This is a genomic window from Rhizobium sp. L51/94, assembly GCF_019355555.1.
GTDB lineage: Bacteria > Pseudomonadota > Alphaproteobacteria > Rhizobiales > Rhizobiaceae > Rhizobium > Rhizobium rhododendri.
Map to the genome: position 1 here is coordinate 1,477,308 of NZ_CP072141.1, position 229,207 is coordinate 1,706,514.

Genomic DNA, 229,207 nt, shown 5'->3' on the forward strand with positions numbered 1-229,207 from the left:
GTCCAGGAATCGGGCAACACCGTTGGCCTGGAATCCGAACTGACCAAGACCGGTGAAATTCAGCGGCAGTACGGTTTGAACACCGCCCTCGTCAGTTCCTTCAATCGCATGATGATGATGGTCGTGGGGAAATAAAAAATGGATCCATTAACTGCTGCCATGAAGGTGGCAGGCTCAGGTCTCGAAGCTCAATCGACCCGCCTGCGCATCGTTTCGGAAAATATCGCAAACGCCCGTTCGACGGGCGACACGCCGGGCGCCAACCCCTACCGCCGCAAGACGGTAACCTTTGGCGCCGAACTCGACCATACCAACAACCTGACCACGGTCGGCGTCAAGAAAGTCGGTCAGGACCAGGGCAAGTTCGTCGAGGAATACGACCCCGGCAATCCAGCTGCGGACCAGAGGGGCTACGTCAAGATGCCGAATGTCAACGTTCTCGTTGAAATGGCCGATATGCGCGAAGCCAATCGCTCCTACGAGGCCAATCTCCAGACGATCAAGCAATCGCGCGATCTAATCAATTCCACCATCGATTTGTTGAAGTCCTGATCATGATTGACGCTATCAAAAGTCTCACCTCACTTTCTTCGATGACGCGCGGCCTCGGCAGCGTTTCGGAAGATGCGTCCTCGTCGCTGACAACAGGCTTGATGCCCGGCCTGTCGACTGGCGTGACCACCCCGGGTGCAACGCCTGGCGCCGACACCGGCATGAGCTTTGCTTCTGTCATGAGCAACATGGCCAAGGATACGGTCAGCACCCTGAAGGGAGCTGAAGCGGCTTCCTTCGCCGGTATCAAGGGCACCATGGGCACTCGCGAGGTGGTCGATGCCGTCATGCAGGCCAACCAGACCCTGCAAACGACCGTCGCAGTCCGTGACAAGCTTGTTTCGGCCTTCCTAGACATCACGAAAATGCAGATTTAACGGGATCGGACGAAGACATGAGAGCGCTTGCCATTGCGGCTACGGGCATGGATGCCCAGCAGACCAATCTCGAGGTCATCGCGAACAATATCGCGAACATCAACACGACGGCTTACAAGCGCTCCCGCGCCGAGTTTTCGGACCTTCTCTACCAGACGGAACGGGCCAAGGGCATCTCCAACCGCCCCAACCAGGCAGCCGTACCCGAGGGCGCCAATATCGGTCTCGGCGTGCAGACGTCCGCCGTCCGCAACATTCATATCCAGGGCGAGCTGTCGCAGACCGAGAACGATCTCGACGTCGCGGTTGTCGGTCGTGGCTGGTTCCAGATCCAGATGCCTGACGGCACGACGGCCTACACCCGCGCCGGCTCCTTCAACAAGAGCGACACCGGCCAGATCGTCACCGTAGACGGCAATGTCCTGCAGCCTGGGATCACCGTTCCAAGCAACGCCAGCAAGATCACGATCAGCACCTCCGGCGAAATTTCCGCCACCATCGGCACGTCGGCCACGCCGACGATCCTTGGGCAAATGCAGCTCGCCAATTTCGTCAACGAGGCAGGCCTGCAGCCCATGGGCAGCAATCTGTTCACCCAGACCCCGGCCTCTGGCGATCCCGTCGTTTCCAATCCCAATCTCGATGGCTTCGGCGCGATCAAGCAGGGCTACCTGGAATCGTCGAACGTCGACCCGGTGAAGGAAATCACCGAGCTGATTACGGCCCAGCGCGCTTATGAAATGAATTCCAAGGTTATCACCACGGCCGACGACATGGCCTCGGTGGTCAGCAAAAACCTCAAGTAGCAAAGAGAGAGCCGGACATGATCGTTCGCCAGGCAAAAAGCGTTGCAGTCGCGTGGCTCGCCGTCGTCGGCCTGGCCTGCGGGTTCGTGCTGGCCCCCAGCGCCAGTGCGGAAGATCTGGGAATGGGCAAGGCGGTCGTTCCGACGGAAGCCATCTATCCCGGAGACGTTATCAGCAGCGGTCAGCTGGAAGAGGTGCAGATCACCAATCCGAACCTCACCGGCGACTTCGCCCGCTCGATCGACGAGGTCGTCGGTCGGGTGTCGAAGCGGACATTGCTCTCCGGACGTACGATCGCGATCTCTGCGCTTCGCCAGCCCTTTGCCGTGACGCGCGGTTCCAACGTCCGGCTGGTGATGAGCATGGGCGATATGATGATTTCGGCTGCCGGAACGCCCCTCGACGACGGTTCTATCGGTGACAAGGTCCGCGCCCGCAACATCGATTCCGGCATCATCGTCAACGGCACGGTCCTCGAGAACGGTACGATCCGTGTGGTAGCAAAATGAGAAGCCTGCGTCTTTTCCTGGCCATCCTGCTGATGCTGCCGAGCCTGACCGCACCCGGTCCGGCGGCAGCGATGAGTTCGCGCATCAAGGACATTGCCTCGCTGCAGGCCGGCCGCGACAACCAGCTGATCGGCTACGGCCTGATCGTCGGCCTGCAGGGCACCGGCGACGGCCTGCGCTCGTCGCCGTTCACCGAGCAATCGATGCGCGCCATGCTCCAGAATCTCGGTATCTCGACGCAAGGCGGCCAGTCCAGCGCGAAGAACACCGCCGCTGTCATGGTCACCTCGAACCTTCCGCCATTCGCCAGCCCCGGCAGCCGCATCGACGTGACGGTCAGCTCGCTTGGCGACGCAAGCTCGCTGCGCGGTGGTACGCTGATCATGACATCGCTCAGCGGTGCCGACGGCCAGATCTATGCCGTCGCGCAAGGCTCCGTCATCGTTTCGGGCTTTCAGGCCCAGGGCGCGGCAGCAACGGTGACCGAGGGCGTCACGACTGCCGGTCGCGTGCCCGGAGGCGCCATCGTCGAGCGCGAGCTGCCGTCGCGCTTCAAGGACTCGGTCAATCTCGTCCTGCAGCTGCGCAACCCCGATTTCTCGACCTCGATCCGCATCGCCGACACGGTCAATGCCTACGCCTCGTCCCGTTTCGGCGCGCCGATTGCCGAAGCCAAGGATTCGCAGGAAGTGGCGATCGCCAAGCCGAAGACGGCCGATCTTACCCGATTGATGGCCGATCTCGAAAATCTCGAAGTCCAGACCGATACGCCGGCCAAGGTCGTCATCAACGAGCGCACCGGAACGATCATCATCGGCGCCGACGTCCGGGTCTCGCCGGTTGCCGTGAGCTATGGAACGCTGACCGTTCAGGTCAGCGAGAACCCGCAGATCATCCAGCCGCAGCCATTCAGCAACGGCGAGACGGCCGTCCAGGACCAGACCGACATCTCGGCGACCAAGTCCGGCGGCCGCGTCGCAGTCCTGCAGGGGCCCGACCTGAAGACCCTGGTGTCCGGTCTCAACAATATCGGCGTCAAGCCCGATGGCATCATCGCCATTCTCCAGGGCATAAAATCGGCTGGCGCACTGCAAGCGGAGCTCGTTCTTCAATGATGGGTAGAGACGTCCTCGTGCATCTTCGGGCGAACTGCAAGACTGTCGCCCTGGCGGCGGTCGGTGCGGCGCTGCTGATCATCCCCGGTGCGTTTGCCGAGGATACGGCAAAGCCGGCGGTCGATCCATCGAGCAGCCAGGATGAGATCCGCCAGTTCTGCACCAATATCGCGGAGCCGGCTCGCGACCAGCGCTACCTGCTGCAGAAGCAGGCGCTTGAAAAACTTCAGGCCGATGTCGACGTCCGCATTGCCATCATGGACCAGCGCAAGGCTGAGTACGAGGACTGGCTGAAGCGCCGCAACGATTTCCTTGCCAAGGCTGATGACGGCCTGGTCCAGATCTACAAGAACATGAAGCCGGATGCCGCCGCCGCCAGCCTCAACGACGTGAAGATCACCATCGCTTCTGCGATCATCATGAAGCTGAAACCAAGCCAGGCAAGCCTCATCCTCAGCGAAATGGACCCGCAGAAGGCGGCGACCGTGACCAACATCATGTCCAGCGCGTCTGATCCGAACACGTCGAAGGCCAAGGACACACAATGAACAAGTCGCTCCCCGTCACATTGGCTGCAATGGTGTTCCTCGGCGGTTGCCAGTCGCAGGCGATCAAGGAAATCGGTCGGGCGCCGGCCATGAGCCCGATCGGCAGCGGGCTGCAATATGCCCAGACGCCGCAGATGTCTCTCTATCCGAAGCGGCCGCATCAGGTGGCACAGGGCTATTCGCTGTGGAGCGATTCGCAGGCGGCGCTGTTCAAGGACGCCCGCGCGTTGAATGTCGGCGACATCATGACGGTCAACATATCGATCAACGACAAGGCCAACTGGGATAACGAGACCAATCGCGACCGGACCAACAAGAGCGGCATGAACTACGACGTCAACGCCAATATTCTGGGCTGGAACCCGAAGACGTCGGGCGCCGGGACATACGGCTCTGACACCTCAACCGATGCCAAGGGCAAGATGCAGCGCTCCGAGCAGGTCACACTGCTGGTGGCCGCCGTCGTCACCGGCATCCTGGAGAATGGCAACCTCGTCATCAGCGGCTCGCAGGAAGTTCGCATGAACCAGGAAATCCGCATTCTCAACGTCGCCGGTATCGTCCGGCCGCAGGATGTCACCGCTGAGAATACCATCTCATACGAGAAGATCGCCGAAGCCCGCATCTCTTACGGCGGTCGCGGTCGCCTGACGGAAATCCAGCAGCCGCCGCGCGGCCAGCAGGCTGTCGACCTTCTGTCGCCATTGTAGCGGCTGTAGACGAGATACAATGAAAGGCGGACCGTCATGGCAGACGACGAAGACGGCAAGAAAAAGAAGAGTACCCTGATCCCGTTGATCGGCGGCGTGCTGGTGCTGACCCTGGTCGGCGCCGGCGGCGGCTGGGCCATCGGCAATATGGTCGCTCCGAAGATACTTACAGCTGAAAAGGCCCAGGCAGCCGAGGCCAAGCCCGAGGCCGGCGGCAAGAAGGGTGAGGACGGCGCGTTGCCAACCGTTGTCCCCGAGGCCAACGGTATCCTCCAGCTGGACCCCATCACGTCCAACCTTGCCTACCCGTCGGAAAACTGGGTTCGGCTCGAGGTCGCGCTGATGTTCAAGGGGCCGACGGACGTCAAGATGGCCGAAGATATCCACCAGGATATCCTCGCCTATATCCGCACGGTTTCCCTCCAGCAGATCGAGGGTCCGCGCGGCTTTCAATATCTTAGGGACGACATTCAGGAACGTGTTGACCTGCGCTCGGAAGGGCGCGTATCGAAGGTGATGTTCAGAACCTTCGTCATCGAATGATTCGATTTCTATGCCTTTTCATCGCCATCATGGCGGTGCCCGAGTTGGCGGCGGCGCAACAGCTTCCGACAGACCTGTTCAACGCGCCTGTCAGCGGCTCGGCGGCGGCCTGGATCATCAGGACATTCGGCCTTCTGACCATCCTGTCGGTGGCTCCGGGCATCCTGGTGATGGTCACCAGCTTCCCGCGCTTCATTATCGCATTTTCGATCCTGCGCTCCGGCATGGGCCTCTCCACCACCCCGTCCAACATGATCCTGCTAAGCCTGGCGCTGTTCATGACTTTCTATGTCATGGCACCGACTTTCGACCAGGCATGGAAGGATGGCGGCGCGCCGCTTCTGGCAAACCAGATTAACGAGACGGAGGCCGTGCAGCGCATTGCCGAACCGTTTAGAACCTTCATGTCCGCCAATACGCGTGAGAAGGACATCAAGCTGTTCGTCGATCTCGCCCAGGAGCGCGGCCAGACGGTCGTCGTCGACAGCAAGATCGACTACCGTGTTCTTATCCCGGCCTTCATGATTTCCGAGATCCGCCGCGGCTTCGAAATCGGCTTCCTCGTCGTACTGCCGTTCCTGGTGATCGATCTCATCGTCTCGACCATCGTCATGGCGATGGGCATGATGATGCTGCCGCCGACATCCATCTCGCTGCCGTTCAAGATCCTGTTCTTCGTGCTGATCGACGGCTGGAACCTGCTGGTCGGCAGCCTCGTCCGATCCTTCCACTGACCTGATTTGATGTAAGTCGTGACGCCAGCGCGCCGGCGCCGGAGTATCCCCCGGCGCGCGCGAACTATTCTGCGGCGATAGCGTGCGGATTTTCGTCCTCGACCATGAACGGCACGGTGCGCGGGGGCAGGGCAGGCACATCGAAGTGCTCTGGCTCCAGCCCCTGTCTGCCGCGCTCGTACATCGTTTCAAAAGCCATCTGCAGGTGATCGCAGAAGCGCTCCGCGTCGAACAGCGGCATGACGTAGCGGTTGCGGATCAGCCGTTCCTTGTATTCCTGCACGCGAGCGCGATCGTTGGCCAGCGCAACGGCCATGTCCTCGTAGCCCTGCATGTCCGGGGCAACCAGTTCGGGTACGCCGATGGCATTCAGCAGGCTCTCGCTGACCCTGGAGGCGAAGTTCGTACCCTTGAGAGTGAGGACGGGCAGGCCGCCCCAGAGCTGTTCGGACGTCGTTGTATGGCCGTTGACCGGGAAGGTGTCGATGCCGAGGTCGGCCAGCGCCTGGCGGTCGATATGCTCGTCATAGCGGATGCGGGTGGTGAATACGATGCGCTTGCGATGAATGCCGCGTGCCTCGAAGCGGGCGGCAAGATTGGCTTCCGCGCGCGGTCCGTTGCAGACGACCCAGAGCACGGTGTTCTTGGTCCGCCTGAGGATATTGCACCAGACGTCGACCATCTGGGAGGTAATCTTGCGGTTGCCGTTGAATGACGCAAACACGAAGGCGTCTTCCGGCAGGCCGTGCTTGGCACGGCTGGTCGGGCGCGGCTTCGGGCGATGGGTCGGATCGTTCGGCTGGTAGCATTCCGGCAACCTGCAGAACTTTTCGTGGAAATGCGCCTTGGAGTGATCGGGAAGCACATAGTGGTCGCCGATGATGTAGTCGAGGTCGATGTTGACGGTCGTGCCGGGAAAGCCAAGCCAGGCTACCTGGATCGGCGCCGGCATGTGGTTGAGGATCTTTGCCCTGGTATCCTTGGTGTGGCCCTTGAGATCGACGAGAATGTCGATGTTATGCGACCGGATGAGATCCGCTGCTGCCTTGTCGCTCATGTCGCGGACATCGACGACACGGCCCCATTTGGAAAAGTCGAAAGGTTGGGCCTGCTGGCTGTCCAGCGGAGAATGATCGAAGAGGACGATCTCGAAGCGATCCCTGTCCTGCAACTCGAGAACACGCTGCATCAGCTTCATCGTCGCATGGCCAGGCCAGAAGTCCGATGACAGATAGCCGAGGCGGATCTTCTCGCCCCATGTGTGTGGCATCTTGCGGCGCTTGTCGCTGTGTCCCTCGGCAATCGGCGACGAATCGTGCACCGCAAGCTTGTTCAGCGCCTCGTCGCCACACCAGTGCAGGTGGAAGAAGGGGTTGTCGTAGCGGACGTAGTCGAGCTTGCCCGCAGCCGTTGCCGCATAAACGGGTGCTGCCTGGATATCGATGGTGGCAAGATCCGAGAACTCGCGGCTGAAGATCAGGCTGAGCGTCCGGAAGGTGATGTTGTCGGGATATCGCTTGAAAAGCGTTGTCGCGATATGGCGGTTGCCATCGTCGTAGAGATCGTCGCTGAGAAGCTTGGCCGCCAGCGTCAGATGGCGCAGGTGCAACCCGTCTGCCAGGATTTTCTTGAGGCCGCCCAGCAGTGCCTTCTGCTGTCGCGCGAGCAGGATGGTGGCCAGCACATAGGCCACGTCGGGGTCCTTGAGCGCCAAAGGGAAGATCAGCGAGCCGATGGCCAGTGCTGCGTCTTCATTGCCGCTCTCGAAGTGCAGCAGCAGGGCGTCGCGCAGATATTCCTCCCGCACGGGCTTCTGGCGACCCGCGAGTTCGAACGAACTGGCCGCCTCGGATTTGAAGCCGAGTTTCTGCAGTGTCTTCCCAAGCAGGGCGTAGGTCTTCGGCGAGGTATCGACGTCGATCAGCGCGTTGAGCGCCTCGAGGGCCCGCGTGTAGTGGCCTTTTCGGTAGTGATCGGAGGCGATCGAAAAAGCAGCTTTGTAATTCAAGAGCCAAACTCCACGCGGATCGTGATGACAGTCAGGGACGGACGACGCCCGTCTCCAGAGATTCGAGTGCCATAATGGCGCCCGGACCTTGCGTCAGGCCGGAGCGTAAATTAGCGGATTCAGCAGTCGTTAATGATGACTCCAAGGACTCCGGCGGTTCCAAAAGGATTTAAGTAGTTGGAAATAAATAGATGTGATTTTGATCACACATGACGGGTTTGGTGTCCATTGCGATGGCACCGAGGCATGAAGCCGCTCCGTGATCGCCGGTAAAGAAGTCCGGTAATGTCCCTCCATTTGTATCCAGTCCAGGGGACAAGCCTAATGACGAGTATTCAGACCAACAACTCCGCAATGGCAGCACTGCAGACACTGCGGAATGTCAACACCAACCTGAACAGCACGCAGACCGCTGTTTCTACCGGCCTGCGCATTTCCAAGGCCTCCGACAACGCCACATACTGGTCGGTTGCCACGACGATGAAGTCTGACGTCGGCGCCCTCAGTGCCGTCTCCGATACGCTCGGTCTCGGTGCTGCAAAGGTCGACACAGCCTACACCGCAATGGACAGCGCCATCGACATCGTCGGCCAGATCAAGGACAAGCTCGTCACTGCCAAGGAAGGCAGCGTCGACAAGACCAAGGTTCAGGCTGAACTTACACAGCTCCAGGCGCAGCTGAAAAGCGTTGCCCAGTCGGCTTCGTTCAACGGCGAAAACTGGGTCGTTGCCGCTTCCGGTGGCGATGCTTCGGTCGTCTCTTCCTTCGTTCGCAATTCCTCGGGCGGCGTGTCGGTATCTTCCGCAAGCTACACCTTCAACGCAGGTGCAAAGGGCAACGTTCTGTTCGGTTCGAGCGGTGGCAGCATCGATCTGACGTCGGGCATTCTCGGCACCAAGGACACCAGCGCCGGCAACTTCTCGGTCGCCAGCCTTGATATCTCCGGCATGACCGGCGGCCAGATCGACAGCGCCATGAACATGGTGGAAACAGCTCTGTCGTCGATGACAAGCGCTGCTGCACAGCTGGGTTCGCTGTCCAGCCGTATCGACCTGCAGACGACGTTTGCATCGTCGCTGAGCGACGCCATCACCTCGGGTGTTGGCAAGCTGGTCGACGCCAACATGGAAGAAGAATCGAGCAAGCTGTCTGCCCTGCAGACACAGCAGCAGCTGGCCATCCAGTCGCTCTCGATCGCTAACTCCTCGTCGCAGAGCATCCTGTCGCTCTTCCGTTAAGGCTAAAAATACCGATCGTTCGCGATCGGTAAACCTTCCTAAACAAAGAATTAACCGCGCCTCTCTAAGGCGCGGTTTTTTTTAATCTATTTCTTCTTTGACGTTCTTCTTTCCTTAACTGTATTGGTGTCATCTAGGCCTATGAAACGGTGAGTTAACCCTAACATTAAAGGTTAACAGGCATGATGCTGGATGCCGTTTCCGGCCCTGACCCGGAATGTCCCTTCTATTAACCAGTGCCAAAGGGGCAATGAATCCTATGACGAGCATCAACACCAACAATGCAGCAATGTCCGCTCTGCAGACACTGCGCAATGTCAATGCCAATTTGACGAACACGCAGACCGCCGTTTCGACAGGCCTGCGCATTTCCAAGGCTGCCGACAACGCTACCTATTGGTCGGTCGCTACCACGATGAAGTCCGACGTCGGCGCCCTCGGTGCCGTATCCGACGCCCTCGGCCTCGGTGCTGCCAAGGTCGACACAGCCTACACTGCCATGGACAGCTCGATCTCCATCGTCAGCCAGATCAAGGACAAGCTCGTCACTGCCAAGGAAGGCAGCGTCGACAAGTCCAAGGTCCAGGGCGAACTCACCCAGCTGCAGGCGCAGCTGAAGAGCGTTGCCACGTCGGCTTCGTTCAACGGCGAAAACTGGGTCGTTGCAGCTTCCGGCGGTTCCGCTTCGGTCGTGTCTTCCTTCGTTCGTAATGCTTCCGGCGGCGTTTCCGTCACCACGTCGGCCTTTGCCTTCGACGCCAGCTCGCAGGGCAACGTCCTGTTCGGCTCCGACGGCTCCGGCGGTGCCAACCTGACCACCGGTATCCTCGGCTCCGCCGAGACAATCGGCTCGTCGAGCTTCTCGGTCTACAGCCTTGACATCAAGGGCATGACCGGCGCCGGCATCGATAGCGCCATGAACATGGTTGAAGCTGCTCTGTCTGCCATGACGAGTGCTGCTGCACAGCTGGGTTCGCTGTCGAGCCGCATCGATCTGCAGACATCGTTTGCCTCTTCGCTCAGCGACTCCATCACCTCGGGTGTTGGCAAGCTGGTCGATGCCAACATGGAGCAGGAATCGAGCAAGTTGTCTGCCCTGCAGACGCAGCAGCAGCTGGCCGTCCAGTCGCTGTCGATCGCCAACTCCTCGTCGCAGAGCATCCTGTCGCTCTTCCGTTAAGAACCGCAGGGTAAAAGCTTCGGCCGCTGATCGAACTCTTAAAAATAGGTTAACCGCGCCCCTCTAAGGCGCGGTTTTTTTTATCTAAATTTTCATCAGGTGTTCAGTTTTCATTAACCATGATGGTGTCATCTAGGGTCATTGAAACGGCAAGTTAACCTCTGCGATTTGGGTTGCTAGGCATGATGCTGAAAGCTGTTTCCGGCACAGACCCGGAATGTCCCTTTTAATCACGCCGCCAAGGGGCAAAAATCTTATGACGAGCATCAACACCAATAATGCTGCGATGGCAGCCCTTTCCACATTGCGTGGAATCAACAGCAGTCTCCAGTCGACCCAGAGCGCTGTCTCTTCGGGCCTGCGTATTTCCAACGCTTCCCAGAACGCAGCCTATTGGTCGATTGCAACCACAATGAAGTCGGATATCGGCGCGATCGGCGCAGTATCGGACGCCCTCGGTCTGGGTGCTGCCAAGGTCGACACGGCCTACACGGCGATGGATAGCGCCATCGACATCGTCGGCCAGATCAAGAACAAGCTCGTCACAGCCAAGGAAGGCAGTGTCGACAAGGCAAAGGTCCAGGAAGAACTCGGCCAGCTTCAGGCGCAATTGAAGAGCGTCGCCGAATCGGCCTCCTTCAACGGTGCAAACTGGGTTGTTGCCGCCTCCGGCGGTTCTGCTTCGGTCGTCTCCTCCTTCGTGCGCAACGGTTCGGGCGGCGTCGCTGTCACAGAGTCCTCCTACTCGTTCAACACAGGGTCGCAGGGCAACGTGTTGTTCGGCGTCAACAGTAGCGGCGAAGCCGAAACCAGCTCCGGCATTCTGGGCACGACCGAACACATCGGCTCCTCGGACTTCTCCGTTTACAGCCTCGATATCCGCGGCATGACGGGTTCCGGCATCGACAGCTCGATGAACATGGTGGAATCTGCCCTGCAGGCCATGACCACTGCTGCTGCCCAGCTCGGTTCGCTGTCCAGCCGTATCGACCTCCAGACGACGTTCGCCTCGTCGCTGAGCGATGCCATCACCTCGGGTGTCGGCAAGCTCGTCGATGCCAACATGGAACAGGAATCGAGCAAGCTCTCGGCGCTGCAGACGCAGCAGCAGCTGGCGGTCCAGTCGCTGTCGATTGCCAACTCCTCTTCGCAGAACATCCTGTCGCTGTTCAAGTAAGCGTACGCCTTACTACATAAGCCGATCACTGAGCCGCGCCCCAAGGGGCGCGGTTTTATTTTTACGATACATAAAAAAGGCCAGAGTTAACGATCTGTTAACCAAATTTGTGTCATCTCGAGCTAACGCAACGGTTGGTTAACCTGTCCTAATGGTCTGTTAACAGGCATGACGCCGGTCTCCGTTCCCGGCCCTTCCGGAATGTCCCTTCTAATTCACGCCGATCAAGGGGCACCTCGACATGACCAGCATTCTTACCAACGTTCCAGCCATGTCTGCATTGCAGACACTGCGCAGCATCAATACCAACCTGCAGGACACGCAGAGCCGGGTATCTTCCGGATATCGCGTCGGCAAGGCTTCGGACAATGCGGCCTACTGGTCGATTGCGACCACGATGCGCTCCGACAACAGCGCCCTTTCAGCTGTCTCCGACGCCCTTGGCCTTGGCGCCGCGAAAGTCGATACAGCCTACACGGCTATGGATAGCGCCATCGAGGTGGTCCAGAACATCAAGAACAAGCTCGTCACCGCCAAGGAAGGCAGCGTCGACAAGAAGGATGTCCAGGAAGAAATCTCCCAGCTCCAGCAGCAATTGGAAAGCGTTGCCGAGTCCGCGTCCTTCTCCGGCCAGAACTGGATGATCGCTTCAGACGGTGCCTCAGCCTCGGTCGTATCGTCGTTCGTGCGCACCAGCACCGGCGGTGTCGCGGTCAACAGCACCAGCTATCGCTTCAATGCCAGCTCGCAGGGCAATGTCCTGTTCGGCTCCAACGCCTACGGAGAGGTCAACACCTCCAGCGGCATCATCGGCAGCGGCTCCCTTTTTGGCGCGACGACATTTTCTGTCTACAGCCTCGATATCAAGGGCATGACCTCCGGACAGGTCGACAAGGCCCTGACCATGGTCGAATCAGCGCTGCAGGCGATGACCACAGCGGCATCGCAACTGGGCTCGCTTGCCAATCGCATTGATCTGCAGACGAACTTTGTCTCGGCGCTGGGCGACACGATCGATGCCGGCGTCGGCAAGCTCGTCGATGCCAATATGGAAGAGGAATCGAGCAAGCTGACTGCCCTGCAAACCCAGCAGCAGCTCGCCATCCAGTCCCTGTCCATCGCCAACAGCAGCGCCCAGAACGTCCTGTCGCTGTTCAAATAACGGCCCGCCATCCGGCGGTCTCAGAGGCCAAGCCTTGAGTGTAGCTTGCGCGGCAATTGCTAAGGTCGATTTAGCGCTTGCCGCGTGGCTTCATCGCTTGTTAATGATAATACGCAGCAGTTTGTTGCAAGCGACAGGCCGAGCCGGAGAACATCCGCGCAGGCTGGCATGAAGCCGAAAAGTCGCCGCCGGTCAGCCCGGCCTGGCACCTTCACACACATCGCGGGCATCATTCCATGAGCAGCTTGACCACGAACGCTTTTGCGCTTGGCGCACTCACTGTCTTGCGCGGTGTCAACAAGGACCTGAGCACGGCCCAGCAGCAGGTGTCGTCCGGCTACCGTATCGGCTCTGCCGCTGACGATCCGTCCTACTGGTCGATGTCCATGACGATGAAGTCGGACAGCTCGAGCCTGAAGACCATCGGCGACGCGATGTCGCTTGGCGCCAGCAAGGTCGACACCGCCTACACCGCGATGACCTCGGTGATCGACGTGCTCACGGAGATCCAGGCAAAGCTCGTCAGCGCGAGCGAGACGGGTGTCGACAAGGACAAGCTCAATACGGATATCCAGGCACTCAAGGCGCAGTTGCAATCCACCGTCGAATCCGCGTCCTTTGCCGGTTCGAACTGGCTGTACAATTCGCAAGGGGTCGCCGACACGAGCCAGTCGGTCATCAGCAATTTCGTTCGCGGTACCTCAGGCCAGGTCACGCTCAACACGATCGACTACGATTCCTCGCAGTCCCTGATGATCGATACGGCCGATCCCAGCCGCGGCTTGCTCACCAAGACCGTCGATGCCAACAGCATCGCTTCCGACGGCACAGGCACGGCCCGCAATTACTATCTTCTGGCGCCGGCAGGCTCGACAGGGACGTCTGGAGGCACGGAAATCTCGCTGAGCGCCGCCACGACGTCCGGCCAGGTGACCGACATGCTAAATGTCACGCATTCGCTGCTGACGGCAGCAACGTCTGCGGCATCGAACATGGGCGTCACCAAGGCGCGCATCGACAGCCAGACGACCTTCGTTGCGGGTCTTCAGGACGCCATCGACACCAGTGTCGGCGACCTCGTGGATACCAACATGGAAGAGGCCTCGGCGCGCGTCACGTCTCTGACGACAGCCCAGCAACTGGGCGTCCAGTCGCTTTCCATTGCAAACACGATGGCCAGCAAGATCCTGGTCTTGCTGCAGAACGGCTGAGGGTCGATCGAACGGGCCGGGTGGCATCATTCACCTTCGCACAAGTTTGAACTCCTACTTTCCCGTCATCGGGTACGAACCTGTCGATCGAACGACTGGGCGTGCCGGACGGAATTTGCAGTCGCTTGACGGAACCGGAAGCGGAATGATCAACGTGTTGAACACCAAAGTCCCACCGACGGCGCCAGCCGCCGCACGTCTGAAGACGGTTTTCCGGCAGGCATTCGGGGTAGCATCATGACCCGGATGCTATCGCGTTACCTGAAGGACTTCGGTGCGGAGCAGCCGGCCCCGGCAGCCGCCCCGGCGCCGGTGCTCAGAAGCATGCCTTTCGAAGACACCATGATCTTTCCGGAACCGGAAGAACTACCGGTGGTCGATCTCGCGGCCGAGCGTCGCGAAGCCTATGCCGAAGGCCACGAGGCTGCCACGCTTTCGTTGTCCGAGGCGCACCAGGAGGAACTGGACGCGATCATGCTCGCCCATGAAGCGGCGCTGGAAGAATTGAAACAGAAATTTGAAACCGAAGCGGTGGAGCGCATCGCCGAGAATTTCAAGCAGATGGCGACTGCAATCGGTCTCGCCGTCAGTGCCGAGGTTGCTCGCGCGCTATCGCCGATCCTCACCGAAACGCTCACGCAGAAGGCAATCGACGAACTCGCAAGCCGCGTCACGGCGGCGGTTCTCGACGGCGCTGTGGGCCCGATTGCCGTTAGTGGACGGCGCGTCATGTTCGACAGCCTTGCCGCCAAGATCGATCCGGACGGCGTGCTTCTGACCTTCGTCGAGGCGCAGGACGTCGACCTCTGCGTTACCATTGGCGACGCCGTGCTCGTGACCCGCATGTCGGCCTGGGCCGATAGCCTGAGGAACGTCCTTTCATGAGCGACGCTGAAAATCACCACAACGGCAAGAATGAAATCATCATCATCAAGCGGCACGGCGGCGGCGACCACGAGGGTGGCCACGGCGGTGCCTGGAAGATCGCTTATGCCGACTTCATGACCGCTCTGATGGCCTTCTTCCTGGTGATGTGGCTGGTCAATGCATCGAATGCGGAAACCAAGGCGTCCGTTGCGTCCTATTTCAATCCCATCAAGCTTGCCGATACCAAGCCCACCGAAAAAGGCCTTAAAAAGCCTGTGGACGCGGCGGAAGGTGAGCAGAAGCAAGAAAAATCCAAGGAAAACTCCGACCAGCAGACCAATGGCGCCTCGGCCGCTTCCGGCGAGGACCAGACGTCGACGGCTGGCGACCAGACCAATTATTCCGAAGCCGATTTCTTCGAGAACCCCTATTCGGTTCTGTCGGAAATCGCCCAAGAGGTGGGTCAGCAGGCCAATGTCAGCGCCAAGGGCGATGGCGGTGCCAGCACCTCCGGTCCGGCAACCGGCGCCGATGGCGGCAAGGCCTACCGAGATCCCTTCGATCCCGATTTCTGGACAAAGCAGGTGAAGGTTACTCCTAGCTCCAAACCGGACGGCGGCGAAGCCAGCAAGACGGACGACGAGCCAAAGGGCGAGGTGGTTGCCATGGCAAAGGCCACCGCGTCCGATAACGGTCCGGTATCCGACAAGCCGCAAATACCCGAGACGCAGGCCTCTGCCAGCGATCAGGCGCAGCAACCGCCGCCCACCAATCCGCCGATTCCCGAAAAGATGCCGGAGGGTATGCAGAAGCCGATGGATGCTGCCGAGAAAGCAGCAGCCGATGCTGCGCAGGCTGCAGAGGCCGCTGCAGAAAAGGCTGCCGATGCGGCAAAGCCCGCATCGACCGCCGCCGAGACGCAGGATGCCAAGACGCTGCAGGCGACGATCCAGAAGGAGATCGGTGGCGTCGCCGGGAAACTCGCCGAAGGTCTGGTCGTCACACCGGCCGAGGGTGGGTTGCTGGTGACCATTTCGGACCAGAGCAACGATCCGATGTTCAATATCGGCTCAGCCGTGCCGCGCAAGGAGATGGTTCTGGCAATGGCGAAGATCGGCAAGATCCTTGCTGACCGCCCCGGCGCCATTGTGCTGCGCGGACACACCGACGGCCGGCAGTACAAAGCTGGCGAGAGCGACAACTGGCGCCTGTCGCTGGACCGCGCCCAGAGCGCCTATTACATGCTCGTCCACGGCGGCCTTGATGAGAAACGCATTTCGCAGGTCTCAGGCTTCGCAGACCGTCGCCTGAAGATGCCAGAGGACCCGTTCAACAACGCCAATCGTCGTATCGAGATCCTGGTTCAGGGGAGCCAGGGATAGTTCATGGCGCGCAGCAAGCATCGATACGGGCTGACGCTCACCCTGGCTCTCGGCGCGTTGTTGCCGGGAGTAGGGCATGCCGACGACAAGGATCTGGCGCCCTACAAGATGCTGAGATCCCTGCAGTTCGTGCAGGATTCGGTGGTGCTCGGCGATCACTCTGCCGAGGAGATGCAGCGCTTCATGTTGTCCACCATCGACGATCGCCTGCGATCTGCCGACAGGTCCGTCTTCGAGGATGTCCGCAATGTCGATGCGGCGCTGGTGTATACGATGAGCGGCGGTAATCCGGACACTCTGGAATTTTTGATGGCACGGGATGTCGACGGTCATTTCGACAACCGCGTCGCGGATGTCCTGCGCAAATACCTGAGTGGCAAAGGCCTTCTCATCGTCAAGACGCTGGCCGACACGGCCAAGGAATATCGCGACAAGAAGATCGGTCCCTACCTGTCGCTGGTCGCAGCCAATGTCATGAGCGCCAAGGACCCCAAGGCTGCTCTCAAGCTCTATGACTGGGCGCGCCTGACGAGCCCCGGGACAATCGTCGAAGAGGCGGCCCTCAGGCGCTCGATGGCTTTGTCGACCGAGGCAAAGATGGTTCCGCAAAGCCTTACCTACTCGCAGCTCTACGCCCGCCGCTTCCTGCATTCGCCCTATGCCAGCCAGTTTGCCGATCTCTTCGTAAAGCTCGTGGTCGATCACAACACCGAGATTAAGCCGGAGGACATAATCGATATCCTCTCCTTCATGGACGGGGCGCGAAAGCGTGAGGTTTATCTTCGTATCGCCAGGAGCGCGACTATTGCCGGCAAGAACGATCTAGCCCGGATGGCATCGGCCCAGGCGGCGGCTATTCCGAGCGATGGCGGCGACTCGTTCAACCAGCTTGCCAACTTCTACGGTGGCGTCGCCAATGTCTCGACGGACAAGGCTGACGCCGCGGCCCACGATATCAACGAAATTCCAGAGGGCGAGTTGAACGCCAGGGACCGGGCGCTGCGCGACGCTGCGAAGACGGTCGCCGACGCGGTGACGCGGCTTCCCGAGCCGCAAAGCCTGACGCAAGCTTCACGCACTAAGCCTGCTAACGGAGAGACCCGACACGATGGAGCCGCAAGCGTCGAGACGCTAGGGACGAAAAGTCCCGCTGCGGCGGCTGTCGGGCAAGGAGCCGCCGCAAGCGCGGCTCAACCCCATGATGGAGGGGGGCAGGATGCCGACTCTTCGTTCACCACATTCGTGACATCAAGCCAATCGAAGCTCGACGCGCTTGACGGACTTTTGAAGCAGGAAGGCAATTGACCATGGCCGGTATCGGTATCACCAGCGCTTCCGCCGGGTCTGATGTCGTTTCTCTTTCAAAAAGCAGCAGCCGGAGCAAGGGCTCGGGTAGCGATTCCCAGCGGTTCCAGGATGCGCTCAGCAGCTCCGGAAACAGCACGGATGCGAATGCCGCGTCTAAGCGCAGCACTGCCGATACAAATTCGGTCGACACGACCGCTTCTGAGCCCGATACCGGCAAGGCAACAGGCGAGACCCTGCTTCAAGCCAGCAACTCGGCCACTGGGTCGGCCACCCCGGCGCCAGTCGGCGACGGCACGTTGCTTCCCGTACCTCCGGTCGCGCCACCCGTGCCCGGCGCCCCCCTCGTTTCGCTGCCCGCTGCCCCGGTGGCCGTGCCCGCTGCCCTCGCTCTTGTCGTCCCTGCAGATGATGGTGCTGCGGTGAAATTGCCAGCCGCCGATATCGCCCAGCAGCTGGCCGATGTCGTTGCCGGCGCGGCGACAGGCGAGCCAGCCACACCCGTCAAAGGCGATCTTCCCGGCGTCAAGGGCAGCAAAAGCGGCGCTGACTCCGACGATAGCAAGGACGCCGATGCCAATGCATCAGACGCCAGTGTCGCCAACGGTGCGGTGGCTGACGTGCTGTCGCTGCTCGGAGCCGGTTTGTCGGCCGCCGTCATCCCCGCACAGACATCAGCCAGCGTTCTGGCCGCAGCCGGGCAGCTCCACACCGGCAATGGCAAGATCGATCCCGGCGCGGCCTCTGTTGCAAATGCGCTTCCAGCCGACGCCGCGGACGACAGCGGCGACGCTGTTGCCGTAGGCATGGCCATGCTGGCGCCGTCAATGGGCAGCGCTGGCCAGGGCAATGCCGTTGCCGGCACCTCAACCGACGGTGACGCCCCCGTAACCTTCAACGTCGATCGGGCGAGTGGCAAGGTACAGTCGCTGGATCTCTCAGCGAGCCGGAATGCTGACGATACGCCTCAGCTCGATATCAAATCGGCAAGCGGCGACACCGGGGCCACCGTTACGGTCCTCGACTCCCGACGTTTCGTCGGCCTCGCCGATGGCTCGAATTCGGCACTGGTTGCCAATTCGCTGACGGGCAACAAGGACTGGGCAGCGGCCATGCAGCCCAATGCGGCGCTGACCGGAGCATCGGCGACGACCAGTGCCAGCAAAGTCATGAACACTCTGAAAATTCAGATGAATCCGGATAATCTCGGGATCGTCACCGCGACCATGCGGCTTTCGGGCGAGCAGCTTTCCGTCGATCTCAAGGTCCATTCTGCCGAGGCCTACAGGCAGCTCAGCAACGACCAGAGCGCGATGATCGATTCACTGCGCCAGCAGGGCTACAGCGTCGATCGCATGACCGTGACCTACACCGCGCCGGACACATCGAGCAACAACCAGCAGAGCCCCCAGGGCCAGCAGCAGCAACAACCCGGCACAAGCCAGGGGCAGGGCAGCGATGGCCAGGCTCGCAGACAGAATTCAGGACGACAGGCCGGTGATCAAGATGGTATCTCGCGCGCAGGCAACGTGGGTACGGACGATAGCGTTGCTGGCAGTGCTCAGCGGGCTCGTGCCGGGGGCGTCTATCTCTGACGCCAGCGCTTCCACCACGGAAGGAATGTGCGAGCGGGAAATCCAGGCGGCGGCGCTGAAATACGGAATTCCCGAAGGCATACTCTACTCGGTCGGGTTGACCGAAACGGGCCGCAAGGGCTCCCTCTACCCCTTCGCCATGAATATCGAAGGCAAGCCATTTTTCCCGGCATCTGAAAATGCGGCACTGCAGCTCTTCGCGCAAGCGCATCAGAGCGGTGCCAAATTGATCGATATTGGTTGTATGCAGATCAACCAATACTTTCATGGCGAGAACTTCGCGTCGGTCGAGGCGATGTTCGATCCGCACAGCAATGTCGAATATGCGGCCAAGTTTTTGAGCGTTTTGCACGACAAGCACGAGACCTGGACGATGGCGGTGGCGCGCTATCATGCGGGTCCGAACAACAACCCGGCGCAGAAGGTTTACGTCTGTCGGGTGATCGCCAATCTCGTCGCCACCGGTTACGGAAAATGGACGCCTAACGCAGCCACATTTTGCCGGGAATGACCCCCGATAAAGTTGTATTAATGCCACATTTTAGCGCTTCTCAATATGGCGAGAACGTGAACGAAAAAGGCATGGCAATAGCCGTCTTCAAAATGTATTAATTTTTCCACCGCTTTCTTGTGTTAAAATGATGCGCCACCCACTAGATGTGGTTCAAATCGGGGCGTCAAACTTAAGCAATTATTAACTCTCGCCACTCACTTCCCACAGTTGTTCGCGATTCGCTCGATTCGTACCCATAGCGACATTGGAAACATCCACAACTGATTCGGAGGCGGCGAATGATCGTAGTGGTTGACGAACGCGGACTTGTTAAAGACGGCTACACATCTCTCTTTGGGCGAGAGGGAATTCCTTCAACGGGGTTCGACCCCGAGGAGTTCGGCGAGTGGGTCCAGACGGCAGCAGATAGCGATATCGCGGCAGTCGAGGCCTTCCTCATCGGCCAGGGCGAGCATGTACATCAGCTCCCCCGGGCGATCCGCGATCGGACACTTGCGCCGGTCATCGCGGTCAGCGATCACCCCTCGCTTGAAGCGACGCTTGCACTTTTTGATTGTGGTGTCGACGATGTCGTCCGCAAGCCAGTGCACCCTCGCGAGATCCTGGCACGGGCAGCGGCCATCCGCCGTCGCCTGAAGGCCGTTGCAAATTTCACCGACGTCGGTGCCATCCGGGTTTTCTCCGATGGCCGCGATCCGGAAGTGCACGGCGAAGTTTTCGCCCTGCCGCGCCGCGAGCGCCGCATCTTGGAATATCTGATTTCCAACCGCGGACGTCGCGTCACCAAGACCCAGATCTTCAACGCGATCTACGGCATCTTCGACGAAGAAGTCGAAGAGAACGTCGTCGAAAGCCATATCTCCAAGCTGCGCAAGAAGCTGCGCAGGAAGCTCGGCTTCGACCCGGTCGATTCCAAGCGTTTCCTTGGCTACTGCATCGACTGGAGCTAAGCCTGCGGCTTCGACTGGGAATGATTTCCAGTCGATTTTGAACTACCCGAAAAGCCGCCTCATGATGATCTGCTTTTCCTCTCCCCACCAGACAGCTTCACGCAAGGCCCATTGATTAGTCTTGCGATAACGGGAAAACGAGGATTTCAGATGAGTCTTTTCGGTAGCATGAAGACGGCGGTTTCGGGGATGAATGCCCAAGCAAACCGCTTGAGCACGGTCTCCGACAACATCGCCAATTCGGCAACGACGGGCTACAAGTCCTCGTCGACAAGCTTTTCATCGCTCGTCCTGCCGACCACGGCCGGCACTTACAGTTCCGGTGGTGTTGCCACCTCGGTACAGTATGCGATTTCACAGCAGGGCGGTCTCTCCTACACCTCGTCCACGACGGACTTGGCCATCCAGGGCGAAGGATTTTTCGTCGTCCAGGATGCGGCCGGAACCCCTTACCTGACACGCGCCGGTGACTTTTCGCCGGATGCAAACGGCAACCTGGTCAATGCTGCGGGCTACAGCCTTATGGGTTATTCCTACGGCTCCGGTTCGCCGTCGGTGGTCGTCAACGGCTTTGATGGTCTCGTGCCAATCAATACGGAATCCCAGGGCCTGACGGCTGTCGCATCCACCACAGCTTCGTTCTCCGGCAATCTCGATTCGACAGCGGCAGTCGCCACCGGTAACTTGCCCGCAAGCAACACGGCTCCGGTGACAACCGATACCAAGAAGACTTCGCTGATTGCCTACGATACCCAGGGCAACAAGGTGCAGTACGACTTCTACTACACGAAGACGGCGGCTGATACCTGGGACGTCTCGGTCTATCGCGGCTCCGATGCCGCCACCGGCGGCACGTCATCCTTTCCGTATTCATCTGCAGCAGTCGGCTCCGGGACGTTGGCCTTCGATTCCAGCGGCAAGATTACCAGTGGTGGTACGCTTGCCATCAGCGACCCCAATGCTGTCAGTGGTACACAAGACATCGCTGTCGACATCTCGGGCTTCTCGCAGCTCGCCGCCTCTTTCGGCGCGACCGGCAAGGCAGACGGTCAGGCACCGAGCGCAGTCAACAAGGTCACCGTCGGCACCGATGGCACCGTAACGGCGCAATATGCAGACGGCACCAGCAAGCCACTGTATCGCATTCCGCTGGCGAATGTGGCGAGCCCGGACAATCTGACGGTTCTCAGCGGCAACGTTTACTCCGCCAATGGACAGTCAGGCGTGACGGTCACCGGTTTCCCGCAGTCGAGCGGTCTTGGCTACATCCAGGCAGGGGCGTTGGAAGAATCCAACGTCGATCTCGCCGGCGAACTGACGACGATGATCCAGGCACAGAAAAGCTATACGGCGAATTCCAAGGTGTTTCAGACCGGTTCGGATCTGATGGACGTTCTTGTGAACCTCGTCCGATAATAAATTAAGGTACTGCCGAGCATGACACTCACCCAGGCACTCAATACCGCGCAGGCGATCTTCAACAACACGGGCAAGCAAAGCGCCGTCGTGTCGAACAACATCGCCAACTCCAGCAACGCGGATTACACCCGACGTCAGGCGATGACTACCATCTCCGCCGACGGTGCGACGGTGGTACAGATTGCCCGCTCGGCAGAACCCTCGCTTCAGCGCCAGCTGCTGGCGTCAACCTCGGCAGATGCCGCCCAGCAGCGGCTTCTGACCGGCCTCGGCGATATCCAGTCGACGATCGGCGGCAACGACAGCGAGACAGCGCCGTCAACCTACCTTGCCAATTTCCGAGAGGCTCTCCAGGCTTATGCTGCGGCCCCGAACAGCAACACGACAGCGCAGGCCGCTGTGACGGCGGCCCAGGACGTTGCAAATTCGCTGAACCAGTCTACTGCATCGGTGCAGACCATCCGCACCAATGCCGACAAGGAAATCGCTACCACTGTCGGTACGCTGAACTCACTGCTCGGCCAGTTCCAGACCGCCAACGATGCCGTCAAGACGGCGACGGGCTCGGGCGCAGACGCCAACAACGCGCTCGATCAGCGCGATGCGATCCTCAAGCAGATCTCTTCCATCGTAGGGGTCAAGACGGTCAATCGCGCTAACGGCGACATGGCACTGTATACGTCTGACGGCGCGACCCTGTTTGAAACACTTCCCCGGGCAGTCACCTTCACCCCGACCAATGGCTATTCGGCCGGTAGCCCCAGCAACAGCGTCTATATCGACGGCGTTGCCCTCGCACCGGGAAGTGGCGCCAACACCACGGCCAAGGGTACGCTGCAGGCTCTGCTTCAGATCCGCGACGTCGAGGCACCGACCTATCAGAAGCAACTGGACGAGATCGGCCGCGGCCTGGTCACGATGTTCTCCGAGACCAACACGACGGATGGTTCCAAGCTCCCGGGCCTGTTCACTTATACGGACTCCGGCGGCAATCCGGGCGACACGCCGACATCGGCTACCGTTATCGACGGCATGGCTGCCTCGATCACCGTCAATCCGGCGGTCATTACCTCGGCGGGCGGCAACCCGAACCTTCTGCGCGATGGTGGTATCAACGGTACCGACTACGTCAACAATACGTCCGGCGACGCAGGCTATTCAACGCAGCTGGATGCTTACGACACGGCAATGGGCACAGCCATAGATTTCGATCCCAGCGCCGGCGTCGACAGCAATTCCAGCATCATGGATTTTGCATCGAACTCAGTCGGCTGGGTGGAAAGCGAACGCAGCGCCGCATCGACCGCAGCTGAAAATACGGCAGCTTCCTCGTCTCGCTCGACGGAAGCCTATTCGAACGGAACGGGGGTCAACCTCGACGAAGAACTCACTTTGATGATGGACATCGAGCAGTCCTACAAGGCCGGCACAAAAATCCTGAGCGCGGTCAACGATATGCTCACTGCCCTCCTTCAACTGAACTGACGGGTTAAGCCATGAAACTCTCCGCCATCTCAAGTAGTGCCATTCAGAACGCCATGCGGCTGACGATCAAGCAGTCGCAGAACGAGATGACCAAGGCCTCTCTGGAGGCAACGACTGGCGTCTATGCCGACATGGGCGTATCGCTGGGTGGCAACATCTCGCAGAGCATCGACATGACGCGCGACGTTTCCCGTCTCGACTCGCTTACGGCCAGCAATTCCACGGCGGCGGCGCGCATGACCGCGACGCAAAGCGGGCTTGCGGATATGACGAGCCAGTCGCAGACATTCCTGGATCAGCTGGTAGCCTTGCAGGGCAATCAAGATGCAAGCAGCATCGCGCTGTCCCAGACCACGGCAACATCGACGATCTCCTCCTTCGTTGCCGACGCAAACACGCAGCTGAACGGTCAGTACATCTTTGCGGGCACCAATACCGACGTCCAGCCCGTCACCGATCAGACCACGGCCGCAACGGCAGCAATACAGTCGGCACTCACAGACTACATGGCGGCCCAGTCGCCACCGGTGACTGCCAAGAGCGACCTGACTGCCGACCAGATGAACGATTTCATCAGCACCAAGGTGCAGCCGATGTTCCTGGACGACACGTCGCCGGCCCCGAACTGGAGCAGCTGGTCGAGTGCTTCCGACCAGAACATGACAAGCCGGATCAACAACTCCGAAGTGATCGAGACGTCGACGAACAGCAACGCTTCCGGCATGCGCTACATGGCGCTGTCGGCCACGGTCGCAAAGGCGCTGATGGGAACCGATATCAGCAAGGCGGCGCTGAACGCGGTGACGACGAACGCCATCAGCTTCGCCCGCCAGGGCATCGACGGCATGAATGCGCAGGCCAGCCAGCTTGGCCTGTCGCAGTCCCGGGTCACCAAGGCGAACGACGCCATCAGTGCCCAGAAGGACATCATCAACAACCGGATCGTCGACCTCCAGGGCGTCGATCCATACGAGGCATCTACCAAGGTCAACAGTTTGGAAACCCAGCTGCAGACTGCCTACACCATAGTCTCGAAAATTCAGCAGTTGAGTCTCGTAAATTACCTTTGATGATCAAAGGGGCGTAATGACCAGGAAGGATGCATGAATGTATCAGTTCTCATATGCAGAAATCATGCAGGACGCAGTGGCCGACGCCAAGGAGCGGGAACGCCAGGTCCTTGATCGGTCGGTCGCTCTTCTGACGGCTGCGATGCAAAAAGAAAAATACGGTCGAGAATCGATCGAGGCACTTTTTTACACAAGACGTGTCTGGGTTGCCTTCATCGAGGATCTCAAGAACCCCGAAAATCAGCTTGATGTCACCCTGCGTGCGAACCTTATCTCTATCGCCATCTGGATCTTGAAGGAATGCGACAGGATCAGGCGACGGAAGTCGACAAACTACCAGGGTATCATCGACGTCACAACCATCATCAGGGATGGACTTAAATGAAAAGTACACTTCGCATATCGCTTAAAGCCGGCGAACGGATCTTCATCAACGGAGCCGTGCTGCGCGTCGACCGCAAGGTCGCTCTCGAATTCCTGAACGACGTGACATTCCTCCTGGAAAACCACGTTCTCCAGCCCGAGGACGCAACGACTCCATTGCGCCAGCTCTATTTCATCGCCCAGATGATCCTGATCAATCCGGAAGGCAAGGATCAGTCGACGGTGCTGTTCCGCAAGTCGATCGTCATGCTGCTCAGCTGCTTCAAGAATGAAGAAGTCCTGGCCGAACTGAAGCGCATCGACGGGCTGGTCGCGACCGGCAAGGCATTCGATGCACTGAAGTCTATCCGCGGCCTCTACGTCGTTGAAGACAGCATCCTCAACAGCCCGGAAATGCCGGCTGCCACCATTGAGCAGATCCGCCGAGAAATCGCACCATGGCGGTAACACCAGTCAGCACCGTCGCAGGTGCTACCGCGACGGGGGCCACGGCAACTGCTACCGCCACGGGGACAAGCAGCGCCGCAGCAACCAACGCGACGACTGCGGCGGCAAGCGCATCGCTGAACTACAACGACTTCCTTCAGCTGCTGATTGCCCAGATGAAGACGCAGGATCCGACGTCACCGATGGACGCCAGCGCGCAGATCTCGCAGCTCGCCAGCTTCTCGCAGGTGGAACAGCAGATCAAGACGAACGCCCATCTGGAAACTGTCCTGTCGAACCAGATGCTGTCCCAGGCGGCAAGCTACGTCGGCAAGACGATCGTCAGCGCCGATGCCACGGTAACCGGCGTCGTCAAGGAAGTCAGCGTCTATTCGGACGGTATCCTTGCAATTACCGCTGCCGGCGATAAGGTCCTGATACAGCCGGGAATCAGTGTCACCGACGGAACAGTGGTGAAGCCGACAGGCACGAGCACGACGACAGACACCGCTTCGACAGCCAAATAGAGCTTTCGATCTGGCTTCAGTCACTCCTGCTGTGGAGGTCCACTGAAACCGAAAATATATTGGCGCGGTCGCGGCTGGCGAGCGTGCCTTGAACACAGGAAATTGGCCGAGATGAACGAAGCCGATGCATTGGATATCTTTCAGGCGGCGATCTGGACCGTGCTGATATCGGCCGGTCCGGCGGTTGCCGCAGCGATGATCGTCGGCATCGTCATTGCGCTCGTCCAAGCGCTGACGCAGGTTCAGGAAGCGACCTTGACGTTCGTGCCGAAGATTGTCGCTGTTTTCGTGACGATCGGCATCACGGCGCCGTTTGTCGGTTCGCAGATCGGCATTTTCACTAATCTGGTCTTTTCCCGTATCCAGTCTGGCTTCTAGCGGACCAGATCGGGCTGCAGGCGTGTGAGCCATCCTCGCGCAAGCTTCATCCCGTAACTCGACAGGAGAATACGGCAAGCGGTTCGTCCGCCGGCCTCCTCTCATGAAGAGACGGACCTGAAGAATGGCGTTACCTCCTTCGCTGCCCCTGCCGAAAGTCGCCCCGAGTTTCCGCGACGTAGGATTTGCCGTCGGCATCGTCTCGATGCTCTGCATCCTGTTCCTGCCGATCCCGCCGTTCCTCATCGACATGGGCCTGGCTTTCTCGATCGCGCTGTCCGTCCTCATCCTGATGGTCGCGCTGTGGATCCAGAAGCCGCTTGAATTCTCGTCGTTCCCGACCATTCTTCTGATCGCCACGATGACCCGCCTGGCGCTGAATATCGCGACGACGCGCGTGATCCTGGCCCATGGCTACGAGGGCGACTATGCGGCCGGCGGCGTTATTGCAGGCTTCGCCAATCTCGTCATGTCCGGCGACTTCGTCATCGGACTGATCGTCTTCCTGATTCTCATCACCATCAACTTCATAGTCATCACCAAGGGTGCAACGCGTATCGCTGAAGTCGGCGCCCGCTTCACCCTCGATGCCATTCCCGGCAAGCAGATGGCCATCGACGCCGACCTTTCGGCCGGCCTCATCGACGAGCGAGAGGCACAGCGCCGGCGCAAGGAGCTGGAAGAGGAGAGTTCCTTCTTCGGCGCGATGGACGGTGCGTCGAAGTTCGTGCGCGGCGATGCGGTCGCCGGCCTGATCATCACCTCGATCAACATCTTCGGCGGCATCATCATCGGCTATTTCCGCCATGGCATGCCGATCGGCCAGGCGGCCGATGTGTTCGTCAAGCTTTCGGTCGGTGACGGCCTTGTGGCGCAGATGCCGGCGCTGATCATCTCGCTTGCAGCCGGCCTGCTCGTTTCGCGCGGCGGCACGTCAGGGTCCACCGACCAGGCCGTCGTCAACCAGCTGAGCGGCTATCCTCGTGCGCTCGGCGTTGCCGCCGGCATGATGTGCCTGCTGGCTATCATGCCCGGACTTCCGTTCATTCCGTTCATCACACTTGGCGGCATCATGGGCGCCGGCGCCTGGTTCATCCCGCGCCAGGCAGAGGCTCTCAACAAGCTCCGCCGCGACGCCGAAGAACAGAAGGTCAGCCAGTCCAAGGATCTCGAGAAGGATTCGGTCAAGAACGTCCTCAAGACCTCCGAGATCGAGCTGGCACTCGGCAAGATCGTCTCGACAAGGCTGCTCGGCGCCCATCAGGAACTGGCATTCCGCGTCGGCAAGATGCGCAAGAAGTTCGCCTCGCAATACGGCTTCGTGGTTCCGGAGATCAAGGTCACCGACGATATCTCCATTGCCGACAAATCCTACCAGATCCGAATCCACGGCACGACCATCGCGTCCAACCTGCTGCGCGTGGGCGAAGTCCTGGTGGTCACCGGCGCCGGCCGCAAGCCGACCGTTCCGGGCGACGATATCCGCGAACCAGCCTTCGGCATGCCGGCCGTCTCGGTCCTCGAAGCCTTCACGGAAGACCTCAAGCGCGAAGGCTTCCAGCCGATCGACAACGTCTCGGTGGTGCTCACCCACATGAGCGAAGTCATCCGGAACAACCTTCCGGCGCTGCTGTCCTACAAGGACGTCAAGATCCTGATCGATCGCCTCGACCCGGAATACAAGAAGCTCGCCGATGAGATCTGCTCCTCGCACATGTCCTACTCGGGCCTGCAAGCCGTGCTGAAGCTGCTGCTTGCCGAGCGCGTGTCCATCCGCAACCTGCATCTCATTCTCGAAGCGGTCGCCGAACTGGCGCCGCATGTGCGCAAGACCGAGCAGATCGTCGAGCACGTCCGGGTCCGCATGTCGCAGCAGCTCTGCGGCGACCTTGCCGACAATGGTGTGCTGCGCGTCCTGCGGCTGGGCTCGAAATGGGATCTGGTGTTCCACCAGGCATTGAAGCGCGATCCAAAGGGCGAAATCATCGAGTTCGACATCGATCCACGCAATCTCGAGGAATTCAGCGAGCAGGCGACGCGAGTTATCCGTGAATTCATGGACAAGGGCTTGCCTTTCGTACTTGTCACGTCGCCGGAAACACGCTCCTATGTGCGCATGATCATCGAACGCCTGTTTGCGACGCTGCCTGTCCTGTCGCATGTGGAATTGGCCAAGGGAATCGAGATCAAGATTCTGGGCGCTATTTCATGATTACAGACCCTCAGGGGACCGTCCTCGCACTCTTTTTGTGCTTCTGTCGCATCGGCGGCTGCGTGATGGTTCTCCCGGGGTTCTCATCGGCCCGCGTGCCGCAGCAGATTCGCGTGCTGCTGGCGGTGGCGCTGTCGATGGCGGTTCTGCCAGTGCTGTGGGACACTATCTATCCGAAGGCCTCACTCGGTGGGCCGCAATATGTGATGCTGATCGCCACCGAATCGCTGATCGGCGTGATGTATGGAATGATGGCCCGGCTCTATACGCTGGGATTGCAGTTCGCCGGGACGATCATCGCCATGATGATCGGTTTGACGTCTCCGGGCGGTGCCGATCCGGTGGAAGACGGCAGCGAAACCGCCATTTCCGGCGTGATTACCTTCTGCGGCCTGATGATCCTCTTCATCATGGATTTCCACCACTACGTTTTCCGCGCGCTTATCGATTCCTACACGCTGATCCCCTTCGGCGGTCATATCGAGATGCAGGCGACGCTGATCTCTTTTACCGATACCCTGCAGGCGACCACCTACATCATGCTGCGGCTTGCCAGCCCTTTTCTGATCTACGGCCTGATGTTCCAGGTTTCGATCGGCTTCATCAATAAGCTCGCACCTCAGATCCCGGTCTACTTCATCTCTACGCCCTATCTGCTGATGGGCGGACTTTTCATGCTCTATCTCAGTCTGGCGGCGATGATCAGCCAGTTTTCCGATGCGTTCCTCAGCGTCTACAACGGTCATTAGCGGGCAGGGCACGAAATGGCGGAACAGAGCCGATCCAAGAAACTGAAGCGTCTCGTGGCCGTTCAGCGCCATCTGGAGCAGATGGCCGAGCAGGAGCTGGCGGAGGCCATGCGCGTGCGCGCCGAGGTCGGGCACTCCATCGACCAGGTGGTGGATGCCATCGGCTCGATCGATGTAGTGCATATGGCCTTTGCCCAGCAATATGCCTGGCGGTTGGGTCGCCTGACACTGCGCGACCAGCAGCTTGAGGGTATGCAGGCGCTTATCGAGATGAATGTGCTGAAGGAGCGGACCAAGGCGGACCGGCTCGAGGAGCATATGATGGATGCCCGCGCCGCAGAATTACGCGAATCCGACGACAATGCGGTCTACGATATCATCGATCAGCGATTTGCCGCCGTCGCACCAGCCTCCAGCAAGGTTCAAAAACCATAGTCGTCACGAGTTCATACGAAAGGAACGTGACGTGGCTATTTCGCCCCCCAGTGATTTGGTCCTGGATGTTGTAAGAGCAGCCGACCCGACAGACCTGCAGGCAGCGCAGGCCAAGCTTCAGGCCAACCGCGCAGCCTTTGCCGCCACCAGCCTTGCAGAAGCCGGAAACGGCTTTGCGTCGACGGTCGACGTTCTGAACAAGGCCGGCACGCAGGCGGGTCTCGCCAATGCCAACGAACGATCGACGACGGGCAAGGTGCCTGCCGCCTATCAGAAGTTCGAGGCCATGGTCCTCCAGAATTTCGTCAAGAACATCCTGCCAAACAGCGACACGCTCTACGGCAAGGGTACTGCCGGTGAAATGTGGAAGGGCATGATGGCCGAACAGCTCGGTAACACCATGGCCAAGGATGGCGGCGTCGGCATCGCAGCGAAGATGTACCACGAGCAGCTTTCCAAGACCCGGGGAACCGGCGCCGACCACGTCGAGACGAGCGACAACGACAAGCGGCAGGCACTCAGCATGATCGACGACTTCGAGCGCAAGACGTTCGGAACGCCGTCGGCAGAAAACGACAATACCGGTACGACCGTGACCAATCAGGATTCCCTGACGTCGCAGAAAGTGTAAGTGGGGCAAGGCTATGGAAATTATTTCGAACGACTACCGGATCAAGTCTGTCCTGGGCCGGCTGGAACTGATCATCGACAACGAGAACAACCGCATCGGCAAGGACGCGGAATTCGATCTCAAAGTCTCCAACGCCCACAAGAGCCGTTGCCTTTATGAACTGTCGATGCTGTTTCGCGATACCGACCCCGCTGAAATGGCAGCTGCCCACATCGAGCAGCTGCACGGCCTGAAGAAGAAGCTGGTGCTTAACGCGCGTCGCGTCGAAGCCCATCTGGAAGCCGTGCGCGCTGTGGCTGAAATTCTGAAGAATGCCGTGCAGGATGCCGATGCAGACGGCACCTATTCCCAGGAACAGTTCGCGGTGCGTCAGGCAGGATGATCAAGCTCGTCGCCACAGGCCTTTGGGTGTGCGTCGTCACCTTGGTGGCGGTCTACTTTTCCATCCAGATGGCGACAGCCCCGGCCGCAAGCCCGGATGCCAAGCCTTCTGCCAAGGAATTCGTCAAGGGCGAGTCGATCAATGTCCCGATCATTGGCGACACAGGCGTCAGCGGCTATTTCATCACCAAGATTTCCTACATGATGGACAAGGACAAGGCGAAGGATCTCGAAACACCTTTGCCGGCCCTGACGACGGATGCTTTGTTTACGCTGCTGGTCGGCAACAAGATGATCGATATGTCAAAGCCGAAGGCGTTCAATGTCGAAGCCTTTCGCGACGAGATCAAGAAGAACCTGAACGGCCATCTGGGCGGCGAGTATGTCGACAGCGTGGTGATCGAGCAGCTCGACTATCTCTCCAAGGACGAGGTGCGCGCCAACGAGGGCGCGCCTGTCAAGAAAAACATGAAGACGGTACCGATTGTCCCACCGGAAGCCCCGCCCGGCGGCGACGCGGTGAAGGCTGAGAAAACGCACTAAAACAGCGCGCTAATCGTGGAAAGTCGCTTGCCGCGGCCGACTGTTAACCTTTTCTTTCCTATCAAAATTTACAATCGGTTAATCATCCGAAGTTGCCGCCGATTGATCGACGGTCCTGTGCGCGAGATCGGCCGTCATGGTACAGAGCGATTTTAATAACAGAGTGTTCCAGTCCGACAACGACCGGATCGACACTACTCCCGACCGCCGCCAATCCGGGCTGAGCCAGGCCGAATTGCTGGATTTCCTGCAGCGGTCCCTGGCTGGCGAACCTTTTCCCGTTTCCGCTCCTGGTGCCCGCACTGCGCCGGAAGCGACAGTGCCGCTTGCCCTGCGGATTCGGGAAATCCTGCGCACCGATGACAGCCGACCGGCTGCTCCGGAGATGGACGAACCGGCTCAATCCATGGCGATAGACGAGCCAGCGCCCGTTCAGCCTGCGTCGGCCGAATCATCAGCGGTGGATGCCGCGTATTTCGACGCCGATTTGCAGCCCCCGACCGAGTACTCTCCGTCGCTCTCCGAGCCGCAAAAACGCGCAGCCATTTCCTGGGGATCTGCAGCCTTCATCCTCGCGGTCACGGCCGGAAGTGCTCTCGTGCCGACGATGCTTGCGACCCCGCCACACTACGCCGCCCAATCCCGCCTGCAGTTTCTGGGCGCTGCCCGCACCACGCCCGGCTTCATGGACGCGACCCTCCAGCGGATCACCTCGCAGCATGCGCTGGCCCAGGTCGTGACGCGCCTGAAACTGGATCACGATGCGGAGTTCAGCGGCGGAAAGGCGACGGCCTGTAGCGTCATCAGGGACCTCTTCACCGACAGCGGTGCTGCAGCCGACAGTTTTTCACGCGCCCAGCTTGCCCTCAAGCAAAGACTGACCATCGCTCCCGATCTGCAATCTGGCGCCATTGCGCTTGTGGCGCGGTCGGAAGATCCGGCAAAGTCTGCCCGCATCGCCAACCTTCTTGCCGACATCGCCGTCCGCGACGCCGCGACCAATCCTTTGGCTTCAGTGCCCGGCGCGGCTGAGCTTGCGCTCGAAAGCGACCGCAAGCGTTTCGACGACGCGACCTCCGCCCTTGCGAATTTCAAAGCGGGTGCCGGTGACGAGAAGATAGCCGCCGCGACCGATCTGATGGCCAGCCGCGAGGCTCTCGGCAACCGGCTTGCCACGGCAAACGCTGCAGTCCAGGCAGCTTCCATCCGCCTGACAGCGGCCAAATCTGTCAGGATGGCCGACGTGCTCGATGGTGCGATCTCCCCAGACCTCGGCTCGCCTGCAGCGCTCGAAGACCTGCGCAATCGCTATGCAGCGGCGAGGAGCACGCTCAGTCAGTTGTCGACGCAGCTCGGCCCGCGCCATCCGCGCCTGATCGCGGCTCAGTCGAGCATCGATACCCTGGGGGCGTCGATCCTTGCCGAGATCCGCAAACTGGTGGTTGCCAGCGACGCCGAAGTCAAGACGACCACGACTGAGGTGAAACAGTTGAAGGATCGCCTCGCCGAACTCGATGGCCAGAAGGTCGATGTCGATCTCGAGGCATTCCGCCGGTTGCAGGAGAATGTCGAGACCGCCCGGCAGGCCTATGATGCGGCACTCACGGCATCTGAAGAAACAGCCCCGCAATCGAAGCCCTCCGAGGTTCCGCTGGCGCTGACCACACCTGCCGTGCCTGCAGCAACACCCATCGATGACGATATGACATGGCGGAGCCTTCGCAGCGCGCTCGGCGGTCTTGCCATCGCGCTGGCGCTCGTGGCCGCCCGTCTGCTGGTCCGGAGATCGTTCCGACGCCCGTCGGACGACCATCACGCCGTCGATTTCGATAAGGTCGATCTACTGGTGGATTTTCCTCAGGATCAGGCGCCGGTTCGGGTGCCGCTGGATCAGCCGCAGAAACGTTTTGACGCCAGTGTCGCTGTTGCCAACGACCGCCTGGAACCGGTTGCCGGGCGCACAGAGCCTGAAACAGCACTGGCCGCAATCATCGATGATGTGGCCTTGCTGCGCGAAAGGGTCGCCAACTACGCTTCGCGGCGCCAGGCCGCTGGCCGCTGAACAAGTCTTCCCGCCGTCTTGCAAATATCGTGTTTTGACATCATAGGGCGTAGACAGGCAAATCCCCGCTGCAGGGCAGGGCTAGATTGCCGCGGCATCGATATCCGGGAGAATACGCGTGGCGACAGTAATCGACGGCAAGCAGGTGGCGGCATCGGTCATCGAGGCCGTGAAGGCGGCTGCATCCGTATTGGCAACGGAAACCGGCAAAAAAACCGGCCTTGCGGTCGTGATCGTCGGTGACGACGCCGCCAGCCACACCTACGTCGCCGCCAAGAGCCGCATGGCCAAGGAATGCGGCTTCAATTCAATCCAGCATACCTTGCCTCTGGAGACGAGCCAGGACGAACTCGCAACCCTGGTTTCAACTCTCAATGCAGATCCGGCCATCGACGGCATCCTGGTGCAGCTGCCCTTGCCGAAGCACCTGGATTCGGACGCGATCATCCAGTCTATCCTGCCTGAAAAAGATGTCGACGGCCTGCATGTCGTCAATGCTGGCAAGCTCGCTACCGGCGATCTCGCGACAGGACTGATCTCTTGCACGCCAGCCGGCGCCATGCTCTTCGTCCGCCAGACCCACGGTGACGATCTGTCGGGTCTCAATGCCGTGGTCATCGGTCGCTCCAATCTGTTCGGAAAGCCAATGGCCCAGCTCCTGCTCAATTCCAATGCGACGGTGACCATCGCTCATTCGCGCACGAAGGATCTGGCCACCGTCTGCGCCCGCGCCGATATCCTTGTAGCGGCCGTCGGCCGGCCCGAGATGGTCAAGGCCGATTGGGTGAAGCCGGGCGCGACGGTGATCGATGTCGGCATCAACCGCATTGCCGCACCGGAGCGCGGCGAGGGCAAGACCCGATTGGTCGGCGATGTCGCCTTTGCCGAATGCGCCGATGTCGCTGATGTCATCACACCCGTTCCCGGCGGTGTCGGCCCGATGACGATCGCCATGCTGATGGCAAATACGGTGATTGCCGCCTATCGCGGCGCCGGCCGGACCGCGCCGACATTCTGAAGCAACGTCAGGAGGCTGGTGCGGCCCCCGTGGATGCGCGCACGATAAGTTCGGCCTTCCAGAGTTCGTGTTCAGGGTAGGGGCCCTGGTTCTTGATCCCGCCGATCAACCGCTCCGCGACGCGGACGCCGGCTGCCCGCAGCGATGAACGGGTGGTCGTCAGCGGCACCGAGAAATTCTCCGGCTTCAAGAGCGCCAGCACGTCGTCATGGGCAATCAGCGAGATATCCTCGCCGAGCCGGAGGCCGGCCTGATTGACAGCGCGGATCGCACCCAGCGCCAAAACGGTGCTGGAACAGAGGATGGCTGTCGGTCTTTCCGTCATCTGCAGGAAACGCTCCATTGCCACAAAGCCCTGTTCGTCGGTCATCGGCGTGTTGCTGACAGAGGTCTCGTCAAGCATCAGGCCGCGTTCGGCGAGCGCCGCGACCACGCCGTTTTGACGGCGCATGGCGAAGTCGAGATGGGCCGGCCCGTTCATCAGCGCGAACCTCCGATGCCCGAGTTGCAGCAGCAGCCGTGCCGCATCGTAAAAGGCGGCCTCGTTGTCGATGTCGACGAACGGGTAGTCAGGCTCGCTGCCGAACGAGCGCCCGTGTACAACGAAAGGAATCGACAGCGATTTCAGCATGACGACGCGCGGATCATCGGCCCGCATATAGGCGACGAACAGCGCATCGACGTTGCCACTGACCGCCAGGCGCCGCAGGGCCGCCACTTCATCCTCCGGATGCGCCGGCATGATGACGAGGTGAAAATCGTGCCGCAGCGCCTCCTCGCCAAGCCCCGTGAGAAATTCTCCGAAATGCACGTCGGACGGATGTCCGGGCGCTGTCGGCATGACGAGCCCGATCGAGCCCGCCTTGCCCGTGGCTAGCCGTTGCGCCGCCGTGTTCGGTCGATAGCCGGTGTCGCGGACAGCGGCCAGCACCCTTTCGCGTGTCTCGCGGCTGACTTCCGGGTATCCGTTAAGGGCGCGGCTGACAGTCGTCTGGGACAGGCCGAGCATTTGCGACAGCTGTTTCAGGTTCACACCGATGACCTCCCCACGCGCATTCCATACAGTGGACAAAGGGCCACCCAAACCCGGCAGCTCCGCCCAAACGCCTCCCAAAGCGCTTTCAATTATGATGTCTTTGCCATCCTTGACTCAAGAAAAATCGCGTCATATTTCGTTTATTCGATGTTGCAATGCGAGATTTCGCATCTGCAGTCGTCGTTTCGTAAAATCGCTTGACTCAAGAGAGCCGCAGTAGAATGAATTCGCAAGCCAAAGCGCTTTGAGGATAGCGTGTCACTCGCTGTTTTGTGGGAGATGCTTTTGGATATTGTGACGGGAGGGAAAATCACATGAAGACATCATTTCTGATGAGCATTGCTTTGGCCGCAGTGATGGCCGGCTCCGTATCGGCCGCCGACCTGAAGTTTAAGCCGAATGAAGACTCCAAGTTCAACTGGAAGAGCTACGACACCTTCAAGACGGCCCACGCCGATCTGAAGGGCCAGACGCTCACGATCTTTGGACCGTGGCGTGGCGAAGACGAAAAGCTGTTCGCCAGCGTTCTCGCCTATTTTACCGAAGCTACCGGCATTGACGCGAAATACTCGTCGTCGGAAAACTACGAGCAGCAGATCGTCATCGACACCCAGGCCGGTTCGCCGCCGAATGTCGCGATCCTGCCGCAGCCGGGCCTGCTCGCCAATCTCGCCAGCAAGGGCTACCTGACGCCGCTCGGCGACGACCAGGCCAACTGGGTGAAGACCAACTACGGCGCCGGCGACAGCTGGGTCAGCTACGGCACCTACAAGGGTAAGGACGGCAAGGATGCCTTCTACGCCTTCCCCTACAAGGCCGACCTGAAGTCGCTCGTCTGGTACGTGCCGGAAAACTTCGAGGAAGCCGGCTATAACGTGCCGAAGACGATGGAAGATCTGATCAAGCTCTCCGACCAGATCGTCAAGGACGGCGGCGTGCCGTGGTGCATCGGGCTCGGATCGGGCGGCGCGACCGGCTGGCCGGCAACCGACTGGATCGAGGATCTGATGCTGCGCACGCAGTCTCCGACCGACTACGACAAGTGGACCACCAACGAGCTGAAGTTCAACGATCCGAAGGTCGTGGGGGCTATCGAGGAATTCGGCAAGTTCGCCAAGAACGCGAAATATGTCGACGGTGGCGTTGCAGCCGTTGCCTCGACCGATTTCCGCGACAGCCCGAAAGGCCTCTTTTCGGTGCCGCCGAAGTGCTATCTGCACAAGCAGGCTTCGTTCATCCCGTCTTTCTTCCCTGAGGGAACGAAGCTCGGGCAGGACGCCGACTTCTTCTACTTCCCGCCCTATGCCTCGCATCCTGAGCTCGGCAAGCCGGTTCTCGGCGCCGGTACTCTGGCTGCGATCACCAAGGATTCGAAGGCCGCCCGTGCTTTCATCGAATTCCTGCAGACGCCTATCGCCCATGAAGTGTGGATGGCACAATCCGGCTTCCTGACGCCCTACAAGGCCGTCAACACCGGTGCCTACGCCAACTACACGCTGAAGAAGGAAGGCGAGCTTCTGACTTCGGCCACAGCCTTCCGTTTCGACGGATCGGACCTGATGCCGGGCAAGATCGGCGCCGGCGCCTTCTGGACCGGCATGGTGGATTTCGTCGGCGGCAAGTCCGCACAGGCCTCGGCAGACGATATCCAGAAAGCCTGGGACGGCATCAAGTAAGACCCTCATCTGAAAAGCCGCCGCCGGTATCCGGCGGCGGTCAGGATGGCCGCCAGCGTCGGGGAGGACGACGATGGCGGCCGCCACAAGCAGCAATCAAATGCGCAAGGGGAGGGACTTATGATCTGGCAGATCGCTTCGGCACTGGGCGCCGTGGTTCTGGGCGTCGCCGCCTGCGCCGCCTATTTCCTGTTTTCCAACAAGTTGCTCGATTTCGCATTCCCGGCCCGGGATGGCGACGACGTTTTCGTCGCATCACGCAATCTGCGGCGTCGCTCGATCATCCGCCCCTGGCTGTTCATCGGGCCGGCACTGCTGTTGCTGGTCGTCTATCTCGTCTACCCGGTCGTTGCCACGTTCATCCTGTCCTTCTACGACAAGGGCGGCGAGCAATATGTCGGGCTCGCCAATTACCAGTGGGCAATCGGTGACCGCGAGTTCCACCAGGCCATTTTCAACAACATCCTTTGGTTGGCCGTCGTGCCGGCCGCCTGCACCTTCTTCGGCCTCGTCATCGCAGTGATGACCGACCGGATCTGGTGGGGAAATATCGCGAAAAGCATCGTCTTCATGCCGATGGCCATCTCCTTCGTCGGCGCCTCCGTCATCTGGAAGTTCATCTACGAATATCGTGGTGGCAACGACACCCAGATCGGCCTGCTGAACGCCATCGTGCAGTTGTTCGGCGGCACGCCTGAGGTCTGGATCTCCATTCCCTTCTGGAACAACTTCTTCCTGATGATCATCCTCATCTGGATCCAGACCGGCTTTGCGATGGTCATCCTGTCGGCAGCCCTGCGTGGCATCCCGGAGGAGACCATCGAGGCTGCCGTCATCGATGGCGCCAACGGCTGGCAGATCTTCTGGAAGATCATGGTGCCGCAGATCTGGGGAACGATCGCCGTCGTCTGGACGACGATCACCATCCTCGTGCTGAAAGTCTTCGACATCGTTCTCACCATGACCAACGGTCAGTGGGACTCGATGGTACTCGCCAACCTGATGTTCAACTGGATGTTCCGTGGCGGTGGCGACAGCGGCCGTAGCGCCGTTATCGCCCTCATCATCATGGTCGCCGTCATGCCGATCATGATCTGGAACGTCCGGCGCGCCAACCAGGAAACGGGAGAGCACTGAGATGACCTTCGACAGGAGCTTCTTCAGCATTGGCCCAGCCCGGCTGTTCTTCCACGCCATGGTGCTTTTGATCGTCATCGTCTGGTTGGTGCCGACACTCGGCATCTTCGTCACCGCATTGCGCGACAAGGATCAGATTACCGTCTCCGGCTGGTGGACGGCCTTTTACGGCTCCTCACAGACGACAGCAGTACGGCTCGACGCTGCAGACAAGCAGCAGCAGGACGGTACAAACTACGTCATCTCAGGCTCGGTCTTTTCGAATGCGGGTTCGCTCGGCAAGGTCAGTGCGTTCGGCGTCAAGGCGCAGGACCCCTCAGCCTTCAAGGCCGGCGAGCCTGCCGATATCGGTAACGGCGAAACTTTGCTGATCAACACGGACGGCAGCTACAAATACACCAAGAACGCCGCCTTCGACGACACGCGCGGCAAGCGCATATATATCTCCGTCGCCTCGCCGCCGGCCTTCACGCTGCAAAACTTCAAGTCGGTGGTGACGGGCGAGGGGATCGGCCAGTCTTTCATCAATTCGCTGACCGTCACCATCCCAGCCACCATCATCCCGATCCTGATCGCCGCCTTCGCCGCGTATGCGCTGGCCTGGATGGAGTTTCCCGGCCGATCGCTGATGATTGCGCTGGTAGTCGGGCTGATCGTCGTGCCGCTGCAGATGTCGCTGATCCCTCTGCTGCGGCTCTATAACGACATCGGCTCTTTCCTCGGCGTGCCCTCGAAAACCTATCCCGGCATCTGGCTTGCCCATACGGCCTTCGGCATGCCGCTCGCCATCTATCTGCTGCGCAACTACATTGCCGGCCTGCCGAAGGAGATCATCGAATCCGCCCGCGTCGACGGCGCCAGCGATTTCGACATCTTCGTCAAGATCATCCTGCCGCTGTCCTTTCCGGCGCTCGCCTCCTTCGCGATCTTCCAGTTCCTCTGGGTGTGGAACGACCTTCTGATCGCCATGGTCTTCCTCGGCACCGCCAAGGACCAGCTGGTACTGACCGGCAGCCTCAATGCCCTGCTCGGCTCGCGCGGCGGCAACTGGGAAATCCTGACGGCCTCGGCCTTCGTCACCATCATAGTTCCGCTCCTCGTCTTCTTCGGTTTGCAGCGCTACCTGGTGCGCGGTCTGCTGGCCGGATCTGTCAAGGGCGGCTGACGCCTACAATTCGCATTCAAACAGGATCTCCCGGGAATGACTATTGCTACTCCATCGATCACGACGGCCGACAAGAACTGGTGGCGCGGTGCTGTGATCTACCAGATCTATCCGCGCTCGTTCCAGGACTCCAACGGCGACGGCATCGGCGATCTCAAGGGCATCGCCGCCCGCTTGCCGCACGTCGCCTCGCTCGGCGCCGACGCCATCTGGGTGTCGCCCTTCTTCATGTCGCCGATGCGCGACTTCGGCTATGACGTCTCTGACTACGAGGACGTCGACCCGATCTTCGGCACGCTCGCCGATTTCGATTCGCTGATCGCCGAAGCCCATCGGCTCGGCATCAAGGTGATGATCGACCTTGTCATCTCCCACTCCTCCGATCGCCACCCGTGGTTCGTCGAAAGCCGCTCCAGCCAGGATAACCCTAAATCCGACTGGTATGTCTGGTCGGACGCCAAGCCCGACGGCACGCCACCCAACAACTGGCTGTCGATCTTCGGCGGTTCGGCCTGGGCCTGGGATCCGACCCGCATGCAATACTACATGCACAACTTCCTGACCTCGCAGCCGGATCTCAATCTCCATAATCCGGAGGTCCAGGATCGCCTGCTGCAGGTCGTCCGATTCTGGCTCGAGCGCGGCGTCGACGGCTTCCGCCTCGACACCATCAATTTCTATTTTCACGACCGCGAGCTGCGCGACAATCCGGCGTTGGCTCCCTCCCGCCGCAACGCCTCGACGGCCCCGGCGGTCAATCCGTATAACTTCCAGGAGCACATCTACGACAAGAACCGCCCGGAAAATATCGCCTTCCTCAAGCGCTTCCGCGCTGTGCTGGAAGAGTTTCCGGCGATTGCAGCCGTCGGCGAGGTTGGCGACAGCCAGCGTGGCCTGGAGATTGTCGGCGAATATACCTCCGGCGATGACAAGATGCACATGTGCTACGCCTTCGAATTCCTGGCGCCAGACGCCCTGACGCCGGCTCGAATCGAGGAGGTCATGAAGGATTTCGGCGCGGCGGCACCGGATGGCTGGGCCTGCTGGGCGTTTTCCAACCATGACGTCGTGCGCCATGTCAGCCGCTGGGGCAGCCTGGTGGCCGACCGTGAAGCCTTCGCCAAGCAATATTCGGCGATCCTGATGACGCTGCGCGGCTCCGTCTGCCTGTACCAGGGGGAAGAGCTCGGCCTGACCGAAGCCGAGATCGCCTTTCAGGACCTGCAGGATCCCTACGGCATCCAGTTCTGGCCGGAATTCAAGGGCCGCGACGGTTGCCGCACGCCCATGGTCTGGGACAGCCAGGTCGTGCAGGGCGGGTTCTCGACGGAAAAGCCATGGTTGCCGGTGCCTGTCGAACATATCCTGCGCGCCGTCAGCGTCCAGAGCGGCGATGAAAACTCGGTGCTCGAGCACTACCGCCGTTTCCTCGCGTTCCGCAAACAGCACCCGGCCTTCGCCAGCGGCGAGATTTCCTTCTATCCGCCGCAGGATGACGTGATGCTTTACACGCGCACGTTCGGCAACGAGACGATCCTCTGCGTCTTCAACATGAGCGCCTCGGATGGATCGGCTGAACTGCCGGAGGGTGCGTGGGAAGCGCTGGCCGGCCATGGTTTCGCCAGCGAAATTTACGGCAATAAAATCGATATTCCGGCCTGGGGCGCGTATTTCGCGCGCCTCGCCTAAAGACAAGAACGGGAGGGGCTTGCGATGACTGGACTGGTTCTGAAGGATATCCGGAAATCCTACGGCGCGGTGAATGTGCTGCACGGCATCGACCTTGAAATCGCCCACGGCGAATTCATTGTCTTCGTCGGGCCGTCCGGCTGCGGCAAGTCGACGTTGCTGCGGATGATTGCCGGTCTGGAAAGCATTACCGGCGGCGAGATGATCATAGACGGTCGCGTCGTCAACCAGGTGCCGCCCTCGCGGCGCGGCATCGCCATGGTGTTCCAGTCCTATGCGCTCTATCCGCATATGACTGTTTACGACAACATGGCGTTCGGCATGCGCATTGCCCATGAGAGCAAGCAGGAGATCGACCGCCGTGTGCGCGCGGCGGCCGACAAGCTGCAGCTGACGCAATATCTCGACCGCCTGCCGAAGGCGCTCTCCGGCGGCCAGCGCCAGCGAGTCGCTATCGGCCGCGCCATCTGCCGCAATCCGAAAGTCTTCCTGTTCGATGAGCCACTGTCGAACCTCGACGCTGCGCTGCGCGTCGCCACCCGCATCGAGATCGCCCGGCTGAACGATTCCATGCCGGATACGACGATGATCTATGTCACCCATGACCAGGTGGAGGCGATGACCCTTGCCGACCGTATCGTGGTGCTGTCGGCCGGCCGCATCGAGCAGGTCGGCCCGCCGCTGGAACTCTACGAGCGTCCGGCCAATCTGTTCGTTGCCAAATTCATCGGCTCGCCCGCCATGAACATCATCCCGGCAACGATCGCCGAGGCAGGCGTATCGACCGTGGTGACGCTGAAGGGCGGCAAGTCGGTAACGCTCGATATTTCTACCGATGCATCTGACAAGGGTGGCACGGCAAGTTTCGGTGTGCGCCCTGAAGACCTGCGGCTGGCAGAGGGCGACGACTACCTGTTCGAGGGTGAGGTAGCGATCGTCGAGGCCTTGGGCGAGGTGACGTTGCTCTACATCGAAGGTCTCGTCGACGGCGAGCCGATCGTCGCCAAACTGCCCGGTATTGCCCCTGTCGAGCGCGGCCAGAAGATGCGCTTCATTGCCGACAAGGAAAAGCTGCATCTCTTCGACAGCGAGGGAAAGACCTATCGCCGGACGCGATAAGGCGATGGGCATTTTGCAACTTTCGCGACGTCAGCCTCGCACATCTAACAAAGTGTTAAATAACGGCTGCTATTCTTGAAGCACGCCGTAACATTTGAAGGCTCACGATCATGGCAGCATCCGTGCCGAAACAGCAGAACCATTTCCTGAACAAGGAAGAGTCCTTCATGTACGACCGCGAAGGTCGCTACAAGATGCAGGACACGATGAATGCGGCACGGATCGAATACACCGAAAAAGGCGTGATGCACCTGGCCTCACGCCGCTGCGACATCGTCAAGATTTCCATGAGCGGCGCCATTCTGGCGATCCTGACGCAGTATAACCTGCCGAAGCAATTCTATCTCGATATCCCGGACGCGCGCATCAACAAGGTCGGCTGCGTTCTGATGAAGGTTTTCCCCAACAACACAGTCGAGGTGCGCTTCCTGTCGCTGCTGAGCGAAAAGGAAATGAACAAGATATTCGTCTACAGCACCCACCCGGCTCACCGAAACCATGTGCTGGATATCAGGGGTTAAGGCTGGCAGCGGAGCGGGTTTGGCGTGCTGGCGGAAAATGTCCCGGCGGTCGAGACTTGGCGCGGTTGGAGTCTACAATCCCTTTTGCATGATCGAGTATGTCCTGCCGGTGTTTTCGAAGGTCTCGATGGTCGCCCAACCGGACTTCATGTAAAAGCCCGCAGCATGGGACGTGTATAGCGTCAGACGCAGGATGCCTTCACGCCGAGCGAGCGATTCAAGCTCGGCTATCATGCGCGCACCATGCCCTCGGCCCCTATGCGGCCTGTCGACGTAGACACCAGCCAGCCATGGATTAAGCTCGGGGCGTCCTTCCAGGTCATCCAGGCAAAGGGCTGACATCGCAACCGGCACTTCGTTTTCGAGCATGACAAGGACGGTCGGCATCAATTCCGAAACACTCGCCCCATCGATTTCGCGCTTCAACATCTCTTCGTGCGTAACTGTGCCACCCTGGAAGAATGCCTCCCATCGCCAGGTGCCGGTCGTGTGCACGAGGTCCGGGCGCTCTTTCGTCGTCACGAAGGTAAGGGTCATAAAAGCTCTGCCGATGATCGCGTGGGGTCGGCATGCACTTACGGTCACTTTGCAAAAATGAGATGACGCTCCGACATCGCCAACCTGGCAAACAAGTTATGCCTATTCCGACAGCCCCGCCTCAGAGCCTGCGCGCTGCCAGGCGACGCTTGTCACGCTCGACATATTCGGCGCCGCGCGCGGTCAGCCGGAACTCACGCTTCTGAAATTCGCCGCGAATCGTGATGAAGCCTTGCTCTTCGGCCTCCTTCAATGTCTTCAGGCCGGTACCCTTGGGGGGAGACTGCCAATCCAGGCCTTCGGCGCTGTGTAGCAAAACCATGATCTTGATAATGTCGTTTCTCCATGGCCGATGCAGACAGCGGCGCTACGTGGTCGAATGCACGTTCCGAACGGCACCATTGATCTGGAAAGACAATGTCGAAGCCGTCCCGGGTTCCGTCAGAAGTCCGTGTATAAAAGCCTGCCGCGCTTTGGTCAATTGACGCGCTGCGGCCGGTCGGCTTGTTTGGAGATGCCAAGAGTTCTGCCGGTTTTGGCGTGTGGCAGCTGACCTATTTGGCAGAGACTTGCATCAATTCTATTCGGTTGCCGAAAGGATCGTTCACATACACTCGCGTAAATCCCTCGAGCGGCTGGTCCGACGTGGTCTCATAGCCGGCATTCTGCAGGGTATGGCATAAACTTGCGAGGTCATCCACGAGAAGCCCGGGATGGGCCTTCTTCGCGGGTACGAAATCATGCTCGACACCGAGATGGATTTTGAGTTTCTCCATTCCAAACCAGCAGCCACCTCTTGACGCGAGATGGAGCGGCTTTTCCAACTCTGGCAACCCGAGCACGCCGCTGTAAAACGCCCGGGCGACTTGTTCCTGTCCCGCAGGCATTGCCAGTTGAATATGGTCGATCCCAATGACGGCCATTGAACCCCTCCGCCTTTCGTATTGAACGGGATCACCCTACGCAAAGATAGGCCCGATGTCTGCCGAGGGACAACAGGCAGACGCTGGACGGCTCGGCGATGGTAGGCCAGCCAAGTTCTATGATCTACCTGTCCTGGCAGCGCGGCGGAACGGCACGGATAATGGGCGGCTCATGCCGAATTCGCTGTCCGCGTCGGCGATGTCGCCATCAGTTCAAGTGTGCCAGGGCCTGTCGACCGAGCGTCAGCATATTCCAGAATTGCGGGCGGGAAGGGCTTCTGCCGCCGAGAAGCAGGGCCAGGAAGCCGGGTGCGACGAGGCTCAGCACGAAGGTGGCGCAGACTGAGGCAGCCAACCCGACGAACGGTGCCGTCGCGAAGAACAGCAGGTGCGCTGCACCGCCGATGCGAAATCCGAGGGTCTCGAAGCACATCCAGATGGCACCGGCGATCAGGGTATGACCGCAAAAGGCAAAGAATATCACCGGCTCGAATGCGACCGTGAAGGCAACCAGCCGGGGGAAGCGCAGCAGTGCCTTCGTAGCCCACCAGAAGAGGATGGCGCCGGCGAACCGGTCAACGAGTTGCAGCACGCGAAGCGCCCAGTCGTGCTCGTGGTCGCCGATCCAGTCGTAATTCGCATAGAATGGCAGGCAGCCGATCGCCAGCAGGATCACGAACGACAGGGGTGCGAGAATGCGGCTGTGACGATCTATGATATCAGGCGACGCCATTCCCTTGGCAAAGGCGAGGCCGATCGCAAAGAACAGGACGATCGCGCTGTTGGTGAATATTACGCCGTCGAGATTGAAGATACTGTTGGCAATCAGCAGTGCGAACAATAGCCACGGCTTTCTTTCAAGCGCATAGAGCAGAACAGGCGTCCAGAGAACTGAGACGAAGACGTCGCGCAGGAAATAGAGCGGCCCGTTGCGAGGGTAGCCCGAAATGCCGAAGAGATGCTGGGGGATGGCGCTGACATCGGGAAGGGTAGCCGGCCCGTCCAGCACCGCATCCTTGGCAATGATCACCGCGCTCCACAGGGCGAGGGGCACGACGACGGTCAGGATTTTCCGGCCCACCTGATCGCTCCAGGATTTAGAGCCGGCGAGGATGACCAGCAGATAGCCGGAAACGATGCTGAGCAGGGGTACGCTCGATCGGCCGATGATCTCGCGTATCATCCAGATGATACCGGAGCTTGAAAACGCGGTGGTCGGAGGGTCGATCAAATAGGGCGGGATATGCATGTAGATCACCGCCAGGATGCAGCAGACCCGGGCAATCTTGATCCGGCTCGACATCATCGGTGAGATTGTGGTCGGTGGAGCCGTCTCGGCGGTATCCGGTAAAGTTGTCTTTGAGACCATTGGTTTTTCGCTTTTCCGCTAGAGCCAAACTGGGTTTCGCGTCACCTCTACACGCTGAAGGAAAGGCATGCTACCAGAAATTGCTGACATAATGCGGTTATCTTGCTGTTTATGCAGCGATATATTTTTGAGTGAGGGCTAGATGCAGAGTGGTGGGGTTGTATGCTTATGGCACAGGTGCCCCTTGACCGTCAGGATACTGGTAAAATATGGCCTGTCGTTTCAAACCGATAGGGTGAAATTTATCTTGGTTCCCTCATGGGTTTTCTCACGCATCGCGGTCGTCGAAAGGCATCGAATCTCTGCCAGGAGAGAGTTCGCGATGGTTGTGAGGCCGCTATGGCCTCGCCTGTTGAAAACGCAGGCAAAACGCGGTTGAGCATGCACGTCCCAAAGGCTGGAGGCCGAGGATAACGTGATCTGGTCCGGCAGTTTATGTCGAAAGGATCGGGTGTGCCGCCGCAAGCTTCAGGCGGTCACACCAAAATTCGAAGCCGCGGCCGGCCAGCCGAAGCTGGGTAGCCGCGCCTTGCCTCAGGCGAAGACGCCGGCGCCCTGGTCGGCCGGGCCGGCGGCGCGGCGGAAGGGGGCGAACAATTCGCGGCCCATGCCGTATTCGTTGTCCGACAAGTCGATCATGACTGGTGTGCGTTCCGCAAGGTCAGCGGCATCGACCATCAGTTCGAGCGTACCGGCGATAGCGTCGATGCGGATCATGTCGCCTTCCTGGATGCGCGCGATCGGGCCGCCGTCTACGGCCTCTGGCGTCACATGGATCGCCGCCGGGATCTTGCCGGACGCGCCGGACATGCGCCCGTCGGTCAGGAGTGCCACCCGGAAGCCGCGATCCTGCAGCACGCCGAGTGCCGGCGTCAGCTTGTGAAGTTCGGGCATGCCGTTGGCCTTCGGCCCCTGGAAGCGCACCACGGCGACGAAGTCGCGGTTGAGCTTGCCTTCCTTGAAGGCTTCCTGCAGCTCCTTCTGGTCGTGAAAGATGACTGCCGGCGCTTCGATGACGTGGCGCTCCAGCTTGACGGCGGAAATCTTGATGACCGCTTTGCCGAGATTGCCGCGCAGCATCTTCAGCCCGCCATTGCCCTGGAACGGCATTTCGATGCTGGCAAGCACCTTGGGATCGGCGCTCTTCTCGGCCGACGGCTGGCGGGTGACCGTGCCGTTTTCGCCAAGCAGGGCGTCGACGGTGTAAGCCTCCAGCCCATGGCCGAACACGGTCCTGACGTCGTCATGGACGAGGCCGTGCTTCAGGAGCTGCTTGATGAGGAATCCCATGCCGCCGGCGGCGTGAAAATGGTTCACGTCGGCCTGGCCGTTCGGATAGACGCGGGCGAGCAACGGCACCGCGTCGGAGAGCTCGGATATATCCTGCCAGGTCAGCATGATGCCGGCCGCGCGTGCCATTGCGACCAGATGCATGGTGTGGTTGGTCGAGCCGCCGGTCGCGTGCAGGCCGACGACGCCGTTGACGATCGAGCGCTCGTCGATCATCTCGCCGGCAGGTGTATATTCGTTGCCGAGCGCGGTGATCGCCAGCGCCCGCTTCGTCGCTTCGCGGGTGAGCGCCTCGCGCAGGGGCGTGCCGGGATTGACGAAGGAGGCGCCGGGCATGTGCAGGCCCATGATCTCCATCAGCATCTGGTTCGAGTTGGCCGTGCCGTAGAAGGTGCAGGTACCTGGCCCATGATAGGATTTGGACTCTGCTTCCAGCAGTTCCGCCCTGCCGACCTTGCCTTCGGCGAACAGCTGGCGGACACGTGATTTCTCGTCGTTCGCAAGACCTGATGTCATAGGCCCGGCGGGAACGAAGATCGCCGGCAGATGGCCGAAGCTCATGGCGGCAATGAACAGACCCGGCACGATCTTGTCGCAGACGCCGAGATAGAGCGCCGCGTCGAACATGTTGTGCGACAGGCCGACGGCCGCCGACATGGCGATCAGGTCCCGCGAAAAAAGCGACAGTTCCATGCCCGGTTGTCCCTGCGTCACGCCATCGCACATGGCGGGAACGCCGCCTGCGACCTGCGCAATGCCGCCGGCCTCAGTGGCTGCGGCCCGGATGATGTCTGGGTAGCGCTCGAAGGGCTGATGGGCCGATAACATGTCGTTATAGGAGGTGATGATCCCGAGATTGGCAACCTGGTCTGCGGCCAGGGCATCCTTCTCGGAGGGGGAACAGACGGCGAAACCATGGGCAAGGTTGGCGCAGCCGAGCGTGCTGCGCTGAGCGCCTTTGCTGCCTACCTCTCTCAGACGACCGAGATAGCGTTCGCGCGACGCTTTTGAGCGTTCGACGATGCGGGCGGTGATCGCGGATATGCGTGCGTCAGCGGACATGAGGAACCCCTGTCTTCAATCGGTTGCCGTGTTTTTGTGGCGGCGCGGACGCGGCCTTCGGGCTCCGGTCAGGGAGCCCAATAGATTTCGACCGGCGAGGCGGCCCGGCGCAGGATGGCGCGGATCGGCATCTCGGTCTCTTCGCCGGCAGCTTCTGCCTTGGCGAGAACGTCTTTCTTGCTCTGCCCCTCGATATGCAGCACGAGGAGGCGAGCATCCTGAAGGCTGGCAAAAGTGAAGGTCAGCCGTGGTTCGCCAGCGCCTTCGGCTTCCATGGTGATGATGCCGCGTGGTGTCTGCGGATCAAGCGCCTTGGCAAGATTGCTGCCGCCGGGAAAGAACGATGCCGTATGGCCATCGCCGCCCATGCCGAGGATGGCAATATCGAACGGATCGTCGATGCCCCTGGTCTCGGCCGTCGCGATGACGGCGGATTTTTCGGCATCCGCCGCCGGCTGGTACAGCGGCAGGAATTTGGCTGCCGCCGCATTGTTCTTCAGAAGGTGCTGCTTGACCAGCAGATGGTTCGAGCGTGGATTGTCGGCGGGCACGAAGCGCTCGTCGACCAGCGTAATCGTCACCTTGCTCCAGTCGATGGCGCGCAATGACAGCGCTTCGAAAAAGGCCTTCGGCGTAGAGCCGCCGGAGACCGCAATGCTGGCCGTGCCCCGTGCGGCAACGGCAGCCGAAAGAGTTTCGGCAACCTTGTTCGCCAGACCGGTGGCGAGCGCCGGGCCGCTTTCAAAAGCATGCATGTTTGCTGTCATCGCAGTTGCCTCAGATTTCGTCGTGCCAGGTGCGTCCATCGCGCTCGATCAGCGCGATCGATTGGCTTGGTCCCCAGGTGCCGGATGTGTAGCCCTGAACCTGCTGTCCTGTGGTTTCCCATCCCTTGAGGATAGGATCGACCCACTTCCATGCGGCTTCGACTTCGTCGCGGCGCATGAACAGCGTCTGGTTGTTGCGAATGACGTCCATCAGCAGCCGCTCGTAGGCATCGGCGCTGCGGACATGGAAAGCGTTGGCAAAGCTCATGTCGAGCGAAACGTTGCGCAGGCGCATGCCGCCCGGGCCCGGATCCTTGATCATCAGCGACTGCTTGACGCCTTCGTCAGGCTGCAGGCGGATGATCAGCTGGTTCTGCTGAACGCGGCCGGCAGCGGCGTCGAAGATAACGTGCGGCAAAGATTTGAAGGTGATGATGATTTCCGACATGCGGCCGGCAAGACGCTTGCCGGTGCGGATGTAGAAGGGAACGCCGGCCCAGCGCCAGTTGCCGATCTCGGCTTTGATGGCGACAAAGGTCTCGGTGTTGGAAACGCCGCCTTCCAGCTCGTCAAGGTAGCCCTTGACCGGGCCACCAGCCGAAGCGCCGGCGCGGTACTGTCCGCGCACGGTCGCGTGCTCGACATTGGAGGCGTCGATCGGCTTCAGGGCGCGCAGCACCTTGAGTTTTTCGTCGCGCACCGCTTCCTGGTCCATCGACGACGGAATTTCCATCGCCACCAGGCAGACGAGCTGCATGATGTGGTTCTGCACCATGTCGCGGAGCGCGCCGGCCGTATCGTAGTAGCCGGCACGACCTTCGAGGCCGACCGATTCGGCTACCGTGATCTGCACGTGGTCGATGTGGTTGGCGTTCCACAGCGGCTCATAGAGCGCGTTAGCAAACCGCAGCGCCATCAGGTTCTGGACGGTTTCCTTGCCGAGATAGTGATCGATGCGGAAGATCTGTTCTTCCTTGAACACCTTGCCGATCGTGTCGTTCAGTTCGAGTGCCGAGGCCAGGTCGCGGCCGATCGGCTTTTCGACGACGATGCGCGTCGATTTGGTGATCAGCTTGTGATCGCGAATCTTTTCCGAGATGTCGCCGAAAATGCCCGGCGCAACGGCCAGGTAGAAGGCGCGGACGCGATCCTTGCCGTCGTCGAGCAGCTTCTTCAGCTTGTCCCAGCCGGCATCGGACTTGGCATCGACCGGAATGTAGAAAAGGCGTGCGAGGAATTTTGCGACTTCTTCCTCTTTGTACTCGCCCTTCTTCAAATGCTCCTTGAGAGCGGCCTTCGCAAAGTTTCGGTATTCCTCATCGGAAAGTGCGCTGCGGGATGCGCCGATGATGCGGGTCGGCTCGGTGAACTGGCCTTCGATCTGCCGATGATACAGGGCGGGCAAAAGCTTGCGCTCGGCAAGATCGCCACTGCCACCGAATACGACATAGTCAAAGGGATCGACGGGGATGATTTGGCTGCTCATGAGGTATCTCTCAATCAGACTGGGGTGGCGCCTTTTTAATCTAATCGATTTAAAAAGGCCAGTGTGCGTTGCAAGGAATCTCTACTCTGCTTGTAAAACGAATTGTGATCGGCGCAACGTCAAAAGGTCAAAACCTGTCGCGCAGCGCAAACCACGTCAGTGCGAGGAACAGAAGCGGCGCCCGGAAGCGACCGCCGCCGGGGAAGGCAGGGATGTCGAGCGACCGGAAAAGATCGAGGTCGGTCGAGCCGCCGAGCACCATGTCGGCATAGAGCTTGCCGCAGTAATTTGCCAGCATCACGCCATGGCCTGAATAGCCGCCGATCGAGGTGACGCCGGGCATGACCTCGCGAACGAAAGGTTGCCGCGTCATCGTGATGCCGACCGATCCGCCCCACGCATGGCTGATCTCGATGTCCTTGAGTGCTGGATAGATCTCCGAGATCTGCCGGACGATATGCTGTTTTATGTCGCGCGGATTGTCGGCCGTATAGGCCTCGCGGCCGCCGAACAGCAACCGGCCATCCTTCGACTTGCGGAAATAGCGCACGACGAAGCGCGAATCGGCCACGGCTTCCCCGCCGGGGATGATACCGGGAAACTTGTCGAGCGGCACGGTGGTCCCGATAAACGAACGCAGCGGCATGACGTGGCCAGAGGTCACCGGTTCCAGGTTGCCGATATAGCCGTTGCAGGCGATGAGCACGCGGCTGGCGGTTATAGTTCCAGACGGCGTATCGATCATCGTCTTGCCGCCGGATTGGCGAATGGCGGTGGCCTTGGTCATCTCGAAGATCGAGGCACCTGCGGCCTGCGCCACGCGGGCGAGCCCGATCAGCAGCTTCAACGGGTGGATATGGCCGGTGCCTGTATCGCGTACGCCACAGAAATAGCGTGTCGATCCGAGCCTCTCCTGCGTTTCCGCCTGGTCCATGAACTTCATGTGCGGATAATCGTAGCGCGTGGCGGCGATCTCGGCATTCTCGATATAGGCCTGCCGATATCCCTTCTTGTGGGCAACATTCATCTGGCCCGGCATGTAGTCGATGTCTATGCCGTTTTCCTTGGCGAAATCGAGAAGGCTGTGCTTGGCGCGCTCGGCAAGATCGAACAGCGCCTTGGAGCGCTCGTAGCCGAGCGTCTCCTCCAGCTCTTCCGGCCACCAGCGCTGGCCCGTGCCAAGCTGGCCGCCGTTACGCCCCGAAGCGCCATCGCCAAACCGCTCTGCCTCGATCAGCACGACGTCGACGCCTGCCTTGGCAAGATTATAGGCGGCCTGCAGCCCGGTATAACCGCCGCCGACGATGGCGACGTCGGCCGTGCGCGAACCGTCCAGAGCAGGATAGGTCGGCCTTTCGCCGGATGTCGCCTGGTACCAGGAAAGGCCGGGGGCGATGGGGCTTTGCCACGTATCGGATAATGCCATCAGCAGTGTCTCGTCTTAAACGTTGAGCAGCAGGAACTCACGCTCCCACGGGCTGATCACCTGCATGAAGGTCTCGAATTCGCCGCGCTTGACGCCCGCGTAGAGCCCGATGAACTCGCGGCCGAACACTTCCTCGAATGCCGGTTCGTCTTCCAGAAGGGCAATGGCCTCCAGCAGGCCACGCGGAAGGTCGATCGATCCCTCGTTGGCCGAATCCTCGGTCGGTGCCGTCGGTTCGATCTCGCGGGTGATCCCGAGCAGGCCGGAGGCGAGCGATGCCGCCAGCGCCAGATAGGGATTGGCATCGGAACTTGGAAGCCGGTTCTCGACGCGACGGGCCTGCGGGTCCGAGACAGGAACTCGGAAGGCGGTGGTGCGGTTATCGTAGCCCCAGGCGTTGTTCACCGGGCAGGACATGTTCGGCATCAGCCGGCGATAGGAATTGACGTAGGGCGCCAGCATCGACAGCGCGCTCGGCACGTATTTCTGCATGCCGCCGATGAAGTGGAAGAACGCCTGCGATGGCGAGCCGTCTTCGTTGGAGAAGACGTTGCGGCCGGTCTCGATGTTGACGATCGACTGGTGGATATGCATCGCCGAGCCCGGCTGCGCCTGCATCGGCTTGGCCATGAAGGTGGCGTAGATATTGTGCTTCAGCGCCGCTTCGCGGATCGTCCGCTTGAACATGAAGACCTGGTCGGCGAGTTCGATCGGGTCGCCATGACGAAGGTTGATTTCCAGCTGCGCCGGACCTTCCTCGTGGATCAGCGTGTCGATCTCGAGGCCCTGCTTTTCGGAGAAGTGGTAGATATCGTCGATTAACTCGTCGAATTCGTTGATGCCGGCGATCGAATATCCCTGGCCGGCGAGGATCGTCCGTCCGGAACGGCCCTTTGGTGGATGCAGCGGATAGTCGGGGTCGTCGTTCTTGGCCACGAGGTAGAACTCGATTTCGGGCGCCACCACCGCTTTCCAGCCACGCGCCTGGTAGAGCGCCATCACCCGCTTCAAAAGGTTACGCGGCGTATAGGACACCTGCTGGCCGTCGGAGTCGACGATGTCGCAGATCACCTGGGCCGTCGGGTCGCTTTCCCACGGAACCACTGACAGCGTCGAAAGGTCAGGTACGAGCTTGAGGTCGCTATCGCGCGGCTCATAGCGAAAGCTCTCGGTCTCCTCCGGATATTCGCCCGAGATCGTGTGGCGGTAGATGGCCGAGGGCAGGGCCAGCGAGGTATTCGACGTGAACTTCGATGCCGGCATCATCTTGCCGCGCGGCACGCCGGCAAGGTCAGGGGTGATGCATTCGATATCCTCGATGCCGCGCACCCTCAGCCATTGGACCGCTTCCTTCCAGTCGGACACTCCACGAGCCGACCGCAAGCTCGGCGGAACGCTCTTCGATTTGGATACGGGCTTGGCGGGTTTAAGCAGGCTCTTTTTGGATGGCATGAAACACCGGGTTCGCATTGATCTAGGGCGACATCATAACGGCAGTTTGCTAATTGGCGAGTGACAACCTGCCGTGTTTTCCGCAAATGACAAGTCGGAGGCCGGCTCCAAAGCCTCAAGGTGGCATGCGAGAAGGAATTTAGCGTGGATCGCAAATGTGATGTCGTCATTATCGGCGCAGGCGCTGCCGGCATGATGTGCGCCATCCGCGCCGGCCAGCGTGGACGCTCGGTGATTGTGCTCGACCATGCCGCTGCACCCGGCGAGAAAATCCGAATCTCCGGGGGCGGGCGTTGTAATTTCACCAATATCCACACGACGCCGAAGAACTTCCTCTCCGCCAATCCGCATTTCGCCAAGTCCGCCCTGGCGCGTTTCACGCCGCAGGATTTTGTCGCCATGGTCGATCGCCATCGCATCGCCTGGCATGAAAAGACGCTCGGCCAGCTGTTTTGCGACGACAGCGCCAAGGATATCGTCCGGATGCTGATGGAGGAGATGCGCGACGCGGGTGTCATGCTGAAGCTGAAGACGACCGTATCGGATGTCGCACCTTCGGGCGGTGGCTTTGTCATCTCGACCGACGAAGACACGATAGAAGCAGCGTCGCTGGTCATTGCCACCGGCGGCAAGTCTATCCCCAAAATGGGAGCGACAGGCTTTGCCTACAGGATCGCCGAGCAATTCGGGCTGCCGCTGATCGAGACACGCCCCGGTCTGGTGCCGCTGACGCTCGATCCGTCGCTTCTGGAGCGCCTGGCACCTCTTTCCGGTATCGCAGCGCCTGCCGAGATCCGCTGCGGCAAGACCGGCTTTCGCGAGGCGCTGCTGTTCACGCACCGCGGCCTCAGTGGCCCGGCTGTCCTCCAGGCCTCTTCCTACTGGCGCGAGGGCGAGGAGATCACACTCGTTATCGAGCCCGAGATCGACGTTCTCGCAAAGCTGAAGGCCGCGCGACAGGCAAACGGCCGCATCGCGGCGCAGACCGCACTCGCCGAATTCCTGCCGAAACGCCTGGCGCAGTACGTTGCCGAAGCGGAGGGTTTCACCGGCAATCTCGCCGACCAGCCCGACAAGCAGTTGCAGCGACTGGCCGCGGCAGTCCAGGATTGGAAGATCAAGCCCGCCGGCTCGGAAGGATACCGCACGGCAGAGGTGACACTCGGCGGCGTCGATACCAAGGCGCTCGATTCGCGCACCATGCAGGCAAAGGATGTGCCGGGACTGTTCTTCATCGGCGAATGCGTCGATGTTACCGGCTGGCTCGGCGGCTACAATTTCCAGTGGGCCTGGGCTTCGGGCCACGTGGCTGGCGAAGCGGCGTAAGCTTAATTAGCTGCGAAGCACATTCAAGACTTGTTAACAGCCGTGCTGCATGATGTACTTTACCGCTGTTGAAGGTCTGCCCAATATTAGTGGTTGCAGGCTGGCCGCATCAGCGGTTATCGTGTCAGTGTCGAAATGGGATACGTGCTCATGAACAAGACATCGCGTCGCGCTCGCGCAATCGCCATCGCTGAAACCAAGGACAGTGCCAAGCTGTTCGCTGTCCGCTTCGCGATGCTCGCGACCGGTGCGACGGCTGCCTGTATCGCCTACATGGTTTCCCGCGCCATCTAACGGGATTCATTAAAGACTTCGTCGTCGTCCCTGTGACACCGCGTTCTCCAGCTGTGCCCGGCTTTGACCTACGCATCTCCCGCTGTCAAAAGAGTTTCTTTCAAACTTAGCGTACTAACCTTCTTTATCCGAATATTAACGGGTTTTCGGCAGTATTCGCCTTACAAAGGGGCGTTTCTCCGGCAAGCAGAAACGACGCAATGATTGCCTCCCGCCACCACGCGGGACCCCGCATGTTATCCAAAAATTCAGGGGATACACCCAGTCAGCGCCGCCGCGCCGACGGAGCGGTTGTGTATGGAAGGCAAGGCCCGAATGTTGATTGATAAAGTTCTGTCGCGTTTCAAGATCAAGACGAAAGTTCTCCTCTTCGTATTGCCATTCGTGATCAGCATCTCGGCCGTTGGCTTGACCGGTCTCTACGCCTCAGGACTGTTGCAGGGACGCATGGAGATTTCCAACAGCGTGCTGCAGTCGCTGACGGGCTTCAAGAACCTCTACGCTTCCATGGACGATTTCCTGCGCATTACCAACGAGCAGGCGCGCGACAAGCTGTATGCCGACGTCAAGTCGCAGCAGGCAGTGCTCGCAGCGACGCTCGACCAGGTCGGCGTGGGCGCACAGGGGCATGAAGAACTGGCCGATGCGACGACGAGGACTGCCGATATCGGCAACGTCGTCGGCAGCCTCTGGACCCTGCATGATCAGGAACTTAATTTCCGCAAGTCGATAGACGATGCGCAGCGCGTGCTGATCGGCACCCGCTTCAACGTCAATTTCCAGGCCCAGCAGTTGCAGGACGCGATGCGCAGCGACGAGGCCGATGCCACCGCGACGCTTCGGTCCGCAGACCGCCTGCTGAAGGGCGGCGATGCCCTGGCAAGTGTGACCGATGATTTCGGCAAGGGCGCCACGCCGGCCGACAAGCTGAAGATCGTCAAGGATCGCTTGCCGGATATCGCCAAGGCGCAGCGCTCGATCGAGTTAGCCATTCCGCCGAACCAGAAGAGCATGGTGACGTCGCTCGCGGGCACGATCAAGGACCTGACGACCTTGGTCAACGGCGTCGACGCCGCTGCCGCCACGGATCAGACCGTGACCGATGTCGGCCGGCTGCTCTCCCGCTTCCGCCAGATGTCGACCTACACGCAGCTTGCCGCGACCCAGATGATGCGCAAGGCGACAACCACCTTCGTCGAGATCGACACCCGCATCGTCCAGACCAATTCCGTTCTGGAAGACATCCGTCGTCTTGAAGCGTCGATCTATTCGCTGCAGCTCGTGCTCGGCGAATTCCTCGCCAACACCAGCAAGGACAACCTCGTTCGTCTCCGCCAGGAAATCGCCAAACTCGGCACGGACATGAACACGCTCGACCAGAGCGCCAAGGGCATGGACTTTGCCGCAGACCTCGACACGGCGATCGTTCCGGTTCTGACCTCCATGGACAGCGATGGCGGCAAGCTGGTCGACATCATCGACCAGCGTATCGCGGAATATGCCAATGCCCGCCAGCAGCTCGACCAGATCTGGGGAAAGCTGACGACGTTTGCCCAGACGCAGAAGCAGAGCGCCGGCGCCGAACGCGAGCAGGCAAACTCCATCTCGGTGCTTGCAACGGTCCTCGGCATCATCCTGTCGATTGCCGGCGGCATCGCCCTGGTGCTGACGCTGCAGCGGCCGATCGGCCAGATTACCGCTGCCATGCGCCGCATCGCCGATGGCCGGCTTGAAACCGCCATCTCGGGCGAACAGCGGCATGATGAAATCGGCGACATCGCCCGTGCTCTTGGCATCTTCAAGGAAAATGCCATCGCCAAGATCCGCATCGAGGAGCAGAGCGACGAAGAACGTGCTGCTGCCGAACACGAGCGGCAGCGCAACGACGCCGAAAAGCGCGAGCTCGACCGCCAGATCGACTTCGCGGTTAACGCCCTCGCGGGTGGTCTGGATCGCCTGGCCCAGGGGGATATCTCCACCACTATCGAAACGCCGTTCATCGGTCGCCTCGAACAGCTCCGCCGCGACTTCAACGCCTCGATGCTTCGCCTGCAGCAGACCCTCAGCCAGGTTCGCGACAATGTGGAACTGATCCAGAACAACGGCAACCAGATGGCGGCCTCCGCCGAAGACCTGTCGAAGCGCACCGAGCAGCAGGCAGCCTCGCTCGAGGAAACAGCAGCGGCCGTCGAGGAGATCACGGTCACCGTGCGCTTGTCTGCCGACCGCGCCAAGGATGCCGATGTCATCGTGCGCGAGGCCAAGCGCAGTGCCGACGATAGCTCCGTTGTCGTCAACAATGCCATCGACGCGATGTTGCGCATCGAGGATGCCTCCACCGAAATCGGCAAGATCATCGGCGTCATCGACGAGATCGCCTTCCAGACCAACCTCCTCGCTCTCAATGCAGGCATCGAGGCGGCCCGCGCCGGAGAGGCTGGCAAGGGCTTCGCAGTCGTCGCCATGGAGGTTCGCGAGTTGGCTCAGCGTTCCGCCGCAGCCGCACAGGAGATCAAGACGCTGATCAACAAGTCGACCCGCGAGGTCACCGCCGGTTCGCAGTTCGTACAGCAGACCGGGACCGTCCTGTCGCAGATCAGCAGCCAGATCGTCACCATAAGCCAGCACGTCGAGATGATCGCCCGTGCCAGCCACGACCAGTCGAATGCCCTGCAGTCAGTCAATTCGACGGTCAACCAGATGGACCAGATGACCCAGCAGAACGCGGCGATGGTCGAGGAGACCTCTGCTGCCAGCCGCGAACTGGCGACCGAGGCGGACTCGCTGATGCACCTCATCCAGCAGTTCAAGATCGAGGCCGAAAACGAACGCGGCTACCACCGCGCGGCCTGATCAGGGATTCCATCAACAGCAATCGGAACGACCGGGAAATGTTTCCCGGTCGTTTTTCGTTGACGGTCCTCCTTCACGGCTCGCCCTCGATCCCAATGGTGGCGGCAGGCCGCAGCAACGCGATCTTGCCAGCTCCGCCCAGCAGCCTGCCGCGTTCTGCCAATCGTCGCCGAAAAGCGGCACGCTGTGCTGGCGCTGCGAAAAAGCCCAGTTCGACTGACGGTTTCCCCCTTGTGGCCTTCTGAAATCCTTTCTAGTCTGACCAGAAAAACAGAGGGTTGGGTGTTGTCGCGATGCCCGTGAACGGAACAGGAGAGAAAATGAAAGCCATTATCGCACGCCTGGCTGCCACAGCTCTTGCGGTGGTCGGCCTGGTTGCCTCGGCGCAGGCTGCCGACCGTGTCGTCAATGTCTACAACTGGTCGGACTATATCGACGATTCCATTCTAGCCGACTTCACCAAGGAAACCGGCATCAAGGTCGTCTACGACGTCTATGATTCGAACGAGACGCTGGAGGCCAAGCTTCTGGCCGGCGGCACCGGATACGACGTGGTGGTGCCGACAGCGACCTTCCTGCAGCGCCAGATCGCTGCCGGCGTCTACCAGAAACTCGACAAGTCCAAGATCCCCAACCTCTCCAACATGTGGTCTGAAATCACCGATCGCGCCCAGAAGTACGATCCGGGCAACGACTATGCCGTCGACTATATGTGGGGCACCACCGGGATCGGCTACAACATCGACAAGATGAAGGCCATCCTCGGCACCGATGAACGGCCGAACTGGGATGTGCTCTTGAAGCCGGAAATGGCCGCCAAGTTTAAGGATTGCGGTATCTACATGCTGGATTCGCCGTCCGATGTGCTGCCCTCGGTGCTGGCCTATCTTGGCCTCAATCCGGACAGCCGCGATCCGGCCGAGCTGAAAAAGGCGCAGGACGTTCTGACGGCCGTCCGCCCCTATATTCGCAAATTCGATTCGTCCAACTACATCAGCGCTCTGGCCCAAGGCGACATCTGCCTGGTGCTCGGCTATTCCGGCGATATCTTCCAGGCTCGCAGCCGGGCGGAAGAAGCCAAGAACAATGTCAAGATCGGCTACTCGATCCCGTCTCAGGGTGCCCAGATGTGGTTCGACATGATGGCTATCCCCAAGGATGCCCCGCATGTGGCCGAGGCGCATGAGTTCATCAACTACATCATGAAGCCCGAGGTCATCGCCAAGGCATCGAACTTCGTCTTCTACGCCAACGGCAACAAGGCCTCGCAGGCTTTCGTCGACAAGGCGATCCTCAGCGATCCAGTTATCTACCCGCCGGACGACATGATGAAGAAGCTGTTCACCACGACGCCCTACGACAACAAGATACAGAAAACCGTGACCCGGTTGTGGACCACGGTCGTCACCGGTCAGTAGCAGAGCGAATACCGGCCCGGGCCCCTAAAGTCCGGGCTTTTTTATGCTGCGGCGCCCGTGGGGACGTCGACAATGCATCGCATCATTCGGGGATCATGATGAAGTCTCTCGGCAACATCCGCCGCTCTTTCGCGCCATGGACGGATCCTGCGGCCAAACCGTTCATCTCGGTGCGCAATGTCACCAAGAAATTCGGTGACTTCACAGCCGTCGACAATCTCTCGCTGGATATCTACCATCGCGAATTCTTCGCTCTTCTCGGCGCCTCCGGCTGCGGCAAGTCGACGCTCCTGCGCATGCTCGCCGGCTTCGAGCAGCCGACCTCGGGTGAAATCATCCTCGATGGCCAGGATCTTGCCGGCACGCCGCCCTATCGGCGACCGGTCAACATGATGTTCCAGTCCTACGCGCTTTTCCCGCACATGACGGTCGAGAAGAACATCGCTTTCGGCCTGCGCCAGGATGGCATGAGCAAGGCCGAGATCGCAGAGCGCGTCGCGCAGATGTTGAAGATGGTGAAGCTCGAGCAGTTCGCCACCCGCAAGCCCAACCAGCTGTCCGGCGGCCAGCGCCAGCGCGTCGCCCTGGCGCGTTCGCTCGCCAAGCAGCCGAAGGTGCTGCTGCTCGATGAGCCTCTCGGCGCGCTGGACAAGAAGCTGCGCGAGGAAACCCAGTTCGAGTTGATGGACCTGCAGCAGAGCCTCGGACTCATCTTCGTCGTCGTTACCCACGACCAGGAAGAAGCGATGACGATGGCAGATCGCATCGCCGTCATGAGCCACGGCAAGGTGGCGCAGGTAGCAACACCTGCGGAAATCTACGAGGCGCCGAATTCCCGTTTCGTTGCCGGCTTCATCGGAGACGTCAATATTCTGGACGGCAATGTCGTGTCCGCGAAGCCGGGCTTCGCCGAGATCGCAGTCGACAACGCCTTCACGCTGCGCACGGCGACATCAGATGCACCCGCCGTCGGCAGCCGCGCCGGCTTTGCCATCCGTCCCGAAAAGCTCCGCGTCACCCGCAACCCGCCGGCCAATGCCGGTGTCAATGCCGCAGAGGGTGAAATCTGGGACATCGCGTATCTCGGCGACATGACCGTGTTCCACGTCAAATTGCAGGGCGGCCAGGTCGTCAAGGCGTCTTCGCTCAACGCGGTGCGCTCCGTCGACGACCCCTTCGGCTACGACCAGCAGGTATGGGTCTCCTTCGATGAAAATGCCGGCGTGCTGTTGAAGGATTGAGATCATGGGAACGTTCGGTTCAGCGCTCTACCGCCGCCTTGTGATCATCATCCCCTATCTGTGGCTGCTGATCTTCTTCCTGGCACCGTTCTTCATCGTCTTCCGCATGTCGCTGTCGACCTCGGCGACCGCGATGCCGCCTTACACACCCGTCTTCTCGACGTCGAACGGCCTCAGCGGCTTCATCGATAACCTCCGCCAGCTTTCCTTCGACAACTACGTCTGGCTGACCGGCGATCCCCTCTATTTCAAATCCTATGTCTCGAGCGTCACGATAGCCGCCATCTCGACATTGCTGACGCTGCTGATCGCCTATCCGCTGGCCTATGGCATGGCACAGGCGCCGCGCACGATCCGGCCGACCCTTTTGATGCTGGTGATCCTGCCATTCTGGACGAGTTTCCTGATCCGCGTCTACGCCTGGATCGCCATTCTGAAGCCGGAGGGCCTGCTGAACCAGGTGCTGCTCTATCTCGGTGTCATCCACGAGCCCCTGATCATCCTCAACACCAACACCGCCGTCTATATCGGCATCGTCTACTCCTACCTGCCGTTTATGGTGCTGCCGCTCTACTCCGCGCTCGAAAAGATGGATCACACGCTGATCGAGGCGGCGCAGGATCTCGGCTGCCCGCCGATCACGGCTTTCTGGCGCGTGACCTTTCCGCTGTCGTTGCCGGGCGTCATTGCCGGCTGCATGCTGGTCTTCATTCCGGCCGTCGGCGAGTTCGTCATTCCCGACCTGCTCGGCGGATCGCAGACGCTGATGATCGGCAAGACGCTCTGGAACGAGTTCAACGCCAACCGCGACTGGCCGGTGTCCTCGGCGGTTGCGACCATCCTTCTCCTCATCCTCGTCGTACCGATCGTGTTCTTCCAGAATATCCAGGCGAAAGCCGACGAGCAGGGGAGATAGACGATGGTCAAATGGTCCCGCTTCAACATCGTCTCGGTCACCCTCGGTTTTGCCTTCCTCTACTTGCCGATAACGCTACTGGTCATCTTCTCGTTCAACGAGTCCAAGCTGGTAACGATCTGGACCGGCTTCTCGGTCAAATGGTATGTCCAGCTGATGCACAATCAGGCGCTACTGGACGCGGCCTGGGTCACGGTGCGGGTCGGCCTGTTGTCGGCGACGCTGGCAACCGTGCTCGGTACGCTCGCCGCCTTCACACTTGTCCGCTACACCCGTTTTCGCGGCCGGATGCTTTTTTCCGGCATGGTTTACGCGCCGCTGGTCATGCCGGATGTCATCACCGGCCTGTCGCTGCTGCTGCTGTTTGTCGCCATCGACTTCGATCGCGGGTTCTGGACGATCACGCTTGCCCACACGACGCTAACCATGTGTTTTGTCGCCGTAGTCGTGCAGTCGCGGCTGATGAGCTTCGACCAGTCGATCGAGGAGGCGGCGCTCGATCTCGGCGCCACCCCGCTGCGCACATTCCTGGAGATAACCCTGCCGATCATTTCGCCGGCTGTGTTCTCAGGCTGGATCCTGGCGTTTACGCTGTCGCTCGACGACCTCGTCATTGCAAGCTTCACCTCCGGCCCCGGGGCCACCACGCTGCCGATGAAGATCTACAGCCAGGTGCGGTTGGGCGTCACGCCGGAGATCAACGCCGTTTGCACCATCCTGATCGCCATCGTGGCGATTGGCGTGATTTGCGCCTCTGTTGTCACGAAAAGACGGGAAATCCAGCGCCAGCGCGACGAGCATGCTGCCAACGCGCTGTGATTAGGGCTGCGTTGCCTTTTGCTGAACCGGAGATACCGGCGAGACGATCGCGTCCGGCCATGTGCCGCCGATAAAGAATGGCAGCACCGGCAGGTCGGCTCCCTCCGCCGCATTGGTCGCATCCAGCACACCGGATAAGGCTAGCGAGTTGGTGCGGAACGGCACGATGCCGGAAAGCGACAAAGTCTCGTTTCGCCCAACGATCCTGGCGTTCTGCACATCGACCGAGCCCTTGGCAAAGCTTGCGTCGAGATCGATGGTCTGGAAATCGAACGTCGAGTCTGCGACGTCGCTGAGGCGGAAGAATTTCTTCTGGGCGGCAAGGGCACGGAATGTCGAGACATTGAACTGGCGGAAGGCACCGGCCTTCGACCAGTAGCGCAGCTTGCCGGCGACGTCGCCGAGATTGGCGGCCCAGATCGGCTTGTTGGTCATCAGCGACAGGTCGAGCGAGCCATTGGCCAGCGGCAGCGGCCCCTGCAGGTTAAGGCGGGTGATGAGGCTGGCAAAATCTGCATCGCGGATCGAAATCTGCAACTTGCCGCCGCCATCGAAGTTGCGCTCGGTGACTTCGAGATGGGCGGTCAGGTCTCCGCCTTCAAAGCCACTGTCGCCGATGTCGAACTTGGCCGTGCCGCCGGCCACCAGCAATCCTGCGCCGATGTTGTCGAAATTGAAGGGCCCGAGTGACGCGCTTTTTGCCGACAGGCGCAGATCGAGGTCCAGCCTCTGCAGCGGATTGCCGTTCAGCAGCGTGTCGATAGCCGTGCTGGCGGCAAGTCGCATCGAAAAGGCGGCGAGGAACGGATTGAGGTTCATCTTGTCGAAGGCAAGCGTGCCTGAAATCTTCGGCTTCCCGGTACTGGTATAGCCATAATCCATGACGCCGGAAGCGGCGGCGTCGTTGAGCACGAAGTTCAGGTTGTTAAAGCGAATGCCGTCCGTGACTGTCAAGACATCGGCATTCATCGACAGGTTCTTGAGTGTAGCGCTGCCGGGCAGGCGCTCGCCGCTCCAGGCGAGGAAGGACGGCATGTCGGGAATGGCGAGGTCCAGATTTCCGGACAGCGCTGAAAAATCGGACATGTTGGTAATGCCGGTAAAGGTTCCGCGGATCAGCGGCGAGGAGAACGTCGTCTTGGCATCGACATTCTTGCCGGCAAACAGCAGCAGCGGCTGTTCCGAGAAGAAATCGACCTTGATGTCCTGGCCGTTGAGGCGGGCAAGCAGCACGGCGCTCATCGGCTTCGACAGTCGTGGCCACGAAATATCGGCATTGACCCCGTCGAGCCTGAAGAGCCTGCCGGTCTTGTCGTCGGTCAGTTCGACCACGCCATCCTCGACCGTGACGCCGCCGATCTTGGCGTCCTGCGATTTGGTGATCACGGTGCTGCCGGTCGGGGATCTCTCGACCCGGTCGATGGCCTTGCCGAGCAGTCCGGCATTGGTCCAGTCGATCAGCCCGGTATCGTCGCGGCGCACGTAGACGACCGGCCGCAGGAAGTGGAATTCGTGGAAATCGGCCTTTCCGCGCAGGGCGGCCAGCAGCGAGAAGTCGGCGGACAGGCTGTCGACATGACCGAGCACCTTGCCACCGGCAGTGCGCTCGCGGATCGTCACCTGGTTCAGCGTGACGCGCGGCGTCGGCCAGAAGTCGATCGCCGGGGATCCCTCGATCTCGGCGCGATAGCCGGTCCAGCGCGACAGAGCTTCCTCTATCCCGGAGCGCACCAGGCCGCTGGAAATGAGAAAGGGTGCCGTGGCTCTAAACACGACGGAAACGATGATGATGGTGAGAACGACGATGCCGGTCGTGCGCGCGACGGCTGGAAGCCAGCGTTTCATCGACCGCAAGGCGGGCCGCCACCTCTTGTTACCTGACGCCGTCATGTTGATGCAGAAACTTTCAAACCGTTGCGCATGATTTCGCCTGCGTTTGGCGGATATAGGAAATGCCGATCATATGCAAACGTCGCATCCTGACACGCCGCCAACCTCTGATATTAATATTGCTGCGCGGCGTGGTAGAGAGCGTCGAGCGGGAGGGATAGGAATGCAGGACGAGCAGCCGTTATGGTCTTTGTCTGAGGTGGAGCGCCGGAAGACGCCGATGTTCGCGTTCATGCAGCATTGCAATGCGCAGCATGGGCTTTCCCTCGATGATTTCGAAAGCCTGCATGCCTGGTCGATTGTTGATCGCGAAGGCTTCTGGACCGCCGTCTGGGAGTTTTGCGGCATCAAGGGCACCAGAGGTTCGCGGGCTCTAGTCGATGGTGACAACATGCTGGACGCGCGTTTCTTCCCAGACGCGGAACTGAATTTTGCCGAGAACCTTCTCACCAGAAGCGGTCCTGGGGATGCACTGATCTTTCGCGGCGAGGACAAGGTCAGTTCACGCTGGTCCTGGGACCGGCTACGCGCCGAAGTGTCGCGTCTGCAGCAGGCCTATCGTGCAATCGGCATCGGCAAGGGGGATCGCATCGCGGCAATGATGCCGAATATGCCGGAGACCATTGCCTGCATGCTGGCCGCAGCATCCATCGGCGCAATCTGGTCGTCCTGTTCGCCTGACTTCGGCGAGCAGGGCGTCATGGACCGTTTCGGCCAGATCGAACCGAAGCTGTTCATCGCCTGCAGCGGCTACTGGTACAATGGCAAGCTCCAGGATGTCGCCGACAAGATCCGCGCCGTGACGCAGCGCCTCGGTGTCGCCTCTGTCATCATCCCCTATGCCGGGGATGCGGATGCCGTGGCGGCCATGACGCCTGATGCCACGACGCTCGATGCCTTCCTCAAGGCGTTCACGCCGAAGCCTGTCGAATACGAGGCATTGCCCTTCGCCCACCCGCTGTTCATCCTGTTTTCGTCGGGCACCACGGGCGTGCCGAAATGTATCGTCCACTCGGCGGGTGGCACGCTGCTGCAATTGGTCAAGGAGCATCGCCTGCACTGCGGTGTCATGCCCGACGACAGGATTTTCTATTTCACCACCTGCGGCTGGATGATGTGGAACTGGTTAGCGGTCGGCCTTGCCGCCGGCGCGACGCTTTGCCTCTACGACGGTTCACCCTTCGCGCCCGATGGAAACATCTTGTTCGATTATGCCGCAGACGAGAAATTTGCCATTTTCGGCACCTCGGCGAAATATATAGATGCGGTGCGCAAAAGCGGCCTGCGGCCAACGAACTCACACGACCTGTCTCGCCTGCGGCTTATTGCCTCCACCGGTTCGCCGTTGTCGCCAGAGGGTTTTTCCTTCGTCTACGAAGGCATCAAGGCCGATGTCCAGCTGGCATCGATCTCCGGCGGAACGGATATCGTCTCCTGCTTCGTGCTTGGCAATCCGCTGCAGCCCGTCTGGCGCGGCGAAATACAGGGCCCGGGGCTGGGACTGGCCGTCGACGTCTGGAACGAGGATGGCCACCCGGTGCGGCTGGAAAAGGGCGAACTTGTCTGCACCAAAGCCTTTCCGTCGATGCCGATCATGTTCTGGAACGATCCCGACCGCCTCAAGTACCGGGCCGCCTATTTCGAGCGCTTCGACAACGTCTGGTGCCATGGCGATTTCGCCGAATGGACCCGGCATGGCGGCCTCGTCATTCACGGCCGATCCGACGCGACCCTCAATCCCGGCGGCGTCCGCATCGGCACTGCGGAGATCTACAATCAGGTCGAGCAAATGCCCGAGGTGGTGGAAGCGATCTGCATCGGCCAGGATTGGGAGGATGACGTGCGGGTCGTGCTGTTCGTCAAACTGGCCACCGGCATCACGCTTACCCAGGATCTCGCCACCGCGATCAAGGCTCGCATTCGAACCGGTGCCACGCCGCGCCATGTGCCGGCGAAAATTGTTGCCGTCGCCGATATCCCCCGTACCAAATCCGGAAAGATCGTCGAACTCGCGGTGCGCGAAGTGGTGCATGGCCGGACAGTGCGCAACAAGGAAGCGCTCGCCAATCCGGAGTGCCTGGCACAATTCGCTGATCTCGAGGCATTGAAAAATTAACCGAACGCAAATGCGCAATAGTCACAGGTGAGAGATTGCCGGTCTTTTTAAGATTGTGTTAGGAGATAGCGATCAAGCTACCCTCAGTTGCGCGGCGTCTAATATTCACTCCGCGCACGGCCCGACCATGGAGAACTTCCAGATCTGCGGGTCTCTATCTCCAATCAACAGCATGACTTAGGGCGGCCCTCGGCCGCCCTTTTTTAATGCATCGGCCTAATCGGCAAGAACGCGCGGCGAGGGGAAGGTGACTTCCACCAGAGTGCCTTCGTTGGGAGCGGAGTGGATGGAAAACAGCGCCCTGTTGGCATCCACCATCGCCTTGGTCAGCGGCAAGCCGAGACCGGTGCCGTCGCCGCGCTGGCGCGAGTTTGTTGCCACCTGGCGAAACGGCTTCATTGCCTGTTCCAGTTCCGTGCGCGTCATGCCGACGCCGGTGTCGCGAATGCGAAGCACGACGCTGCCATTGCCCTCGTAGGACGTTGAAACGACGATCTGGCCGCCGGATGGCGTGAAGCGGATGGCGTTGGAAAGGATATTCAGGGCGATCTGCTTGATCGACCTCAGATCGGCAACGACATTCGGCACCGACTGCGAAAGCCCGGTGCGGATGATCACGCGCTGTCCGTTGGCCTGCGGCTGGACGATCGATACGGCTTCGGCGATCGCCTCGTTGAGGCCGACGGCGCCGAACTCGAGTTCCATCTCGCCGGCTTCGATCTTCGAGATGTCGAGAAGATCGTTGACGATATCGAGCACATGGCGACCGGAGCGTCCGATGTCGCCGGCATATTCGACATAGCGCGCATGGCCCATCGGCCCGAGCCGCTCGCTCGCCATCATGTCGGAAAAGCCGATGATGGCATTGAGTGGCGTGCGGATCTCGTGGCTGACGCGGGCAAGAAAGTCGCTTTTGTGGGCGTTGGCCGTTTCAGCCGCGCGCTTGGCATTGCGCAGGTCTTCCTCCGTGCGCTTCCACTGGGTTATATCGCGGATCACGGCGCAGTAGCCGTTCGACGAGGTCAGTACGCCCATGGTCATGAACAGCGGCACGAACCCGCCGGATGCCTCGCGACCGATGACCTCGCGTCCGTCGTTCAAAACGCTGGCCACGCCGTTGCCGGTGAGCCCGCTCAGATAATCGAGCACGGCCTTCTGGCTCTCATGGGCAAACAGCATGACGAAGGGTTTGCCGCGCGTCTCCTGCTCATCATAGTTGAACAGCGCGCTGGCCGAGCGATTCATCGACCTTATATCGCCTTCCGGCCCGATGATGGCGACGCCATCTGTCGCGGTCTCGAGGATCGATTGCAGTTCCTCCACCTCGACCTGCAGCTTGGCAACCTTTTCCAGCATGCGTTCCGGACGGGGCTCTTCGCGGCTGTCGATCCGCGTCGACAACAGCGCCTCGCCATCCTTCTCGACAGGCATCAGCGCCAACATCAATGCGCTGGCATCTTCCCAGCGGATGGATTGCAGCCGGGCAGTGACCGGCACCAGCGCGTCGTCGGCTCTGACCACCATCATCACGCCGGAGCGTTCTGTCTTGTCCTGCAAATCCTCCCGCTGCAGCAGCGCATCGATGCCGCCAACCCCTTCCAGCTCCGCCAGCGAGGTATAGCCCGTTAGCCGCATGAACTCGGGATTGGCGTGGATCAGCGTGTCGCCGGCATGGACGAGGACCGCGACGGGCAGCTGATCGACCACAGCAGCCGACAGCCCGTCGGTCATTTTCACGCGCGGCGGAATGGCCGTGTTGAGAACATCGAGCGCGTTGAATTCGTCGCCGCCTTCACGTCCCTCCACAGCATCGGCAGGTTCGGGCGTGTCGGAGCCTTCTATATCGTCGTTAGCCGCCAGCAGCGGCGTCGGATAAAACGCATCGAGCTCTGCCGCAGGCGCTTCCGGCTGCTCGCTCTCGTCATCTGTCGGATCGGCAGGGGCGGCATCCGTCGGTTCTTCGCCACGCTTGCCGAACGGCTCGAGCTGCTTGGCGATCTCGCGGAAGGCAGCCTGCTCTGCCAGCGACAGGCCGTCAGTCAGGTTCTGCCGCCGTTCATGCAGCTGGATGATCTTGTCGGAAAGCCTGCGGGCCGGCGTCTCTGATATCTTCAGGGCGGGCGGTTCGACGTGGAACGGCAGCTCCGGCTCGTTGGGTTCGAATATCCGCTCGGACGGTCCATCCAGCGGCTCGACGCTATCAGGCACATGCTCCGCCTCGACGGCGGACGTTTCGTTCTCATCAGTGCTCTCGTCGAAAACCACCGGATCTGCGACCGTGGCTTTCTCATCCGGATGCTCCGGGTGCAATGCATCAGCCGCTTCGTTGCCTGACGCGGTGTCATCGATGGCTGGCAACCCCAGGGTCAGCCCGGTCCGCAGCGGGTCCTCCGTCGCGTCCGACAGGCGGACGACGCCAAAGCCTCTGAAGCCGTCGAACTCACGGCTGCGCGTATAGGTCGGCAGAGCCGCAAGATCGACAGGAACCGTCAGGCTCGTTCCCTCGACCGGCCAATGGATGGTCCGCCCCGACCATGTGTCGCGACGGGCAAGCAACTCGGCGATCTTGCCATCGGGATCTAGGTGGAACAGCGTCGCGATATCGGCAAAGGCGACGCCTGCGAGAGCCTTTGCATGAGGCCCGACAGCCTCGGCGAATTCCCGCGAAATCTCGCTGAAATGGCCCTCTGCATCGATCTTCCAGACGAAGCGCGTCGCACGTCCCTGCCGATTGAAAACGAAATGCTGCGGCTGATCGGTCTCGGGTGCTGCAGCCGCAACGGCGTCCGCTACGGTTGCGGGCTGGGCGATATCGACCGATGCGGCTGGTGCTGCTTCCTGTTCGGACGCAGCCGGCTCCCGTGGCTCGATCTCCGCATTGGCAGTGAGGGGTTGATCTTCACTCGGCTCCCGATCCGGCACTTCCCGCTCAACGCTTGCGTCATCCGTCGAAGCACCCTCGGTGTCGTCCGCTGACAGCTCTATGTCAGGCGAAAGTTCCGAGCCCCGCTCGGGTGATGCATCGGTCGAATCCTCGACATGCGTTTCCGCATCCTCATTCGTCAGGGCCGCAGTCTGCTCGTCCTCGGCAATCTCGTGATCGGCGTCGTCCTCGTCGCCATCGTCCTGCACGGCAGGTGTCGCCGGTTGCTCGGGCTCCTCGACGGCGTTGGGATCGCTTTGTTCGATGGCGGCAATTTCTTCCGGTTCGTCTTCGACATCTTCGATCTCGGCAAGAGCATCGATCGCCGCCGAGAACTCCCGTGTACCGGGGTCTAACTGATTGGTTGGTTCGTCGGCGCTCGAAGATGGGATGGCGGCGTCGGTTCCAGCTTCTTCCGAGACGCTCTCGACGTCGCCACGATCTTCATGAACATCGGCAGGCGCTTCTGCGGCGGTAGTCGCCCTAACAGCAGCTGGCTCGATATGGGCGGAGCCATCATCGGCGACGGCTGCCGTCGTTTCGGCCTCTGCCACCGGCGTTGCCAAGGTTTCGGCCGCCGCTGGCACCACTGCCGAAACGGTTTCAACGGGATCGAGATGGCCGATGACCATTTCGACGACAAACAGCAGATTGAGGGCTGGTGTATCCGACAGGAGGCCGATGGCGGCGGGTAGGTAGCCCTGGCCGGTCCGGATCGGCCTTTTGATCAGTCGCTCCGGCTGGCCACCGGCCATTGTCACCAGCATGCCCGCAGTTTCCGTCGTGATCCCGAGGGCTGCGAAACCGGGCGAGGCGGCGATGATCTCGCCGTCGCGGCCGATGACGGCGATATGGGTGTCGGGATCGTCGAACCCGTCGAGCATCCGCTGCGCACGCTCGGTGGTCTCCAGCGGTTTTGCGGAAACCGGGCAGGAAAACAGGATTGCGTCTTCGCCGGCCGGGGTGCGGATCTTCTCGACTGCCGCATTGGCAACAACACGCTGGAACCCTGCCGCTATCCGGATCAGGAAGCTGCGAGTATCGCCGACGGCGACCAGCTGGTGCGCAGTGGCTGCAATCTGGCGGAAGGATACGTCACCGGGCCGGGCGCCCTGGTCGAGAAAATCATAGATGGCCGCATAGCCGAAAAGGTCGGCGCCGGCGCCGTTTGCCCACAGCACCCGGTCGAGTTCGACCGAGAACAGCGCCATCGCTTCGCCGCGCGCAAACCGGTCGCGGATGCTCGGATGAACGGCAATGTCGATGAACGGATACTGTACTGCCGGCATTGTCCAACCTGATGTTCGAGCCGAGGCCTTCTCGCATTAACGTTTTGTTAATATAGGTGACGCTCCGTCCGGTCCAGCAAGTGCCAATGCTTTCGCCAGAAAGGGTTAATGGACGGCCCCGATATGCCGCCGCAAGCTCTCCGCAATGCCGAAGACACGGCATACCCGCTTCATGACATCACTATCGGCGTTGCTACCTTATCCACAGCCGGCCGATTTTCAATCGCCCCCGATGCGTCATCCACGGCCTTGAGGCCCCATTGGCGCCCAATCCGGCAACGAATATGCGCGCGGAACAAAAAGAGGTTCTTTCAAGCACGACCGCAGCTACATCGTGCCGCCGGGCCAGAGCCGGGGCCCATAGGCATTTTTCTCAATTCGCCGAGATAGGGCTTGAAAAAAAACTGAACTCCCAGTATTTCACCCGAGTTGCGTCCAGACGCGGCATGTGCGGTTGTAGCTCAGTTGGTTAGAGCGCAGGTTTGTGGATCCTGAGGTCGGTGGTTCGATTCCACCCAACCGTACCATTATTTCCATTTTCTTTATGACGCTTCGTTTAGTCAATGGACGGACGCCCGTAGTGGGTTGATGCCTGATCATACGGCGCAATACCCAACTACCAAAAAAACCTCACAAACCACGCTTTGCCTGCTGGCGTTGACGCTATTCGGTCTTAAACTGGGCGCAGATGCGGATTGGGGATGTTGGCGTCTCCAGTCCAGTTTTCAAGCCCGGTGAAGGTTTTCATGCGTATCCTGCTTATCGAGGACGACCATATCCTTGGCTCATCGTTGAAGAAGGCCATGGAGAAGCATGCCTATGGCATCGACTGGCTGCGGGACGGCGAGGCGGGGCTTGCGGCGGCCGAGTCGTCGGAGTTTGCAGCCATCGTGCTGGACCTCAACCTGCCGAAGCTGAATGGCATCGGCGTCCTCAAGGCGTTGCGCAAGCAGGGGAACGATGTGCCCGTCCTGCTGCTGACCGCGCTCGACAGCGTTCTCCAGAAGGTCGACGGCCTCGACCAGGGCGCGGACGACTACATGGTCAAGCCTTTCGATCTCGACGAGCTGCTGGCCCGTTTGCGCGCCCTGATCCGCCGCCGCGAGGGGCGCGTCGAGACGACAATCCGGTGTGGCGAGGTCGAGGTCGATCCCGCCGCAATGGTGGCCCGCCGCAACGGGCAGTCGGTGCCGCTGACGGCCAAGGAATTCCATCTGCTCAAGCTGCTGATGGAACGCAGCGGCCGCTACGTCACGAAGAACGATATCGAGTATGCGCTCTACGACGCCCAGAACGCTGTGGAGAGCAACACCACCGAGGTGACGATCTACAATCTGCGCAAGAAGCTGGGATCGGAATTCATCAAGTCGATCCGCGGTGTCGGATACATGATCGAGCGATGACCCGGGCAACGCTCACCAGCAAACTCTATCTGCGCATCATTCCGGTCATCGTCATTGCCATCAGCGTGATCGGATTGCTGGCGTTCAAGAGCGCCCGGCACGAAATCGACAATATTTATGATGCCCAGCTGATCAACGAGGCCAATGTCCTGTGGGGATTGCTGCAACGGCCGCTGTTGCGCCAGACGGACGATCCGCCCCGCAGGATCGACGATATCGACTTCAAGATGGACAACCAGCTGTCCTTCAATCAGGACGCCGACGACTACGCCGACGCGCATATGGTTCGCGCCTGGAAAGACGGGAAAATCCAGGTTTTCAGCAGCACCGCCTTCCAGGCCGACATGCCCGAGCAGAAGGCCGGATTTCATACGATAAATTACAAGGGCGAGCGCTGGCGGGTGTATGCCTTGCCCATTCCCAATACGACGATTGCCATGGAGGTCGGCGAGAAGATCGCGCTGCGCGACAGGCTGATATCGAATATCCTGCGCAACCTGGTGTTTCCGCTCTTTGTTCTGCTGCCGATCATCGCCTTCCTGATCTGGCTCGGCATCAACCGGGGGCTTGCCCCGATGAGCGACTTCGTTCGGCAGATCCGCCTGCGCTCGCCCGACGACCTCTCGGCCATCCCCGTCGAGGGCTTGCCGCTGGACCTGATGCCGCTCGGCACCTCGATCAATCAACTACTCGACAAGCTAGGCCACTCGCTCACCCTGGAGCGGCGGTTTTCGGATCTCGTGGCGCATGAGTTGCGCACACCGCAGGCAGGCGTCAAGCTGCTGCTGCAGATGCTGCGTGACACGGAGGCGGGTCGTGAGAGGGATGCGATCGTCGCGGATCTGGTCGAAAGCAACAATCGGGCGATGCACCTGATCGAACAGCTTCTGCGACTGGCGCGGGTCAGCCATCACCCGCTCAAGCTCGATGCGGTTCCGCTCTACCACCTTGTGGCGTCCATCGCGGCCGGTTTCGGCAGCCGCATCACCGCCAAGCGGCTCGACCTTTCCCTGCAGGGCAGCGAAGACGCCGAGGTGCTGACGGACGAATCCCTGCTGCAGCTGATGATCAGCAACCTGCTCGACAATGCGCTGAAATATACGCCGGAGGATGGTAAGGTCGAGGTGACGATCATGCCGGATGGCGAGGCATGGCTGCTGTCCATCGACGACACCGGTCCAGGCATCCCGGCAGACCAGAGGTCGGCGGTTTTCCAGCGGTTTTACAGGGTGGACTCACCGCAGGAGCAGGGATCGGGACTGGGTCTGGCGATCGTGGCAGACGTGGCGACCCGCCTGGCTGTCACCATCGATCTGTCGACGCCCAGCTGGGGATACGGCCTCAGCGTCCGTGTCCGCCTGCCCGCACCTGCGTGAACAGCCTCCGAGCAGCTGCAGCCATCAGTTTCATATCATCGACGCTTGCTAGTCACGCGCGCTCTTGCAAACTGGAAACCAGACGTTGTCGCGCAAAACGGCCATCATCGTCGGCAACGGAGAATTGCCGGCCGACCTCTCGCCTGTCGTCGATGCGGCCGATTTCGTCTTGCGCTTCAACGAGCCGAAACTCTCCATCGGCATGAGCGGAACGAGGACCGACCTCTTGATGCTGGCGACGTCCAGCAAGCCGATGCAGCGGCGCCTCCGCGATTCGGCCTTCTATACCAGTCCGACATTCCAGGCGGCTAAGACCGTCCTGCTGGTCTATCATCCTGCGATCCTGCGCACCTATCATCCGAAGCCAAATATATTGTCGTGGCTGAAGGGCCGCAGGTCTGACTGGACGCAGCAGACGATCGAGCGCGTCGGGTCGGCTGGAAAAGAGATCCGCATCATGCCGCCGCAGTTCTACAAGGCCGGGTGCACAGAGCTTGGCCTGTCCGAGGCCGACATGCATCGGATATTCCCGAGCACCGGCTTTTTCGGACTTTACCATTGTCTGCAGCAGTTTCCCGCCGACCGGTGGGACATAAAGCTCTGCGGTTTCAGCTGGGAGGGATGGAAGCGCCACAGCTGGGACGGCGAGCGGAGTTGGGTGGCAAACCACGTTGCCGAAGGCCGGCTCACGCTGATCGGCCCTTGATCGCCGACGAGGTTGCCGCCGCTCTTCAGTTTGGCTTCACTTTCACCTAAGGCATCGATCAGATCCGTCTTCTAGACCGTCCATGGCCACGAAACCGAGGACGTATCGATGCACAACGCCTATCATCTGGAGCGGCCGCAGACCCTGGGCCTGCAGAAGCGTGCGACGAGCGTCGAAACCAGCCTGTCCTTGAAGGTGGAGCCATCCGCAAGGCCGCAGACGATCAAGGCATTCATCGTCCACCTTGGCCGCGCAAAGCAGCGTGCGGGCCAGGTCGAGCGGCTTGTGGAAACCTTGCCGGTGCCGGCCGAAGTCATCGAGGCCGTCGATGGCCTCGCTCTCAGCCAGGCCGACAGGGAGCGCGTCTACCACCGCAATCTGCATAAGCCGGCCTATCCCTTCCAGTTGAGCAACTCCGAGATCGCCTGCTTCCTGTCCCATCGGAAAGCCTGGGCGGCCATCGTCGAGCAGGGGCTGGATGCGGGCTTTGTCATCGAGGACGATGTCGAGCTGACTGCAGATTTCCCGGCAGCTTTTGCGGCTGCCAGCGCCTGCCTGACGCCGGGCGCATTCGTGCGCTTTCCGTTCCGGGACAACCGCGAGAGCGGCGAGGAAGTGTTTGCGCAGGATGCCGCCCGCGTCATCCGCCCGCAGGTCATCGGCCTCGGCATGGTTGCCCAGCTGGTCAGCCGTGGCGCCGCGATCCGCCTTCTGCAGGCCACCGAGATATTCGATCGGCCTGTCGACACGATGGTTCAGATGGAGTGGCTTTTGCATCTGTCACCGCTTACGGTGCTGCCGGGTGGCGTTCGCGAGATATCGTCGACCCTCGGAGGCACAAGCATGAAGCGCCACAGCACCTTCGCCGATAAACTGACCCGCGAGGTCATGCGTCCGCTGTACCGGGCCAAGGTGGCATTTCGTTCGCGATACTTCGTCTGAGGATCAGGTTTGTCCGTTCCCATCCTCACCTACCACCAGATCGCCGTTCCCCCGTCGCGTCGGATACCGTTTCGGAGCATGGCCGTGCATCCGGATGATTTCCGGCGGCAGATGCATTTGCTGAAACGGTTTGGTTTCCAGGGCCTGTCGCTGCGCGAGGCGCTTCCCTACGTCAACGGCAAGAAGAAGGGCAAGGTCGTCGCCATCACCTTCGACGACAGCTATGCCAACGTTCATGAAAATGCCTTGCCGGTGCTGCGCGACTGCGGATTTACAGCGACGAATTTCGTCGTCGCCAATCAGATCGGTGGCCGCAACGAATGGGATATTCCGCTGGGCGTCCCGCCGTCGGCCTGCATGAACCTCGCACAATTGCGCGAATGGACGGCCCTCGGCAACGAGATCGGCTCCCACACGATGGATCACGCCCGCCTGCCGGACCTGTCGGCCGAGGATGCATGGAACCAGATTTTCCTGTCGCGGGTTGCGCTGGAGGATACGATCGACGACGAAGTCTCCTCCTTCTGCTTTCCCTACGGCGACGAGCGTTCCCTGCATCGCCAACTGGCGATAGAAGCCGGTTACAGCGTTGCGACGACGACCTGGCGCCGGCGGGCTCGCAAGTGCGACGATCCTTTCGGGCTGCCGCGGCTGACGATCCGCCGCAACGATTCATGGCTGCATTTCCTGAAGAAATGTCTTGTTGGCTAAGCGGGGGGCGTGCGTTTGCCGGGATCTGAAGCGCTGAAGCGAAACGCGTCGGAATGGCTTGTCGTCCTGCTATGGGTTGTAACCGCATCCGCGACGCTGATCGAAAACGACGCTTATCGCTACAGCGGCATTCTTCTTTTCGCCTACGGCCTGTATCGCTATCTCGCAATGGCAGAAAGACCGGCTGTCGGTTTGCCGGCATGGCTCTGCGTCGGATGGGGCAGTTACGCGCTCGGCCGCTTCCTGCTGCAATATCTTCTGGGAGCGGGCCATCCCCAGGGGGATGGCGAACTGATGTATGCGATGCCGCTGGCGTTCCCGAGCCTCGGCTTTGCGATGTTCATCGGCTGGCAGCAAATGCAGAAGGTGATCGCCACCTATTTCGGCGTTGCCCTTGCCACCCTGCTGTTCACCACCCGTTACCGGGCGATCATGGCCGGTGAAACCGTGCGGCCGCTGATCCAGCACAATCAGATCCACGGAGCGGTATGCTGCGGCGTCATCCTGATCTCCGCCTGCTTCTGGTTTATCCATTGTCGCAAATGCCCGACGGTCTCAAGGCAGTTGAGGACCTATGCCAGCATCGTCGCGCCGCTTGTCGCCATGCTCTGCATCTTCTGCATCTACGGGGCAAAATCCAAGGGCGTCTGGCTGGCGCTCGGCTTCTCCGGCCCCTTGCTGCTCCTGTCCATCGTCGGCTGGTTTCGCTCGAAGGCCGGACTCGCCTTCATCGGCTGCTTCGTGCTGTTGCTCGCAGCCGGCGGTTACTTCGTCTGGGGCAATCTGGAGAAAACTGCCGGACCGACCTTCATGGCGACCACGGGGCTCTATCAGGACATCGCTGCCGGAGAGCCGATCGGCAAGGCCGTGGCGGCCCGTATCGATGATGCGACGACGCCAAGGGCCATGGACGAACGACTGCAACTCTGGTCGAACGCCTGGGAACTTGTTGCCAGTGCGCCGCTGTTCGGCCTCGGAAACGCCTGGGAACCGCGCTGGCACAAGACCCACTATACGTCGGTCGACTACAACGCCATGCACAACGGATATCTGGAAATTCTCGTGCGGTATGGCGCGGTTGGTAGCGTATTTCTGGCTTTCATGGCTGTTGTCATGCTGCTTCAGGTCCAACGTGCCGCAAAGCTCGGCCTCGTTCCCCCGGCGGCCTTCCATGGCTACCTTCTCGTGCAGATATTCTTTGCCATCACGCTTCTCAGCAACTCCAACAATCGGCTGGCAATTGGTGAAACCATCATCATGCTGAGTTTCACGTTCGCGTTGGCCTGTAATCTCAGGATCCGTGCCAGCGCCAGCGAGGCGCGCGAAGGCATCGTCCTGGAGCGAGCTGGCACTTAAGTCTTCCTCAAGCCCAGCCGCCCACCGCATGTGTGGCAAGACGGGCTGCGGGGAGGGCGATCATGGCAAGCGGGAGCAAAAACCGAGGGTCCGGTTTGTGGCCAGGAATGAAGCATCCGACCATGCCGAGGCAGAGTGACAACCAGAACGCCTTCAGTGTGCTGACATCGGCACAAGCGAGAAAAGCATAGGACGCGAAAAACATCGCTGTCCCGCAGGTGGAGCGCGCAATGATGGCGCAGGGGTCGTTTGCCACGTCCGTGAATGTTATCTTCGAATGCATGCCGCCGCTCCCCGTCTATACGCTAGCAAAGACGAAGTGACCGATCCAGTCGTTCTGCAGCGGTACATGGAGTTATCGCTTCTCTTGCCGGTCGCCGATACGTTCAGTCGCGGGCAAGGTTGCGGATTTGTCATGGAACCGCTCCGACCGATTTCCGTTGAATGGATGACGGGAGATTTACATGAACAAGACACTTCTCTACGGCGCCACAAAAGTCGATGGTTCCACCGCCGTATCAAGCCTCGATATCTACCAGTGGAAAAGCCGTGTGCTGGTGATTTTTACGGACACCGACAACGCGCGCTGCAGCCGGCAGGAAAACCTGCTGCTCTCCGACAGGGAGGGACTGCAGGAACGTGATCTGGTCGTTCTGAAAGTGACGCAACACAACGCGGATGCGGTTTTCGGTGATGCCGGCCCGTTGGATGCGGACCGTCTCCGGGAAGAACTGGAAGCGCCTGAAGCCGGCATCTTCGCCGCGATCCTGATCGGCAAGGACGGCAGCGTCAAATTGCGTGCGGTCGAGCCGGTTGCCTGCGAGGAACTGTTCGAGATCATCGACGGAATGCCGATGCGCGCCGCAGAGACCACCCGCCAGCAAGACCGCTGATTTCCAATCCGCAAACCTTTGAAAGGAGCACCAATGTCTCAGCCCCTGAAGCCCGAAGAACAGCCCCCGATGCCGGCCCCGGGATGGACGCCTGTCCCGCCTATCGGCGAGCCAGAGCCCGACACCCTGCCGGACGAGGTGCCGCTGCCCAATCCGGACGAGAACGACGAGCCGCCGATGCAGGTGTGATCCTGCCCCTCAGAGAAACATGCCTCTTTCGTCGGTGACCAGTTCCTGAAGATAGTCGACGACGGTCCGGACGCGTATCAGGTCGCGTGCGGACTCGTGATAGGTCGTCCAGTAGGCCCGGCGTATGCTGGCGTCCGGCAGGATCTGGATCAATTCCGGATATTGGCGGGCAATATAGTCGTGGAGGATACCCACCCCTGCACCAGAACGCACCGCTTCGGTCTGGCCGATAGCTGTCGAGATTTCGAATGACGCATCCCAATTTCGCATCACCTCGTTGGTGAAGGCGAGGGACGCGGTGAAAATCAGATCCTCGACATAGCCGATCCGGAGATGCGATTTCAGGGCGTCCACGCTGCCTGGCACTCCGGCGCGGTCAAGATAGGCCTGCGAGGCATAGAGGCCGAGCGAATAGTCGGTGAGTTTCGCCGATATCAGGCGCCCTTGCTCAGGTCGCTCCAGCGTGATGGCGATGTCGGCTTCACGCTGCGAGAGCGAGAACGAGCGCGGCACGGGGACCAGCTGGATGCGCAATTCCGGATGCCGGGCGATCAGCTTGCCGAGCCTCGGTGCGAGGAACGATACGCCGAAGCCGTCAGGTGCGCCGATACGCACCGTTCCGGCTACCGTGCTGTCGAGGTGCCCGACGCTCGCCTGCGCGCGCAGCATCTCGGCCTCCATCCTTTCCGCAGCATGCAGGAAGATTTCACCCTCGGCCGTCAGTTCGCAACCGTTGGTCCGGCGCACCAGCAGCCGCGTCTTCAGCCGCTGCTCGAGCGTCGTCACCCGGCGGCTGAGCGTTGCGTGGTTGACGCCGAGCCGTTTAGACGCGGCGAGGATCTGCCCGGTCCGGGCGACGGCGAGAAACATGCGAACGTCGTCCCAGTCCATGATCGACCTTATGTCTATTTATGCACAACGGTTGATTATAGCAGCACATTGATTTGTGCAAATTGAAGTGCGAATGTCGGCCATCGTAAAACTGAGAGAAACCAGGGTAGGAGGCACCATGCGCGAGATCGGTCATTTCATCGGCGGCAAGGCCGTAGCCGGCACCAGCGGCCGCACCAGCAATATCTTCAATCCGGCCACCGGCGAAATCCAGGCGACCGTCGCGCTGGCAAGCGTCGAGGAGATGCGCGCCGCCGTTGCCAACGCCAAGGCAGCCCAGCCGAAATGGGCCGCCACCAACCCGCAGCGCCGCGCCCGCGTCTTCTTCAAGTTTGTCGAACTGCTCAACAAGCACATGGACGAACTGGCCGAGCTGCTGTCGCGCGAACACGGCAAGACCATCGAGGATTCCAAGGGCGACATCATTCGTGGCCTGGAAGTCTGCGAGTTCGTCTGCGGCATCCCGCACCTGCAGAAGGGCGAGTTCACCGAGGGCGCAGGTCCGGCCATCGACATGTATTCCATGCGCCAGGCTGTCGGCATCGGCGCCGGCATCACGCCGTTCAATTTCCCGGCAATGATCCCGATGTGGATGTTTGCTCCTGCCATCGCTTGTGGCAACGCCTTCATCCTGAAGCCCTCGGAGCGCGATCCGTCCGTGCCAATGCGTCTGGCCGAACTGATGATCGAAGCCGGTCTGCCGGCCGGCATCCTCAACGTCGTCAACGGTGACAAGGGCGCGGTCGACGCCATCCTCACCGATCCCGATATCGGCGCCATCTCTTTCGTCGGCTCCACGCCGATTGCCCGCTATGTCTACGGCACGGCGGCGATGAACGGCAAGCGGGCGCAGTGCTTCGGCGGCGCCAAGAACCACATGATCATCATGCCCGACGCCGATCTCGACCAGGCTGCGAACGCCCTGATGGGCGCCGGCTACGGCTCGGCCGGAGAGCGCTGCATGGCGATCTCGGTCGCCGTCCCGGTTGGCGAGGAAACCGCCAACCGTCTTATCGCCAAGCTGACGCCGATGGTCGAAGCCCTGCGCATCGGCCCCTACACAGATGAAAAGGCCGATCTCGGCCCGCTCGTCACCAAGGAAGCCCAGGCCCGCGTCACCGGCCTGATCGATCGCGGTGTGGAAGAGGGCGCCAAGCTCGTGGTCGATGGCCGCGGCTTCAAGCTGCAGGGCTATGAAGACGGCTATTTCGTCGGCGGCTGCCTGTTCGACAACGTTACGCCGGACATGGACATCTACAAGACCGAAATCTTCGGACCTGTTCTCTCCGTCGTTCGCGCCAAGAACTATGAAGAAGCGCTCGAACTGCCGATGAAGCACGAATACGGCAACGGCGTCGCCATCTATACCCGCGACGGCGATGCCGCCCGCGACTTCGCCTCGCGCATCAACATCGGCATGATCGGCATCAACGTGCCGATCCCTGTGCCGCTTGCCTACCACTCCTTCGGCGGCTGGAAGGCATCGAGCTTCGGTGACCTCAACCAGCACGGCTCGGACTCGATCAAGTTCTGGACCAAGACCAAGACGATCACCGCCCGCTGGCCATCCGGCATCAAGGACGGTGCCGAATTCGTCATGCCGACGATGAAGTAAAAGTCTTCAAGTGATCGACTTATCGACGGGCTCCCCTCAAGGGAGCCCGTTGACGTTGAGAGCCTGTGATGAAAACGAGTAAACGTGAACGAAAATTTCATCTTTTGGAATTGTTCAAAACTACCGTTGGTCCTATATACTTGGCTGAGGCTTTGATTCAGGAGACTGGCATGCGTTTGACCAAACAGACCAACTACGCGGTTCGCATGCTGATGTACTGCGCTGCCAACGAGGGCTACCTCAGCCGTATTCCTGAGATCGCCAAGGCCTATGGCGTTTCCGAGCTTTTCCTCTTCAAGATCCTGCAGCCGTTGACCAAGGCCGGCCTCATCGACACCGTGCGTGGCCGAAATGGCGGCGTGCGTCTCGGTCGTGCTGCCGACAAGATCAGCCTCTTCGATGTCGTCAAGGTCACCGAGGATAGTTTTGCAATGGCCGAATGCTTCGAGGACGGCGCTGTCGAATGCCCGTTGGTCGATAGCTGCGGCTTGAACTCGGCGTTGCGCAAGGCGCTCAATGCCTTTTTCGACGTGCTGGCAGATTATTCGATCGACGATCTCGTCAAGGCCCGTCCGCAGATCAACTTCCTGCTCGGCATCACCGATCGCGATCACAATGCCCTGAACAAGCGCATCGCCATCGCCGCCCCGGCAGCCTGAAGCTCTCCTCCGTCGCTCCGTCGTTTGATATGACAGCGCCTCCGCCATCGCGGATGCGGCTAGGTTGGGCTGTGACAAGTCCGTGCTGGCGCATCGTTCTTGGCCTGGTTGGAAGTACTTTAGCCCGCTTCAATTCGGAATCGCCTGTTCGGCCTGTCTAAAGCAACTAGTCAGATTTTGTTGTGTCTGCAGAAGGCGCGAATAAAACATCTGCTAAACTTGACCATCCGGAAAATTTTTGCCTTTGACATGTTGCTTTCGCCTCACAAATGTCGTTCCATCGCCACGCTCTGCGGATTGCATGGCCGCAAACACACAACTTCGAATAAGAACAAATTTGGGAAACGGCACCATGAAAAAGATCTCTGTTCTCTTGGCAGCGACGGCCCTGGCTTCGGTCATGGCAACGTCCGCCTGGTCTAAAACCCTGGTATACTGCTCGGAAGCATCGCCAGAGGGCTTCGACCCTGGCCTCTACACCGGCGGTCAGACCTTCGATGCGTCGTCGCGGACGGTTTACAATCGCCTGGTCGAGTTCAAGCATGGCGGCACCGAGATCGAGCCGGGTCTTGCCGAGAGCTGGACGATTTCTCCCGATGGCAAGGAATACACCTTCAAGCTGCGCCCGGGCGTCAAGTTCCAGACCACGGATTTCTTCACCCCGACCCGCGAGCTGACCGCCGACGACGTGATTTTCTCGTTCAATCGCCAGCTGAAGTCTGACAATCCCTGGAACAAGTACGTCGAAGGCGCATCCTGGGAATATTCCGCCGGCATGGGCTTCCCCGATCTGGTCAAGTCGATCGACAAGGTCGATGACCACACCGTCAAGTTCGTGCTGAACAAGCCCGAAGCGCCGTTCCTCGCCGACCTTGCGATGGACTTCGCATCGATCCTGTCGAAGGAATATGCCGACAAGCTGCAGGCTGACGGCAAGATGCCAATGTTGAACCAGCAGCCGCTTGGCACTGGTCCGTTCACCTTCGTCGCCTACCAGCCCGACGCCGTCATTCGCTACAAGGCCAACGACACCTATTGGCATGGCAAGGAAAAGATCGACGATCTCGTCTTCGCCATCACCACGGATGCTGCCGTTCGCGCCCAGAAGATGAAGGCCGGCGAATGCCATATCATGCCTTACCCGAACGCCGCCGACGTGGCTGATCTGAAGAAGGACCCTAACCTCAACGTGCTCGAGCAGCCTGGCCTGAACGTCTCGTTCCTCGCCTACAACACGATGGTTGCCCCGTTCGACAAGCCTGAAGTGCGCCGCGCGCTCAACATGGCCGTCAACAAGCAGGCCATCGTCGACGCCGTATTCCAGGGTGCTGCTGCCGTTGCCAAGAACCCGATCCCGCCGACAATGTGGTCGTACAACGACGCCGTAAAGGACGACAAGTACGATCCGGAAGCTGCCAAGAAGGCCCTCGAGGCTGCAGGCATCAAAGACCTGAAGATGAAGATCTGGGCCATGCCCGTCTCGCGTCCCTACATGCTGAACGCCCGTCGTGCAGCTGAACTGATGCAGTCGGATCTTGCCAAGATCGGCGTCACCGTCGAAATCGTCTCCTACGAATGGGCCGAATACCTGAAGCTGTCGAAGGACAAGGCCCGTGATGGCGCCGCCATCCTCGGCTGGACGGGCGACAATGGCGATCCGGACAACTTCCTCGACACGCTGCTCGGCTGCGAAGCCGTCGGCGGCAACAATCGCGCTCAGTGGTGCAACAAGGAGTTCGACAAGCTGGTGAAGGCTGCCAAGCAGACCTCCGATCAGGCCGAACGCACCAAGCTGTACGAAGAGGCGCAGGTCGTCTTCAAGCGCGAAGCCCCATGGAATACGCTCGACCACTCCATCGCCTTTGCGCCGATCAGCAAGAAGGTTACGGGTTACTTCATGGACCCGCTCGGCATTCACCGCTTTGACGGCGTGGATATCGCTGAATAAGATAGTACCCTAAAATCCGGTTCCCGGGCTTCATCCGGCGGTCAGGTCTCCTGATCGCCGGTGAATTTTTTGGATATATACGCCATGCTGCGCTTTCTCCTCGGACGCATCGCCATTCTGATCCCCACTTTCCTCGGGGTCTCGCTGATCGCGTTCTCCTTCATCCGGCTTCTCCCCGGCGATCCCGTCATGCTGATGTCCGGCGAACGGGTCATGTCCGATGTCCGTCATGCCCAGATCATGCACGATCTCGGCTTCGACCGGCCGATGTACATCCAGTATTTCTCCTATCTCGGCAACTTGCTGCACGGAGACTTCGGCACCTCGATCGTCACCAAGCGTTCGGTGCTCAGCGAGTTCCTGACGCTGTTTCCAGCAACGCTCGAACTGTCGCTCTGCGCCATTCTCCTGGCAATCTGTCTTGGCGTGCCGGCCGGTGTGTTTGCCGCCGTCAAGCGTGGCACCTGGTATGACCAGTCGATCATGGGCGTGGCGCTGGTCGGCTATTCCATGCCGATCTTCTGGTGGGGCCTGCTGCTGATCATCTTCTTCTCGGGCTATCTGCACTGGACGCCCGTTTCCGGTCGCATTTCGCTCATGTACTTCTTCAAGCCGGTCACCGGTTTCATGCTGATCGACAGCCTGCTGTCCGGCCAGCCCGGCGCCTTCAAGTCGGCAATGAGCTATCTGATCCTGCCGACCGTCGTGCTCGGCACCATCCCGCTCGCAGTCATCGCCCGCCAGACGCGTTCGGCGATGCTCGAAGTGCTCGGCGAGGACTATGTCCGCACCGCCCGTTCCAAGGGCCTGACGCCGTTTCGCGTCATCGGTGTGCATGCGCTGCGCAACGCCATGATCCCGGTCATCACCACCATCGGCCTGCAGATCGGCGTGCTGCTGGCCGGCGCCATCCTGACCGAGAGCATCTTCTCATGGCCCGGTATCGGCAAATGGATGGTCGATTCCGTCTTCAAGCGCGATTATGCGGTGGTCCAGGGCGGTCTTCTGCTAATCGCCGGCGTCATCATGCTCGTCAATCTGCTGGTCGATGTCACCTATGGTTTCATCAACCCTTGCATTCGTCACTAGGAGAGGCTGCATGAGCTCGGTCAGCACCAACACCGGCCATCCCTCCGCGCTTTCGGAGTTCTGGTACTATTTTTCCCGCAACAAGGGCGCCGTCATCGGACTTGCGGTGTTCCTTATCGTCCTCTTTCTGGCGATCTTCGCGCCATTCGTAGCGCCGCACGGCCCGAGCGACCAGATCCGCGAGAAGCTGCTGATGCCGCCGGCCTGGATGGCGGGCGGCGAGTGGTCGCATGTGCTCGGCACCGATGCCGTCGGCCGTGACATCCTGTCGCGACTGATCTTCGGCGCCCGCTTCTCGCTGTTCATCGGCTTGGTGGTGGTGACGCTGTCTGTTCTGACGGGCGTTGTCATCGGCCTGATCGCCGGCTTTTTCCGCGGCTGGCTCGACATCGCCATCATGCGGGTGATGGACATCATCCTGGCCTTTCCGTCGCTGCTGCTGGCACTGGTGCTGGTGGCGGTCCTCGGCCCCGGCCTCGTCAACGCGATGATCGCCATCTCGCTCGTCAACCAGCCGCATTTCGTACGCTTGGCGCGTGCCTCTGTCATGACCGAGCGCGAGAAGGAATATGTCATCGCCTCGCGGGTGGCCGGTGCCGGCACCATGCGGCTGATGTTCAAGACCATCCTTCCGAACTGTCTCGGGCCGCTGATCGTCCAGGCGACGCTCGCCTTTTCGGCGGCGATCCTCGATGCGGCAGCGCTTGGCTTCCTCGGCATGGGCGCCCAGCCGCCGACACCGGAGTGGGGCACGATGCTCGCCGAGGCTCGGGAATTCATTCAGCGCGCCTGGTGGGTGGTGACCTTCCCGGGTCTTGCCATCCTGATCACGGTGCTTGCCATCAACCTGATGGGCGACGGCCTTCGCGATGCCCTCGATCCAAAATTGAAGAGGTCGTGATGTCCCTTCTCGATATCCAAAATCTGACCGTCGAATTCCAGACCTCGTCCGGTGTGTTCCGCGCTGTCGATGGCGTGTCGCTCACCTGCGACAAGGGCGAGATCCTGTCGATCGTCGGCGAATCTGGTTCCGGCAAGTCGGTGGCGATGCTGGCGGTCATGGGCCTGCTCCCATGGACGGCGAAGATCACCGCCGATCGCATGATGTTTGACGGCAACGACTTGCGCGGCATGTCCGGTCGCCAGCGCCGCAGCATCATCGGCAAGGACATGGCGATGATCTTCCAGGAGCCGATGTCCAGCCTCAATCCGTGCTTCACGGTCGGCTTCCAGATCGGCGAGACCCTGCGGGTCCACATGGGTCTAGATCGCAAGGCAAGGCGCGCCCGCTCCATCGAATTGCTGCAGTTGGTCGGCATTCCCGCCCCGGAGGAACGGCTGTCGAACTTCCCGCATCAGATGTCGGGCGGCATGAGCCAGCGCGTGATGATCGCCATGGCGCTCGCCTGCGATCCGAAGCTTCTGATTGCCGACGAACCGACAACGGCGCTCGATGTCACCATCCAGGCCCAGATCCTCGATCTGCTCGTGCGCTTGCAGCAGGAAAAGGGCATGGCCCTTGTACTCATCACCCACGACATGGGTGTGGTGGCCGAAACCGCCGAGCGCGTTCAGGTCCAGTACGCCGGCCAGAAGGTCGAGGAGCAGCCGGTCAAGGAGCTGTTCCGCGACCCGCATCATCCTTATACCGCAGCGCTGCTGTCGGCACTTCCGGAACGGGCCGTCGTCGGCCAGCGCCTGCCGTCTATCGCCGGTGTCGTTCCCGGCCAGCACGACCGTCCGCCGGCCTGTCTGTTTGCGCCGCGCTGTTCGTTCGCGACCGCCGAATGTGATCGCGCGGTCGTCCGCCAGGGCGCCGATCTCGGCAATGCCCTGTGCAATTATCCGCTGGTCAAGGGCGTTCCGCTCAACCATCCCGGCGTTCGTGTCGCAGTATCTGCAGGAGACGTCCGATGAGCGGCGCCGTTCTCGAAGGGCGCGATCTCGCCCGCTACTACACCGTCAATCGTGGCATGTTCAAGCCGGACGCCACCGTCAAGGCGCTGAACGGCGTCAGCTTCAGCCTCTATTCCGGCAAGACGCTGGCCGTCGTCGGCGAATCCGGTTGCGGCAAGTCGACGCTCGCACGCCTGGTCACGATGATCGAGGATCCGACCGCCGGCGAACTGCTGATCGACGGCAAGCCGGCCCGTATCGGCGACCGCAGCCTTCGCAGCCAGGTGCAGATTGTTTTCCAGAACCCCTACGGCTCGCTCAATCCGCGCCAGAAGGTCGGGGCGATCCTCGAAGAGCCGCTGAAGATCAACACAACGGAAGATGCAGCCACCCGCCGCGCCAAGGCGGAGGCGATGATGGAGCGCGTCGGTCTACGGCCTGAGCACTACGACCGCTATCCGCACATGTTCTCCGGCGGCCAGCGCCAGCGCATCGCAATTGCCCGCTCGCTGATGCTGCGGCCGAAGGTGCTGGTTCTCGACGAGCCGGTCTCTGCGCTCGATCTGTCGATCCAGGCACAGGTGCTGAACCTGCTGATGGACCTGCAGAAGGAAATGGGGCTCGCCTATCTCTTCATCTCGCACGGCCTGTCTGTTGTGCGCCACATCGCAGATGATGTCATGGTCATGTATCTCGGCCGCCCGGTCGAGACTGGTAGCGCCGCCGATGTCTTTGCCCATCCGCGTCATCCCTACACCGCAGCCCTGCTGTCGGCGACGCCGATTGCCGATCCCGAGCGCGCCAAGACGCGCATCCGCCTTCAGGGCGAACTGCCGTCGCCGCTCAATCCGCCGACTGGCTGCCACTTCAATCCGCGCTGCTGGAAAGCGCAGGATCTCTGTCGGACAAACGAGCCGCTGCTTGACCAGGCTGCGGCGCATGGGTTTGCCTGCCATTTTCCGCTGGACTGAACACGAGTAACAGGACCGCATGCAATGAGTGAACCAATCGGCCCCCGGGCTATCGTCGTCATGGGCGTCAGCGGCAGCGGCAAGACCTCGATTGCCGAGGCAATTGCCGGCAAGCTGGTCTTCAAGTTCGTCGAAGGGGATGCCCTGCATCCGTCTGCCAACGTCGAGAAGATGAGCCGTGGCACACCTTTGACGGATGAGGATCGCTGGCCCTGGCTCGACCTGATCGGTGCCGAGATCGCCGCAGCCGTGGCTCGCGGCGAAGGCATCGTCGTGACATGCTCGGCGCTGAAGCGCACCTATCGCGACCGCCTGCGGCGCGAAGCCGGCGGCGCGCTTGCCTTCGTCTATCTCGAAGGCTCCCGCGCCTTGCTCAACACCCGCATGGGCGAGCGCAAGGGCCACTTCATGCCGACATCGCTGCTCGAAAGCCAGTTGGCGACGCTGGAAGTGCCGACCGGCGAACCCGGCGTGGTCACCGTCGATATCGACGACAGCATCGACGGCATCGTCGCTGCGGCAGTCAAGGGTCTCGCTGCAATCGGCTGACCAGAACTGGTCAGCCGTCTGCCCGCGACAGCACTCTGCGCTCGAAGAAGAAGTAGGGGCGGAGCCGCACGCCGAGCACGTTGCCGGCGAAAGCGGCAACGGCCCAGAGATAGCCGTGAAGACTGCCGGAGGCTATGCCGGAGAAATAGGCGCCGATATTGCATCCGTAGGCGATGCGGGCGCCATAGCCGAGCAGAAGCCCGCCGACGACAGCCGCAAGGATAGAGCGCAGCGGAATGTCGAGGCTCGGCGCAAACCGCCCGGCAAGCGACGATGCCAGCATCGCGCCGGCAATGATGCCGAAATCCATCACCGAGGTGACATCGGCAAAGACGCTGTCCGTCAGAGCTTTCGCATTGGCCGGCGTCTGCCAGTAGGTCCAGGCGGTCGGATCGATGCCGATGAGCGCTGCGCCCTTGGCGCCCCAGAGCGCGAATGCGGATGTGATACCCCAAGGACGACCGGCAATCGAAAGCGTCGCGAAATTCAGCAGGGCCAGCGCGACCGCACCGAGGACGAGCGGCCATGGACCGCGCAGCAGGCGCTGCAGACCGTGACGCCTGGCTGGCGCCTCGGTCTCGAGTGCCCCGTGCCGGCGCTTTTCCACCAGAACCGTCAGCCCGGCGATGACTGCAAAAATGGCGAGCGAGACCGCAATGCCGCCAACTGCGCCGAAACTCTGTACCAGCGAAATCGGTGGAAGCGCGGGCAGGCTCACCACCAGTCGAAGTTGACGGTGCCCAGAACCGAGCCGACGACAAAGAAGAACAGGGTGACCAGCATGCGGGCATTGCCGCCGCCAGCGGTAAACAGCGTGCCTGAAGCGCAGCCGCCGCCGAGTTGCATGCCGATGCCGAACATGAAGGCACCGACGATGACGCCGATCCCGGCCGGCGAGACCGAGCCCTTCACCTCATGGCCGAACAGCGACCCGCTTGCAAGGAATGGAAAGAACAGGATGACAGCGAGCGCCAGCAGGATCATCTGCACCCGCAGTCCGCGCCCGCGCCCATCGACGATAAACACCCGCCATGCGGAGGTGAAACCGAAGGCAGCGTGGTAGAGCGCAATGCCGAGTGCTCCACCGACGAGGAACAGCGCACCTTGGGCCGGGCCGTAGAAATAGCCCAGAAGCACTGTGCCCAGTACCAATGCGGCGAGCGATCCTACCCCCGGCGCTCCCAGCAGTGGGGCTTTGGTCTCGTTGATGGACGGCGAGGCGACAGACATGACATGCTCCTGATTGCAGGAAGCACTTTTACGCCTGTTCCTCTCCCGGCGAGAGGAACACTATTCTTCAGTTGTGCGAAAAAGCGAACGAGCATGCCATGACTGCGGGCAACGGGGACATGATTGTCGCCCCTCAGGGCCGAAAGCGCTCCGGTCCATAGGCCGAAATATCGATGAACGGCGCTTCCCCGGTGATCATCTCGGCCAGAACGCGACCGGTGACCGGGCCAAGCGTCAGACCGTGATGCGCATGACCGAAGCCGAACCACAAGCCTTGATGGCGCGGTGCCTTGCCGATGACAGGCATCATGTCGGGCGTGCACGGACGGGCACCCATCCATGGCTCAGGATCCAGCCGCTCGCCGAGCGGGAAGATTGTGCGGGCGACCTTTTCGGCGCGGTCGAGCTGCACCGGCGTCTTCGGCGCATCGCGGGATGCAAATTCGGCGCCTGTCGTCAGCCTGATGCCCTGGTTCATCGGCGCCAGAAAGTAGCCGCGCTCCTTGTCCAGCGTCCAGTTGTTGAGAACGGCATTGCCCTCGGTCGCATAATGCATGTGATAGCCGCGCTTGACGCCAAGCGGAAAATTGTAGCCCAGGCGGTAGGTCGCGGTGTCGGCCCAGGGACCGAGCGCCAACACGGCATCGTCGGCCTGCAACGGGCCTTCCGAAGTCATCACCCGCCAGCCCGATCCCGACTGGCCGAGCGAGGCTGCGTCGCCGCGCACGAACCGGCCGCCGAGGCTCTCGAAATAGCGCATATAGGCGTTGGTGAGCCCGGCAGGGTCGAGCACCGACCAAGGATCCTTCCATCGCAGACCGCCGACGAACTGGCCCATGATGTTCGGCTCGGCACGGGCGACGTCGGCGGGGGTCATCGCCTCGAAATCCACCGCGTATTCGCGCTTCAGCTTGGCGGCCTCGGCAAATTCCTCGTCGCGCTTGGCCTCGGTGCGAAAGATCTCCATCCAGCCATCCTTACGGATCAGATGTTCGGCGTCTGAGGCCTGGATCAGGTCGGCATGTTCGAGGATCGAGTTCTCGATCAGCGGCGCATAGGCCCGGGAGATCAATGCATGCCGCTTGGCATTGGAGTTCCACCAGTACTTCGCGAGGAATGCCAGCTGGCCGGGCAGGGCGCGCAGATGATAGTGGGCATCGATGCGGTTGTTCAGCGCATATTTCAGCAGCAGGCCAAACTGCTGGGGGAAACCATAGGGAACGACACCTTCGCGCTGGATCAGCCCGGCATTGCCGAAACTCGTTTCCTGGCCGGGCTGCTTGCGGTCGATCAGCGTCACCTGCCGGCCGCGGCGCTGCAGGTGGATTGCGGTCGATACGCCGACAATGCCGGCGCCAAGCACGATTGCGTCTTTTGTCATAATTCCCTGCGGTCGGTCAGCATTTTCAAACCCGGAAAGTGCCTGTCGAATTGCTGCGTTGCAAATAAAAAATGAGACCGTGCAAGCTTAAAGCATCGCGTCCTTCAATGCCTTGTTCTCGGCCTTGATGCGGACGGTCAGCATCGCCGCGTTGAGCAGCGAGAAAACGAGCGCAAACAGCGGCAGTCCGAACGCCAGCGGCAGAGCTGCGATCTCGCCGACGACGATCACATAGTTCGGATGGCTGAAGAAGCGGTAGGGTCCCGTGACGATCCTCGGGGTATTCGGCAGGACGATGATCCGCGTCGTCCATCGCCCGCCAAGGGTGGCAAGAATCCAGACGCGTAGCAGCTGCAGAACGGCAAAGACGGCCAGCCAGAACAGGTTGATGGGCTGGTTCCAGCCGAAGACCCACAGGCCAACCAGCCAGGCCGCGTGCATGACCACCATATAGGGGTAATGCTCCGCCCCGATCTCGCGTCCGCCTCTCGCCATCAGCGCCTTGGTGTTGCGCTTGGCGTGCACCAGTTCGGCCAGGCGCTGCAGGGTGACGAAGGTCAGGAGTGCAATTGCAGGCAACATCAGGCGACCCTCTTCAGCGTGACGCAACTGGCCGTGAAGCCCGGTCCCATGGCGACCATCGCCGAGCGTTCGGGCAGGCCTGCGGCAATGGCCCGTTCGAGCACGAAAAGCACGGTCGGAGACGACATGTTTCCATATTCGGCGATGACGGCGCGCTCGTGGTCAAGCGATCCCGGTTCCAGTCCGAAGGTCGCTTCCAGCGCGACCAGGACCTTGGCGCCGCCGGGATGGCAGATGAACCGGTCGATATCGGAAAGTGCCAGCCCCGAGCGCGCCAGGATCGAGGCGATTGCCGGACCCACCTCCGCCTCGGCAAATCGCGGCAGCGACTGCTCGAGGATGATGCCGAAGCCGGCGTCGTCGATCTGCCAGCCCATGATACCGAGCGTATCCGGAAATAGGTGCTCGCCCGTCGTCTCCACCTCGGCCAGCCCGCCGGGCCCTGCGCGCAGGATACAGGCGGCTGCGCCGTCGCCGAACAGCGCGGTGGCGATGATATTCGGCTTGGTCGGGGCATCCAGCCGGAACGACAGCGAACAGAGTTCGATGGCGACGAACAGCACGGTCGCCCCGGGCCGGCCCCTGGCCATGCGCGTGGCAATGCCAAAGCCCGAGACACCGGCAGCACAACCCAGCCCGAAAACGGGAACGCGCTCGATATCGGCGCGGAAACCCATCTGGCCGGCCAGCCGCGCCTCGAGGCTTGGCGTCGCAAAGCCGGTCGACGATACGGTGACGATGCAGTCGATATCGGCCGCCGTCAGACCAGCGTGATCTAGCGCCTTTGTGGTTGCCTCGACGAAAAGTGCGCTGGCGACCTCGGCATAGGCGGCGAGCCGGTCTTTCCAGGCGTGCGGTTCGGAGAACCATGACAAAGGTCTCGCCGAATGCCGCTTGGTGATCCCGGCATTGTCGAAGACGCGCGATAGCGGCTTGAATTCGCGGTAGCGATCCGAGAACAGTCGGGCGGCCATTTCCTTGGCTTCCGACTGCAAAATGACGTGCTCGGGCGTGGCAACGGCCAGTCCGACGAGCTTAACTTGGTCTGTCAAAAACTGTCTCCTTTGGCGCTGTTCGCGCGCTGCTGCCGACAACACTTGGTACGTTGAAATATTCGATGTGGGGCGATCACTTGGTCGTGAGAACAGGCAAACGAGTGATGCATGGAAATAGTTGCTCAGCCGTCGAATAATCCACCGGCCTCGGGTGTTCTCCTGCCGCAACGTTCAATTCAGCCAAGGAGACCTTCCCATGACGAACACTGCAATTCGCTTCGCAACAATCGCGGTCGGCGCCTGCCTGACCCTCGGCACCCTGACTGTGCCTGTCTTTGCCGCCGGCGACAGCGAGAGCGCGCCGCCGACCTGCAAGAAGGGCGAAGTCTACGACAAGAAGGAAAAGAAGTGCGTCAAGCAGTCCGGCGCCAATATCAGCGATGAAGACCGCGCCGACTATGCCTATGCGCTGGCCAAGGAAGGCCGTTACGAGGAAGCGCTGGCCATGCTCGATACCGTGAAGGACCAGAACAACGCCGAGGTGCTGAACTATCGCGGCTATGCGACCCGCAAGCTCGGCCGCACTGATGAGGGCATTTCCTACTACCTGCAGTCGGTCAAGCTCGATCCGAAATACGCCAAGGTCCGCGAATATCTGGGCGAGGCCTACGTCATCAAGGGTCAGGTCGATCTCGCCAAGGACCAGCTGGCCACCATCCAGTCGATCTGCGGCACCGGCTGCGAAGAGTATCAGGACCTGCATGAGGCCATCGAGCATCCTGCCAAGATCTGATCTCCTCCTCTCGGCATCGTCACGCCGGTCACCATCAACGGCGTCTGCGAAAGGGCATCCGCTTGTCAGTCGCTCCTTTGACATTTCCGCCCTATGGGCGGGTGACGGTTCCGGCCTATAGTCGGACAACAGCGCAGTCGCCGGCCAAACCGGCGGCTCGCAGCACAACCTTGCCTGCGGAGGATGCCATCGCCAGCGAAGACGACATCAGGGCCGGCCTGTCGCAGCATCTGAAGCGCCTCTGGCGCTATGCCATCGTGCTCTCGAGGCAGCGCGATGTCGCCGACGATCTCGTCCAGGCAACATGCGTGCGGGCCCTAGAGCGAGCCGGCCAATACGATCCCGGTACAAGGCTTGATCGCTGGCTGTTCGCGATCCTGCATTCGATCTGGCTGAACGAGGTGCGTTCGCGGCGGGTCCGGATGGGCCAGGGCTTTGTCGAGGCTGACGAAATCCTCGTGTTCGACGGCGCCGCGCAGACGGAAACGCATCTCATGGCCGTACAGGTCATGCGCAAGGTCCAGGACCTGCCGGAGGCCCAGCGGACTGCTGTCTTTCTGGCCTATGTGGAAGGCCTATCCTACCGCGAGGTGGCGACCGTCCTCGACGTGCCCATTGGCACCGTGATGAGCCGGCTGGCCGCCGCAAGGGCCAAACTCGCGGAGAACATGGCGCCATCGGACGGCGAGAGACGATCGAACGAGGAACGGCGATGAGCACCCGCGACAGAAATCATGGTCTCTCCGACGAATTGCTGACCGCCTTCATCGATGGTGAACTCGGCGCCGACGAGGCTGCAAGGGTGGAGGCGCTGATCGGCGCCGATCCTTCGGTTGCCGAGCGCTTCGACCAGCTCAGCCGCGCCGATCTTCCCTATGCCGCTGCCTTCGAGCCGCTTCTGGACGCAGCGCCGGGCGACCGGCTGGAGGCCATGCTCGCATCCATTCCACCCGTAAAAGCCAGTCATCGATTTACCGCCGCCATCGGCCGGCGCGGTTTCCTCGCCGCGGCAGCCGCCTGTGTCATTGCCGGCATTGCCATCGACCGTGCCGTCATCGGTGTCGATCGCCGATTGAACCAGCCGGGCGAGGGCGCCGAATGGCGCGCTGTCGTCGCCGACTATGTCGCGCTTTACAGCCCGGATACGCTGAGTGCGCCCGCAGGCGACAGGGCGGCGCAACTGGCGGAACTCGACCGGGTCGGATCGAAGATCGGCCTTTCCCTCAGCCCCGAGGCCATCGCTCTTCCCGGTGCCGATTTCCGTCGAGCTCAAGTGCTGCAATACGACGGCGAACCGCTGGCCCAGATCGCCTATCTCGACCCGGAGGACGGCCCGATGGCGCTGTGTATCGTCAAATCTGCAGGCGCTGCCGCAGGACCTGAAACGGAACGCCGTCACGGCATGAATGTCGTCTACTGGTCGGCCAGAGGACACGCCTTCATGCTGATCGGCCACGCCGACGCCGACCGTATGAAGATCGCGGCGGAGCAGGTGCGGGCCAGGCTTTCCGCATGAGACGGTAGCATGGTGGCTCAACCGGCACTGTATTCAAAAAGAATTTGGCGAAAGCCGCGCATGCTGGTATCCTCGCACCAACGAAAATCAAATGAGTGCCAGCTGCATGCCGTTACGGCCTTGCGCGGTGCGATGGAAGACACACGTGGAAGACCCCGACAGCGGCTCAAAGCCGCAAACAGGCGGGGCGTCGGTAGCAGAGCGTGGGAAAAAACCTTCCCGGCGCGCGAGGCGAAAGCGTGGCGGACCTCCGCGCGAAATAGCCTCCCCTGCGGAACCAGGCCCGATCAGCGCCGCTGATCCCGCCATGCGCCCCAAAGATAACAAAAGCACCCAGCCGCATGGCAAGCGGAAGCGTCGCCGTCGTGCCAATGGCGGCGAGCGCACGACCGTCGCGGTGGCCGATGCGACGATCCATGTCATGACGATTGTCGAGGCACATCCCGAGCGGCCGTCGCTGGCTCAGGCTCCCAAAAACGGTGCGAACCGACGCAAGCATCGTGGCAAGCGCGGTTTGCAGGGGCGTCCCCTCGCGCAGGAAAAGCCGGCACATGTGGTCCCTCCTGCCCACGGCGCCGCGAATGCCCGCAATGCCGCGCAGCACCATGTTCATGGCCGGCATCAGCCGCAGACGCATGCCGATCCGAAGCCTGCCGCCGACAGCATCGATCACCACCACCAGCAGCCGGTCGATCTCTATGCGGCGCTGGATCTCGGCACCAACAACTGCCGGCTGCTGATCGCCCAGCCTACGCGTCCCGGGCAGTTCCGCGTCATCGATGCGTTCTCTCGCATTGTCAGGCTCGGCGAGGGCCTCGGTGCCAGCGGGCGGCTTTCGACAGATGCCATGGACCGCGCCGTGGAAGCACTGCGCATCTGTGCCGCGAAGCTGAAGGCGCGCGATATCCGCCGGATGCGGTTGATTGCCACGGAAGCCTGCCGCGCCGCCGAAAATGGCGAGCTGTTCCTCGCGCGCGTTCTCGAGGAAACCGGTCTCGAGCTCGAGATCATCGACCGGGAGACAGAAGCGCGCCTTGCCGTCTCCGGTTGCTCCTCGCTGGTCGGCCCGGAAGCCCGCTCCGTGGTGCTGTTCGACATCGGTGGTGGCTCGTCCGAGATTGCCGTCATTCGCATCGACGATCACCGCTCCAGCCGCCTTGCCAACCACATCACCCACTGGACGTCGCTGCCGGTCGGCGTCGTCACCCTGTCGGAGCGTCACGGGGGCCGCGACGTCAGCCCTGTCGTCTTCGAGGCAATGATCAACGAAGTCGAGGGCATGCTCGACAAGTTCGATTGCCCGCCGTCGCCGCTTGCTATGCGCGACAGCACGGATTTCCACCTGATCGGCACCTCCGGAACGGTGACGACGCTCGCCGGCGTCCATCTCGATCTGCCGCGTTACGACCGTCGCAAGGTCGACGGCGTCTGGCTGTCCGACGACGAGGTGACGGCAATGCAGGCAAAGCTGCTCTCCTGGGATTTCGCCGGTCGCGCTGCCAATCCGTGCATCGGGCCAGATCGCGCCGATCTGGTCCTGGCCGGCTGCGCCATTCTCGAGGCCATCCGCCGCCGTTGGCCGAGCCCGCGCATGCGCGTTGCCGATCGTGGATTGCGTGAAGGCCTGCTCACCGACATGATGGCAGATGACGGGGTCTGGCGGCGCGGTCGCTCGCGCCGCGGCTATCGTCCGAACAATTGAAGGGGTCGTATCGATGACCAAACCACCCGTAGGTGCCAACCGCACCGGCCGCAAGCTTGGCCAGCGCGTCACCAAGAAGAAGATGAAAGCCTCGTCGCGCCAGTGGCTGCATCGTCACATCAACGATCCCTACGTGCAGCGGGCGCAGCTCGAGGGTTATCGCGCCCGAGCCGCCTTCAAGCTGCTGGAGATCGACGAGAAGCATCACATCCTCAAGGGTGCGCAGCGCATCATCGACCTCGGTGCGGCCCCAGGCAGCTGGTCGCAGATCGCTGCCAAGGTGACCGGCTCGACCGACGAGGACATCCGCGTCGCTGCGATCGACTTCCTCGAAATGACGCAGCTGCCGGGCGTCAAGATCCTGCAGCTCGACTTCCTCGACGAACACGCACCGCGCCTCCTGATCGAGGCGGTTGGCGGCCAGCCGGATATCGTTCTCTCCGACATGGCAGCCCCGACCACCGGCCATCATCGCACCGACCACCTGCGCACCATGCATCTCTGCGAAGTCGCTGCCTATTTCGCTATCGAAGTGCTGGCTGAAGGCGGCCATTTCCTGGCAAAGACCTTCCAGGGTGGCGCCGAGCGTGACCTGCTGACGCTGCTCAAGCAGAACTTCAAGCAGGTCGTACACGTCAAGCCGGCCTCGTCGAGGCAGGAATCCGTCGAGATGTTCCTGCTTGCCAAGGGCTTCAAAGGTCGCAAGGCGGATATCGAAGAAGAGACGAATTAAGCCTAGTTTCCAAATTATTCAAAGCATCACTATGAATAGCCAGTCTCTCTGGCTAATCTTTGCGGATGCTGCTTTACGTCACCATCGGAACCAACGATATCCATCGCGCCGGCGATTTCTACGATGCTGTTCTGGCGGGCCTCGGCTACAGGCGCCAGCGGGATTCGGAGGAAGAGATCGGCTATGCTGCCGATGGCGACAGCCGTTGCCGCCTCTGGGTGGTGATGCCCTTTAACCGGCGCGCGGCCAGCATCGGCAATGGCTCGATGGTTGCGCTGGATGCGGAAAGCCGCGCCGCCGTAGATGCCTTCCATGCGCAGGCGCTGGCCCATGGCGGCAGCGACGAGGGTGCCCCCGGCCTGCGCTCCTACCACGCCAACTTCTACGCCGCCTATGTCCGCGATCCCGATGGCAACAAGCTCAGCGCAGTCTGCGAGCAACCTTCCTGATCGAGGGCTGACGCGTTACTCTGCGGCGGGCGTCTGCGGCACAGCCAGAACCTCTGCCTTGCTGGGTCCTGCCCCATGGCCAGAGAGCAGTGCACCGGCGTTGCGGTCGAGGCGCAGGAACGGCAGCGTCGCGATGACGGTCAGCACCGAGAGCGTGAAGAAGGCGATGTGGAAATCGGCGACCTGCAGGCTGGTGCCGCTGAAGAAGGTCGTCGTCTCCAGGATCGCGGCGGCCACGGCAACGCCGAGCGCGAGGCTGACCTGCTGCATCACCGAGCTCATCGACGTCGCCTGGCTTGCCTCCCGGTCATCGACATCGGCAAAGGCCAGCGCATTGATCCCCGTAAAGAAGAACGACCGCGAGAAGCCTCCGAGAAGCAGCACGCCGATGATCACGAGGTGAGACGTCGTTGGCTCGAAGAAGCCGATGGCAACCGTGGTCATGGTCGTGACGCCGGCGGCCGTCAGCAGTGCGGTCCGGAAGCCGAAGGCGGCAAAGACGCGCTTGGCGATGAACTTGGTGCTGATCGCCCCGATGGCGCCGGCAAAGGTGATCAGCCCCGACTGGAATGGGTTCAGGCCGAAACCCAGCTGCAGCATCAACGGCAATAGGAACGGCATGGCGCCTATGCAGATGCGGAACAGGATGCCGCCGGTCACCGATGCGCGGAACGTCGGCTTCCGCAACAGTTTCAGATTGAGGATCGGCGACGGATGATTGCGGGCGTGGCCGACATAGAGAAGGCCGCAGACAAAGCCGATGACCACTGCCGAGATGCCGATATAGGAGGGCAGGGCCGGCAGGCTGATGACGGACATGCCGAAAACGATGCCGGCAGCAGCAAACGAGGTCAGCAGGAAGCCGATGATATCCAGCTTCGGCGGCGCCATGGCCTCGACTTCCGGCAGGAATATGGTCGCGAGGATAACGCCGACGATGCCGACCGGCACATTGATCAGGAAGATCCAATGCCAGGAGAAGTAGGTGGTGATGAAGCCACCGAGCGGCGGCCCGGCCAGCGGTCCCACAAGCGCCGGTATGCTGAGCAGCGCCATCGCTGACACCAGATCGCTGCGCTTGGTGGTGCGCACCAGAACCAGTCGTCCGATCGGCGTCATCATCGAGCCACCGACGCCCTGCAGGAAGCGCGAGCCGACGAACTCCAGCAGGCTGCCCGATGCGGCGCAGAAGATCGATCCGACGACGAAGACGCAGATAGCAATGCGGAAAATCCGCTTGGCGCCGAAACGATCCGCCATCCAGCCGCTGATCGGGATGAACACCGCGAGCGCCACCATGTAGGAGGTCAGCGCAAGCTTCAGCGTGATCGGCCCGACATGCAGATCCGCCGCAATCGCCGGCAGCGCCGTGGCGATCACCGTCGAGTCCATCTGTTCCATGAAGAGTGCGATAGCGAGGATGAGCGGGACGATGCGATTCATAGGCTGGTGCCTTGCATGGGATGCCGTCGTGGAGATGCCGCCTGGGCGGTAGCCGCTCTCTATTCCTCGGGACTTGCTCTGCCAATCCCCTAATAAGCCTGCTGTCGCTATCGGGATCACGTCTTCGTGAAATCGCTTGCCAACCTCGCTGCCTGTCTAGTTTTGACATGTGCCATCAGCATGAAAATGCTAATCGCACCGAGCCGCGCGAGTATGCATTTGACCTTTGGCCGGAAATTTCGCGCGCATATTTGGCGGCATTGCCGCACTGTAGGAGCAAGACTGTATGACTGTTTTACCGCTGCCGGAAATCAACCAGTTCAAACTGGGTGCGCTGAAATTCACGGTCATCAAGGACGGCGTCAGCATTCTGGATAGACCCTGGGAAACCTTCGGCGTCAATCAGAGGCCCGAGACGGTGCAGGCACTGCTGGCAGACAACTTTCTGCCGACCGACCGCTTCGTCAACAGCTATTCGCCGGTCATCATCGACAACGGCAAGGACGTGATCCTCGTCGATACCGGCTTTGGCGCGGCGATGCGCGAAAAGGGCGGCGGTCGCCTGGCGGCCGGCATGAAGACGGCCGGCTACGAACCGGAGAGCATCACCCGCGTCCTGCTCACCCACCTGCACGGTGACCACATCGCAGGCTTGATGGAAGACGGAAAGCCGGCCTTCGCGAATGCCAGCTACACAGCCGGTCGCATCGAATATGATTTCTGGACCGATGAGGCCCGGCAGGGAACTCCCGCTGAAGGCAACCAGAAAAGCGTGCTCGCCAACGTCGTGCCGCTGGCGGAGAAGATCACCTTCGTCAACGACGGCGATACGGTGGTGCCCGGCATGACAGCCATGCTGGCGCCCGGCCATACGCCCGGCCACATGGTCTTCCACGTGGAGTCCGAGGGCGAGCAGATCGTGCTGACTGCGGATACCGCCAACCACTATGTCCTGTCGCTGCAGCAGCCGGACTGGGAGGTCCGTTTCGATCTGGACAAGGTGCAGGCCGCCCAGACACGCCGGCGTATCTTCGACCTGATCGCGAAGGACCGCATCCCGTTCCTTGGCTACCACATGCCGTTCCCGGCGGTCGGTTTCGTCGAGAAAATCGACACCGGCTTCCGCTTCGTGCCGAAAAGCTATCAATTCGACTTCTGACGGCAGCCGACAGGGCAGAGCCCAAATGCCCACGTATACGTCATCCATGAAACTACGACCGGTGCCATCGGCTCCGGTCGTCGTGGCCTCTCGCCGCCTCATGCATAGCTGCGTTGCAACCGCGCGACTGCGTTTTGCTATTTCCATCGGTCCGCGGACGTGGTACCAGCCCTCGCCAACTCTTAATCAATTCTTGCATCACCGCCGGGGCGGATAATCATTCCGGGGGTGCTCCGCATTTTCTTAAAGACGAGGAATTGGCATGGCCCGCATCATTGAAACAGCAACTGGGCTCGAAGCCCTGACCTTTGACGACGTGCTTCTGCAGCCCGGACATTCCGAAGTGATGCCCGGCCAGACCAATGTCTCGACCCGCATCGCCCAGGATATCGAACTGAACCTGCCGATCATCTCGGCGGCGATGGACACCGTCACAGAGGGTCGCCTCGCCATCGCCATGGCTCAGGCCGGTGGCATCGGCGTCATCCACCGCAACCTGACCCCCGTCGCCCAGGCCGAGCAGGTCCGCCAGGTGAAGAAGTTCGAAAGCGGCATGGTCGTCAACCCGGTCACCATCGGCCCCGACGCCACGCTCGCCGATGCGCTCGGACTGATGAAGCACTACCACATTTCCGGCATCCCTGTCGTCGAGAGCCCAGGCAGCGACACCGAGAAGCCCGGTCGCCTGGTCGGCATCCTTACCAACCGCGACGTCCGCTTCGCCTCCGATCCAAACCAGAAAATCTACGAGTTGATGACCCGTGAGAACCTCATCACGGTGAAAGAAAATGTCGATCAGCAGGAAGCCAAGCGTCTTCTCCACTCGCACCGCATTGAAAAGCTGCTGGTCGTGGATGCCGAAGGCCGCTGCGTCGGCCTGATCACCGTCAAGGACATCGAGAAGTCCCAGCTCAACCCGAATGCCTCCAAGGACAGCCAGGGCCGCCTGCGCGCCGCCGCTGCCATCAACGTCGGCGACGACGGTTTCGAGCGTGCCGAACGCCTGATCGAGGCCGGTGTCGACCTGCTGGTCGTCGATACCGCCCATGGCCATTCGCAGCGCGTCCTCGATGCCGTGACCCGCGTCAAGCGCCTGTCGAATTCCGTTCGCGTCATGGCCGGCAATGTCGCCACCTATGACGGCACCCGCGCCCTGATCGATGCCGGCGCTGATGCCGTCAAGGTCGGGATCGGCCCGGGCTCGATCTGCACCACCCGCATCGTTGCCGGCGTCGGCGTGCCGCAGCTGGCCGCCATCATGTCGGCCGTCGAGGCAGCACAGGCACAGAACATCCCGATCATCGCCGACGGCGGCATCAAGTTTTCGGGCGATCTGGCCAAGGCCATCGCCTCCGGTGCGTCAGCCGTGATGATCGGCTCGCTGCTGGCCGGCACGGACGAAAGCCCCGGCGAGGTCTATCTCTACCAGGGTCGCTCCTTCAAGGCCTATCGCGGCATGGGCTCCGTCGGCGCCATGGCGCGTGGCTCGGCAGACCGCTACTTCCAGGCGGAGGTTCGCGACACCCTGAAGCTGGTGCCCGAGGGCATCGAGGGCCAGGTGCCCTACAAGGGCCCGGTCTCGGGCGTCCTTCACCAGCTCGGCGGCGGCCTGAAGGCGGCCATGGGCTATGTCGGCGGCAAGGACATCGCCGATTTCCAGCAGAAGGCGACCTTCGTGCGCATCTCCGGCGCTGGCCTCCGCGAAAGCCACACCCACGACGTGACGATCACCCGCGAAAGCCCGAACTATCCTGGCGGCGGTCTCTGATTGATGCAGCCGGACGGCGGGCCTCTGAAACGGTGGATCTCGGGCCTGGCGGCGCTTTGCATAGCGCTGGCAGCCTGGATCTATATGGGTTTCGTGCTGCCATTCCGGGCTGCCGCTGCGGGTCGTGATGTCCTCGCGATCCGCATAGCGGGCTACGAGGCCGCCGACGTCCGCGACATGGCGGAATTTCTGCGCACCCACCCCGATGCGGCGGTAATCCAGCATGGACTGGATACCGGGCCGGCGCTGGTCTTCGCGGTGGCGTCCGCAGCCCTGCTTTTCCTGCTCCTGAAGCGCGTCAAACCCGGCGGCATCTTTTTCGGCAGGCCGATTCCTCCGGCCGGCGTCTTCCTGCTGTTCTGTCTGCCTATTCTCTACGGACTGGTCGGCTGCGGTGAGACGATCCTCGCAATGTTGGTCTTCCCGCCGGCCGTAGCGTCAGAGCAAACGCTTGCATTTGCCTCCGCTGTCATGCCCGTGCTCGGGCGACTGAAGTTCCTGACGCTGGTTGTGGCCGTCATACTGCTCATCCGCTTCGCCGTCCTCAGCCGCCAGCCCGAACCGGATTGATAGGCCAGTTGCTGGGCTCGTGGGCAATCCGGAAGCTGTCGCAAAGTGATCGGCGGATACCCGTTGCAGGCGCTGGCAGGCGCGTGTTTTTTCGACTAGAGCAGCGTCATGTTCCCGCAGTTCTTGGAGTCGCTGCATGACCGGCTATGAAATGTTTTGGCCCTTGGTGGCGCAGACCGTTCTGGTGCTTATCCTCTACGGCCTGCTCAGCCTGCGCCGCTCTGCTGCCATGAAGAGCGGCAGGGCTAAGATGGAGCAATTCCGAGAAAATCGCGACGAGCCGGCCGAGAGCCTGGTGGTGCGCAATGCCATCGCCAACCAGTTCGAATTGCCGGTGCTGTTCTACGTCGTCTCCATCGTCCTGTTCATGACTCAGGCCGACAACCTTCCGGCGGTCGCGCTTGCCTGGTTCTTCGTGGCGATGCGCTATGGCCACGCCTATGTGCATGTCACGAGCAACAACCTGCGCTACCGCAGCCCCCTGTTTGCCTTGAGCTTTCTGGCGCTCGTCGGCCTCTGGGTATGGCTGGCGGTATGGCTCGCCTTTTCCTAATCAGCCTGCTACCGGTGCCGGGCTTGCCGCAATGACGGCGTCTGCCAGCGCCTGCATGTCGATGTCGCTCTGGTTATTGCGCCGCCACGCCAGCCCGATCTCGCGTGACGGCTGAGGCTCCGCGAAGGGGACGATGCGGATGCTGGTACGGCCGGTCTCGGTGGCGACGGCCATTTCGGGGATCAGCGTCATTCCCATGTCGTGCGACACCATCTGCAGCAGCGTCGTCATCGACGTCGCCCCGAAATTGACAAGGCTGCGCTTGCCGGCGCCGCAGACGGAAAGCGCCTGTTCGCGCAGGCAGTGGCCTTCTTCCAGCAGCAGCAGGCGGTCGACATCCACTTCGTTTTCGGTGAGCGGCGACATTAGCACATCATCGCCGTTCTCGGCCATCGCCATGAAGAACCGGTCGGTGAAAAGCGATCGGGTGCGAATGCCTTCGCCCTCGAGCGGCAGCGCCGCAATGACGGCATCCAGCCTTCCTTCGGCGAGATCCGCCAGCAGCCGGCTGGTCACCGCCTCCTTCAGTTCGATCTCGACGTTAGGATAAGCGCGGCGCAGGTAGGGCACGAACTGCGGCACCAGGTAAGGTGCGACGGTCGGGATGATGCCGATGCGGATCAGCCCGTCGAGCACGCCGCCCTCTCGCCGGACCGACCGCTCGAGCCGATCGACCTCATGCAATATGGTGTGGACATGGGTCAGCACCTCCTCGCCCTTGCGCGTCAGGATCGTGCTGCCGCGCGTGCGCTCCACCAGCTTGGCGCCGAGATAATTCTCCATCTCCATGATCTGCGCGGAAAGTGCCGGCTGGCTGATGTGGACGAGATCGGCGGCCCGGCCGAAATGTCGGGTAGTGGCAAGGGCTTCGAAATAGCGCATCTGGCGCAACGTCAGCATGATAGGATTTCCGGATCAAAAATGACATCTAATACGATTGGAAATTATCGAAAGTCAATGGGACAAGGTGCGACCGAACGTGCAGGAGGGTTCAACACGCATCTGAGCCATGCCGGAAATGGATGCACAAAAGACATCCTACAATCCGTTCGACCTGACGAAAGTCTGGCCGCACCCGGAGTATCCGCCGATCGAAATCGGCGTGATCGAACTGAACCGCAATCCGGAAAACTACTTCGCCGAGATCGAGACGCCGCGTTCTCGCCGTCGAACATCGCCGCTGCCATGGGCGAGATCGTCGAGCGTCAGCTGGCCCATTTCAAGCTGGTGCATCCGGAATACGAGGCCGGTGTCCGTATCGCGCTCAAGAACGCGCACGGCTACGAAGCCGATACGATCAGCGCCGCCGCAGAGTAGGGCTTTTTGCTGCGAAAACAGAGTTTGGAAATCGGGGCTTTTGCCCCGATTTCTGTTTCAGGCGGACCCTGCCAGATGGGCGATTACCAGCTCGGAAGCACCAGGGCGGCCTTGGAGCGCGGCAGGTAGCGGTTGAGGCCCTTGCTGTCGGCTTCACTCTCTTCGCCCGTGGCGGCCGGCGTGATGTTATCCAGGCAGGCCGAGATATGCGCGGTGATGGCGTTCATCAGCGATGCGGAGACACCCGGCCGCTTCATGATGCCGATCTGCACCGGCGGCAGTGCTGGAAAGCCATCTGCGTGGCTGAGAACCTTCATGCCGTTGCGCAGCGCCGATTCCGGCATCACCGACACCGCAAGGCCCGCCAGCACTGCAGATGCAATGACGGTGCACGACCAGCTCGTGAACAGCACCTGATATTCGCGGCCGACAGCATCGAGCGACGAACAGCTGACCTGCCGCCACGGGCAATCCCGCCTGCCCAGCGCCAGCGGCACCGGTGCGTCGTCACGCAGCGGATGGTTGGCCGAACTCACCCAGCAGAGCGGCTCGGTCCTGACCACGTCGGACACACGTTCGCGCGGATTGTGGGTGACGAGCGCGATGTCGAGTTCGCCGCGCGCCATCTTCTCGGCGAGGTCGACCGACGGCTCGCAGACGATGTAAAGCTCGACATTCGGATGGGTCTTGGCAAAGCGGCCGATGATCTCCGGCATATAGCGGTCGGCGTAATCGTCGGGCGTGCCGATGCGCAGCGTGCCTTCCAGCCGGTTATCGTCGAAGGCCGCAATCGCCTCGTTGTTGAGGCGGATGATGCGCCGCGCATAGTCGAGCAGCTTTTCGCCCTCGGCCGTCAGCCGGTTGCCGCGACCGTCCTTGATGAACAGCTGCTTGCCAACCCGCTCCTCGAGCCGGCGCATCTGCATGGAGACTGCAGACTGGGTCTTGAAGATACGGTCGGCCGCCTTGGTGAAGCTGCCGGTGTCGACAATAGCAATGAAGGTCTGCAACTGGTCGATATCGAGCGGCGCTGCCATTGTCTCACCTATGAAAAGAGTTGATGACAAGCATTAGAAACATTCGTTGGACTGATCAATAGCCATTTGGCATCTTCCAACTGCAAATTGCATCGCAATCGAACGGCAGCGTCGTCGTTCGCGCCCGATCAACACCACCTGATCTCCCGGATCCCCCCATGAGGAGGGTGGTTTTTGCGTGCCTTGGGAAGGATAGTCAAATGAGCACGACGGAACTGAGACTGCCAATGAAGACCGCCACACGCACCCTGCCCCTTGCAGCCCGCGTGACCTATGTCTTTGCCATGCTGATCTCTGCAGGCCGCGTGTTCCGCCATCGCACCGAAATCAATCGGCTGCAGGATCTCGACGACAACCAGCTGCGTGACATCGGATTGACCAGGGGCGAGCTGAACAGGGCCCTCATGGGTTCCTCGTTCTTCGAAGACCCGTCGTTGCACCTGACGCAGTCCGCCCGGCGCCGTGCGCGTAGCTTCGGCAGCGATGATTTTCGCGGCTGAGAATTCAAGTTTCCCCGCAGGGTGATAGCCAATTGCCCTGCCTCTTGCCCGGTGTCCGGCCTAGCCGACACCGGGTTTTTTTGTGCCGGCCCCGCGCGTGCCGAATACTCTAATATTGGTATTCGTCGAAAACCGGCTCGACGGACTGATTCCAGCGACCGTTATAGCGCGTCAGCATGTCGTCGGAGAGGGTCGCCTTATTGGCCAGAACTTCTTCGAGAGGCGCGAGGAACAGGCTTTCGTCCTGGCCTTCGCTGTTGAGACGGGCACGAGATTTGAGGCCGGCGCGCGAGATCGAAACCACGTCACGGGCGATGTCGAGCAGCGAGCGACCGCCAAAGCTTGCAGTCAGGCCCTGCACAGGCACCGCGTTGCGCAGCGTCTCGACCTCGTCGAAGCCCCAGCCCTTGGTCATCTCGTCAGCCGCCGACAGGGCAGCGTCGTCATAGAGCAACCCGACCCAGAATGCCGGCAGGGCGCAGATCCGGCGCCAGGGACCGCCATCGGCACCGCGCATTTCCAGGAATCGCTTCAGCCGCACATCGGGAAACAAGGTGGACAGGTGGTTGGTCCAGTCGCCCATGGTCGGCTCCCACGATGCAACCTCACCCTTCAGCGCGCCGTTCATGAACTGGCGGAATGTAACGTGGGTACAGTCGTGGTAGCTGCCGTCACGAACGATGAAGTACATCGGCACGTCGAGCGCCCATTCGACATAATGCTCGAAGCGGAAATCGTCGCCGAAGGTGAATGGCAGCAAGCCGGAACGGTTGTTGTCCGTATCGCGCCAGATATCGCCTCGCCAGGAAGACAGGCCGTTCGGCTTGCCTTCGGTAAACGGAGATGCGGCAAACAGCGCTGTTGCCAGCGACTGCAGCTTCATCGATACGCGCATCTTCTGGCGCATGTCTGCTTCGGAGGAGAAGTCGAGGTTCACCTGGATGGTGCAGGTGCGATACATCATGTCCAGCCCCTTGCTGCCGACTTTCGGCATGTAGCGGGTCATGATGTCATAGCGCGATTTCGGCATGCGCGGCGTTTCGGCCAGCGTCCATTTAGGGCTGCCACCGACGCCGAGAAAGCGGATACCCATCGGCTCGGCAACTTCGCGCACGGTTGCGAGGTGCTGGTTGGATTCCTTGCAGGTCTGGTGAATAGTCTCGACCGGCGCCCCGGACAGCTCGAACTGGCCACCGGGTTCAATCGATATCGCACCCATGCCCGATGGTTCGGCCAGCCCGATGACATGGCCGGCATCGATGATCTCGTCCCAACCGAGCTTTTCGCGCATGCCCTTCAGCAGGGCCGAGATGCTGGCATCGCCGAAATAGGGAACCGGGCTGTTGTCGGCGCGGAAAAAGGCGAACTTCTCGTGCTCGGTGCCGATGCGAAAGCTGTCCTTCGGCTTGCTGCCGGCGTCGAGATATTCGGTCAGTTCCGACACCGATTCGATCGGGGTCTGGTCGGTCGTGTCGCGGGCCATGAAGCTACCTTGATCTCGGAAGGGTGCCTGTGCGGAAGACAGACAGAAAGAATGGCTGATAGGGCTGGACTCAGTTACGGTGCAAGTGAATTTGTTTCAAGGCTTGTTCAGAAAAATACGATCTCGCCCAAATTTGTACAGTGCCTTGAGTAATTATTGCCAATCGCCGATCGCCGCTTGGATCACCGCCATCGCAGCGACCGCTGCTGTGTCGGCTCTGAGGATACGGGGCCCGAGCGGAATGGCGGTCACGAAATCCAGGGATCGCAACCGGGCGCGCTCGTCCTCCGAAAACCCGCCCTCCGGCCCGACAAGAAGTGCCAGCCGCGTCTCCTGTATGGACCGCAGCAGCGGAAGCGGGTTCTGCGCTGCATCGCCCTCGTCACAATAGATGATACGGCGCTCGCTCGGCCAGCGATCGAGCAGGTCATTGAGCTTCACGGGCTCGGCCACCTCGGGAATGGCGAGGATGCCGCATTGCTCGGCTGCCTCGACCGCGTTGGCGCGCAGCCGGTCGATGCTGCCGATCTTGCCCTGCACATGCTGTGTCATCACCGGTTGCAGAATGCCTGCGCCCATTTCCACGGCCTTCTGGACCAGATAGTCGAGACGGCCGACTTTCAGCGGCGCGAAGAGATAGTGCAGATCCGAAGGTGCGGGCTGCGGGCGTGTCTGCAAATGGGGGATCAGCAGCAGGCGCTTGCGGGTCGGAAAGGCGAGCTTGGCCTGCCATTCCCCGTCGCGGCCGTTGAAGATCAAGATCTCCGCATCGGCTTCGAGCCGCAGCACGTTGGCCAGATAGTTGAATTGTTCTGCGCCGACCTCGAGGGGCTGGCCCTCTGAGATATCGGCGGCGACGAACAGTCGCTGCATACGAAAATTGGCGCGCATGAAAACCCTGGCTGTTAGACGAAGAGCGCGAACATAACCGAATAAACCCCGGCCGCAAGCAGGGCCGCCGCAGGCACCGTCACGATCCAGGCGCCGATGATCGTCAGGAAATGCGACCGGCGTACCAGGCGTCGGCGGCTGATCTCGTCCGGATTGTAGACTTCCTGTTCCTCGATATCCCAATGCTCCGCCTTCATCCGCATATAGGCCATCCGCCGTTTCGAGTTGCGGGTATACCATTCACGGAAGAACCCGACGCCGAAGACCGCGCCGATTGCGACATGGGTCGAGCTGACCGGCATTCCGAACCAGGAAGTGACGATAACGGTCAGCGCCGCCGAAAGAGCGACGCAGTAGCCGCGCATCGGGTTGAGCTTGGTGATCTGCTCGCCGACAAGCCGGATCAACCGGGGCCCGAACAGCAGGATGCCGACGGCAATTCCGCAGCCGCCGATCAGGACGACCCAGAACGGCGCTGGACCGGCGGGTAAGGTCCCTGCAGAGCGCACGATCGCGCTCAGTGGGCCGACTGTGTTGGCGATATCGTTGGCGCCATGGGCAAAGGACAGCAGCGCCGCCGAGCAAATCAACGGCAGGCGAAACAGGCCGCGCAAGGCGCTGTTCTTGTTCTCGAGGCCGACCGACTGGCGCGCCACCAGAGGCCGCGCCATCAGCCACACCAGCAGGCCGACGGTGATGCCGATCGTCAGAACCGTTGCCGGGGAATAGGGCGCGGCGCGCGTCAGCACCATCACGAGGTAGGATGCAAAGGTGCCTGCCATCGTCCCCGTCAGGATCGGGATCCAGTAGCGGGCAGCAAGGATCTTGTCGTCGCGGTAGATGATGAAGGTCTTGATCAGGTACAAAAAGCCTGCGGCAATCGCCCCGGCGATCATCGGCGTCAACATCCAGGTGACCGAGATCGCGATGACAGTGCGCCAATGGATGGTATCGACACCGACGCCGGCAATCCCCGCGCCGATGACGGCGCCAACGATGGCATGCGTGGTCGAGACCGGCGCCTTCAGCCAGGTCGCAAGATTGATCCAGACGGCGGCGGCAGTCAGCGCCGAGATCATCACCCAGGCGAGCAGGCCGCTCTGGGCGATCCGCGACGTATCGATGATCTCCGAGGATATGGTCCGCACCACGGGACCGCCGGCGATGGTGGCGCCCAGCACCTCGACGACCGCCGCCATTACCAGCGCCTGCCGCATGCCGATGGCGCGCGCACCGACGGCAGCGCCTACGGTATTGGCCACATCCTTCGCGCCGATGTTGAGCGCCATATATCCAGCCAGCGCTACGCCGGCAATGACCAGCGTCGCGCCGGGTCTGTCGAACACGTAGATGCCGGCAAACAGCATGGCAACGCCGAGGAATATCAGCGCATAGCCGGGCGCGATCAGCGGCTTTACCACGTGATCGGCGGCGTCCTCGACATAGGTGAGCTTGTCGAGATCCTTGTCGAGAGTTGGCTTTATCAATCCGGCCGGCCGCTCAGACATGCTTTTTCCTCGACGTTGAGGCGCAATGCTGTGAGGTCACGACGTGGAACTGCGGTCGGTGTCTTCGGCCTGGCCGGTAAGTCCCATCCGCTGCTGGAAGGCGAGGATGAGATCGCGCAGTTCCGGTTCACGGACGCGCCTGACGGCTTCGTTGCAGGAAACCCATTCGAGCGTGCGTTCGCCCTTTTCCTTGAAATTCTTGGCAAGTTCGGTGACGGCAAGGGCGTAGACCTGCACCTTGCACGGCACGGTCAGGCCGTCCTTCATGACCTTGGGGTAGGTGAAGAAGCCGAGAGATGTGGCTTCCACTTTTCCGCGCACGCCGGCCTCCTCGTAAGCCTCGCGGGCGGCCACTTCATGCGACAGCTTGCCTGACATCGGCCAGCCCTTGGGAATGACCCAGCGACCGGTATCGCGGCTGGTCATCAGCAACATTTCCAACTCGCCTGTCTTCTTTTTAAAGCGATAGCACAGGGCTGCGTACTGCTGCCGCGGCGGGCGACGCAACATCAGATGCATATCGGTGGCGAGTCGGGCTAGGAGAGTCAACGGGCGGGTCACCTTTGTAATTTTCGCGAGGAATCATTAAACAAGTTTATTCTACATCAACCTGGGCTAGAACCTATGAAAAAGCGGTTTAGGCCCGGCTTCCAAGGTTGATTATCAGCAAATCCGCGTCTCCATCGTCAGAATCCGTCGCCGTTCGTCTCTGTGACGACGAGACGCGAGATAGCCGAGGGAGGAGGGTCGGTGACACCAGACGTAAGACGGACGCGCTAACTTTCAATCGTCCGATGGCCTCTATAGCTTCACTTTTACGATATTGCAAAAATTAAAGAGTTTCCCTTAGTGTCTTAATGTGTCTGCTCCGGAAGTGGAATGCGGAGCGTATTTCAGTGCAACGGGGATTGCCGACATGTGGCGTCGACTACTGCTTTCTATCGGCATCTGCGCGGTTGCGGTGCCTGCTTTGGCCGCAGACCGCTTCTACTGTGCAGCCGACGACACCTCCATCAAGTTCAGCATAGACAGCGGCTTTTCAGACGGTCCGGGCCACAAGCTCAATCATTTCCGTGGCCTTATGATCGGCAAGTCCGCCCTCATCCCGGAAGACTTCCGCAAACTGCCGCTGGAATCCAGCCAGTTGACGCAGTATTGGGCCTATGCCGGCGAAGTGCGGCTTGCTGTCGCAGCCTTTAACGGCAATGGCGACAACGCGGCCAGTGCCGAGCTTGTCATCGTCGCATCAGGCAAGGAAGATGGAACCCCGATGCCGGGCAGCTATGTCCTGACAATCTCCACGCCGGACGGTGCCAAGCCGGTCAAGCTGACCGGCAGGCTCACCTGCAACGCCAAGTGACGGGCCGCCAAACCCGCCGCTCTAGAACTTGAACGAAACGCCGAAGTTGATGGCATTGGTGAAGACGCGCGTCTTCAACGTGTCGCCACTGTCGATGGAAACGTTATCGACAAAGGAGTAATTGCCTTTGTATTCGACGAACGTCGCCCAGTGCTTGCTGATATCGTAGCTCACGCCTGCCTGTGCCTGTAGGGCAAGCCCGCCGAACTGATAGTCGAAGGTGCGACCGGACGAACGCGTGACTTCCACGTGCGGTACGTTGATGCCCGCGCCGGCACCCACATAGGGCGTCCATTTGCGGGAAGGGTCCTGAAAACGATAGAGCGCGTTGGCCGTCAGCAGATTGAGCCCGTCCGTGAACTCGAAGTGCGACCAGCCCGGTGTGTTGCCGAGGTCGCCATAGACCTTGGCGTGGGTGTAGTCGAGCGACACGCCCCAGTCCGGCTGGTTGAGCTCGTCCAGCCACCATGTTCCGCGAACGCCGTAATAGGGCGGGTTGCTGAAGGATTTGCCGGACCAGTTCGGATCGAAATCCGCGCCGTCTGACGTCGTGACATTGCTGCCGGTCGCTCCCTGCACTCCGCCATAGGCCGAAAACATCATGTCGGCAAAAGCGTGGTCGGCAACGGTAAGAACCGTAAAGAACGCCACGGCAGCAAAGGCCGACTGGCGAAGTCGATTGGCACGGCGCATGAAGAACCCCCGGATGATTCAGTCACCCATTGATGTCGGGATTTCATGACATGGCTATTACAACAGGCGGTAGAGTGGCCATTTGCTGACCTCGTTCGCCAAGACTGCTGGTTTTGCGACGGAGAATTCGGTCGCAAAACGCAGGTTCGGATTGCGAGAGTTTGCGACGTTACTCGCCGCCACCGTTCGTCGGAGGCTCCAAACCGAAGGTCTTTTTGGGACCGTCCCAGCCCGTGGTCCTGACGAACTGCTCCCAGCCAAGGCAGTCCGAATTGATCCGCCGGCTCCATTCAAGGTCGCGATCGCCTCGGAAGTAGCCGTACTCCACCGCAAATTCGGCCATGCCGATGATCTCGCGCACAAGGTCCGGGCTCTCTGCAAAATGCGGGAAGTGCCGAAGCAATTCCTCGGTTCTGTAAGCCGAGGCGTAAACCGCCTTTTGACCGGTGACACGGGTAAAAGCCTCGATCATCTCTGCCGGCGAGATGACGTCGCCAATCACCGGCAGCGTCTGGCCGGAATAGGTGCCGGGATGATCGAAGATTTCAAGGACTGCCGGTCCCGTCGCAGTCAACGGGTCGACAAAAGGTGCCTTGAAGTGCTCGGGCAAATAGATGGGAAATACCAGCGTGTCGCCATCCATGCGGGGCGCGTAATATTCGAGGAGATTTGTGTAAAAGAACGCAAGCTCGATAAACGAACTCAGGATCGGCAACCCACGGATATAGGCTTCGACCCTGCTTTTGTCGGTGAAGTGCGGCGCAAACTTGGTGCCGCCCGTGATTTGGTCGACATTCTCCAGAGTGCTGAAGACCACGTGCTGGACGCCGGCCTCGACGGCGGCATCCGCGCCAGATCCTTGCCGATGTCGAACTCGTATGTTGCTGGCGGTGCAACGCCGGGGGTCATGAGGAATGCCCCATGAGCACCCCTGAATGCTTCGGCGAAATCCATTTTGCGGCCTTGCGCGAGTGGGACCGCGAAAAGCTCGGCCCCTTGTGCCGCCAAGGCGAGCGCCTCGGGAGAACCGACGTTGCCGGTGAGGGCGCGCACATGATAGCGCCCGTTTTTTAGCAGCGAGTGGGCCACGCTACGGCCCTGTTTGCTCAGACTTCCTGCGATCGCGACGATAGGTTTGCTGTTCGATGGCATGCAGATCTCCCATGCATATGGCGTCAATAGAAGCCCATGGCATGGCAGGCGGCATGGTATTTGTGAAATCGATTTAATTCTGGGTTACAATCCATCTGATGGATATCAAGCGTATGGATCTCAACCTGCTCGTCAGCCTGGAAGCTTTGCTGATCGAGCGAAATGTCACGAAGGCTGCGAAAAGGCTGAATTTAAGTCAGCCAGCGCTCAGCGCGCAGCTGAACCGCCTCCGCGATGTCTTCGATGATCCGTTGCTCGTTCCGGGACATCGTGGAATGATCCCGACCGCGAAGGCGTTCGAATTGCTGGAGCCATTGCGCGCGGCGCTGGAACAGCTGCGCAGCACTCTTGATAGTCACAAGAGCTTCGCACCCATGAGTGCCGAACTCGTTGTCTCCATCGCATGCACCGATTATGTCGAGGCGGCGGTCGTTCTTCCCCTCATATTGGCGTTGCGTGAGAAGGCCCCAGGCGTACGGATCGCCGTGCATCGGCTAAACCCGCCGAGACTGGACCAGCAGCTTTCGGATGGCAATGTCGATCTGGCGATCGCCACGCCCGATGGCAGCCAGCCGCACCTGCGCACGCGGCATCTGTTCGAGGAAACCTACGTCCTCATAGGTCGAGAAGGCCATCCGCATCTCAGGAACAGCCTTACTGCCGAAGGGTTTGCCGAGCTGGAGCAACTGATCGTTTCGCCGTCCGGCGGCGCATTCACAACCCCTGTTGATGCAACGCTCGGGGCGTTTGGTCGTCAACGCAAGATCGTCGCCTCGGCAGCGTCTTTCCTTGTCGTCCCGGAGATCGTCGCTGCCAGCGACCTTGTCGCGCTGGTGCCGCGCCGCTTGCTGCAGCGTCGGCTCCCCCTGCTGACCATGATCGACGTTCCATGGCTATATGAACATTTTACAGTGGAGCTGGTATGGCACGATCGTACCCATGGGCACCCCGGCCACCATTGGATCCGTCAACTGATCTACGATCTCATGGTCGATTGAATCGAGAGTGCCAAGCAAGGCGATTGGCGGAGGACACGTATGGTTTGGAAAATAAACCGCCGTTTTCCGTACGACGAAACTGATGTCATCTGTGACAAAAGCGATGACCCGACATTTCAGCGAGAGGGCCGGACACGAATGCCCAACCCTCTTAAATCCGCGCCAGTTGGCAATCAGCCGCCGAAGCCGCCGAAGAGGGTGCGGAGCACGTCCATGCCGTGATCCTTGTAGCTGACTTCGCCCTGCTTGTTGCCGGGGCCGACGACGATGACCTTGGTGCCGACGGGCACGTGGTCGTAGAGATCGGCGACATCGGCGTTCATCATGCGGATGCAACCCGACGACAGGTTGAGGCCGATGGTCCAGGGCTGGTTGGTGCCGTGGATGCGGAAAATCGTGTCGTGGCCGTTCTGGTAGAGATACATGGCGCGGGCGCCGAGCGGGTTGGCTTCGCCGCCTGGCACGGAGGCCGGCAGCGGATGGCCTTCCCGGGCTTCGCGCACGCGCATTTCCGCCGGTGGCGTCCAGACCGGCCATTCCGCCTTGCGGCCGACCGTGACGATCCCCGACCAGCCGAAGCCGTCACGACCGACGCCGATGCCGTAGCGCGTGGCGCGGTTGTTGCCTTCGACGAGATAGAGGAACTTGTTGTTGGTATCGACGATGATCGTGCCGGGCGCCTCATTGGTGACGAGACGGACGAGACGCTTGTGGAATTCCGCAGGCACGGTCCGGTTCGGTTTGATATTGCGAACCGCGTCGTTGGCCGTCGTCATCGGGGCGGCCGTCGTCACAGCGATCATGGACGTCAGCGCAATCGCTGTTGCGGCCATCAGCCGAATAACTTGCTTCATCCTGGAGTTCCTCTGGTGCAAAGATCGAGAGGCTAATCAAACCGATTAGAATTTCAAGATCTACAGCATCAGCAGAGGCATTTTTGGGTAGCGTCGAGCCGTCATCCGATCAGCTCGTCGCCACCCATGGTAAAATTACATCACTATGACGCGGGTGCCGACCTTCACCCGGTCGAAAAGATCGCTGACATCCTCGTTGCGCAGGCGGATACAGCCGGACGAAACGGCGCTGCCGATGGTCCAGGGCGCGTTCGTGCCGTGGATGCGGTAAAGCGTCGATCCGAGATACATGGCGCGGGCGCCGAGCGGGTTGCCGGTGCCGCCTTCCATGTGGACCGGCAGGTAGTGCCCCTTGGCAGCTTCGCGCGCAATCATTTCCGAAGGCGGTGTCCAGCCAGGCCACTCTTCCTTGCGGGTGATGGTGTGGGCGCCGGCCCATTCGAAGCCGGGCTTGCCGACGCCGACGCCGTAGCGCCTGGCCTTGCCGCCGCCTGTCACCAGATAGAGGAAGCGGTTGTCGGTATCGATGACGATCGTGCCCGGCCGTTCCTTGGTCTGGTAGTCCACCATCTGCGGCAGATACTGCGGGTCGAGTGTCGAGCGGATGACAGGCATGCCGGGTCGCACGTTGGCAACCGTTTGTACGGGTCTGCCGCCGAACAGCGGACGCGAAGCCCGCTGCTGGAATAGCCCGCGCGGCTGGACCGGAACCGGGCGGGGGTACACAACCGGCTGGACGGAGGCGCCGCCGAGCTGCGTCACCCACGGGGCCGTGAGGTCGGCGCTGACGATGACCGGCGGGCGTATCTGGTAACGGTCGGTGGCGAGGGCAGGGGCGGCAAAGGCGGCGACGAGGCCGGCCGCAAGCAAAATAGACTGTTTCATCATCGGACGGACTCTCTACAATGGACCGAAGATCGGGCGTTCTGGCGCTCGGTTCGGAAAACATCGTGACATTGCCCTGCCCATGAATGGTAAACGGCGGTTCATGAAAACGCCGGCAGACATGTAAACCTTTCGTCAGGGTTAACCATCGGTTTGGAAAGACGGTTTGCAAATGGTAAAGCACCGAACGAATTGGGAAGCCTGATGACTGCAACAGGATTAATCATCGGCGACGACGGCCGGGAACGCTGTTTCTGGCACGCAAACCTGCCCGACTATCTGCGCTATCACGACGAGGAGTGGGGGCGTCCCGTCACCGATGATATAAGGCTGTTCGAGAAGATCTGCCTCGAGGGTTTTCAGTCCGGCCTGTCCTGGCTGACCATCCTGCGCAAGCGCGACAACTTTCGCAGCGCCTTTGCCGGGTTCGATTTTCACAGGGTTGCCGTCTTCGGAGAGGCCGACATCGAGCGTTGCGTCGCCGATGCCGGCATCATCCGCCATCGCGGCAAGATCGTCTCGACGATCAACAACGCTCGTCGTGCCATCGAGCTGAAGGAGGAGTTCGGGTCGCTCGCCCGCTATTTCTGGAGCCACGAGCCGAGGCCCGACGAACGACCCGCAGTTGTCGACCGCGCAAGCCTTTCGGCCAATCCGACGACGCCCACCTCGGTGCGTTTATCCAAGGACCTGAAGAAACGTGGCTGGACTTTTGTCGGCCCAACGACAATCTATGCCTTCATGCAGGCCATGGGTCTGGTCAACGATCATCTCGAGGGCTGCTATTGCCGGGACAGTGTGGAAAAGATGCGCAACGACCTGGTGCGGCCGTGAGAAGGTTCTGCTTGTCGCTCGGCCTTGGGCTCGCCGCAACCGGTCTTGGCCCCGTGGCCCACGCCGAGGATGCCAGGGCGCCGCAATTGCAGATGCCGGAGTTGGACCGAGGCGAGGAGCTTGAAAAGCTCGGCTTTCCCGCCGTCACCGAGAAGCTCACCGGCTGGACCAAATTCGGCAAAGGCAAGGTCTACACCCTGCCGATCAAGGCCGGCCAGCATTTGAAGATCACTTTTGCGTCGAAGAGCCAGTATGCCTTCATGGCCATATTCGACCTGACCTCAAGCGCCGACGAAGCCTTTTTTGGCACCGATGAGGACGGCATGACCGCCGATGTTACCGTCAGTGCCGATACGACCTGGTTCATCAAGCCGTACTATTCCCGCGTCACCCGGCGGCGGGGCCTCGGCGCACCCTATTCCATCCTCATCGAGCCGCTGCCATCGGGCCTGCCGCAGCAATCGGCTCCGGCTGGCGATGCGGACAAGGCGCCCTCCCTGTTTCCGCCAAAACCCGGCACGCCGGCGCCCGCAGCCAACAAACCGTCCCTGTTCCGGCCCTAGAGAATCCGGGGCCTCAGGCGGCAGACAGCTTTGCGATCAACGCTCCGAGCTCGCCCAGATGCTCTATCTTGTGGAAGCGCGGTGCATCCTTCGGTTCATCGACATGTTCGTAGACCCAGGTCAGCGCGTGCGGCACGAAGACACCGTAGCTGCCGGCAGCGATGGCCGGCACGATGTCCGATTTCAATGAGTTGCCGACCATCATCGCCCGCTCCGGCCCATCGCCGACCTTTGCGAAGATCCGGCGATAGGTGGTCGCCGTCTTGTCCGAGACGATCTCGACGGCGTCGAAGAAATCGCCAAGACCGGATTGCGCCAGCTTGCGCTCCTGGTCGAACAGGTCGCCCTTGGTGATCAGCACCAGCAGGTAGTGTCCGGCCAGCGCTTCCAAGGTTTCGCGCGCATGCGGCAGCGTTTCCACCGGGTGCGACAGCAGGTCCCGACCGATGTCGAGGATCTCGGCGACAACCCTCGCCGGAACAGTGCCTTCGGTGATCTCGATGGCCGTCTCGATCATCGACAGGGTGAAACCCTTGATGCCGAACCCGTAATGGGCAAGGTTGCGGCGCTCGGCGGCAAGCAGCCGCTCCGACACCCTGTCTCCCTCGGCGTAGTCGGCGAGCAATTCGGTAAAATGCTTTTCGGTCAGCTGGTAGAAGTGTTCGTTCTGCCAGAGCGTATCGTCGGCATCGAAGCCGATGGTGGTCAGCGGACGCACGGTCATAGCCATCTTCCTCGTCGGTTCTTCGGGCAGACTTTATCCCTTCCGGCAAGCGAGACAAGCATCCTCGAAGACATCACGGCTGCGTGAAACCGGTACATCGTATCGTTGAAGTCGGGGCTCCCCGCGTTATCTTGGGGTAGCGGCAAGGCCTGCAGGCGATCCGCTTGCGAGTGGACAGCAGCGTCGAAACGTCTGCGGAGTGTCCAATTGCGGCCGAACGAAAGGAATTTCAAATGCGCTACAATCAGCTTGGCAACACCGGCATGTTCGTCTCCGAACTCTGCCTGGGTACCATGACCTTTGGCGAGGCCGGCGGCGGCAGCACCTGGGGTGCAATCGCCGACGTCGACCAGGATGCAGCCGACAAGATCGTCGAAAAATCGCTCGCAGCCGGCGTCAACTTCATCGATACCGCCGACGTCTATTCCTTCGGCGTTTCCGAGACGATCCTCGGTCAGGCGCTGCAGAACCTCGAAGTGCCGCGCAAGGACGTGGTTATCGCCACCAAGGTCTTCGGACCCATGGGCGAAAAGCCCAACGATCGTGGCGCCTCGCGCGGCCACATAATGGATTCCGTCGAGGCCAGCCTCGAACGGCTGCAGGTCGATCATATCGATCTTTACCAGATCCACGCGACCGACTCGGTGACCCCGATCGAAGAGACGCTGCGTGCCTTCGACGATCTCGTCTCCGGCGGTCTGGTGCGCTACATCGGCGTATCGAACTGGCAGGCCTGGCGCATCGAAAAAGCGCTCGGCATCTCCGAGCGTCGCGGCTTTGCCCGCTTCGAGACGGTGCAGGCCTATTACTCCATCGCCGGCCGCGACATCGAGCGTGAGATCGTGCCGATGATGGCGGAAGAGAAAATGGGCCTGATGGTCTGGTCGCCGCTCGCCGGCGGGCTGCTATCCGGCAAGTACGGCCCGGGCGCACCCGGTAACGGCGAAGGTCGCCGCGCCAGCTTCGATTTCCCGCCAGTCGATAAGGACCGCGCCTGGGCCTGCGTCGCCGCCATGCGTGAAGTCGCTGCCAAGCACGATGCCAGCGTTGCCGAAGTGGCGCTTGCCTGGATCCTCGCAAAACCTTTCGTCACCAGCGTCATCATCGGTGCCAAGCGGGTCGAACAACTCGACCAGAACCTCAGCGCCGTCGATCTCAGGCTTGATGCCGAAGATATGGCAAGGCTCGACGAGATCAGCGCACTCGATGCCGAGTATCCGGGCTGGATGATGCCGCGCCAGAACGCCGCTCGCCGTCCCCAGCCTTTCGACCCGAAGGCCTGATCGCGTAGACTACGAAGCCGTCCCGCTCTGTCGGGGCGGCTTTTCTCCTAAAGGAATGTTTCCGCAATCGGCTCCCAGCCATTCGGACCCGGACGAAACTGCGGAATATGCGCGAGGCTTTGAACCAGGGCGCTGTCGGCGCCAAGCGTCTTCTGCCAGTCGCGGGCCTCGGTCAGGATCACGCCAACACCGACGACCTCGCCGCCCGCCTTGCGCACCAGTTCCATCGAGCCCTTCAGGCTGGAGCCGGATGCGACGACATCGTCTACCACCACGACGCGCTTGCCGGCCAGCAACGGAACCGCCTGCCGGTCGAGCAGCAGGCGCTGCTCGCCTTTGGAGGTGATCGATGTGATCGTCTGCACGAGCGCATCGCCAAGATGGATTTTCGGCGATTTCTGCAGGATGACGTAGCGATCAAGCCCCAGCGCCCGGCTGACCTCGATTGCAACCGGAATGCCGAGCGTGGCTGCCCCGACGATGACATCCGGCTTCAGCGGCGCCAGTTTGGCGGCCAGTTTTTCCCCGACATGTGCGCCGAACCTGACGCCGAGATCGATCACCATCATCAGCGAAATGCCAAAATCCGGTTTGATCGGGACGATGGGCAGATCGATTGGATAGCCGGCGACATCGACTGTCCAGTACTGGGTTTCGATGGCGGCGGGATCTGTCATGGGTCTGCCTCGGGAGGGGATGAAAGCTTGATTGCGCTGATGCCGGTCTTACTTGTCGTGCGCCTTCAGCCACGCTTCCATCTCCTTGATCTCCTTCTGCTGGGCCTCAATGACGCCTTTCGCCAGTTTGCGAAGTTCCGGATCCTTGCCGTATTGCAGTTCGACCTTCGCCATCTCGATCGCGCCCTGATGATGGGGGATCATGCCGCGCACGAAATCGGCGTCGGCATTGCCGCTGTAGGTCAGGCCCATGTCCTTGTGCATTTTCGCGTTGGCAGCCGCAAAGGCCTGGCTCGACGGGCTCTGGTCACCCATCGGCTTGCTCATATCCATCTTTGACATGTCTTCGGCAAAGGCGGTGCTGGAGGCAAAGGCGAGTACGGAGGCCAGGAAGATGGTTTTCGTGAGCATGGAATTCCTCGTTCGGGATGGGTCGAAATTCGCGTGAAATCAGACTGTTCAGATTTTGGCCGCCTTGCGCAACGCCTCGTTGATACGGCTCTGCCAGCCCTTGCCGGTGGCCTTGAAGGCATCGATGACATCGGGATCGAGCCGCAGCGAGATTTGCCGCTTCGGCGCCTCGACCGCCGGTCGCCCACGGGCCCGGCGAATGCTTTCCGCCAGATCCGGAAAAACGTCGGCAAACGGCCGGGCGTTCTTGAAGTCTTCTTCGGTCCATTCGGGATTTTCCGGATCCTCGGCAATCCCTCTTTGTATTCGTCGTTCTTCAGCGTCAGTGAGGATACGGCGTCCTTGATCGATATTGGTCATAAAGGCTCCTTTCCTTGCGACTGGCCGGCCTGAGCGAAATCAGCGATATTCCTTGATGCCCCAATCTCGCGAATATGACGGCAACCATGTCGTTGGCCAAAAGGCCGATCGCCTTCAGTCGTCCGTTTCGGGCATTGAGGATCATCGCCTCGGTGAAAAACTCCAATTCCAGGTCGCCGAAATCGAGATCATGCTTTTCGACGTTCTTCTCGCGCTTGCGCTCGTCCCACGTAATTTTCATCGCAAGAATACCCCCGAAGTGAATATTTGTCGATAATAAAAGTGCTACAATAAAACTTGGATTCTGCGCTATCGGCGCGACAGGCGGGCGGCGATCACCTGATGGACGATCTGGTAGTCCCGGCTTTCCTCGCCGAGCGGCGCCACCGGCCATGTCCAGCGCTCGATGGCCTCGGGCGGTGCGATGCCGAGCAGCAGGTCTGCCTGCTCGTGGATCTTGCCTGTCCGGTCGATGACGGCGTAGGCGATATCGGTGACAAGGCAGCTGCGACAGGGCAGGACGGCGAGGTCGGCAAGATGTGCGCCGACGAGGCGTGCCGCCGCATCCGCCGGCATAATGCCTTTGCGGTCGTCGGATAGTCGCCGCTGGACGCCGCGGCCGATCTGCGACAGGAGATTGGCTGACACGACGAGGTCGAGGTAGGGAACCTGCCGCAAAAAGCCGAGCGGTTCGAGGCCTTTCCCGGCGGTGAGCTGGTCATAGCCTGAGAGGTCGCGCTCGATCAGACGGACGTTGCCGAGGCGCCGGGCCTTCAACCAGAGTCGCACCGATGCCAGATGCACGAGATCGACCAGCACGACCGTATCGAAAGCCTGGGCCAACTCGACAATGGGTACATCACGCAGCAGTCCTGAACCGAGCACCACGGCGGTGCGCCGCTGGGTGAGGTCGGCCATCGCATCGAGCACGGCCTTCTGGCTGTGCCGCTCGTGCTCTGCCCAGGCCTGTCGGCAGCGTCCGGCCCGCGACCACAGGCTGACGGAAGAGCGGACGAACCGTCGAAACGGCTTGCCGGTGAGGGGTAGGGTGGCGAGTTGCTGGAGCGTTTCGGCAATCATCGGCAGGAAGCGTCGGGCGAGGATGCGGCCAAAACCAGGATGACGGATTTTGCGGGTGGCGGCGTGGCGGTTTGCTGGAGCATCGATGTCGGCCTTCCCGGAAAGATATCGGCGAGGGTGGCATTTTTCCCCGGCAACCGCCAGCCGCCGAATTGCCGTTGCAACCCTTGCCGCAATCGGCCCGATCCGCTAGGAAACCGCCACTGTCACAGGACCGGAATGCAGCGCCATGAACGACAAGCCGAAGAAGCCCCAGAAGCTGAGAGCCCGCCTACCGCGCGGCTTTGGTGATCGCACTGCTTCCGATATCCATGCCACCAACGAGATGGTCGCAAAAATCCGCGAGGTCTACGAGCGATACGGTTTCGACCCGATCGAGACGCCGCAGTTCGAGTATACGGATGCGCTCGGCAAGTTCCTGCCCGACAGCGACCGTCCGAACGAAGGCGTGTTCTCGTTGCAGGATGACGACGAGCAGTGGATGAGCCTGCGCTACGACCTGACCGCGCCGCTCGCCCGCCATGTCGCCGAGAATTTCAACGAGATCCAGCTGCCCTACCGCACCTATCGCCAGGGCTACGTTTTCCGCAACGAAAAGCCCGGCCCCGGCCGCTTCCGCCAGTTCATGCAGTTCGACGCCGACAGCGTCGGCGCACCCGGCGTCCAGTCCGATGCCGAAATGTGCATGATGATGGCCGACACGCTGGAAGCGCTTGGCATCAAGCGCGGTGACTACGTGATCCGGGTGAACAACCGCAAGGTTCTAGATGGGGTCATGGAGGCCATTGGTCTCGGTGGCGAGGAGAATGCCGCGCGGCGGCTGAATGTGCTGCGTGCCATCGACAAGCTTGATAAGTTCGGCAGTGACGGCGTTCGGTTGCTGCTTGGCGCCGGTCGTAAAGATGAGTCCGGCGATTTCACCAAGGGTGCGGGGCTCGATGAGAAACAAATAAACTCTCTCGAACTCTTCTACTCAGGATTTGCAGAACACGCGCCCGCTGCTGAGGCGCTCCAAGATGCAGCGACCGCTGACGATGATCAATTCATTAATGAAAATGGGATCACAATCTACCCCAGCAGTTCTAGCAAGCTAGAGAACTACCTTAAGCTTTTTGGGGCGGACCATCCCGCTCATGAGGGTTTCAAGGAACTCAAGATCATCAGCGATGTGGTGCGCTCAGCCGGCTACGGCACCAAGCGCATCCGCATCGACCCCTCCGTCGTCCGTGGCCTCGAATACTACACTGGCCCGGTCTACGAGGCCGAACTGACCTTCGACGTCACCAATGAAAAGGGCGAAAAGGTCGTTTTCGGCTCGGTTGGCGGTGGCGGTCGTTACGATGGGCTTGTGTCGCGTTTCATGGGCCAGCCGGTGCCGGCCACAGGCTTCTCCATCGGCGTTTCGCGTCTGATGACGGCGCTGAAGAACCTCGGAAAGCTCGGTCAGGACGAGGTGCTGGCACCTGTCCTCGTCACCGTCATGGACAGTGATATCGAGTCTCTGGGAGGCTACCAGAAGCTGACGCAGGCGCTTCGCGGCGCCGGGATCCGTGCCGAAATGTACCAGGGCAGCGCCAAAAAGAAGATCGGCGACCAGCTGAAATATGCGGACCGTCGCGGTTGCTCGCTCGCCATCATCCAGGGCGGTAACGAGCGGGCCGAGGGCGTGGTGCAGATCAAGGACCTGATCGAGGGCAAGCGCCTTTCCGGCGAGATCGAGGACAACGCATCCTGGCGCGAGGCGCGGGTGGCGCAGGAGATCGTGCCGGAAGCCGAGATCGTCGCCAAGGTGCAAGCGATGCTGGCAGCTCAGGCGGAGGACCGCAAGCGGGCGATGCAGGGGCGGCAGGCATGACGCGGGCAAGCGTTCGAGGGGAGATCGCCTTATGCCGCTGATCGACCTCCCGACCTTTGCGCCCGAATTGCTGGCCGAATTTGAGGCCCGTCGCACCAGCCGCATCGACACCCCGGTCATCCAGCCCGCCGAGCCGTTCCTCGACATGGCCGGCGAGGATCTGCGCCGCCGTATCTTCATGACCGAAAGCGAAACGGGCGAAAGCCTCTGCCTGCGCCCGGAGTTCACCATTCCCGTCTGCCTGCGCCACATCGAAACGGCGACGGGCACGCCGAAACGCTACTCCTATCTGGGCGAGGTCTTCCGCCAGCGCCGTGAGGGGAGCCACGAATTCTACCAAGCCGGCATCGAAGATCTCGGCGATATCAATATATCGAGTGCCGACGCGCGTGCCATCGGCGATGCCACCGGCATCCTCACCCGCCTGTTGCCCGGCCGTCGCCTCAAGGTGACGCTCGGCGATCAGGCTGTGTTCGAGGCAGTCGTGCAGGCGCTCGGCCTGCCGCTCGGCTGGCAGAAGCGGCTGATCCATGCCTTCGGCGATACCGCGCAGTTGCAGGCGCTGCTTGCCCGGCTGGTCAGCCCGCAATTCGTCACAGATCTCGACGACGACGTTGCCCGGCTGGTGGCAGAGGATGACGAGGCAGCTCTTGTTGCCCACATCGACGGTACCATGCAGAAAACCGGATATTCGACCAATGCCAGCCGCTCGCCGCAGGACATTGCCCGTCGGCTGAAGGAAAAGCTGATGCTCTCGGAAACGAGGCTCGACGATGCCGCCTATGGCGTGCTTGAGGAGTTCCTGTCGCTGAACGTGCCATTGTTTAACGCGTCTGCTGCACTTGCCGGCTTTGCCGATGCGGCAGGCCTGCGGCTCGGCAATGCGCTGTCGCGGTTCGACGGCCGGGTTGCGGCGCTTGCCAATGCCGGCGTCGATCTCACCACCATCGAATACCGCGCCGCATTCGGACGGCCGCTGGATTACTACACCGGGCTGGTCTTCGAGATCGCAGCCGAGGGATCGCCTGCGGTGCTCGCCGGCGGTGGTCGCTTCGACCGGCTGATGGCGCTGCTCGGCGCCCAGAACCGCATTCCTGCTGTCGGCTTCGCGCTCTGGCTCGATCGCATCGAGAGTGAGAGGGCGCCGGCATGACCGTCACCATTGCCTTGCCCTCCAAGGGTCGCATGAAAGATGACGCGTCCGACATTTTCGCCCGCGCCGGCATGCCCATCGTCGCCGTCGGCAACGACCGTTCCTATCGCGGCCGTGTCGAAGGTTGGGACGGCGTCGAGATCGCCTTTCTCTCGGCATCCGAAATCTCCCGCGAGATCGGCAACGGCAGCGTCGATTTCGGCGTCACTGGCGAGGATCTCATTCGCGAGGGTCTGGCGGAAGCCGACAAGCGCGTCGAGTTTTGCGCCCGGCTCGGCTTCGGGCGGGCCGATGTCGTGGTCGCCGTGCCGGAAATCTGGCTCGATGTCGATACCATGGCGGATCTCGGCGATGTCGCTGCCGATTTCCGCAGCCGCCGTGGCCGCCGCCTGACGATCGCCACGAAGTATGCCCGGCTGACACAGCAGTTCTTCTCCAGCCAGCACGGCATCCAGCTCTACCGCATCGTCGAAAGCCTCGGCGCCACAGAGGGCGCGCCAGCCTCGGGCTCGGCAGACATTATCGTCGACATCACCTCGACGGGTTCGACGCTGGTGGCAAACCACCTGAAGGTTCTGTCTGATGGCATCATCCTGCGCTCGCAGGCCTGTTTTGTCAGGGCCCGGAAGGACAGCCACAACAATGACCCGCTGATTGCCCGTATCGTCGCCGCAGTCAAAGCAGCACTGCCGGAATAAGCAGCATCCCAAAAACAGAAAGGCCCACCGTGCGGACACGGTGGGCCTTTCTGCATCGCGATGATTTAGGGCTATCAGGCTGCGAGGGCGTAGGAGCCGCGGCGAGCGTCGAGCGAGTAGGCGCCGGGACCGACTGTGGCGAGGAAGATGTAGGCGCCGGCAAGCGTAAAGTTCTTCATGACCATGATCTGGTTGAGCGCGTTGATCCAGCCCAGTGCCGCGTCCGGAAAGCCCGGAACGTTGACGGTCGGGAGGTGGAAGACCACTGCGGTGAAGATGCAGAATGCAGCGATTGCCCAACCGACGATGCGCACCTGGAAGCCGACGAGGACGCAGAGGCCGGTGACGAGTTCGAACAGGCCGGCAACGTAGGTCAGCAGCGTCGCGCCCGGCATGCCGGCGCCGGCGATCATTCCGGCGGTGCCCGCCGGGTCGGTCAGCTTGCCGAAGCCGGCGAAGATGAACATGAATGCCAGCAGGACGCGGGCAACGAGAATGATGATGTTGTTAGTATTGGACATCGGACCCTCCGGATGTGCATTGCCGATCGCGGCAATCTCTGGAGTTCTTATTCGCTATTTTACGCCCGTTGAAAAGATGAACGATCAAAGACGCTTCGTTCGCAAATAGTGAACGCGATGAGCGCTTGTTGACTTTGCAAACCGCGCCGTCAGGTTATGATATCGTTTCCCGTCAGACATATCCAAAAAGGCAATTTCCATGGCAGATCTGTCCTCCTTCCCGATCACCCGCCGCTGGCCGGCGAACAATCCCGATATCATCCAGCTCTATTCCCTGCCGACGCCGAATGGCGTGAAGATTTCCATCGCGCTGGAGGAATTGGAGCTGCCTTACGAGGCGCATCTTGTCTCGTTCGGGACCAACGACCAGAAGACGCCTGAATTCCTGTCGCTCAACCCCAACGGACGCATTCCGGCGATGATCGATCCGGATGGACCCGACGGCAGGCCTATTGGTCTGTTCGAGTCCGGTGCGATGCTGGTCTACCTCGCCGAAAAGACCGGCAAGCTCATGCCGACAGATGCTGCCGGCCGCTATGAAGTTCTGCAGTGGGTGTTTTTCCAGATGGGCGGCATCGGCCCGATGTTCGGGCAGTTCGGCCACTTCTTCAAATATGCCGCCGATAAGGTCGCCAACAACATTTACCCGGTAGAGCGTTATCGCGACGAGACGAAGCGCTTGCTGGGGGTTCTGGAAGAACGCCTGAAGGGTCAGCAGTGGCTGATGGGCGATCTCTATACCATCGCCGATATCGCCTGCTTCCCGTGGGTGCGTGGCGTCGACGTCTTCTACGGCGGCAAGGATGTGCTGGGCCTTGCCGACTTCCCGCTGGTCATGGATTGGGTAGCGCGCGCCACGGCACGTCCGGCCAGTCAGAAGGGCCTCGAAATCCCGAAGCGTGACTGATACCTGGATTGGTGGAACTTGCGGAGCCGGCACTGTTGCGCTGGTTCCGCCGCACTTTACTGGCGGCTGCCTGTGCTTTCGGATGCGCCGATCTTGAACCGTGGGAACAGGAACACGCCGACCATGCTGCCGGAGTAACGTTCCTCGGTGCCGATGGACTCGCCGATGCAGAAAACCGGCTGACGTTGTCCACCTTCGGCAAGCACGGTTGTGGAGAAACAGAACGAGGAGGACGAGGTTGCTGCCTGTTCGAAAAGTTCGAGAATGCGCGAATGGTCGCGGCTGTCATAGCAGCGCATCAGGTTCAGCAGGCCGCATTCCGTCACGTGCAGGCCGTGCAGTATCGTGCTGAGGCTGCCGAGCTTGATCACACCGCTGGCGAGATCGCCGATCCAGCGCTCGGACACGCAAAACTGGCTTAGAAGTTCATGGTCTTCCTCGACGCCACGGGATCCCTCGATGAAAGGCGCCGCAAGATTGGCTTTGGCAATCTTAAACAAAACGTTCCCCACTCCCGTGCGGCCACTCCCTGGCCAAGTACACTATCAGATTGTATATTTCCCGTCTCGCCTCAGATAGAAAAGCGGACGATTTTTAGCCGATGCCGCGCGTTATTACTATAATCGCAGACATGGCGTTCAGGTTAGTCACTTGAAAACCGTAACGATCAAGTAGCGAAATTTGTTTCACAAGAGCCGCAAAGCATCTTTAGACTGCAACTTGTTGGGAGCGAAGGTCTTTCGCAGATAACCTGCCGTTTTCCGCGCCCTGGTTCATCAGGGTCCGTTTTATAGAAGAAATATTAAAAACAGCAATGGGCCAAACGACGAAAACACGTCGTATGTGCGTGTCAAAGCATATACTTAATGATCGGTTGCTGTTCAAGGTAAACCGGCTTTCGACTGGTCGTGTGCAAAAGCAGGAATTGAGAAGACATCGTCAAAAGACCGGATGCACGGCAGGAAACCGTCGCTTCGCTCACAATGCATGCGTGGAAAGGGGAGGGGCGTTCTTTTGACATGAGCCTGTCGCTCATTCTCCGGGCATCTGGGGCGCACTGTAGTCCGGGGACCAGAGCCCGTGATTTTGTCGACAGCACCGAGCTAACTTTACGGAGAGGGGATCAGAGGAATTGCCGGGATGCAATCTATGAGAGAATCGCGCGGTATTCTTCTGCGCCGTCCCGAGGCGGCGGACAAAAAAGGGCGACCCGAAGGTCGCCCTCTCGATAGTGCGGTGATCCGAAGGATCACATCATGTCCATGCCGCCCATGCCGCCCATGCCGCCGCCCATTCCGCCACCCATGCCGGCGCCGGAGTCCTTCTTAGGAGCTTCAGCAATCATGGCTTCGGTGGTGATCAGCAGCGAGGCAACCGAGGCTGCGTTCTGTAGAGCCGTACGGACAACCTTGACCGGGTCGACGATACCCATGGCGATCATGTCGCCATATTCGCCGGTCTGGGCGTTGTAGCCGTAGTTGTCGGTGTTGCTTTCGAGGATCTTGCCGACGATGATCGAGCCTTCATCACCAGCATTTTCTGCGATCTGGCGAACCAGCGACTGCAGAGCCTTGCGGATGATGTTGATGCCGGCCGTCTGGTCGTCATTGGCGCCCTTGATGTTGAGGACGACAGATGCGCGCAGAAGTGCGGTACCGCCGCCGGGGACGATGCCTTCCTGTACGGCAGCGCGCGTTGCGTTCAGCGCGTCGTCGATACGGTCCTTCTTTTCCTTGACTTCAACTTCGGTCGCACCGCCAACGCGGATGACGGCAACGCCGCCAGCGAGCTTGGCAAGACGTTCCTGCAGCTTTTCGCGGTCGTAGTCAGACGTGGTTTCTTCGATCTGAGCCTTGATCTGCGCGACGCGGCCTTCGATGTCGGACTTCTGGCCCGAACCGTCGACGATCGTCGTGTTTTCCTTGGTGATCGAGATCTTCTTGGCGCGGCCGAGCATTTCGAGCGTAACCGACTCGAGCTTGATGCCGATGTCTTCGGAGATCACAGTGCCGCCCGTCAGGATGGCGATGTCTTCGAGCATTGCCTTGCGGCGATCGCCGAAGCCAGGAGCCTTGACAGCAGCAATCTTCAGGCCGCCGCGCAGCTTGTTGACGACGAGCGTTGCAAGAGCTTCGCCTTCGACGTCTTCAGAGATGATGAGGAGCGGCTTGCCGGTCTGGACGACAGCTTCGAGAACCGGCAGCATTGCCTGCAGGTTGGAGAGCTTCTTCTCATGAAGGAGAATGTAAGCGTCTTCCAGTTCGGCAACCATCTTTTCTGGATTGGTCACGAAGTAAGGCGAGAGGTAGCCGCGGTCGAACTGCATGCCTTCGACGACTTCGAGTTCAGTTTCGGCGGTCTTGGCTTCTTCAACCGTGATGACGCCTTCATTGCCGACCTTCTGCATCGCTTCAGCGATGTACTGGCCGATTTCCTTTTCGCCGTTGGCAGAGATCGTGCCGACCTGGGCCACTTCGTCCGAAGTGCTGATCTTCTTTGCCTTGGATACGATGTCCTTGACGACTTCGGCAACGGCGAGATCGATGCCGCGCTTCAGGTCCATCGGGTTCATGCCGGCAGCAACAGCCTTGCCGCCTTCGCGGACGATGGCCTGGGCCAGAACGGTTGCAGTCGTCGTGCCGTCGCCGGCGATGTCGTTGGTCTTCGAAGCAACTTCGCGGACCATCTGGGCGCCCATGTTTTCGAACTTGTCTTCGAGTTCGATTTCCTTGGCGACAGAAACACCGTCCTTGGTGATGCGCGGAGCGCCGAAGGACTTGTCGATGATGACGTTGCGGCCCTTAGGACCGAGCGTGACCTTTACTGCGTCAGCGAGGATGTCGACGCCGCGCAGCATTTTTTCGCGCGCAGTACGGCCGAACTTAATTTCTTTAGCTGCCATGTTAAAAACTCCCGGGCTGATGCCCAATTGGTTTTATGGAATTGTTGACGAAGAAAACCGGCTGGATCAGCCGATGATCCCCATGATGTCGGCTTCCTTCATGATGAGAAGGTCTTCGCCGTCGAGCTTGACTTCAGTGCCCGACCACTTGCCGAACAGGATGCGGTCGCCAGCCTTGACGTCCAAAGGAATGATCGTGCCCTTGTCGTCGCGAACGCCGGTGCCGACAGCGACGATTTCGCCTTCCTGCGGCTTTTCCTTGGCGGTGTCTGGAATGATGATGCCGCCCTTTGTCTTGGCTTCAGATTCGACGCGGCGTACGACGACGCGGTCGTGCAGCGGGCGGAAATTGGTGGTTGCCATTGTCTAATCCCTCGATCGAATGACATTCACGGACCACGGGGGATCCGTATGGGTAGTGTTGGCACTCAGCCTCGGCGAGTGCTAACGACCTGCATTTAGGGACGGCTGTCACGGGAGTCAATAACAGCGATAGTGAATTTTTGTACCGGAATTGTGACCCCCGGCCCGAATTGCCCGAACCCTTTGCTGGCCATGCAAGCGCATCCGGCATGCGACTGCGGCAATTCGGCGTTCGGGACGCGCGGTGCTTTTTCAGACTTGTAATCTTGAAGCTGGTTTGCGATGTCAGCCGCAACGTCTCTTACCGGAAGAACAACGGCATGGCCAAGCGTATCGATAGCCTTCGCGATCTCACCAGCGCCTACGACGTCGTCCTCTGCGACGTTTGGGGCGTGCTTCACAACGGCGTCGTTGCCAATGCCGATGCCTCGGCAGCGCTGGAAGCCGCCCGCGGGCAAGGCCAGGCCGTGGTGCTGATCACCAATTCGCCGCGCATCTCGCCGCAGGTCGTCGAGCAGTTGCGGACCATCGGCGTTTCGGACGGTGCCTATGACCGTATCGTCACATCCGGCGACGTCACGCGCACGCTGATCGCCGAGGGTCCGAAGTCGGTGTTTCTGCTCGGCCCGGACCGCGATGTCGCCCTGATCGAGGGCCTTGGTGTGGACCGTGTTTCCGCCGACGAAGCGCAGTCGGTGGTCTGCACCGGCTTCTTCGACGACGAGACCGAGACCCCGGAAGACTATACCGACATGCTGAAGGCCTTCGCGGCACGCAACGTGCCGATGATCTGCGCCAATCCGGATCTGATCGTCGAGCGCGGTCACAGGATGATCCCGTGCGCCGGCGCCATGGCTGCCTATTACAACCAGATGGGCGGCCAGACCCGCGTCGCCGGCAAGCCGCACCGGCCGATCTATGAGGCGAGCCTTGCGGCCGCCCGCGAGGTGCGCGGCGATTTCGATCTGTCGCGTGTCGTCGCCATCGGCGATGGGATGCCGACGGACGTGCGCGGCGCACTCGGCTACGGTCTCGACTTGCTCTATATCAGCCAGGGCATCCACGCCGGCGAATACACCATCGAGGGCAAGGCGGATGAAGCAATTCTGCATGCCTTCCTGGACAGGGAGCAGGCGTCACCGACATGGTGGATGCCGACGCTCGCCTGAAACAGTCTGGATATTGACGCTATGACCGTTTTCCATCGAAACGAGACCCGTGAACAACTGCCGGCGCACCTGCGCGGTGGCGTGATCGCCATCGGCAATTTCGACGGCGTCCACCGTGGTCACCGGTCGGTGCTGGATCGGGCGCTGGAGATTGCCAAGGCACGCGGCGTTCCGGCACTGGTGCTGACATTCGAGCCGCATCCCCGCTCGGTGTTCCGCCCTGACGAGCCCGTCTTCCGCCTGACGCCTGCGCCATTGAAGGCGCGCATCCTCGAAGCGCTCGGCTTTGACGCCGTCATCGAATATCCGTTCGACCGCGAATTTTCGCAACGCTCGGCAGACGAGTTCGTCAGCACGATCCTGATCGACTGGCTCGGCGCCTCCGAAGTCGTCACCGGCTTCGATTTCCATTTCGGCCACGGGCGCGAAGGCGGTCCGGCCTTCCTGATGAATGCCGGCAGTCGCCATGGTTTCGGGGTGACGCTGATCGATGCCTTTCGCGACGAGAATGCCGAAGTGGTGTCCTCGAGCCGCATCCGTGCCTTGCTGGTCGACGGTGAAATGTCCGAGGCCGCCGGTCTGCTCGGCTACCGCTACCTCGTGGAAGCAGACGTCATCGGTGGCGAAAGGCTCGGGCGCACGCTCGGCTATCCCACGGCCAACATGCGGCTGCCGCCGGAAACCGAATTGCGCAACGGCATCTATGCCGTGCGCTTCCGCACCGCCGACCGTGTCATCCACGATGGCGTCGCCAGCTACGGACGCCGCCCGACTGTGACAGAAAACGGCGCGCCTCTGCTCGAAACCTTTTTGTTCGATTTCAGCGGCGATCTCTACGGGCAACACTGCTCGGTGTCGTTTTTTGGCTATCTGCGGCCCGAACTGAAGTTCGACGGACTTGAGCCGCTGATCGCCCAGATGCGTAACGACGAGGCCGAGGCGCGGGCGCTGCTGTCAGGCGTCGCACCTCTCGGGGAACTCGACCGCATCCTCAATTCCTGATGCTGCGCCGCGCAATCGAATTGTGGGGTTTGTAAGGCAAAATTGCTTGCGCAGCCAAGCTTAGCGTTTATGTCTTGGGCATTCTAGAAGCGGAATCGCCGCGCTAAAATGTCCGAAAGGCACTGCTCATCATGGACAAACGTTCCGGAAAGGCAGCCCTCTGGCTGCTCGTCATTCCCTACATCGGGCTCCTCTGGGTGCCGTTCTACAATTTTCGCGATCCGGTGCTGTTCGGGTTTCCGTTCTTCTACTGGTACCAGCTTCTCTGGGTGCCGCTCACGGCTCTGCTGACATACATCGCTTACCGGAGCACGCGCCATGACGACTGATATCAATCCAACGGCGCTCGCCGTATTCCTGTTCTTCTTCGCGCTGGTCACCGTCATGGGCTTTGTCGCCGCCCGTTGGCGCAAGCCGGAGACACTGGCCCATATCGACGAATGGGGCCTCGGCGGCCGTAATTTCGGCACCTGGATAACCTGGTTCCTCGTCGGCGGCGATTTCTATACCGCTTACACGATCATAGCAGTGCCGGCGCTGGTCTATGCCGTCGGCGCCTACGGCTTCTTCGCGCTACCCTATACGATCGTCGTCTATCCCTTCGTCTTCATGGTCATGCCTGTCCTCTGGAAGCGCGCCAAGGACCATGGCTATGTCACCGCCGGCGATGTCGTGCACGGCCAGTACGGCTCGCGCGGCCTGGAGCTGGCCGTGGCGATCACCGGCGTCATCGCCACCATGCCCTATATCGCATTGCAGCTGGTGGGCATGACCGTCGTCTTGAAGGCGCTCGGCCTGCACGGCGAACTGCCGCTCGCCATCGCCTTCATCATCCTTGCGGTCTACACCTACTCGTCCGGCCTTCGCGCGCCGGCGCTGATCGCCTTCGTCAAGGACATCATGATCTATATCGTGGTGATCGTTGCGGTCGCCGCCATTCCGATGAAGCTCGGCGGTTACGCCAGCGTCTTTGCCGCAGCCGACGCCGATTTCCAGGCCAAGGGGTCCGGCAGCCTGTTGCTCGGCAGCAACCAGTATGTCGCCTATGCCAGCCTCGCGCTCGGCTCGGCACTTGCCGCCTTCATGTATCCGCACACACTGACCGGCATCTTCGCCTCCAACAGCGGCAACACCATCCGCAAGAACGCCGTGCTTTTGCCGGCCTATACCCTGCTGCTTGGCCTGCTGGCGCTGCTTGGCTACATGGCGCATGCCGCGCACCTCACGGTGTCCAGCCCGAACGAAGTCGTGCCGGCGCTGTTCCAGTCGTTGTTCCCGAGCTGGTTCACCGGCTTTGCCTTCGCAGCGATTGCCATCGGCGCATTGGTGCCGGCGGCCGTCATGAGCATCGGCGCCGCCAACCTCTTCACCCGCAATTTCTGGAAGGCCTACGTCAATCCAGATGTCAGCCATGCGGGTGAGGCGCAGGTCGCCAAGATCGCCTCGCTGGTGGTCAAGGTCGGCGCGCTGCTGGTCATCCTGTTCCTGCCGACGCAGTTCGCCCTCGACCTGCAGCTGCTCGGCGGCATCTGGATCCTGCAGACTTTGCCGGCCCTGGTGTTCGGCCTCTACACCAACTGGTTCCGGGCACAGGGCCTCCTTGCTGGCTGGTTCGTCGGCTTCTTCGGCGGCACCTATCTGGTGTGGATCAACGGCTGGAAGCCGATGCAGGCCATCGCCTTCGGCGGCGCGCCTGTCACGATCTACATCGGCCTGCTGGCGCTTGCCGCGAACATCGTCGTCGCTTCGGCGGTGAACGCTGTCACCAAGGGCAGGGCCACTGCACAGGCGTGACGGAACGAGCCTGACAAACCCTGAAGAAGCTTGGTTGACGAGAGCGATCCCACTCTCCCTCATCCTCGCCCTTGTGGCGGGGATCCAGCGACACGACGTCTGTCGAGTCAAAGACTCTTTCAGCTCAAGGACTTGAGCTGACTGGATCCCCGCCACAAGGGCGAGGATGAGGGGAGTTTGGTGACCGGCTCGATTTCCCCGGTGGCCTGCTGAGCTGTTGGACAAGGCCCTTGTCAGCGGTCTGGACCGTGGCCGGCAACCCTACTTTTTCCTGCTGCCAGTCCCGCTACGGCTGCAGGAGACGGCTGTCGAAGGGATAGGATTTTATCTCCTCGATCCGGATTTCATGGGCGCGGGGGTGTTGCGGGTTGATGAGAATGTTGGCTGCCGGCGGCATGATCGCTGACGGCACGCGGATCAGGCAAGCCTCGCCGCTCCGCAGGAGCTGGCTGCCTTTCGAGCGGGTGCGATTGATGTCGTCGAAATCGCCCTGATCGATGTCAATGTCTACCATCGGCAGATCGTCCGGACTTAAAATCCGCAACAGCTGGAAGGTCTCCGGAATCTGCTCAAGGCTGACCTGCACGAGGGTCTCGAGCAATGCAGTGGACGGATGATCGCAGCAATAGACGACAGGTGTGCCCAGGTCGTGCCATCGGCCCGGCGCGACCAGCCCACCGCGACCGGAGAGGTCCGCGTAGTTGGATATGCGCTAGAGGGTCGTCATCAGACATAAATGCCGTAGTCTATCTGATAAAGAGACGTCTCGACCAGACGGGCTCCGGTCTCCGATTCCAGCAGGTCGATCGGGGCGATCCCTTTCAGCGCGCGATTGGGATTGCGCAGCCATTGGTGGGCCTTGTCATGGTCGCCAAAAACCTTGTCTGCCAGCTCGCTGATACGCAATAGGCGCTGGGCGCTGTCGTTTTCGGCAAGCGTCAGAGGCTCGCCTTTCTCGACACGCCGCGCAAGCGTTCTGCGCGGTGCCACGAAACGATAGATCTCCTCCGTCGAGAAGCCATGCTCTCTGAGTTGACCGACTGCCTTCGCCTCGAACGAGGGCCAGGCATTGTCGGTCACCATTACAAGTGCCGCTTGTGTTGACCTGCCGCCGGCTATCGGAAAACTGTCTGCCATGGGAATGCTCCGTGCCATTTGCCAGTCATCATACGCGCAAATGGCCAAATCTTCAATCGTCGCTTTCGCCGCTGCCAACCTCTTCCTTTTCCCCCGAAAACCGCCTATGAACCGGCGGTAATGACCCAATTTTGGCTGGCAGTAGCGATACGAATTATAGGCCCGGCTTTCCGCGCGCATTAGCTGCCGGAAGGTCCGGGTTCTTGGCGCTTCCCCCAAGCGCTCCTCCGCCACCGAAAATTTCCCGATTGGATGCGCCCGCTTGGGGCTGCAAGAGACGATTGTCAGCACAATGACCGATACGCCCGAAAAGATCGACTATTCGAAGACCCTCTACCTCCCCGAGACCGAGTTCCCGATGCGCGCAGGCCTGCCGCAGAAGGAGCCGGAAATGGCGGCGAAATGGAAGCAGATGGGGCTCTACAAGAAGCTCCGCGCTTCTGCTGCCGGCCGCGAAAAGTTCGTCCTGCACGACGGCCCTCCCTATGCCAACGGCAACATCCATATCGGCCACGCGCTGAACAAGGTGCTGAAGGACGTCATCACCCGCTCGTTCCAGATGCGCGGCTTCGATGCGAACTACGTGCCCGGCTGGGATTGCCACGGCCTGCCTATCGAGTGGAAGATCGAGGAAAAATACCGCGAGAAGGGCAAGGACAAGAACGAGGTCCCGGTCAACGAATTCCGCCAGGAATGCCGCGACTTCGCGCAAGGCTGGATCGACATCCAGTCGGAAGAATTCCGCCGTCTGGGCATCGAGGGCGATTTCGACAATCCCTACACGACGATGGCCTTCCACTCGGAAGCCCGCATCGCCGGCGAACTGTTGAAGATCGCCAAGTCCGGCCAGCTCTACCGCGGTTCCAAGCCGATCATGTGGTCAGTGGTCGAGCGCACCGCGCTGGCCGAGGCCGAGGTCGAATACCACGAGGTCGAGAGCGACACGATCTGGGTGAAGTTCCCGGTGGTGAAGGTTGATTCAAGTTATACTTGGATCGACAAGAAGACGGGTGCCCAACCTCAAATCGACCTCGAAAAGTCGCCTCTCAAAGGAGCGTCGATTGTTATCTGGACAACGACGCCGTGGACCATTCCCGGAAACCGCGCGATCTCGTTCTCTTCGAAAATCAAATATGCCCTCTACGAAGTGACGGAAGCCGCTAACGATTTTGGGCCACAACCAGGCGAGAAGTTGATCTTTGCAGAAAGCCTAGCGCAAGCATGTGCGGAAAAAGCTAAGGTGAAGCTGTCGCAGATCACAGAACTTGATGGTTACGCAATGGGTAAGGCATTTACCTGCGCCCACCCGCTCGCAGACATGGGCTACACCTTCGATGTCCCCCTCATCGACGGCGACCACGTCACCGACGATGCCGGCACCGGTTTCGTGCACACCGCCCCGTCCCACGGCCGAGAAGACTTCGAGGCCTGGATGTCCAGCGTTCGCCAGCTCGAAGCCCGTGGGATCGATGTGAAAATCCCGTTCCCGGTCGACGATGCCGGCTTCTACACCGAGGATGCGTTCGGTTTCGGCCCCTCTGCCGAAGGTGGCGCTGCACGCGTGCTGGACGACAACGGCAAGAAGGGCGATGCCAACAAGCGTGTCATCGAGGCGCTGATCGCTGCCGGCAATCTCTTTGCCCGTGGCCGCATCAAGCACGATTACCCGCATTCCTGGCGTTCCAAGAAGCCGGTCATCTTCCGCAATACGCCGCAGTGGTTCGTCTACATGGACAAGCAGCTGGACGACGGCAAGACGCTGCGCATCCGCGCGCTGGAGGCCATCGACCAGACCCGCTTTGTGCCGGCAGGTGGCCAGAACCGGCTGCGTGCCATGATCGAGCAGCGTCCGGACTGGGTGCTGTCGCGCCAGCGCGCCTGGGGCGTGCCGATCTGCGTCTTTGCCGATGAAGAAGGCAACGTGCTGCTGGACGATGCCGTCAACGAGCGCATCCTCGCGGCCTTCGAAAAGGAAGGCGCCGACGCGTGGTTTGCCGAAGGTGCCAAGGATCGCTTCCTCGGCAACGAGCATGATGGCGAACGCTGGCAGATGGTCACCGATATCCTCGACGTCTGGTTCGACAGTGGCTGCACCCACACCTTTACACTGGAAGACCGCCCGGACCTGAAATGGCCGGCCGACGTCTATCTCGAAGGCTCCGACCAGCATCGCGGCTGGTTCCATTCGTCGCTGCTGGAAAGCTGCGCGACGCGTGGCCGCGCGCCCTACAACGCTGTCGTCACCCATGGCTTCACCATGGCCGAGGACGGTCGCAAGATGTCGAAGTCGCTCGGCAACACCGTCACCCCGCAGGAAGTCATGGGCCAGTCCGGCGCCGATATCCTGCGCCTCTGGGTGATGAACACGGACTATTGGGAGGATCAGCGTCTCGGCAAGACGATCATCCAGACCAACATCGACAGCTACCGCAAGATCCGCAACACGCTTCGCTGGATGCTGGGAACGCTGGCCCACGATCACGGTGACGAGATCGCCTATGCGGACCTGCCGGAACTCGAGCGGCTGATGCTCAACCGCCTGTCCGAACTGGATAAGGTGGTGCGAGGAGGCTACGACGAATTCGACTTCAAGCGCATCGTCCGCTCGCTGTCGGACTTCGCCAATGTAGAACTGTCGGCCTTCTATTTCGACATCCGCAAGGACGCGCTCTATTGCGATGCGCCGTCGAGCCCGAAACGCCGTGCGGCCCTCTATGTCATCCGCAAGCTGTTCGATTGCCTCGTCCTGTGGTTCGCGCCGATGATGCCGTTCACCACCGAGGAGGCATGGCTGTCGCGCGATCCCAATGCTGTCTCCGTGCATCTCGAGCAGTTTCCGACGATTCCCGGCGAATGGTCGAACGAGCCAGTTGCGGAAAAGTGGAAGAAGGTCCGCACTGTTCGTCGTGCCGTCACCGGCGCACTGGAGATCGAGCGTAAGGACAAGCGCATCGGCTCCTCGCTGGAAGCTGCCCCCGTCGTCCACGTCGGCGATCCCGAGCTTCTGGCGGCGCTGGAAGGTCTCGACTTCGCCGAGATCTGCATCACCTCGGATATTTCCGTCGTGGCAGGCGAGGGACCGGCAGAAGCCTTCCGGCTTGAGGACGGAACTAAGGTCGCCGTCGAGCAAAAACTTGCCGAAGGCGTCAAATGCGCCCGCTCGTGGAAAATCACCAAAGACGTCGGATCGGACCCGGCCTATCCCGATATTTCCGCCCGCGACGCAGCCGCAATGCACGAATTGGCGGCTTTGGCCTGAAGAAAATTACCGGATGAATTGCGTTAACCGCGTTCATCCGGTAAAAGCTGCCTGAAATTGGCCGAAGTTTTGCGCGAAGGGGCGTAGAACCGTGGTGGGCAATGAGTGCGCCGGCACGGCTGGGAAGGGTTTTCATGAAAGCGTTGCATAGGGTTCGTGTTGGCGTCTGCTTGGCTGCTTTGTTGGCAGGCTGCGGCGCGATGTCCGGCTGCATGAGCAGCCCGACCTACGGCACCGACAAGACATCGGGCGAACAGCTGTTCGATGACATCGCCGATATCGGCTCGATCTCGGCTGCGACGCCCAAGGAAAATGCCGTCAAGTATCCGCCTCGTCCGGGCCTCGTAGTGCCGCCGGCCAATGGCAGGTCGACCCTGACGCAGCCGCAGCAGTCGCTGGCCTCCTCTGACAATCCGAACTGGGTCGAATCGCCTGAAGACGCCCGCAAGCGTCTCGTTGCCGATGCAGACGCCAACAAAAATTCTGCCACATACCGTTCGCCGTTGGTCTATTCCGACAGCCACGCCAACCAGATGACGCAGGCGCAGCAGACCGCGGCCTATCGCGAGGCGCGCAAGCAGCAGGACGGTACCTACATCGATCAGCGCCGTTACCTGATCGACCCACCGGCGCAGTACCGCCAGGTTGCCGATCCGGCCGCCCTCAACGATCTCGGCACGCCGGAATCGAAGAAGGAAAAGAAGCGCCTGAAGGATGCCGAGGCAGCCCAGCAGACCAGCAGCTGGTGGAAGCCCTTCCAGTAAGCAACACCTGAGCGCGTTATTCGCCGCGCCGGGCTTGGAAAAATGCCTTGAGGATATCGCTGGCATCGCTTTCGGCGAGGCCTGAATAGACCTCCGGACTGTGATGGCATGTCGGCTGCGCAAAGAAGCGCACGCCGTTGTCGATGCCGCCGCCTTTCGGATCCTCCGCGCCATAGTAGAGCCTGCGGATGCGGGCGAACGAAATGGCCGCCGCACACATCGTGCAGGGCTCCAGCGTCACGTAGAGATCGGCATCGACCAGCCGTTCCTGGCCTAGCGTTGCGCTGGCAAGCCGGATCGCCACTATTTCGGCATGGGCAGTGACATCGTTCAATTCCCGGGTCCGGTTGCCCGCTATGGCGATGACGGTGTTGTCGAGAACCACCACGGCGCCGATCGGCACTTCGCCACGCTGTCCGGCGGCGCGCGCTTCATCCAGCGCCAGCGCCATGAAATGATTTGTCCTCGCCATCAAGATTTTCCACTTAACCGAAGCGGCGTGACCTGATAGGACACGCCAAAGACCAATTTGGTCTAAAAACTCAGGCAAACATCAAATGACATTCAATGACAAGCCCAAGCGGCCTGGGTCCAAGCCCTTTCTTCGCGATAAGCCGATGCCGAAGCGCGAAGACACCAATGCTGCAAAACCTGCGCCGTCGAAGCTGACCAAGGCGAATATCCCGGATGACGCCGAGCGTATCTCCAAGGTGATGGCACGCGTCGGCGTCGCCTCCCGCCGCGATATCGAGCGGATGATCATGGAAGGCCGCGTCAAGCTGAACGGCGTGCAGCTCGACAGCCCGGTCATCAACGTCACGCTGACGGACAAGATCGAAGTCGATGGCGTGCCGATCCGTGGTATCGAGCGCACCCGTCTGTGGCTCTACCACAAGCCTGCCGGCCTGGTGACCACCAATGCCGATCCGGAAGGCCGCGATACCGTATTCGACAACCTGCCGGACGACCTGCCGCGCGTCATGTCGATCGGCCGCCTAGACATCAACACAGAAGGCTTGTTGCTGCTGACCAACGACGGCGGCCTTGCCCGCGTGCTGGAATTGCCGACCACCGGCTGGCTGCGTCGCTACCGCGTTCGCGCCCATGGCGAGATCGACCAGGATGCGCTCGACAAGCTGAAAGAAGGCATCGCCGTCGATGGCGTGCTCTATGGCTCTATCGAGGCAACGCTCGACAAGGTGCAGGGCTCCAACGTCTGGATCACCATGGGTCTTCGCGAAGGCAAGAACCGCGAAATCAAGAACGTCCTCGGCGCGCTCGGCCTCGAGGTTAATCGCCTGATCCGCATTTCCTACGGCCCGTTCCAGCTCGGCGACCTGCCGGAAGGCCAAGCCGTAGAAGTCCGTGGTCGAACGCTCCGCGACCAGCTCGGTCCACGCCTCGTCGAAGACGCCAAGGCGAATTTCGATGCGCCGATCTACAACGTGAGCGGTGGCGACGCAGCTGACGACGACGAAGCGCCCGCCGCCCGTCCGCAGCAGCGCGATGACTGGGTCAAGCGCGAAAAGTCCAGCGACAAGCGCGCTCCCGCCCGTGGCCATCTCGATACCAAGCGCGAGGACAGCAAGGGCGGTGCCCGTGGCAAGGACGACGACCGTCCGAAGCGCGCACCGATGACGACGCCGCGCCGCAGCGCCAATGTCTGGATGGCGCCCGGCGCCCGTCCTCTTGGCGAGAAGGCAGCTGAAAAGGTTGCCAAGAATCTCGAAAGATATGGCCCTTCGACCCGTGGCCCGCGCGTGCGCCCCGGCTCCGAGCGCCCGGATGAAGGTCCGCGCGTCCGTGTCAGTCGCGTCAGCGACAGCGAAGGAGAGTGGATCCGCGCCACTGACGATTCCGACGATGCCAAGGGCAAGGGCGGCGGTTTCGGCCGCAAGAGCGCCGGCGGCGACCGTCCGCCACGCGGCGACAAACCGTTTGGCGACCGTGCCCCGCGCGGCGACCGGCCCCAGGGTGCAAAGTCCTTCGGTGATCGTCCGGCCCGCAGCGACAAGCCATTCGGCGATCGTGCTCCGCGTGCCGAGAAGCCGTTCAGCGACCGCCCGCGTGGCCCGAGCCGCCCGCGTACCGAGGGCGAGGATCGCCCACGGACCAGCTCTTTCCGCAGTGACAGCCGCTCGGATGCCCCTCGTGGCGATCGTCCCTCCGGCGACCGGCCACCGCGCGGTGATCGTCCACAAAGCGATCGTCCTCGTGGCGACCGGCCCGAGCGCGCCCGTCCGCAGGGCGACCGCCCTTATTCCGGCAGGCCGCGCACTGAAGGCGAGGATCGTCCCCGTGCAAAGCCGTTCCGCTCCGACGCTCCGCGTGGCGATCGTCCTGTCCGCAGCGAACGTCCGCAGGGCGAACGTTCATTTGGTGACAAGCCGAGAAGCGACCGCCCGACACGGTCCTTCGATGGCGACCAGCGGTCCGAGCGTCCGGCAAGGACTGAACGTCCCTCCGGTGAGCGCTCGTATGGCGACAAGCCGGCCGGTGCAAAGCCCGCAGGCCGTCCTTATACAGGCAAGCCAGCCGGTAAATCCTTCGGTGGCAAGCCAGCGGGCAAGCCGGGTGCAAAGAGCTTTTCCGGCAAGCCACGCGACGGTGCCGGCAGCGGTCGTCCGGCAGGGGGTGCCCCAAGGGGTGGTCCGAAGGGCAAGAGAGGCTAACGGACGGTGAGGATTGTCGGCGGAGAGTTTCGCGGTCGGTCTCTAGCCGTGCCCAAGTCCAATGCGATCCGGCCAACGGCTGACCGGACGCGGGAGAGCCTGTTCAATATCCTCAGCCACGCCTATCCCGAGGCGATCGACGCGACGCGCATGATGGACCTCTTCGCCGGCACCGGCGCGGTCGGCCTCGAGGGCGCCTCGCGCGGCTGCCGCCACGTGCTGTTTGTCGAAAGCAGCGTCGAGGGCCGTGGCCTTCTCTGGGAAAATATCGATGCGCTCGGCCTGCACGGCCGGACGCGCATGCTGCGTCGCGACGCCACCGATCTCGGCAGCGTCGGCAATCTCGAGCCGTTCGACTTCCTGTTCGCGGATCCACCTTATGGCCACGGCCTCGGCGAGAAAGCCTTCGCGGCGGCAGCCGATGGCGGTTGGCTGGTGCCGGGCGCCCTTGCGATCCTCGAAGAGCGTGCCGATATCGTCGTCAACGCTCCTGCAGATTACGTATTGCTGGAGGTCAGAACCTTTGGCGACAGCAAGATGCACTTTTTCCGCTACCAGCCGGCTTGAGTTATGAACACGATGACCAGACTGGGTGATGAGATCACCGACACCGCCTACAGATCGTCGCAGCCATCCGTGGCCGTCTCCTTCGGCGGTGGCGGTGCGCGTGGGCTTGCCCATATCCACATCATCGAGGCGCTGGACGAACTCGGCATCCGGCCGGTCGCCATTTCCGGCTCGTCGATCGGCGCGATCATGGGTGCAGGCATGGCGTCTGGCATGAGCGGGCTCGAGATCCGCGACCACGCTCTCTCCAGCATCGGCAACAAGAAGGCTGTCGCCAACCGGATCTGGGGTCTCAGGCCGAAGTCGGTACGCGGCCTGAAGATCGGACAGTTCGATCTCGAGCGTGTGCTGCGGGCCTTTTTGCCGCATCAGGTGCCGGATAGTTTCGACGGTCTGCGCATTCCGATGAAGGTGATCGCTACCGATTATTATGGCCAGGCCGAGGTGGTCATCGAAGATGGCGATCTTATCGAGGCGCTAGCCGCTTCCGCCGCCATTCCGGCCGTTTTCATGCCCGTGCGGCGAAACGACCGCGTCATGATCGACGGCGGCATTATCAATCCGGTGCCTTACGAACATCTGATGGATCTTGCCGATATCGTCATCGGCGTCGATGTTGTCGGCGCGCCGGATGGCGACGGTACCCATGTGCCGAACCGCATGGAAAGCCTGTTCGGCAGCGGCCAGTTGATGATGCAGACGGCGATTGCCCTGAAGCTCCGCCTGCGTCCGCCGCAGATCTTCCTCTGCCCAGCAGTCGGGCGCATCGGCGTCATGGATTTCCTGAAAGCTCGCGAAATCCTCGCCATGTCCGTCGGCATCAAGGACGAGCTGAAATATGCGCTCGATGAGATCCTGACCGCACGCCAGACCTAGAGACTCGCTGGCTCCGACAGATCGTCGCTGGCATCGATGACTTCGACCGACCGCTTTGGCTTGATCAGCGGTTCCGGCTTGACCGGCTTCGAAAACAGCATGTCGGCACCTGCCTGCGGACCTTCCGTCGTCTGCAGAATCAGTCGCTGCTCGTCGCGCCTGCGGATATCTTCCTGGATCGCCATTGCCTCCGCTTCACCGACTCCGAGTTCCTCGAGGGTCCGCCGGCCGAACAATAGGCCTGATTCCAGCGTTTCACGCAGCTCGTAATCGACGCCCACTTTTCGCAGCGCGATGGAGTGGATGCGGTCGTAGCTGCGCACGAAAATCCGGGCATGGGAATATTCAGCCTGCACCAGTTCGACGATCTTGTCGGTGATTTCCCGCGTGTGGGTGCAGATGACCACGATCTTGGCGCGGTCTATGCCGGCGGAGCGCAGAACGTCCTTGCGGGTTCCATCGCCGAAATAGATGCGAAAACCAAAGGACGACGCCTGCCGGATGCGGTCGGCGGAAAAGTCGATCACCGTCACCTCGCGGCCTCCGGCAAGCAGGATCTGTGCGGCGATCTGGCCGAAGCGCGAAAAACCGATCATCAGCACGTCGGCGCCGGCGCCCTCGAAATTCTCGTCGATCTCTTCATGCGCATCGCCTGACATCAGTCGCTTCGAGAGCGCCACGGCAAGCGGCGTCAGCGCCATCGACAGCGTGACGATGGCGATCAGCAACGAGGCAGTGCTGTCGGAAAGCAATCCGCCGGTGGACGCGGCGGTGCTGAACAGAACGAAGCCGAATTCGCCGCCCTGGGGCAGCAGCAGGGCGATGCGGATGGCGTCGTTATGCGACGAGCCCGATATCCGGCAGAGGGCATAGATGACCAGCGCCTTGATTGCCAGCAACACCGGCACGGCCATGAGGATGAAAAATGCGTGATCGTAAATCACCTGAAGCTGCAGCGACAGGCCGACGGCAATGAAGAAAATCGCCAGCAGCACGCCGCGAAACGGTTCAATATCGGCCTCCAGCTCGTGCCTGTACGAGGATTCTGCCAGCATCACCCCGGAGAGGAAAGCGCCCATTGCCATCGACAGCCCCGCCATTTGCATCAGCGTGGCCGAGCCGAGCACGACAAACAGTGCTGCTGCAATCATTGCCTCGCGGGCGCCGGTCCGGCCGATCACCTGGAACAGCGGCGTCAGCAGGTAGCGGCCGACCACGATCATGCCGGCTACCGCGCCTATGGCGATGGCAAGATCGGTCAGGGGATGGGCTTCCTGTTTCGGCCCGTCGAGCACAGTGATCAGTGCCAGCAGCGGTACGATTGCGAGATCCTGGAACAGCAGCATCGAGAAGGATCGCTGGCCGTAACGGGTGTTGATGTCGCTCTGGTCGTCAAGGATCTGCATCGCGAAGGCGGTGGACGACAGCGCCAGGCCGAAGCCGGCAATGACGCTGCCGCGCCAGTCGACCATGCCCGTAAGCCATGCGGCGAGCGTAAGGGCCATGCCGGTGAAAATGACCTGGGCGCTTCCGAGGCCGAAGATATCCCTGCGCATCTGCCAGAGCCTGGTCGGCTTCAGTTCGAGGCCGATGATGAACAGCAGGAATACGACGCCAAGCTCGGCTACGCCGAGAACAGCTTCGCCGTCGCTTATGCCGTGCAATACGGGGCCGATGACGACGCCGGCCGCCAGGTAGCCGAGCACCGTGCCCAGACCGAGCTTCTTGAAGATCGGTGCTGTAACGACGGTGCCGCCGAGCAGCAACAGCGTTTCGGTGAAGAAGGCGTTGGGGGCTGACATGGTCTGTATCTTTCCGTAGGTAGGCAGTGCATATGCTGTCGAGCCCCAAGAATCGACACGCTCGGCCTTGATGCTTTCGGTACTGCACAATAAATGGAAGACGAAGGAAAGGCCAACTCATGTCCTCTGAAATCGATTCCGCAACACTACTTTCCCGCGCCAGCCAGCTGATAGATCTCGCCCGCAAGGCCGGTGCCGATGCCGCCGATGCGGTCGTCGTGCGTTCCCGGTCGCAATCGGTGAGTGTACGCCTCGGTAAGGTCGAGGGCACAGAGTCCTCCGAAAGCGATGACTTCTCGCTGCGCGTCTTCGTCGGCAACCGGGTCGCCAACGTTTCGGCCAATCCGGGTTTCGATCTTCAGGTCCTGGCTGAACGCGCCGTTGCCATGGCGAAGGTGTCTCCGGAGGATCCGTTTGCGTGTCTCGCGGACGACGACAAGCTGGCCCGCAACTACCCAGATCTCGATCTCTATGACCCGACCGAAGTCTCCACCGACCAGCTGCGTGAAGCCGCGCTGGCGATGGAGGAGGCAGGTCTTGCCGTCAAGGGCGTCAGCAAGTCCTCCGGCTCCGGCGCATCGGCCGGCATGGGCGGCATGGTGCTGGTGACCTCCCGCGGCTTCGAAGGTGCCTACATGGGCTCGCGGTTCGGCCGATCCGTCAGCGTTATCGCCGGCGAAGGCACGGGCATGGAGCGCGACTACGATTTCGACAGCCGTCTCTACTTTGCCGATCTGGATTCCGCCGAGGACATCGGCCGCCGCGCCGGAGAGCGGGTGGTCAAGCGCATCAATCCGCGCCAGGTGCCGACCGGTAAGAATGTCACCGTGGTCTTCGACCCCCGCGTCGCCCGCAGCTTCGTCGGACACATCGGCGGCGCCATCAACGGCTCCTCGGTCGCCCGCAAGTCGAGCTTCCTGCGCGACAAGATGGGCCAGCAGGTGCTGAAATCCGGAATGTACATCACCGACGATCCACTCATCGTGCGCGGCTCTGCCTCGCGTCCCTTCGATGGCGAAGGTGTCAGCGGCCAGCGTCTGGTGATGATCGAGGATGGCGTGCTCAAGCATTGGTTCCTGTCGACATCGACCGGTCGGGAGATCGGCATGCCGACCAACGGCCGTGGCGTTCGCGGCGGCACAACGGTTACGCCATCATCCACCAATCTTGCGCTAGAGCCCGGCGAGATGTCGCCGGAAGAGCTGATCAAGAGCGTCAAGGACGGGTTCTACGTCACCGAACTGATCGGCCAGGGCGTCAACATGATCACCGGCGAATACAGCCGTGGCGCAACAGGTTTCTGGATCGAGAACGGCGAGCTGACATTTGCAGTGTCGGAGGTGACCATTGCCTCCAATCTCAAGGACATGTTCATGCGCTTCACGCCGGCCAACGATATCGACCGGAGCTTCAGCACAGCAGCGCCGACCATAGCCATCGAAGGCATGACGCTGGCCGGCCTCTAGAGTGCCTGCGTTTGGAAGTGCATAAAAACAAAGAGATAGAGCATTTTTGCGTTTCCGTGAAACGCTGAGATGCCCTAGGCCGATACGGGAACCAAATCATGGCCGAGAGCGCAACGTTCAGCTGGGAAAGCGACCTGGAGCTGATTGTCCAGGCGGCCAAGGAGGCCGGCGAAGTGGCGCTCGGCTTCTTCCGGCAGTCTCCGGAAGTCTGGTGGAAAAATGGCGGGCAATCGCCTGTCAGCGCCGCAGACTATGCCGCCAACGATGCGCTCTCCAGAGTGCTGCAGGCAGCCCGTCCTGACTACGGCTGGCTCTCCGAAGAGACAGACGACGCATCCGACCGCCTCCAGCGCCGCACGTTGTTCGTCGTCGATCCGATAGACGGGACGCGCGGGTTTCTGGCTGGCTCGGAGATCTGGTGCATCAGTGTCGCTGTCGTCACCGACGGGCGCCCTGTTGCCGGCGTTCTATTCGCGCCAGCGCTCCGCGAACTCTATGTCGCGGGGCGCGAAGGGCCTGCGCTCAAGAACGGCAATATACTCAAGGTGTCCGAGCCAAGAGCCGGCGATGTCCATCGGCTGGCAACTGCCGAAGACATGATTGCCGGCTTTGGCGCGGCGTTCCGCAGCACCGTCCAGCGCGTCAAGCACATCCCATCGCTTGCCTACCGCCTCGCCATGGTGGCCGACGGAAGGCTGGAAGGTACGTTGGTCAAGCGCGATTCCCATGACTGGGATCTGGCTGCAGCCGACCTGATCCTGCAGCGTGCCGGGGGGCAGCTTGTCGACCTTGCCGGCGACCTGCTTGTCTACAACAAGGCCGTGGTCAAGCATGCCGAACTTTGTGGTGCCGGAGAGGCCCTGATGCCGGAATTCCTGCATCAGCTTGCCTCCCGACGAGACGGTTGACCTTTCACCCAAAATCGCTCAGATGAGCGTTGGGGGAGCGATAGGAAAGAAAGACAGATATGACTGACTCCAGCGCTAAAAAGCAGCTTTTGCATCTCGTTTTCGGCGGCGAACTCGAAAATCTCAACGACGTGAATTTCCGTGATCTGAGCGGCCTCGACATCGTCGGTATTTTCCCCGATTATGCCAGCGCGCACATGGCCTGGAAGGCCAAGGCTCAGCAGACTGTCGATAACGCTCATATGCGCTATTTCATCGTTCACATGCATCGCCTGCTCGATCCGCAGGATTCAGCCTCTCCCAAAGGCTGATTGCGGAAACCATTGATACAGCCGTGATTGTCGCGGGTCGGTCATAAATTTGCCAAGCATCTGGTTTTACTGCTCTTTTCGAGCTAAAACTTTATTTAGTCCAGTCGCAACAGTTTGGGTTTTGGCATTGATGACGATCACCACGGATCGGAGGCTTCTGCGATGAGCAGCTTTAGGGCGCGTATGGCGCTGAAAGCCTATCGTCTCGGTGGCGTCGCGATCTCGCCACTGATGACGCCCTACCTTGCTCTGCGTGCGACCAACGGCAAGGAAGACAAGGCAAGGCGTGGCGAGCGCTTCGGCTATGCCAGCGCCAACCGGCCGCAGGGTCCTCTGATCTGGTTCCATGCCGCAAGCGTTGGCGAGACCTCGGCCGTCGTGCCACTGATCCGCGAAATCCGCCAGCGAAACATCCACGTGCTGTTGACGACAGGCACAATGACGTCGGCGCAGGTGACCCGCGAGCGTCTCGGCAATGATGTCATCCACCAGTATGTCCCGCTCGACCTGAAGCCTGCCGTCGCCCGCTTCCTCGACTACTGGCAGCCAGATTGCAGTATCATCGCCGAATCCGAGATCTGGCCGACGACGATCGGCGAACTCGTGGCGCGGCGTATCCCGCAGATCCTCGTCAATGCCCGCATGTCGGACAAGTCCTTCAGCCGCTGGCAGCGCCATCCGTCGCTGGCTGCAGCACTGCTGGAAAATATGGCGCTTGTTCTGGCGCAATCGGATGTCGATGCGGAGCGTTTTCGCGACCTCGGTGCGCTGCAGGTGAGCACCTCCGGCAACCTCAAGGTCGATACCGACGCACCGCCCTATGACGCGGCGGTGCTGGCCGATTACATGCGGCAACTCGGCACCCGCAAGACCTGGGCTGCCGTCTCGACCTTTGAGGGCGAGGAGAATGCTGCCGCCGTCGTCCACCGCACCCTCAAGGCGCGCGACGATCTGCTGACGATCCTCGTCCCCCGCCATCCCGAACGCTGCGACGATATCGAGAAGATGCTGCTGGCACAGGGGCTGAAGGTCGCCCGCCGGACCCGCAACGATCCGCTGACTGCAGATGTCGACGTGTTCCTCGGCGACACCATCGGCGAAATGGGCCTTTACCTTCGGATGACCGAGGTGGCATTCGTCGGCCGCTCGCTGTTCGAGAACAAGGGTGGCCAGAACCCGATCGAACCGGCAATGATGGGCTGTGCGATCCTGACAGGCGGCCACGTGCAGAATTTTCGCGAGTCCTACCAGAGGCTTGCGCGCAGCGGCAGCGCCCGCATGGTCCGCGACACAGAAATGCTGGCCAAGGGCGTCCATTACCTTTTGACCAACGACACTGCCCGCGCCACCATGATCGAGGCCGGATTTACGGCGGTGCACGAGATGCGCGGCGCCCTGACGGCGACGATCAAGGGGCTGGAGCCCTATATCAATCCACTGACGCTGAAAGCCCGGCTGTTGCCGAAGGCCGCGCAGGCTTGAGGACTTCCTGGTGACTGACGAACGACTGGCCGCCATCCGGGGCATCCTTTTCGACAAGGACGGCACGCTGCTCGACTACAACAAGAGCTGGTTGCCGGTGAACCGGCAACTGGCGAAGATCGCCGCCGGAGGCGAGGCGGCGCTGGCGGACCGGTTGCTGCTTGCCTGCGGCATGGACCCGGTGTCCGGCCACGTCGTTCCGGACAGCCTGCTGGCAGCCGGCAACACCCGCCAGATTGCCGAAGGGCTGGTCACTGCGGGCTCGACTCTCGACATCGATGATCTCACGCTCCAACTGGACGACCTGTTTTCAGGCGCCGCGCAGTTTGCCGTTCCGGTCACGGATCTCGGAGCCTTCTTCGGTCGCCTGAAGGCAAGGGGATACCGTCTCGGCGTCGCCTCCAGCGACAACCAGACTTCCATCCGCGAAACTGCCCGGCATTTCCGGTTTCTCGACTGCCTCGATTTCATTGCCGGCTATGACAGCGGGTTCGGCGTCAAGCCTGAGCCCGGCATGGTGCTTGGCTTCTGCGAGGCCACAGGCCTGTCTCCGGGCGATGTAGCCATGGTCGGCGATAACAATCACGATCTCCACATGGGACGTAACGCCAGCGTCGGGCTCACCATCGGCGTCCTGACCGGCACCGGTTCGCCGGAAAGCCTTGCCGCCGCCGCAGACTATTGCCTCGATGACATCACCGGGCTCGAGCCGCTTCTGCCCGACGCCCTGATGTTGCGCTAACTGCTTGCATTCAAGCGCAAACTGCCGTCTCTTTGCCGATAATCGAACAGGGGATCACATGGTATCGGAAGCACCGCCATTCTGGTGGACGAAGCCCGATTGGCGCGCGCGCCTGCTCTGGCCGGTGTCGTACCTCTATGGCCGCATCGCCGGCAAGCGCATGGCCAATGGCCGGCGAGCTTCCGTTCCGGTTCCAGTCATCTGCGTCGGCAATTTCACGGTCGGGGGCGCCGGCAAGACGCCGACTGCGCTTGCTCTGGCCCGTCAGGCAAAGGAAAAGGGGCTGAAACCCGGTTTCCTCAGTCGTGGCTATGGCGGCTCGGCGCGTGGCATCACCGTCGTCGACCCGGATAAACACACGGCTGTGGTAGTCGGCGATGAGCCGCTGCTTCTTGCGCGCGAAGCCCTGACGGTGATTTCACGGCGACGCATCGAAGGGGCCCGTCGCCTGGTCGAAGAGGGCGCCGATCTCATCATCATGGATGACGGCTTCCAGAGCGCCCAACTCGCCATCGACTATGCGCTGCTGGTGATCGATGCCAACAGCGGCATCGGTAACGGTCATATCGTACCCGGAGGACCGTTGCGCGCGCCCCTCGGCGAACAGCTCCGGCATACGTCCGGACTGCTCAAGGTTGGCAGCGGCAAGGCTGCCGATGCGGTGGTGCGGATGGCAGCTCGCGCCGGCAAGCCGTTTTTCACCGCCGTCCTGAAGGTGCGGGGGCAGGAGGGTCTGGCCGGCCAGAGCGTACTGGCCTTCGCCGGTATCGCCGACCCGCAGAAGTTTTTCCGTACCGTGGAATCCACCGGTGCCACAATCGTCGTCCATCGGCCTTTCGGCGACCACCAGCACCTCAGCGATGCGGCAATTGCCGATGTTCTCGACACGGCAAGACGCCACGACCTGAAGATCGTCACTACCTCAAAGGATTATGTGCGTTTGCTTGGCAGACCGGGCGCTGCGCAACAACTGGTTGCCGAGAGCCTTGTCATCGAGGTTGAGATGACCTTTTCGGACCACCGCGCTACGGATCTCATCATCGACAACGCCTTCGCAGCCTGCCGTAACCGGAGGCTCGCGAAAGGCACGTCCGGCACCTAGGGCTAGCGACGCTGGTTGGGCAGGATACCGGCGCGCTTGTCGGCCTCAAACGAGGCGATGGCGTCGGCATAGGGTTCCTGGCGGGCAACGCTCCAGTAGCGGAGTTCGTCAAGCGGAATGCGCTGTCCGGTCATGGCGCAGATCACATGGGAGCCGGGCGCCAGCAGCTGGAAGTCGCCGTCGAGATAGCGCACCTTGGCTTCGCGGTTTCCGCTTCCCTCTAAAAGGTTCATTTCCGTCGTTCTCCTGCCATCGCCTGCCTTAGCGCGGCGGCGGGCATATTTCCAGCTTTTTCAGCTCCGGCCGAACAGCCGCTCGATATCGCTGAGCTTAAGCTCGATATAGGTCGGTCGCCCGTGGTTGCATTGGCCGGATCCGGGCGTTGCTTCCATCTGCCGCAACAGCGCGTTCATCTCCTCCGGGCGCAGTTGCCGTCCGGAACGCACCGAGCCATGACAGGCCATGGTCGCCGCGACATATTCCAGCTTTGCGCCCAGCAGCGATGACGTATCCCATTCGGCAATCTCGTCGGCGAGCTGGCGGATCATTCCCTGCGCATCGACCTCGCCCAGCATCGCCGGCGTTTCGCGCACTGCGATTGCTCCCGGTCCGAAGCGCTCGATGGCAAGTCCCAGATTGCCGAGGCTTTCGGCATGCACCATCAGCCGGTCGCAGTCCTCTTCCGGCAAGTCAATGATTTCGGGGATCAGCAGCACTTGAGACGGCATGCGCCTGGAATGCAGTGCCTTGCGCATTTCCTCGAAGACAAGCCGCTCATGGGCCGCATGCTGGTCGACGATGACCAGCCCGTCTTCCGTCTGGGCGACTATGTAGTTCGCATGGATCTGCGCCCGAGCCGCGCCGAGGCGGTGCTGTGGCTGCGGTGCATCCCGCTGGAGGCCGGCATGGCCTCTGTCTACGCGCGCCGCCGGGGCCGATAGGTCGTCGAATGTTGCCTGCGCCGGCTCGCCGAAGCCGCCTGTCACCAACGTTGCATCGTATGGGCGCGATGGCGAAGTCTGTGGTGACCACGGTGTCGAAGGCGGGGAGGGGCGCCACGCCGCCTGGGCGCCGCCCCGGAAGGAGCGCAGCATGCCGTCGGCACCGGTGGTTGCGGCCCGGTCGCCATCGCGCGACAACGCCTCGCGAATGGACCCGACGATCAGTCCGCGCACGAGGCCGGGATCGCGGAACCGCACATCGGATTTCGCCGGGTGGACGTTGACGTCGACAAGCGCCGGATCGATGCTGATCGACAGCACCGCCACCGGATAGCGCCCGGACGGAATTGTCTCGGCATAGGCGCCCCGGATCGCCGAGAGGATCTGCTTGTCCTGCACCGGTCGGCCATTGACGAAGGCGTACTGATGCGCCGCGTTGCCACGATTGAAGGTCGGTAAACCGGCATAGCCCTTCAGACCGACGTCCTCGCGCTCGGCATCCAGCGCAATGGCATTGTGCTTGAAGTCCTCGCCGAGCACCTGAGCCATGCGCGCCAGCCTGTCGTCGCCGGTTGCGGCAAACTCCAGCGTCGAGCGGTCGGACCCCGAGAGCACGAAGCGCACATGCGGAAAAGCGATGGCCATCCGCTTCACGACTTCGGTGATAGCTGCTGCCTCGGCACGTTCCGTCTTCAGGAATTTCAGGCGGGCGGGTGTTGCGAAAAAAAGGTCGCGGACCTCGACGATGGTACCGGGATTGGCGGCTGCCGGCCGCAGGTGCAGCAGCCTGCCGCCGGCAACGGCGATTTCGGCACCGTCCGCGCCATCCGCCCTGCGGCTCGAAATCGACAAGCGCGCCACCGAGCCGATCGAGGGCAGCGCCTCGCCGCGAAAGCCGAGGGTGCGGATGTTGTCGAGCGTATCCGATATCTTCGAGGTGCAGTGTCGGCGCACGGCAAGTTCGAGATCGTCCCGGTCCATGCCGCTGCCGTTGTCGCTGACCCGCAGCAGTGCCTTGCCGCCACCGGCAGTTGCGATCTCGATACGCGTTGCACCGGCATCCAGTGCGTTTTCGATGAGTTCCTTGACCGCACTCGACGGCCGCTCGATGACTTCGCCGGCGGCGATCTGGTTGACCAGGGTTTCGGAAAGCTGCTTGATGTTCATGGCAGCATTTTCCCGGATTCTTGACCCCGTGGAAAGGAGAAACTGTCCGCTCGGGGCGCCGTCCACCTTATTCCGCGACGCAACATGTTCGCTGCACCATTAATCGGACCTTAATACTAAAAAGGCAGATTTCCGTTATTGTTTGAAATGATTGCAGGCGGTGCATCGCACCTGATCTCGGCGCGTGATGGCCAGCTGGAAACCGTCACATATACTGGCCGGCATCCGTCTGTTTCAAACAGCTTGCCAGCATGCTTACCGCAATTCGGCGCCGGCCAGACCGTGCCCGCCTGAGGGCCTCTCAGTGATCGATGCCATAGGGGAATCGGACGAATGACTGCCGAGTTTGAGAAGGCAGTGCTCTCCGTCAATGACGATGCGCCTGCCGATGGCACGCTGCAGACGGCGCTTTTCGATGCGATTTGCGAGGGGCTGCAGTCCGCATTCTTCGTCTACGATAAAAACGACACGCTGCTCTTTGCCAGCCGCCAGGTTCTGAATTTCTACCCGATTTCCGAGCACCTGTTGCGGCCGCAAACTCGACTGCGCGACTTCCTCGGTGCCGTCTTCGACACCGGTATCCGCCAGCGCGACATTGCCGGCAAGCGACCCGTTCCGAGCAGCCGCGAGGACTGGCTGTCTCAGACGATCGCCACCCACTGGCGCGAACGGTACGAATTCACCGAGCGCCATGGCGCCGATCGCTGGGTACGCTTTACCAAGCGCCGGCTCTCCAGCGGCTACGGTGTCTGCATCATCACCGATATTTCCGAGACCCGTAAACGCGAGGAGCAGTGGCGGGCGGACCTCGAGCGCGTTCAGCTCACCGAGGATATCCTCGACAACCTGCCCTTTCCGCTGTTCGTCAAGGACAGGGACCTGACCTACGTCGCCGTCAACAAGGCGCTCTGCGACAAATATCAGAAGTCCGCCGACGAGATCCTCGGGCGCAAGAGCAGCGACCTGTTTTCCACCGATGTCGCCCAGCGGTTCGGCGAAAGCGACCAGCACGTGATCGACACCGGTGACCTGTCGATTTCACGCCAGCGGCAGATCGACCGCAGCGGCATGGAGCGGGACATCGTCACGCGCAAGCTCCGGATCGGCAAGCCCGGCCGCTATTTTCTCGTCGCCACGATGCAGGATTTGCCGACCGACGGCGCCGATTTCGACGAGTTCGGCCTTGCGTCCGCCATCACCGAATCCGGTGACCGCAGCTATCGGCGGGCCTATGTCCCGGTCGAGACCTTGCAGGCAGCCCTGCACAGACTGCCCGCCATGGAAACGTTCACCCCTGAAACGTTCAACGGTCAGAAGATACTCCTCGTTACCAACGATCTTGCGGCTGAATCGACAGCCCTGAAGATGCTTGCCAAATACGGGTTTGAGGCCTGCGTGGTGCGCAGTGAGGGCGAGGAGGCGGCATTTCTCGATTTTGCAAGCTCGCTCGGTGTTCGCATCGATCTGGTCGTCATCGACAACCAGATCGGCGTGCGCGGCATGGAACTGGCCGAACGCCAGAATATCCCGGCCCTCTGTCTCGACGGCGCGCAACTCGCCAACGAATTGACCTTCCGGATTGCCCGGTATTTCAACCGCAACATGCGCGGCCAGAGGCTCGCGCCGAAACATCCCGATGAAAAGATCTGGCCGATCTCGATCAGCACGGAAGACAACAGCTGCGAGATCCTGGTCGCTGAAGACAATGCCATCAACAAGATCGTCTTTTCGCAGATCCTCGAAGGTCTCGGCTATAGCTACAAGATCGCTTCCACCGGCGATGAGGCGGTGAGGATGTGGACCGAATACCGTCCCCAGCTGATGCTGATGGACATCACGCTGCCCGGTCTCAACGGGTTCGAGGCAACCAGGCTGATCCGGCAGGTGGAAGCAGGTTCGGCCAGTCGAACGCCGATCGTCGGCGTCCTGACCCAGGCGCTCGACCAGGATCGCGATGCATGCTTTGCATCCGGCATGGACGACGTCATCCTGAAACCCGTGAGCCCCGACATGCTGCAACTGGTGTTCCTCAAGCATCTCGGCAACGCACAGGCCCGCGAAACTGCTTAGCGACAAGCGCGCGCAGCCTCTCCCGCCCGGTCTCGCCAGGGCGGCGCTATCCATTTTTTAAGACTTAGCCGGCATTCTGCCTCATGGGTGGGAGACGTGTCGGAATTGCAGATGAAATCACCGGATTTGCCGCCCTTGCCCGTTAGCCAGACTGAGCTGCAGGCCATGGCATATACCGATCCGTTGACCGGGTTGGGCAATCGGTATCGCATGCGCGACCGCGTACGGCTGCTCGCGGAAGAGCGTGCCAGCGATCCTGCGCCCTTTACAATCGCCATTGCCAACCTGGATGCCTTCAAGCCGATCAACGACTTGTTCGGCGCAGAAGCCGGCGACGAAATCCTCTGCCAGGTCGCCCACCGTCTCAAGGCATGCATTCCTGATGGCGCAACCGTGACCCGTCACGATGGCGACGAATTCGCCTTCGTCCTGCCGCTGGTGTTCGAGCGTGTCGGCGGCGAGAAATTCGGCCAGATGATTCGCGAGGTGCTTTCCGCGCCCTACGACCTCGGCGACCGCAATGTCCGACTCTCGGCGTCCTTCGGTCTTGCCATACACCCCTTTGCCGGCGACAACTTCGATGCCCTGCTGAAAAGCGCAGAGACCGCCCTTTACCGGTCGAAGCGTCGGGGTCGCGGCCAGATCACGGTCTATTCGAATGAAATCGCCGAAGAGATGAAGCGGGCGACGCAGCTGGAGCAGGCCCTGCGAAACGCCATAATCTCCGACGCCATCGATGTTCACTTCCAGCCGATCGTTTCGCTCGCCAACGACACCGTGGTCGGCTTCGAAGCGCTCGCCCGCTGGAGCGATCCGGATCTCGGCTTCGTTTCTCCGGCCGTCTTTGTGCCGCTGGCCGAGGAACGCGGCTTTATCGATGCTCTCTCCGAGACCTTGCTGCGCAAGGCTGCGGAGGCAGCACTCGCCTGGCCGCGCGAATTGTTCCTGTCGTTCAACCTGTCGTCGGCGCAGCTGATGGATCCGGGAACCAGCAGCAGCGTGCTGGCAATTCTTGCGCGCGTCGGCTTCGATCCACGACGGCTCGAGCTGGAAATCACCGAGACCGCAGTCATGACATCGGCCGAGACCGCCCACCAGATCATCACCGACCTGCGCGCCGCCGGCGTCCGCATCTCGCTCGACGATTTCGGCACGGGTCAATCCAGCCTTGGCCGGCTGCGCGAGTTCATTTTTGACAAGGTCAAGATTGATCGCGCCTTCGTCTCGCGCATCAACAGCGACCGCGCATCCGAACATATCATCAAGGCCATTCTCGCCATGTGCGAAGGGCTGGACCTCGAGGTGGTGGCCGAAGGCATCGAGGATAGCGACGAGGCCGAAAAGCTGCGCTCCCTCGGTTGCGGCATGGGGCAGGGCTATTTCTACGGCAGGCCCGTCGATGGCGCCTCCACGCTACGTTATCTGCACGAACGCTATTACGCTCTGAGCGATCACGCCAACGCCTGACACTCCAGGGCGTCTGTTTCGATCGCGCCGCTGCGCGACCATCGCGCGCCGCCGATAGGCCTCGCATTCTGCATCCAGCTCGGCAATGATGTCTGTCATGACGAACCCTTGGCATGCAGAGAACACATATCATGGCCGAAACGACTGACCCCCTGCTGCAGCCCTATCAGCTAAAGCATCTGACGCTCAAAAACCGCATCATGTCGACGGCCCATGAGCCGGCCTATTCCGAAGGTGGAATGCCGACCGACCGCTATCGCCTGTACCACCGCGAAAAAGCCAAGGGCGGTATCGCGCTGACGATGACCGCGGGCTCTGCCGTGGTCTCGCCCGACTCGCCGCCGGCATTCGGCAACCTGCACGCCTACAAGGACGAAATCGTTCCGTGGCTGAAGGCGCTCACCGACGACTGTCATGAGTTCGGGGCAGCTGTTATGATCCAGCTGACCCATCTCGGCCGGCGTACCGGCTGGAACAAGGGCGCCTGGCTGCCTGTGCTGGCGCCTTCGGCGATCCGCGAGCCCGCCCATCGCGCCTTCCCTAAGGAAGCCGAAATCTGGGATATCGAGCGCATCGTCGCCGATTATGCGGCTGCGGCGGTGCGGATGCAGGCCTCCGGTCTCGATGGTATTGAGCTCGAGGCCTATGGCCATCTCATGGACGGCTTCTGGTCACCGGCCACCAACCACCGCGACGACGCGTTCGGCGGATCTCTCGAAAACCGCATGCGTTTTTCGACTATGGTCACGGAAGCGGTCCGCAAGGCCGTCGGGCCTGACTTCATCGTCGGCATCCGCCTGGTGGCCGACGAAGACTGGGAGAAGGGACTGTCCCGCGAGGAAGGCGTGGCCATCGCCAAGATGCTTGCCAGCGGCGGCCAGATCGATTTCCTGAACATCATCCGCGGCCATATAGACAGCGATGCTGCGTTGAACGAAGTCATCCCGATCCAGGGCATGCGCGCTTCGCCGCATCTCGATTTTGCCGGTGATATCAGGGCGGCTACCAAGTTCCCGGTGTTCCACGCTGCCCGCATCGCCGATGTCGCCACGGCCCGCCATGCGATCGCCGAGGGTAAGCTCGATATGGTCGGAATGACGCGGGCCCACATCGCCGATCCGCATATCGTCAACAGGATCATGGCCGGCGAGGAAGCCCGCATCCGCCCCTGCGTCGGCGCCACCTACTGTCTCGACCGCATCTACGAAGGGGGCGAGGCGCTGTGCATCCACAACGCTGCCACCAGCCGCGAGGCAGAGATCGGCCATGACATTGCGAAAGCCGAAATTGCCCGCAAGGCCGTCGTCATCGGCGCCGGACCGGCCGGCCTCGAGGCGGCGCGCGTTCTGGCCGAACGCGGGCATCATGTCGACGTCCTCGAGGCAAGCGGGCAGGCGGGTGGGCAGATCAATCTCCTTGTCCGCAATTCCAGACGCAAGGAAATGATCGGCATCGTTGACTGGAGGCTGCAGGAGCTGGAGCGTCTCGGCGTCATGATCCACTACGACACCTATGCCTCGGCAGACGAGGTGCTGCCGTTTGCTCCGGACCTTGTGGTTGTCGCCACCGGTGGCATCGCCCAGTCGCCGGAGCTGGAGGCCGGTGACGAGCTGGTGACCTCGAGCTGGGATATTCTCGCCGGTGCCGTCAAGCCGGAGGGCAGCGTGCTGTTGTTCGACGACAATGGCGGCCATCCCGGCATGTCGGCTGCAGAAGTTATTGCCACCGCCGGCGCAGACCTCGAGCTGGTCTCGCCGGAGCGGTTCTTTGCGCCGGAGATGGGCGGCATGAACCACGTTCCCTACGCCAGGGTCTTCGCCGAGAAGAACGTCCGAGTGACGATCAACACGCGCCTCAAATCGGTGCGGCGTGAGGGCAACGGCCTTGTGGCCGTGCTGGGGTCGGATTACTCGGAAAAGAGCCGGATGGAGCGCCGCGTGTCGCAGGTGGTGGTCGAACACGGGACCATGGCCAATGCCGAGCTTTACGAAGAACTCAAGCCCTTGTCGCGAAACCTCGGAGCAGTGGATTACGGTTCGCTGATCGCACGCTCGCAGCCCTTGCGGACGAGCAATCCCGAGGGCAGCTTCGACCTGATCCGCATTGGCGACGCAGTCTCCAGCCGCAACGTCCACGCCGCAATCTATGACGCTCTGCGATACTGTTCGCTGCTATGACGTCGCATAGCAAAACGGCGACGTTTTCACGCCGCCGCCGATAATCTACGTCTGTTATAACCCGCCGTCAGGTTACTTGGTGGTCGTGGAACCGTCAGCCGGAGCAGTCGTCCCGCCAGCCGGAGCCGTTGTCGCCGGTGTCGAAGACGACGATTCGGAGGACTGCATTGCAAGTGTCTTGAATTCCGGAGCCGACTTCAGCGTGTCGGCCGACTCGGATGTCGTCAGCTTGACGGTACCGTCGGTGTTCTGGGCGATGGAAATGTTGCTGATCGGAACTGCAACGTTCTTGGCGCCGATACCCAGGAACCCGCCGACGCCGACCACGGCCGCAACGATGCCGCCGTTCTTTTGCATGATGAGGTCGCTCACCTTGCCGATGCTTTCATTGGCACCATTGTAGACTGACTGACCGATATAGGTGTTGGCGCTGACCTGATCTGGCGACTGCTGGGTGATATAGGAACCCGTGGAAGTTGCAGCCGGCGCGTCTGTCGACGGTGCCGTTGCCATCGGTGTCGTGGTTGTCGAAGGTGTCGTTGAAGTCTGCGCGAAGGCGACTGGAGCAAAGACGGAGGCAGCTGCAAAGATAGCGCCGGTAGCGACAGTGGTCATAAACTTGGTATTCATCGTCAATCTTCCTTTCGAGTGGATCGGTTGACCCCCGACATGGGCGGCGCCTGTCTCAGGCTCACCATCATCATGCCGGTTCGTATAGGAAATGGACGAATCTACGCTTTGTTCCTCGAAAAAACGGATGAAATTGGTCTTTTGCGATGATCCTCAAGAAAGGCCGGAATGGCGCTAACTGACGCAAAACGTATGGCTGCGGGGCTTTCTCACCACGTGCAAAAGGCGCCGGACAGTCGCCGACGCCTTTCGAATTCCCGCAAATTAGTCGCGATATATTAGAGAATGTAAGCCGGGTCGAAGACGCCCTTGACCGTGATCCCGAGCTCCATGAGGGCACCAGCCTGCGGTTGTGTCGCCCGCGCCTCGTCATCGAGCCCTTCCCAGGCGGTCGTCACCACGAGGCGGTCCGCATTGGGGCCGACGAAGGCCGGGCAGGAGGGCTGCATGGCAGGTACGCGGTGGCGCTCGATGCGCAGGCCATCCGGGCTGTAGCGATCGACGAAGCCCGATCCCCAGCGAGAGTTCCAGATGTAGCCGTCGGCATCGCAGACCGAACCGTCGATGCCGCCGATATCCGCCGAGCTGTCGACCAGCACCGTCGGCTCGCCGATGGGCAGGCCGGTCGCGGGGTCGACGAGGACACGCATCAGCCGGCTGATCCTCGTGTCGGTGTAATAGCCGAACGATCCATCCGGCGAGAAGCAGATGGAATTCGGGATGCTGATGCCGTCGAAGATCTTCGTCACCTTGCCGGCGGCGACGTGATAGATGGCGCCGGCCTGCATTTCCGCCCGCTTGCCCATGGTACCGATCCACAGCGCCCCCGAGATATGCGTCCGGCCGTCGTTGGAGCGGTTTTCCGGCTTGTCCGCTTCGAGCGGCAGGTAGAAGGTGAGGGCGCCGGTGGCGATGTCGCGGATGAACAGACCCTGTTCCGTCGCCAGCAGTTGCCTGTCCGCGTCGATACGCGCCAGCACGCTTGCCATCATCGGCAACTCGTGGACTTTCTTCCGGCCGCTTCCGAGCTGCAACTCATGCAGTTCCTTGCCGAGAATGTTGAACCACCAGACAGTATCGGTCGCCGGATCGTAAGTCGGGCCTTCCCCGAGCACCGATGCGGTGTCGCAGAGGATGTTGCCCTGGAATTCGTGAATGTCCGTCATGCCGTCACGCTCCTATTGCTGCATCATAGGCAGAGATGGTGACGCGCGCGCGCTCTGCAACATCGGCGGCGGTCATTCCGGGCTTGTAGAGGCTGGTGCCGAGACCGAAGGCGAGGATACCAACCTTGGTATAATCGGCGAAATTCTGGTCGGAAACGCCGCCGACGGCAGCGATCGTCAGTTCCGGTGGCAGGATGGCGCGGATACCGGTGATACCGGAAGCGCCGAGCACGCCGGCCGGGAAGAACTTGAGGCCGGTAGCGCCGGCGCGGGCGGCCGAAAGGGCCTCCGTTGCGGTGAAGCAGCCGGGCATGGTCACCATGCCGAGGTCGCGACCACGGCTGATGACTGCAGGCTCGACATTCGGCGTTACCAGCAGCTTGCCGCCGACAGCATCGAGCCTGTCGACGTTCTCGACATCCAGCACGGTGCCGGCGCCGATGAGGCAATCGGCCGGTGCCATCTTGGCGGCCATTTCGATGGAGCGAAATGCATCCGGCGAATTCAGCGGAATTTCGATGGCCGTCATGCCGGCTTCGATCAGCGCGCCGACGATGGCTTGCGTTTCCTCAGGCTTGATGCCGCGCAGAATGGCGATCAGCGGACGTTTCATCGGCGGGAAAGGGATACGGGTCATACGGCTGTTCTCTCATCGTTTGGCCAGATTGCCTTGGCGGCAGCGGAAAGCCCGCGGCGGACGGCGGCATCGGCGTCGATTGTCTGGTAGGATATAGATAAGGATTTGAAGGCGGTTTCATAGAGCGATTGCAGGCCGCCCGAGGCGACCAGCGTGATTGTCGCACCGTCGCCGGCAGAGGACAGGGCGCCGGCGATCTCGGCGCCGATCAGTGTTCCGGAAATCCAGGCCTTGGCGCCGGCCGGCGAAAGCCCGTGCAACAGCTGCCCGGAGCGGGCACCGAACAGAAGGCTGGTCGCCATTGTCGGCTGCCTGAAAATCGCGCCCACCGCAGCCTCGAACGCTGCGGTATCGGGTTCGCCGGCACCGGCGATAGCCTGCGCCAGAATGCTGTGCTTGCTGATGACGTCGAACAGTTCGCCGGTCATGAATGTCGAGAAGCCGGAAACCGTGCCATCGACGACGCGGACCCATTTCGAATGGGTGCCGGGCATGCAGACAATCTGCTCGCCGCGGCTCTCACCGGAAAGCGCTCCCAGCAATTGCGTCTCTTCGCCACGAATAACGTCGGGCGCCTCCTGCAAGCGTTGGGCGAGGCCCGGAAGAATGCGGATGTCGCGTTCCTGCCCGGGCACGGACACTGCTCCGGTGAGGATCGCCGAGAGCGAGGTCGGCGTGTCGATATAGCCGGCCTCGACCCAGCCCTGCCGGGCACCGGCCATGCCGCAGATAATCACGGGCACGTCGGCCGGAACCGAGAGGCTGTCGAGATGCGCCTGCAGGACGCCGGCAAAGCCGAGGCTGGCTGCGGTCGTCATGCCTTCGCCGCTCCGACGCTCACCGAGAATGTTGCCATCCGTCCCGATCAGCCACAGTCGAAAGCTGCTGGTGCCCCAATCGACAGCCACATAGGCTGGTCTTTCCATCAGAAAACGCCTCCGTCAACGATAATGGACTGCGCCGTGATGCCGGCTGCGAGGTCCGATGCAAGGAAAAGACAGGGACCGACGAGGTCCTCTGCCGTGAGAACATGTTTAAGGCACTGGCGGTCGACCATCCTGGCGATGCTTTCGTCGGTCAGCCACAATTCCTTCTGGCGCTCGGTGACGATCATGCCGGGCAGGATCGCGTTGACCCGGATGTCCTCCGGCCCCAGTCGGCCAGCCATGCTTTTGGTCAGGCCGATGATGCCGGCTTTGGCAGTCGCGTAGATCGGCACGTCGGGCATGTTGAGCATGAAGGCGATCGACGAGAAATTAACAATCGCGCCACCGCCACCAGCCCGCATCAGCGGCGCGACGGCCTGTGACACGAAGAACATCTGCTTCAGGTTGATGGCTTGGCTGTCGTCCCAATCCGCCTCCGATGCCGTATCGAACTGATGCCGACCGTCCCATCCGGCATTGTTGACCAGCACCCGGATCGCATCGAAGTCGGATTCAATGGCGGCAACGGTGCTCTTGATGGACGATACGTCGCGCAGGTCTGCATGGTAGTAGGAGACAGGATGCGCCGAGCTGTTCGAGATCCGCGCGGCCAGCGCCCGGCTCGCGGTTTCGGCAATGTCGATAAATGCAACCCGTGCGCCCTGCATCGCGAAACCTTCAACCAGTGCTGCCCCGATGCCGGAGCCTCCGCCGGTAATGAGGACGGCCTTGTCTTTGAGATCGGCAATTTGCGCAGACGGTGTCTTCAAAATATCCTCCTGTCGCATTGAATTCCATTATTCGGAACTCAATTTGACTATTCGGAATTATCCGACTAGCGTCCAGCTGTGTCAACCGGCGATGCATCCATTTCGTCGCCCTTCGTAAAGGCAAGAGCATGGCGGGGAGCGAGCGAGCGACGACAGCAGACACCGGCACGCTGGGCAAGGTCATGGCGTTGCTGGACATCATTGCCCTGTCGGACACGCCGATGCGCTTCACCGATATCCTGGAGATTTCCGGACAGCCGAGGGGCACGCTGCACCGGCAACTCGGCCATATGGTGCGCGAAGGCCTGCTGGAGGTGGACAGGGATGGGCGATATCGCCCGGGCCTGCGCCTTCTCACCTTCGCAGCCCGCAGCTGGGCCGGAAACGATATCAGGCGGATCGCCGAGCCGCATCTCGCTTTGCTCCACGACGAGACAAGCGAGACCGTCCACTTCGGCATTCTGCAGGATCTGCAGGTAATCTACCTCGACAAGGTCGAAGGCCGCCAGTCCGTGCGCATGTATTCGCATATCGGCAATGCTGCACCCGCCTATTGCACCGGCGTCGGCAAGGCCGCGCTCTCGACGCTGGGCGATGCCGAGCTCCATGCCCGGGCCGCGCGGATGGAATTCGTGGCTTTCACGCCGCGTACGCACCTGACGGAGGCGACGCTGCTCGGAGAGATCAGCGATATTCGGCTGCGGGGCTACGCTCTGGATAGGGAAGAACATGAAGCCGGCATATGCTGCGTTGCCGCCGCTATCCCGCCGGTTAGCGCGCGTCCGCCGTCAGGTATCTCGGTTACAGGGCCGGCCTATCGTGTCACCGAGGATAGGTTGCGCCAATGGGCGCCGCTGGTGCAGGCGGCAGCGATGTCGATCTCTGCCGATATCGAAATTCGCCTCGGTCCGCGCGCGAAGTTCTAGGCGATAGCATCAGGTGGTCCCGGCAACCGGCAATAGAACCGTGACTGGGGACAAAGATATGGTGCTACTCTTTTACTTGGATTTTGTAGTTGAGTAATTGCCTCATCTTGGCCATGTTGACGCGCCGCTTGCTGGCGCATGTTTTCGAACGCGCCGGCTTGGGAAATCGTGATTTCGTTTCGATTTTGCGTGTAGAAGATAGTATCATGGGGCTCATGGATCAGGCGGTACTCAGCTCGCACGATTTCGTTTCTGAAATTGCGGGCCTGAAAACACAGTTCGACGTCTTCAGATTCTTGAAGCGTGTCGCCGACGCCTATCGTTGCCGGACATTCTTGGTCCTGAACCTGCCGCCGACCACCTCTTTCGCATTGCAGAGCAACACAGTCGTTACCAACTGGCCCCCGGAACTCCTCACGCTCTACGACCAAGAGCGTCTCCTGGTGAACAGCACGGTGATGCGTCACCTGCGCAATTCCACCCTGCCGTTTTGTTTCGACTCGTCGAGCCCCGATATGGAGCGCGACGATGGAAAGACGAAAACGATTGTCGGGCTGCTGGAGCGGTTTCGCATTCCGCGCGGTGCGTATTTTCCAACGCACGATGCCTCCGGTCTTCGTGGCGCAGTTTCCTTTTCAGGCGAGCGTGAAGCCTTTACGCCCCACGAAATGCGCGATCTCAGCTATATTGCCATTCATATCTTCGAGCAGCTCGGCACGATCCGCAACATCGATACACGCCTGACGGACCCGCTGACCGACCGCGAGATCGACTGTCTGACCTGGACGGCAGCCGGCAAGACCAGTGCCGAGATCGCCGAAATTCTCGGGCTGTCCGAGCACACGGTCAATCACTATCTCAACCGCACGACCAAAAAGCTCGACACTGTCAACCGCACCCAGGCGGTGGCAAAGGCGTTGCGCATCGGCATCATCAAGTGAAAGTATCTGCGTAATATTTATGCAGTGATTTACTGGTCGCCTAAGAAAATGGCTCTGCTCCGGCTGAATTTCTTCTTACACCGTTCCGGGCTTCGTCCTGCGACCCTTGAAATCAATGCATTTTTTGTTTGATCACAAACTGGCACGCTTTCTGCATCATCACTTTCAGGTCCAGAGGGGACTTTCATAACAGCGCCGGTCAACGGGCGCGGATGATACAGGCCGCTGTCGACAACGTGATGCTCCTCCCAGCACCGTTCGAGACAGCGGCCTTCATATTTCGGGATCTTGAAACTCTTGTAAAATCAGCACTGCCTCTTGGCAGATGCGCATGAAGGTCTATGACTGGATTGATAAAAGCAGGGAGTTTTGCCGCATGGCCGACGTTACGAAGGAACAGGTTCTCGAAACGCTGAAGACCGTTCACGGGCCAGACACCGAAAAGAACATCGTCGAACTAGGCATGGTCTCGGACATCTTCATTTCTGATGCAAAGGTCTATTTCTCTATCACCGTTCCTGCTGACCAGGCGACCGAGCTGGAGCCGCTGCGCCTGGTAGCAGAGCGTGCCGTCAAGGAAATGCCTGGCGCCAAGGGCGCTCTGGTGACGCTGACTGCCGACAAGAAGGCTGGATCTGCACCCCCGAGGCCGACACCCCCAAAGCCGGGCCCGGCCCCAGCTCCCCATAGCCATGGTCATTCCCACGCGCAGCCGGCAAAGGCTGCATCGCCTCCGTCGCGCGGCGCAAAGATCGGCGTACCCGGCATCGGAGCCATCATCGCTGTCGCATCCGGCAAGGGCGGCGTCGGCAAGTCGACCACTGCGGTCAATCTGGCTCTGGCGCTGCTTGCTAACGGTTTGCGCGTCGGCGTGCTCGATGCCGATATCTACGGTCCGTCCATGCCACGGCTCCTGAAACTCTCCGGTCGCCCCCAGCAGATCGAAAACCGCATTATTGTGCCTATGGAGAATTACGGCCTGAAGGTCATGTCGATGGGCTTCCTGGTAGAAGAGGAAACCGCGATGATCTGGCGCGGGCCGATGGTACAATCGGCCCTGATGCAGATGCTGCGCGAGGTCGCCTGGGGCGAGCTAGATGTGCTCGTCGTCGACATGCCGCCGGGCACTGGCGATGCTCAGCTGACGATGGCCCAGCAGGTGCCGCTCGCCGGCGCCGTCATCGTCTCGACGCCGCAGGACCTGGCGCTGATCGATGCCCGCAAGGGCCTCAACATGTTCCGCAAGGTCGAGGTGCCGGTGCTCGGGATTGTCGAGAACATGAGCTATTTCATCGCCCCCGACACAGGCGCACGCTACGATATCTTCGGTCACGGCGGCGCCCGGCTGGAGGCGGAGCGCATCGGCGTTCCGTTCCTCGGCGAGGTGCCGCTGACGATCAACATCCGCGAGACATCCGATGCCGGTACACCTCTTGTGGTCTCCGAGCCGGACGGGGTGATTGCCGGCGTCTATCGCGACATCGCCACCAAGGTGTGGGCGCAGGTGACCGGCCAGCCTCTGCGCGCCGCGCCGGCAATCGTCTTCGAATAGAATGCACGTGCCCTATGGTGCCGCCGCATTGCCTTGTCGGCACCATGTGCTACCCATGCCGTCGCGCCGTTTCTGCGGTCAAAGCGCACGGGAAAAGGGGTTGGACTTGATTCTTTGTCCGCGATGCTGCATATGCGCCGCCGATGCGATGGTCGCCGGATATGCCTTGGGGCAGCGAGCGGCTTGTTGGAAACTTCGGTTCGTGGCCGCGTAAGGGAATTGTGCGCCGCCCGCGGAATTGGTACTGCAACGCAGTGGAGCATGGATACGCCTTCCCGACAGGATCGGCAGAACGCGTCCCGGAGTTTTATGAAATTTTCAGAGATTTCGTCCCTCGGATCGCAGTCGTCGCGCATGCAGCGCCATGACGTCGGCTGTCTGCTGCGCCGTTTCCGGTCCATGGCGGGAGTAGGCCATTGATCACTGCCTACCGTTCCAACTGCAAATCGGTGCCGCGCGCCGATATCGTTGCCGCCAGCACCATCTCGGACGACATCGTCTGGATCGATCTGGTCGACCCGACCCGCGAGGAAGAAGACAAGCTCGAGGCGCTGCTCGGCATCCAGGTGCCGACCCGTGACGATCTGAAGGATATCGAGCCATCGAGCCGCCTCTACAACGAGAACGGCGCCGTCTTCCTGACCGCATCCCTGGTATGGAAAGCCGATTCCGAGCTGCCGAGCCTGACCGACGTCGGCTTCATCCTCGTCGGCAACAGGCTGGTGACGATCCGCTATGCCAATCCGAAATCCTTTGCCCTGTTCATAGCAGCACTGCACCGGATCCCGGAAGACATGCGCAGCGGCGCAGCCTTGCTCGCCAAGCTGATGGAAACCATCGTCGATCGTACCGCCGAGATCCTCGAGCAGGCCGTGTCGCGGATCGATGTGTTGTCGACCCACGTGTTCGGCGACAAGGCGCGGAAAGTCCGCCGTCCTTCGAACTATCTCGAGGAAAAGCTGCGCGACGTCGCCGGCCACCACCGTCTGGTGAGCAAGTCGCGCGATAGCTTGATGTCGCTGTCCCGGCTTCTTACCTTCATGCATACGATCCCGGCCGTCCAGCAGGATCGCGAGACAAAGGATCTCTGTCGCAACGTGACGCGGGATGTCCAGTCTCTCTCGGAACATGCGTCTTTCATTGCCGGCAATATCACCTTTCTGCTGGATGCCTCGCTCGGGTTGATCAATATCGAGCAGAATTCCATCATCAAGATATTCTCGATTGCTTCCGTCGTGTTCCTGCCGCCGACGCTGGTTGCGTCTGTCTACGGTATGAATTTCGAACATATGCCCGAGTTGCACTCGACGTTCGGGTATCCTGCATCCCTCGTGTTGATGGTGGTCTCGGCCGTCGTCCCGTTCTTCTTTTTTCGTTGGAAAGGCTGGCTCTGAGAGCCTAGTGGTCCCGAATGTCTCACGAAATCGATCATTCTCCTGACAGGAAGATGAGCCTGCGCAAACTCTTCTACCTGACGCTCGGCTCCGTCGGCGTCGTCTATGGCGACATTGGCACGAGCCCGCTCTATGCCTTTCGCGAGGCACTGAAGCCGGTTGCCGCCGACGGCCTGACGCGCGGCGAGGTCATCAGCCTCGTGTCGCTGATGTTCTGGGCGCTCACCATCATCGTCACCTTCAAGTATGTCCTTTTCCTGCTGCGCGCCGATAACGACGGCGAAGGCGGCACACTCTCGTTGCTGGCGCTGCTGCTGAAAACCGCCAATGGCCATACCGCCGTGCTGATGTTCCTGGGGCTGAGCGGCGCCGCGCTCTTCCTCGGCGATGCGATGATCACTCCGGCGCTGTCGGTTCTCTCGGCGGTCGAAGGCCTGAAGCTGGTGACGCCGCACTTCGGGCCCTACGTGGTGCCGATTGCCGTCGCCATCCTGGCGCTGCTGTTTGCCATCCAGTCGCATGGTACCGGCGCCGTCGCCCGCTATTTCGGACCGATTACCGCCGTCTGGTTCATCGTCATCGGCGTCGCCGGCCTGCTGCGTATTCCGGACGATTACGGCATCCTCAATGCCTTCAATCCCTGGTACGGCATCACCTTCCTGATGCATGAGGGCATTCTCGGCATCATCGTGCTCGGCGCCGTATTCCTGACCGTCACCGGTGCCGAAGCGCTTTACGCCGATCTCGGCCACTTCGGCCGCCGACCCATCCAGTGGGCCTGGTTTGCGCTTGTATTCCCGTCGCTGACGCTGAATTATCTCGGCCAGGGCGCCATGGTGCTGCGTGAGCCGCTCACCATGTCCGATCCATTCTTCCTGATGTTCCCGCACTGGGCGCTGCTGCCGGTCGTGTTCCTTGCGACCTGCGCCACGATCATCGCCAGCCAGGCGGTCATCACCGGGGCATTCTCGCTCACACGCCAGGCGATCCATCTCGGCTTCCTGCCGCGCATGGAGATCCTCTTCACCTCTGAGACCAACACCGGCCAGATCTTTCTGCCGTCGGTCAACACGCTGCTGTTCTTCGGCGTGATCTTCCTCGTGTTGAGCTTCCAGACCTCCGATTCGCTGTCGACCGCCTACGGGATCTCAGTGACGGGCGCGATGGTGGTGACCTCTGTCATGGCCTTCGAATTCGTCCGCGTCCGCTGGAACTGGTCGCTGCCACTGACCATCGTCGTGCTGATGCCGCTGTTCCTGCTCGAGATGGTTTTTCTCGGCGCCAACCTGCTGAAGATTCACGATGGCGGCTATATCCCGGTCATGATCGCCACCGCCTTCACGGTCGTCATGTGGACGTGGCGCCGCGGCACGGCGATCCTGATGGAGAAGACCCGTCATACCGATATTCCGCTGCCGTCCTTCGTCAGTTCCATCGAGCGCAAGAGCGACCACTCGCCAGCTTCCGTTCCGGGCACCGCCATCTTCCTGACCAGCGATCCCGAATCTGCGCCCGCAGCATTGCTCCACAACCTGAAGCACAACCACGTGCTGCACGAAAAGAACGTCATCCTGACCATTCGCACGGTCAACAAGCCAAGGGTCGCCAACAGCGACCGGTACACGGTGCAAAAGGTCTCCGAGCGGTTTTCACGCGTCGAGTTGCGCTTCGGCTTCATGGAATCGCAGAACGTTTCACAGGCGCTGGCAGCGTTGCGTAAATCCGGACTGAAGTTCGACATCATGTCGACCTCCTTCTATCTCGGACGCCGCAAGCTCGTGCCGGACGCAAAATCGGGCATGCCGCACTGGCAGGACCGCCTGTTTATCGCGCTCGCCAATGCCGCGACCGACCCGTCCGACTATTTCCGCCTGCCGGCCAACCGCGTCGTCGAACTCGGCTCGCACGTCATCATCTGATCGGCGGGGGATCTCGGCGAAATTAACCATCCATCAAGGTTAATAGGACATTATCTGCTAATGTTCCCGTCGGTGATGGAGTGGGTGTTGCGTCGCATGAGTTCGTACCAGGCCAAGCCTCGCCGGCAACCCAGAAACTGGCTTTCGCCCGCAGTCTTCGGCTGCTGCGCCTGGCTGATTTTCCCCTCCGTATCAGCGCAGGCCGACATTGCCGGGCTGCTCTCCGGCTCCGACGATTCGGGCAGCAACTGGCGCATGGTGCTGACGACGTCGCCGGCCGGCTCCATCCATCAGGCGGAGCTTGCCTTCGCCAATGCCGACGAAAGCGGCATCGAGGGTGGCGGCATGCTGTTGCCGGATGGGCGGCGTATTGCTTTCCAGTCCAAGGAAAAAGGCAGCGACCCGCGCCCGGACGAAGACCGCGTCCGCCGCCGCGACAAGAAGGGCAGGGTGACGGACGTCGTTCCCATGTCGCCGCCGAAAGATTTCACCGCCGGCTCCATCCTGCAGCGCACGACGCTGCTGTTCCACCCGGAACTCGACGTGCCCACCTCCGGTACGGGGGAGAAGACGGCGTTCGTCAAGGACGATATCGGCGACGCCGGCGTGCAGACAGCCTTCCTGTTTTCCAAGCAGGAGCCCCTGAAGGCCGATGGCGGTGTTCCGCCCATTCTCGCAAGCCTCGTCACCAATCCTGTCGCCGACAGTCTGGCGCTGGGCTATGCCGAGCCCGGGCCCGACTATGCCACCGTCTCGCCCTTCGACAGCATCCTGAGTAAGCAACCTGCCGACAGCGGCCGTTTCGTCCCGCAGATTGGCGCCAAGGACCATCTCTGGGCGGCAAGCGTGTTGCCTGCAGCCGTATTTTCACCGGACGAACAGCAGTGCCTTGCGACCGGCATCTATTTCGAGGCCCGTGGCGAATCGGTGAAGGGGCAGGCGGCCGTGGCGCAGGTCATTCTCAACCGCGTCCGTAACCCGGCCTATCCGAAAACCATCTGCGGCGTTGTCTACCAGAACGAGGACTGGACCAACGCCTGCCAGTTTTCCTTCGCCTGCGACAAGGTCAAGGACCGCGTCAATTCGCCCGTTCATTGGCAGATCGCCCGCCAGGTGGCGATGGCGGTGACGGCTGGCAAGATCTGGCTCCCGGAAGTCGGCTCGGCCACCCATTACCATGCAGTCTACGTCAAGCCGCGCTGGGCGGCCGAGATGGTCAAGGTCGGCCGCATCGGCATGCATCTCTTCTATCGGACCTATGGCGGCGGCTGGAGCTGACCGCCCGACCCCCGGGACGCGGCGCCCGCGGCAGCGGGTGCGACTTTCTGTCGTGATTTCGCAAAGCTCCCTTCAAGCGCATATAAGTCGATGATTTGCCTGCCTTTATTAATGGCGGGACATGTGCTTTCTACGTCTTGACTATGCTTTTCCATAAAACTATGTTCGCCCGAGTTCAAAACGGGCCGAAAGGTGGCTAAGCCTCCAGTTCGTTCTTAGGTTATCGGGGAAGGGTAGCGTTAAGGAACGGCAGCAGGGAGGGCGCCATGGTGGGGGATCAGGACGAAGGTCTTGAAAAGCGTAGGGCGCAATTGGGAGCCGAACTGGCAAACAAACGCGCTGCGACGGGGGAAGCCGAACGGGGGGAAGCTCGGGCTCAGGCCAGCCGCAAAGGCTATGCTCAAGCACTGAAACTCTCCAGCGAATTCGTTTCTGCCATCATTGTCGGCGCACTCATCGGCTACTTCTTGGACCGTCTGGCTGGCACCGGACCGTGGGGCATGATTATTTTCCTGCTCCTCGGGTTTTGTGCTGGTGTGCTGAATGTCTTGCGTATGGCCGGGAAGGTATCCACCCCAACGGTCGGCGACAGCAAGTCGGACAGGAAATAGGCAACAAGACTGCGCATCAGCGCATGTCTTCGAAGCATGGATATCCGCTGCTGAGGCGGGCAAGTGAGAGAGAACGCGCGGTGGCCAACGGTCCGATTCATCAATTCCAGATCAATAAGATCGTTCCGATCGAAATCGGCGGGCTGGATTTCTCATTCACCAATTCGTCGCTGTTCATGGTCGCATCGGTCGTTCTGGCTGGCGGATTTCTCTATTTCGCAACGGCGTCGCGCAGCCTGATCCCGGGCCGCGCCCAGTCCGTCGCCGAAATGTCCTACGAATTCATCGCCAATATCCTGCGTGAAGGTGCTGGCTCCGCCGGTATGAAATTCTTCCCGCTGGTCTTCACGCTGTTCATGTTCGTGCTGACCGCCAACCTGCTTGGCATGTTCCCCTATTTCTACACGGTAACAAGTCAGATTATCGTCACCTTCGCGTTGTCGATGCTGGTGATCGGCATTGTCGTGGTCTACGGCTTTTTCAAGCACGGCCTCGGCTTTCTGAAATTGTTTCTGCCGCAGGGCGTTCCCGCAGTGCTGCTGCCCCTTGTCATTTCGATCGAGGTTATCTCGTTCCTGGCCCGGCCGATCAGCCTTTCCGTCCGTTTGTTTGCCAACATGCTGGCTGGTCACATCACGCTCAAGGTGTTCGCAGGCTTCGTTGCCTCGCTTGGAGCCCTTGGCGCGCTCGGCATCGGTGGTGCCATCCTGCCTCTCATCATGACCGTCGCTCTGACGGCCCTCGAATTTCTCGTGGCATTCTTGCAGGCCTACGTATTTGCAGTGCTGACATGCATGTATCTGAACGATGCGCTGCATCCGGACGGCCACTGAGAAGTAAAGTCGTTGGTGCCGCGTGCACCAGTCAAAGCCAAAACCTATCAATCTAAGGAGTTTCTAACATGGACGCAGAAGCAGCAAAGTTCATCGGCGCCGGTATCGCTTGCATCGGCATGGGTGGCGCAGGCATCGGCCTCGGCACGATTTTCGGCAACTACCTGTCGGGCGCTCTTCGCAACCCGTCGGCTGCCGATGGCCAGTTCGGCCGTCTGATCTTCGGTTTCGCCGTTACGGAAGCTTTGGGCATCTTCTCGCTGCTCGTTGCTCTCCTCCTCCTCTTCGCCGTTTGATTTGTACGGTTTGATGGATCACGGCTTGCGGGAAGCGAGCCGTGATTCTTCGTATTTGCACCACTGGAGGTGAGCATGTTTGTGACTCCGGCTTATGCTGAAGAAGCCGCGCCGGCACCCGGCGAAGTGCACACGGAAACGGGTGTGGCCCCAGGCCATCACGCGTCTTTCCCGCCCTTTGACCCCAAGACATTTCCGTCTGCGCTGCTTTGGCTGGTGATTACATTCGCCATCTTCTACATCGTCATGCAGAAAGTCCTCGTGCCACGCGTTGGCGGGATCCTCGAGAGCCGGCACGCCCGGATCGCGCAGGATGTCGAGGAAGCCGCACGCCTGAAGGCCGAAGCCGACGCCGCTGTCGCGACCTATGAGCGCGAACTGGCAGAAGCCCGTGCCAAGTCCAATGCTATCGGTGCCGCAGCCCGCGCCGAAGCAAAGGCGAAGGCGGAAGCCGAACGCCGTGCCATCGAGGCAAGCCTGGCCGAAAAGATCAAGACCGCCGAAGCACGGATCGCCGAAATCAAGGCGAAGGCATTTGCCGACGTCGGCGCTGTTGCCGAAGAGGCTGCGTCATCCGTGGTCGAGCAGCTGATCGGTATGCCGGCTTCGCAGTCCGAGGTTGCCGCTGCTGTCGCCAACGTCAAGCAGGAGGCATAAGCCATGGAATTCCATCTGGACGAAACCTTCTTCGCCCTCGTTGGCCTGCTGCTGTTCATCGCCCTCATCGTCTACATGAAGGTTCCCGGCATGATGGCGAAGTCGCTCGACGAGCGCGCCGACCAGATCCGCAACGATCTGTCGGAAGCCAAGCGTCTGCGCGAGGAAGCCCAGCATCTGCTGGCCGAGTACCAGCGCAAGCGCAAGGAAGCGGAAGTCGAGGCGGCCAATATCGTTGCCTCTGCCGCTCGCGAAGCCGAGTTGCTGACAGCCGAAGCCAAGAAGAAGACGGAAGAATTCGTCGAACGCCGCACGGCAATTTCCGAGCAGAAGATCAAGCAGGCAGAGCTCGACGCCATCAAGGAAGTTCGCGCTGCCGCTGTCGACTTGGCAATCGCCGCAGCCCAAACCGTCATCGCCAGCAAGGCAGACGCCGGTGTTCAAGCGAAGCTGTTCCAGGCAGCGCTTGGCGACGTCACGGCAAGCTTGAACTAAGCTTTGTACACATCAATGCGAAAGGCCGGGCATCGTCCCGGCCTTTTTGCATTTAGGGGGTTTCGTTGGCGAGGACATCCTTGCGCATCGGCCGGAAGCTCATGCGGTGCAGAGGGCAGGGGCCGACGAGTTCGATGCTGCTGCGATGAACTGCGGTGGCATAGCCGGCATGTGCCGCAAAGCCATAGGCCGGAAACACCATGCCGGCCCTGACCATCATCCGGTCGCGCGTTACCTTGGCAAGGATCGAAGCCGCGGCGATCGACAGCGACCGCCGGTCGCCCTTGACCACAGCCCTGCCGGAGCAGGGGAGGCCGGGTGGCACGTCGAGCCCGTCGACAAGCACGAAGCCTGCCGCGATCGCAAGACCGCAGACAGCCCGACGCATGGCATCGAGGCTCGCCTTGCGAATATCGGTCGCGTCGATGCGTCCGGCGCTGGACGATGCGATGGAGATCGTCGATGTCGCAATGATGAACTCGAACAGCTCTTCCCGTCTGGCAGCCGACAATTGCTTGGAATCGTTCAGGCCTTCGGGAATGTTATCCGGATCGAGGATGACGGCTGCAGCAACGACAGGCCCGGCGAGAGGACCTCGGCCTGCCTCGTCCGTGCCGGCAACCGGCCAGTGGCCTGCTTTGCGCGCCGAGTGCTCCAGCGTGAAATCCGGGACGAGCGGCAGGTCTTCGAAGAGCTGAGGAGAATCGGGTGGCGTGCGACGTGTCATGCGGCTGACCCTCGCACGCCAACCCGATTTCCTGCAAGTCCCCCGGCATTGGGGCGGCCAAGCCGGGGGATATCCTTTGGACAGTCAGGGCAACCGTCCGCAGGAATGGGTTTTCAGAGCAGCGACAGTTGAACGCCACTGCCATCCGGGGGAACGAACAGATCGGTGCGCAGTCTAATGCTGCGGCGCGTAAGGCCGAGCCTCTTGGTCGCCATCTCGAACCGACGGCTGATCTGCCAGGCGTAGGGTCCGGCACCTTTCATCCGCTTGCCAAAATCCGCATCGTAATCCTTGCCGCCGCGCATCTCGCGGACCAGCGACATCACATGCCGGTACCGGTCCGGGTAGTTCTGCAGCAGCCAGTCGCGAAACAGCGGACTGACTTCGAGCGGCAGGCGCAGCATTACGTAGCCGGCCTCCTCGGCGCCCGCAGCCTTGGCCGAATCCAGGATCTTCTCGAGTTCATGGTCGTTGAGTGCCGGGATCATTGGCGCCAGCATGACCGACGTCGGGATGCCCGCCGCGGAAAGCATCCGGACTGCCTCCAGTCTGCGTGCCGGCGTCGAAGCGCGGGGCTCCATGGTGCGTGCAAGCTTGCGGTCGAGGGTGGTGACCGACAGCGAGACGCGCACGAGGTTCTTTGCAGCGAGTTCGCCAAGGATATCGAGGTCGCGCAGCACCATGGCCGATTTGGTGACGATGGATACCGGATGGTTGGCCCGGTTCAGCACCTCCAGGATCTGGCGCATGATCCGCCATTCCTTCTCGATCGGCTGATACGGATCGGTGTTGGTGCCGATGGCAATGACCTTCGGCTCATAGCCTGGTTTAGCCAGTTCCCTTTCCAGCAGCTTCGGCGCATCCGGCTTGGCAAACAGCTTGGCCTCGAAATCCAGTCCGGCAGACAGCCCCATATAGGCGTGCGTCGGGCGCGCGAAACAGTAGATGCAGCCATGCTCGCAGCCACGGTAAGGATTGATGGAGCGATCGAAGGGAATGTCCGGCGACGTATTGCGGGTGATCGCCGTCCGCGCCTTCTCGATCTGCACCTCGGTCCTGAAGGGCGGCAGGTCTTCCAGCGACTGCCAGCCGTCGTCGATGCTCTCGCGGCTCGATGGTTCGAAGCGACCGCCAGGATTGAGCCCAGCACCGCGGCCACGCCGCCGGTCGATGTCGATCCGCAGACCGGACGAAACGATCAGTGCATCAGCCATATCTGCCGTGTTGGCAGGCGCGAATGCGGCCTGCCCTGCAAGGGACTGTTGGTTCATCGGTGGCTCCAGCGGCAGGGGATGCCCGTGCATCCCGATGTCTGACCTTGATTAAATTCCTATCGCAGCAATGAGAACAATGCAAGAACAAAATGCGGAAAACTGCGCTGGTATTCGATTATGCACCGCACTATAAACGAGCGATGTTGACAGTCATAATCGAATGCCGGGACCAGGAACCCGAATTGGCGCAGACACTTGCGTCCCTCGTCGCGGGTGCGATCGAGGGCCTGGTCTGTGACGTCGTGGTTCTCGACCATGGCTCAAGCGATGGCACCGAGCGCGTTGCCGATGCCGCCGGCTGCCGCTATCATACCGAATGGGATATCGGCGAAATCCTGCGCTCCGCACGCGGCGAATGGCTGCTGCTGGTGGAGCCCGGCGCGCGCCCGCAGGCCGGCTGGATAGACGAGATCGGCGAGTATATGGCGCTGAACAAGTTGCCCGCCCGCTTCACCGCCTCGCGTGGATACAGGCGGCCGTTGCTGCAGCGCATCGGCCGGGCGGTGTCGCCGCTGGAGTTCGGCTTCCTCATTTCAAAGGCGCAAGCTCTGGCCGCTGCCAGAAGCGGCATGACATTGGCAGAACTTGCCAAGGGCCAGAAGCCCGGAAAGCTGTCGAGCGAGATCATCCCGTCCTGGGTGGCGGCGCGCTCGCTGCGCTGAGCACGCAGCCTCTCTGATCAGACGGATTGTCCGCCGCGCTTGAGGTGTTCGTCCAGGCGCGGCATGATCTCGATGAAATTGCACGGCATATGGCGGTAGTCGAGCTGTGCCTTCAGGATGCCATCCCAGGCATCCTTGCAGGCGCCGGGCGATCCCGGCAGCACGAAGATGAAGGTGGCATTGGCCAGCCCTGCCGTCGCCCTCGACTGGATCGTCGACGTGCCGATCTTGTCGTAGGAGATGCGATGGAAGACCGCCGAAAAACCCTCCATGCGCTTTTCAAACAGCGGCTCCAGCGCATCCGGCGTCACGTCGCGGCCGGTAAAGCCGGTGCCGCCGGTGGTGATCACCACATCGACGGCGGGGTCCGTGGTCCAGGCTTCCACGGTAGCGCGGATCTGTGCGATATCGTCGGGCACTATGGCGCGGGCGGCCAACCAATGGCCGGCGTCTGCAATGCGCCCCACCAGAGTGTCACCGGATTTGTCGTCTTCGGCTGTGCGGGTGTCGGAGACGGTGAGCACGGCAATGCCGACTGGCACGAAAGGCCGCTGTTGCGTAGAGCCTGTCATCGGAGATCTCCTGCGGTTGTCTGCGTTGCCTGAAAATACCAGTCCGGCCTGTGGCTGTGAAGCGAAGCGGCCGCAGCCTTGGCTGCATCCGGATCGTCAAACAGGGCAAAACAGCTGGCACCAGAGCCGGACATCCTGACGAGCCTGGGTCGTTGCCCGGCCATTAATACCGATAGCTCGCCGATCTCGGGGCAAAGTGCACGCGCCGGCGGCTCTAGATCGTTGCGGAGGCTGTCGATCACGGAAAGCCACTCGGTGCTACTCTGCAGTTGCCGGTGTTCGAAACCGAACGGTGGATTGTTCTTCTCCGTCAACTGACGAAAAACCGCCGGTGTCGATACCCCGACCAGAGGGTTGCCGATCAGCAAGCCGAAGGACGGGAAGTCCGGTAGCACGTCGATCTCCTCGCCGATGCCACGGGCGATCAGTGGCCGGCTCGTCAGACACATCGGCACGTCAGCCCCGAGTTGCAGCGCAAGAGCCTTCAGCTTATCCGGCGTGAGATTGATATTCCAAAGCCGCATCAGCCCGCGCAAGGCCGCAGCGGCATCGGCCGAGCCGCCACCTATGCCGGAGGCGATGGGCAAGCTTTTCTCGAGATGAATCAGGACCGGCGGTGCACTGCCGCCAGATGCCTGCCGCAAAAGATCGCGAGCCCTGATCACGAGGTTGCTAGTGGATTGCTCCTGCGGGCCAAGAGACGTTGCGAACCGTCCGGATATCTCGAACCTGTCCGCATCGGCGGCGCTGAACCCCAGCCGGTCGCCATGATCGGCAAAAGTCACCAGCATGTCGAGCAGATGGTAACCGTCGTCCCGAAGCCCCGTCACATGCAGGGCAAGGTTGATTTTCGCGGGCGCCTCTTCCGTGAGGTCGAAGGCGCCCGCGTCAAAAATCGATGGCATCGGTCGTCAGGATTTCTTGTCGACTGGCGGGGTCTCGGCCGGGACTGCTGCCGGCGGCTTGGATTTCTCCGCAGCCTTGGGGTCGTCGAGCGGCGGCAGGCCGTTGGCGATCTTGTCCTTCAGACGCGGCAGGTCGGCCTCTTCCGGCTTGTAGGTAATCGCCCGGTTCCACTGGTAGACGGCCTCGAGACGACGCCCGACGCGCCAGTATGCATCGCCGAGATGGTCGTTGACGGTGACATCGCCGGCTTCCAGCTGCACGGCGCGTTCCAGTTCCTTGACCGCATCGTCGAAGCGGTTGAGGCGGAAATAGGCCCAGCCGAGCGAATCGACGATGTAGCCGTCGTCAGGTCGCGCATCGACAGCCTTCTTGATCATCGCCAGCCCCTCGTCGAGGTTGCGGTTCATGTCGACCCAGGAATAGCCGAGATAGTTGAGCACCTGCGGCTGGTCGGGGTTTAGCTCGAGCGCCTTCTTGAAGTTCGGCTCGGCAATGTCCCACTTCTTCAGGCGCTCATAAGCGATAGCGCGCTGGTAGAAGATGTTCCAGTCGGCTTTGGTCGGCACTGGGCCGATGACCTCGACAGCCTTGTCATAGTTGTCGGCCATCGCCTGGTAGTTCTTGGCCTGAGACAGCACGTTGCCATAGGCAAGGTAGCTGCGGATATCCTTCGGATCGGACTCGATCAGCGACTTCAGGTGCTTGAGCGCATCTTCGGACTTGCCGCCCTGTGCCAGCGCCAGCCCGAGTTGCAGTTCAGAGATACGGGCCATTGGCGATCCCGGCGGCACCTGCTTGTAGAAGGCGATGGCGCGGTCCATCTGGTCCTGCTTTTCGGCAATGCCGCCGAGCAGCACCAGCGTGTCCGAGCTCTTCGGGTCCAGCGCATTCGCCGTCTCGAGGTACAGCGATACCACGTCTTCGGCGCCATCGCGGTTTAGCGCGGCGGCAACGGAGAACAGCACGGATGCGGCCCCCTGCGAGGCGTTGGTCACGGCCTGCTCCGGCTTTTCACCCTTGCCGATGCTGTCACGCAGCGCGTTCAGCGGCGCAAAATTGCTGATCATGCTGTCGCCGACGGAGATTGCGTCCAGCGCCTTCTGCTTGTTGCCTTCCTTGGCTTCGAGCGAGGCAAGCGCCATGACGGCGCGCATGTAGGTGTCCGGTGCCGTGGCGCCGCCGTCCTTGTCGAGCACGGCGCTGTTGAGGTGCGTGCGAGCCGATTTGGTATCGCCGATGACAAGGGCGATGGTGCCGGCCTGGTAGTTCTTGAAGATGTCGAACCAGTTCGGCCCCTGCATCTTGTCGACCATCGCCAGCGCTTCCTTGCCGCGTCCGGCGCCGACCTGCGCCCAGGCGGCAAGCAGCCCGTTCATCATCCGGTCGAGGTCGTTCGGGCCGGTGTATTTGAGGATAGCCTGGGCTGCGCTGTAATCGTGGCGGCGCATGGCGTCCATGCCGCGCACGATTGTGGTGATCCGCTCGACCGTCGGGTCGGACTTCAGTTCGTTGGCATATTTGACGCCTTCGTCGATATTGCCGTTGAGCAGCAGCGAAATCATCAGGCGTTGGCGGATTTCCGGGTTGCCCGGCTCGATCATCAGCGCCTTTTTGTAGAGCGCTATGGCGTTGATGTAGTCATGGTCGACATCGGCCGTGCGGGCGGCAAGAAAGGCGCCGGAAAAGGTATCGACGCGGTCCGGCTCGAAGGTCACCGTATCGCTCGCATCCACTGCCTTCTTGGACGCATCCTCAGCGTGCAGCACGTTGATCGCAGTCACCGAAATGAACGCGGCGAGAGCTGCGCTCGAAAGCAAACGAATGGCAAGTGTTTGCCGCATTAGAGAACCTTTCTTGGAGGGCAACCGGAAGCCGGTCGCGCCATGCATTCTTTCAGCACTGATTCACAACAGGATGGCTTTTTTGAAGCGGCCCCGCAAGAAATACAGCTCGTCGCTTGTCAGTTAACGCGCTCGATGCAGAAGTCGATGACTTCCATCAGGGCCGATTTGCCGGGGCTGTCCGGCAACGGTGCCAGGGCATCTCGCGCAATCGTGCCGTAGTGGACGGCCCGTCCGATGGTGTCGTTGAGGGCGCCGTACTTGGTGATCAAACCCAAGGCCTTTTCGAGATTGGCGTCGCTGCTGTTGCCGTTCTCTATGGCGTCGCGCCAGAAGGCACGCTCTTCCTCGGTGCCCCGGCGATAGGCGAGGATGACCGGCAGGGTGATCTTGCCCTCGCGAAAATCGTCGCCGACATTCTTGCCGAGATCGACGGCCTTGCCACCATAGTCGAGCACATCGTCAACCAGCTGGAAGGCGAGACCAAGATTGGTCCCGTAGGATTTCAACGCATTGCGGCCGGATTTGCCGCCATTTGCAACGATCGGCCCGACTTCCGCAGCCGCTGCAAAAAGCGCCGCCGTCTTGGCGCGGATGACCGAGAGATAGTCGTCCTCGGTGGTCTCCATGTTCTTGGCGACCGACAGCTGCAGGACTTCGCCCTCGGCAATGACACAGGCCGCCGTCGACAGCACATCGAGCGCTTCCAGCGATCCGACATCCACCATCATACGAAATGCCTGGCCGAGCAGGAAGTCGCCGACCAGCACGCTCGCCTGGTTGCCCCAGATCATGCGGGCCGTGGAGCGGCCACGGCGCAAGTCGCTCTCGTCGACCACGTCGTCATGCAGCAGCGTTGCCGTATGCATGAACTCGACAGAGGTCGCCAGCTTGACGTGGTTTTCGCCCTTGTAGCCAAAAAGCGCTGCAGAGGCGAGCGTCAGCATCGGCCGCAAACGCTTGCCGCCGGAGGAAATCAGATGCTCCGCGACCTCCGGGATCATCTGCACATCGGATCCAGCCTTGGAAAGGATCAACTGGTTGACACGCTCCATATCTGCCTTGGTCAGGTCGACCAGCGGCTTGACGGAGGCCAGTCTGTTTTTGCTTTCTTCAAGCGGTATCACGACGCCCAACGTCCCGAACTCCTGTTCATTTTGTGAAAACGACAATAAGAAGGGGCAGGGGACGCGGCAAGGGGCGAATTGTCCGGTCGCGCAAAATTGACAGGAAACGCCAGGTTCATGCACGAATTGATACGCACCAACGATCCCGTCACGCTTTCATTCGCCGAAAGCCTGATGAAGGATGCGGGTATCCGCTGCATGGTTGCCGATGAGGCAATGAGCATTCTCGAAGGCTCGCTCGGCATGTTGCCGCGTCGCTTCTTGGTCGACGGGGACCGCGCCATCGAGGCCCGCCGCATCCTGATAGACGCCGGCCTTGGCGACGAGTTGCGCGCCGAGCGGCGCTGAGAGCGGCGATGAACGAACCCGGCGAAACCATCGACGCTTTTCATCGCGGCGCGTTCCATATCGTCCAGCCGAAGGGTCGGGGACATCGCTCCGGCATGGATGCCATGCTGCTAGCCTCACTCGTTGACGACAGCCGCGCCATCAGGGTTGCCGATCTCGGCGCCGGTGCCGGCGCTGCCGGTTTTGCCGTTGCCTCACGCCTCGAGCGTGCCGAGGTCACACTATTCGAACGCTCTCAGGAAATGGTCGAGTTTGCCGAAAAGAGCCTCGCGCTATCCGAAAACAGCCGTTTTGCCGGCCGGATATCGGTCGTCAGTGCCGATGTCACGCTGACAGGCAAGCGACGCAATGCTGTGGGCCTTGCCGACAACAAATTTGACCACGTCATCATGAACCCGCCCTTCAACGACGGCAGCGATCGGCTGACGCCCGACCCCCTCAGGGCGGAGGCGCATGCCATGACGGAAGGCCTTTTCGAGACCTGGCTGCGCACAGCCAGCGCCATCCTGGTCCCTGGCGGCCAGCTTTCGCTGATTGCCCGTCCGGAATCGATGGGCGAGATCATTGCTGCCTGCGGCCGGCGTTTCGGCGGGATCGAGATCACCGCCATCCACCCGCGCAACGGCGAAAGTGCGGTGCGGATCCTGGCGACCGCTATCAAGGGATCGAGGGCCCGCCTGGCGCTGCGCTATCCGCTCGTCATGCACGAGGAAGGCAGCAACCAGTTCATGCCTTTCGTCGACGACCTCAACAACGGACGCATTGCCTATCGTCGACGGTAACGGGTCTTTCTTTGTTTTCACGCATTTCCGGACGCAAAACCGCTCAGCGCGTTTGCTGGAATTACTAGAAGAAGATGTCTCCCAGTAGCTTGATGTTCAGAAGGGCAATGGCGAAGGCAATCAGGTAGGCAATTGCACTCAGCCAGCGCGGAGCCACCAGGGCACCCATCTTCGCCTTGTCGGAGGTAAACATCACCAGAGGGAAGACGGCGAAGGAAAGCTGCAGGCTGAGCACCACCTGGGTCAGGATCAGCAGTTCCGACGTACCCTCGTCGCCGAACCAGATGGTGACGATAGAGGCCGGGATGATGGCCAGACCGCGCGTCACTGCCCGGCGGATCCACGGCTTCAGCCTGATCTGCAGAAAGCCTTCCATGACGATCTGGCCTGCCAGCGTCGCGGTCACCGTCGAATTGATGCCGCAGCAGAGAAGAGCAATGCCGAACAGGGTCGGCGCAATCGCCATGCCCAGCAGTGGCGCCAGCAGCGAGCTCGCATCGCCGAGTTCGACCACGTCGGTCTTGCCGTGGGCATGGAAGGCGGCAGCGGCAAGGATGAGGATCGCAGCGTTGATCAGCAGCGCAAATGTCAGCGCCACCGTCGAGTCTATCGTTGCAAACGTCAGCGCCTCGCGCTTTTCCGGCAGGGTCTTCCCGTATTTGCGGGTCTGTACGATGCCTGAATGCAGATAGAGATTGTGCGGCATGACGGTCGCCCCGAGGATGCCGAGTGCCAGGTACAACATTTCCGGATTACGGACTATGTCTGTGGTCGGCAGGAAGCCACGGATGACGCCGCCCCAATCCGGATCGGCAAGGGCGATCTGGAAGGCGAAGCAGCAGGCGATGACGCCAAGCAGGGTAATGATCAGTGCCTCGATCCAGCGGAAACCGAGCCGCTGCAGATAGAGAATGAGAAATACGTCGAGCGCCGTCAGCAGCACGCCCAGTTCCAGCGGCATGCCGAAGATCAGGTTGAGCCCGATGGCGGTACCGATGACTTCAGCGATATCGGTGGCGATGATGGCGATTTCGGCGAGTGCCCAGAGCGGTACCGCGACATAGCGCGGAAATGCATCGCGACAGGCCTGCGCCAGGTCGCGGCCGCTGGCGATGGCGAGCCGGGCGCACAGAGCCTGCAGCACGATGGCCATCAGGTTGGACAGAAGCGCCACCGAGAGAAGCGCATAGCCGAATTTCGAGCCGCCCGCGAGCGAAGTCGCCCAGTTGCCGGGGTCCATGTAGCCGACCGCCACCAGGTAGCCCGGCCCGGCAAACGCCATCATCCGGCGCAGCTTCGATCCGCTCTTCTGGGTGTCCACCGAACCATGCACGTCGGCAAGGCTGAGGTCGAGGCTGTCCTGCCGCCAGCCGGCATCGGTTTTCGGTTTGATCGCGTCCATGGTGTCCTCGTCTGTATGCTGCAATGCAAGACTAGTTGTTTAGAATGATAATGCAAGTCATTCGCAACAAGAAATTTATGTGACGAGAAAATTTGCCGTGGCGGGGTCATTTGCGGCAGCAGAGCGATGTGATGGTCAGGCTGATCGGGGGCGGAGGGATAGCGCGCGCATCGGCTTCGGTGGGCGCGGCGCGTGGTGCGATAACGCCGGATAACAGCGCTACAAGGCCATAAATCGTGTCGGTATTCAGCTATGGGCAAGATGTTTATATTTATTGTTAATAATTTATACGTCATATATTCGTCATCAAACAGTCATGAAGACGCGTCCTTGACCCCTGCGCCCCATGTTCGCAAGGGTTGGCCGGGAAGGGGCATCTTTGGCAATCATCTGCTTTGCAAATAGCCGGTCGGAAATCGGAGGGCGCGCTGCCGCTGCCGTAGCGAACGAACTATTGAACGAGGGGTTTGGTGCCGCACTTTACGACTGCCTGGAACGGTTTGCTCTGGAAACCCACCTGCAATTTCCGCGCGACACATCGGTGCGAAATCCGGTTTGCGGAAGGCAGTTCATCGAGGAGACCAGAGCCCTCGCCCGAACCCATGAACATCTTGTCATCGACCTCTCCGGTGCCGGGGACCAGATCGCCGCGATCGCCTTTGCCATGGCGGATCTCGTGCTCATTCCCTTCCTCCCCCATCAGCCGGACGCCGCTCCGTTCGTAAGGACAATCGAGCTCCTCGACATACTCTCCTCCCACCGCTCGCAACCTCTGCGCCGTGCAGTTTTCCTCGCCAGCCACGACAGCATCAGTCCACGCGTGCATCTGGAGATTTCCGGCCAACTGATCCGCCGCGGCCTCGCAACATTCCCAGTGTCCTTCCAAGACCCGCCAAAGCAAGTCGTGGCAACCGGCAAAGCGCGATGCATCGATCACACTGAAGTCGCTGCCGAGAGCGCCGCATCCCTCCTCAAAGCCGACATCGCACGCTTCAGCCAATACGCCCTCAACGCAGCCCTCCACCCAAACCACTCCACCACCCGCGCGCTGGCGGCCAGCTGATAAGGCTGGGGCGCGTAAAAGTTACGGATCAATCGCCTAAGTCCGGACCGCGCTACCTACTTCGCCACGGGAGTAGGAGGCACTTGCGCTACCTTCAGCCTGATTTCATTTTCGCCTAATATCGGGGTGATGCTTGTGGCATGCCGCCTGCCCACTCGTCGTCCACGAAGGTGATTGCAATGAAAAACGATTTGCCTTCCCGGTCGTCGCGCTCATGCACCTTGGCAAATCTTGCCGTCCAAACGCTTCTGTGCGCAGCGAGTATTCTAGTCCTCGCCCGAGAAAGTCATGCCGACCAACCCATTGAAAGGGTTGAAAGCATTCATTACAAAGTCGCGTCGGATTATACATACAAGTTTACGATGGTCATCGACGACTTCGTGCAAAAGCAAGCGCAGATCAAGGATCTGTCGCAGTTTGCAATGACATATGACCCTGCCAGAACGTCGTTTCGTTTTATAAAAGGGTGGGTCGATGGACCCAACGGCGTTCGTCACGAACCGGCACCGGATGCCATATTCACCCGTCCAAGTGCCGCCTCGCGCGACGCGCCGGGCTTCGTATCCTCGCTGACGACAACGGTTGTCATGCCTGCGGTGACGACCGGCAGCCATGTTCACTACGAGATCGAGGAAGTCGTCTCCAAACCGTCCCTGATGGGCTTCAACCCGGCGGCATGGCTCGACCCGTTTCGAGACGCCAACGAGCAGGTGGTCATCGACATGCCTGCCACACTTCCCTTCACCATCGCCAGCCAGGGTGGTTTCGCAGTCTCCGACACGACGGCGAACGGCATTCGTCATATCGTCGCCGACGCCAGCCTGCGGAACGTCTCGGCCGGTGACAAAGAGCAGCATATGGCCTCCCTCGTGGAGTTCGAGCCGCTGTTTCTCGGCACCTCGCTGCGCAGTTACAACGAAGCCGGCGACATCTACTACCGCGTCAACAAGGGCAAGCCGGTTGTCACGGCAGAGATCGACGCGCTCGCCAAGAGTATCGTCGGAGATCGCAGGGGGCTCGACGCAGCACGCGCCATCTATGACTGGTGCGCCAAGAACATCCGCTATCTCGCCGTTTACATGAGCGATGACGACGGCTACGAATCGCATGACGCAGCGACCATCTTGAAAAACGGTTATGGCGATTGCAAAGACCACGTTACGTTGATGCAAGCCCTTCTTTCTGCAGAAGGCATCCGCTCCCAGCCGGCACTCATCGACTGGAGCAATCGGGCCAGACCGCTTCCGCTCTGGTCGCCCTACGAGATCAATCACGCGATAATTTATCTGCCCGACTTCGATGTCTTCGCCAACCCGACCAGCCCCTTCACCCCGTTTGGTGTCCTCGATCAGGGACTGAGCGGCAAGCTCGCCATTGTCGCTGGCGAGCATTCCGAGGTTCGTCGCACGCCTGAGATGACGCCTGAAACCGAGCAATTCGTCACCAAAGGCTCCATACGCATCAACGACGACGGAACCATCCTCGGCCAGGCGACCGCGACGATGTCACCAAGCATCGAAATGTCGCTCCGCTCGGCCCTGCAAAACCCCGATGAAAACAACCGCCGGATCGACCGCAAGCTCCGAAACACGCCCGAAGGCGGCTTTGGCCGGCTTGTGACGAGCGGGCCGGAGGACATGGATCATCCTTTCAAACTGACGATGGACTGGCATAGTCCCCATGGAATAGACCCGGCGGGCGGTGCGTTCGTGTTGCCATCGCCGCCCCTGTTCGATCCGATCGATGAGCTGCGATCGTTTCTCGACCGGAAGGGCAGGCGTTTTACGCCCATGGAGTTGCCCGTTCGTGATCTCAACTGGGCTTATAGCGTCGCCATGCCCGCCTCTTTCAGGATTGCTACTGCGCCCAGGGATGTCGATATCAGCAACGAAGTTGGGTCTTACAAGGCGATCTACCAACGCCAGGAAGATTGCCTGGTCGTCCAACGTCAACTTGTCCTGAAGGCGAGAGAGCTCGAACCTTCCGCCTACGCCGATCTGGAGCGCCTTATCTATGCAGCGCAGAACGACTTTACAGCCATCGTGACGACAGGCGCCAGACAGATCGGATCTCCCGAGACGAGTGCAGACAGCTCCAAATGCCATCCTTGATCCGCTCCGTAATCTGATTGCTCCACCGCTTGCGCAGAACGCCACAAATCTGCAGCCAGTCACCCTGCAAATCAGGGCGCGCTGCGCTCTTCCCCCGCTTTCGTCCCGTCAGCCATTGTGTTTGCCGTTTCAATTCATACATGCTTGTGACTTGAACGGGACCAAAACAAGGGTTTGACGATGGCTGGACTGCTGAGACGACTGCTGCCGAAGCGATTTCGCAAGGAGGGGACGGTGATCCCCGTTGTTCGCCTCAGCGGCACGATCATGGCAGGTGGCAGCCCTTTCCGGCCAGCCCTCAATCTGGCCAGTGTCGGCCACGCTCTCGACAAGGCGTTTTCGATGAAGGCATCACCTGCGGTTGCCATCGTCATCAACTCGCCGGGTGGCTCGCCCGTCCAGTCGCGCATGGTCTACAATCGCATCCGCGACCTCGCGGTCGAGAAGAAGAAGAAGGTGCTCGTGTTCGTCGAGGATGTGGCTGCTTCCGGCGGCTACATGATTGCGCTCGCCGGCGACGAGATCATCGCCGACCCGACATCGATCGTCGGATCTATCGGCGTTGTCTCCGGCGGCTTCGGTTTTCCCGAACTGTTGAAGAAGATCGGCGTCGAGCGGCGTGTCTACACCGCCGGCAGCAACAAGGTGATCCTCGATCCTTTCCAGCCGGAAAAGGAGAAGGACATCGACTATCTCAAGAGCCTGCAGCTCGAGATCCACACGATTTTCATCGACATGGTCCGCGAGCGCCGCGCCGGCCTGATAAAGGCGGACGATGATACGATCTTCTCCGGCCTGTTCTGGACGGGAACAAGGGGACTGGAGCTCGGCCTCATCGACGGCCTCGGCGAAATGCGCCAGGAGCTGAAGAAACGCTATGGCGAAAAGACGAAAATCGAGCTCGTCTCGTCGTCGCGCGGCCTGTTCGGAAGAAAGGCGCCAAGCATCGCCTTGCCCGGCCTTGACAGCATTGCCGCAGGTCTTGCATCCGGGCTTGCGGAAGCCGCAGAAGAAAAGGCACTATGGGGCCGATACGGATTATAACAACGGAACAGCCCCGGCATGGCGCAGCTCATTTTCATCATCGTTATCGGCAGCGTCTGCTGGCTGATCTACAAGCGCTTCATCAACGCGGCGCAGCGGCTGCAACAGCAGTCGCAGCGCCAGGAGCGCGAGCGCAGCACCGGCGCCATGGGCACGCTCGTCAAGGATCCGTTGACGGGCGAATACCGGCTGAAGAGGGACGAGGAATAGCGGGTCGCGGGATGCTAGTTCCGGATCAAACCTGCGAAATGCGTGCAGTGCCAAATGATTGACCAGGCTAGCTGCACCGCGAGTGCATCGCTAGCGCCGATGCCGGACCCGCGAAACCCAATCGGCTCCTGCATAGCTGATGCAGACTATTAGGATAGTGCGTGTTGGGTCGTCGACGGTGAAACAAACAACTGCTTTTTCAGAGGCCGGTATAGCGCGTAACCCGGTATAGATTTCGTCACGCACGGTGCCGATTTTCGGAAAGTCTGCGAGCGACGCAATGAAATTCACGATTTCATCTGTCTTTGCCAGTCCGACTGCAATGCCGGCATAGTCCGAAATCATCGAAACGGTCTCAAAAAGATCGTCTTCGACCGCCGGGTGCCTACGGATCGTATAGCGCATGGATGGCCTTACATGTTGTGTTGCGCGCTCAGCTTTTTCTTCACGCGCTCGGCCATGTCAGCGCCGTCCCACGGTAACCAGTCACCGACAGGCAAGGCCATCCGTCGCCGGATTTCATCTGTCAGTCCCACAGGATCTTCGGCGGAAGTTTCATTTTGAAGCATCATCCGGGCAATGCCAGCTTCCACCACGCTCGAGATCGACGGATAGATACCCTCCTCGACCAGTCGTTCCGCATAGCGCAAATAGTCTTCGGTAAGGGTAATCTCTGTCTTGACGTTCATTGTCCTTCTCCGATGAAGCCGGTGTTTCTCTATACTTGTTATCTTGACCCCTGTCCCCTCCCATGGCACCAGTCGCGCTTCTTACCGCAATTCGGATCCCCATCATGACGGCTGCAGCCATTCCCGATCACATGAACCCGAAGCGCTCGTTCCAGGCGCTGATCCTGACGTTGCATGCCTATTGGGCGGATAAGGGTTGTGCGGTCCTGCAGCCCTATGACATGGAAGTCGGCGCCGGTACCTTCCATCCCGCGACGACGTTGCGCGCGCTCGGTCCGAAGCCTTGGAAGGCAGCCTATGTGCAGCCGTCGCGCCGCCCGTCCGATGGCCGATACGGCGAAAACCCCAATCGCCTGCAGCACTATTACCAGTATCAGGTGATCCTCAAGCCGAACCCGCCGAACCTGCAGGAATTGTATCTCGGCTCGCTGGCCGCCATCGGTCTCGATCCGCTGCTGCACGACATCCGCTTCGTCGAGGACGATTGGGAAAGCCCGACGCTGGGCGCCTGGGGTCTCGGCTGGGAGTGCTGGTGCGATGGCATGGAAGTCTCGCAGTTCACGTACTTCCAGCAGATTTGCGGCATCGAATGCGCACCCGTCGCCGGCGAACTGACCTACGGTCTCGAGCGGCTGGCCATGTATGTGCAGGGCGTCGATAACGTCTACGACCTCAATTTCAACGGCCGCGAGGGCGACGAGAAGATCTCCTATGGAGACGTCTTCCTGCAGGCGGAGCAGGAGTATTCGCGCCACAATTTCGAGTTCGCCAACACCGAGATGCTGCATCGCCACTTCATCGACGCAGAGAAGGAGTGCCTGGCGCTTCTGGCATCAGGCGCGCCGGGCGAGGGCGACAAACGGGTCCTGCACAAATGCGTCTTCCCGGCCTATGACCAGTGCATCAAGGCCAGCCACGTCTTCAATCTGCTCGATGCGCGCGGCGTGATCTCGGTCACCGAGCGCCAGAGCTACATCCTGCGTGTGAGAACGCTCGCCAAGGCTTGCGGCGAGGCCTTCCTGCTGACCGATGCTGGCGGGGCCAACGTCATGCAGGCGGCCTGAACCGCTCGTAGATCGACCCTGAAATGACGCATGACATCGGCGCCGGGAACGCATAGGGTCCGGCGCACTTCTCTGTCGTTCTGGGGGCTTGACGATGTACATTATTCTGGGCGTGGCTGTGCTGGCCGCGATCTATGTGATCTTTGTCTACAACGGTCTGGTGCGTGCCCGGCAGGTGGCCGAAGAAGCCTGGTCCGGCATCGACGTGCAGCTGAAGCGCCGCGCCGACCTGATCCCCAACCTGATCGAAACCGTGAAGGGCTATGCCACCCACGAAAAATCGACGCTGGAGGAGGTGGTCTCCCTGCGTAACCAGGCGCAGGCCGTGCCATCAGGCGATGTCGCCGCTCGCGGTGTCGCCGAAGGGCTGCTCGGGCAAGCTCTCGGCCGGGTCATGGCGCTGGCCGAAGCCTATCCGGACCTCAAGGCCAACCAGAATTTCTCCGAGCTGCAGGCCTCGCTGGAAACGATGGAGAGCGAGTTGCAGATGGCGCGGCGCTATTACAACGGCGCTGCCCGCGATCTGAACGTCAAGGTCGAGAGCTTTCCGAACAATCTCGTTGCCGGCCCGTTCGGTTTTGCCAAGCGTCCCTATTTCGAGGTCACCAATGAAGCCGATCGCGCCGTTCCATCCGTGAAATTCTAGATCTTTCCCCTTTCGGAATGGTTTTGCGACGGATATGGAGGCGATAGAACCTGTTGCCGGGTTACCGTTTCGTTGGCAGATGGAAGAGATTGACGATGGGCAGAGCAAAACTCACGATTATTCCGCCGGGCAAGCCGCTCACCGGTCGCGCCATGCCGCCCGGATCGAAGTCCATTACCAATCGTGCGCTGCTGTTGGCCGGCCTCGCCAAGGGCACCAGCCGGCTGACCGGCGCGTTGAAAAGCGATGATACCCGATACATGGCCGATGCGCTGCGCGCCATGGGCGTCAGCGTCGAGGAACCGGATAGCACGACTTTCATCGTCACCGGCACGGGTGTGTGGTCTGCGCCCGAAAAGCCCTTGTTTCTTGGAAATGCCGGCACTGCGACGCGCTTCCTGACGGCGGCTGTGGCAAGCGTTGCTGGAACCGTGGTCGTCGATGGCGACCAGCATATGCGTAAACGGCCTATAGGACCGCTGGTCACAGCATTGAAATCGCTCGGCATCGATGTTGAAGCCCCGACCGGATGCCCGCCTGTGACAGTGCGTGGCAACGGCCATTTCGGCTCTGGCCGGGTGGAAGTCGATGCCGGCCTTTCCAGCCAATATGTCTCGGCATTGTTGATGGCTGCACCTCTGGCATCGCCGGGCGCAAACCAGCCCGTCACCGTAACCCTTGCAGGTGCAGACATCGGCGCGCGCGGCTATGTGGACCTGACCCTGGATGTCATGCAGGCTTACGGAGCGAAGGTAGAGCAGCGCGACGGCGTCTCCTGGACCATTCAACCGACCGGCTACACGGCAACCGATTTCCACATCGAGCCAGATGCATCGGCGGCCACCTATCTCTGGGGTGCCGAAGTGCTCAGCGGCGGGGCCATCGACATCGGCACGCCGGCAGACGCATTTACCCAGCCGGATGCCAAGGCCCATGCGGTGATTTCGGCCTTTCCGCATATGCCTGGTGTCATCGACGGATCGCAAATGCAGGACGCCATCCCGACCATCGCCGTGCTGGCCGCGTTCAACGAAACTCCGGTCCGGTTCGTCGGTATCGCCAACCTGCGCGTCAAGGAATGCGACCGTATCCGCGCCCTGTCGACCGGCCTGAACGCCATCCGCGAAGGGCTGGCGACGGAGGAGGGCGACGACCTGATCGTTGCTGCCGATCCGAGCCTCGCCGGACAGCGTCTGGAAGCGGAAATCGATACCTTTGCCGATCACCGCATTGCGATGAGCTTTGCGCTGGCTGGTCTTGTTATCGACGGGATTACCATTCTGGATCCCGATTGCGTTGCCAAGACATTCCCTGATTACTGGCAGGTGCTGGCATCGCTGGGGGTGACTTATACGGACGACGCCAGCTAGCGAAACCGTTTCGCGGCGCGCGCTACACTGGGTTCGGGGGAACGCATCGTGATACGGATTGCCGCACGTCTTTGTCTGCTGTGTCTTGGGCTGCTCGTTACCGGGGCTGCATCGGCGCAGGAGGTCATCACCGCCTTCCAGCAGGCCATCATCCTCGACAAGGACGCCTCGATGCAGGTGACCGAGACAATCGGCGTCAATGCCGAGGGTCGCGATATCCGCCATGGCATTTTCCGCGATTTCCCGCTGACGTTCCAGGATGCGTACGGCAGGACAGCGACCGTCGATCTTACGGTTCAATCGGTTAGCCGCGATGGCAGCCCTGAGCAATGGCGCAGCGAGAGTATCGAAGGCGGCATCCGCATTTATATCGGGTCTGCCGACGTCACCCTCAGCCCCGGACGCCATGAATTTCAGCTCACCTACAAGACCAACCGCCAGACCCGCTATTTCGACGACTACGACGAGCTGTACTGGAACGTCACCGGTACCGGATGGGTGTTCCCGATCCAACAGGCGTCGGCAACGGTCATGCTGCCCGAAGGTGTCAGGCCGCAGGGTCTCGATTTTGCCACCGGGCCGCTTGGATCAAAGGGCAGGAATGCCCGGGTCAGCGAGGACGGCAGCGATGTCGTTTTCGAGACCACCCGGCCGTTGGCCCCAAAGGAAGGCCTGACGATCGCCATCAAGCTGGCAAAGGGCGCCGTCGATGCTCCGAGCGTCGACCAGCAGCGCGCCTGGTTCCTGCGCGACAACAGCGACCTCATCATCGCCGGTATCGGCCTGTTGCTGGTGCTGGCGTACTATGGACGCAGCTGGGTCAAGGTTGGCCGCGACCCCGACCGCGGTGTCGTCGTACCCCGCTGGGATGCGCCTGAAGGAACCTCGCCAGCCTTGGTCAACTATATAGACAATCGCGGCTTTTCCTCCGGCGGCTGGACCGCACTGTCCTCCGCCGCGCTCAATCTCGCCGTCAACGGCTACGTCGTGCTGGAAGATCTTGACAGCAGCATCGTCATCCGCCGCACGGCCAAAACTGCAGCCGGCAAGCTCGATGCCGGCGAGCAGACGTTGCTGAACGCGATTGGCGGCAAGGACGACGCGCTGGTCATCGACAAGGCCCACGGCGAAAAGGTTCAGGCAACCGGCGAGGCGTTCCGCGACGCGATCGAGAAGGAACATCGCGACGCTTACTACAAGAGCAACGCGCTCTACACGTTCGGTGGCATCGTGCTGTCGCTGGTGGTGTTCGTCTGCATCGTCGTTTTCGGCCGGCTGCACGAAAATGCAATGCCGCTGATCATCGTGCCCGGCATGCTGTCGGTTTTCGGCGTCGCGGTCGCCGCCTTCATTGGAAGGTCGTTCCGTCCCAATGCAGGCACGGTGCGCAAGGTCTTCGCGGTACTGGTCTTTGCCTTCATCGCCTTTGTCGCCGTCTCTGTCGTCGCCATCCTCTTCGCTGCGCAGACCTCGTCGCCCGCCATCGTCGGCGACCTGCCGCTGACGGTCGCGATCATCGGCATCTTCGCTGCCAATTGCGTCTTCTTCTTCCTGATGGGCGCGCCGACTGCCCTCGGCGCCAGGGTGATGGATGGCATCGCCGGGCTCCGGCAGTACCTGACGCTCGCCGAAAAGGACCGGATGAACATGCAGGGCGCTCCGACCATGTCGCCGAAGCATTTCGAAACGCTGCTCCCCTATGCGGTGGCGCTCGGCGTCGAAAAGCCCTGGACTAAAAGCTTCGAGAGCTGGTTTGCCGCAGCCGCCATCGGCGGCGTTGCTTACGCGCCAGGCTGGTACGGCGGCAGCTTCGGTGCCGACAGTTTCTCGGACCGCATCGGCGGCTTCTCCTCATCGATGGCCTCGACCATAGCCTCGACGATCCCGGCTCCCGTCTCCACCTCCGACAGCGCCTTCTCCAGCAGCGGCGGTGGCAGCTCATCCGGAGGTGGCGGCGGCGGTGGAGGCGGCGGCGGCTGGTGAGTTGAGGGCGCGCGGTAAGTGGCAGTATTTACCTCCCCCTTGAGGGGGGAGGTCGCGGCGAAGCCGCGGGTGGGGGTGATGGTTGTTGAAACCAGGGGCCATACCCGTTTGTGAGGCGGATCACCCCGCCCCGTCGCTTCGCGCCGACCCTCCCCCTCAAGGGGAGGGTGTGCCATTTGCAAGCTCGCCGTGCAGCGCGTCAAAGGGAGCCAAGCATGCCAAAAAAGCCTTCACAGCTGAGCCGTTTTAAGGTGGCCAACAGCCGTCGGCTCCGCGCTGATGCCACGGATGCGGAGGTAAAGTTATGGCGCCATCTCTGGCGCATCCCCATTGAGGGTACGCATGTCAGACGGCAGGTCCCTATCGGTAAGTACTTTGCGGATTTTGCCTGTCATCAGATCGGTCTGATCATCGAGCTGGACGGCAGCCAGCATGCTGAAGCCGCCGCCGGGCGCTACGATCTCGAACGGACGAGTTTCCTCGAAAGCCAAGGTTATCAAGTTATCCGATTTTGGAATGCCGATGTCCTCTCCGAGCTTGACGCGGTCCTCGACACCATATTTGCCATTGTGCAGCAGCGACAAATTTTGCTAGCAGAAGCCGACCGTTTTCACCCCACCCCGGCACTGAGTGCCGACCCTCCACCTCTCGGGGAGGGTGAGGAATATTGACATGCCCGATCTCCTGCTTGAACTTCGCTCCGAGGAAATTCCAGCCCGCATGCAGCGCAAGGCCGCGGGAGACCTGAAGAAGCTTGTCACCGACGCCCTGGTCGATGCGGGCCTGTCCTACGAGGGTGCGCGGGAATACTGGACTCCCCGGCGCCTGACACTCGATATTCGCGGACTGACCGCGCGTTCCGCCGATGTCCGCGAGGAGCGCAAGGGCCCCCGTCGCGATGCCAACGCCCAGGCGATCGAAGGTTTTCTGCGCGCCGCAGGGCTGTCGTCCATCGACGAGGCGCAGATCCAGAGCGATCCCAAGAAGGGCGAGTTCTACGTCGCCATCATCGCCAAACCCGGTCGCGCTGCCGAGGAGATCATTGCCGATGTCATGCCCGGCATCATCCGCAGCTTTCCGTGGTCGAACACGATGCGCTGGGGTGCCGCTTCCGCAAAGCCGGGCTCGCTGCGCTGGGTCCGCCCGCTGCAGTCGATTGTCTGCACCTTCGGTACCGAGCACGAAGGCACTGTCGTCATTCCCTTCGAGATCGACGGTATCGTCGCCTCCGACGTCACCTATGGCCACCGTTTCCACGCGCCCGCAGCGATCACCGTCAAGCGCTTCGACGACTATGTTGCCGGCCTGGAGAGAGCCAAGGTCATCCTCGACGCCGAGCGCCGCAAGGAAATCATCGCTGCCGATGCAGCAAACCTGGCCTTTGCCAGCGGACTGGAACTGGTCGACGATCCAGCCCTGCTCGAGGAGGTTTCCGGCCTCGTCGAATGGCCGCAGGTGCTGATGGGCGAGTTCGAGGCGGATTACCTGACGATCCCCTCCGAAATCATCCGCCTGACGATCAAAACCAACCAGAAGTGCTTCGTCACCCGTCCCCACGGCAGCGAGACGCTTTCCAACAAGTTCGTGCTGATCGCCAATATCGAGGCCAGTGACAGTGGCGCGGAAATCATCCACGGCAACGGCAAGGTCGTGCGCGCCCGGCTATCCGACGCGCTGCACTTCTGGAAGCGCGACCAGGGCGATCTTCCCGACCTCGACACGCTGCAGGCGTCGGCCGCAAAATTCAACCTGGACCTTGGCAAGCCGCTCGACCAGCGCATGGCCAAGCTCGATGCCCTCAACGTCACCTTCCACGCCAAGCTCGGTAGCCAGGGCGAGCGCGTTGCGCGCATCCGCAAGCTCGCTGCAGCACTGGCAGCGGTGACCGGTGCCGATGCAGGCCTCGTAGACCGCGCCGTCGTGCTGGCGAAGGCCGACCTGCGCACTGAAGCCGTTGGCGAATTCCCGGAGTTGCAGGGGCTGATGGGCCGGAAATATGCGGCTCTCCAGGGCGAGGACCCGTCTGTCGCTGCTGCCATCGAAGATCACTGGAAGCCGAACGGCCCGTCTGACCGGTTGCCGCATGACAAGGTCGGACTGACCGTGGCGCTAGCCGACAAGCTCGACACGCTCGTCGGGTTCTGGGCGATCGACGAGAAGCCGACTGGCTCCAAGGATCCCTACGCCCTCCGTCGCGCAGCGCTCGGCGTCGTGCGTATCGTGCTCGAACAGCGCATCCGCCTGCCGATCATGCGCTATCTCAGCGACCATATGGCGATAGTCGACGAATCCGTCGAAATGGCCGGCCTCCGCCAGCAGATGCAGGAGCATCCGGACGGACTGATGAAGTTCGGCCATGCGAACGGCGAGCAGATGCTGGCGCGCGAGCGCGACCTGCTGTCGTTCTTCCATGACCGGCTGAAAGTCTACCTGCGCGATCAGGGCGCCCGCTACGACCTGATCGATGCGGTGCTGACGCCGGAGACGGACGACCTGCTGATGGTGGCCCGCCGCGTCGAGGCCCTGACCTTCTTTATCACCTCGGAAGACGGCAAGAACCTGCTTGCCGGCACCAAGCGCGCAACTCAGCTGCTAGCGGCCGAGGAGAAGAAGGGTACCGTCGTCGCCGATGCCGTGACCCCGGCTTTGTTGACGCTCGATGCCGAGAAGGATCTGTTTTCGGCCGTCGCCAAGGCCTCCGGGGAGGCGTCTTCCGCTATCGCCACGGAGGACTTCCGCTCGGCGATGACGGCATTGTCGACGCTGCGCCTGCCCGTCGACCGGTTCTTCACGGATGTCCTGGTCAACGACGAGGACGTTGCCGTGCGTGGCAACCGCCTGGCGCTGCTTCGCCTGATCCGCGAAGCCACTGGCACGGTTGCCGATTTCTCAAAGATATCCGGCTAGATTAACTATCGGCGGCCCCGGTGAGCCGCCGATCAGTACATAAAAATTTGCGTCTGGTTCCAGCGGCGGATGACTGGCTCCCCGAGGTCGTGCTCGTATCCGAGCACGCTGATGCTCGCCGTGTCGAGAACCAGCAGCGCGCCGCCTTCTGGCGGCAGGCCGATCCAGCGGGCGCTGAGCACACGCAGGAAATGGGCGCTGGAAAAGATCAGCACGCGGTCGTTTCGCGCCCGCAATGCGGCAATGATGCTGTCTGCCCGCGCACCGACATCGGCGGCAGCTTCGCCCTCAGGGGCGCCATCGCGAAACAGATGCCAGTCCGGACTTGTCTTCAGGATGTCCTTCGTCGTCACCCCTTCATAGGCACCGTAGTCCCATTCCGCCAGGTCCGCCTTGATCTCCCGCCGGTCACCAAAACCGGCGAGGGCGCAGGTGTTCGATGCGCGCATGGACGGGCTCGACCAGACGGCGTCGAAATGCTGGCCCTGCAGCCGGTCGGCCAGTTTCACGGCCGCTGCTTCGCCTGCTGCGGTCAGCGGAATGTCGGACCGGCCCGTATGCTGTCCGGAAAGGCTCCACGCCGTCTCGCCGTGCCGCACCAGGGTGATTTCAGGCCATGCACTGCTCATGTCGCTACCTTTCGCTCATCTGCGGCTGTCGCATCCGATAACCCCATATCGCGGCGGCGGTGCTGCCAAGTCAACTGCCGATAACGTGATGTGCGCGACAGGTCCACCGCAGGCAAAAACCGCCGGATCGCTCCGGCGGTTGTGGAAAGATCGTCGATTTTTCCGGGCATCAGGCAGCGCGGCGGGCCTGCTGCATGGTGGGGCGGCCATCGGAGATGCGGAAGCCGCGGATCAGGTCGAGCAGCTCCTCGGTGTCGCTGGCCAGCGTTTCGGCCGAAGCCGTGGTTTCTTCCGCCATGGCTGCGTTCTGCTGGGTGGCGGCGTCGAGCTGGTTCATGGCCGTTGAAATGGAGCGCAGCGTCGTATCCTGTTCGGAGGCGCTGTGGGCGATCTTCGAGACGATCTCGTTGGCCGCCTTGATCTGGCCGGAGATGCGCTTCAGCGCCTCGCCGGCGTCGCCGACCAGGCGCACGCCGTGCTCGACCTGCGTCGAGGACCGGGCGATCTGCTCCTTGATTTCCTTGGCGGCCGCTGCTGAGCGTTGCGCCAGTTCGCGGACCTCCTGGGCGACCACGGCAAAGCCCTTGCCGGCTTCACCGGCGCGTGCAGCCTCAACACCGGCATTGAGCGCCAGCAGGTTCGTCTGGAAGGCGATCTCGTCGATGACGCCGATGATCTTGCCGATCTCCGTGGACGACTGTTCGATGCCGCTCATGGCGCCGATCGCCTGTGCCACGACGCCATCGCTGCGCGAGGCCTCGACGCTGATGGTGTCGACGCGCTTGCTGGCCTCATGGGCGCCTTCCGCTGTCTGGCGGACGGCAACGGTGAGCTCATCGAGAGCCGCCGATGTTTCCTCGAGGCTGGCGGCCTGGCGTTCGGTGCGCTGCGACAGTTCGTTGGAGGCGCGGCGGATCTCTTCCTTCGAGACGCCGATGTCGTTGCCCTTGGAGTTGACGCGGCTCATTGCCGCCTCCAGATGCGACAGGGCTTCGTTGAAGTTGTTGCGCAGTCCGGCATAGCTGGTGCCGAGGTCGCCGCAGCGGATGGTCAGGTCGCCCTTCGCCAGTTGTTCGAGCGATTCGCCGATGGTCGCAACGACGCGTGCCTGCAAGTCGGCCTGGTCCTGCTGATGGCGAACGTTCTCCTGACGCTCGGCACTGATCTGTCGTTCCTGGGCTTCCTGAAGTTCGGCCAGTGCATGCCGCTCGCGGATCTTCTGCTGCAGCGATTGTGTCGCCTTCGCCATCATGCCGACTTCGTTGTGCAGGCCGGTGTGCGGGATCGTAAGGGTAACGTCTTCGTCCGCGACGGCATTCAGTGCGCCGCGTACATCGGCCAGTGGCCCGGAGATGCTGCGGATCACATAAAGTGCCGCTGCGATGGCGATCACGAAGACGACGAGGCCGACCAGCAGCGTTTGCCAGATCGTCGCCCGTACCTGTGCTTCCAGGTCGTCCATGTAGACGCCGGTCGCAAGCGTGATGTGCCACGGCGTGAACACCTTGGCATAGGCGCTCTTGCGGAAGAACGCATCGGCAGGCTGTTGTGGCTTGGGCCCGTAGAAATCGACGACGCCACCGCCGGCCTTTCCGACCTTGACGAGTTCGTCGCGGTACATGTTGCCTTTCGGATCCGGCTTGCCCTTGTTGCTCAGCCCGACCTTGGAAGGATCGTAGTGGATTTTCAGGACGACGTCGTCGTCATAGCCAAAGAGGTACCCATCCGGTTCGAAACGGATATGGGAGAGCTCGTCGAATGCCTGCGTCTGCGCCTGCTCGTGCGTCAGAGTACCGGCTTTTTCGCGATCGTAATATTGCTGGAGAATGGACAGCCCGGACTCGACCTGCGTGCGCAGCAGTGCATAGCGCTCGTGGTAGATGGCTGCCGCGGAACTCTGGATTTGATAGTAGGTGACGCCAGCAAAGGCGATCATCAGGCCGGTAACCAGCATCATCAGCTGGGTCGAAATTCGCAGGTTCTTCATCAGGCCTCGCAACGGAATAGGTTCGATTATCCCGGTGCGGTATCCTACCGCTTGATCCTGCGCCGTCGATCATGGCGCATCTGTTGCTGCTGAAGTCACATGCTGCTTCCGGTACGGCGAAGTTGCATCGCGTTCACCTAACAATGCTTTAAAGCTGTCAATATTTAGGGCTTTTATCGGCTTTAATCCCGGCGATTGTCACCCCAACCGCGCATATGACCGTTTTCCCGCCGGGAATACTGCACGAATATGGAGTGACCAGCAGCAATTCTCTCCAGCATCTGCGAACACAAAAATGCGCCCCTGCTTCTCTTCAGGGACGCATCTGTCTGCCTTGCGGCGCACCCCTATCGACTGGAGTTCGATGGGGAGGGGAATGAGCGGGCTACTGAAGGCGCAACTGGAAATCCGAGGTGTCGAGAGGCTTGGCCGGTGGCGTGGCTGCGGCGATCGCTGCCGTCATCGCACTGCGATCGATGCCGTCAGGCGATACCCCGGCTGCGGCCAGTGCTTCCGGCGACGCCTTACTGATGAATACGACCGGCGATCCGCCCAGCCAGGCTTCGGTGCGGACGACCTTTTGCTCGCCGTTGATCTGGCGCACCACGGTCGTCTGCGTCCCCACGGGGAGTTCGGGAACCACATAGCTTTTCTTGGCGACCTCCTGCTTGATCGGCGCGCAATCGACGCAGACCTTCGCCTGGATGCTGTCGCCGCTGGTGCGGGTCGCGCCGTCGAGCGTCAGGAACGACGACGCCATCGCGGAGCTGCCGATCAGCATGGCAGAACTGCCGATCAAAACGAATGCTGCACTCAGGATCGTGGGACGCATGAAACTCTCCATCGGATACTGCGAGGAGATTAGCGCGCCTTTGTTTCCATCCGGTCAGGGGAATCGGTAAAACTTTATCGGAAACGCGGATTTGGGGCAGGAAAGAGCCGTCCAGTCAGGCCTTTTCGCGCTCGATTGCCCGCCAGCCGATATCGGCGCGGCTGAAGCCGCTGTCCCAGACCACCTGCTCTGCAAGCGAATAGGCGCGCTTCTGGGCCTCGCCGACGCTGCTGCCCGTTGCCGTCACTCCCAGCACCCGGCCTCCGGTCGCGACCAGCGCACCGTCCTTCAAAGCTGTCCCGGCATGAAACACTTTCGCACCGTCGCTGTCTGCGGGCAGGGCCGCGATGACGGAGTTCTTCTCATAGGCGCCCGGATAGCCCTTCGAGGCCATGACGACGGTCAACGCCGCATCGTCGCTCCATTCGGCGGTCGCCTTGTCGAGCGTGCCGTTGGCGCAAGCGAGCAGCAGCGGCAGAAGATCGCTTTTCAGCCGCATCATCAGCACCTGGCATTCCGGATCGCCGAAGCGGACATTGTACTCGATCAGTTCCGGCCCCTTTGCGGTGATCATCAGACCGGCAAAGAATACGCCGGAAAACGGCATACCGCTTGTCGCCATTCCACGCATCGTCGGCTCGATGATCTCCTTCATCGTCCGCTCGATCAGCTCGGGCGTCATCACTGCGGCGGGCGAGTAGGCGCCCATGCCGCCCGTGTTCGGGCCGGTGTCGCCGTCGCCGACGCGCTTGTGGTCCTGGGCGGTGGCCAGCGCCAAAGCGTGAGTTCCGTCGCAGAGGCAGAAGAAGCTTGCTTCCTCGCCATCGAGAAAGGCTTCGACGACGACTTCCGCACCCGCCGACCCGAAGGCGCCGTCGAAACAGTCGTCAACGGCCGCAATCGCCTCGTCCAGCGTCATCGCCACGGTGACGCCCTTGCCGGCAGCAAGGCCATCGGCCTTGACAACGATGGGCGCGCCCTCGGCGAGAATATAGGCCTTCGCCTTGCCGGCATCGTCGAAGCGCTGATAGGCGCCTGTCGGAATGTTGTAGCGGGCGCAGATGTCCTTGGTGAAACCCTTGGAACCCTCGAGCTGGGCGGCGGCGGCAGAGGGGCCGAAGACGGCGATACCGGCCTCGCGCAAGCGGTCGGCAAGACCGGCGACCAGCGGCGCCTCAGGGCCGACGACGACAAAATCGATGGCTTCCGACAGGCAGAACGCAGCAACGGCGTCGTTGTCTTCCGTATCGACGGCAACGAGCGTGGCATGCTCGGCGATGCCGGGATTGCCGGGAGCGGCGTAAAGCTTGGTCAGCAGCGGCGATTGCGCCAGCTTCCAGGCCAGCGCATGCTCGCGTCCGCCCGATCCGATCAACAGAACTTTCATCGCCTGCCCCTTTGTTGCCAGAACTTGGCGGTTAAGCAGCCCTGCCGCAAAGGTCAAGCGGCAATTCCTGTGGAGTCCACCGGAAGCGCTGACTGAGATCATTGCCTTGCCGCTTTCTCGGACTATGGTCGCGCCAATCAGAAGCAACGCAGAGATCCCCATGGCCGCAGATATCCGCTCCATCGCAGCAATCATTTCCGCCGAGATCAATGCTCGGCCTGAGCAGGTGGTTTCGGCGGTCGGCCTTCTCGACGAGGGCTCGACGGTGCCGTTCATTGCCCGCTACCGCAAGGAAGTGACCGGCGGGCTGGATGACGGGCAGTTGCGGACGCTGGCCGAGCGGCTGGTCTACCTGCGCGAGCTCGAAGCGCGCCGCGGCTCGATCAGCGACAGCATCACCGGCCAGGGCAAGATGACCGACGACCTGCAGCGCAAGATCGCCGGCGTCACCACGAAGGCCGAGCTCGAGGATCTCTACCTGCCGTTCAAGCAGAAGCGCCGGACCCGCGCCGAGATCGCCCGCGAGCGCGGTCTAGGGCCATTGGCGGAGGCAATCCTGAAAGATCGCAGCCGTGAACCCGCGCAGCTTGCCGAGGGCTATGTCGCCAACGAGGTGACCGATGTGAAGATGGCGCTCGAGGGTGCCCGCGACATCATTGCCGAGGGCATCGCCGAAAATGCCGATCTCCTGAAGACCTTGCGCGCCCATATGCGTCAGAATGCCCAGCTGCGCGCCAAGGTCGTCGATGGCAAGCAGGAGGCCGGCGCGAAGTTCTCCGACTATTTCGATCACACCGAGCGCTGGGCAACGGCTCCCGGCCATCGGGCTCTCGCCATGCTGCGCGGCTGGAACGAGGAGATGCTGACGCTGACGATCGAGATCGACGCCGATCTCGCGTCACCCTTCAGGCCTGTCGAGCGGATGATCGCCACGGCCTACGAGATCGGCGCCCAGAAGCCCGGCGATCGCTGGCTGATGGAGGTCGCCAGCTGGACATGGCGCGTCAAACTGTCGATGTCGCTGTCGCTCGACCTGATGCGCGAGCTGCGTGAACGAGCCGAGCAGGAGGCCATCCACGTATTTGCGCGCAATCTAAAGGACCTGCTGCTCGCAGCACCCGCCGGCGCGCGCGCCACCATGGGTCTCGACCCCGGCATCCGCACGGGCGTCAAGGTTGCCGTCGTCGATGCCACCGGAAAGCTGCTCGAGACAGCCACGGTCTATCCTTTCCAACCACGCAACGATGTGCGCGGCACCCAGGCGACGCTTGCGGCCCTCATCGTCAAGCACAAGGTCGAACTGATCTCGATCGGCAACGGCACCGGCAGCCGGGAAACCGAAAAGCTGGTGAGCGACATGCTAGTCGAATTGCCTGGCACAAAGCCTACCAAGGTCATCGTTTCCGAAGCGGGCGCCTCGATCTATTCGGCATCGGAAGCGGCAGCCCTGGAGTTCCCCAATCTCGACGTGACGTTGCGCGGCGCAGTATCGATTGCCCGGCGGCTGCAGGATCCGCTGGCCGAACTGGTCAAGATCGAGCCGAAATCGATCGGCGTCGGCCAGTACCAGCACGATGTCGACCAGCAGAAGCTGTCGCGCTCGCTGGATGCCGTCGTCGAGGATGCGGTGAATGCCGTCGGTGTCGATCTCAACACGGCCTCGGCGCCGCTGCTTGCCCGCGTTTCAGGCCTTGGTGCGGCGATTGCCGAATCCATCGTCCGCCACCGCGACGAGGCCGGACGTTTCGAAACCCGGCGCGATCTCCTGAAGGTCGCGCGGCTTGGGCCCCGGGCCTTCGAGCAATGCGCCGGCTTCCTGCGCATCACCGGCGGCAAGGAGCCGCTCGACGCCTCCTCGGTGCATCCGGAAGCCTATGGTGTCGCCAAGAAGATTGTCGCCGCCTGCGGTCGCGACCTGCGCACGCTGATGGGCGATAGCGCCGCGCTGAAGGCGGTCGATCCACGCGCCTTCGTCGATGAACGCTTCGGCCTGCCGACCGTGCGCGATATCTTGGCCGAGCTCGAAAAACCCGGCCGTGACCCGCGCCCGAGCTTCAAGACGGCGACCTTTGCCGAGGGTGTCAACGAAATCAGCGACCTAAAGCCAGGCATGATGCTGGAGGGCACAGTTACCAATGTCGCGGCCTTCGGCGCCTTCGTCGATATCGGCGTACACCAGGACGGTCTGGTTCACGTCTCGCAGCTGGCGGACCGTTTCGTGAAGGATCCTCATGAGGTGGTGAAGGCCGGCGACGTCGTGAAAGTCCGCGTCGTCGACATCGATGCCAAGCGCAAGCGGATCGCCCTCAGCATGCGCAAGGACGCCGGCGATGACGCCGCGCCACCGGCCCGCGAGAACCGAAGCGGTCCCGAAACACGGGTGATGCCGGCAAAGCAGCAGGTCAGTCGCCCGGCACCGCAGACGCAGGGCAGCTTCGGCGCGGCGCTCGCCGATGCGCTCAAGCGAAAATAGTCACTTAGCTTATATATTTGCAAGAATGTCACACTCCGGCAATGTTCGTGCCGGAGTGCCTGTACCGCCGTTCGTAAGCTTGCCAGACTATCTTGAGGGGATAATGTTTCCTGATTGTCTGTCATATGATTGAGAGGCGTCATGGCGTCGTCACTGCTTGCTCTTGTCACCAAAATTATCCGCAAAGGCTCCCTTCAGATCACGCTCTCCAACGGCGAGACGCATCTGCTCGGCGATGGCACCGGCCAGACCGTTGCGGTGCGCACCGCCGACCGCGAGGCGGAAGACGCCATCGCCACAGATCCGACGCTGAAGCTGGGCGAAATGTTCATGGAAGGCCGGTTCATCCTCGAACAGGGCGACATCTATGATTTCCTGTCGCTGGTGAAGCTCAACACCACGGACGAGTTGTTCGATTTCAAGATCGCCATGAAGCTGATCGGCCGCATTGCCTGGCAGCAGCTGAAGAGCCGCCTGCCGGTCAACCGCAGCAAGCACAATGTCGCCCACCACTACGATCTCTCGGCCAAGCTTTTCGACCTCTTCCTCGACGAGGACTGGCAGTATTCCTGCGCCTATTTCGAGCCGCCGGGCATCGGTCTCGACGAAGCCCAGCTCGCCAAGAAGCGCCATATCGCTGCCAAGCTGCGGCTCGAGCCCGGTCAGTCCGTGCTCGAGATTGGCTCCGGCTGGGGTGGAATGGGGATGTACCTGGCGGAATCGACGGAGAATGTCGATTTCACCGGCATCACGCTCAGCCAGGAGCAGCTTAAGGTGTCGCGCGCGCGCGCTGCAAAGCGCGGCCTTTCTGACCGGGTGCGTTTCGAACTGCAGGATTATCGCTACCTCAGCGGACGCAAGTTCGACCGCATCGTCTCGGTGGGCATGTTCGAGCATGTCGGCATCGGCAATTATCGCAAGTTCTTCAGCAAGGTCTCGGAGTTGCTCGCCGATGATGGGGTGATGGTGCTCCATTCCATCGGTCGCCCGAGGCCAAGCTTCTCTACCAACGCCTTCATCGAGAGATACATCTTTCCCGGCGGCTATATCCCGTCTCTGGCCGAGACGACGCCAGCTCTGGAAAAGGCCAACCTGCTGGTCAAGGACATCGAAATCCTGCCGATGCATTACGCCTATACGCTGCGTCACTGGCGAGAACGTTTCATCGCCCGCAAGGAGGAAGCCGTCGCCCTCTATGACGAGAAATTCTTCCGGATGTGGGAGTTCTACCTGGCAGGCTCGGAGATGGCCTTCCGCTGGGAGCAGCTCTTTATCTTCCAGATCCAGATCGCCAAGGACCAGTTCGCGGTTCCCAACAACCGGAACTACATTGCCGAAAACGAAGCCAAGCTCAAGGAATTCGAAGCCCGCCGTGCACCGCTGGAGAAGATTGTGTTCTGATCCTCGCGTCTTTGCCATGACGATCTGCGGGCGGACAGCTTCGGCGCTTGGTTAAGCAAGTGGTAATGCGATCCGGATAAGTTTAGGCATTCCGGGCTCTTGCCTTTGTATTGCGTAGTAGGATTTCCCATGGCCAAGACCTCGAGTCTGCTGATTTCGTTTGGATTTTTTGCGACAATGGCAGGGGCCGCCACGGCTGGCGACGGTCGTGCCTGGTGGTCCGGCGATTGGTATGTCAGCGTCGGCGCTGCCGGCTTCGTCGGTCCCAAATTCGAGGGCGCCAAGCACTACAAGTTACAGTTTTCGCCGCTGATCTCCTTCGGCAAGCAAGGACCTGCGCCGCGATTTACCTCGCGCAACGACAATCCGGCTTTTGCATTGCTCGATACCGGGACATTTCGGGCCGGCATCGTCGGCAAGTTTGTGCCGAGCCGGGATTCGAGCGACGGGCGTGAACTGCGCGGGCTGAAGGATGTCAAATGGGGCGCAGAGGCCGGTGGCTTCGTCGAGGTCTACCCGACCGATTGGATCCGCGCCCGTGCCGAAGTGCGCCAGGGTATCCGCGCCCATAACGGCATCGTTGCCGATGTGGCGGTTGATGCTTTCACCGACATCGCCCCTGATCTGCGGCTCTCCGGTGGACCGAGGGCAACCTTCGCGACGGCGAACTATTTCGATACCTATTACGGTGTCGACGGCAAGGAATCGGCGGCCAGCGGGCTCGATCGCTACAATCCCGGCGGCGGCCTGAAATCCGTCGGTGTCGGCGGTGCGCTGACCTGGCAGGCAACCAAGAATTTGAGCACCAGCTCCTTCGTGGAATACCAGCGGCTGAAGGGTCCTGCAGCCGACAGCAGCCTGGTGCGTGAACGCGGCGACAAAAACCAGCTCGTCATCGGCCTGTCCGCCACCTACCGCTTCGGCTTCACGCTGAACTGATAAGGCGCCCGTCGGAACAGTTCGGCAAAAGTGCTTGGCGGTTTTGCGTCTGGAAGTGCGTGAGAGCAGATAGGTCCAACATTTTCGCATTTCCGTGAAACGCTGAAATGTTCTAGACATTCCGCATGAGCAACAGCCACGATTTCCGCGACCGAGTCGCCGATGCGCCATCCGATAATTTCGTCTACAAGGCCTTGCCGCCGTGGCTGTGGCCCTATGCCCAGCTGGCACGCTGGGACCGGCCGATCGGCTGGCAGCTGCTGCTATGGCCGTGCTTCTGGTCGGTGACCTTGGCCGCCAATGCCGCCTTGACGCTGGGCGAGTTCGTCGGTCCGCTGCTGTTCTACCATCTCATCCTCTATTTCATCGGCGCGGTGGCGATGCGCGGTGCCGGCTGTACGTTCAACGATCTCATCGATCACGATATCGATGCTTCCGTGGCGCGCACCCGCTCGCGGCCTTTGCCGTCAGGCCGTGTCAGCCGCAAGCAGGCAAAGATATTCATTGCATTGCAGGCTCTCGTCGGACTGTTCGTTCTCCTGCAGTTCAACTGGTTCTGTGTGGGCCTCGGCTTGCTGTCGCTGGGACTGGTGGCGGTGTACCCCTTTGCCAAGCGCTTTACCGACTGGCCGCAGTTCTTCCTCGGGCTTGCCTTTTCCTGGGGTGCGCTGATGGGCTGGGCCGGCATCTTCGGTAGCCTGTCGCTGCCGCCGATCCTGCTCTACATCGCCGCCATTCTCTGGACCATTGGCTACGACACCATCTATGCCCATCAGGACAAGGAGGACGACGAACTGATCGGCGTCCGTTCGACGGCGCGACTGTTCGGCGAAAAGACGAAGATATGGCTCGTAAGCCTCTATGGCGCGGCGCTAGTGCTGATGTTCCTTGCCTTCGCGCTGGCCGGCGCAGGTCCCATCGCATTTCTTGGCCTTGTCATCGCTGGCGGCATGTTCGCCTACCAGATCGTCGTCCTCGATATCGAAGACGCGCCGCAGTGCCTGATCCTGTTCCGCTCGAACGGCAGGGTCGGTGCCATCATCTTTGCCGGCCTGCTGTTGTCCATGGCGCTTTCCGCTCCCGGCTGAAACGCAAAACCCGGCGCAGGCGCCGGGTTTCGGGGGAGGGGTATTTGATCCTCAGTCGCGGGCGATGATCTCGCGACCGGCGATCTTGAGCGTGACGCCCATCTTGCCCGATATGCGACGAACCAGGAAGCGGGGGCGTCTGTCGGCAAAGAACGAATGGCGGCGGCGCGGCTGCGTTTCGTTGGTACGCACACCGCCGAGATGATCTTCGAGCAGGCGAGCGACGCCATCCGCTTCGACCATCATCATCGGGATATTGAAGGCTTCGGACCATGTGCGCCAGTCGGCAGCGATGTCGCTGAGATCGTGGGCGACGAGCAGCGGGATGCAGAGATCCGGATCGTCATGGTGCAGTTCGAGCGTCACGGTCACTTCGCCGTCGCCATGGTCGATGGCCCGGGCGGCAACGCCCTTGAAGGCGCGCTTCGGCAGGGCGATCGACAGCGGCAGACCGCTCGATGGCAGCACCTTGCGCAGCACGGCGCCGCGGGAGTCGATGGTGATCGTCACGTCGCCGGTAGCACCGCGCATGGCATAGCTGACATGCTGCGGAAAGCGGTTTGGATCGAGCCGCAGTGTCGTTCCGGCCCAGACAGGCTTAAGGACGGTATTGGTCATCGTTTTCTACCCTTGTCTTATCATGAGAGCCGGTTTTCCGGTCTTCTTGACGGAGAACTTTCGCCCTCTCGATGACCCGAGACTAGGCGCGCCCCCTTCCAGACAGCTTAAAAATTGCGGTTAAGAAAAGTTTGCGTCGTCAAATGGTTAGCAAAAACGAACCCGCCAGGGTTTCCATAATATGAATATGTGCCGATGCGCGTCGTCCCACTCCGGCGCAGCGTCGTGGCGGCCGATGTAAAGTCCCGGGTAAGGTTTGAGGTCGATAATCGGGAAGATTCGAAAACGGTCTCGAGTGTAGACTTCAAGGTGCGCGTAGATGACATCGACCTATCTGAGCTACACGCTCGATACAAAGAACATGACGTCGACCCTTGCGCGCGTTGCCTCCCAGCCGACGACGAAGCGGGAGGTCGATTACTACAATGCCAATATCGGCAAGGTGAAAACCGTCGACGACCTGATGGACAACTACCAGCTCTACAGCTACGCGATGAAGTCGTACGGGCTGGAGGACTTCACCTACGCCAAGGCGTTCATGAAGCAGGTACTGACCAGCGACCTCAGCGATAGCAGCAGCTTTGCCAATCGCCTGAACGACCCGAAATACAAGGCGATTGCCGCAGCATTCAATTTCGGCGCTTCTACCGCGACGACGGCGCAGTCGAGCGATACCCTGACGACGATGTTCGGTTCGACGTCGACATCGACTTCGTCCGACACGACGGATGCCGCCATCGGCCTCTACCAGCAATCCTTTACGGACGAAGAAACGGCGGCAAAGACTGCGAGCGACGCCTATGACGCGGCCATCGGCTCGGTCAAGAATGTCGACGACTTCCTCAGCGATACCGATCTCAGGGACTATGTGCTGAAAGGCTACGGCATCGACCCGACCAATATTTCGAACAGCTTCCTGAAGTCGATGCTGACCAGCGACGTGTCGGATCCGAACAGCTTCGTCAACGTCAACGGCAGCGCCGCCGACAAGGCGATGGCGGCGCAATTCAGCTTCAATGCCGACGGATCGATCGCCACCACCACGCCGGATGCGGACAAGAGCTACTACGAGGCCAATATTGGCACGATTACATCGGTGGACCAGCTGGTGTCCGATCCACGCCTGTTCGACTACGTCAAGACCGCCTACGGCATCGACCCGTCCCTTACGGGCGCGAAGTTCGTGGCCTCCGTGAAGGACCCCGCAACCGCTTCGGATAACGGACTGACCAGCGTGCTCACAGAGTTCAATTTCGGCAGCGACGGCACTGTCGCAACGGGCGCGTCTGCCCAGACCGCCGACCAGATCAGTACCACATCGACAAACTACGCCGCCAACTATACCAGCCAGATACAGACGTTCAGCCAGAAGGCTGCCGTCATGGAGGCCTACAACACCACCGTCCCGTCATTCGTCACCTCCGTCGCCGCAGCTGACGACGCTGCCTACTACAAGGCGCATATCGGCTCGGTGACGTCAGTCGAAGACCTGACCTCGGATACGCGCCTGTTCGACTACGTCAAGATCGCCTACAACCTGCAGTCGCTGGATGCGCAGGCGTCGGACAACACGCTCAAATACGACCTCGAGACATCGGTGGAAGACCCCACCTACGCCAAGCTCGTCGGCTTTTCGGGCGTGGTCGCCCAGTTCAACTTCCAGTCCGACGGGACGGTGGCCTCCGGCACCGTGGCGCAAACCTCCACGCAACTGGCTGCAGCGACCACGGCATTTTCAGCCAACTACCAGTCGGAGCAGACCACCGCCGAGGCGGATGCCGTGGCGAACTACGAGACGCGTATCGCCAAGGTCAAGAATATCAACGAGTTCTTCGCCAGCAATGCGACGGCTGACTCCAGCACAGCCAACGATAATCTGCCTGAACTCTACCAGATGGCGCTGCGCTCCTACGGGATCGGCGAAAACGAGATATCCAAGGCGCAGATGAAGAAGATCATGGAGAGCGATCCCTATGATCCGAAAAGCTATGTCAACACGCTGAAGGACGATCGCTTCGTCAAGCTCGCCAAGGCTTTCAATTTCGACAGCGCCGGCACGATCAAGCCGCAGGTGACGGCGCTCTCGACGACTCAGGTCAACAGCTACATCTCCGAATATTCAACCGAGACGCGACGCGGATTGACGGGTTCGGCACTGACGGCGGCAACGGCCACCGTCAAGAAGGATGCCACCTACTTTACCACCAACATCGCCAAGGTGACGAGCGTTTCAGACCTTCTGGCCGACCCGAAGTTGACCGACTTCATCCTCAAGGCCAGCGGTATCGATCCGAAGAAGGTGACAACAGACACGCTGAAAAAGGCCTTTGCGTCGGACCCCGACAATTCGAAAAGCTTCCTCAACACCACCGCCGGTGCCCAGTTCAAGGACATCGTCGAAGCTTTCAATTTCGGCACCAACGGCACCATGGTCGATACCAAGCTTGGCAGCGCCCAGAACAAGGGCGCGCTCGACGCCACCAACGAACTCTACCTGCACCAGACCCTCGAATCGCAGGAAGGCGACAACAACCCCGGCACGCGCCTTGCTCTCTATTTCCAACGCCAGGCACCGAATATCAATTCCGTCTACGACATCATGTCCGACACGGCACTCTATTCGGTCATCACCACCACTTTCAGCCTGCCGAGCGCGATTTCGTCGATGAACGTCGACGATCAGGCGGCGCTGCTGAAGAAATTCGTCAACGTTGACGATCTTCGCGATCCGACGAAACTTAACAAGCTGCTGGAGCGCTTCTCGGTCGAATACGATCTGCAGAACAACGCCGGCAGCACCTCCTCGTCGGCACTTTCGATCCTCCAGGGGTCCTCGAAGTCTATCGGCATCAGCGCCGATACGCTGCTCTCCATCGCCCAGCTTTCGACCTCCTGATCGCAACGGAACGCCCGCGTCGACTGCGCGTGCCGCAGTCGACGGCGCCCGGCTTCGCGTCGGTGGAGGCTAAAATATTTATCTGTCCAAGCCAGCCAAAAAGCCCGCAAAACATGCGTTTTTGCATCCAGCCCTTCAAACTGCCGCCAATTCGGAAGGAACTTATTAACCGTCCCTGGCCTATTCGATTGGGGTAGCTATCGGCCAATCAATGACTGGATTGCAGGTCTTATGCGTTTTTCCAAAACCAACTTTTCCAACGGCGAAACGGATTTCCAGCGGGACGTCCATGCCGACGCCGAACGTGCCGAAGCGGAACTGCGGGAAGCCCGGCAGATCGCCGAGCGCCGGGCCTACCTGGAGCAAAAGCTGATCCAGGCGCGCGAAGCCAAGCGCCGATCCGAGATCGCCCACCAGCAGCGCGCCGACCAGCTGAAGGCGGCGCAACTGCGCCAGCCACAGGCGACGCCCGTCGCTGCTCCGGATGCAGGCCTTTCCCCGACCGGCCGTACAAACATGCCGCTGGTCCCACCACTGGTACCGGCCGATGCCGTGCAGGATTGGCAGACCGCCTTTTCGCTGGCACCGAATGTCCGTTTCACGCGGACACCCGAAAGTCTGATCAGCCGCAAGAAATCGCCGGACTCGGACGTTAACGAGACGGAGCAGACCATCCAACAGACCGCAGTCAAACAAGCCACCATCAGCCCCGAGGCACCAGCAACGTCGCAAGCTGCCGAGGTTGCAACACGGAGCGCACAAACGCCGGGCCATATCGAGAAGCCGCGCCCTGCTGCGCCGATGCCGTGGAACAACAGGCTCGTCGAGGATATCTTCACGCCGGCATCCACGCCTGTTCCGCCGCTGACTGCCTGGCAGCGCCAGCCCGTCGCCGTGGTGCCGCAGGCACAGCTGGCCTCGCATCTGGCTAACCTGTCCGACTTCGCCTTCTGGGACGTCATGCCCTTCGACGGCGAACTCGCTCCACCCGTAGCAGCAGCGGCACCGGCCTTCGTTGCGCCGCCCATGTCCGCTCCACCGACGGAGACGGCGCAACAATCGGCGACATCGCTCTACCGAATCATCGACTGGCAGCCCTCCGGTCGCGCAGCCACACCGGCGCCGGTCGTGCCAGTGCCGGAGGCTGCAGCCGTCCAGCCGAACGAAGTCGCCGAGCCTATCGTCCTGACACCGCTGGCGCCAGCAACCGTTGCCGCACCTCCGGTCGTCGCTGCCGTCGTTTTGCCCAAGCCAGCCACAGTTGCAGCCCCGGCAAAGCAGGTCCCGGTCGCGCAGATCGTTGCTCCCGCCCCGAAGGCTGGCGTCGTCGACGCTGCGCCGAACCGCCGCATTCCCGTTTCCACCCGCAGCGACCGCCCCGTCAGCCCTGCGCCGATGGAATGGCGCCCGGTTTCCATCAGCAGCGACGGTGAGTACGAACTGCCGCCGCGCGAACTACTGCAGGAACCGCCGGAACGCGTCGGCGTGATCATGACCCAGGAAGCCCTGGAGCAGAACGCCGGCCTTCTTGAAAACGTGCTGGAAGACTTCGGCGTCAAGGGCGAGATCATCCATGTTCGCCCCGGTCCGGTCGTCACCCTCTATGAATTCGAGCCGGCCCCCGGCGTCAAATCCTCGCGCGTCATCGGTCTTGCCGACGACATCGCCCGCTCCATGTCGGCGCTGTCGGCCCGTGTCGCCGTCGTGCCCGGCCGCAACGTCATCGGCATCGAACTGCCGAATGCAACGCGCGAAACCGTCTACTTCCGCGAGATGATCGAATCGGAAGATTTTGCCCAGAGCAGCTTCAAGCTGGCGCTCGGCCTCGGCAAGACCATCGGCGGCGAACCCGTTATCGCCGAACTTGCGAAGATGCCGCATCTGCTCGTCGCCGGCACCACCGGTTCCGGCAAGTCCGTCGCCATCAACACGATGATCCTGTCGCTGCTCTACCGCATGACGCCGGAAGAATGCCGCCTGATCATGGTCGATCCGAAGATGCTCGAACTGTCGGTCTATGACGGCATTCCGCACCTGCTGACCCCCGTCGTCACCGATCCGAAGAAGGCCGTGCTGGCGTTGAAATGGGCCGTGCGCGAGATGGAGGATCGCTATCGCAAGATGTCGCGCCTCGGCGTCCGCAACATCGATGGCTACAACGCCCGCGTCGCCATTGCCCGTGAGAAGAACGAGACGATACTCGTCACCGTCCAGACCGGTTTCGACCGCACCACGGGCGCACCGACGGAAGAGAGCCAGGAACTCGATCTGGCCCGCATGCCCTACATCGTCGTCATCGTCGACGAGATGGCCGACCTGATGATGGTCGCCGGCAAGGAAATCGAAGGCGCCATCCAGCGTCTGGCGCAGATGGCCCGTGCCGCCGGCATCCACCTGATCATGGCGACGCAGCGCCCGTCGGTCGATGTCATCACCGGCACCATCAAGGCCAACTTCCCGACCCGCATCTCCTTTCAGGTGACCTCGAAGATCGACAGCCGCACGATCCTCGGCGAGCAGGGCGCAGAGCAACTGCTCGGCCAGGGCGACATGCTGCACATGCAGGGTGGCGGCCGCATCTCGCGCGTCCACGGTCCCTTCGTATCCGACGAGGAAGTCGAGAAGGTCGTGGCCCACCTGAAGATGCAGGGCCGCCCGGAATATCTGGATACGGTCACTGCCGGTGAAGAGGACGAGGAAGAGGAAGAAGACGGCGGCGCCGTGTTCGACAAGAGCGCAATGGGGTCCGAGGATAGCGACGACACCTACGAGCAGGCGATCAAGGTCGTCATGCGCGACAAGAAGTGCTCGACATCCTACATCCAGCGCCGCCTCGGCATCGGCTACAACCGCGCCGCCTCGCTCGTCGAGCGCATGGAAAAGGAAGGCCTCGTCGGCCCCGCCAACCACGTCGGCAAGCGCGAGATCATTTCCGGCAACCGCAACGCCACGCCGATGCCGCCGCAAGACGACATGGATTGAGCAACAGGCGGCGGCGCGCCTGCGTCGCCGGCCGCTAGACCAACACGACCTTGCCGGGGTTCATGATCCCGGCAGGGTCGAAGCTTTTCTTGATCCGGCGCATCAGTTCCATTTCGATCTCCGGCCGGATCGATGCCAGCTCGTCCCGCTTCAACTGGCCGATGCCGTGCTCCGCCGAGATCGAGCCCTCGTGTTTCAACACCAGCCCGTGGACGATCCGGTTCATCTCGCGCCAGCGGCCGATGAATTCCGCCTTGTCGGCGCCGACAGGCTGCGAGATGTTGTAGTGGATGTTGCCGTCGCCCATGTGGCCGAAGGCGCAGATGCGGGCGCCTGGCATCGCCGCCATGACAGCTTGCTCCGCCTCGTGCATGAATTCAGGGATCTGCGACACCGGCACCGACACGTCATGCTTGATCGAGCCGCCCTCGGGCTTCTGGGCGCCGGACATGCTTTCGCGCATGTGCCACAAGGCCTTCTGCTGCGCCTGCGAGCTGGCGATCGTCGCATCCTGCACCAGCCCTGCCTCAAAACCCTTTTCCAGCAGCGCCGACATCATCCGCTCGGCAGTTTCGGCTGAATCCGAGGTGGAGATGTCGATCAGCACATACCAAGGGTGAACGGTCTCCAGCGGATCGCGCACGCCATCGATATGACGGACGGTGAACTCGACGCCGATGCGCGGCATCAGCTCGAAACCGGTCAACGCCGGGCCGCAAAGACCCGATGCATTCCTGAACAGCGACAGCGCATCCTCGACCGACCGTAGGCCGGCAAAGGCCACCTGGTGGCCAAGCGGCTGCGGAAACAGTTTCAGCACCGCGCCGGTGATGATGCCGAGCGTTCCCTCCGCGCCGATGAACAGGTCGCGCAGATCATAGCCGGTATTGTCCTTTTTCAGCCGCCGCAGCCCGTTCCAGATCTCGCCGGTTGGCAGCACGACTTCAAGGCCTAGGCAGAGCTGGCGCATGTTGCCATAGGCAAGCACCGCCGTGCCGCCGGCATTGGTGGCGAGATTGCCGCCGATCCGGCATGAGCCTTCCGAACCCAGCGACAGCGGAAACAGCCTGCCGCAATCCTCTGCCGCCTTCTGCACATCGGCAAGGATGCAGCCGCCATCGACCACCATGATGCCGGCAAAGGCATCGACCTCGCGAATGCGGTTCATCCGTTCCAGCGAGACGATCACATCGGCGCCGTTATCGCGCGGCGTCTGGCCGCCGACGAGGCCGGTATTGCCCGTCTGCGGCACGATCGCCGTTCCCGTTTCCGAGGCAAGCTTCAGGATGGCCGAGACCTCTTCGACCGAACCGGGCTTCAGCACCAGCGGCGAGGCGCCATGATAGAGCCCGCGATTTTCGACGAGGCGGGGGGCGATGTCGGCCGCCTCGCGCAAGACATGGGCAGCGCCGACGATGGCGGCAAAGCGGTCGAGCAGGGCGGGAGAGGGGGTGGCCATGCGTGCTGGTCCTTGTCTTGCAGTCGGAAACTCTGGTCTAGTCGCGGGGTGCTGCGGCGCGGCGCAGCCGGTCGTTGATCGCTTCGCCGAGGCCGTCTTGCGGGATGGTGGTGAAAGCCATCCCGATAACGCCGATGGCATCTGCACGTTTCATGAAGTCGAAAAGATTGGCTGCAGCCTCGGTGAGATCGCCGGAGGGGCTGAGGTTGAAAATGACGGACGCTTCCTCCTCGCCAGCCACCGGGTTGCTTCCGAAGCGGATCAGCGCCTCGCCGGCGGTAACCTCGGTGGCGTCCAGCCGGACCATTGCATGCGGCGCGTAGTGGGATGCCATCATGCCGGGGGCCTCTATCGCCGGGCTAGCGCCTTCCTTGCGCGTCAGTGGAATGCCGGCCACGCGCTCTATATCTTCCGCCGCCAGCCCGCCCGGACGCAGCAATCGCATCCCGCCGCTATCGATCTTGACGATCGTCGATTCGACACCGACGTCGCAGGCGCCGCCATCGAGAATGAGCTCGATCTTGCTGCCGAGATCGGACTCGACATGGGCAGCGCTGGTGGCGCTGATCCGGCCGGAGGTGTTGGCACTCGGGGCCGCCAGAGGTCGGTCGAAGGCACGGATAAGGTCGGCGGCGAAGCCATCGGGAACCCGGATGCCCACACTGTCGAGGCCGGCGGTCGCCAGCGCGTGGATGTTGCTTTCCGGTTTCAACGGCAGCACCAGCGTCAGCGGCCCCGGCCAGAACGCTTCTGCCAGCTTGCGCGAGATCGGGTCGAACACCGCGTGCCGCTCCGCCATGGCAAGATCGCTCATGTGGCAGATCAGCGGATTGAAGCTCGGCCGCCCCTTGGTCTGGTAGATACGTGTGATCGCCACCGGATTGGTGGCGTCGGCGGCAAGCCCATAGACGGTCTCGGTCGGCAACGCGACCGGAAACCCGTCCGCAAGCAAGGCCGACGCCCGAAAAATCGCGCCGTCCCTGTCGTGGAAGATGTCGATAATCTCTGCCATGCGCGACCCGTTTCCTGATCGATCTGTCCTTAGGCCTTTCCGGTGGTGGAGGGCAAGTGCCACGAGGTCGCCGGGTCGTTCGAACCGCGACGGTCGCTCTAATCCTGGAACCCTCGCCAACAGCCATCAAGCAAATTTGATAAGGTGAAGCCCAATGCCGCCTTGCTGGTCGCAGCAATGATCCCAGCATGGATTTCACCAGATGCTTGATCCAAGCTGCCTCAGAGGAACAATCACAATGAACCGGCATACAGGCGATTTCGTCGTAACGGGCAATGCCGTCATCCGTAATGAGATCAGCGGCGTCACCTACGTGAAGCCGGGCGCCAACCTGGTTTCACGCGGCAGGCTATCGGGCGGACTGATCATCGAAGCCGGCGGAAACGCCGTCATTTCCGGCGAGGTGGGTCGCAATCTGCTGAATGAGGGAAATCTGGTTCTCAAAGGCCATGTCGCCGGAAAGCTCATCGGGCAACGGCGCTGTTGTGATGCAATCCGGCGCCACCGTAGCCGGCAACGATCTTCCTCCTGAAAATGTCTCCCACGGTTCAGCGGCTTAATCGAGGGCGACAGGCTAGGCTCACCTGCTCGAAGCAAAGGCATCAAGCGCGAGCCGCATTTCCTTTCTCGACATTGGGCCGCCGTGGCCTTCCTGTTCGATAATGAGCAATCTGCTGTTTGGCCAGGCTTGATGCAGCCGCCATGCCGTTACGAGCGGTCCGCTGAAGTCTCGGCGACCGTGGATCAGAACGGCGGGGATATGCTGGATCGAGTCCATCCTTTCAAGAATAGTATCGCCGCCCCGCAGGAAGCCGTCATTTGCCCAGTAATGGGTGACCAGAGTTGCAAAGTTTGCTGCACGTATTTCGTCGAAGCGCCGGGGATGCGGTGCCCAGTTCGGATCGAGGGAGACATGCGTGGACTCCCAGTCGTTCCAGCAACGAGCGGCGGCCCTGCGATCGTCCGCGTCCGATGAAGCAAGCCTGCGTGCGTAGGCGTCGACGGGTCGCTCGGTTCCGGTGCGCCCGGAGGCTCGTTCGAACTGATCCCAGGCTTCCGGGAACAGGCACCCGACACCTTCGGTAATCCAGTCGACTTCTGCGCGGCTCGTCGTCGTGACTGCCATGAGAACAAGCTCGGAAACCCTGGCCGGATGCGACTGCGCATAGGCGAGTGCCAAAGTCGAACCCCAGGAGATCCCCGCGACCAGCCAGCGTTCCACTGCAAGATGGTGCCGCAGCGCCTCGATGTCTCTTATCAAGGCCTGTGTGGTGTTTCCGGAGAGTTCGTTCAGATCGTCGATCGCCAGCGGCCGGCTGCGCCCGCATCCTCTCTGGTCGATACCGATAAGGCAGTATCCTGCGGGATCGAAGAGCTCACGGTAGCTCCCCGAGCCGAGGCCGCTGCCCGGTCCTCCGTGCAGGTAGAGGGCGCACTTTCCGTCGGGGTTTCCCGATTTCTCCCAGTAAATCTCGGTCTTGTCGTCAACCTTCAGCAGGCCGTGGTCCAGCAGATTGCCTATCGGGTCGCTCATGAGGTTGTAGTCCGGGGTCTTGAAGAGGCTTTCCGAGTTCGACGCGGCCTGGGCGGCGCGGTCGCTCACCCAAGGCACCTACGCCGCCGCCGCTCAAAGCTGGCGAATGATGTCGCGGAGTTGTTCGTTGCGGGCGCCAAGCAGCAGGACGTTGCGGATTGCCGTTTGCGGATCGACGGTGCGAAACAATACGCCGTTGCCGCGCACGGCGCGGTTGATGCCAAGAGCCTTGTCATCGCTGCTCTGCATCTGCTCGACAGCGACCGCGAAGTACATGCGTGGATGCCGCTGGTCGATCTTGACGAAGCTGGCCTCACTGTCGTCGATCTCGGCGTAGAAATTGGCGATGTAGAAGGCCCAGCTGACATTCTTGTATTCGGCAAACTGCGTTCGTGACGCCGTCACGTGGCAGTAGCCGAGGTGCGGCCTTTCGGCGAGTGTCCGGTGAAAGACCAGTTTTGGAAATTGGATCGACCTGTGGAAGCCGTTCAGCCGCTCGTGCGTCTTTTCGCCGGCGGCCTGCAGACGGAGTGCGGTGCGCTCGGCGACGGCATCGTAGCTGAGATAGCGCCGGTCTTTTTCCCGCCTGTCCTTTTCGCGCGTGATGCGGCCGGTCCGCAGGAACTCGCTGTGGATGGCAGCCGGGGCTGGCGGCTGGACTGCGGCTTCTGCCTTGGCATCGAAATATCTGAGCTTGGCCATGCTGCGCGCTCGCGGTTCAAAATCGTACCTGCAGGCTACGCTGTCATCGTTAAGAACGCATGAAATCGCCTTCGCTACGGTGCTCCGCCCGCTATCTCCGGCTAAAACGTATTTGCGGCGTGCCAAGCGCCTTTATGTCGCAAACAGGCATTTGCTACCAGGCCGGTTTGAATGCGGAAGCGGTGCGTCTCCGTCCTCTATCCTCCATCGGTCGTAAACGCTTGTTCTGCAATGCATGCAGTCCCCACCGATGCGTATCTCGGGCGGCTTTTCCGCTGTCGTCAATTTCCGTGCTTATGTCGCATAGAAGCCACGTCGTAATCGGGCGCGATGTTTATATGGAGAAAGGTCGCAGGAGACCGTCCGCAAGAAGCGTTTTTCTGGCGGCGCGGTCGAAAACGGCAGGAGGTCGGGGTCGGTAAAACGCCTCTGGTCGCAAGTCCGGAAAGGCGGCATGATGTTTCGTCAGGCGAATCTCGTGCTGGCGCGGTGTTTGAGGCAATGCGTTTTGAAATGGGCCGCAGTCGGCGGTCGAAAGGTCACAGGGCAGGCCGATCTCGGCTCGCTCCTATCATTTTATCCCGCTGGTCGGCGATAGGCACGAGGACATCAGGATGGATATTCGCAACACGATGCTGCGGCAGCTGAAGAACCGCCGCGAGGGATTCAGCCTCGAGCAGCCCTTCTATATCGATCAGGATTATTTCAAGATCGATATGGAGATGATCTATTATCGCGACTGGCTGTTCATGGGTCATGATTGCGAGGTGCCGCGTGCCGGCAACTACATCACCGCCCAGGTCGGCGAATATCCTATCGTCATCGTCCGTGGCCGCGACAAGGTCATCCGCGCTTTCCACAACAGCTGCCGCCATCGCGGCTCGCGCGTCTGCTCATCGGATCGCGGCTCTGCAGCCAAGCTCGTCTGTCCCTACCATCAGTGGACCTACGATCTCGACGGTTCGCTGCAGTTCGCCCGCCAGATGGCCGACAGCTTCGACAAAAGCCAGTACGGCCTGAAGCCTATCCATTGCGAAAGCGTGGCCGGCTATATCTTCATCTCGCTGGCGCAGACCGCACCTGACTTCCAGCCCGTTCGCGACAGCATCGCCCCCTACATGATGCCGCACCGCTTGAGCGAATCCAAGATCGCCTTCCAGAGCACCATCATCGAGAAGGGCAACTGGAAGCTGGTCTGGGAAAACAACCGCGAGTGCTATCACTGCGCCGCCAACCACCCCGAGCTCTGCCGTACCTATCCGGAAGCCCCGACTGCAACCGGCGTCCAGGGCGCCGGCGACGATCCGGTTATCGCTGCCCACTGGGCGCATTGCGAGGCCGGCGGCCTGCCGAGCGAGTTCAAGATGGACCCGACCGGCCAGTTCCGCGTCGCCCGCATGCCGCTGATCGAGGGTGCCGAGAGCTACACCATGTCCGGCCAGCGCGCCGTCAAGAAGCCGCTTTCGGACGACGTCACCATGAGCAACATTGGCACGATGCTGCTGTTCCACTATCCGTCCACCTGGAACCACATGCTGGTGGACCACGCGATCTCCTTCCGCGTGCTGCCGCTCAACGCCGAGGAAACCGCCGTCACAACCAAGTGGCTGGTCCACAAGGATGCGGTCGAGGGCGTCGACTACAATCTCGAGGAACTGACCCACGTCTGGACCGAGACCAACGACCAGGACCGCCGCATCGTCGAGGAAAATGCTTTCGGCATTCACTCCCCGGCCTATGAGCCCGGTCCTTACTCGGAGCTCCATGAAGGTGGCGTCGCACAGTTCGTCGAATGGTACGCCGATTTCATGACGAGCCGGCTGCAGGGCGAGCAGGCCAAGCTTTCGGTCGTGGCCTGAGCATGAGCGTAGCGGGAACAGCGCGTCACCTTCACCTCGACCAGATGCAGCCCTGGAGCGACAGGCAGCACCTGCTCGAATGCCTGTCGGTGACGCCGGAGGCGCCCGATGTGATGACCTTCACGTTCCGCTCCGACAAGGACAACTGGTTCCGCTATCTGCCGGGCCAGTTCGTCACGCTGGAACTGCCGGTCGGGCCGGAGCCGCTAATGCGGACCTACACGCTGTCGTCCACCCCGACGCGGCCGTTTTCGGTCGCCGTCACCGTCAAAGCGCAGAAGGACAGCATCGGCACGCGCTGGATGTTCGACAACCTGAAGCCTGGCATGCGTATCCGCGCCTTCGGGCCGCTCGGCGATTTCACCCATATCCGCCATCCCGGCGAAAAATACCTGTTCATCTCGGCCGGTTCCGGGATCACGCCGATGATGTCGATGACGCGCTACATGAGCGATGTCGCACCGCTTTCCGATATCTCGTTCATCAATTGCGCTCGTGGCCCCTCGGAAATCGTCTTCCGCTCGGAGCTTGAATATCTCGCCCGTTTCATGCCCAACCTCAATCTCGGCTTCATCGTCGAGGAGCGCGGCCAGATGGAGCTGTGGTCCGGCCTGCGCGGCCGCATCGACAAGGCGAAGATCGCGCTGCTTGCCCATGATTTCCTCGACCGCACTGTGTTCTGCTGCGGCCCCGACATGTTCATGAACTTCGTCAGCTCCAGCATCGAGGCTGCCGGCTTCGACATGAGCCGCTACCACCAGGAAAGCTTCCGCCCGGCCTCTGCCGATCTCGAGCCTGAACCGGCCGTGGGCGCGGACGGCGAGGTCGCGACTTCGATCCGCTTCACCATGGCCGGCAAGGATGTGGCCTGCGCGCCCGGCCAGACCATCCTGCAGGCCGCCCGTGGCGCCGGCATCCGCATCGGTGCCGCCTGCGAATCCGGCCTCTGCGGCACGTGCAAGGTGATGAAGCTCTCCGGCGATGTCGAGATGAACCATAATGGCGGCATCCTCGACGACGAGATCGACGAGGGCTACATCCTCGCCTGCTGCTCTCGCCCGAAGACGGACGTCCAGATCGAAGCCTAAGCGCAAAGCTCGTCAGAAATCCTGATAGTTCAGCGCGGTGACCTGCATTTTCGCTGCCGGGCCCGGTGCCGATGCCAGCATCGACGGTGTATCGATGCGCGGCGGCACGAGCTCTCCCTGCGGCCATATCCTTGCCAGCTGCGTCTTGGTCATCGATGCCATGTTCACATCGATATCCGGTAAAGTCCCGGCCACGCGGTACGGGCAGCGGCGCGTGGAGCAATTGTCGGCGGAGGAGAACTGCCACATCGCATAGTCAGTCCAGTTGCCGAGCGGAAACGTGCCTTCGACGTCGGGCTTGTAGCGCGCGTACCAGAGCGGCAGGCGCGACAGGATCTGGTAGTCGCTGCGGTGGTCGGCGATGAATCTCGCGACCACATCGTTGGCATAGAGGATCGGGTAGCGCCCGGTGCGCTCCTTGATATGGATCGCGAAGATCTGGGCGTCGGCCGGCGACATGAACTGTTGCGGATCTAGCCCGTCGATGTCGAGCACCATAAGCTCGTCCGCCTTCGGGTCGGCGTAATCGAGGAAATGGTTTGCCTGGTCGATGGGGTTGCCGGGACGGCCGAGGTGGTAGGCGCCCCACAACATGCCGTTCGATTTGGCGATGAGCCGCCGGGTGCGAAAGAGCTCGCGGCTGACGGCATATTTGCGCCACATCGTCTTGCAGTGACCGACCGTATCGCCGGAATGGTCGCTCGTTTTGCAGGCGTAATCTTCCGGCAATCCATCGGAGGCCTTCGAGACAAAACCACTGATGCGCGTGTCCTGCAGCAGCGCATCCCAGTCGATGCTGTTCAGCTCGTAGGCGTCTATGATGAGCGCGTGTTCGGGATCGTTCCAGGGCTGGCGTTCGCCGGCCAGCGCCAGCCTGTTTTGCGCCGGCAGCGCCAGGATCAGAAGAGAACCGATAATCAGGTTGAGAACTGTTCGCTTTCCCATGGTCTGTCAAGGGTAGGCGCATATGGTTAATGCGCCGTTAAGGGTTGCATGCTGCCCCGGCTGCGGGTGTGTCGGTGGGCTGAATTTGGAACTTTCCGCCCACAAGTTCGTTTATCGACACCAGATTTACGGATTGGAGACGAAAATGTTCAAGATACGTACCAGAGCCGTCACGCTCGCTCTTGCAGCAGCAGTTGCTGTAACGAGTTTTACCCCGTCCTTCGCGCTGCCGATGCCATCCGTATCGGCGGCCCAGCCAGCAGTTTCCGGCGCGGCGTCTTCTGATGTCCAGCAGGTGCAATACTGGCGCCATCGGGGCGGCGGCTACTACAGAGGCGGCTATGGACGCGGTTACTACGGCGGCTATCGCGGATACCATGGATACCGCCACGGCTACCGTTACCACGATGGCTACTGGTTCCCTCTGGCAGCCTTCGGCGCCGGTGCGCTGATCGGCGGCGCTATCGCCAGCGAGCCTCGCACCTACGCGCGCCCCGCGGCTGGCATCAATCCACGCCATTACGAGTGGTGCGCCAACCGCTATCGCTCGTATCGTGGCTACGACAACACCTTCCAGCCGAACCACGGCCCACGCCAGCAGTGCCTGTCGCCGTTTTATTGATAGCCATGTGATCAGACTGCAAAGTGCCCGGTTAACAGCCGGGCATTTTTCATGCGCTACAGAATGCGAACCCGCCTCAGCAGCCACCAGGCGAGCAGGATGGACGCTCCGATGATCGCGACCGCATAGGCAGTCCCGTGCTCGCTGCTGGCAAAGGGCAGGGCGGTTGTGTTCATGCCGAAAAAGCCGGTTACCAGCGTTGGCGGCAAGAGGAAGGCCGTCATCAGCGACAGGATGTAGAGATGCCGGTTCGTCTCCGAGGAGAGCTTCGAATCGATTTCCTCGTGCAGCAGTCGCGCCCGCTCCTGTAGCGCGTATACATCGTGGTCCACAGTCTCCAGCCGCGTCGTCAGCCGCCCCGCCACGTCGTCGAAACCATCGGGCATCTCGTCGTCGTCGGAAGCCGCTGCCCGGCGCATGAGAGACAGGATGGTGCGCAGGTGCCGATGGACGCGGACGATGGTGCGCCGTACCGGAGCCAGCCGCCGCCGCTCGTCGCGAAAAGTGGCATCGTAGACCACGTCTTCGATCTGGTTCATTTCCTCCGTGGTCTCGATGACCAGCGCGATCAGCGTCCGCTGGAACTCGACGACCAGCGCCTCGAAGATATCCAGCGGCCGATGAAAGCGCGCCGGGTTCTTTTCGATGGTGGCGCGCACCCGCTCGACGCTGCGCAAGGGCTGCAGGCGCGTGGTGATGATGAAGCGCTCGGAGATGGCAAAGTGCAGCCAGCCGATGTCGCGCGTATCCTGGTCGAAATCGAGCTGGAAATCCACCAGCGTGCCGAAGATCACCTTCTCGTCGACGGTGATGGTCGCGTGCGTATCATGCGTCGTCAGGGCTTGACGCATATCGTCGGTAAGGCCAGGGAAGTCTTCCAGAAACGCAGCGACACGGGCATCGACGAGATTGAGATGCAGCCAGACGAAGCCCTCCAGCGACATGAGGGCAGAGCGTTCGATGGTGTCGGGGAGGCGCTCGGATTGACCTCTATCGGGCGAAAGGTGGTGTGCCCAGACAAAGCCCGGGATGGTCGGATTGAATATTGTCGTCATGCTGCATCGCCGTTTAAGGTAAACATGTGCATAGGCCCTGCTTGTGACAGCTTCTTAGCAGCTGCGCGACCCACCTGCAGGAAAAAACGCCGGCCGGAGGTGGTCGGCAGCATCGGCATGATCGGGAGGAGACCGAATGTACAAGGCGCCTGTCGCGGAAATCGCGTTCACGCTTCGCCACGTGGCCGGGCTGGACCAGGCCATCGAAATTGGCTCGGTCGGTGATCTCAGTGCCGATCTCGCCGACGCCATCCTTGAGGAGGCAGCCCGCTTCACCGACAACGAAATCGTACCGTTGGCGGCCATCGGCGACACCGAGGGCGCGCGACTGGTCGACGGCGTAGTCGTTCTCCCCAAAGGCTGGCCGAAACTCTATCGCGACTGGGCGGCCGGCGGCTGGAACGGCCTGACGGCATCGCCGGAATTCGGCGGTCAGGGTCTGCCGCAAATGCTGAATGTCGCCACGCTGGAAATGTGGAACGGCGCATCGATGGCCTTCGGCCTGGCGCCGACGCTGACGATGGGCGCCATCGAGGCCCTGTCGGCCCATGGCAGTCCGGCGTTGAAGGATCGTTATCTCGCCCGCATGATCTCCGGCGAATGGACCGGCACCATGAACCTGACGGAGCCGCACGCCGGCTCCGACGTCGGGGCGCTGACCAGCCGTGCAGAACGCCACGAGGACGGCAGCTACCGCATTTTCGGCCAGAAGATCTACATCACCTGGGGCGATCACGACGCCGCCGACAACATCATCCATCTGGTACTCGCCCGGTTGCCCGATGCTCCCCCGGGCACGCGGGGCATATCACTGTTCCTGGTGCCGAAGTTCCTCGTCGGGGCGGACGGGTCGCTCGGTGCCCGCAACGATCTCTTCTGCCACTCGCTAGAGCACAAGCTCGGCATCCATGGCTCGCCGACCTGCACCATGATCTACGGCGATGGCAGGTTAGGCGAGACGCCCGGCGCCATCGGCTGGCTGGTCGGCGAGGAAAACCGGGGTCTCGCCTGCATGTTCACGATGATGAACAATGCGCGGCTCGCCGTCGCCATGCAGGGGGTCGGTGTCTGCGAAGCCGCCACGCAAAAGGCCGTCGCCTATGCCCGCGAGCGCCGGCAGGGGCGGGCGGCGGGACATCATGGTGGATCGATGAGCCCGATCGTCGATCATCCCGATGTCGCCCGCATGCTGCTGACGATGAAGGCGCTGACACAGGGTGCCCGCGCCATCACTTACGCCTGCGCCCACGCGATCGATCTTTCCCATGCAGGCATGGACACAAACCATTGGCGATCCCGTGCCGCGCTGCTCACCCCCATCGCCAAGGCCTTTGCCACCGATTGCGGCGTCGACGTCGCCTCGCTCGGCATCCAGGTGCATGGCGGCATGGGGTATATCGAGGAGACCGGTGCCGCGAGGCTTTGGCGCGACGCCCGTATCGCGCCGATCTATGAGGGCACCAACGGCATTCAGGCGATCGACCTCGTCACCCGCAAGCTGCCGCTGGACGGCGGCCAGGCTGTGCGCGGCTTGATCGGCGAACTGCAGGCGATTTGCGAGCGTGTCGCGGCCTCTGGATTGCCGCTCTTCGGGGCGACGGCGGACAGGTTGCGAATGGCGATTGCGGATATCGAGGCCGCAACCGAATGGCTGTTGTCAGCGCAGGCCGGCAACCGCATCGAGGAGGCGCTTGCCGGCGCGACACCCTATCTGCGGTTGTTCGGGCTGGTACTATCAGGCTGCTATCTCGCCAAGGGAGGGATGGCCGTGGCCGACGACGGGGAGGGTGAGGCGCGCATCGCACTTTGCCGCTTTGCTGCAAAAAACCTGCTCCCTGAGACCGCAGCGTTGAAAGACCAGGTGATGCGCGGTGCTGACAGCCTCATTGCCGCGCGCGCCCTGCTGACATGACCTGTTAAATGAGGAGCCATTCATGACGGACCATATCCTGATCGAAACCCCGGAAGCCATGCCGGATGTCCGGGTGCTCCGCTTCAACCGGCCGGAAAAGAAGAATGCCATCACCCGCGCCATGTATGCTGCCATGACCGAGGCCCTGCAGGTGGCGAGCGCGGAGGCAAGCGTTCACGTCGTCGTCTTCCTTGGGCAACCCGGATGTTTTTCCGCCGGCAACGACATGTCCGACTTTCTGGCCTTTGCCATGGGGGGAGCGATGGGCACGGAGGTGCTCGATTTCCTCAACGCGCTCGCCGGCTTCGACAAGCCGCTGGTCTCCGGCGTCGATGGCATGGCCATCGGCATCGGCACGACAATCCATATGCACTGCGACCTGACGCTGGCGTCCGGACGCAGCATGTTTCGTACGCCCTTCGTCGATCTGGCGCTGGTGCCGGAGGCAGCCTCCAGCCTCATCGCGCCACGGCTGATGGGATACCAGCACGCCTTCGCGCTGCTGGCCGCCGGAGAACCGCTAACGGCGGAAGAGGCACGGCGCGACGGGTTGATCTGGAAGGTCACAACAGAGGAAGCTCTCGAGGAGGAGACACTGGCGGTCGCGGCAAAACTGGCCGCCAAGCCGCCCGGCGCCCTGAAAATCGCCCGCGACCTGCTGCGCGGCCATCAACAGGATATCACGGCGCGGATCGCCGAGGAGGCGGGCTATTTTGAAGCGCAACTGCGCACCGCAGAAGCCCGAGCCGCGTTCGAAGGCTTCTTCAAACGCTGAGCCAGGACGAAATCTCGCTTACTTCTCGAGCGAGACCACCACTTCGACGTGGGATGTCCAGAGGAACTGGTCGATCGGTGTTACCTTGGTGATGCGATAGCCGGCCTCGACGAGAATGGCGAGGTCGCGCGCCAGGGTCAGCGGATTGCAGGAGACCGCGACGATCTTCTTGACCGCCGAGCGCGCCAGTTCCTTGACCTGCGCTTCGGCGCCCGCGCGCGGCGGATCGAAGACGACGGCGTCGATATATTTGAACTCCTCCGTCATCAGCGGCCGGCGGAAAAGGTCGCGACGCTCCGTGCTGACGGGCTTCAGACCCTGCGTGGTGCGGGCGGCAAGATCGAGGGCCGCCAGCGCCTTGCCGTCGGATTCGGCGGCATGGACGCGACCGAGACGGGCAAGCCTCAGCGCAAAGGTGCCGGAGCCGGCGAACAGATCGACGATGCGCTTGGCCTTGCCGATATGGGCGACAACCAGATCGGCCATCACGTCTTCGGCTTGCTTGGTCGCCTGGGTAAAGGCACCGGGCGGTGGCGAGACCTGCACGCCGCTGAAATCGATCATCGGCTTGGTCTTCTCGAGGATGATTTCGTCGTTCAGCGAAATGCGGGCGATGCCGCGAAGCGACAGGATGGTTTCGATGGCGGCGCGACGCTGTTCGTCCGAGAGCGCCTTGATGCCGTCGACGGCGATGTCGAGGCCGGCCAGCGTTTCCAGCACGCTGATGCGGAAAGCTTCTGCGTTGATCGACAGCGCCTTTGCCACCATGCGGATCGCCGGCAGCTTGCCGACGATATCCGGTGACGAGATGGGACATTCCTCGATGGCGACGATGTGATGGCTGTCCGCCTGGTTGAAGCCGATCAGCACGTCCTTCTCGGTGCGGCGTGCGGCAAACACCACGCGCCGGCGCTGGCCCGGATGGGCCGCCACCAGGTCGTCGACGTCAGGCGTCAGTCCCTTCGACTTCAACGCGTCGATTACCAGCTGCCGCTTGAACGCCCGGTAAGGCACATCGGCGTAATGTTGCAGCGTGCAGCCGCCGCAGGTGCCGTTGACGCCATCGGGACCGAAGTGCCGGCACGGCGGCTCCTGCCGGTCGGGCGACGCCTTGAGGATGGACATCAACGTACCCTTGTCCTTGATCCGGGCAATCGCGACGCTCTCGCCAGGCAGGGTGAAGGGCACGAAGATCGGGCCGTTGGCATCATGGGCGATACCATCGCCCTGGCCGCCAAGCTTGTTGATGGTAACTGTTTCGGCGCTCATGGCTTGCGTCCCGCCAATAGGAATTCATGGTTTCCGTCGCCGCCGGCAATCGGCGAGGGGATAAGGCCAAGCGTTTCCCAGCCCATTTCGTCGACCAGCCAGCGCTCGAGGTCGGCAGCCACGTCGGGCGCCGTTTCCGGTAGTTTCAACAGGCCGGCCTTGCTGACGGCTTCGCGGCCGGCCTCGAACTGCGGCTTGACCAGCAGCACGCAGAAGGCGCCGGCTTCGGCAAGCTCGAGGGCCGGCACCAGCGCCAGCTTCAGCGAGATGAACGACACATCGGAGACGATGAAGGTGATGGCGCGGTTGTCGATATCGTCCGATGTCAGGTAGCGGGCGTTGAGGCCCTCGATGCTGGTGACACGCTCGTCGCCGGCGACGCGCGGATGGATCTGGCCATGGCCGACATCGATGGAGGTGACATGTGCGGCGCCGCGCTGCAGCAGTACTTCGGTAAAGCCGCCGGCGGATGCGCCGACGTCCAGACAGTCGTGACCGGCCGGATCGAGCTTGAAATGGTCGAGCGCCGCGACCAGCTTCAGCGCCGCGCGCGAAACGTAGTCCTGTGCGGGATCGTCGATTTCGAGCACGACATCGTCGGCAAAGGTCATGCTTGCCTTGGTGATGACCTTGCCGTCGACCTTGACGGTGCCACGCTGGATGGCGTCACGGGCGCGGGATCGGCTAGCCACGAGGCCTCGCGACAGGACAAGCTGATCGAGGCGGTACTGGGGAGGAAATTGTTCTGACATGGCCTGTCCATGACCGCCAATGCCATCAGTTGCAAGCTTTTTATATGTCTCAAGCCGATCTCCGCCTGTTTCCAACGCCTGCCGGCCCGGAATCCGCCTGCGTCATCAGCTGCCCGCCAACGAAACAGGCACTGGCATCACGAAGTCCCGGCGACGACCTCCCCGATGACCGCGACGGTCTTAATGTCTGCCGGAATGCTTGGGGATCGTGCTTCGGTGCGCAACCATCGCGCTATCGAAGTTAAACGATTGGAAAGCTATGAGCGCTAACGTTGCGGCCATTGCGATGGCCCCTCGAGGGCCAAGCCCGCCATGATGGCATCTGCCAGGTCGCGCCTATCCGATCATGTTTCATCAATTTGACCTCTCGCTGCGTTCCATGGCGCCGCGAGGGATGTTCTCTGAGGACAGCGCTCAGGAGGCGCTTGGCGATGTCTGCTAAAAATCTTTCTCTGAATGGCAAGCTGGCGATTACGTTCGTCGCGCTCATTCTGCTTTTCGTTTCCGTCTCGGCCTTCGTCTATTCGAAGGCACGCGTCTCGGCGGCAGCCGCCACCGAACAGGCGCAGTCACAGAAATTCGTCAACCTCGTCGATGACTCCCTGCAGGCCATGCTGGAGCAGGCGGTCAATCTGCGCGGCTTCCTGCTGTTCCGCAGCAACAGCACCTATGGCGATCTCTTCGCCAACCGCGACCGCATGCTGAAGAGCATCACGGCTGCAAAGGACGTCGCCGGCGGCCATGCCGATATGCAACAGGCCCTCGATACCATGCAGAAGACGGCCGATCTCTATTTCCACCAGCTGGCCGAGCCACAGGCGAAGGCCCGCAAGGAAACCGAGATGCCGGTCGACCAGATCGTCAAGATCGGTGTCAATGAAGCCAAGGGCCAGCTGGACGGTTTCCGCGATGCCGCAGCCAAGGTCAAGCAGATCGCCCGCAGCCAGGCCGATGTGCTGGCCGCGACGCAGGCCAAAGCCAACAGCGACCTGAGCTGGACGCTCATCCTCGGCGGTATCGTTGCTTCGCTCGCTGCCGCCATCCTCGCCTTTCTCCTGTCGCGCACCATCGTCAAGCCCATCGTTGGCATGACAGCGGCCATGGGTCGGCTGGCCGGCGGCGACAACAACGTCGAGGTTCCTGGCTCGGGACGCGGCGACGAGGTCGGCCGCATGGCCGAAGCCGTGCTGGTGTTCAAGGACGCCGCAATCGAGAAACTGCGTCTTGCCGGTGAAACCGAGCGCATGCGCAGCGACGCCGAGCGACGCCGCCACATGGACGACGACCAGAAGGCCCGCGAAGAGGCAGAACTGCGTTTCGCCATGGACGCGCTGGC

The 229,207-nt window shown here is 61.2% G+C and carries 212 protein-coding genes, 1 tRNA gene and 3 pseudogenes (2 of these 216 only partly in view); 143 read left to right on the plus strand and 73 right to left on the minus strand.

Annotated elements, in window-relative coordinates; all coding sequences use genetic code 11:
• The 10 genes from flgB to fliP form a co-directional block, all read left to right on the plus strand.
• A protein-coding gene (gene flgB / locus J5274_RS07200) for a flagellar basal body rod protein FlgB (RefSeq protein ID WP_142824005.1) crosses the window boundary here: on the plus strand, positions 1–135 show its 3' end. The gene continues 258 nt to the left of window position 1, outside the view; 135 of the gene's 393 nt are visible here — the last part of the coding sequence; its start codon lies off the left edge, out of view; the stop codon is at positions 133–135.
• Positions 136–138: 3 nt separating this feature from the next.
• A complete protein-coding gene (gene flgC / locus J5274_RS07205) occupies positions 139–552 on the plus strand; it encodes a flagellar basal body rod protein FlgC (RefSeq protein ID WP_142824006.1) in 414 nt (137 codons plus the stop codon).
• Positions 553–653: 101 nt separating this feature from the next.
• On the plus strand, positions 654–929 hold the full coding sequence (locus tag J5274_RS07210; protein WP_374113743.1) for a flagellar hook-basal body complex protein FliE: 276 nt from the start codon (positions 654–656) through the stop codon (positions 927–929).
• Between the two features lie 17 nt (positions 930–946).
• Complete coding sequence (flgG, locus tag J5274_RS07215; protein WP_111216819.1) at positions 947–1,735, plus strand: flagellar basal-body rod protein FlgG; 789 nt, start codon at positions 947–949, stop codon at positions 1,733–1,735.
• A gap of 17 nt (positions 1,736–1,752) precedes the next feature.
• Complete coding sequence (gene flgA / locus J5274_RS07220; protein WP_142824008.1) at positions 1,753–2,244, plus strand: flagellar basal body P-ring formation chaperone FlgA; 492 nt, start codon at positions 1,753–1,755, stop codon at positions 2,242–2,244.
• Entirely contained in the window at positions 2,241–3,359 is a 1,119-nt protein-coding gene (locus tag J5274_RS07225) for a flagellar basal body P-ring protein FlgI (protein ID WP_111216822.1), read from the plus strand. Before flgA ends, J5274_RS07225 begins: the two co-directional genes overlap by 4 nt.
• Positions 3,356–3,907 (plus strand): MotE family protein, encoded by a 552-nt coding sequence (locus J5274_RS07230; RefSeq protein ID WP_202617127.1) that lies wholly within the window; start codon positions 3,356–3,358, stop codon positions 3,905–3,907. Before J5274_RS07225 ends, J5274_RS07230 begins: the two co-directional genes overlap by 4 nt.
• Positions 3,904–4,617, plus strand: a complete 714-nt coding sequence (gene flgH, locus J5274_RS07235; protein WP_142824009.1) for a flagellar basal body L-ring protein FlgH — start codon at positions 3,904–3,906, stop codon at positions 4,615–4,617. Before J5274_RS07230 ends, flgH begins: the two co-directional genes overlap by 4 nt.
• A gap of 36 nt (positions 4,618–4,653) precedes the next feature.
• Positions 4,654–5,160, plus strand: coding sequence for a flagellar basal body-associated protein FliL (gene fliL, locus J5274_RS07240; RefSeq protein ID WP_142824010.1), 507 nt, complete (start codon positions 4,654–4,656; stop codon positions 5,158–5,160).
• A complete protein-coding gene (gene fliP, locus J5274_RS07245) occupies positions 5,157–5,894 on the plus strand; it encodes a flagellar type III secretion system pore protein FliP (RefSeq protein WP_142824011.1) in 738 nt (245 codons plus the stop codon). The genes fliL and fliP overlap by 4 nt, the downstream gene beginning before the upstream one ends.
• A gap of 64 nt (positions 5,895–5,958) precedes the next feature.
• Here fliP and J5274_RS07250 read toward each other — a convergent pair whose 3' ends face one another.
• Positions 5,959–7,902, minus strand: a complete 1,944-nt coding sequence (locus J5274_RS07250; protein ID WP_142824012.1) for a glycosyl transferase — start codon at positions 7,900–7,902, stop codon at positions 5,959–5,961.
• 324 nt (positions 7,903–8,226) lie between these two features.
• Here J5274_RS07250 and J5274_RS07255 point away from each other — a divergent pair, with 324 nt between their 5' ends.
• From J5274_RS07255 to folD, 26 genes are all read left to right on the plus strand, one after another.
• Positions 8,227–9,141 (plus strand): flagellin, encoded by a 915-nt coding sequence (locus J5274_RS07255; protein WP_142824013.1) that lies wholly within the window; start codon positions 8,227–8,229, stop codon positions 9,139–9,141.
• 259 nt (positions 9,142–9,400) lie between these two features.
• Positions 9,401–10,321 (plus strand): flagellin, encoded by a 921-nt coding sequence (locus J5274_RS07260; RefSeq protein ID WP_142824014.1) that lies wholly within the window; start codon positions 9,401–9,403, stop codon positions 10,319–10,321.
• A 256-nt stretch (positions 10,322–10,577) separates the two neighbouring features.
• Positions 10,578–11,498, plus strand: coding sequence for a flagellin (locus J5274_RS07265; protein WP_142824015.1), 921 nt, complete (start codon positions 10,578–10,580; stop codon positions 11,496–11,498).
• A 241-nt stretch (positions 11,499–11,739) separates the two neighbouring features.
• Entirely contained in the window at positions 11,740–12,660 is a 921-nt protein-coding gene (locus J5274_RS07270; protein ID WP_142824016.1) for a flagellin, read from the plus strand.
• 236 nt (positions 12,661–12,896) lie between these two features.
• Positions 12,897–13,871 (plus strand): flagellin, encoded by a 975-nt coding sequence (locus tag J5274_RS07275; protein WP_142824017.1) that lies wholly within the window; start codon positions 12,897–12,899, stop codon positions 13,869–13,871.
• Between the two features lie 237 nt (positions 13,872–14,108).
• The gene (locus J5274_RS07280) at positions 14,109–14,756 is read left to right on the plus strand and encodes a hypothetical protein (protein WP_142824018.1); all 648 of its coding nucleotides are present in this window, start codon (positions 14,109–14,111) and stop codon (positions 14,754–14,756) included.
• Positions 14,753–16,120, plus strand: a complete 1,368-nt coding sequence (locus J5274_RS07285) for a MotB family protein (RefSeq protein WP_142824019.1) — start codon at positions 14,753–14,755, stop codon at positions 16,118–16,120. The genes J5274_RS07280 and J5274_RS07285 overlap by 4 nt, the downstream gene beginning before the upstream one ends.
• Positions 16,121–16,123: 3 nt before the next feature.
• Positions 16,124–17,425: a chemotaxis protein MotC gene (gene motC / locus J5274_RS07290; protein WP_219274896.1), complete on the plus strand. Its 1,302-nt coding sequence runs from the start codon at positions 16,124–16,126 to the stop codon at positions 17,423–17,425.
• A 2-nt stretch (positions 17,426–17,427) separates the two neighbouring features.
• Positions 17,428–19,020: a flagellar hook-length control protein FliK gene (locus tag J5274_RS07295; RefSeq protein ID WP_142824021.1), complete on the plus strand. Its 1,593-nt coding sequence runs from the start codon at positions 17,428–17,430 to the stop codon at positions 19,018–19,020.
• A complete protein-coding gene (locus tag J5274_RS07300; RefSeq protein ID WP_142824451.1) occupies positions 18,932–19,531 on the plus strand; it encodes a transglycosylase SLT domain-containing protein in 600 nt (199 codons plus the stop codon). Before J5274_RS07295 ends, J5274_RS07300 begins: the two co-directional genes overlap by 89 nt.
• A 281-nt stretch (positions 19,532–19,812) precedes the next feature.
• Positions 19,813–20,484, plus strand: coding sequence for a transcriptional activator Rem (gene rem / locus J5274_RS07305; protein ID WP_142824022.1), 672 nt, complete (start codon positions 19,813–19,815; stop codon positions 20,482–20,484).
• Between the two features lie 150 nt (positions 20,485–20,634).
• Entirely contained in the window at positions 20,635–21,900 is a 1,266-nt protein-coding gene (locus J5274_RS07310) for a flagellar hook protein FlgE (RefSeq protein WP_142824023.1), read from the plus strand.
• Positions 21,901–21,921: 21 nt separating this feature from the next.
• Complete coding sequence (gene flgK, locus J5274_RS07315) at positions 21,922–23,388, plus strand: flagellar hook-associated protein FlgK (protein WP_142824024.1); 1,467 nt, start codon at positions 21,922–21,924, stop codon at positions 23,386–23,388.
• Positions 23,389–23,399: 11 nt separating this feature from the next.
• On the plus strand, positions 23,400–24,458 hold the full coding sequence (locus tag J5274_RS07320; protein WP_142824025.1) for a flagellar hook-associated family protein: 1,059 nt from the start codon (positions 23,400–23,402) through the stop codon (positions 24,456–24,458).
• A 37-nt stretch (positions 24,459–24,495) separates the two neighbouring features.
• Positions 24,496–24,843: a flagellar biosynthesis regulator FlaF gene (flaF, locus tag J5274_RS07325; protein ID WP_111216860.1), complete on the plus strand. Its 348-nt coding sequence runs from the start codon at positions 24,496–24,498 to the stop codon at positions 24,841–24,843.
• Positions 24,840–25,289, plus strand: coding sequence for a flagellar biosynthesis repressor FlbT (gene flbT / locus J5274_RS07330; protein ID WP_111216862.1), 450 nt, complete (start codon positions 24,840–24,842; stop codon positions 25,287–25,289). The genes flaF and flbT overlap by 4 nt, the downstream gene beginning before the upstream one ends.
• Entirely contained in the window at positions 25,280–25,795 is a 516-nt protein-coding gene (gene flgD, locus J5274_RS07335) for a flagellar hook assembly protein FlgD (protein WP_142824026.1), read from the plus strand. Before flbT ends, flgD begins: the two co-directional genes overlap by 10 nt.
• A 111-nt stretch (positions 25,796–25,906) precedes the next feature.
• Positions 25,907–26,173 (plus strand): flagellar biosynthesis protein FliQ, encoded by a 267-nt coding sequence (gene fliQ, locus J5274_RS07340; RefSeq protein WP_111216865.1) that lies wholly within the window; start codon positions 25,907–25,909, stop codon positions 26,171–26,173.
• Between the two features lie 124 nt (positions 26,174–26,297).
• The gene (gene flhA, locus J5274_RS07345) at positions 26,298–28,385 is read left to right on the plus strand and encodes a flagellar biosynthesis protein FlhA (protein WP_142824027.1); all 2,088 of its coding nucleotides are present in this window, start codon (positions 26,298–26,300) and stop codon (positions 28,383–28,385) included.
• A complete protein-coding gene (fliR, locus tag J5274_RS07350) occupies positions 28,382–29,134 on the plus strand; it encodes a flagellar biosynthetic protein FliR (RefSeq protein WP_142824028.1) in 753 nt (250 codons plus the stop codon). Before flhA ends, fliR begins: the two co-directional genes overlap by 4 nt.
• A gap of 15 nt (positions 29,135–29,149) precedes the next feature.
• The gene (locus J5274_RS07355) at positions 29,150–29,569 is read left to right on the plus strand and encodes a hypothetical protein (protein WP_142824029.1); all 420 of its coding nucleotides are present in this window, start codon (positions 29,150–29,152) and stop codon (positions 29,567–29,569) included.
• Between the two features lie 31 nt (positions 29,570–29,600).
• The gene (locus J5274_RS07360) at positions 29,601–30,200 is read left to right on the plus strand and encodes a rod-binding protein (RefSeq protein ID WP_111217405.1); all 600 of its coding nucleotides are present in this window, start codon (positions 29,601–29,603) and stop codon (positions 30,198–30,200) included.
• Positions 30,201–30,213: 13 nt separating this feature from the next.
• Complete coding sequence (locus tag J5274_RS07365; protein ID WP_111217407.1) at positions 30,214–30,582, plus strand: hypothetical protein; 369 nt, start codon at positions 30,214–30,216, stop codon at positions 30,580–30,582.
• Positions 30,579–31,124 (plus strand): flagellar basal body-associated FliL family protein, encoded by a 546-nt coding sequence (locus J5274_RS07370; RefSeq protein WP_142824030.1) that lies wholly within the window; start codon positions 30,579–30,581, stop codon positions 31,122–31,124. The genes J5274_RS07365 and J5274_RS07370 overlap by 4 nt, the downstream gene beginning before the upstream one ends.
• Positions 31,125–31,260: 136 nt before the next feature.
• A complete protein-coding gene (locus J5274_RS07375; protein ID WP_219274897.1) occupies positions 31,261–33,186 on the plus strand; it encodes a hypothetical protein in 1,926 nt (641 codons plus the stop codon).
• A gap of 118 nt (positions 33,187–33,304) precedes the next feature.
• Positions 33,305–34,204, plus strand: a complete 900-nt coding sequence (gene folD / locus J5274_RS07380) for a bifunctional methylenetetrahydrofolate dehydrogenase/methenyltetrahydrofolate cyclohydrolase FolD (RefSeq protein ID WP_142824032.1) — start codon at positions 33,305–33,307, stop codon at positions 34,202–34,204.
• A gap of 7 nt (positions 34,205–34,211) precedes the next feature.
• On the opposite strand, the gene J5274_RS07385 is transcribed toward folD, so the two are convergent.
• Positions 34,212–35,237, minus strand: coding sequence for a LacI family DNA-binding transcriptional regulator (locus J5274_RS07385; RefSeq protein WP_142824033.1), 1,026 nt, complete (start codon positions 35,235–35,237; stop codon positions 34,212–34,214).
• A 317-nt stretch (positions 35,238–35,554) separates the two neighbouring features.
• Here J5274_RS07385 and J5274_RS07390 point away from each other — a divergent pair, with 317 nt between their 5' ends.
• The 6 genes from J5274_RS07390 (at position 35,555) to J5274_RS07415 (ending at position 42,547) form a co-directional block, all read left to right on the plus strand.
• Positions 35,555–36,916, plus strand: coding sequence for an ABC transporter substrate-binding protein (locus J5274_RS07390; RefSeq protein WP_142824034.1), 1,362 nt, complete (start codon positions 35,555–35,557; stop codon positions 36,914–36,916).
• Between the two features lie 120 nt (positions 36,917–37,036).
• Positions 37,037–38,053, plus strand: a complete 1,017-nt coding sequence (locus tag J5274_RS07395; RefSeq protein WP_142824452.1) for a carbohydrate ABC transporter permease — start codon at positions 37,037–37,039, stop codon at positions 38,051–38,053.
• A gap of 1 nt (position 38,054) precedes the next feature.
• On the plus strand, positions 38,055–39,218 hold the full coding sequence (locus J5274_RS07400; RefSeq protein ID WP_142829234.1) for a carbohydrate ABC transporter permease: 1,164 nt from the start codon (positions 38,055–38,057) through the stop codon (positions 39,216–39,218).
• A gap of 36 nt (positions 39,219–39,254) precedes the next feature.
• Positions 39,255–40,907, plus strand: coding sequence for an alpha-glucosidase (locus J5274_RS07405; RefSeq protein WP_142824036.1), 1,653 nt, complete (start codon positions 39,255–39,257; stop codon positions 40,905–40,907).
• 24 nt (positions 40,908–40,931) lie between these two features.
• Positions 40,932–42,026 carry an ABC transporter ATP-binding protein gene (locus J5274_RS07410; RefSeq protein WP_142824037.1) on the plus strand — a complete coding sequence of 365 codons (1,095 nt, stop codon included), beginning with the start codon at positions 40,932–40,934 and terminating at the stop codon, positions 42,024–42,026.
• 110 nt (positions 42,027–42,136) lie between these two features.
• Complete coding sequence (locus J5274_RS07415) at positions 42,137–42,547, plus strand: hypothetical protein (protein WP_202617128.1); 411 nt, start codon at positions 42,137–42,139, stop codon at positions 42,545–42,547.
• A gap of 72 nt (positions 42,548–42,619) precedes the next feature.
• Here the strand turns inward: J5274_RS07415 and J5274_RS07420 are convergent, their stop codons facing one another.
• From J5274_RS07420 to J5274_RS07460, 9 genes are all read right to left on the minus strand, one after another.
• Complete coding sequence (locus J5274_RS07420; protein WP_142824038.1) at positions 42,620–43,084, minus strand: GNAT family N-acetyltransferase; 465 nt, start codon at positions 43,082–43,084, stop codon at positions 42,620–42,622.
• Positions 43,085–43,205: 121 nt separating this feature from the next.
• On the minus strand, positions 43,206–43,406 hold the full coding sequence (locus J5274_RS07425) for a hypothetical protein (protein WP_111217881.1): 201 nt from the start codon (positions 43,404–43,406) through the stop codon (positions 43,206–43,208).
• A gap of 232 nt (positions 43,407–43,638) precedes the next feature.
• Positions 43,639–44,007: a VOC family protein gene (locus J5274_RS07430; RefSeq protein WP_142824039.1), complete on the minus strand. Its 369-nt coding sequence runs from the start codon at positions 44,005–44,007 to the stop codon at positions 43,639–43,641.
• Positions 44,008–44,215: 208 nt separating this feature from the next.
• Positions 44,216–45,376 (minus strand): acyltransferase, encoded by a 1,161-nt coding sequence (locus tag J5274_RS07435; protein WP_142824040.1) that lies wholly within the window; start codon positions 45,374–45,376, stop codon positions 44,216–44,218.
• 534 nt (positions 45,377–45,910) lie between these two features.
• Positions 45,911–47,728, minus strand: a complete 1,818-nt coding sequence (edd, locus tag J5274_RS07440; RefSeq protein WP_142824041.1) for a phosphogluconate dehydratase — start codon at positions 47,726–47,728, stop codon at positions 45,911–45,913.
• A 68-nt stretch (positions 47,729–47,796) separates the two neighbouring features.
• Entirely contained in the window at positions 47,797–48,495 is a 699-nt protein-coding gene (gene pgl / locus J5274_RS07445; RefSeq protein ID WP_142824042.1) for a 6-phosphogluconolactonase, read from the minus strand.
• A gap of 10 nt (positions 48,496–48,505) precedes the next feature.
• On the minus strand, positions 48,506–49,981 hold the full coding sequence (zwf, locus tag J5274_RS07450; protein WP_142824043.1) for a glucose-6-phosphate dehydrogenase: 1,476 nt from the start codon (positions 49,979–49,981) through the stop codon (positions 48,506–48,508).
• Between the two features lie 127 nt (positions 49,982–50,108).
• Positions 50,109–51,407 (minus strand): FAD-binding oxidoreductase, encoded by a 1,299-nt coding sequence (locus J5274_RS07455; protein ID WP_219274898.1) that lies wholly within the window; start codon positions 51,405–51,407, stop codon positions 50,109–50,111.
• Positions 51,408–51,422: 15 nt separating this feature from the next.
• A complete protein-coding gene (locus J5274_RS07460) occupies positions 51,423–52,859 on the minus strand; it encodes a glutamine synthetase family protein (protein WP_142824045.1) in 1,437 nt (478 codons plus the stop codon).
• Between the two features lie 144 nt (positions 52,860–53,003).
• Here J5274_RS07460 and J5274_RS07465 point away from each other — a divergent pair, with 144 nt between their 5' ends.
• The 7 genes from J5274_RS07465 (at position 53,004) to J5274_RS07495 (ending at position 61,726) form a co-directional block, all read left to right on the plus strand.
• Positions 53,004–54,185, plus strand: a complete 1,182-nt coding sequence (locus J5274_RS07465) for an NAD(P)/FAD-dependent oxidoreductase (RefSeq protein WP_142824046.1) — start codon at positions 53,004–53,006, stop codon at positions 54,183–54,185.
• A gap of 150 nt (positions 54,186–54,335) precedes the next feature.
• The gene (locus J5274_RS07470) at positions 54,336–54,479 is read left to right on the plus strand and encodes a hypothetical protein (protein ID WP_162854766.1); all 144 of its coding nucleotides are present in this window, start codon (positions 54,336–54,338) and stop codon (positions 54,477–54,479) included.
• Positions 54,480–54,794: 315 nt separating this feature from the next.
• Positions 54,795–57,332 (plus strand): methyl-accepting chemotaxis protein, encoded by a 2,538-nt coding sequence (locus J5274_RS07475; protein WP_219274899.1) that lies wholly within the window; start codon positions 54,795–54,797, stop codon positions 57,330–57,332.
• A 320-nt stretch (positions 57,333–57,652) separates the two neighbouring features.
• The gene (locus tag J5274_RS07480) at positions 57,653–58,750 is read left to right on the plus strand and encodes a polyamine ABC transporter substrate-binding protein (protein WP_142824048.1); all 1,098 of its coding nucleotides are present in this window, start codon (positions 57,653–57,655) and stop codon (positions 58,748–58,750) included.
• 98 nt (positions 58,751–58,848) lie between these two features.
• Positions 58,849–59,991, plus strand: coding sequence for an ABC transporter ATP-binding protein (locus J5274_RS07485; RefSeq protein WP_142824049.1), 1,143 nt, complete (start codon positions 58,849–58,851; stop codon positions 59,989–59,991).
• Between the two features lie 4 nt (positions 59,992–59,995).
• The gene (locus tag J5274_RS07490; protein ID WP_142824050.1) at positions 59,996–60,907 is read left to right on the plus strand and encodes an ABC transporter permease subunit; all 912 of its coding nucleotides are present in this window, start codon (positions 59,996–59,998) and stop codon (positions 60,905–60,907) included.
• Positions 60,908–60,910: 3 nt separating this feature from the next.
• Positions 60,911–61,726, plus strand: a complete 816-nt coding sequence (locus J5274_RS07495; protein WP_142824051.1) for an ABC transporter permease — start codon at positions 60,911–60,913, stop codon at positions 61,724–61,726.
• Here the strand turns inward: J5274_RS07495 and J5274_RS07500 are convergent, their stop codons facing one another.
• Complete coding sequence (locus J5274_RS07500) at positions 61,727–63,616, minus strand: AsmA-like C-terminal region-containing protein (RefSeq protein ID WP_142824052.1); 1,890 nt, start codon at positions 63,614–63,616, stop codon at positions 61,727–61,729. It abuts the gene before it with no gap.
• A 163-nt stretch (positions 63,617–63,779) separates the two neighbouring features.
• Between J5274_RS07500 and J5274_RS07505 the strand changes: the two genes are divergently transcribed.
• Positions 63,780–65,732, plus strand: a complete 1,953-nt coding sequence (locus J5274_RS07505) for an acetoacetate--CoA ligase (RefSeq protein ID WP_142824053.1) — start codon at positions 63,780–63,782, stop codon at positions 65,730–65,732.
• 216 nt (positions 65,733–65,948) lie between these two features.
• On the opposite strand, the gene J5274_RS07510 is transcribed toward J5274_RS07505, so the two are convergent.
• On the minus strand, positions 65,949–69,944 hold the full coding sequence (locus tag J5274_RS07510) for an ATP-binding protein (RefSeq protein WP_224128230.1): 3,996 nt from the start codon (positions 69,942–69,944) through the stop codon (positions 65,949–65,951).
• A gap of 450 nt (positions 69,945–70,394) precedes the next feature.
• Between J5274_RS07510 and J5274_RS07515 the strand changes: the two genes are divergently transcribed.
• From J5274_RS07515 to J5274_RS07545, 7 genes are all read left to right on the plus strand, one after another.
• Positions 70,395–70,471, plus strand: a tRNA-His gene (locus J5274_RS07515).
• A 219-nt stretch (positions 70,472–70,690) separates the two neighbouring features.
• A complete protein-coding gene (locus J5274_RS07520; protein WP_142824054.1) occupies positions 70,691–71,347 on the plus strand; it encodes a response regulator in 657 nt (218 codons plus the stop codon).
• Positions 71,344–72,723, plus strand: a complete 1,380-nt coding sequence (locus J5274_RS07525) for a HAMP domain-containing sensor histidine kinase (RefSeq protein WP_142824055.1) — start codon at positions 71,344–71,346, stop codon at positions 72,721–72,723. The genes J5274_RS07520 and J5274_RS07525 overlap by 4 nt, the downstream gene beginning before the upstream one ends.
• A gap of 85 nt (positions 72,724–72,808) precedes the next feature.
• Positions 72,809–73,429, plus strand: coding sequence for a glycosyltransferase family 29 protein (locus J5274_RS07530; RefSeq protein ID WP_142824056.1), 621 nt, complete (start codon positions 72,809–72,811; stop codon positions 73,427–73,429).
• 108 nt (positions 73,430–73,537) lie between these two features.
• A complete protein-coding gene (locus J5274_RS07535) occupies positions 73,538–74,371 on the plus strand; it encodes a glycosyltransferase family 25 protein (protein ID WP_142824057.1) in 834 nt (277 codons plus the stop codon).
• Positions 74,372–74,380: 9 nt separating this feature from the next.
• Positions 74,381–75,082 carry a polysaccharide deacetylase family protein gene (locus tag J5274_RS07540; RefSeq protein WP_142824058.1) on the plus strand — a complete coding sequence of 234 codons (702 nt, stop codon included), beginning with the start codon at positions 74,381–74,383 and terminating at the stop codon, positions 75,080–75,082.
• Between the two features lie 15 nt (positions 75,083–75,097).
• Complete coding sequence (locus J5274_RS07545) at positions 75,098–76,438, plus strand: O-antigen ligase (RefSeq protein WP_142824059.1); 1,341 nt, start codon at positions 75,098–75,100, stop codon at positions 76,436–76,438.
• A gap of 7 nt (positions 76,439–76,445) precedes the next feature.
• On the opposite strand, the gene J5274_RS07550 is transcribed toward J5274_RS07545, so the two are convergent.
• Positions 76,446–76,721 (minus strand): hypothetical protein, encoded by a 276-nt coding sequence (locus J5274_RS07550; RefSeq protein WP_142824060.1) that lies wholly within the window; start codon positions 76,719–76,721, stop codon positions 76,446–76,448.
• 181 nt (positions 76,722–76,902) lie between these two features.
• Here J5274_RS07550 and J5274_RS07555 point away from each other — a divergent pair, with 181 nt between their 5' ends.
• Positions 76,903–77,331, plus strand: coding sequence for a DUF4174 domain-containing protein (locus J5274_RS07555; RefSeq protein ID WP_142824061.1), 429 nt, complete (start codon positions 76,903–76,905; stop codon positions 77,329–77,331).
• 33 nt (positions 77,332–77,364) lie between these two features.
• Positions 77,365–77,520, plus strand: a complete 156-nt coding sequence (locus J5274_RS07560) for a hypothetical protein (protein WP_162854765.1) — start codon at positions 77,365–77,367, stop codon at positions 77,518–77,520.
• Positions 77,521–77,529: 9 nt separating this feature from the next.
• On the opposite strand, the gene J5274_RS07565 is transcribed toward J5274_RS07560, so the two are convergent.
• Entirely contained in the window at positions 77,530–78,411 is an 882-nt protein-coding gene (locus J5274_RS07565) for a LysR family transcriptional regulator (protein ID WP_142824062.1), read from the minus strand.
• A gap of 118 nt (positions 78,412–78,529) precedes the next feature.
• Here J5274_RS07565 and J5274_RS07570 point away from each other — a divergent pair, with 118 nt between their 5' ends.
• The 8 genes from J5274_RS07570 (at position 78,530) to J5274_RS07605 (ending at position 87,138) form a co-directional block, all read left to right on the plus strand.
• Entirely contained in the window at positions 78,530–80,026 is a 1,497-nt protein-coding gene (locus tag J5274_RS07570) for a CoA-acylating methylmalonate-semialdehyde dehydrogenase (RefSeq protein ID WP_142824063.1), read from the plus strand.
• Positions 80,027–80,196: 170 nt separating this feature from the next.
• A complete protein-coding gene (gene rirA / locus J5274_RS07575; protein ID WP_142824064.1) occupies positions 80,197–80,685 on the plus strand; it encodes an iron-responsive transcriptional regulator RirA in 489 nt (162 codons plus the stop codon).
• 352 nt (positions 80,686–81,037) lie between these two features.
• Positions 81,038–82,633, plus strand: a complete 1,596-nt coding sequence (locus tag J5274_RS07580) for an ABC transporter substrate-binding protein (RefSeq protein ID WP_142824065.1) — start codon at positions 81,038–81,040, stop codon at positions 82,631–82,633.
• A gap of 84 nt (positions 82,634–82,717) precedes the next feature.
• Positions 82,718–83,722 (plus strand): ABC transporter permease subunit, encoded by a 1,005-nt coding sequence (locus J5274_RS07585; RefSeq protein WP_219274900.1) that lies wholly within the window; start codon positions 82,718–82,720, stop codon positions 83,720–83,722.
• A gap of 10 nt (positions 83,723–83,732) precedes the next feature.
• A complete protein-coding gene (locus J5274_RS07590; protein ID WP_142824067.1) occupies positions 83,733–84,623 on the plus strand; it encodes an ABC transporter permease subunit in 891 nt (296 codons plus the stop codon).
• Positions 84,623–85,639 carry an ABC transporter ATP-binding protein gene (locus J5274_RS07595; protein ID WP_142824068.1) on the plus strand — a complete coding sequence of 339 codons (1,017 nt, stop codon included), beginning with the start codon at positions 84,623–84,625 and terminating at the stop codon, positions 85,637–85,639. Before J5274_RS07590 ends, J5274_RS07595 begins: the two co-directional genes overlap by 1 nt.
• A complete protein-coding gene (locus tag J5274_RS07600; RefSeq protein WP_142824069.1) occupies positions 85,636–86,589 on the plus strand; it encodes a peptide ABC transporter ATP-binding protein in 954 nt (317 codons plus the stop codon). The genes J5274_RS07595 and J5274_RS07600 overlap by 4 nt, the downstream gene beginning before the upstream one ends.
• A 24-nt stretch (positions 86,590–86,613) precedes the next feature.
• The gene (locus J5274_RS07605) at positions 86,614–87,138 is read left to right on the plus strand and encodes a gluconokinase (RefSeq protein WP_142824070.1); all 525 of its coding nucleotides are present in this window, start codon (positions 86,614–86,616) and stop codon (positions 87,136–87,138) included.
• A 10-nt stretch (positions 87,139–87,148) separates the two neighbouring features.
• Here J5274_RS07605 and J5274_RS07610 read toward each other — a convergent pair.
• The 4 genes and pseudogenes from J5274_RS07610 to J5274_RS07625 all read right to left on the minus strand — a co-directional run bounded on the left by J5274_RS07610 (position 87,149) and on the right by J5274_RS07625 (position 91,425).
• Positions 87,149–88,368 (minus strand): annotated as a pseudogene (locus tag J5274_RS07610) (YeeE/YedE family protein).
• Between the two features lie 133 nt (positions 88,369–88,501).
• A complete protein-coding gene (locus J5274_RS07615) occupies positions 88,502–89,749 on the minus strand; it encodes an FAD-binding oxidoreductase (RefSeq protein WP_142824071.1) in 1,248 nt (415 codons plus the stop codon).
• An 87-nt stretch (positions 89,750–89,836) separates the two neighbouring features.
• Complete coding sequence (locus J5274_RS07620; RefSeq protein WP_142824455.1) at positions 89,837–90,334, minus strand: isoprenylcysteine carboxyl methyltransferase family protein; 498 nt, start codon at positions 90,332–90,334, stop codon at positions 89,837–89,839.
• Positions 90,331–91,425 (minus strand): type III polyketide synthase, encoded by a 1,095-nt coding sequence (locus J5274_RS07625; RefSeq protein ID WP_257625665.1) that lies wholly within the window; start codon positions 91,423–91,425, stop codon positions 90,331–90,333. The genes J5274_RS07620 and J5274_RS07625 overlap by 4 nt, the downstream gene beginning before the upstream one ends.
• A 157-nt stretch (positions 91,426–91,582) precedes the next feature.
• On the opposite strand from J5274_RS07625, the gene J5274_RS07630 reads away from it, so the two are divergent.
• From J5274_RS07630 to J5274_RS07655, 6 genes are all read left to right on the plus strand, one after another.
• Entirely contained in the window at positions 91,583–92,119 is a 537-nt protein-coding gene (locus J5274_RS07630) for a tetratricopeptide repeat protein (protein ID WP_142824073.1), read from the plus strand.
• Between the two features lie 62 nt (positions 92,120–92,181).
• Positions 92,182–92,835 (plus strand): RNA polymerase sigma factor, encoded by a 654-nt coding sequence (locus J5274_RS07635; RefSeq protein ID WP_224128232.1) that lies wholly within the window; start codon positions 92,182–92,184, stop codon positions 92,833–92,835.
• Positions 92,832–93,635: an anti-sigma factor gene (locus J5274_RS07640; RefSeq protein WP_142824074.1), complete on the plus strand. Its 804-nt coding sequence runs from the start codon at positions 92,832–92,834 to the stop codon at positions 93,633–93,635. Before J5274_RS07635 ends, J5274_RS07640 begins: the two co-directional genes overlap by 4 nt.
• Positions 93,636–93,780: 145 nt before the next feature.
• Positions 93,781–95,337 carry a Ppx/GppA phosphatase family protein gene (locus J5274_RS07645; protein ID WP_142824075.1) on the plus strand — a complete coding sequence of 519 codons (1,557 nt, stop codon included), beginning with the start codon at positions 93,781–93,783 and terminating at the stop codon, positions 95,335–95,337.
• A 13-nt stretch (positions 95,338–95,350) separates the two neighbouring features.
• Positions 95,351–96,070 (plus strand): RlmE family RNA methyltransferase, encoded by a 720-nt coding sequence (locus tag J5274_RS07650; RefSeq protein ID WP_142824076.1) that lies wholly within the window; start codon positions 95,351–95,353, stop codon positions 96,068–96,070.
• A gap of 65 nt (positions 96,071–96,135) precedes the next feature.
• Positions 96,136–96,519 (plus strand): VOC family protein, encoded by a 384-nt coding sequence (locus J5274_RS07655; protein ID WP_111217509.1) that lies wholly within the window; start codon positions 96,136–96,138, stop codon positions 96,517–96,519.
• A 15-nt stretch (positions 96,520–96,534) separates the two neighbouring features.
• Here the strand turns inward: J5274_RS07655 and J5274_RS07660 are convergent, their stop codons facing one another.
• Positions 96,535–97,962 carry a DHA2 family efflux MFS transporter permease subunit gene (locus J5274_RS07660; protein WP_142824077.1) on the minus strand — a complete coding sequence of 476 codons (1,428 nt, stop codon included), beginning with the start codon at positions 97,960–97,962 and terminating at the stop codon, positions 96,535–96,537.
• 286 nt (positions 97,963–98,248) lie between these two features.
• On the opposite strand from J5274_RS07660, the gene J5274_RS07665 reads away from it, so the two are divergent.
• From J5274_RS07665 to J5274_RS07680, 4 genes are all read left to right on the plus strand, one after another.
• On the plus strand, positions 98,249–99,121 hold the full coding sequence (locus J5274_RS07665; RefSeq protein WP_142824078.1) for an MBL fold metallo-hydrolase: 873 nt from the start codon (positions 98,249–98,251) through the stop codon (positions 99,119–99,121).
• A 262-nt stretch (positions 99,122–99,383) separates the two neighbouring features.
• Positions 99,384–100,889 (plus strand): IMP dehydrogenase, encoded by a 1,506-nt coding sequence (guaB, locus tag J5274_RS07670; protein ID WP_142824079.1) that lies wholly within the window; start codon positions 99,384–99,386, stop codon positions 100,887–100,889.
• 3 nt (positions 100,890–100,892) lie between these two features.
• A complete protein-coding gene (locus tag J5274_RS07675; protein WP_142824457.1) occupies positions 100,893–101,459 on the plus strand; it encodes a hypothetical protein in 567 nt (188 codons plus the stop codon).
• Between the two features lie 136 nt (positions 101,460–101,595).
• Entirely contained in the window at positions 101,596–102,012 is a 417-nt protein-coding gene (locus J5274_RS07680) for an MAPEG family protein (RefSeq protein WP_142824080.1), read from the plus strand.
• Here the strand turns inward: J5274_RS07680 and J5274_RS07685 are convergent, their stop codons facing one another.
• Positions 102,013–102,912 carry a hydrogen peroxide-inducible genes activator gene (locus tag J5274_RS07685; RefSeq protein WP_142824081.1) on the minus strand — a complete coding sequence of 300 codons (900 nt, stop codon included), beginning with the start codon at positions 102,910–102,912 and terminating at the stop codon, positions 102,013–102,015.
• A 109-nt stretch (positions 102,913–103,021) separates the two neighbouring features.
• On the opposite strand from J5274_RS07685, the pseudogene J5274_RS07690 reads away from it, so the two are divergent.
• A pseudogene (locus J5274_RS07690) lies at positions 103,022–103,329 on the plus strand (catalase); the annotation flags it as partial.
• Between the two features lie 83 nt (positions 103,330–103,412).
• On the opposite strand, the gene J5274_RS07695 reads toward J5274_RS07690, so the two are convergent.
• The gene (locus tag J5274_RS07695; RefSeq protein WP_111217523.1) at positions 103,413–104,366 is read right to left on the minus strand and encodes a LysR substrate-binding domain-containing protein; all 954 of its coding nucleotides are present in this window, start codon (positions 104,364–104,366) and stop codon (positions 103,413–103,415) included.
• A gap of 200 nt (positions 104,367–104,566) precedes the next feature.
• Between J5274_RS07695 and J5274_RS07700 the strand changes: the two genes are divergently transcribed.
• Positions 104,567–104,866: a DUF1127 domain-containing protein gene (locus J5274_RS07700; RefSeq protein ID WP_142824082.1), complete on the plus strand. Its 300-nt coding sequence runs from the start codon at positions 104,567–104,569 to the stop codon at positions 104,864–104,866.
• Between the two features lie 109 nt (positions 104,867–104,975).
• Here J5274_RS07700 and J5274_RS07705 read toward each other — a convergent pair whose 3' ends face one another.
• From J5274_RS07705 to J5274_RS07720, 4 genes are all read right to left on the minus strand, one after another.
• Entirely contained in the window at positions 104,976–106,349 is a 1,374-nt protein-coding gene (locus J5274_RS07705) for a glutamate--cysteine ligase (protein ID WP_142824083.1), read from the minus strand.
• A 153-nt stretch (positions 106,350–106,502) separates the two neighbouring features.
• Entirely contained in the window at positions 106,503–107,240 is a 738-nt protein-coding gene (locus tag J5274_RS07710; protein WP_142824084.1) for a 16S rRNA (uracil(1498)-N(3))-methyltransferase, read from the minus strand.
• A gap of 14 nt (positions 107,241–107,254) precedes the next feature.
• Entirely contained in the window at positions 107,255–108,748 is a 1,494-nt protein-coding gene (locus tag J5274_RS07715) for an inorganic phosphate transporter (RefSeq protein WP_142824085.1), read from the minus strand.
• A 36-nt stretch (positions 108,749–108,784) separates the two neighbouring features.
• Positions 108,785–109,297: an NUDIX hydrolase gene (locus tag J5274_RS07720; RefSeq protein ID WP_202617129.1), complete on the minus strand. Its 513-nt coding sequence runs from the start codon at positions 109,295–109,297 to the stop codon at positions 108,785–108,787.
• A gap of 367 nt (positions 109,298–109,664) precedes the next feature.
• Here J5274_RS07720 and J5274_RS07725 point away from each other — a divergent pair, with 367 nt between their 5' ends.
• Positions 109,665–110,108: a hypothetical protein gene (locus tag J5274_RS07725; protein ID WP_219274901.1), complete on the plus strand. Its 444-nt coding sequence runs from the start codon at positions 109,665–109,667 to the stop codon at positions 110,106–110,108.
• Between the two features lie 21 nt (positions 110,109–110,129).
• On the opposite strand, the gene J5274_RS07730 is transcribed toward J5274_RS07725, so the two are convergent.
• Both J5274_RS07730 and J5274_RS07735 read right to left on the minus strand, forming a co-directional pair.
• A complete protein-coding gene (locus tag J5274_RS07730; RefSeq protein WP_142824087.1) occupies positions 110,130–110,801 on the minus strand; it encodes an outer membrane protein in 672 nt (223 codons plus the stop codon).
• A 169-nt stretch (positions 110,802–110,970) separates the two neighbouring features.
• A pseudogene (locus J5274_RS07735) lies at positions 110,971–111,953 on the minus strand (NmrA/HSCARG family protein).
• A 98-nt stretch (positions 111,954–112,051) separates the two neighbouring features.
• Here J5274_RS07735 and J5274_RS07740 point away from each other — a divergent pair.
• The gene (locus J5274_RS07740; protein ID WP_142824089.1) at positions 112,052–112,951 is read left to right on the plus strand and encodes a LysR family transcriptional regulator; all 900 of its coding nucleotides are present in this window, start codon (positions 112,052–112,054) and stop codon (positions 112,949–112,951) included.
• Between the two features lie 173 nt (positions 112,952–113,124).
• On the opposite strand, the gene J5274_RS07745 is transcribed toward J5274_RS07740, so the two are convergent.
• A complete protein-coding gene (locus J5274_RS07745; protein WP_142824090.1) occupies positions 113,125–113,805 on the minus strand; it encodes a L,D-transpeptidase in 681 nt (226 codons plus the stop codon).
• A gap of 135 nt (positions 113,806–113,940) precedes the next feature.
• Positions 113,941–114,693, minus strand: coding sequence for a L,D-transpeptidase (locus J5274_RS07750; RefSeq protein WP_142824091.1), 753 nt, complete (start codon positions 114,691–114,693; stop codon positions 113,941–113,943).
• Between the two features lie 201 nt (positions 114,694–114,894).
• On the opposite strand from J5274_RS07750, the gene J5274_RS07755 reads away from it, so the two are divergent.
• Positions 114,895–115,524: a DNA-3-methyladenine glycosylase I gene (locus tag J5274_RS07755; protein WP_142824092.1), complete on the plus strand. Its 630-nt coding sequence runs from the start codon at positions 114,895–114,897 to the stop codon at positions 115,522–115,524.
• 92 nt (positions 115,525–115,616) lie between these two features.
• Positions 115,617–116,087 carry a hypothetical protein gene (locus tag J5274_RS07760; RefSeq protein WP_219274941.1) on the plus strand — a complete coding sequence of 157 codons (471 nt, stop codon included), beginning with the start codon at positions 115,617–115,619 and terminating at the stop codon, positions 116,085–116,087.
• Between the two features lie 13 nt (positions 116,088–116,100).
• Here the strand turns inward: J5274_RS07760 and J5274_RS07765 are convergent, their stop codons facing one another.
• Positions 116,101–116,811 carry an HAD family hydrolase gene (locus J5274_RS07765; protein ID WP_142829230.1) on the minus strand — a complete coding sequence of 237 codons (711 nt, stop codon included), beginning with the start codon at positions 116,809–116,811 and terminating at the stop codon, positions 116,101–116,103.
• A gap of 233 nt (positions 116,812–117,044) precedes the next feature.
• Here J5274_RS07765 and J5274_RS07770 point away from each other — a divergent pair, with 233 nt between their 5' ends.
• Positions 117,045–118,094 (plus strand): aldo/keto reductase, encoded by a 1,050-nt coding sequence (locus J5274_RS07770; protein ID WP_142824094.1) that lies wholly within the window; start codon positions 117,045–117,047, stop codon positions 118,092–118,094.
• A gap of 47 nt (positions 118,095–118,141) precedes the next feature.
• Here the strand turns inward: J5274_RS07770 and J5274_RS07775 are convergent, their stop codons facing one another.
• The 5 genes from J5274_RS07775 to J5274_RS07795 are packed head-to-tail and all read right to left on the minus strand — an operon-like array spanning position 118,142 to position 120,622.
• Positions 118,142–118,771: a phosphoribosyltransferase family protein gene (locus J5274_RS07775; RefSeq protein ID WP_142824095.1), complete on the minus strand. Its 630-nt coding sequence runs from the start codon at positions 118,769–118,771 to the stop codon at positions 118,142–118,144.
• 48 nt (positions 118,772–118,819) lie between these two features.
• Entirely contained in the window at positions 118,820–119,182 is a 363-nt protein-coding gene (locus J5274_RS07780; protein WP_142824096.1) for a DUF305 domain-containing protein, read from the minus strand.
• A gap of 48 nt (positions 119,183–119,230) precedes the next feature.
• On the minus strand, positions 119,231–119,542 hold the full coding sequence (locus J5274_RS07785) for a BrnA antitoxin family protein (RefSeq protein WP_142824097.1): 312 nt from the start codon (positions 119,540–119,542) through the stop codon (positions 119,231–119,233).
• The gene (locus J5274_RS29270; protein WP_307877636.1) at positions 119,505–119,936 is read right to left on the minus strand and encodes a BrnT family toxin; all 432 of its coding nucleotides are present in this window, start codon (positions 119,934–119,936) and stop codon (positions 119,505–119,507) included. The genes J5274_RS07785 and J5274_RS29270 overlap by 38 nt, the downstream gene beginning before the upstream one ends.
• Positions 119,852–120,622, minus strand: coding sequence for a hypothetical protein (locus J5274_RS07795; RefSeq protein WP_219274902.1), 771 nt, complete (start codon positions 120,620–120,622; stop codon positions 119,852–119,854). The genes J5274_RS29270 and J5274_RS07795 overlap by 85 nt, the downstream gene beginning before the upstream one ends.
• Positions 120,623–120,851: 229 nt before the next feature.
• On the opposite strand from J5274_RS07795, the gene hisS reads away from it, so the two are divergent.
• From hisS to hisG, 3 genes are read left to right on the plus strand one after another with little or no spacing between them, the layout of a single operon-like run.
• On the plus strand, positions 120,852–122,477 hold the full coding sequence (hisS, locus tag J5274_RS07800) for a histidine--tRNA ligase (protein ID WP_142824099.1): 1,626 nt from the start codon (positions 120,852–120,854) through the stop codon (positions 122,475–122,477).
• A gap of 31 nt (positions 122,478–122,508) precedes the next feature.
• Positions 122,509–123,630: an ATP phosphoribosyltransferase regulatory subunit gene (locus J5274_RS07805; protein WP_142824100.1), complete on the plus strand. Its 1,122-nt coding sequence runs from the start codon at positions 122,509–122,511 to the stop codon at positions 123,628–123,630.
• Complete coding sequence (gene hisG, locus J5274_RS07810; RefSeq protein ID WP_142824101.1) at positions 123,627–124,328, plus strand: ATP phosphoribosyltransferase; 702 nt, start codon at positions 123,627–123,629, stop codon at positions 124,326–124,328. Before J5274_RS07805 ends, hisG begins: the two co-directional genes overlap by 4 nt.
• 74 nt (positions 124,329–124,402) lie before the next feature.
• On the opposite strand, the gene J5274_RS07815 is transcribed toward hisG, so the two are convergent.
• Entirely contained in the window at positions 124,403–124,849 is a 447-nt protein-coding gene (locus tag J5274_RS07815; RefSeq protein WP_111217566.1) for a DoxX family protein, read from the minus strand.
• A 199-nt stretch (positions 124,850–125,048) separates the two neighbouring features.
• On the opposite strand from J5274_RS07815, the gene J5274_RS07820 reads away from it, so the two are divergent.
• A complete protein-coding gene (locus J5274_RS07820; RefSeq protein ID WP_142824102.1) occupies positions 125,049–125,756 on the plus strand; it encodes a glutathione binding-like protein in 708 nt (235 codons plus the stop codon).
• Between the two features lie 56 nt (positions 125,757–125,812).
• Here the strand turns inward: J5274_RS07820 and J5274_RS07825 are convergent, their stop codons facing one another.
• The 3 genes from J5274_RS07825 to groES form a co-directional block, all read right to left on the minus strand.
• Positions 125,813–126,256, minus strand: a complete 444-nt coding sequence (locus tag J5274_RS07825; RefSeq protein WP_202617130.1) for a hypothetical protein — start codon at positions 126,254–126,256, stop codon at positions 125,813–125,815.
• A gap of 749 nt (positions 126,257–127,005) precedes the next feature.
• Positions 127,006–128,658 carry a chaperonin GroEL gene (groL, locus tag J5274_RS07830; protein ID WP_142824104.1) on the minus strand — a complete coding sequence of 551 codons (1,653 nt, stop codon included), beginning with the start codon at positions 128,656–128,658 and terminating at the stop codon, positions 127,006–127,008.
• 66 nt (positions 128,659–128,724) lie between these two features.
• Positions 128,725–129,021 carry a co-chaperone GroES gene (gene groES / locus J5274_RS07835; protein ID WP_142824105.1) on the minus strand — a complete coding sequence of 99 codons (297 nt, stop codon included), beginning with the start codon at positions 129,019–129,021 and terminating at the stop codon, positions 128,725–128,727.
• 320 nt (positions 129,022–129,341) lie between these two features.
• Here groES and J5274_RS07840 point away from each other — a divergent pair, with 320 nt between their 5' ends.
• From J5274_RS07840 to mctP, 4 genes are all read left to right on the plus strand, one after another.
• Positions 129,342–130,190 (plus strand): TIGR01459 family HAD-type hydrolase, encoded by an 849-nt coding sequence (locus tag J5274_RS07840; protein ID WP_219274942.1) that lies wholly within the window; start codon positions 129,342–129,344, stop codon positions 130,188–130,190.
• A 21-nt stretch (positions 130,191–130,211) separates the two neighbouring features.
• Entirely contained in the window at positions 130,212–131,192 is a 981-nt protein-coding gene (locus J5274_RS07845) for a bifunctional riboflavin kinase/FAD synthetase (protein ID WP_142824106.1), read from the plus strand.
• A 131-nt stretch (positions 131,193–131,323) separates the two neighbouring features.
• Complete coding sequence (locus J5274_RS07850; RefSeq protein ID WP_111217578.1) at positions 131,324–131,521, plus strand: DUF3311 domain-containing protein; 198 nt, start codon at positions 131,324–131,326, stop codon at positions 131,519–131,521.
• Positions 131,511–132,986, plus strand: a complete 1,476-nt coding sequence (mctP, locus tag J5274_RS07855) for a monocarboxylate uptake permease MctP (RefSeq protein ID WP_142824107.1) — start codon at positions 131,511–131,513, stop codon at positions 132,984–132,986. Before J5274_RS07850 ends, mctP begins: the two co-directional genes overlap by 11 nt.
• Before the next feature lie 286 nt (positions 132,987–133,272).
• Here the strand turns inward: mctP and J5274_RS07860 are convergent, their stop codons facing one another.
• A complete protein-coding gene (locus J5274_RS07860; RefSeq protein ID WP_224128239.1) occupies positions 133,273–133,695 on the minus strand; it encodes an RES family NAD+ phosphorylase in 423 nt (140 codons plus the stop codon).
• Positions 133,696–133,712: 17 nt separating this feature from the next.
• Entirely contained in the window at positions 133,713–134,357 is a 645-nt protein-coding gene (locus J5274_RS28750) for an antitoxin Xre/MbcA/ParS toxin-binding domain-containing protein (RefSeq protein WP_224128234.1), read from the minus strand.
• A 58-nt stretch (positions 134,358–134,415) separates the two neighbouring features.
• Between J5274_RS28750 and ileS the strand changes: the two genes are divergently transcribed.
• Entirely contained in the window at positions 134,416–137,382 is a 2,967-nt protein-coding gene (ileS, locus tag J5274_RS07870; protein WP_142824108.1) for an isoleucine--tRNA ligase, read from the plus strand.
• A 134-nt stretch (positions 137,383–137,516) separates the two neighbouring features.
• Positions 137,517–138,146, plus strand: a complete 630-nt coding sequence (locus J5274_RS07875) for a hypothetical protein (RefSeq protein ID WP_142824109.1) — start codon at positions 137,517–137,519, stop codon at positions 138,144–138,146.
• Positions 138,147–138,162: 16 nt separating this feature from the next.
• Here J5274_RS07875 and J5274_RS07880 read toward each other — a convergent pair whose 3' ends face one another.
• Positions 138,163–138,618, minus strand: coding sequence for a nucleoside deaminase (locus J5274_RS07880; protein WP_142824110.1), 456 nt, complete (start codon positions 138,616–138,618; stop codon positions 138,163–138,165).
• 85 nt (positions 138,619–138,703) lie between these two features.
• Here J5274_RS07880 and J5274_RS07885 point away from each other — a divergent pair, with 85 nt between their 5' ends.
• From J5274_RS07885 to J5274_RS07895, 3 genes are read left to right on the plus strand one after another with little or no spacing between them, the layout of a single operon-like run.
• A complete protein-coding gene (locus J5274_RS07885; protein WP_142824111.1) occupies positions 138,704–140,818 on the plus strand; it encodes a pseudouridine synthase in 2,115 nt (704 codons plus the stop codon).
• A 6-nt stretch (positions 140,819–140,824) separates the two neighbouring features.
• Positions 140,825–141,385, plus strand: coding sequence for a 16S rRNA (guanine(966)-N(2))-methyltransferase RsmD (gene rsmD / locus J5274_RS07890; RefSeq protein ID WP_142824112.1), 561 nt, complete (start codon positions 140,825–140,827; stop codon positions 141,383–141,385).
• A 12-nt stretch (positions 141,386–141,397) separates the two neighbouring features.
• Positions 141,398–142,261 carry a patatin-like phospholipase family protein gene (locus J5274_RS07895; RefSeq protein ID WP_224128241.1) on the plus strand — a complete coding sequence of 288 codons (864 nt, stop codon included), beginning with the start codon at positions 141,398–141,400 and terminating at the stop codon, positions 142,259–142,261.
• Here J5274_RS07895 and J5274_RS07900 read toward each other — a convergent pair.
• Positions 142,258–144,063, minus strand: a complete 1,806-nt coding sequence (locus J5274_RS07900) for a monovalent cation:proton antiporter-2 (CPA2) family protein (protein ID WP_142824114.1) — start codon at positions 144,061–144,063, stop codon at positions 142,258–142,260. The two genes, J5274_RS07895 and J5274_RS07900, sit on opposite strands and share 4 nt — an antisense overlap.
• A gap of 119 nt (positions 144,064–144,182) precedes the next feature.
• Here J5274_RS07900 and J5274_RS07905 point away from each other — a divergent pair, with 119 nt between their 5' ends.
• From J5274_RS07905 to lpxK, 6 genes are all read left to right on the plus strand, one after another.
• The gene (locus J5274_RS07905; RefSeq protein WP_142824115.1) at positions 144,183–145,529 is read left to right on the plus strand and encodes a TldD/PmbA family protein; all 1,347 of its coding nucleotides are present in this window, start codon (positions 144,183–144,185) and stop codon (positions 145,527–145,529) included.
• Between the two features lie 98 nt (positions 145,530–145,627).
• Complete coding sequence (locus J5274_RS07910) at positions 145,628–146,437, plus strand: 3'(2'),5'-bisphosphate nucleotidase CysQ (RefSeq protein ID WP_142824116.1); 810 nt, start codon at positions 145,628–145,630, stop codon at positions 146,435–146,437.
• 59 nt (positions 146,438–146,496) lie between these two features.
• Positions 146,497–146,748 (plus strand): DUF4170 domain-containing protein, encoded by a 252-nt coding sequence (locus J5274_RS07915; RefSeq protein WP_111217599.1) that lies wholly within the window; start codon positions 146,497–146,499, stop codon positions 146,746–146,748.
• 162 nt (positions 146,749–146,910) lie between these two features.
• Positions 146,911–148,230, plus strand: coding sequence for a lipid IV(A) 3-deoxy-D-manno-octulosonic acid transferase (gene waaA, locus J5274_RS07920; RefSeq protein WP_142824117.1), 1,320 nt, complete (start codon positions 146,911–146,913; stop codon positions 148,228–148,230).
• Positions 148,231–148,255: 25 nt separating this feature from the next.
• Positions 148,256–148,972 (plus strand): HAD family hydrolase, encoded by a 717-nt coding sequence (locus J5274_RS07925; RefSeq protein WP_219274943.1) that lies wholly within the window; start codon positions 148,256–148,258, stop codon positions 148,970–148,972.
• A 58-nt stretch (positions 148,973–149,030) separates the two neighbouring features.
• The gene (gene lpxK / locus J5274_RS07930) at positions 149,031–150,074 is read left to right on the plus strand and encodes a tetraacyldisaccharide 4'-kinase (RefSeq protein ID WP_219274903.1); all 1,044 of its coding nucleotides are present in this window, start codon (positions 149,031–149,033) and stop codon (positions 150,072–150,074) included.
• Between the two features lie 2 nt (positions 150,075–150,076).
• On the opposite strand, the gene J5274_RS07935 is transcribed toward lpxK, so the two are convergent.
• Positions 150,077–150,307: a DUF2093 domain-containing protein gene (locus tag J5274_RS07935; RefSeq protein ID WP_142824119.1), complete on the minus strand. Its 231-nt coding sequence runs from the start codon at positions 150,305–150,307 to the stop codon at positions 150,077–150,079.
• A gap of 60 nt (positions 150,308–150,367) precedes the next feature.
• A complete protein-coding gene (gene mutL, locus J5274_RS07940) occupies positions 150,368–152,182 on the minus strand; it encodes a DNA mismatch repair endonuclease MutL (protein ID WP_219274904.1) in 1,815 nt (604 codons plus the stop codon).
• Between the two features lie 333 nt (positions 152,183–152,515).
• On the opposite strand from mutL, the gene J5274_RS07945 reads away from it, so the two are divergent.
• The 3 genes from J5274_RS07945 (at position 152,516) to J5274_RS07955 (ending at position 157,896) form a co-directional block, all read left to right on the plus strand.
• Positions 152,516–154,252, plus strand: coding sequence for a response regulator (locus tag J5274_RS07945; protein ID WP_219274905.1), 1,737 nt, complete (start codon positions 152,516–152,518; stop codon positions 154,250–154,252).
• A 111-nt stretch (positions 154,253–154,363) separates the two neighbouring features.
• Positions 154,364–155,719 carry a bifunctional diguanylate cyclase/phosphodiesterase gene (locus J5274_RS07950; RefSeq protein ID WP_142824122.1) on the plus strand — a complete coding sequence of 452 codons (1,356 nt, stop codon included), beginning with the start codon at positions 154,364–154,366 and terminating at the stop codon, positions 155,717–155,719.
• 131 nt (positions 155,720–155,850) lie between these two features.
• Positions 155,851–157,896 carry an NADH:flavin oxidoreductase gene (locus J5274_RS07955; protein WP_219274906.1) on the plus strand — a complete coding sequence of 682 codons (2,046 nt, stop codon included), beginning with the start codon at positions 155,851–155,853 and terminating at the stop codon, positions 157,894–157,896.
• 72 nt (positions 157,897–157,968) lie between these two features.
• On the opposite strand, the gene J5274_RS07960 is transcribed toward J5274_RS07955, so the two are convergent.
• The 5 genes from J5274_RS07960 to J5274_RS07980 form a co-directional block, all read right to left on the minus strand.
• Positions 157,969–158,526 (minus strand): PRC-barrel domain-containing protein, encoded by a 558-nt coding sequence (locus J5274_RS07960; RefSeq protein ID WP_142824124.1) that lies wholly within the window; start codon positions 158,524–158,526, stop codon positions 157,969–157,971.
• Positions 158,527–158,804: 278 nt separating this feature from the next.
• On the minus strand, positions 158,805–159,692 hold the full coding sequence (locus J5274_RS07965; RefSeq protein WP_142824125.1) for an SMP-30/gluconolactonase/LRE family protein: 888 nt from the start codon (positions 159,690–159,692) through the stop codon (positions 158,805–158,807).
• Positions 159,693–159,696: 4 nt separating this feature from the next.
• Positions 159,697–160,329 carry a 2-dehydro-3-deoxy-6-phosphogalactonate aldolase gene (locus J5274_RS07970; protein ID WP_142824126.1) on the minus strand — a complete coding sequence of 211 codons (633 nt, stop codon included), beginning with the start codon at positions 160,327–160,329 and terminating at the stop codon, positions 159,697–159,699.
• The gene (locus J5274_RS07975) at positions 160,326–161,255 is read right to left on the minus strand and encodes a 2-dehydro-3-deoxygalactonokinase (RefSeq protein ID WP_142824127.1); all 930 of its coding nucleotides are present in this window, start codon (positions 161,253–161,255) and stop codon (positions 160,326–160,328) included. The genes J5274_RS07970 and J5274_RS07975 overlap by 4 nt, the downstream gene beginning before the upstream one ends.
• A complete protein-coding gene (locus tag J5274_RS07980; protein WP_219274907.1) occupies positions 161,255–162,043 on the minus strand; it encodes an SDR family NAD(P)-dependent oxidoreductase in 789 nt (262 codons plus the stop codon). The genes J5274_RS07975 and J5274_RS07980 overlap by 1 nt, the downstream gene beginning before the upstream one ends.
• A 110-nt stretch (positions 162,044–162,153) precedes the next feature.
• On the opposite strand from J5274_RS07980, the gene J5274_RS07985 reads away from it, so the two are divergent.
• From J5274_RS07985 to J5274_RS08035, 11 genes are all read left to right on the plus strand, one after another.
• On the plus strand, positions 162,154–162,951 hold the full coding sequence (locus J5274_RS07985; protein ID WP_219274908.1) for an IclR family transcriptional regulator: 798 nt from the start codon (positions 162,154–162,156) through the stop codon (positions 162,949–162,951).
• A 206-nt stretch (positions 162,952–163,157) separates the two neighbouring features.
• Complete coding sequence (locus J5274_RS07990; RefSeq protein WP_142824129.1) at positions 163,158–163,892, plus strand: LuxR family transcriptional regulator; 735 nt, start codon at positions 163,158–163,160, stop codon at positions 163,890–163,892.
• 376 nt (positions 163,893–164,268) lie between these two features.
• Positions 164,269–165,444, plus strand: coding sequence for an Mrp/NBP35 family ATP-binding protein (locus tag J5274_RS07995; RefSeq protein ID WP_219274909.1), 1,176 nt, complete (start codon positions 164,269–164,271; stop codon positions 165,442–165,444).
• 416 nt (positions 165,445–165,860) lie between these two features.
• Positions 165,861–166,838, plus strand: coding sequence for a magnesium/cobalt transporter CorA (gene corA, locus J5274_RS08000; RefSeq protein WP_142824131.1), 978 nt, complete (start codon positions 165,861–165,863; stop codon positions 166,836–166,838).
• 53 nt (positions 166,839–166,891) lie between these two features.
• Positions 166,892–168,757 carry a potassium transporter Kup gene (locus tag J5274_RS08005; protein ID WP_374113737.1) on the plus strand — a complete coding sequence of 622 codons (1,866 nt, stop codon included), beginning with the start codon at positions 166,892–166,894 and terminating at the stop codon, positions 168,755–168,757.
• A gap of 96 nt (positions 168,758–168,853) precedes the next feature.
• Positions 168,854–170,035 (plus strand): cell wall hydrolase, encoded by a 1,182-nt coding sequence (locus J5274_RS08010; protein WP_224128236.1) that lies wholly within the window; start codon positions 168,854–168,856, stop codon positions 170,033–170,035.
• A gap of 266 nt (positions 170,036–170,301) precedes the next feature.
• Entirely contained in the window at positions 170,302–170,646 is a 345-nt protein-coding gene (locus J5274_RS08015; protein ID WP_142824132.1) for an AtpZ/AtpI family protein, read from the plus strand.
• An 80-nt stretch (positions 170,647–170,726) separates the two neighbouring features.
• Positions 170,727–171,479: a F0F1 ATP synthase subunit A gene (locus J5274_RS08020; RefSeq protein WP_111217911.1), complete on the plus strand. Its 753-nt coding sequence runs from the start codon at positions 170,727–170,729 to the stop codon at positions 171,477–171,479.
• A gap of 68 nt (positions 171,480–171,547) precedes the next feature.
• Positions 171,548–171,775, plus strand: a complete 228-nt coding sequence (locus J5274_RS08025; protein WP_111217634.1) for a F0F1 ATP synthase subunit C — start codon at positions 171,548–171,550, stop codon at positions 171,773–171,775.
• Between the two features lie 75 nt (positions 171,776–171,850).
• The gene (locus tag J5274_RS08030; RefSeq protein WP_142824133.1) at positions 171,851–172,432 is read left to right on the plus strand and encodes a F0F1 ATP synthase subunit B; all 582 of its coding nucleotides are present in this window, start codon (positions 171,851–171,853) and stop codon (positions 172,430–172,432) included.
• A 3-nt stretch (positions 172,433–172,435) separates the two neighbouring features.
• Complete coding sequence (locus J5274_RS08035) at positions 172,436–172,927, plus strand: F0F1 ATP synthase subunit B (RefSeq protein WP_219274911.1); 492 nt, start codon at positions 172,436–172,438, stop codon at positions 172,925–172,927.
• A 52-nt stretch (positions 172,928–172,979) separates the two neighbouring features.
• Here the strand turns inward: J5274_RS08035 and J5274_RS08040 are convergent, their stop codons facing one another.
• Positions 172,980–173,654, minus strand: a complete 675-nt coding sequence (locus tag J5274_RS08040; RefSeq protein WP_142824134.1) for a ribonuclease HII — start codon at positions 173,652–173,654, stop codon at positions 172,980–172,982.
• Positions 173,655–173,767: 113 nt separating this feature from the next.
• The gene (locus J5274_RS08045; RefSeq protein WP_219274912.1) at positions 173,768–174,925 is read right to left on the minus strand and encodes a PA0069 family radical SAM protein; all 1,158 of its coding nucleotides are present in this window, start codon (positions 174,923–174,925) and stop codon (positions 173,768–173,770) included.
• Between the two features lie 143 nt (positions 174,926–175,068).
• Here J5274_RS08045 and J5274_RS08050 point away from each other — a divergent pair, with 143 nt between their 5' ends.
• Positions 175,069–175,590 carry a glycosyltransferase family 2 protein gene (locus tag J5274_RS08050; protein WP_142824136.1) on the plus strand — a complete coding sequence of 174 codons (522 nt, stop codon included), beginning with the start codon at positions 175,069–175,071 and terminating at the stop codon, positions 175,588–175,590.
• Between the two features lie 17 nt (positions 175,591–175,607).
• Here J5274_RS08050 and moaB read toward each other — a convergent pair whose 3' ends face one another.
• The 4 genes from moaB to J5274_RS08070 form a co-directional block, all read right to left on the minus strand.
• A complete protein-coding gene (gene moaB, locus J5274_RS08055) occupies positions 175,608–176,162 on the minus strand; it encodes a molybdenum cofactor biosynthesis protein B (protein ID WP_142824137.1) in 555 nt (184 codons plus the stop codon).
• Positions 176,159–177,067: a 4-(cytidine 5'-diphospho)-2-C-methyl-D-erythritol kinase gene (locus J5274_RS08060; protein ID WP_142824138.1), complete on the minus strand. Its 909-nt coding sequence runs from the start codon at positions 177,065–177,067 to the stop codon at positions 176,159–176,161. Before J5274_RS08060 ends, moaB begins: the two co-directional genes overlap by 4 nt.
• Before the next feature lie 6 nt (positions 177,068–177,073).
• Positions 177,074–178,909, minus strand: a complete 1,836-nt coding sequence (locus tag J5274_RS08065) for a tetratricopeptide repeat protein (protein WP_142824139.1) — start codon at positions 178,907–178,909, stop codon at positions 177,074–177,076.
• A 119-nt stretch (positions 178,910–179,028) separates the two neighbouring features.
• Positions 179,029–180,045, minus strand: a complete 1,017-nt coding sequence (locus J5274_RS08070; protein ID WP_142824140.1) for a polyprenyl synthetase family protein — start codon at positions 180,043–180,045, stop codon at positions 179,029–179,031.
• A gap of 108 nt (positions 180,046–180,153) precedes the next feature.
• Between J5274_RS08070 and J5274_RS08075 the strand changes: the two genes are divergently transcribed.
• A complete protein-coding gene (locus J5274_RS08075; protein ID WP_142824141.1) occupies positions 180,154–180,384 on the plus strand; it encodes a DUF2007 domain-containing protein in 231 nt (76 codons plus the stop codon).
• 8 nt (positions 180,385–180,392) lie between these two features.
• Complete coding sequence (locus J5274_RS08080; protein WP_142824142.1) at positions 180,393–181,166, plus strand: tRNA1(Val) (adenine(37)-N6)-methyltransferase; 774 nt, start codon at positions 180,393–180,395, stop codon at positions 181,164–181,166.
• Positions 181,167–181,230: 64 nt separating this feature from the next.
• Here the strand turns inward: J5274_RS08080 and J5274_RS08085 are convergent, their stop codons facing one another.
• Positions 181,231–182,568 carry an Nramp family divalent metal transporter gene (locus tag J5274_RS08085; RefSeq protein WP_142824143.1) on the minus strand — a complete coding sequence of 446 codons (1,338 nt, stop codon included), beginning with the start codon at positions 182,566–182,568 and terminating at the stop codon, positions 181,231–181,233.
• 379 nt (positions 182,569–182,947) lie between these two features.
• On the opposite strand from J5274_RS08085, the gene J5274_RS08090 reads away from it, so the two are divergent.
• The 4 genes from J5274_RS08090 (at position 182,948) to J5274_RS08105 (ending at position 186,996) form a co-directional block, all read left to right on the plus strand.
• Positions 182,948–183,631, plus strand: coding sequence for a ParA family protein (locus tag J5274_RS08090; RefSeq protein ID WP_142824144.1), 684 nt, complete (start codon positions 182,948–182,950; stop codon positions 183,629–183,631).
• Between the two features lie 362 nt (positions 183,632–183,993).
• Positions 183,994–185,742, plus strand: coding sequence for a DUF3857 domain-containing protein (locus J5274_RS08095; RefSeq protein WP_161990940.1), 1,749 nt, complete (start codon positions 183,994–183,996; stop codon positions 185,740–185,742).
• Positions 185,743–185,922: 180 nt separating this feature from the next.
• Positions 185,923–186,786 carry a S49 family peptidase gene (locus J5274_RS08100; protein ID WP_142824146.1) on the plus strand — a complete coding sequence of 288 codons (864 nt, stop codon included), beginning with the start codon at positions 185,923–185,925 and terminating at the stop codon, positions 186,784–186,786.
• Between the two features lie 18 nt (positions 186,787–186,804).
• Positions 186,805–186,996, plus strand: a complete 192-nt coding sequence (locus J5274_RS08105; protein ID WP_142824147.1) for a hypothetical protein — start codon at positions 186,805–186,807, stop codon at positions 186,994–186,996.
• A 90-nt stretch (positions 186,997–187,086) separates the two neighbouring features.
• Here the strand turns inward: J5274_RS08105 and J5274_RS08110 are convergent, their stop codons facing one another.
• Both J5274_RS08110 and J5274_RS08115 read right to left on the minus strand, forming a co-directional pair.
• Positions 187,087–187,401: a type II toxin-antitoxin system RelE/ParE family toxin gene (locus J5274_RS08110; RefSeq protein ID WP_219274913.1), complete on the minus strand. Its 315-nt coding sequence runs from the start codon at positions 187,399–187,401 to the stop codon at positions 187,087–187,089.
• Between the two features lie 8 nt (positions 187,402–187,409).
• Positions 187,410–187,685, minus strand: coding sequence for a hypothetical protein (locus tag J5274_RS08115; protein WP_142824148.1), 276 nt, complete (start codon positions 187,683–187,685; stop codon positions 187,410–187,412).
• Between the two features lie 104 nt (positions 187,686–187,789).
• Here J5274_RS08115 and J5274_RS08120 point away from each other — a divergent pair, with 104 nt between their 5' ends.
• From J5274_RS08120 to glyS, 6 genes are all read left to right on the plus strand, one after another.
• On the plus strand, positions 187,790–188,749 hold the full coding sequence (locus J5274_RS08120; RefSeq protein ID WP_142824149.1) for a glycine--tRNA ligase subunit alpha: 960 nt from the start codon (positions 187,790–187,792) through the stop codon (positions 188,747–188,749).
• A 94-nt stretch (positions 188,750–188,843) separates the two neighbouring features.
• Positions 188,844–189,395 (plus strand): LemA family protein, encoded by a 552-nt coding sequence (locus J5274_RS08125; RefSeq protein ID WP_111217668.1) that lies wholly within the window; start codon positions 188,844–188,846, stop codon positions 189,393–189,395.
• A gap of 95 nt (positions 189,396–189,490) precedes the next feature.
• Positions 189,491–190,765 (plus strand): 3-phosphoshikimate 1-carboxyvinyltransferase, encoded by a 1,275-nt coding sequence (locus J5274_RS08130; RefSeq protein WP_219274914.1) that lies wholly within the window; start codon positions 189,491–189,493, stop codon positions 190,763–190,765.
• Between the two features lie 48 nt (positions 190,766–190,813).
• The gene (locus J5274_RS08135; RefSeq protein ID WP_224129853.1) at positions 190,814–192,748 is read left to right on the plus strand and encodes a DUF2207 domain-containing protein; all 1,935 of its coding nucleotides are present in this window, start codon (positions 190,814–190,816) and stop codon (positions 192,746–192,748) included.
• 215 nt (positions 192,749–192,963) lie between these two features.
• Positions 192,964–193,419 carry an endonuclease domain-containing protein gene (locus J5274_RS08140; RefSeq protein ID WP_142824151.1) on the plus strand — a complete coding sequence of 152 codons (456 nt, stop codon included), beginning with the start codon at positions 192,964–192,966 and terminating at the stop codon, positions 193,417–193,419.
• A gap of 1 nt (position 193,420) precedes the next feature.
• Positions 193,421–195,655, plus strand: coding sequence for a glycine--tRNA ligase subunit beta (glyS, locus tag J5274_RS08145; RefSeq protein WP_142824152.1), 2,235 nt, complete (start codon positions 193,421–193,423; stop codon positions 195,653–195,655).
• 32 nt (positions 195,656–195,687) lie between these two features.
• Here glyS and J5274_RS08150 read toward each other — a convergent pair whose 3' ends face one another.
• The 4 genes from J5274_RS08150 to purD all read right to left on the minus strand — a co-directional run bounded on the left by J5274_RS08150 (position 195,688) and on the right by purD (position 200,490).
• A complete protein-coding gene (locus tag J5274_RS08150) occupies positions 195,688–196,284 on the minus strand; it encodes a histidine phosphatase family protein (RefSeq protein ID WP_142824153.1) in 597 nt (198 codons plus the stop codon).
• Positions 196,285–196,453: 169 nt separating this feature from the next.
• The gene (locus tag J5274_RS08155) at positions 196,454–198,271 is read right to left on the minus strand and encodes a methyl-accepting chemotaxis protein (protein ID WP_142824154.1); all 1,818 of its coding nucleotides are present in this window, start codon (positions 198,269–198,271) and stop codon (positions 196,454–196,456) included.
• Positions 198,272–198,656: 385 nt separating this feature from the next.
• Entirely contained in the window at positions 198,657–199,103 is a 447-nt protein-coding gene (locus tag J5274_RS08160) for a plant virulence effector HPE1-like domain-containing protein (protein ID WP_142824155.1), read from the minus strand.
• Positions 199,104–199,218: 115 nt separating this feature from the next.
• Positions 199,219–200,490 (minus strand): phosphoribosylamine--glycine ligase, encoded by a 1,272-nt coding sequence (purD, locus tag J5274_RS08165; protein WP_142824467.1) that lies wholly within the window; start codon positions 200,488–200,490, stop codon positions 199,219–199,221.
• A 160-nt stretch (positions 200,491–200,650) separates the two neighbouring features.
• On the opposite strand from purD, the gene J5274_RS08170 reads away from it, so the two are divergent.
• From J5274_RS08170 to ubiA, 4 genes are all read left to right on the plus strand, one after another.
• Positions 200,651–202,963: a Tex family protein gene (locus J5274_RS08170; protein WP_142824156.1), complete on the plus strand. Its 2,313-nt coding sequence runs from the start codon at positions 200,651–200,653 to the stop codon at positions 202,961–202,963.
• A 141-nt stretch (positions 202,964–203,104) separates the two neighbouring features.
• Entirely contained in the window at positions 203,105–204,364 is a 1,260-nt protein-coding gene (locus tag J5274_RS08175) for a cyclopropane-fatty-acyl-phospholipid synthase family protein (RefSeq protein ID WP_142824157.1), read from the plus strand.
• A gap of 129 nt (positions 204,365–204,493) precedes the next feature.
• Positions 204,494–205,303, plus strand: a complete 810-nt coding sequence (locus J5274_RS08180; protein ID WP_142824158.1) for a MipA/OmpV family protein — start codon at positions 204,494–204,496, stop codon at positions 205,301–205,303.
• 125 nt (positions 205,304–205,428) lie between these two features.
• A complete protein-coding gene (ubiA, locus tag J5274_RS08185; RefSeq protein ID WP_142824159.1) occupies positions 205,429–206,391 on the plus strand; it encodes a 4-hydroxybenzoate octaprenyltransferase in 963 nt (320 codons plus the stop codon).
• A 51-nt stretch (positions 206,392–206,442) separates the two neighbouring features.
• On the opposite strand, the gene J5274_RS08190 is transcribed toward ubiA, so the two are convergent.
• The gene (locus tag J5274_RS08190; RefSeq protein ID WP_111217689.1) at positions 206,443–207,009 is read right to left on the minus strand and encodes a DUF6101 family protein; all 567 of its coding nucleotides are present in this window, start codon (positions 207,007–207,009) and stop codon (positions 206,443–206,445) included.
• A 319-nt stretch (positions 207,010–207,328) separates the two neighbouring features.
• On the opposite strand from J5274_RS08190, the gene J5274_RS08195 reads away from it, so the two are divergent.
• Positions 207,329–209,905, plus strand: a complete 2,577-nt coding sequence (locus J5274_RS08195) for a DUF1217 domain-containing protein (RefSeq protein ID WP_142829218.1) — start codon at positions 207,329–207,331, stop codon at positions 209,903–209,905.
• Positions 209,906–210,421: 516 nt separating this feature from the next.
• Positions 210,422–212,887, plus strand: a complete 2,466-nt coding sequence (locus J5274_RS08200; protein ID WP_224128098.1) for a DNA translocase FtsK — start codon at positions 210,422–210,424, stop codon at positions 212,885–212,887.
• Between the two features lie 34 nt (positions 212,888–212,921).
• Here J5274_RS08200 and J5274_RS08205 read toward each other — a convergent pair whose 3' ends face one another.
• Both J5274_RS08205 and J5274_RS08210 read right to left on the minus strand, forming a co-directional pair.
• Positions 212,922–214,346 (minus strand): FAD-binding oxidoreductase, encoded by a 1,425-nt coding sequence (locus tag J5274_RS08205; RefSeq protein WP_142824162.1) that lies wholly within the window; start codon positions 214,344–214,346, stop codon positions 212,922–212,924.
• A 37-nt stretch (positions 214,347–214,383) separates the two neighbouring features.
• Positions 214,384–215,358, minus strand: a complete 975-nt coding sequence (locus tag J5274_RS08210; protein ID WP_142824163.1) for an L-threonylcarbamoyladenylate synthase — start codon at positions 215,356–215,358, stop codon at positions 214,384–214,386.
• Between the two features lie 238 nt (positions 215,359–215,596).
• Between J5274_RS08210 and J5274_RS08215 the strand changes: the two genes are divergently transcribed.
• A complete protein-coding gene (locus J5274_RS08215; RefSeq protein WP_142824164.1) occupies positions 215,597–215,890 on the plus strand; it encodes a hypothetical protein in 294 nt (97 codons plus the stop codon).
• Between the two features lie 48 nt (positions 215,891–215,938).
• Here the strand turns inward: J5274_RS08215 and pip are convergent, their stop codons facing one another.
• Together pip and J5274_RS08225 are read right to left on the minus strand one after the other, a co-directional pair.
• Positions 215,939–216,961, minus strand: coding sequence for a prolyl aminopeptidase (gene pip / locus J5274_RS08220; protein WP_224128082.1), 1,023 nt, complete (start codon positions 216,959–216,961; stop codon positions 215,939–215,941).
• Positions 216,962–216,985: 24 nt separating this feature from the next.
• On the minus strand, positions 216,986–217,594 hold the full coding sequence (locus tag J5274_RS08225) for a DUF6656 family protein (protein ID WP_142824165.1): 609 nt from the start codon (positions 217,592–217,594) through the stop codon (positions 216,986–216,988).
• Positions 217,595–218,208: 614 nt separating this feature from the next.
• Here J5274_RS08225 and J5274_RS08230 point away from each other — a divergent pair.
• Entirely contained in the window at positions 218,209–219,453 is a 1,245-nt protein-coding gene (locus tag J5274_RS08230) for an SRPBCC family protein (RefSeq protein WP_142824166.1), read from the plus strand.
• 2 nt (positions 219,454–219,455) lie between these two features.
• Positions 219,456–220,541 carry a hybrid-cluster NAD(P)-dependent oxidoreductase gene (locus tag J5274_RS08235; RefSeq protein ID WP_142824167.1) on the plus strand — a complete coding sequence of 362 codons (1,086 nt, stop codon included), beginning with the start codon at positions 219,456–219,458 and terminating at the stop codon, positions 220,539–220,541.
• Between the two features lie 12 nt (positions 220,542–220,553).
• Here the strand turns inward: J5274_RS08235 and J5274_RS08240 are convergent, their stop codons facing one another.
• Complete coding sequence (locus tag J5274_RS08240; RefSeq protein WP_142824168.1) at positions 220,554–221,486, minus strand: glycoside hydrolase family 25 protein; 933 nt, start codon at positions 221,484–221,486, stop codon at positions 220,554–220,556.
• A gap of 145 nt (positions 221,487–221,631) precedes the next feature.
• On the opposite strand from J5274_RS08240, the gene J5274_RS08245 reads away from it, so the two are divergent.
• Positions 221,632–222,108, plus strand: coding sequence for a BA14K family protein (locus J5274_RS08245; RefSeq protein WP_142829216.1), 477 nt, complete (start codon positions 221,632–221,634; stop codon positions 222,106–222,108).
• A gap of 56 nt (positions 222,109–222,164) precedes the next feature.
• On the opposite strand, the gene J5274_RS08250 is transcribed toward J5274_RS08245, so the two are convergent.
• Positions 222,165–223,163 carry a transporter gene (locus tag J5274_RS08250; protein ID WP_142824170.1) on the minus strand — a complete coding sequence of 333 codons (999 nt, stop codon included), beginning with the start codon at positions 223,161–223,163 and terminating at the stop codon, positions 222,165–222,167.
• 136 nt (positions 223,164–223,299) lie between these two features.
• Between J5274_RS08250 and J5274_RS08255 the strand changes: the two genes are divergently transcribed.
• Positions 223,300–225,075 carry an acyl-CoA dehydrogenase gene (locus tag J5274_RS08255; protein ID WP_142824171.1) on the plus strand — a complete coding sequence of 592 codons (1,776 nt, stop codon included), beginning with the start codon at positions 223,300–223,302 and terminating at the stop codon, positions 225,073–225,075.
• 22 nt (positions 225,076–225,097) lie between these two features.
• Complete coding sequence (locus J5274_RS08260) at positions 225,098–225,850, plus strand: crotonase/enoyl-CoA hydratase family protein (RefSeq protein WP_142824172.1); 753 nt, start codon at positions 225,098–225,100, stop codon at positions 225,848–225,850.
• 18 nt (positions 225,851–225,868) lie between these two features.
• On the opposite strand, the gene J5274_RS08265 is transcribed toward J5274_RS08260, so the two are convergent.
• Together J5274_RS08265 and J5274_RS08270 are read right to left on the minus strand one after the other, a co-directional pair.
• Positions 225,869–227,119 (minus strand): class I SAM-dependent RNA methyltransferase, encoded by a 1,251-nt coding sequence (locus tag J5274_RS08265; RefSeq protein WP_219274916.1) that lies wholly within the window; start codon positions 227,117–227,119, stop codon positions 225,869–225,871.
• Positions 227,116–227,871, minus strand: coding sequence for a TlyA family RNA methyltransferase (locus tag J5274_RS08270; protein WP_142824174.1), 756 nt, complete (start codon positions 227,869–227,871; stop codon positions 227,116–227,118). The genes J5274_RS08265 and J5274_RS08270 overlap by 4 nt, the downstream gene beginning before the upstream one ends.
• Positions 227,872–228,302: 431 nt before the next feature.
• Between J5274_RS08270 and J5274_RS08275 the strand changes: the two genes are divergently transcribed.
• On the plus strand, positions 228,303–229,207 hold the 5' end (the start) of the coding sequence (locus tag J5274_RS08275) for a methyl-accepting chemotaxis protein (RefSeq protein WP_142824175.1). It continues 1,096 nt past the right edge of the window; 905 of the gene's 2,001 nt are visible here — the first part of the coding sequence; the start codon lies at positions 228,303–228,305; its stop codon lies beyond the right edge, outside the window.

What these genes read in the sequence shown, in the direction of transcription:
- flgC (WP_142824006.1), top strand. Translation starts at nt 139, where the DNA reads ATGGATCCATTAACTGCTGCCATGAAGGTGGCAGGCTCAGGTCTCGAA.
- J5274_RS07210 (WP_374113743.1), top strand. Translation starts at nt 654, where the DNA reads ATGCCCGGCCTGTCGACTGGCGTGACCACCCCGGGTGCAACGCCTGGC.
- flgG (WP_111216819.1), top strand. Translation starts at nt 947, where the DNA reads ATGAGAGCGCTTGCCATTGCGGCTACGGGCATGGATGCCCAGCAGACC.
- flgA (WP_142824008.1), top strand. Translation starts at nt 1,753, where the DNA reads ATGATCGTTCGCCAGGCAAAAAGCGTTGCAGTCGCGTGGCTCGCCGTC.
- J5274_RS07225 (WP_111216822.1), top strand. Translation starts at nt 2,241, where the DNA reads ATGAGAAGCCTGCGTCTTTTCCTGGCCATCCTGCTGATGCTGCCGAGC.
- J5274_RS07230 (WP_202617127.1), top strand. Translation starts at nt 3,356, where the DNA reads ATGATGGGTAGAGACGTCCTCGTGCATCTTCGGGCGAACTGCAAGACT.
- flgH (WP_142824009.1), top strand. Translation starts at nt 3,904, where the DNA reads ATGAACAAGTCGCTCCCCGTCACATTGGCTGCAATGGTGTTCCTCGGC.
- fliL (WP_142824010.1), top strand. Translation starts at nt 4,654, where the DNA reads ATGGCAGACGACGAAGACGGCAAGAAAAAGAAGAGTACCCTGATCCCG.
- fliP (WP_142824011.1), top strand. Translation starts at nt 5,157, where the DNA reads ATGATTCGATTTCTATGCCTTTTCATCGCCATCATGGCGGTGCCCGAG.
- J5274_RS07255 (WP_142824013.1), top strand. Translation starts at nt 8,227, where the DNA reads ATGACGAGTATTCAGACCAACAACTCCGCAATGGCAGCACTGCAGACA.
- J5274_RS07260 (WP_142824014.1), top strand. Translation starts at nt 9,401, where the DNA reads ATGACGAGCATCAACACCAACAATGCAGCAATGTCCGCTCTGCAGACA.
- J5274_RS07265 (WP_142824015.1), top strand. Translation starts at nt 10,578, where the DNA reads ATGACGAGCATCAACACCAATAATGCTGCGATGGCAGCCCTTTCCACA.
- J5274_RS07270 (WP_142824016.1), top strand. Translation starts at nt 11,740, where the DNA reads ATGACCAGCATTCTTACCAACGTTCCAGCCATGTCTGCATTGCAGACA.
- J5274_RS07275 (WP_142824017.1), top strand. Translation starts at nt 12,897, where the DNA reads ATGAGCAGCTTGACCACGAACGCTTTTGCGCTTGGCGCACTCACTGTC.
- J5274_RS07280 (WP_142824018.1), top strand. Translation starts at nt 14,109, where the DNA reads ATGACCCGGATGCTATCGCGTTACCTGAAGGACTTCGGTGCGGAGCAG.
- J5274_RS07285 (WP_142824019.1), top strand. Translation starts at nt 14,753, where the DNA reads ATGAGCGACGCTGAAAATCACCACAACGGCAAGAATGAAATCATCATC.
- motC (WP_219274896.1), top strand. Translation starts at nt 16,124, where the DNA reads ATGGCGCGCAGCAAGCATCGATACGGGCTGACGCTCACCCTGGCTCTC.
- J5274_RS07295 (WP_142824021.1), top strand. Translation starts at nt 17,428, where the DNA reads ATGGCCGGTATCGGTATCACCAGCGCTTCCGCCGGGTCTGATGTCGTT.
- J5274_RS07300 (WP_142824451.1), top strand. Translation starts at nt 18,932, where the DNA reads ATGGTATCTCGCGCGCAGGCAACGTGGGTACGGACGATAGCGTTGCTG.
- rem (WP_142824022.1), top strand. Translation starts at nt 19,813, where the DNA reads ATGATCGTAGTGGTTGACGAACGCGGACTTGTTAAAGACGGCTACACA.
- J5274_RS07310 (WP_142824023.1), top strand. Translation starts at nt 20,635, where the DNA reads ATGAGTCTTTTCGGTAGCATGAAGACGGCGGTTTCGGGGATGAATGCC.
- flgK (WP_142824024.1), top strand. Translation starts at nt 21,922, where the DNA reads ATGACACTCACCCAGGCACTCAATACCGCGCAGGCGATCTTCAACAAC.
- J5274_RS07320 (WP_142824025.1), top strand. Translation starts at nt 23,400, where the DNA reads ATGAAACTCTCCGCCATCTCAAGTAGTGCCATTCAGAACGCCATGCGG.
- flaF (WP_111216860.1), top strand. Translation starts at nt 24,496, where the DNA reads ATGTATCAGTTCTCATATGCAGAAATCATGCAGGACGCAGTGGCCGAC.
- flbT (WP_111216862.1), top strand. Translation starts at nt 24,840, where the DNA reads ATGAAAAGTACACTTCGCATATCGCTTAAAGCCGGCGAACGGATCTTC.
- flgD (WP_142824026.1), top strand. Translation starts at nt 25,280, where the DNA reads ATGGCGGTAACACCAGTCAGCACCGTCGCAGGTGCTACCGCGACGGGG.
- fliQ (WP_111216865.1), top strand. Translation starts at nt 25,907, where the DNA reads ATGAACGAAGCCGATGCATTGGATATCTTTCAGGCGGCGATCTGGACC.
- flhA (WP_142824027.1), top strand. Translation starts at nt 26,298, where the DNA reads ATGGCGTTACCTCCTTCGCTGCCCCTGCCGAAAGTCGCCCCGAGTTTC.
- fliR (WP_142824028.1), top strand. Translation starts at nt 28,382, where the DNA reads ATGATTACAGACCCTCAGGGGACCGTCCTCGCACTCTTTTTGTGCTTC.
- J5274_RS07355 (WP_142824029.1), top strand. Translation starts at nt 29,150, where the DNA reads ATGGCGGAACAGAGCCGATCCAAGAAACTGAAGCGTCTCGTGGCCGTT.
- J5274_RS07365 (WP_111217407.1), top strand. Translation starts at nt 30,214, where the DNA reads ATGGAAATTATTTCGAACGACTACCGGATCAAGTCTGTCCTGGGCCGG.
- J5274_RS07370 (WP_142824030.1), top strand. Translation starts at nt 30,579, where the DNA reads ATGATCAAGCTCGTCGCCACAGGCCTTTGGGTGTGCGTCGTCACCTTG.
- J5274_RS07375 (WP_219274897.1), top strand. Translation starts at nt 31,261, where the DNA reads ATGGTACAGAGCGATTTTAATAACAGAGTGTTCCAGTCCGACAACGAC.
- J5274_RS07390 (WP_142824034.1), top strand. Translation starts at nt 35,555, where the DNA reads ATGAAGACATCATTTCTGATGAGCATTGCTTTGGCCGCAGTGATGGCC.
- J5274_RS07395 (WP_142824452.1), top strand. Translation starts at nt 37,037, where the DNA reads ATGATCTGGCAGATCGCTTCGGCACTGGGCGCCGTGGTTCTGGGCGTC.
- J5274_RS07400 (WP_142829234.1), top strand. Translation starts at nt 38,055, where the DNA reads ATGACCTTCGACAGGAGCTTCTTCAGCATTGGCCCAGCCCGGCTGTTC.
- J5274_RS07405 (WP_142824036.1), top strand. Translation starts at nt 39,255, where the DNA reads ATGACTATTGCTACTCCATCGATCACGACGGCCGACAAGAACTGGTGG.
- J5274_RS07410 (WP_142824037.1), top strand. Translation starts at nt 40,932, where the DNA reads ATGACTGGACTGGTTCTGAAGGATATCCGGAAATCCTACGGCGCGGTG.
- J5274_RS07415 (WP_202617128.1), top strand. Translation starts at nt 42,137, where the DNA reads ATGGCAGCATCCGTGCCGAAACAGCAGAACCATTTCCTGAACAAGGAA.
- J5274_RS07420 (WP_142824038.1), bottom strand. Translation starts at nt 43,084, where the DNA reads ATGACCCTTACCTTCGTGACGACGAAAGAGCGCCCGGACCTCGTGCAC.
- J5274_RS07425 (WP_111217881.1), bottom strand. Translation starts at nt 43,406, where the DNA reads ATGGTTTTGCTACACAGCGCCGAAGGCCTGGATTGGCAGTCTCCCCCC.
- J5274_RS07430 (WP_142824039.1), bottom strand. Translation starts at nt 44,007, where the DNA reads ATGGCCGTCATTGGGATCGACCATATTCAACTGGCAATGCCTGCGGGA.
- J5274_RS07435 (WP_142824040.1), bottom strand. Translation starts at nt 45,376, where the DNA reads ATGGTCTCAAAGACAACTTTACCGGATACCGCCGAGACGGCTCCACCG.
- edd (WP_142824041.1), bottom strand. Translation starts at nt 47,728, where the DNA reads ATGTCCGCTGACGCACGCATATCCGCGATCACCGCCCGCATCGTCGAA.
- pgl (WP_142824042.1), bottom strand. Translation starts at nt 48,495, where the DNA reads ATGACAGCAAACATGCATGCTTTTGAAAGCGGCCCGGCGCTCGCCACC.
- zwf (WP_142824043.1), bottom strand. Translation starts at nt 49,981, where the DNA reads ATGAGCAGCCAAATCATCCCCGTCGATCCCTTTGACTATGTCGTATTC.
- J5274_RS07455 (WP_219274898.1), bottom strand. Translation starts at nt 51,407, where the DNA reads ATGGCATTATCCGATACGTGGCAAAGCCCCATCGCCCCCGGCCTTTCC.
- J5274_RS07460 (WP_142824045.1), bottom strand. Translation starts at nt 52,859, where the DNA reads ATGCCATCCAAAAAGAGCCTGCTTAAACCCGCCAAGCCCGTATCCAAA.
- J5274_RS07470 (WP_162854766.1), top strand. Translation starts at nt 54,336, where the DNA reads ATGAACAAGACATCGCGTCGCGCTCGCGCAATCGCCATCGCTGAAACC.
- J5274_RS07475 (WP_219274899.1), top strand. Translation starts at nt 54,795, where the DNA reads ATGTTGATTGATAAAGTTCTGTCGCGTTTCAAGATCAAGACGAAAGTT.
- J5274_RS07480 (WP_142824048.1), top strand. Translation starts at nt 57,653, where the DNA reads ATGAAAGCCATTATCGCACGCCTGGCTGCCACAGCTCTTGCGGTGGTC.
- J5274_RS07485 (WP_142824049.1), top strand. Translation starts at nt 58,849, where the DNA reads ATGAAGTCTCTCGGCAACATCCGCCGCTCTTTCGCGCCATGGACGGAT.
- J5274_RS07490 (WP_142824050.1), top strand. Translation starts at nt 59,996, where the DNA reads ATGGGAACGTTCGGTTCAGCGCTCTACCGCCGCCTTGTGATCATCATC.
- J5274_RS07495 (WP_142824051.1), top strand. Translation starts at nt 60,911, where the DNA reads ATGGTCAAATGGTCCCGCTTCAACATCGTCTCGGTCACCCTCGGTTTT.
- J5274_RS07500 (WP_142824052.1), bottom strand. Translation starts at nt 63,616, where the DNA reads ATGACGGCGTCAGGTAACAAGAGGTGGCGGCCCGCCTTGCGGTCGATG.
- J5274_RS07505 (WP_142824053.1), top strand. Translation starts at nt 63,780, where the DNA reads ATGCAGGACGAGCAGCCGTTATGGTCTTTGTCTGAGGTGGAGCGCCGG.
- J5274_RS07510 (WP_224128230.1), bottom strand. Translation starts at nt 69,944, where the DNA reads ATGCCGGCAGTACAGTATCCGTTCATCGACATTGCCGTTCATCCGAGC.
- J5274_RS07520 (WP_142824054.1), top strand. Translation starts at nt 70,691, where the DNA reads ATGCGTATCCTGCTTATCGAGGACGACCATATCCTTGGCTCATCGTTG.
- J5274_RS07525 (WP_142824055.1), top strand. Translation starts at nt 71,344, where the DNA reads ATGACCCGGGCAACGCTCACCAGCAAACTCTATCTGCGCATCATTCCG.
- J5274_RS07535 (WP_142824057.1), top strand. Translation starts at nt 73,538, where the DNA reads ATGCACAACGCCTATCATCTGGAGCGGCCGCAGACCCTGGGCCTGCAG.
- J5274_RS07550 (WP_142824060.1), bottom strand. Translation starts at nt 76,721, where the DNA reads ATGCATTCGAAGATAACATTCACGGACGTGGCAAACGACCCCTGCGCC.
- J5274_RS07555 (WP_142824061.1), top strand. Translation starts at nt 76,903, where the DNA reads ATGAACAAGACACTTCTCTACGGCGCCACAAAAGTCGATGGTTCCACC.
- J5274_RS07560 (WP_162854765.1), top strand. Translation starts at nt 77,365, where the DNA reads ATGTCTCAGCCCCTGAAGCCCGAAGAACAGCCCCCGATGCCGGCCCCG.
- J5274_RS07565 (WP_142824062.1), bottom strand. Translation starts at nt 78,411, where the DNA reads ATGGACTGGGACGACGTTCGCATGTTTCTCGCCGTCGCCCGGACCGGG.
- J5274_RS07570 (WP_142824063.1), top strand. Translation starts at nt 78,530, where the DNA reads ATGCGCGAGATCGGTCATTTCATCGGCGGCAAGGCCGTAGCCGGCACC.
- rirA (WP_142824064.1), top strand. Translation starts at nt 80,197, where the DNA reads ATGCGTTTGACCAAACAGACCAACTACGCGGTTCGCATGCTGATGTAC.
- J5274_RS07580 (WP_142824065.1), top strand. Translation starts at nt 81,038, where the DNA reads ATGAAAAAGATCTCTGTTCTCTTGGCAGCGACGGCCCTGGCTTCGGTC.
- J5274_RS07585 (WP_219274900.1), top strand. Translation starts at nt 82,718, where the DNA reads ATGCTGCGCTTTCTCCTCGGACGCATCGCCATTCTGATCCCCACTTTC.
- J5274_RS07590 (WP_142824067.1), top strand. Translation starts at nt 83,733, where the DNA reads ATGAGCTCGGTCAGCACCAACACCGGCCATCCCTCCGCGCTTTCGGAG.
- J5274_RS07595 (WP_142824068.1), top strand. Translation starts at nt 84,623, where the DNA reads ATGTCCCTTCTCGATATCCAAAATCTGACCGTCGAATTCCAGACCTCG.
- J5274_RS07600 (WP_142824069.1), top strand. Translation starts at nt 85,636, where the DNA reads ATGAGCGGCGCCGTTCTCGAAGGGCGCGATCTCGCCCGCTACTACACC.
- J5274_RS07605 (WP_142824070.1), top strand. Translation starts at nt 86,614, where the DNA reads ATGAGTGAACCAATCGGCCCCCGGGCTATCGTCGTCATGGGCGTCAGC.
- J5274_RS07615 (WP_142824071.1), bottom strand. Translation starts at nt 89,749, where the DNA reads ATGACAAAAGACGCAATCGTGCTTGGCGCCGGCATTGTCGGCGTATCG.
- J5274_RS07630 (WP_142824073.1), top strand. Translation starts at nt 91,583, where the DNA reads ATGACGAACACTGCAATTCGCTTCGCAACAATCGCGGTCGGCGCCTGC.
- J5274_RS07640 (WP_142824074.1), top strand. Translation starts at nt 92,832, where the DNA reads ATGAGCACCCGCGACAGAAATCATGGTCTCTCCGACGAATTGCTGACC.
- J5274_RS07650 (WP_142824076.1), top strand. Translation starts at nt 95,351, where the DNA reads ATGACCAAACCACCCGTAGGTGCCAACCGCACCGGCCGCAAGCTTGGC.
- J5274_RS07655 (WP_111217509.1), top strand. Translation starts at nt 96,136, where the DNA reads ATGCTGCTTTACGTCACCATCGGAACCAACGATATCCATCGCGCCGGC.
- J5274_RS07660 (WP_142824077.1), bottom strand. Translation starts at nt 97,962, where the DNA reads ATGAATCGCATCGTCCCGCTCATCCTCGCTATCGCACTCTTCATGGAA.
- J5274_RS07665 (WP_142824078.1), top strand. Translation starts at nt 98,249, where the DNA reads ATGACTGTTTTACCGCTGCCGGAAATCAACCAGTTCAAACTGGGTGCG.
- guaB (WP_142824079.1), top strand. Translation starts at nt 99,384, where the DNA reads ATGGCCCGCATCATTGAAACAGCAACTGGGCTCGAAGCCCTGACCTTT.
- J5274_RS07675 (WP_142824457.1), top strand. Translation starts at nt 100,893, where the DNA reads ATGCAGCCGGACGGCGGGCCTCTGAAACGGTGGATCTCGGGCCTGGCG.
- J5274_RS07680 (WP_142824080.1), top strand. Translation starts at nt 101,596, where the DNA reads ATGACCGGCTATGAAATGTTTTGGCCCTTGGTGGCGCAGACCGTTCTG.
- J5274_RS07685 (WP_142824081.1), bottom strand. Translation starts at nt 102,912, where the DNA reads ATGCTGACGTTGCGCCAGATGCGCTATTTCGAAGCCCTTGCCACTACC.
- J5274_RS07695 (WP_111217523.1), bottom strand. Translation starts at nt 104,366, where the DNA reads ATGGCAGCGCCGCTCGATATCGACCAGTTGCAGACCTTCATTGCTATT.
- J5274_RS07700 (WP_142824082.1), top strand. Translation starts at nt 104,567, where the DNA reads ATGAGCACGACGGAACTGAGACTGCCAATGAAGACCGCCACACGCACC.
- J5274_RS07705 (WP_142824083.1), bottom strand. Translation starts at nt 106,349, where the DNA reads ATGGCCCGCGACACGACCGACCAGACCCCGATCGAATCGGTGTCGGAA.
- J5274_RS07710 (WP_142824084.1), bottom strand. Translation starts at nt 107,240, where the DNA reads ATGCGCGCCAATTTTCGTATGCAGCGACTGTTCGTCGCCGCCGATATC.
- J5274_RS07715 (WP_142824085.1), bottom strand. Translation starts at nt 108,748, where the DNA reads ATGTCTGAGCGGCCGGCCGGATTGATAAAGCCAACTCTCGACAAGGAT.
- J5274_RS07725 (WP_219274901.1), top strand. Translation starts at nt 109,665, where the DNA reads ATGTGGCGTCGACTACTGCTTTCTATCGGCATCTGCGCGGTTGCGGTG.
- J5274_RS07730 (WP_142824087.1), bottom strand. Translation starts at nt 110,801, where the DNA reads ATGCGCCGTGCCAATCGACTTCGCCAGTCGGCCTTTGCTGCCGTGGCG.
- J5274_RS07740 (WP_142824089.1), top strand. Translation starts at nt 112,052, where the DNA reads ATGGATATCAAGCGTATGGATCTCAACCTGCTCGTCAGCCTGGAAGCT.
- J5274_RS07745 (WP_142824090.1), bottom strand. Translation starts at nt 113,805, where the DNA reads ATGAAGCAAGTTATTCGGCTGATGGCCGCAACAGCGATTGCGCTGACG.
- J5274_RS07750 (WP_142824091.1), bottom strand. Translation starts at nt 114,693, where the DNA reads ATGATGAAACAGTCTATTTTGCTTGCGGCCGGCCTCGTCGCCGCCTTT.
- J5274_RS07755 (WP_142824092.1), top strand. Translation starts at nt 114,895, where the DNA reads ATGACTGCAACAGGATTAATCATCGGCGACGACGGCCGGGAACGCTGT.
- J5274_RS07760 (WP_219274941.1), top strand. Translation starts at nt 115,617, where the DNA reads ATGCCGGAGTTGGACCGAGGCGAGGAGCTTGAAAAGCTCGGCTTTCCC.
- J5274_RS07765 (WP_142829230.1), bottom strand. Translation starts at nt 116,811, where the DNA reads ATGACCGTGCGTCCGCTGACCACCATCGGCTTCGATGCCGACGATACG.
- J5274_RS07770 (WP_142824094.1), top strand. Translation starts at nt 117,045, where the DNA reads ATGCGCTACAATCAGCTTGGCAACACCGGCATGTTCGTCTCCGAACTC.
- J5274_RS07775 (WP_142824095.1), bottom strand. Translation starts at nt 118,771, where the DNA reads ATGACAGATCCCGCCGCCATCGAAACCCAGTACTGGACAGTCGATGTC.
- J5274_RS07780 (WP_142824096.1), bottom strand. Translation starts at nt 119,182, where the DNA reads ATGCTCACGAAAACCATCTTCCTGGCCTCCGTACTCGCCTTTGCCTCC.
- J5274_RS07785 (WP_142824097.1), bottom strand. Translation starts at nt 119,542, where the DNA reads ATGACCAATATCGATCAAGGACGCCGTATCCTCACTGACGCTGAAGAA.
- J5274_RS29270 (WP_307877636.1), bottom strand. Translation starts at nt 119,936, where the DNA reads ATGGCCGGTGGCGCCGCTCGGCGAGGAAAGCCGGGACTACCAGATCGT.
- J5274_RS07795 (WP_219274902.1), bottom strand. Translation starts at nt 120,622, where the DNA reads ATGATTGCCGAAACGCTCCAGCAACTCGCCACCCTACCCCTCACCGGC.
- hisS (WP_142824099.1), top strand. Translation starts at nt 120,852, where the DNA reads ATGAACGACAAGCCGAAGAAGCCCCAGAAGCTGAGAGCCCGCCTACCG.
- J5274_RS07805 (WP_142824100.1), top strand. Translation starts at nt 122,509, where the DNA reads ATGCCGCTGATCGACCTCCCGACCTTTGCGCCCGAATTGCTGGCCGAA.
- hisG (WP_142824101.1), top strand. Translation starts at nt 123,627, where the DNA reads ATGACCGTCACCATTGCCTTGCCCTCCAAGGGTCGCATGAAAGATGAC.
- J5274_RS07815 (WP_111217566.1), bottom strand. Translation starts at nt 124,849, where the DNA reads ATGTCCAATACTAACAACATCATCATTCTCGTTGCCCGCGTCCTGCTG.
- J5274_RS07820 (WP_142824102.1), top strand. Translation starts at nt 125,049, where the DNA reads ATGGCAGATCTGTCCTCCTTCCCGATCACCCGCCGCTGGCCGGCGAAC.
- groL (WP_142824104.1), bottom strand. Translation starts at nt 128,658, where the DNA reads ATGGCAGCTAAAGAAATTAAGTTCGGCCGTACTGCGCGCGAAAAAATG.
- groES (WP_142824105.1), bottom strand. Translation starts at nt 129,021, where the DNA reads ATGGCAACCACCAATTTCCGCCCGCTGCACGACCGCGTCGTCGTACGC.
- J5274_RS07840 (WP_219274942.1), top strand. Translation starts at nt 129,342, where the DNA reads ATGGCCAAGCGTATCGATAGCCTTCGCGATCTCACCAGCGCCTACGAC.
- J5274_RS07845 (WP_142824106.1), top strand. Translation starts at nt 130,212, where the DNA reads ATGACCGTTTTCCATCGAAACGAGACCCGTGAACAACTGCCGGCGCAC.
- J5274_RS07850 (WP_111217578.1), top strand. Translation starts at nt 131,324, where the DNA reads ATGGACAAACGTTCCGGAAAGGCAGCCCTCTGGCTGCTCGTCATTCCC.
- mctP (WP_142824107.1), top strand. Translation starts at nt 131,511, where the DNA reads ATGACGACTGATATCAATCCAACGGCGCTCGCCGTATTCCTGTTCTTC.
- ileS (WP_142824108.1), top strand. Translation starts at nt 134,416, where the DNA reads ATGACCGATACGCCCGAAAAGATCGACTATTCGAAGACCCTCTACCTC.
- J5274_RS07875 (WP_142824109.1), top strand. Translation starts at nt 137,517, where the DNA reads ATGAAAGCGTTGCATAGGGTTCGTGTTGGCGTCTGCTTGGCTGCTTTG.
- J5274_RS07880 (WP_142824110.1), bottom strand. Translation starts at nt 138,618, where the DNA reads ATGGCGAGGACAAATCATTTCATGGCGCTGGCGCTGGATGAAGCGCGC.
- J5274_RS07885 (WP_142824111.1), top strand. Translation starts at nt 138,704, where the DNA reads ATGACATTCAATGACAAGCCCAAGCGGCCTGGGTCCAAGCCCTTTCTT.
- J5274_RS07895 (WP_224128241.1), top strand. Translation starts at nt 141,398, where the DNA reads ATGACCAGACTGGGTGATGAGATCACCGACACCGCCTACAGATCGTCG.
- J5274_RS07900 (WP_142824114.1), bottom strand. Translation starts at nt 144,063, where the DNA reads ATGTCAGCCCCCAACGCCTTCTTCACCGAAACGCTGTTGCTGCTCGGC.
- J5274_RS07905 (WP_142824115.1), top strand. Translation starts at nt 144,183, where the DNA reads ATGTCCTCTGAAATCGATTCCGCAACACTACTTTCCCGCGCCAGCCAG.
- J5274_RS07910 (WP_142824116.1), top strand. Translation starts at nt 145,628, where the DNA reads ATGGCCGAGAGCGCAACGTTCAGCTGGGAAAGCGACCTGGAGCTGATT.
- J5274_RS07915 (WP_111217599.1), top strand. Translation starts at nt 146,497, where the DNA reads ATGACTGACTCCAGCGCTAAAAAGCAGCTTTTGCATCTCGTTTTCGGC.
- waaA (WP_142824117.1), top strand. Translation starts at nt 146,911, where the DNA reads ATGAGCAGCTTTAGGGCGCGTATGGCGCTGAAAGCCTATCGTCTCGGT.
- lpxK (WP_219274903.1), top strand. Translation starts at nt 149,031, where the DNA reads ATGGTATCGGAAGCACCGCCATTCTGGTGGACGAAGCCCGATTGGCGC.
- J5274_RS07935 (WP_142824119.1), bottom strand. Translation starts at nt 150,307, where the DNA reads ATGAACCTTTTAGAGGGAAGCGGAAACCGCGAAGCCAAGGTGCGCTAT.
- mutL (WP_219274904.1), bottom strand. Translation starts at nt 152,182, where the DNA reads ATGAACATCAAGCAGCTTTCCGAAACCCTGGTCAACCAGATCGCCGCC.
- J5274_RS07945 (WP_219274905.1), top strand. Translation starts at nt 152,516, where the DNA reads ATGACTGCCGAGTTTGAGAAGGCAGTGCTCTCCGTCAATGACGATGCG.
- J5274_RS07950 (WP_142824122.1), top strand. Translation starts at nt 154,364, where the DNA reads ATGAAATCACCGGATTTGCCGCCCTTGCCCGTTAGCCAGACTGAGCTG.
- J5274_RS07955 (WP_219274906.1), top strand. Translation starts at nt 155,851, where the DNA reads ATGGCCGAAACGACTGACCCCCTGCTGCAGCCCTATCAGCTAAAGCAT.
- J5274_RS07960 (WP_142824124.1), bottom strand. Translation starts at nt 158,526, where the DNA reads ATGAATACCAAGTTTATGACCACTGTCGCTACCGGCGCTATCTTTGCA.
- J5274_RS07965 (WP_142824125.1), bottom strand. Translation starts at nt 159,692, where the DNA reads ATGACGGACATTCACGAATTCCAGGGCAACATCCTCTGCGACACCGCA.
- J5274_RS07970 (WP_142824126.1), bottom strand. Translation starts at nt 160,329, where the DNA reads ATGACCCGTATCCCTTTCCCGCCGATGAAACGTCCGCTGATCGCCATT.
- J5274_RS07975 (WP_142824127.1), bottom strand. Translation starts at nt 161,255, where the DNA reads ATGGAAAGACCAGCCTATGTGGCTGTCGATTGGGGCACCAGCAGCTTT.
- J5274_RS07980 (WP_219274907.1), bottom strand. Translation starts at nt 162,043, where the DNA reads ATGCGACAGGAGGATATTTTGAAGACACCGTCTGCGCAAATTGCCGAT.
- J5274_RS07985 (WP_219274908.1), top strand. Translation starts at nt 162,154, where the DNA reads ATGGCGGGGAGCGAGCGAGCGACGACAGCAGACACCGGCACGCTGGGC.
- J5274_RS07990 (WP_142824129.1), top strand. Translation starts at nt 163,158, where the DNA reads ATGGGGCTCATGGATCAGGCGGTACTCAGCTCGCACGATTTCGTTTCT.
- J5274_RS07995 (WP_219274909.1), top strand. Translation starts at nt 164,269, where the DNA reads ATGGCCGACGTTACGAAGGAACAGGTTCTCGAAACGCTGAAGACCGTT.
- J5274_RS08005 (WP_374113737.1), top strand. Translation starts at nt 166,892, where the DNA reads ATGAGCCTGCGCAAACTCTTCTACCTGACGCTCGGCTCCGTCGGCGTC.
- J5274_RS08010 (WP_224128236.1), top strand. Translation starts at nt 168,854, where the DNA reads ATGAGTTCGTACCAGGCCAAGCCTCGCCGGCAACCCAGAAACTGGCTT.
- J5274_RS08015 (WP_142824132.1), top strand. Translation starts at nt 170,302, where the DNA reads ATGGTGGGGGATCAGGACGAAGGTCTTGAAAAGCGTAGGGCGCAATTG.
- J5274_RS08025 (WP_111217634.1), top strand. Translation starts at nt 171,548, where the DNA reads ATGGACGCAGAAGCAGCAAAGTTCATCGGCGCCGGTATCGCTTGCATC.
- J5274_RS08030 (WP_142824133.1), top strand. Translation starts at nt 171,851, where the DNA reads ATGTTTGTGACTCCGGCTTATGCTGAAGAAGCCGCGCCGGCACCCGGC.
- J5274_RS08035 (WP_219274911.1), top strand. Translation starts at nt 172,436, where the DNA reads ATGGAATTCCATCTGGACGAAACCTTCTTCGCCCTCGTTGGCCTGCTG.
- J5274_RS08040 (WP_142824134.1), bottom strand. Translation starts at nt 173,654, where the DNA reads ATGACACGTCGCACGCCACCCGATTCTCCTCAGCTCTTCGAAGACCTG.
- J5274_RS08045 (WP_219274912.1), bottom strand. Translation starts at nt 174,925, where the DNA reads ATGAACCAACAGTCCCTTGCAGGGCAGGCCGCATTCGCGCCTGCCAAC.
- J5274_RS08050 (WP_142824136.1), top strand. Translation starts at nt 175,069, where the DNA reads ATGTTGACAGTCATAATCGAATGCCGGGACCAGGAACCCGAATTGGCG.
- moaB (WP_142824137.1), bottom strand. Translation starts at nt 176,162, where the DNA reads ATGACAGGCTCTACGCAACAGCGGCCTTTCGTGCCAGTCGGCATTGCC.
- J5274_RS08060 (WP_142824138.1), bottom strand. Translation starts at nt 177,067, where the DNA reads ATGCCATCGATTTTTGACGCGGGCGCCTTCGACCTCACGGAAGAGGCG.
- J5274_RS08065 (WP_142824139.1), bottom strand. Translation starts at nt 178,909, where the DNA reads ATGCGGCAAACACTTGCCATTCGTTTGCTTTCGAGCGCAGCTCTCGCC.
- J5274_RS08075 (WP_142824141.1), top strand. Translation starts at nt 180,154, where the DNA reads ATGCACGAATTGATACGCACCAACGATCCCGTCACGCTTTCATTCGCC.
- J5274_RS08080 (WP_142824142.1), top strand. Translation starts at nt 180,393, where the DNA reads ATGAACGAACCCGGCGAAACCATCGACGCTTTTCATCGCGGCGCGTTC.
- J5274_RS08085 (WP_142824143.1), bottom strand. Translation starts at nt 182,568, where the DNA reads ATGGACGCGATCAAACCGAAAACCGATGCCGGCTGGCGGCAGGACAGC.
- J5274_RS08095 (WP_161990940.1), top strand. Translation starts at nt 183,994, where the DNA reads ATGGTCATCGACGACTTCGTGCAAAAGCAAGCGCAGATCAAGGATCTG.
- J5274_RS08100 (WP_142824146.1), top strand. Translation starts at nt 185,923, where the DNA reads ATGGCTGGACTGCTGAGACGACTGCTGCCGAAGCGATTTCGCAAGGAG.
- J5274_RS08105 (WP_142824147.1), top strand. Translation starts at nt 186,805, where the DNA reads ATGGCGCAGCTCATTTTCATCATCGTTATCGGCAGCGTCTGCTGGCTG.
- J5274_RS08110 (WP_219274913.1), bottom strand. Translation starts at nt 187,401, where the DNA reads ATGCGCTATACGATCCGTAGGCACCCGGCGGTCGAAGACGATCTTTTT.
- J5274_RS08115 (WP_142824148.1), bottom strand. Translation starts at nt 187,685, where the DNA reads ATGAACGTCAAGACAGAGATTACCCTTACCGAAGACTATTTGCGCTAT.
- J5274_RS08120 (WP_142824149.1), top strand. Translation starts at nt 187,790, where the DNA reads ATGACGGCTGCAGCCATTCCCGATCACATGAACCCGAAGCGCTCGTTC.
- J5274_RS08125 (WP_111217668.1), top strand. Translation starts at nt 188,844, where the DNA reads ATGTACATTATTCTGGGCGTGGCTGTGCTGGCCGCGATCTATGTGATC.
- J5274_RS08130 (WP_219274914.1), top strand. Translation starts at nt 189,491, where the DNA reads ATGGGCAGAGCAAAACTCACGATTATTCCGCCGGGCAAGCCGCTCACC.
- J5274_RS08140 (WP_142824151.1), top strand. Translation starts at nt 192,964, where the DNA reads ATGCCAAAAAAGCCTTCACAGCTGAGCCGTTTTAAGGTGGCCAACAGC.
- glyS (WP_142824152.1), top strand. Translation starts at nt 193,421, where the DNA reads ATGCCCGATCTCCTGCTTGAACTTCGCTCCGAGGAAATTCCAGCCCGC.
- J5274_RS08150 (WP_142824153.1), bottom strand. Translation starts at nt 196,284, where the DNA reads ATGAGCAGTGCATGGCCTGAAATCACCCTGGTGCGGCACGGCGAGACG.
- J5274_RS08155 (WP_142824154.1), bottom strand. Translation starts at nt 198,271, where the DNA reads ATGAAGAACCTGCGAATTTCGACCCAGCTGATGATGCTGGTTACCGGC.
- J5274_RS08160 (WP_142824155.1), bottom strand. Translation starts at nt 199,103, where the DNA reads ATGCGTCCCACGATCCTGAGTGCAGCATTCGTTTTGATCGGCAGTTCT.
- purD (WP_142824467.1), bottom strand. Translation starts at nt 200,490, where the DNA reads ATGAAAGTTCTGTTGATCGGATCGGGCGGACGCGAGCATGCGCTGGCC.
- J5274_RS08170 (WP_142824156.1), top strand. Translation starts at nt 200,651, where the DNA reads ATGGCCGCAGATATCCGCTCCATCGCAGCAATCATTTCCGCCGAGATC.
- J5274_RS08175 (WP_142824157.1), top strand. Translation starts at nt 203,105, where the DNA reads ATGGCGTCGTCACTGCTTGCTCTTGTCACCAAAATTATCCGCAAAGGC.
- J5274_RS08180 (WP_142824158.1), top strand. Translation starts at nt 204,494, where the DNA reads ATGGCCAAGACCTCGAGTCTGCTGATTTCGTTTGGATTTTTTGCGACA.
- ubiA (WP_142824159.1), top strand. Translation starts at nt 205,429, where the DNA reads ATGAGCAACAGCCACGATTTCCGCGACCGAGTCGCCGATGCGCCATCC.
- J5274_RS08190 (WP_111217689.1), bottom strand. Translation starts at nt 207,009, where the DNA reads ATGACCAATACCGTCCTTAAGCCTGTCTGGGCCGGAACGACACTGCGG.
- J5274_RS08195 (WP_142829218.1), top strand. Translation starts at nt 207,329, where the DNA reads ATGACATCGACCTATCTGAGCTACACGCTCGATACAAAGAACATGACG.
- J5274_RS08200 (WP_224128098.1), top strand. Translation starts at nt 210,422, where the DNA reads ATGCCGCTGGTCCCACCACTGGTACCGGCCGATGCCGTGCAGGATTGG.
- J5274_RS08205 (WP_142824162.1), bottom strand. Translation starts at nt 214,346, where the DNA reads ATGGCCACCCCCTCTCCCGCCCTGCTCGACCGCTTTGCCGCCATCGTC.
- J5274_RS08210 (WP_142824163.1), bottom strand. Translation starts at nt 215,358, where the DNA reads ATGGCAGAGATTATCGACATCTTCCACGACAGGGACGGCGCGATTTTT.
- J5274_RS08215 (WP_142824164.1), top strand. Translation starts at nt 215,597, where the DNA reads ATGAACCGGCATACAGGCGATTTCGTCGTAACGGGCAATGCCGTCATC.
- J5274_RS08225 (WP_142824165.1), bottom strand. Translation starts at nt 217,594, where the DNA reads ATGGCCAAGCTCAGATATTTCGATGCCAAGGCAGAAGCCGCAGTCCAG.
- J5274_RS08230 (WP_142824166.1), top strand. Translation starts at nt 218,209, where the DNA reads ATGGATATTCGCAACACGATGCTGCGGCAGCTGAAGAACCGCCGCGAG.
- J5274_RS08235 (WP_142824167.1), top strand. Translation starts at nt 219,456, where the DNA reads ATGAGCGTAGCGGGAACAGCGCGTCACCTTCACCTCGACCAGATGCAG.
- J5274_RS08240 (WP_142824168.1), bottom strand. Translation starts at nt 221,486, where the DNA reads ATGGGAAAGCGAACAGTTCTCAACCTGATTATCGGTTCTCTTCTGATC.
- J5274_RS08245 (WP_142829216.1), top strand. Translation starts at nt 221,632, where the DNA reads ATGTTCAAGATACGTACCAGAGCCGTCACGCTCGCTCTTGCAGCAGCA.
- J5274_RS08250 (WP_142824170.1), bottom strand. Translation starts at nt 223,163, where the DNA reads ATGACGACAATATTCAATCCGACCATCCCGGGCTTTGTCTGGGCACAC.
- J5274_RS08255 (WP_142824171.1), top strand. Translation starts at nt 223,300, where the DNA reads ATGTACAAGGCGCCTGTCGCGGAAATCGCGTTCACGCTTCGCCACGTG.
- J5274_RS08260 (WP_142824172.1), top strand. Translation starts at nt 225,098, where the DNA reads ATGACGGACCATATCCTGATCGAAACCCCGGAAGCCATGCCGGATGTC.
- J5274_RS08265 (WP_219274916.1), bottom strand. Translation starts at nt 227,119, where the DNA reads ATGAGCGCCGAAACAGTTACCATCAACAAGCTTGGCGGCCAGGGCGAT.
- J5274_RS08270 (WP_142824174.1), bottom strand. Translation starts at nt 227,871, where the DNA reads ATGTCAGAACAATTTCCTCCCCAGTACCGCCTCGATCAGCTTGTCCTG.